General features: G+C 43.3%; 151 protein-coding genes (2 of these 151 only partly in view). 72 read left to right on the top strand and 79 right to left on the bottom strand.

Annotated elements, in window-relative coordinates; all coding sequences use genetic code 11:
- Positions 1 to 121, top strand: the final stretch of a protein-coding gene (lpxA, locus tag BacF7301_RS06055) for an acyl-ACP--UDP-N-acetylglucosamine O-acyltransferase (RefSeq protein WP_167961143.1). It extends 650 nt beyond the left edge of the window; the window shows 121 of its 771 coding nt (coding positions 651-771); its start codon lies beyond the left edge, outside the window; its stop codon occupies positions 119 to 121.
- A 128-nt stretch (positions 122 to 249) separates the two neighbouring features.
- Here lpxA and BacF7301_RS06050 read toward each other — a convergent pair whose 3' ends face one another.
- Positions 250 to 891, bottom strand: coding sequence for a carbohydrate-binding family 9-like protein (locus BacF7301_RS06050; protein ID WP_167961141.1), 642 nt, complete (start codon positions 889 to 891; stop codon positions 250 to 252).
- 111 nt (positions 892 to 1,002) lie between these two features.
- On the opposite strand from BacF7301_RS06050, the gene BacF7301_RS06045 reads away from it, so the two are divergent.
- The 9 genes from BacF7301_RS06045 (at position 1,003) to BacF7301_RS06005 (ending at position 19,946) form a co-directional block, all read left to right on the top strand.
- Entirely contained in the window at positions 1,003 to 5,058 is a 4,056-nt protein-coding gene (locus tag BacF7301_RS06045) for a hybrid sensor histidine kinase/response regulator transcription factor (RefSeq protein WP_167961139.1), read from the top strand.
- A 183-nt stretch (positions 5,059 to 5,241) separates the two neighbouring features.
- Complete coding sequence (locus BacF7301_RS06040; RefSeq protein WP_167961137.1) at positions 5,242 to 6,777, top strand: sulfatase family protein; 1,536 nt, start codon at positions 5,242 to 5,244, stop codon at positions 6,775 to 6,777.
- A 124-nt stretch (positions 6,778 to 6,901) separates the two neighbouring features.
- Positions 6,902 to 10,099, top strand: coding sequence for a SusC/RagA family TonB-linked outer membrane protein (locus tag BacF7301_RS06035; RefSeq protein ID WP_167961135.1), 3,198 nt, complete (start codon positions 6,902 to 6,904; stop codon positions 10,097 to 10,099).
- 37 nt (positions 10,100 to 10,136) lie between these two features.
- A complete protein-coding gene (locus BacF7301_RS06030; protein ID WP_167961133.1) occupies positions 10,137 to 11,852 on the top strand; it encodes a RagB/SusD family nutrient uptake outer membrane protein in 1,716 nt (571 codons plus the stop codon).
- A gap of 32 nt (positions 11,853 to 11,884) precedes the next feature.
- Entirely contained in the window at positions 11,885 to 12,931 is a 1,047-nt protein-coding gene (locus BacF7301_RS06025; protein ID WP_167961131.1) for a DUF5017 domain-containing protein, read from the top strand.
- A gap of 40 nt (positions 12,932 to 12,971) precedes the next feature.
- Entirely contained in the window at positions 12,972 to 14,978 is a 2,007-nt protein-coding gene (locus tag BacF7301_RS06020; RefSeq protein WP_167961129.1) for a PL29 family lyase N-terminal domain-containing protein, read from the top strand.
- Between the two features lie 13 nt (positions 14,979 to 14,991).
- Positions 14,992 to 17,550, top strand: coding sequence for a BT3328 family hyaluronic acid endo-lyase (locus BacF7301_RS06015; protein ID WP_167961127.1), 2,559 nt, complete (start codon positions 14,992 to 14,994; stop codon positions 17,548 to 17,550).
- A 140-nt stretch (positions 17,551 to 17,690) separates the two neighbouring features.
- Entirely contained in the window at positions 17,691 to 18,635 is a 945-nt protein-coding gene (locus tag BacF7301_RS06010; protein ID WP_167961125.1) for a tRNA-dihydrouridine synthase family protein, read from the top strand.
- Positions 18,636 to 18,689: 54 nt separating this feature from the next.
- Positions 18,690 to 19,946, top strand: coding sequence for a DcaP family trimeric outer membrane transporter (locus tag BacF7301_RS06005; protein WP_167967122.1), 1,257 nt, complete (start codon positions 18,690 to 18,692; stop codon positions 19,944 to 19,946).
- A gap of 350 nt (positions 19,947 to 20,296) precedes the next feature.
- Here the strand turns inward: BacF7301_RS06005 and BacF7301_RS06000 are convergent, their stop codons facing one another.
- From BacF7301_RS06000 to BacF7301_RS05990, 3 genes are all read right to left on the bottom strand, one after another.
- Entirely contained in the window at positions 20,297 to 23,371 is a 3,075-nt protein-coding gene (locus tag BacF7301_RS06000; RefSeq protein WP_167961123.1) for a chondroitinase family polysaccharide lyase, read from the bottom strand.
- 35 nt (positions 23,372 to 23,406) lie between these two features.
- The gene (locus BacF7301_RS05995; protein WP_209319506.1) at positions 23,407 to 24,099 is read right to left on the bottom strand and encodes a DUF6250 domain-containing protein; all 693 of its coding nucleotides are present in this window, start codon (positions 24,097 to 24,099) and stop codon (positions 23,407 to 23,409) included.
- A gap of 115 nt (positions 24,100 to 24,214) precedes the next feature.
- A complete protein-coding gene (locus BacF7301_RS05990) occupies positions 24,215 to 25,615 on the bottom strand; it encodes an LruC domain-containing protein (protein WP_167967120.1) in 1,401 nt (466 codons plus the stop codon).
- A gap of 324 nt (positions 25,616 to 25,939) precedes the next feature.
- On the opposite strand from BacF7301_RS05990, the gene BacF7301_RS05985 reads away from it, so the two are divergent.
- Genes BacF7301_RS05985 through BacF7301_RS05965 form a run of 5 tightly spaced genes read left to right on the top strand, consistent with a single transcriptional unit; the run spans position 25,940 to position 34,279 of the window.
- Positions 25,940 to 27,112, top strand: coding sequence for a HEAT repeat domain-containing protein (locus BacF7301_RS05985; RefSeq protein ID WP_167961121.1), 1,173 nt, complete (start codon positions 25,940 to 25,942; stop codon positions 27,110 to 27,112).
- A gap of 5 nt (positions 27,113 to 27,117) precedes the next feature.
- Positions 27,118 to 28,596 carry a glycosyltransferase family 2 protein gene (locus tag BacF7301_RS05980; protein WP_167961119.1) on the top strand — a complete coding sequence of 493 codons (1,479 nt, stop codon included), beginning with the start codon at positions 27,118 to 27,120 and terminating at the stop codon, positions 28,594 to 28,596.
- Positions 28,597 to 28,624: 28 nt separating this feature from the next.
- Positions 28,625 to 31,591, top strand: coding sequence for a hypothetical protein (locus BacF7301_RS05975; RefSeq protein WP_167961117.1), 2,967 nt, complete (start codon positions 28,625 to 28,627; stop codon positions 31,589 to 31,591).
- On the top strand, positions 31,566 to 33,719 hold the full coding sequence (locus BacF7301_RS05970) for a DUF4838 domain-containing protein (protein ID WP_167961115.1): 2,154 nt from the start codon (positions 31,566 to 31,568) through the stop codon (positions 33,717 to 33,719). Before BacF7301_RS05975 ends, BacF7301_RS05970 begins: the two co-directional genes overlap by 26 nt.
- A gap of 44 nt (positions 33,720 to 33,763) precedes the next feature.
- Complete coding sequence (locus BacF7301_RS05965) at positions 33,764 to 34,279, top strand: DUF1573 domain-containing protein (protein ID WP_167961113.1); 516 nt, start codon at positions 33,764 to 33,766, stop codon at positions 34,277 to 34,279.
- Positions 34,280 to 34,326: 47 nt separating this feature from the next.
- Here the strand turns inward: BacF7301_RS05965 and BacF7301_RS05960 are convergent, their stop codons facing one another.
- Positions 34,327 to 34,884 carry a DUF4348 domain-containing protein gene (locus BacF7301_RS05960; protein ID WP_167961111.1) on the bottom strand — a complete coding sequence of 186 codons (558 nt, stop codon included), beginning with the start codon at positions 34,882 to 34,884 and terminating at the stop codon, positions 34,327 to 34,329.
- A 207-nt stretch (positions 34,885 to 35,091) separates the two neighbouring features.
- Between BacF7301_RS05960 and BacF7301_RS05955 the strand changes: the two genes are divergently transcribed.
- On the top strand, positions 35,092 to 37,701 hold the full coding sequence (locus BacF7301_RS05955) for a TlpA family protein disulfide reductase (RefSeq protein ID WP_167961109.1): 2,610 nt from the start codon (positions 35,092 to 35,094) through the stop codon (positions 37,699 to 37,701).
- A gap of 7 nt (positions 37,702 to 37,708) precedes the next feature.
- Here the strand turns inward: BacF7301_RS05955 and BacF7301_RS05950 are convergent, their stop codons facing one another.
- Positions 37,709 to 38,992: a DUF2851 family protein gene (locus BacF7301_RS05950; protein WP_167961107.1), complete on the bottom strand. Its 1,284-nt coding sequence runs from the start codon at positions 38,990 to 38,992 to the stop codon at positions 37,709 to 37,711.
- An 83-nt stretch (positions 38,993 to 39,075) separates the two neighbouring features.
- Here BacF7301_RS05950 and dapB point away from each other — a divergent pair, with 83 nt between their 5' ends.
- The 4 genes from dapB (at position 39,076) to BacF7301_RS05930 (ending at position 43,057) form a co-directional block, all read left to right on the top strand.
- Entirely contained in the window at positions 39,076 to 39,840 is a 765-nt protein-coding gene (dapB, locus tag BacF7301_RS05945; protein WP_167961105.1) for a 4-hydroxy-tetrahydrodipicolinate reductase, read from the top strand.
- A 34-nt stretch (positions 39,841 to 39,874) separates the two neighbouring features.
- A complete protein-coding gene (gene lepB / locus BacF7301_RS05940) occupies positions 39,875 to 41,362 on the top strand; it encodes a signal peptidase I (protein WP_167961103.1) in 1,488 nt (495 codons plus the stop codon).
- Between the two features lie 91 nt (positions 41,363 to 41,453).
- Positions 41,454 to 42,392 carry a signal peptidase I gene (lepB, locus tag BacF7301_RS05935; protein WP_209319528.1) on the top strand — a complete coding sequence of 313 codons (939 nt, stop codon included), beginning with the start codon at positions 41,454 to 41,456 and terminating at the stop codon, positions 42,390 to 42,392.
- Between the two features lie 20 nt (positions 42,393 to 42,412).
- Positions 42,413 to 43,057 carry a WbqC family protein gene (locus tag BacF7301_RS05930; RefSeq protein ID WP_167961099.1) on the top strand — a complete coding sequence of 215 codons (645 nt, stop codon included), beginning with the start codon at positions 42,413 to 42,415 and terminating at the stop codon, positions 43,055 to 43,057.
- A gap of 71 nt (positions 43,058 to 43,128) precedes the next feature.
- On the opposite strand, the gene BacF7301_RS05925 is transcribed toward BacF7301_RS05930, so the two are convergent.
- From BacF7301_RS05925 to BacF7301_RS05915, 3 genes are all read right to left on the bottom strand, one after another.
- Positions 43,129 to 44,835, bottom strand: coding sequence for a GH35 family beta-galactosidase (locus BacF7301_RS05925; RefSeq protein ID WP_167961098.1), 1,707 nt, complete (start codon positions 44,833 to 44,835; stop codon positions 43,129 to 43,131).
- A 133-nt stretch (positions 44,836 to 44,968) separates the two neighbouring features.
- Positions 44,969 to 45,997 carry a PDDEXK nuclease domain-containing protein gene (locus BacF7301_RS05920; protein WP_245208381.1) on the bottom strand — a complete coding sequence of 343 codons (1,029 nt, stop codon included), beginning with the start codon at positions 45,995 to 45,997 and terminating at the stop codon, positions 44,969 to 44,971.
- A gap of 176 nt (positions 45,998 to 46,173) precedes the next feature.
- Positions 46,174 to 46,659 (bottom strand): hypothetical protein, encoded by a 486-nt coding sequence (locus BacF7301_RS05915; RefSeq protein ID WP_167961096.1) that lies wholly within the window; start codon positions 46,657 to 46,659, stop codon positions 46,174 to 46,176.
- Positions 46,660 to 46,675: 16 nt separating this feature from the next.
- Here BacF7301_RS05915 and BacF7301_RS05910 point away from each other — a divergent pair, with 16 nt between their 5' ends.
- Both BacF7301_RS05910 and BacF7301_RS05905 read left to right on the top strand, forming a co-directional pair.
- Positions 46,676 to 46,951, top strand: a complete 276-nt coding sequence (locus BacF7301_RS05910; RefSeq protein ID WP_167961094.1) for a hypothetical protein — start codon at positions 46,676 to 46,678, stop codon at positions 46,949 to 46,951.
- A 671-nt stretch (positions 46,952 to 47,622) separates the two neighbouring features.
- A complete protein-coding gene (locus tag BacF7301_RS05905; protein ID WP_022137071.1) occupies positions 47,623 to 47,940 on the top strand; it encodes a helix-turn-helix domain-containing protein in 318 nt (105 codons plus the stop codon).
- A gap of 117 nt (positions 47,941 to 48,057) precedes the next feature.
- On the opposite strand, the gene BacF7301_RS05900 is transcribed toward BacF7301_RS05905, so the two are convergent.
- From BacF7301_RS05900 to BacF7301_RS05820, 17 genes are all read right to left on the bottom strand, one after another.
- Positions 48,058 to 50,304, bottom strand: coding sequence for a glycoside hydrolase family 3 C-terminal domain-containing protein (locus BacF7301_RS05900; protein ID WP_167961093.1), 2,247 nt, complete (start codon positions 50,302 to 50,304; stop codon positions 48,058 to 48,060).
- Between the two features lie 177 nt (positions 50,305 to 50,481).
- Positions 50,482 to 52,986 (bottom strand): family 20 glycosylhydrolase, encoded by a 2,505-nt coding sequence (locus BacF7301_RS05895; RefSeq protein WP_167961091.1) that lies wholly within the window; start codon positions 52,984 to 52,986, stop codon positions 50,482 to 50,484.
- A 19-nt stretch (positions 52,987 to 53,005) separates the two neighbouring features.
- On the bottom strand, positions 53,006 to 53,908 hold the full coding sequence (locus BacF7301_RS05890) for a glycerophosphodiester phosphodiesterase family protein (protein WP_167961089.1): 903 nt from the start codon (positions 53,906 to 53,908) through the stop codon (positions 53,006 to 53,008).
- A gap of 59 nt (positions 53,909 to 53,967) precedes the next feature.
- Positions 53,968 to 56,127 (bottom strand): fimbrillin family protein, encoded by a 2,160-nt coding sequence (locus tag BacF7301_RS05885; RefSeq protein ID WP_167961087.1) that lies wholly within the window; start codon positions 56,125 to 56,127, stop codon positions 53,968 to 53,970.
- 18 nt (positions 56,128 to 56,145) lie between these two features.
- Complete coding sequence (locus BacF7301_RS05880; RefSeq protein WP_167961085.1) at positions 56,146 to 57,039, bottom strand: fimbrillin family protein; 894 nt, start codon at positions 57,037 to 57,039, stop codon at positions 56,146 to 56,148.
- 19 nt (positions 57,040 to 57,058) lie between these two features.
- A complete protein-coding gene (locus tag BacF7301_RS05875) occupies positions 57,059 to 58,510 on the bottom strand; it encodes a right-handed parallel beta-helix repeat-containing protein (RefSeq protein ID WP_167961083.1) in 1,452 nt (483 codons plus the stop codon).
- 55 nt (positions 58,511 to 58,565) lie between these two features.
- Positions 58,566 to 60,341, bottom strand: a complete 1,776-nt coding sequence (locus tag BacF7301_RS05870) for a RagB/SusD family nutrient uptake outer membrane protein (protein WP_167961081.1) — start codon at positions 60,339 to 60,341, stop codon at positions 58,566 to 58,568.
- A 13-nt stretch (positions 60,342 to 60,354) separates the two neighbouring features.
- A complete protein-coding gene (locus BacF7301_RS05865) occupies positions 60,355 to 63,351 on the bottom strand; it encodes a SusC/RagA family TonB-linked outer membrane protein (RefSeq protein WP_167961079.1) in 2,997 nt (998 codons plus the stop codon).
- Positions 63,352 to 63,382: 31 nt separating this feature from the next.
- The gene (locus BacF7301_RS05860; protein ID WP_167961077.1) at positions 63,383 to 64,561 is read right to left on the bottom strand and encodes a glycerophosphodiester phosphodiesterase family protein; all 1,179 of its coding nucleotides are present in this window, start codon (positions 64,559 to 64,561) and stop codon (positions 63,383 to 63,385) included.
- Positions 64,562 to 64,779: 218 nt separating this feature from the next.
- Entirely contained in the window at positions 64,780 to 66,429 is a 1,650-nt protein-coding gene (susR, locus tag BacF7301_RS05855) for a SusR family glycan utilization regulator (RefSeq protein WP_167961075.1), read from the bottom strand.
- A gap of 365 nt (positions 66,430 to 66,794) precedes the next feature.
- Positions 66,795 to 69,122 carry a glycoside hydrolase family 95 protein gene (locus tag BacF7301_RS05850; RefSeq protein ID WP_167961073.1) on the bottom strand — a complete coding sequence of 776 codons (2,328 nt, stop codon included), beginning with the start codon at positions 69,120 to 69,122 and terminating at the stop codon, positions 66,795 to 66,797.
- A 33-nt stretch (positions 69,123 to 69,155) separates the two neighbouring features.
- Positions 69,156 to 71,753 (bottom strand): glycoside hydrolase family 2 protein, encoded by a 2,598-nt coding sequence (locus BacF7301_RS05845; protein ID WP_167961071.1) that lies wholly within the window; start codon positions 71,751 to 71,753, stop codon positions 69,156 to 69,158.
- A gap of 56 nt (positions 71,754 to 71,809) precedes the next feature.
- Positions 71,810 to 75,226, bottom strand: coding sequence for a sugar phosphate isomerase/epimerase family protein (locus tag BacF7301_RS05840; protein ID WP_167961069.1), 3,417 nt, complete (start codon positions 75,224 to 75,226; stop codon positions 71,810 to 71,812).
- Positions 75,227 to 75,247: 21 nt separating this feature from the next.
- On the bottom strand, positions 75,248 to 76,267 hold the full coding sequence (locus BacF7301_RS05835) for a fibronectin type III domain-containing protein (protein ID WP_167961067.1): 1,020 nt from the start codon (positions 76,265 to 76,267) through the stop codon (positions 75,248 to 75,250).
- Positions 76,268 to 76,306: 39 nt separating this feature from the next.
- Positions 76,307 to 77,917, bottom strand: a complete 1,611-nt coding sequence (locus tag BacF7301_RS05830) for a RagB/SusD family nutrient uptake outer membrane protein (protein ID WP_167961065.1) — start codon at positions 77,915 to 77,917, stop codon at positions 76,307 to 76,309.
- Positions 77,918 to 77,930: 13 nt separating this feature from the next.
- Positions 77,931 to 81,101, bottom strand: a complete 3,171-nt coding sequence (locus BacF7301_RS05825; protein ID WP_167961064.1) for a SusC/RagA family TonB-linked outer membrane protein — start codon at positions 81,099 to 81,101, stop codon at positions 77,931 to 77,933.
- A gap of 173 nt (positions 81,102 to 81,274) precedes the next feature.
- Positions 81,275 to 85,126: a hybrid sensor histidine kinase/response regulator transcription factor gene (locus BacF7301_RS05820; protein WP_245208378.1), complete on the bottom strand. Its 3,852-nt coding sequence runs from the start codon at positions 85,124 to 85,126 to the stop codon at positions 81,275 to 81,277.
- Positions 85,127 to 85,600: 474 nt separating this feature from the next.
- Between BacF7301_RS05820 and BacF7301_RS05815 the strand changes: the two genes are divergently transcribed.
- On the top strand, positions 85,601 to 86,443 hold the full coding sequence (locus BacF7301_RS05815) for an alpha/beta hydrolase (protein ID WP_245208376.1): 843 nt from the start codon (positions 85,601 to 85,603) through the stop codon (positions 86,441 to 86,443).
- Positions 86,444 to 86,465: 22 nt separating this feature from the next.
- Here the strand turns inward: BacF7301_RS05815 and BacF7301_RS05810 are convergent, their stop codons facing one another.
- Complete coding sequence (locus BacF7301_RS05810) at positions 86,466 to 90,497, bottom strand: hybrid sensor histidine kinase/response regulator transcription factor (RefSeq protein WP_167961058.1); 4,032 nt, start codon at positions 90,495 to 90,497, stop codon at positions 86,466 to 86,468.
- A gap of 253 nt (positions 90,498 to 90,750) precedes the next feature.
- On the opposite strand from BacF7301_RS05810, the gene BacF7301_RS05805 reads away from it, so the two are divergent.
- From BacF7301_RS05805 to BacF7301_RS05770, 8 genes are all read left to right on the top strand, one after another.
- A complete protein-coding gene (locus tag BacF7301_RS05805) occupies positions 90,751 to 91,971 on the top strand; it encodes a glycoside hydrolase family 88 protein (RefSeq protein WP_167961057.1) in 1,221 nt (406 codons plus the stop codon).
- Positions 91,972 to 92,249: 278 nt separating this feature from the next.
- Positions 92,250 to 95,399 (top strand): SusC/RagA family TonB-linked outer membrane protein, encoded by a 3,150-nt coding sequence (locus BacF7301_RS05800; RefSeq protein ID WP_167961056.1) that lies wholly within the window; start codon positions 92,250 to 92,252, stop codon positions 95,397 to 95,399.
- A gap of 23 nt (positions 95,400 to 95,422) precedes the next feature.
- Positions 95,423 to 97,264, top strand: coding sequence for a RagB/SusD family nutrient uptake outer membrane protein (locus BacF7301_RS05795; RefSeq protein WP_167961055.1), 1,842 nt, complete (start codon positions 95,423 to 95,425; stop codon positions 97,262 to 97,264).
- Positions 97,265 to 97,304: 40 nt separating this feature from the next.
- Complete coding sequence (locus BacF7301_RS05790) at positions 97,305 to 100,064, top strand: SusC/RagA family TonB-linked outer membrane protein (protein WP_167961054.1); 2,760 nt, start codon at positions 97,305 to 97,307, stop codon at positions 100,062 to 100,064.
- A 13-nt stretch (positions 100,065 to 100,077) separates the two neighbouring features.
- Entirely contained in the window at positions 100,078 to 101,754 is a 1,677-nt protein-coding gene (locus BacF7301_RS05785) for a RagB/SusD family nutrient uptake outer membrane protein (RefSeq protein WP_167961053.1), read from the top strand.
- 196 nt (positions 101,755 to 101,950) lie between these two features.
- Positions 101,951 to 102,169 carry a hypothetical protein gene (locus tag BacF7301_RS05780; protein WP_167961052.1) on the top strand — a complete coding sequence of 73 codons (219 nt, stop codon included), beginning with the start codon at positions 101,951 to 101,953 and terminating at the stop codon, positions 102,167 to 102,169.
- A complete protein-coding gene (locus tag BacF7301_RS05775; RefSeq protein WP_167967119.1) occupies positions 102,109 to 103,500 on the top strand; it encodes a sulfatase family protein in 1,392 nt (463 codons plus the stop codon). The genes BacF7301_RS05780 and BacF7301_RS05775 overlap by 61 nt, the downstream gene beginning before the upstream one ends.
- A gap of 101 nt (positions 103,501 to 103,601) precedes the next feature.
- Complete coding sequence (locus BacF7301_RS05770) at positions 103,602 to 105,080, top strand: glycoside hydrolase family 30 protein (RefSeq protein WP_245208374.1); 1,479 nt, start codon at positions 103,602 to 103,604, stop codon at positions 105,078 to 105,080.
- Positions 105,081 to 105,166: 86 nt separating this feature from the next.
- Here BacF7301_RS05770 and BacF7301_RS05765 read toward each other — a convergent pair whose 3' ends face one another.
- From BacF7301_RS05765 to BacF7301_RS05740, 6 genes are all read right to left on the bottom strand, one after another.
- On the bottom strand, positions 105,167 to 105,775 hold the full coding sequence (locus tag BacF7301_RS05765; protein ID WP_167961051.1) for an HU family DNA-binding protein: 609 nt from the start codon (positions 105,773 to 105,775) through the stop codon (positions 105,167 to 105,169).
- 93 nt (positions 105,776 to 105,868) lie between these two features.
- The gene (locus BacF7301_RS05760) at positions 105,869 to 107,020 is read right to left on the bottom strand and encodes an ISAs1 family transposase (RefSeq protein ID WP_167961050.1); all 1,152 of its coding nucleotides are present in this window, start codon (positions 107,018 to 107,020) and stop codon (positions 105,869 to 105,871) included.
- Positions 107,021 to 107,473: 453 nt separating this feature from the next.
- A complete protein-coding gene (locus BacF7301_RS05755; protein ID WP_167961049.1) occupies positions 107,474 to 108,283 on the bottom strand; it encodes a DUF1266 domain-containing protein in 810 nt (269 codons plus the stop codon).
- A gap of 46 nt (positions 108,284 to 108,329) precedes the next feature.
- The gene (locus tag BacF7301_RS05750; RefSeq protein WP_245208372.1) at positions 108,330 to 108,899 is read right to left on the bottom strand and encodes a transposase; all 570 of its coding nucleotides are present in this window, start codon (positions 108,897 to 108,899) and stop codon (positions 108,330 to 108,332) included.
- Between the two features lie 447 nt (positions 108,900 to 109,346).
- Positions 109,347 to 109,751, bottom strand: coding sequence for a helix-turn-helix domain-containing protein (locus BacF7301_RS05745; protein ID WP_167961048.1), 405 nt, complete (start codon positions 109,749 to 109,751; stop codon positions 109,347 to 109,349).
- Positions 109,752 to 110,002: 251 nt separating this feature from the next.
- Positions 110,003 to 110,872, bottom strand: coding sequence for a lysophospholipid acyltransferase family protein (locus BacF7301_RS05740; RefSeq protein ID WP_167961047.1), 870 nt, complete (start codon positions 110,870 to 110,872; stop codon positions 110,003 to 110,005).
- 103 nt (positions 110,873 to 110,975) lie between these two features.
- On the opposite strand from BacF7301_RS05740, the gene BacF7301_RS05735 reads away from it, so the two are divergent.
- Together BacF7301_RS05735 and BacF7301_RS05730 are read left to right on the top strand one after the other, a co-directional pair.
- A complete protein-coding gene (locus BacF7301_RS05735; RefSeq protein ID WP_245208370.1) occupies positions 110,976 to 111,674 on the top strand; it encodes a LuxR C-terminal-related transcriptional regulator in 699 nt (232 codons plus the stop codon).
- A 160-nt stretch (positions 111,675 to 111,834) separates the two neighbouring features.
- Positions 111,835 to 112,656, top strand: coding sequence for an alpha/beta hydrolase (locus tag BacF7301_RS05730; RefSeq protein ID WP_245208368.1), 822 nt, complete (start codon positions 111,835 to 111,837; stop codon positions 112,654 to 112,656).
- A gap of 74 nt (positions 112,657 to 112,730) precedes the next feature.
- Here the strand turns inward: BacF7301_RS05730 and BacF7301_RS05725 are convergent, their stop codons facing one another.
- Positions 112,731 to 112,961: a hypothetical protein gene (locus BacF7301_RS05725; protein ID WP_167961046.1), complete on the bottom strand. Its 231-nt coding sequence runs from the start codon at positions 112,959 to 112,961 to the stop codon at positions 112,731 to 112,733.
- 579 nt (positions 112,962 to 113,540) lie between these two features.
- On the opposite strand from BacF7301_RS05725, the gene BacF7301_RS05720 reads away from it, so the two are divergent.
- Positions 113,541 to 114,110, top strand: coding sequence for a transposase (locus BacF7301_RS05720; protein ID WP_245208366.1), 570 nt, complete (start codon positions 113,541 to 113,543; stop codon positions 114,108 to 114,110).
- A 75-nt stretch (positions 114,111 to 114,185) separates the two neighbouring features.
- Here the strand turns inward: BacF7301_RS05720 and BacF7301_RS05715 are convergent, their stop codons facing one another.
- The 3 genes from BacF7301_RS05715 to BacF7301_RS05705 all read right to left on the bottom strand — a co-directional run bounded on the left by BacF7301_RS05715 (position 114,186) and on the right by BacF7301_RS05705 (position 117,400).
- On the bottom strand, positions 114,186 to 114,878 hold the full coding sequence (locus BacF7301_RS05715) for an AIM24 family protein (protein WP_167961044.1): 693 nt from the start codon (positions 114,876 to 114,878) through the stop codon (positions 114,186 to 114,188).
- Positions 114,879 to 115,023: 145 nt separating this feature from the next.
- Entirely contained in the window at positions 115,024 to 116,121 is a 1,098-nt protein-coding gene (locus tag BacF7301_RS05710; RefSeq protein WP_167961042.1) for an SGNH/GDSL hydrolase family protein, read from the bottom strand.
- Positions 116,122 to 116,179: 58 nt separating this feature from the next.
- Positions 116,180 to 117,400, bottom strand: a complete 1,221-nt coding sequence (locus tag BacF7301_RS05705; protein WP_167961040.1) for a M16 family metallopeptidase — start codon at positions 117,398 to 117,400, stop codon at positions 116,180 to 116,182.
- 104 nt (positions 117,401 to 117,504) lie between these two features.
- Here BacF7301_RS05705 and BacF7301_RS05700 point away from each other — a divergent pair, with 104 nt between their 5' ends.
- From BacF7301_RS05700 to BacF7301_RS05690, 3 genes are read left to right on the top strand one after another with little or no spacing between them, the layout of a single operon-like run.
- Positions 117,505 to 118,038 carry an LOG family protein gene (locus BacF7301_RS05700; RefSeq protein ID WP_167961038.1) on the top strand — a complete coding sequence of 178 codons (534 nt, stop codon included), beginning with the start codon at positions 117,505 to 117,507 and terminating at the stop codon, positions 118,036 to 118,038.
- 4 nt (positions 118,039 to 118,042) lie between these two features.
- Complete coding sequence (locus BacF7301_RS05695; protein WP_167961036.1) at positions 118,043 to 118,648, top strand: SIS domain-containing protein; 606 nt, start codon at positions 118,043 to 118,045, stop codon at positions 118,646 to 118,648.
- Positions 118,636 to 119,562 (top strand): carbohydrate kinase family protein, encoded by a 927-nt coding sequence (locus tag BacF7301_RS05690; protein ID WP_167961034.1) that lies wholly within the window; start codon positions 118,636 to 118,638, stop codon positions 119,560 to 119,562. Before BacF7301_RS05695 ends, BacF7301_RS05690 begins: the two co-directional genes overlap by 13 nt.
- Before the next feature lie 50 nt (positions 119,563 to 119,612).
- Here BacF7301_RS05690 and BacF7301_RS05685 read toward each other — a convergent pair whose 3' ends face one another.
- Positions 119,613 to 120,572, bottom strand: coding sequence for a toxin-antitoxin system YwqK family antitoxin (locus BacF7301_RS05685; RefSeq protein WP_167961032.1), 960 nt, complete (start codon positions 120,570 to 120,572; stop codon positions 119,613 to 119,615).
- Between the two features lie 207 nt (positions 120,573 to 120,779).
- Here BacF7301_RS05685 and BacF7301_RS05680 point away from each other — a divergent pair, with 207 nt between their 5' ends.
- Positions 120,780 to 121,841, top strand: a complete 1,062-nt coding sequence (locus BacF7301_RS05680; RefSeq protein ID WP_167967115.1) for a tyrosine-protein phosphatase — start codon at positions 120,780 to 120,782, stop codon at positions 121,839 to 121,841.
- Between the two features lie 74 nt (positions 121,842 to 121,915).
- Entirely contained in the window at positions 121,916 to 123,841 is a 1,926-nt protein-coding gene (locus BacF7301_RS05675; protein WP_167961030.1) for a DEAD/DEAH box helicase, read from the top strand.
- A 176-nt stretch (positions 123,842 to 124,017) separates the two neighbouring features.
- Here the strand turns inward: BacF7301_RS05675 and BacF7301_RS05670 are convergent, their stop codons facing one another.
- From BacF7301_RS05670 to ruvB, 5 genes are read right to left on the bottom strand one after another with little or no spacing between them, the layout of a single operon-like run.
- Complete coding sequence (locus BacF7301_RS05670; protein WP_167961028.1) at positions 124,018 to 126,159, bottom strand: S46 family peptidase; 2,142 nt, start codon at positions 126,157 to 126,159, stop codon at positions 124,018 to 124,020.
- A gap of 19 nt (positions 126,160 to 126,178) precedes the next feature.
- Positions 126,179 to 127,534 (bottom strand): TIGR00341 family protein, encoded by a 1,356-nt coding sequence (locus tag BacF7301_RS05665; protein WP_167961026.1) that lies wholly within the window; start codon positions 127,532 to 127,534, stop codon positions 126,179 to 126,181.
- 2 nt (positions 127,535 to 127,536) lie between these two features.
- A complete protein-coding gene (locus tag BacF7301_RS05660) occupies positions 127,537 to 129,033 on the bottom strand; it encodes an oligosaccharide flippase family protein (protein WP_167961024.1) in 1,497 nt (498 codons plus the stop codon).
- Between the two features lie 30 nt (positions 129,034 to 129,063).
- Positions 129,064 to 129,837, bottom strand: a complete 774-nt coding sequence (locus BacF7301_RS05655) for a carboxylesterase family protein (RefSeq protein WP_167961022.1) — start codon at positions 129,835 to 129,837, stop codon at positions 129,064 to 129,066.
- 51 nt (positions 129,838 to 129,888) lie between these two features.
- Positions 129,889 to 130,920: a Holliday junction branch migration DNA helicase RuvB gene (ruvB, locus tag BacF7301_RS05650; RefSeq protein ID WP_167961020.1), complete on the bottom strand. Its 1,032-nt coding sequence runs from the start codon at positions 130,918 to 130,920 to the stop codon at positions 129,889 to 129,891.
- A 139-nt stretch (positions 130,921 to 131,059) separates the two neighbouring features.
- Between ruvB and BacF7301_RS05645 the strand changes: the two genes are divergently transcribed.
- Positions 131,060 to 132,292, top strand: a complete 1,233-nt coding sequence (locus BacF7301_RS05645; RefSeq protein ID WP_167961018.1) for a nucleoside recognition domain-containing protein — start codon at positions 131,060 to 131,062, stop codon at positions 132,290 to 132,292.
- Positions 132,293 to 132,308: 16 nt separating this feature from the next.
- Positions 132,309 to 132,728 carry an rRNA maturation RNase YbeY gene (gene ybeY / locus BacF7301_RS05640; protein WP_167961016.1) on the top strand — a complete coding sequence of 140 codons (420 nt, stop codon included), beginning with the start codon at positions 132,309 to 132,311 and terminating at the stop codon, positions 132,726 to 132,728.
- Positions 132,729 to 132,868: 140 nt separating this feature from the next.
- Here ybeY and BacF7301_RS05635 read toward each other — a convergent pair whose 3' ends face one another.
- The 12 genes from BacF7301_RS05635 to BacF7301_RS05580 all read right to left on the bottom strand — a co-directional run bounded on the left by BacF7301_RS05635 (position 132,869) and on the right by BacF7301_RS05580 (position 152,973).
- The gene (locus BacF7301_RS05635; protein ID WP_167961014.1) at positions 132,869 to 133,291 is read right to left on the bottom strand and encodes a lipocalin family protein; all 423 of its coding nucleotides are present in this window, start codon (positions 133,289 to 133,291) and stop codon (positions 132,869 to 132,871) included.
- 5 nt (positions 133,292 to 133,296) lie between these two features.
- The gene (locus BacF7301_RS05630; protein WP_167961012.1) at positions 133,297 to 136,014 is read right to left on the bottom strand and encodes an alpha/beta hydrolase family protein; all 2,718 of its coding nucleotides are present in this window, start codon (positions 136,012 to 136,014) and stop codon (positions 133,297 to 133,299) included.
- Complete coding sequence (locus BacF7301_RS05625) at positions 135,998 to 138,355, bottom strand: S9 family peptidase (protein WP_167961010.1); 2,358 nt, start codon at positions 138,353 to 138,355, stop codon at positions 135,998 to 136,000. Before BacF7301_RS05625 ends, BacF7301_RS05630 begins: the two co-directional genes overlap by 17 nt.
- An 18-nt stretch (positions 138,356 to 138,373) precedes the next feature.
- Positions 138,374 to 140,707, bottom strand: coding sequence for a S9 family peptidase (locus BacF7301_RS05620; protein WP_167961008.1), 2,334 nt, complete (start codon positions 140,705 to 140,707; stop codon positions 138,374 to 138,376).
- 23 nt (positions 140,708 to 140,730) lie between these two features.
- Positions 140,731 to 142,446 carry a PKD-like family lipoprotein gene (locus BacF7301_RS05615; RefSeq protein WP_167961006.1) on the bottom strand — a complete coding sequence of 572 codons (1,716 nt, stop codon included), beginning with the start codon at positions 142,444 to 142,446 and terminating at the stop codon, positions 140,731 to 140,733.
- Positions 142,447 to 142,465: 19 nt separating this feature from the next.
- Positions 142,466 to 143,245: a DUF4843 domain-containing protein gene (locus tag BacF7301_RS05610; RefSeq protein WP_167961004.1), complete on the bottom strand. Its 780-nt coding sequence runs from the start codon at positions 143,243 to 143,245 to the stop codon at positions 142,466 to 142,468.
- A 22-nt stretch (positions 143,246 to 143,267) separates the two neighbouring features.
- Positions 143,268 to 144,761 carry a RagB/SusD family nutrient uptake outer membrane protein gene (locus tag BacF7301_RS05605; protein ID WP_167961002.1) on the bottom strand — a complete coding sequence of 498 codons (1,494 nt, stop codon included), beginning with the start codon at positions 144,759 to 144,761 and terminating at the stop codon, positions 143,268 to 143,270.
- 21 nt (positions 144,762 to 144,782) lie between these two features.
- On the bottom strand, positions 144,783 to 148,142 hold the full coding sequence (locus BacF7301_RS05600) for a SusC/RagA family TonB-linked outer membrane protein (RefSeq protein ID WP_167961000.1): 3,360 nt from the start codon (positions 148,140 to 148,142) through the stop codon (positions 144,783 to 144,785).
- A gap of 59 nt (positions 148,143 to 148,201) precedes the next feature.
- Positions 148,202 to 149,407, bottom strand: coding sequence for a FecR family protein (locus BacF7301_RS05595; RefSeq protein WP_167960998.1), 1,206 nt, complete (start codon positions 149,405 to 149,407; stop codon positions 148,202 to 148,204).
- Between the two features lie 248 nt (positions 149,408 to 149,655).
- Positions 149,656 to 150,225, bottom strand: coding sequence for an RNA polymerase sigma-70 factor (locus BacF7301_RS05590; RefSeq protein ID WP_167960996.1), 570 nt, complete (start codon positions 150,223 to 150,225; stop codon positions 149,656 to 149,658).
- A gap of 286 nt (positions 150,226 to 150,511) precedes the next feature.
- Complete coding sequence (locus tag BacF7301_RS05585) at positions 150,512 to 151,012, bottom strand: hypothetical protein (protein WP_167960994.1); 501 nt, start codon at positions 151,010 to 151,012, stop codon at positions 150,512 to 150,514.
- A 647-nt stretch (positions 151,013 to 151,659) separates the two neighbouring features.
- Complete coding sequence (locus BacF7301_RS05580; protein ID WP_167960992.1) at positions 151,660 to 152,973, bottom strand: VapE domain-containing protein; 1,314 nt, start codon at positions 152,971 to 152,973, stop codon at positions 151,660 to 151,662.
- A gap of 308 nt (positions 152,974 to 153,281) precedes the next feature.
- Between BacF7301_RS05580 and BacF7301_RS05575 the strand changes: the two genes are divergently transcribed.
- The 13 genes from BacF7301_RS05575 (at position 153,282) to BacF7301_RS05515 (ending at position 170,255) form a co-directional block, all read left to right on the top strand.
- Complete coding sequence (locus tag BacF7301_RS05575; RefSeq protein ID WP_167960990.1) at positions 153,282 to 153,923, top strand: HU family DNA-binding protein; 642 nt, start codon at positions 153,282 to 153,284, stop codon at positions 153,921 to 153,923.
- 291 nt (positions 153,924 to 154,214) lie between these two features.
- Positions 154,215 to 154,790 (top strand): sigma-70 family RNA polymerase sigma factor, encoded by a 576-nt coding sequence (locus tag BacF7301_RS05570; protein WP_167960988.1) that lies wholly within the window; start codon positions 154,215 to 154,217, stop codon positions 154,788 to 154,790.
- A gap of 92 nt (positions 154,791 to 154,882) precedes the next feature.
- The gene (locus BacF7301_RS05565; protein ID WP_167960986.1) at positions 154,883 to 155,974 is read left to right on the top strand and encodes a FecR family protein; all 1,092 of its coding nucleotides are present in this window, start codon (positions 154,883 to 154,885) and stop codon (positions 155,972 to 155,974) included.
- A 156-nt stretch (positions 155,975 to 156,130) separates the two neighbouring features.
- Complete coding sequence (locus tag BacF7301_RS05560) at positions 156,131 to 159,580, top strand: SusC/RagA family TonB-linked outer membrane protein (RefSeq protein WP_167960984.1); 3,450 nt, start codon at positions 156,131 to 156,133, stop codon at positions 159,578 to 159,580.
- Between the two features lie 11 nt (positions 159,581 to 159,591).
- Complete coding sequence (locus BacF7301_RS05555) at positions 159,592 to 161,154, top strand: RagB/SusD family nutrient uptake outer membrane protein (RefSeq protein WP_167960982.1); 1,563 nt, start codon at positions 159,592 to 159,594, stop codon at positions 161,152 to 161,154.
- 42 nt (positions 161,155 to 161,196) lie between these two features.
- Complete coding sequence (locus BacF7301_RS05550; protein WP_167960980.1) at positions 161,197 to 162,273, top strand: TlpA disulfide reductase family protein; 1,077 nt, start codon at positions 161,197 to 161,199, stop codon at positions 162,271 to 162,273.
- Positions 162,274 to 163,018: 745 nt separating this feature from the next.
- The gene (gene mnmG / locus BacF7301_RS05545; protein WP_167960978.1) at positions 163,019 to 164,905 is read left to right on the top strand and encodes a tRNA uridine-5-carboxymethylaminomethyl(34) synthesis enzyme MnmG; all 1,887 of its coding nucleotides are present in this window, start codon (positions 163,019 to 163,021) and stop codon (positions 164,903 to 164,905) included.
- 50 nt (positions 164,906 to 164,955) lie between these two features.
- On the top strand, positions 164,956 to 165,486 hold the full coding sequence (locus BacF7301_RS05540) for an adenine phosphoribosyltransferase (protein ID WP_097677808.1): 531 nt from the start codon (positions 164,956 to 164,958) through the stop codon (positions 165,484 to 165,486).
- An 89-nt stretch (positions 165,487 to 165,575) separates the two neighbouring features.
- Positions 165,576 to 167,405: an excinuclease ABC subunit UvrC gene (gene uvrC, locus BacF7301_RS05535; RefSeq protein WP_167960976.1), complete on the top strand. Its 1,830-nt coding sequence runs from the start codon at positions 165,576 to 165,578 to the stop codon at positions 167,403 to 167,405.
- 80 nt (positions 167,406 to 167,485) lie between these two features.
- Complete coding sequence (dtd, locus tag BacF7301_RS05530; protein ID WP_167960974.1) at positions 167,486 to 167,938, top strand: D-aminoacyl-tRNA deacylase; 453 nt, start codon at positions 167,486 to 167,488, stop codon at positions 167,936 to 167,938.
- A 3-nt stretch (positions 167,939 to 167,941) separates the two neighbouring features.
- Complete coding sequence (locus BacF7301_RS05525) at positions 167,942 to 168,280, top strand: nucleotide pyrophosphohydrolase (protein ID WP_167960972.1); 339 nt, start codon at positions 167,942 to 167,944, stop codon at positions 168,278 to 168,280.
- Complete coding sequence (gene deoC / locus BacF7301_RS05520; protein ID WP_167960970.1) at positions 168,267 to 169,169, top strand: deoxyribose-phosphate aldolase; 903 nt, start codon at positions 168,267 to 168,269, stop codon at positions 169,167 to 169,169. Before BacF7301_RS05525 ends, deoC begins: the two co-directional genes overlap by 14 nt.
- A 405-nt stretch (positions 169,170 to 169,574) precedes the next feature.
- The gene (locus BacF7301_RS05515) at positions 169,575 to 170,255 is read left to right on the top strand and encodes a DUF1266 domain-containing protein (protein WP_167960968.1); all 681 of its coding nucleotides are present in this window, start codon (positions 169,575 to 169,577) and stop codon (positions 170,253 to 170,255) included.
- On the opposite strand, the gene BacF7301_RS05510 is transcribed toward BacF7301_RS05515, so the two are convergent.
- A complete protein-coding gene (locus BacF7301_RS05510; protein WP_167960966.1) occupies positions 170,256 to 171,230 on the bottom strand; it encodes a polyprenyl synthetase family protein in 975 nt (324 codons plus the stop codon).
- 87 nt (positions 171,231 to 171,317) lie between these two features.
- On the opposite strand from BacF7301_RS05510, the gene polA reads away from it, so the two are divergent.
- Positions 171,318 to 174,167 (top strand): DNA polymerase I, encoded by a 2,850-nt coding sequence (gene polA / locus BacF7301_RS05505; RefSeq protein ID WP_167960964.1) that lies wholly within the window; start codon positions 171,318 to 171,320, stop codon positions 174,165 to 174,167.
- Between the two features lie 333 nt (positions 174,168 to 174,500).
- On the top strand, positions 174,501 to 174,896 hold the full coding sequence (locus BacF7301_RS05500; RefSeq protein ID WP_167960962.1) for a DUF3836 domain-containing protein: 396 nt from the start codon (positions 174,501 to 174,503) through the stop codon (positions 174,894 to 174,896).
- A gap of 110 nt (positions 174,897 to 175,006) precedes the next feature.
- Here BacF7301_RS05500 and BacF7301_RS05495 read toward each other — a convergent pair whose 3' ends face one another.
- Both BacF7301_RS05495 and BacF7301_RS05490 read right to left on the bottom strand, forming a co-directional pair.
- On the bottom strand, positions 175,007 to 175,786 hold the full coding sequence (locus tag BacF7301_RS05495) for a LytR/AlgR family response regulator transcription factor (RefSeq protein ID WP_167960960.1): 780 nt from the start codon (positions 175,784 to 175,786) through the stop codon (positions 175,007 to 175,009).
- Positions 175,783 to 177,816 carry a tetratricopeptide repeat-containing sensor histidine kinase gene (locus tag BacF7301_RS05490; RefSeq protein ID WP_167967114.1) on the bottom strand — a complete coding sequence of 678 codons (2,034 nt, stop codon included), beginning with the start codon at positions 177,814 to 177,816 and terminating at the stop codon, positions 175,783 to 175,785. The genes BacF7301_RS05495 and BacF7301_RS05490 overlap by 4 nt, the downstream gene beginning before the upstream one ends.
- A gap of 121 nt (positions 177,817 to 177,937) precedes the next feature.
- On the opposite strand from BacF7301_RS05490, the gene BacF7301_RS05485 reads away from it, so the two are divergent.
- The 10 genes from BacF7301_RS05485 to BacF7301_RS05440 all read left to right on the top strand — a co-directional run bounded on the left by BacF7301_RS05485 (position 177,938) and on the right by BacF7301_RS05440 (position 188,875).
- On the top strand, positions 177,938 to 178,843 hold the full coding sequence (locus tag BacF7301_RS05485) for a serine O-acetyltransferase (RefSeq protein WP_167960958.1): 906 nt from the start codon (positions 177,938 to 177,940) through the stop codon (positions 178,841 to 178,843).
- Positions 178,844 to 178,859: 16 nt separating this feature from the next.
- Positions 178,860 to 180,326 (top strand): THUMP domain-containing class I SAM-dependent RNA methyltransferase, encoded by a 1,467-nt coding sequence (locus tag BacF7301_RS05480; RefSeq protein ID WP_167960956.1) that lies wholly within the window; start codon positions 178,860 to 178,862, stop codon positions 180,324 to 180,326.
- Between the two features lie 145 nt (positions 180,327 to 180,471).
- The gene (locus BacF7301_RS05475; RefSeq protein WP_167960954.1) at positions 180,472 to 181,032 is read left to right on the top strand and encodes an ORF6N domain-containing protein; all 561 of its coding nucleotides are present in this window, start codon (positions 180,472 to 180,474) and stop codon (positions 181,030 to 181,032) included.
- Positions 181,033 to 181,046: 14 nt separating this feature from the next.
- Positions 181,047 to 183,242: a S9 family peptidase gene (locus BacF7301_RS05470; RefSeq protein ID WP_167960952.1), complete on the top strand. Its 2,196-nt coding sequence runs from the start codon at positions 181,047 to 181,049 to the stop codon at positions 183,240 to 183,242.
- Positions 183,243 to 183,305: 63 nt separating this feature from the next.
- A complete protein-coding gene (purD, locus tag BacF7301_RS05465) occupies positions 183,306 to 184,580 on the top strand; it encodes a phosphoribosylamine--glycine ligase (protein WP_167960950.1) in 1,275 nt (424 codons plus the stop codon).
- Positions 184,581 to 184,817: 237 nt separating this feature from the next.
- Complete coding sequence (locus BacF7301_RS05460) at positions 184,818 to 185,828, top strand: hypothetical protein (protein ID WP_167960948.1); 1,011 nt, start codon at positions 184,818 to 184,820, stop codon at positions 185,826 to 185,828.
- Positions 185,813 to 186,292 (top strand): YqaA family protein, encoded by a 480-nt coding sequence (locus BacF7301_RS05455; RefSeq protein WP_167960946.1) that lies wholly within the window; start codon positions 185,813 to 185,815, stop codon positions 186,290 to 186,292. The genes BacF7301_RS05460 and BacF7301_RS05455 overlap by 16 nt, the downstream gene beginning before the upstream one ends.
- A 52-nt stretch (positions 186,293 to 186,344) precedes the next feature.
- Positions 186,345 to 187,118, top strand: a complete 774-nt coding sequence (gene mnmC2, locus BacF7301_RS05450) for a tRNA (5-methylaminomethyl-2-thiouridine)(34)-methyltransferase MnmC2 (RefSeq protein ID WP_167960944.1) — start codon at positions 186,345 to 186,347, stop codon at positions 187,116 to 187,118.
- A 46-nt stretch (positions 187,119 to 187,164) separates the two neighbouring features.
- The gene (locus tag BacF7301_RS05445; protein WP_167960942.1) at positions 187,165 to 188,094 is read left to right on the top strand and encodes a metal ABC transporter solute-binding protein, Zn/Mn family; all 930 of its coding nucleotides are present in this window, start codon (positions 187,165 to 187,167) and stop codon (positions 188,092 to 188,094) included.
- A gap of 31 nt (positions 188,095 to 188,125) precedes the next feature.
- Positions 188,126 to 188,875, top strand: a complete 750-nt coding sequence (locus BacF7301_RS05440; protein WP_167960940.1) for a metal ABC transporter ATP-binding protein — start codon at positions 188,126 to 188,128, stop codon at positions 188,873 to 188,875.
- A gap of 180 nt (positions 188,876 to 189,055) precedes the next feature.
- Here BacF7301_RS05440 and BacF7301_RS05435 read toward each other — a convergent pair whose 3' ends face one another.
- Both BacF7301_RS05435 and BacF7301_RS05430 read right to left on the bottom strand, forming a co-directional pair.
- Positions 189,056 to 189,694: a nucleotidyl transferase AbiEii/AbiGii toxin family protein gene (locus BacF7301_RS05435; protein WP_167960938.1), complete on the bottom strand. Its 639-nt coding sequence runs from the start codon at positions 189,692 to 189,694 to the stop codon at positions 189,056 to 189,058.
- A complete protein-coding gene (locus BacF7301_RS05430) occupies positions 189,691 to 190,023 on the bottom strand; it encodes a hypothetical protein (RefSeq protein ID WP_167960936.1) in 333 nt (110 codons plus the stop codon). Before BacF7301_RS05430 ends, BacF7301_RS05435 begins: the two co-directional genes overlap by 4 nt.
- A 236-nt stretch (positions 190,024 to 190,259) precedes the next feature.
- Here BacF7301_RS05430 and BacF7301_RS05425 point away from each other — a divergent pair, with 236 nt between their 5' ends.
- Both BacF7301_RS05425 and BacF7301_RS05420 read left to right on the top strand, forming a co-directional pair.
- Positions 190,260 to 193,673 (top strand): glycosyltransferase family 117 protein, encoded by a 3,414-nt coding sequence (locus BacF7301_RS05425; RefSeq protein ID WP_167960934.1) that lies wholly within the window; start codon positions 190,260 to 190,262, stop codon positions 193,671 to 193,673.
- 114 nt (positions 193,674 to 193,787) lie between these two features.
- The gene (locus tag BacF7301_RS05420; RefSeq protein WP_167960932.1) at positions 193,788 to 194,402 is read left to right on the top strand and encodes a polysaccharide deacetylase family protein; all 615 of its coding nucleotides are present in this window, start codon (positions 193,788 to 193,790) and stop codon (positions 194,400 to 194,402) included.
- Between the two features lie 308 nt (positions 194,403 to 194,710).
- Here the strand turns inward: BacF7301_RS05420 and BacF7301_RS05415 are convergent, their stop codons facing one another.
- The 10 genes from BacF7301_RS05415 to BacF7301_RS05370 form a co-directional block, all read right to left on the bottom strand.
- Complete coding sequence (locus BacF7301_RS05415) at positions 194,711 to 196,348, bottom strand: BACON domain-containing protein (RefSeq protein ID WP_167960930.1); 1,638 nt, start codon at positions 196,346 to 196,348, stop codon at positions 194,711 to 194,713.
- A gap of 30 nt (positions 196,349 to 196,378) precedes the next feature.
- Positions 196,379 to 197,686 carry a zinc-dependent metalloproteinase lipoprotein gene (locus tag BacF7301_RS05410; RefSeq protein WP_167960928.1) on the bottom strand — a complete coding sequence of 436 codons (1,308 nt, stop codon included), beginning with the start codon at positions 197,684 to 197,686 and terminating at the stop codon, positions 196,379 to 196,381.
- 13 nt (positions 197,687 to 197,699) lie between these two features.
- Positions 197,700 to 198,845, bottom strand: a complete 1,146-nt coding sequence (locus BacF7301_RS05405; RefSeq protein ID WP_167960926.1) for an Omp28-related outer membrane protein — start codon at positions 198,843 to 198,845, stop codon at positions 197,700 to 197,702.
- A gap of 37 nt (positions 198,846 to 198,882) precedes the next feature.
- Positions 198,883 to 200,463, bottom strand: a complete 1,581-nt coding sequence (locus tag BacF7301_RS05400) for a DUF6029 family protein (RefSeq protein ID WP_167960924.1) — start codon at positions 200,461 to 200,463, stop codon at positions 198,883 to 198,885.
- Positions 200,460 to 200,951: a TlpA family protein disulfide reductase gene (locus tag BacF7301_RS05395; protein ID WP_167960922.1), complete on the bottom strand. Its 492-nt coding sequence runs from the start codon at positions 200,949 to 200,951 to the stop codon at positions 200,460 to 200,462. The genes BacF7301_RS05400 and BacF7301_RS05395 overlap by 4 nt, the downstream gene beginning before the upstream one ends.
- Before the next feature lie 81 nt (positions 200,952 to 201,032).
- Complete coding sequence (locus BacF7301_RS05390; RefSeq protein WP_209319505.1) at positions 201,033 to 203,621, bottom strand: hypothetical protein; 2,589 nt, start codon at positions 203,619 to 203,621, stop codon at positions 201,033 to 201,035.
- Positions 203,622 to 203,666: 45 nt separating this feature from the next.
- Positions 203,667 to 204,911 carry a DUF4302 domain-containing protein gene (locus tag BacF7301_RS05385; RefSeq protein WP_167960920.1) on the bottom strand — a complete coding sequence of 415 codons (1,245 nt, stop codon included), beginning with the start codon at positions 204,909 to 204,911 and terminating at the stop codon, positions 203,667 to 203,669.
- Between the two features lie 4 nt (positions 204,912 to 204,915).
- Positions 204,916 to 205,797, bottom strand: a complete 882-nt coding sequence (locus tag BacF7301_RS05380) for a zinc-binding metallopeptidase (RefSeq protein ID WP_167960918.1) — start codon at positions 205,795 to 205,797, stop codon at positions 204,916 to 204,918.
- A 15-nt stretch (positions 205,798 to 205,812) separates the two neighbouring features.
- Positions 205,813 to 207,384 (bottom strand): RagB/SusD family nutrient uptake outer membrane protein, encoded by a 1,572-nt coding sequence (locus tag BacF7301_RS05375; protein ID WP_167960916.1) that lies wholly within the window; start codon positions 207,382 to 207,384, stop codon positions 205,813 to 205,815.
- Between the two features lie 15 nt (positions 207,385 to 207,399).
- Positions 207,400 to 210,534: a SusC/RagA family TonB-linked outer membrane protein gene (locus BacF7301_RS05370; RefSeq protein WP_256380257.1), complete on the bottom strand. Its 3,135-nt coding sequence runs from the start codon at positions 210,532 to 210,534 to the stop codon at positions 207,400 to 207,402.
- A gap of 435 nt (positions 210,535 to 210,969) precedes the next feature.
- Here BacF7301_RS05370 and BacF7301_RS05365 point away from each other — a divergent pair, with 435 nt between their 5' ends.
- Positions 210,970 to 211,191: a carboxypeptidase-like regulatory domain-containing protein gene (locus BacF7301_RS05365; RefSeq protein ID WP_167960912.1), complete on the top strand. Its 222-nt coding sequence runs from the start codon at positions 210,970 to 210,972 to the stop codon at positions 211,189 to 211,191.
- Positions 211,192 to 212,391: 1,200 nt separating this feature from the next.
- Here the strand turns inward: BacF7301_RS05365 and BacF7301_RS05360 are convergent.
- The 6 genes from BacF7301_RS05360 to BacF7301_RS05335 form a co-directional block, all read right to left on the bottom strand.
- Complete coding sequence (locus BacF7301_RS05360) at positions 212,392 to 213,705, bottom strand: ATP-binding protein (protein WP_245208364.1); 1,314 nt, start codon at positions 213,703 to 213,705, stop codon at positions 212,392 to 212,394.
- Between the two features lie 571 nt (positions 213,706 to 214,276).
- Positions 214,277 to 215,341: a BACON domain-containing protein gene (locus tag BacF7301_RS05355; protein WP_167960910.1), complete on the bottom strand. Its 1,065-nt coding sequence runs from the start codon at positions 215,339 to 215,341 to the stop codon at positions 214,277 to 214,279.
- Positions 215,342 to 215,357: 16 nt separating this feature from the next.
- Entirely contained in the window at positions 215,358 to 216,659 is a 1,302-nt protein-coding gene (locus BacF7301_RS05350) for a DUF4302 domain-containing protein (protein ID WP_167960908.1), read from the bottom strand.
- 16 nt (positions 216,660 to 216,675) lie between these two features.
- A complete protein-coding gene (locus BacF7301_RS05345; RefSeq protein WP_245208362.1) occupies positions 216,676 to 217,545 on the bottom strand; it encodes a zinc-binding metallopeptidase in 870 nt (289 codons plus the stop codon).
- A 28-nt stretch (positions 217,546 to 217,573) separates the two neighbouring features.
- Positions 217,574 to 219,076: a RagB/SusD family nutrient uptake outer membrane protein gene (locus tag BacF7301_RS05340; protein WP_167960904.1), complete on the bottom strand. Its 1,503-nt coding sequence runs from the start codon at positions 219,074 to 219,076 to the stop codon at positions 217,574 to 217,576.
- Between the two features lie 14 nt (positions 219,077 to 219,090).
- On the bottom strand, positions 219,091 to 222,231 hold the full coding sequence (locus tag BacF7301_RS05335; protein WP_167967112.1) for a SusC/RagA family TonB-linked outer membrane protein: 3,141 nt from the start codon (positions 222,229 to 222,231) through the stop codon (positions 219,091 to 219,093).
- A 581-nt stretch (positions 222,232 to 222,812) separates the two neighbouring features.
- On the opposite strand from BacF7301_RS05335, the gene BacF7301_RS05330 reads away from it, so the two are divergent.
- A complete protein-coding gene (locus tag BacF7301_RS05330) occupies positions 222,813 to 223,034 on the top strand; it encodes a carboxypeptidase-like regulatory domain-containing protein (RefSeq protein ID WP_167960902.1) in 222 nt (73 codons plus the stop codon).
- A 158-nt stretch (positions 223,035 to 223,192) separates the two neighbouring features.
- Here the strand turns inward: BacF7301_RS05330 and BacF7301_RS05325 are convergent, their stop codons facing one another.
- The 3 genes from BacF7301_RS05325 to kduI form a co-directional block, all read right to left on the bottom strand.
- Complete coding sequence (locus tag BacF7301_RS05325) at positions 223,193 to 224,434, bottom strand: BT3233 family polysaccharide utilization protein (RefSeq protein ID WP_167960900.1); 1,242 nt, start codon at positions 224,432 to 224,434, stop codon at positions 223,193 to 223,195.
- 94 nt (positions 224,435 to 224,528) lie between these two features.
- Entirely contained in the window at positions 224,529 to 225,332 is an 804-nt protein-coding gene (locus BacF7301_RS05320; protein ID WP_044655860.1) for a gluconate 5-dehydrogenase, read from the bottom strand.
- Between the two features lie 40 nt (positions 225,333 to 225,372).
- Complete coding sequence (gene kduI, locus BacF7301_RS05315) at positions 225,373 to 226,215, bottom strand: 5-dehydro-4-deoxy-D-glucuronate isomerase (RefSeq protein WP_167960898.1); 843 nt, start codon at positions 226,213 to 226,215, stop codon at positions 225,373 to 225,375.
- Between the two features lie 430 nt (positions 226,216 to 226,645).
- Between kduI and BacF7301_RS05310 the strand changes: the two genes are divergently transcribed.
- Together BacF7301_RS05310 and BacF7301_RS05305 are read left to right on the top strand one after the other, a co-directional pair.
- Complete coding sequence (locus BacF7301_RS05310; protein WP_167960896.1) at positions 226,646 to 230,005, top strand: SusC/RagA family TonB-linked outer membrane protein; 3,360 nt, start codon at positions 226,646 to 226,648, stop codon at positions 230,003 to 230,005.
- Positions 230,006 to 230,010: 5 nt separating this feature from the next.
- Positions 230,011 to 230,686 carry the start of a RagB/SusD family nutrient uptake outer membrane protein gene (locus tag BacF7301_RS05305; RefSeq protein WP_167960894.1) on the top strand. The gene runs 896 nt beyond the window's last position, so 676 of the gene's 1,572 nt are visible here — the first part of the coding sequence; its start codon is at positions 230,011 to 230,013; its stop codon lies off the right edge, out of view.

The following is a 230,686-nucleotide window of genomic DNA, read 5'->3' as shown; positions in this document are numbered from 1 at the left end:
TCAAGGTAACTTCAGCGTTCAGGATGCTGTACAGAAGATTATCGACCAGGTGCCGATGAGCGAAGAAATCGAAACAATCGTAAACTTCGTGAAGGGCTCGGAAAGAGGTATCGTGAAATAAACAAAGTTACTTTCTATAAGAGTAAGGGTGATGTTAAAGAAAAACGTCACCCTTCTTTTTTGCAGATGGATGACGCGTTATCGTTTATGTCCGGAGGATTATTTATATTCCAGCCCGAAGTCTTATGACTATTCAAATTCCAGTGTACCGAAAAAGTCGGGACGGTGAAAGTCCGGCTGCTCAATCTCTATCGGATTCCACGAAAGGAAATGAGGAGTCTTCAACTCATCACCACATTTGTAGAAATTAGCTTTTATCTCCTTTCCATCGAGTGATTCGATCTGATGCTTAAAGAATACAGCATACGGGATAATCAGGGCGACTTCCCAATTTGTCTCTTCAACGCGTTCCTCAAAAGGCACATTACCCAGGCTTGACCAGCGTTGCACAAGAGCTGTCACGTCTTTCGGAGCGTGCTCACGACCATTGCGAGCAGGTCCGGCACCAATCAGAATCGTTCCGATGCAGTTGCACTCTATATTATAATAGATTCCGTCGCCGGCCGGTACAGAAAAGAACTCCACACAGGAGTCTGTCCACACAGAACCGTTATCTTCGCCATATCGGGCACGTACGCTCTCTTCTTTCACTTTAAAATGTAATAAAATAGAGTCCTGCGTGTGAGCAATGCGAAAATTTACTTTGGGTTTGTAAGGATATCCAGCCCAGTTGACACACTGAATAGGCTGAAAATCTATTTTTTCTTCATCGAACAATTTAGGAAGCGAGCAAGCTTCCACGTTAGCCGCACTAATTTTCTTTACTTTCATATTTCTTTCGTTTGAATGATACAAATATAGTTACTTTCTTCTAATAAGGTTCATAGAAATGAAATAAAAACGATATATTTGCCAATAGTAATACCTTAAAAGAACGAATTAGTGAGAAAAATAATCCTTTTATTTCTGCTATTTTTAAGCGTAACCGCTGTCCACACACAAGGTCAAAACATTACTTTCAGTCATTTGACCACGGATGACGGACTTTCACAATTCTCTGTCAACAGCTTGTATATCGACGAACGGGGAATTATATGGATTGGCACACGCGAGGGACTAAACCGGTATAACGGTAACGATATTAAAAGTTTTAAACTCAACAAGAACGACCCGAACAGCCTGTTCAGCAATACAGTGCTACGCATCACCGGAAACAAGAACGGGAAAGTATACCTGCTCTGTACCGACGGTGTGGCGGAGTTCGATTTGACTACCCAGCGATTCAAAACATTGCTTCAGGGCAATGTGGATGCTATCTACTACAATGAGAAGTTGTATATCGGCAAGAGAGAGGAAGTATTTGTGTACAACGAGAACACTGGCAACTTCGATCTTTTCTACCACCTTGCGGGAAAAGACATTACTTTATCCTGCCTTCATTTAGATGAAAAGAAAAATCTCTGGATGGGAACCACCAGCAATGGCGTTTACTGCCTTTCGGAGAATAAAGCGATTTCACAGCCTGTCACGAAAGGGAATATCACCAGTATTTATGAGGATTCTTCAAAAGAATTATGGATCGGTAGCTGGGAAGAAGGACTCTACCATATCAAAACAAACGGTTTCATCGAGAATATCCGCCATGAACCGGGAAAGGCGAACAGTCTCTGTTCCAACTTCGTCAGAAGCTTTTGTGAAGACAACTTAGGCAATCTGTGGATAGGCACGTTCCACGGACTGAACCGCTACGAGAAAAGTACAGGCAATTTCCAACTCTATATGGCCGATGCCAGTAAGCCGGACGGACTCACCCACTCTTCTATCTGGTGTATTGTCAAGGACGGGCAAGGCACGCTTTGGCTGGGCACTTATTTCGGCGGAGTGAACTACTTCAATCCTGAGTATGAAATCTATACCCGCTATAAAGTGAGCGACACCGAAAAAGAAGGTCTGAGCAGTCCCATCGTCGGAAGAATGACGGAAGACAAAGATGGAAATCTATGGATTTGTACTGAAGGAGGCGGTGTAAATGTGTACAACCGCAAAGACAACACGTATCGCTGGTATCGCCACGAGGAAGGGAAAAACAGTATTTCGCACAACAACGTGAAGGCTATCTATTATGACCGGACTAATGACATCATGTGGATTGGCACGCATCTTGGCGGATTGAATAAACTCGACTTGCGGACGAACCGTTTCACTGTCTACCGGATGAAAGCGGGCGACCCTGCTTCGTTGCCATCGGATATCGTGCGTGACATTGTACCATATGAGGACAAACTGGTTATTGCCACACAAAACGGTGTCGCCCTGTTCGACCCGGCAACAGGCACTTGCCGGCAACTCTTCAAGGAAAACAAAGCGGGAAGGGACATCGGCATGGTAGCAAGCCTCTGTTTCGACAAGGACGGTACTTTATGGATTGCAGCTACCGGAGAAGGGGTTTATTCCTATCGCTTCGATACTAATACGCTCACCAATTACGCGCATAACCCGGCTGTCCCGAATAGCCTCAGCAACAACAATATCAACAGTATCATGCAGGACAGCAACGGGAACTTATGGTTCTCGACTTCCGGCAGCGGACTGGACCGTTATCGCAAAGAGAGCAATGATTTCGAAAACTTCGATGTGCAGAAAGATGGTTTATCCAGCGATTGTATTTACGAAGTATTCGAATCTTCTATTCAGAAAGGAGATTTATTACTGATTACTAATCAGGGATTCTCGCAGTTCGACTATCCACAAAAGAAATTCTATAATTACGGTACGGAAAACGGATTCCCGCTAACTGCCGTCAATGAGAACGCACTGTTCGTCACGCACGATGGGGAAGTATTCCTGGGTGGTATCCAGGGAATGATTTCTTTTTGGGAAAAGAAATTGCATTTTACCCCGAAATCCTATAATATCATTCTTTCGCGCCTGCTGGTCAACGGAAAGGAAGTAATCCCCGGAGATGAAACTGGAATTCTGAATCAGTCTATCTGCCATACACCAGAGATTAGCCTGAAAGCGAACCAGTCAATGTTTACCATCGAATATGCCACTTCCAACTTCATCCCTGCCAACAGGGATGAGATTCTCTATCGCCTGGAGGGTTTCTCCAACGAATGGAACCATACGTACCGGCAACAGACACTCATCACCTATACGAACTTGAATCCGGGAAAATACGTGCTGGTTGTCAAGTCCCAACGGGGCGATATCGGAGAAGCCCGGCTGCTGATTAATGTACTGCCACCCTGGTATGAGACATGGTGGGCTTACCTGATTTATACCATTGTCACCATCAGCCTGTTATGGTATCTTATCCAAAACTATAACTCACGAATCAAGCTCCGTGAGTCTTTGAAATATGAAAAGAAGCATATCGAGGATTTGGAAGCCTTGAACCAGTCGAAACTGCGCTTCTTTACAAACATCTCGCATGAGTTCCGCACGCCGCTAACGCTTATCGTAGGGCAGGTGGAGACTTTGCTGCAAGTACAGACGTTCACTCCTAATATATATAATAAGGTATTAGGAATCTACAAGAACAGTCTCCAGTTGAGGGAACTGATTACAGAACTGCTTGACTTCCGCAAACAGGAACAAGGACACATGAAGATTAAGGTAAGCAAGCACAATCTGGTGGACTTCCTGTATGAGAATTACCTGCTCTTCCTCGAATATGCCAGCAGCAAGCAGATTAATTTCAAGTTCAACAAGCAGAAAGATGACATTGAAGTATGGTATGACCAGAAGCAGATGCAGAAGGTTATCAATAACCTGTTATCTAACGCTTTGAAACACACGAAAGCGGAAGATGCTATTTCCATCAACGTCTCGCAGGAGCAAGACCATGCCATTATCGAAATAAAAGATACCGGTACAGGCATTGCTGCCGCAGAAATTGATAAAATCTTCGACCGGTTCTATCAGACCGAATTGCTGAACTCGCTGAATACCGGTGCCGGAACAGGTATCGGGCTGGCTCTGACAAAGGGTATCATCGAACTTCATCATGGTACTATCCGTGTGGAAAGTGAGCCGGGCAAGGGAAGCTGTTTCATTATCACTCTTAAACTAGGCAAACAACATTTTGCCGAAGAGCAGATAGCGCAAAGTGACACGGACACTACCATTCAGGAGACGGAAACTTTTGTGCCTTCAGCAGAAATATTACCGGAATCGGAATGGAAAGAGGAAGATTATAAGCGGATTGAAGATGCCAAGATGCTGATTGTGGAAGATAACGAGTCTATCAAGCAGATGCTGGTCGGCATTTTCGAAACATTCTATCAGGTCAGCACCGCTTCCGACGGAGAAGAGGCGTTGGAAATGATACAGAAAGATATGCCGAGCATTATTTTAAGTGATGTCGTGATGCCGCGTATGTCCGGCACGGAGCTGTGCAAACAGATTAAGACGGATTTCAATACTTGCCATATTCCGGTCGTGTTGCTAACAGCACGTACTGCCATTGAGCACAATATTGAAGGATTGAAAATCGGTGCGGACGATTATATCACCAAACCGTTTAATACCAATCTTCTGATTTCCCGTTGCAATAATCTAGTGAACTCCCGCCGGTTGCTACAAGAGAAATTCAGCAAACAGCCGCAAGCTTTCGCTCAAATGCTGGCTACCAACCCGATGGATAAAGAAATGCTGGACCGCGCCATGGCTATTATCGAACAACATCTGGATAATACGGATTTCAATGTCAATATCTTCGCCCGCGAAATGGGTATGGCACGCACGAATCTGTTTACCAAGTTAAAAGCAGTTACAGGACAGACGCCGAATGACTTTATCTTGAGCATACGTCTCAAGAAAGGAGCTGTTATGTTACGGAATAATCCGGAGCTGAATATCACGGAGATTTCCGACCGGATCGGATTCTCCTCTTCACGCTATTTCAGCAAATGTTTCAAGGAGATTTATCATGTCAGCCCGTTGGCCTACCGTAAGGGAGAGGAGAAAGAAGAAGGAGAAGAAGAAACGGACTAATCTCAATTATTATCTATCATCAGAAAAATCTGTATCGAATAAACACTGTTGTGCCAAAAGAAATGTTACCCTCTTGGCACAGCAGTGTACTATTTTGTACTTCACTTGTACGTTACTACTCATTCATATTTGTCCAACCGGTTATCTTTGTGCATCTAACATCATCCCCTAAAAAACAGCATTATGAGAAACGTTTCACGCCTACTTCCATTATTGCCCGGCATCGCTATGCTGACCGGATGCAACCACGCAACTCAAAAGAGCAATGGACAAAACGGTCAAAAGCCCAACATTATTTATATATTCGCAGACGACCTCGGTATCGGCGACCTGAGCTGTTACGGAGCAACTAAAGTAAGCACTCCTAACATTGACCGGTTGGCAGGACAGGGAGTGCAGTTCACCAATGCATACGCCACCTCAGCCACCAGCACCCCTTCCCGCTTCGGACTTTTGACCGGCATGTATCCCTGGAGACAGGAGAACACCGGCATTGCTCCCGGAAACTCGGAATTAATTATCGACACAGCTTGCGTCACAATGGCCGATATGTTGAAAGATGCCGGATATGCTACGGGTGCAGTCGGCAAATGGCATTTGGGACTTGGCCCGAAAGGCGGCACTGACTTCAACAGCCAAATCAGCCCGAACGCACAAAGCATCGGCTTCGACTATGAATTTATCATCCCTGCAACCGTAGACCGTGTTCCTTGTGTTTTTGTAGAAAACGGACGTGTAGTAGGTCTTGACCCTAACGACCCTATCACCGTAAGCTACGACCATAAGGTAGGCGACTGGCCCACAGGAGAGGAAAATCCGGAACTTGTGACACTGAAACCCAGCCAGGGACATAATAACACCATTATCAACGGTATCCCACGTATCGGCTGGATGACCGGCGGGAAGTCCGCCCTCTGGAAGGATGAGGATATTGCCGACATCATCACCGATAAAGCAAAGAATTTCATTGCTTCCCATCAGGAAGATCCTTTCTTTTTATATATGGGTACACAAGACGTACATGTCCCCCGTATCCCCCACCCGCGCTTCGCCGGAAAGAGCGGACTCGGAACCCGTGGCGACGTAATCCTGCAACTGGACTGGACCATCGGAGAAATCATGCACACGCTGGACAGCCTCAACATCGCCGACAACACGATCCTTATCTTTACCAGCGACAACGGTCCTGTTATTGACGACGGCTACCAAGACCATGCCTACGAACTGCTCAACGGACATACCCCGATGGGAATCTACCGTGGCGGCAAGTACAGTGCTTACGAAGCAGGCACACGCATTCCTTTCATCGTACGCTGGCCCGCCAAAGTGAAACCGAACAAGCAACAGGCTCTTTTCTCTCAAATTGACGTATACGCATCGCTTGCCTCTCTCTTGAACCAACCTCTGCACAAAGGAGCGGCACCCGACAGCCAGGAACACCTGAACGTGCTTTTAGGCAAAAGCAATACAGACCGTGACCATATCGTCCAACAGAACTTGAACAATACGCTCGCCATCGTGAAAGGTCAATGGAAGTACATCGAACCAAGCGACAAACCTGCTATCGAGTTCTGGACGAAAATGGAGCTGGGCAACGACAAACAACCGCAACTCTACGATTTATCATCCGATCCATCGGAGAAAACGAACGTAGCCGCACAGCATACTGATATCGTAAAAGAGCTGTCTGCATTACTGGAAACCGTAAAAGAGAAATAAAAATATGAGAACAGAAGAATTGTATGATTTTGCACCATTCTTGAATAATTCTATCCATATGAGATATTTCAATCAACCTATATTTGCAACCGTAGATTCAATAAAATCACTTAATTTTTAATATATGGAAAAACATTTATCCACTCAAACTGGAAAAAGGATTCTCTCCTCACTCGGATTGATCTTATTTTCTGTTTCTTTTGTACTTGCACAGGTACTTGTAAAAGGTACGGTGAAGGATAATTTAGGAGAAGGAGTGCCGGGCGCCAGCGTTCAGGTAAAAGGTACTTCACAAGGAACTATTACCGACCTTGACGGAAAATTTGCATTTAATGTGGCTAATAAGAATGCGACATTAGTCATTTCTTTCATCGGTTATGTTACTGTTGAACAGAAAGTAGATACACAGAAGCCAATGGTTATCACTTTAAAGGAAGATACCAAAACATTGGATGAAGTGGTAGTTGTAGGTTATCAGGAAGTGCGCAAACGAGATCTGACAGGTTCTGTAGCCAAAGCCAACATGAATGATGTCCTCACTGCCCCGGTTGCCTCATTCGACCAGGCCTTGGGAGGACGTATTGCCGGTGTAAATGTCACATCCGGTGAAGGTATGCCCGGTGGTACAATGAACATAGTCATCCGTGGCAACAACTCATTAACACAGGAAAACTCACCTTTATTCGTAATCGACGGCTTCCCGGTGGAAGACACTTCCGCTTCCAGTACTCTGAATCCTTCGGACATCGAATCTATTGATTTTCTGAAAGATGCTTCAGCTACAGCAATCTACGGAGCACGCGGTGCCAACGGAGTCGTAATTGTGACTACCAAAAAAGGAAAAGTGGGACGGGCACAATTGACATATGACGGTAGTTTCGGTGTGCAGCACATCACTCGCACTATTCCAATGATGGATGCTTATGAGTTTGTCAAATTACAAAATGAAATGTATCCGACAGTGGTTGCCGGTTCTTATCTTATGAATTATGAAGGTAAACAATGGACATTGGAAGATTACCGGAATATTGACCAATACAACTGGCAAGATGAAATTTTCCAAACCGCTTGGCAGCAAAGTCACACTCTACGACTGACAGGTGGTACGGAAGGAGTACGCTATAATGCTTCCCTATCTTACTACGACCAAGATGGTACATTATTGGAAACCGGATATAAACGTATGCAGGGACGTATGAACACAGTAGTACGCCGTGGCAAATTGAACATGAGCCTGACAACCAATTATTCACGTTCCATCCAGACAGGGAGCACCCCTTCCGCAACATCTTACAGTGGTATGAACAACTTGTTCTACAGTGTTTGGGGATATCGTCCCGTAACCTCTCCCGACACTCCATTAAGTTTTTTGATGGATAGCGCAACAGATAATGCAGTAGACTCAAGTAACGACTATCGTTTCAATCCTATTCTTTCACTCAAAAACGAATATCGGAAGAATTATATCAATAATCTTCAAATGAACGGTTTTGCCGAATATGAAGTCATCAAGGGGCTGAAAGTCAAAGTCTCTGCCGGATACACTTATGATGCCCGTAAAAATGACCAGTTCAACAATTCAAAGACCCGTTATGGCGGCCCGACCTCTACCGACAAGGTGAATGCACAAGTGACCCGTTCAGAACGCTTAACTTGGTTGAACGAAAACACAGTGACTTACCAGACCAACATCAAGAAGAAACATTTTATCAATGCTTTGGCTGGTATCACCTTCCAAAACTCAGATTATGAAGCTTATGCTTTCCGCACCACCCATATTCCCAACGAATCACTCGGTATGGCAGGAATGAGCGAAGGACAAGCAAGTACAAGCAGTTCCGCCAAATCATCATGGTCGATGCTTTCTTATTTGGGACGCATTAACTACAATTATCAATCCAAATATTATGCGACTGCTTCGTTCCGTGTAGACGGTTCTTCTAAATTCAACAAGGATAACAGATACGGATACTTTCCTTCTGCATCATTGGCCTGGACTTTCACTGAAGAAAAATTCATGAAACCAATCAAAAACATCTTATCAAATGGAAAGTTGCGCTTAAGTTGGGGACTCACGGGAAATAACCGCATTGGTGAATATGACTATTATCAACTACTATCCGTTCTAAAATCCAGAGTCGGTTCTTATAGCCCTACCAATTCAATACCCAGCGGTGTATATCCATTTGAAAACGATGCGACCAATGCCGGAACTGTTCCTGTTTCGTTGCAAAACAAAAATCTGAAATGGGAAACGACCGAACAATGGAACTTAGGACTCGACCTCTCATTCTTTAACGAAAGAATCGGTGTTACGATGGATATTTATCGAAAAAACACACGCGACTTATTACTTGCCGCCCAACTTCCTTACTCTTCCGGCTTCTATAATGCCACGAAGAATATCGGAAAAGTACGTAATGACGGTTTGGAACTCAGTTTGAACACATTAAATATCAAGACACGTGATTTCCAATGGTCATCCAATTTCAACATCTCTTTCAATAAGAATAAGGTACTGGCATTGTCCGAAAACCAAACAGCATTGATGACTGCCGTACAATTCGACCAGAACTACAACGGGCAATCCAGTTATATTGCCAAAATTGGTTTACCGATGGGACTTATGTACGGTTACGTTTACGAAGGCACATATAAATACGATGATTTCAACAAATCAGGAAATTCATACAGTCTGAAGTCCAGTGTCCCCCATTTCTCGACTGAGAATAACACACAACCGGGTATGCCGAAATATGCCGACCTGAACGGTGACGGTGTAATAGATTCTAATGACCGTACCATTATAGGACGCGGGCTTCCAATACATACAGGAGGATTGACCAATGACTTTACTTATAAAGGAATTGATTTGAGCATCTTCTTCCAATGGTCATATGGAAATGACATCATGAACGCCAACCGCCTGTTCTTTGAAAGTTCCAACAACCGTTCACGCGAATTGAACCAATACGCCAGCTACGCCAACCGTTGGACAGCAGACAATCCGACCAGTGACATTCCTGCCGCAACGAATTCTTCTTCCAACCGTGTTATTTCTTCACGCATCATTGAAGACGGTTCATTCTTGCGTCTGAAAAATGTAACGATAGGATACACCTTCCCCAGCCAAATGACGAAAAAATGGAAAATAGATAAAGCACGTATCTACGTTGCCGCACAGAATCTCTGGACATGGACAGGCTATTCCGGCTACGATCCCGAAGTATCTGTTCGTAACAGCGCCTTGACACCGGGATTGGATTATTCATCTTATCCGAGAGCTTATTCCGTCAGCTTCGGTGTCAGTTTAGGATTCTAAACTTATATGTTATCATTCAACATTTAAAATTCATCACATGAAAATACTAAGAATATCAATCATAGTTTTACTCGCAAGTCTCCTTACTGTATCTTGCGACTTTTTGGATAAAGAACCGACCGAGCTGACTTTGGATGATTATTTCAAAACTCCCGAGGAAGCCTCCTCTTTCTTGACAGGTACTTATGCTATTCTTTCCCAACCAACCTTTTATGGCGGTGATTATATGTATCTTGTTGCAGGAGATGATTTGTCTCATTACGGCGGTAGCGGACGTGGCCCCGCCTCCACCGGTCTGATTTGTAATAACGCCACTACCAGTGATAACGCAGTCACCAACTTCTGGTATTTACTTTATGCCGGTGTCAATCGCGCAAATATCTTTTTAGAGAATATTGGCAAAGTAGAAGGTTTTTCTACGGGCGTGAAAGAACAATACATTGCCGAAGCCCGTTTTCTTCGCGCTTTCTATTATTTCAATCTTGTAGAGTGCTGGGGCGACGTACCATTTAAAACAGCTTCTACCCAAGATGTGAAGAACCTTGATGCACCGCGGACAGACAAGCAGGAAATCTATGATTTCATTATTAATGAAATGGCAGACGCTGCTGAGAATGGACTGAAATCAGCTGCCGAACTATCCTATTTACCCGGACGTATCTCAAAATCTACTGCATGGGGAATATTGGCACGTGTTTATCTCTTCCGTGCCGGAGAACATTTCCGTGAAAACCGTGCTGCCAATCAGGCAGAAGCCAAAGATTATTTTGAAAAAGCCAGTTTCTATGCTCAGAAAGTGACAGCGGAAGGACACGGATTAGCAAATAACTACTGGGATTTCTTCATAGACTTATGCTCCAACCAGTATAATACGACCGCCAATGAAAGTATCTGGGAAATTGAATTTGCCGGTAACAATACATCTGACACACAAGCGGAAGGCCGTATAGGTAATCTTATCGGTCTAGCCGGTCCCGACCTTTCATCTAAAAGCAGTATAAAAGGAAAGGCTGATCCAGGATATTCGTATGCTTTTATTTACAGTACCCCAAAATTGTATAATCTGTATGCAAAGAACGGAGACATCAACCGTTTCAACTGGAGCATCACTCCTTTTGAATATAAGGAATCAGGCGGAAAGAATACCGGAGTGACGCATCGTGAATTTGAAATGGGAAAACTAGCGCAAGTAATGACGCAATATGGTCCGAAATCTTACCAATACAATGGTGATATTGAAAAAAACAAGGAGACTACCAATTATAGCCGTATGTGTGGAAAATATCGCCGCGAATACGAAGCTGATAAAAAAGACAAGAACTTTACATCCATCAACTTCCCTGTATTGCGTTATGCAGATGTACTATTGATGATTGCAGAAGCGGAAAATGAAGCAAATAATGGGCCGACAGACCTTGCATATACTTGTATCAATGATGTCAGAGATCGTGCAGGACTGGATGACCTACCGAAGAATATGTCGCAGACGGAATTCCGTCAAGCAGTAAAAGACGAACGGGGTATGGAATTATGCTTCGAATATACCCGGCGTTTTGACCTTATCCGTTGGGGAGAGTTTGTCAAGAACATGCAAGAATTGGTACCGGCCGCACAATCCGGAGAAAACTGGAACTTAGGACCAACTAACGTATATACCTATTTCCAAGTATCCTCAACGTACAACTATTTCCCCATTCCGGATGCTGAAATGAGTACCAACAAGTACATTACACAAAACAATCCGAATTGGTAAACAAAGTATTCATCAGTAAAAAACAACAGATTATGAAAGCATATAAACTCATAGCCATCTGTGCAATAAGCCTCTTTTTCGGGGCATGTAATGACGGACTGGACGAAGATGTCGCATTGGACGTGACTGTAAATACCAATGAAAATGTGAGCTTCGACGGACATATCATCACTGTAAAGAAAGGAACTCCTGTCAACTTCAACATTGCCGGTGATCCGGACTTCCTTACATTCTTCAGCGGAGAAGAGGGATATAAATATCAATATAGAGAACGTCAAACCATTGATCCGTCACAAATCAAATCATCATCGCTAACCATCACGTTATACTACGAATATGGGACAACTGATATGGTGGACAGCAGAATTTATATATCCGATGAGTTCACCGGATTATATAAAGACAATTTCGTGGCGGACTCCTTGTTAGTGGAACAATATGAGAATGATGGTATCTGGCAATCAATGATCCCCAACGAGGAACTAGGTTATGCCTTTCCGACGAAAACAGGTCAGGCTGCATCACAAACTTATACATTCGACATGACGCAATACCTCAATAAAAGAGTTACAATTGCCATACGTTATAAAGGAGTGAAAAACACAGCGGTTCAATCACGTCTGTATTTCACCCAGATGCATCTCACCAATGAACTGAACAATGGTTCCAGCCTGAAGTTCGGTGCAAGTTCTTTCGGACTGACACCAGTAAACATGAAAAACAGATGTAACCTGCCCGACCAGGCGACGATGACTACCGACCGTGAATATGGTACGGTAAGCGGAGGAACTTCAGGAATCTGGAATTTGCAGGGTATCGGAACCGAAACATTCTACTTGCACTCATCGTCTGCAGGAAATCCTCTGAAATATAGCTGGCTCGTATCCGACCCTCTTACTATCAACTCATGCGAACCGGATCAGGGAACTAAAGTGAAAGACATCACCCAAAGCCTTGACTCTTATACGTATACCTATGACAAGGTTGGTATCTATAATGCAACTTTCCTTGCACGGAATGCCAATATTGACCATTCATCAACGACTACCTATAATTTCGTAGTCAACGTAGTGGAATAATTTAATAACAACAATAAGAAAACAATTAATACATATATCTATGAATTACTTTAAATCATTCTTGTTAACCGCATTTGCACTGTTCACATTGGCAGCTTGCAATACAGACGATTTGAGAGACGATGTTGACAATCTGAAAGGTCGCGTGGAGTCTCTGGAAGCACAAATTAATTTGTTGAATGATAATATGACCGCAATCAAACGACTACTTGAAGGCGGACAGACTATTACAGAAATTACCCAGAAAAACGGTACCTATACATTAAAATTGAGCGGTGGAGAAACTGTAACATTGACACAAGGTTCTGCAGGAGAAATAAAATATCCGGAAATCAGCGTCAATGATGAAGGCCAATGGGTAGTAAACGGCGAAGTACTGACCCAAAACGGTGTACCCGTACAAGCCGTCGGAACTCCCGGCAATGATGGTATAACTCCCAAATTCCAACTGACGGATGATGGCAGCTACTGGCAGGTAAGTTATGACAACGGAACTAGTTGGCAGGATGTTCTTGATGAAAGTGGCAACAAAGTGTCTGCTGTAAACAATGGCTCTTCCGGTGGAGGTAGCACCGATACATTCTTCGAATCAGCAGGCATCGATGAAAGCGGAGATTTCTTCGTTATCCAACTGAAAGGACAAACTGAAAGTATTTCCATACCTATCGTTAAAGATTTGTTGTGCGAAATCATGGAGCCTGCCGAAGGGATGAATAAAGGATATTGGGAAATTGGTGCTGGTGAAATAGTCTCTACAACTGTAAAAGTAAAGGGAGATAATGTAATAGTAACTGCTCCGGCAGGGTGGTTGGCAACTATTAGTGAAGCGAATGAAAACAACGAAGCGACACTGACTATTACTGCCCCGACAAAGGCGACTACCCTGAATACACGTGCCACAGCAGACAATAGCAGTGATGTCACTGTACAAGTAAATAAAGGGGCCAACTGGGCAGTAGATAAGATTCAAGTGAAATTGAGTATTATAAGAGACTATTACACATTATTCGAAGAAGGAGAGGATATCAATATTGGTGGAATCACCATAAATAAGAATACCTACCAAGATGCCAATATAGCAGTTTTAGATGGAACAGAGCCTGTTTTAGACAGCTATTTCAGCACTACCATGTCTAAACCTGTAATCTTGTTTTTAAGTGGGAACCAAGAATTTACTGTTACTGGAACAAAAGCTATCAGTAATGATCTCATAATAATGGCAAGATATGAAAACGAAAAACCGACTTTCAAAAATACAGCGGCAAATGGTACATTAAGACCAAGAAAAGGAAGTGTATATTTACTCAACCTGCACATAGCCATGGAAGGAAACACAACTTCTGCCGGCTTCATTACCAACAACGACTTGACCATAGAAAATAATTGCACCAACCTAGTCATAGACAATTGTTATTTTAGTGGTGTACAAAAACCATTATATTATGATAATAAAACCGCTAATATATATGGTATTAATAATATAAGCCTTCAAAATAATAAAATCCAATTAACGGCTGCTACAGTATTACTCCAGTTAGGAACTGCCACCAACTTAGCCAGCTACAAGAATTTTGATTTTATAAATAATCTTATGTATTCTGCAAATGCAGTCAATGGGCAAATGATGAATTGTACTACTGCAACAGATGCTAAAGGAGAAATAGTTGGTAATATCAGCAACAATACAATTATTAATATAATAGGTGCCAATGTTTACTTTAGATATCAAACAGGAACATCTTTAAATATGAATAAGAACATTTTCTACATGGCAGATGCAGGAAAAACATCTTATCTATATAGCTTCTTGTATGAGAATCCCCAAGTTCCGTCTATTGATGTGACAGATAATATTGTCTATAGCCCTGGAGACAGTAAATGGTCATATTATCACTCCAATTCTAAAGTAAAAATAATTCCTGATGGTGAGAAAAACCAAATGACATTACACGAAAATTCACCTATTACCTCCTTTGATTATGCCAATGGTGTATTCACTCTTACTGATGAAATGATGACAGGAGGATATGGAGCATCCATTAATTAATACCTACTGATATATGAAAAAAGTAATACTATCAATATGTACAATTCTTTTCGTCGCACTTTACTCGTGCGACGAACGGGATGACTTGCGCTCCGACATTGACAATCTGAAAGAACGGGTTGCCAATCTGGAAGCAAGTATAGAACAGATGAATACGGACATCAACAACTACCAACAGATGGTAGCAGGAGTAATTCTGGTTATGGGATACAATCAAGATGAATTAGGGAATTACACCGTAGAACTCAGTAACGGAGAAACTGTAAATATTTATAGTGGAAAGGCGGATATGAACGACATGCCCCTATTCAGCATTAATGCATCAGGAAACTGGGCGTATACCATCAATGGTGTAACTACAGAACTACTTTTCAACAATCAACCGGTCAACGCTATTCCCGAAACCGGTGCTGTTGGAATTACTCCGAAAATGAAAGTGGATGCAAATGGTTTTTGGCTAATTTCACTGGACAATGGCTCAACTTGGAGCAAATTAGGAAACAATCAAATAGCTGATGGAACACAAGCCACCTCAAGTGCCAGCTCTGTTTTCAGTAACGTAGTAGTCAACGAAGCTACCGGCGAGATCACATTTACTATACGCGCAGACAACAGCGAAGTTACAATACCCATCTACGGGCAAGATTTCTATCTGAACATTCAATTTGAAGGGGCAGCCACTTTCGGCCTGAAACAGATACAGGAGTTTATTGTGCAACAAGCCAATGTAGAAACTGCCGTCATTGAGAACCAAACATGGGGAATCAAGTTGGAAGAAACAAAATTGACTGTCACCGCCCCTTCTACCAATCCTCGTGGAGAAGCATATGAAGACGTGATTTACATCAAAATATTCTCCAAAGAAGGTTATTGCCGAGTAGTTAAATTGCCGGTAAAATTACTAAATAGCCAAATTGATGCCAATGCAACCACCGCTTGGACAGAGTTCCTCAGCGGTGATGCCGAGAATGTATTGCTAGATTTCTCCTACGCAGGATATATGCGGGGAGAAACAGCTCCCCCCAATGTGGAAACATTAGTGGCGCAAGGATATAAAGTATATGACGTAACCGATCCTAAATATGGAGCAGTCCCCAATGACAACAAATCCGATCGGGAAGCTTTTTTAAAAGTGCTGGCAGATATTGCCGGCACTACTTATAACAAAGAGGATGACAACGGTACCATCCGTTTTCTGAAAGAACATGCCAAAGCTATTATCTACTTTCCGGAAGGTCGTTTCATTTTGCAAGATGAAAGTTCCAAAAATAAGACTATTGATATGACTATGGGCGACATTGTACTGAAAGGAGCCGGAAGAGACAGAACTATCATTGAGATGACCGCGGCGAACAACTCTGCAAGTGAAAGTCAGATGTGGAACGCTCCTGTCATGATGGAATTTAAACATTACAGCACTTTGAGTTACATTACTGATATCAATATGGATGCTTCGATTGGTAGCAAAACCGTCTCCGTAACTTCCACTAGTGGATTAAAGGCAAATGATTGGATATGCCTTACAATGGCAAATACTGATGACGATGTCATCAATGCAGAACTGGCTCCGTACAAATACACAGACATCAATGTAAACAATGGAGGTGTACTTGATATCAAAAAGAACGGTGTACAAATATATGAATACCATCAAATAGAAAAAATCAGTGGCAGTTCAGTCACTTTCAAAGAGCCCATCATGCATGCCATCAACAAGGAATGGGGCTGGAAAATTAACAAATACCCTCACTATGAGAACGTGGGCGTGGAAGACCTCACATTCAAAGGAGATGCAGTGGAACAATTTGTCCATCATAAAAACTCTATCCACGACGGTGGCTTCAAACCCATTGACTTTGTCCGCCTGACAAACTCATGGATACGCCGCGTCAACTTCGAGAGTGTCAGCGAAGCCATGTCCATCACCAATTCAGCCAACTGCTCAGCCTACGACATCAAAATTGGCGGTAAACGCGGTCATTCTGCCATCCGTTCACAAGCATCTTCTCGCATTTTCATCGGGAAAGTAATTGAAAACAGTGACGGCTATACCCTCAATAAAGGCGAAGGCGATGGAACATTGGGTACGTACCAGACTAATGTAGGACAATATCATGCCTGCGGTGTCTCTAAGCAGAGTATGGGAGCTGTAATCTGGAATGTAAGATGGGGAGATGATTCCTGTTTTGAATCGCATGCTACCCAACCTCGCGCTACACTGATAGACTGCTGTTCCGGTGGATTCATGCATTGGCGTCAAGGGGGAGACTCCGCCCAAATGCCTAACCACATGGAAAATTTAACCATTTGGAACTTCAACGCCACCAAAGTACAGACAGACGCTGACATTGATACCGGAGGCAACTTCTCTTGGTGGGATACAAAAGGCTATTGGTGGAAATTCATGCCACCTATTGTAGTAGGTTTCCACGGGGCATCCCTCAATTTCAATGAAGACCAAATGAAACGTTTGGAAAATAACAGGAGTACCGTAGAACCCTATTCATTATACGAAGCACAGTTACGCCACCGCTTAGGATACGTACCAGGATGGCTAAATGCATTAAAGTAAATTTATTCGCACACAATTTTTCTAACCATTATAAAACGTATATGAAAATCAGACTTTAATCAATTTAACACCTGAAAGAGAGGGGCCGTGAGGTTCCTCTCTTTTACTTTTTCCGTATCTTTGCAACAAAATTAAATGTCATGCAAGAAACTCTGCCTATCCATTTCGCTCCGTTACAAGGTTATACCGAAGTATTTTACCGCAATGCACATGCCGCCTGTTTCGGCGGTGTAGACACTTATTACACCCCATTCGTCCGAATCGAGAAAGGCGATTTCCGCCGTAGAGACGTCCGGGGCATAGAACCGGAAAACAATCATGTATCCCATTTAGTTCCTCAATTGATAGCTCCGACAATGGAGAAGGCAGAAACGATTCTCTCTCTTTTCATCGAGAAAGGATATGAAGAAGCGGATATAAACTTGGGCTGTCCTTTCCCCCTTTTAGCAAAGCGCCACAACGGTTCCGGCATCCTGCCTTATCCCGAAGAAGTGGAAGCACTGCTCAGCTTGGTTCGGAAGTATCCGCAAATCAGTTTTTCCATAAAAATGAGATTGGGATGGGAAAATCCGGATGAATGTCTCAAGCTGGCTCCTATTATTAATGATTTGCCATTGCGGCAAGTCACGATGCATCCCCGTTTAGGAAAACAGCAATATAAAGGTGAAGTAGACCTCAAAGGGTTCGCTGATTTTCAAGATGCGTGCAGACATCCTATTATTTATAACGGAGACATTAACAATCTGGAAGATATTCAACAAATTCAGGATAGATTTCCCTCATTAGCCGGGATTATGATAGGACGTGGGCTACTCGCCAATCCGGCACTGGCATTAGAGCATAGACACGGGCGTGTTCTTGGCTTCGATGAAATGGTACAAAAACTACAATCGATGCACAAAAGCATATACACGGCATACACAGAGCAGCTTGAAGGTGGAGACGGACAGCTTCTAAACAAGATGAAGACCTTTTGGGAATATTTATTGCCAAATGCAGAGAAGAAACTATTGAAAGCTATTCATAAAAGTACAAGTCTGAACAAATATAATCAGGCTGTCAGTGCCTTTTTTAATCAACGATAGGCTGATTACCCGTAATTTTATGTAATTTTGCGCCCGTTTATAAACAAGCACATGATGAAAAAATACATTCTATTATTTCTTTGCCTGATAACTGTTTCGGGCAGTTTTGCACAGATGAAGGATTTCAAGTTCAAATTCTACGGACAGATTCGTACAGACTTTTATTATAACAGTCGTGCTAATGAAGAAACTGTGGATGGGTTGTTTTATATGTATCCCAAAGATAAGGTACGCGACGAAGACGGGAATGACTTGAATTCAACGCCGAACAGTAATTTCTATACGTTATATTCGCGCCTGGGAGTAGACGTTGCCGGTCCTAAACTAGGAACTGCCAAGACGTCCGCCAAAGTGGAAGTGGATTTCCGCGGTACAGGTACTTCTTATTCGGTAGTCCGTCTCCGCCATGCTTATCTCAATTTGGATTGGGGCAAATCTGCTTTATTACTTGGTCAAACCTGGCATCCGTTGTTCGGAGATGTCTCACCGCAGATTCTTAATCTTTCCGTAGGGGCACCTTTCCAACCGTTCAGCCGTGCGCCGCAGATTCGTTACCGCTACACACATAAAAACTTCCAATTGACAGGAGCAGCGGTGTGGCAGTCGCAATATTTATCTCAAGGCATTGATCCGGAAAACCCTCTAAAGAGCAAGAAAAGTCAGGAGTACATAAAGAAAGGCTGTGTTCCCGAAGTTTATATCGGAGCAGATTATAAGAATGGAGGTTTACTGGCCGGTGCGGGTATTGAGATGCTGTCATTGAAGCCCCGCACAGAATCAATCGGAGAAAACGATAAGAAATATAAGGTAGACGAACGGATTACCACGCTTTCTTATGAAGCACACGTAAAATACACCAATAAGAATTGGTTTGTCGGTGCTAAAAGTGTGCTGGGCTCTAATCTCACACAGATTTCCGGTTTGGGCGGATTTGGAGTAAAGTCCGTCAATGAACGTACAGGAGAGCAGAAGTATACCCCGATACGTTTTTCCAGTTCCTGGCTGAACGTTGTTTACGGACAGAAATGGAAGCCGGGCGTGTTTGTCGGTTATGCTAAAAACTTGGGAACAAGCGATGAATTATATGCCCCGGATGGAAAAGCACAAGTATATGGTACGGGAACAAACCTCGACCAACTCGTCACTGCGGGAGCAGAACTAACTTACAATGTACCTCATTGGAAATTTGGCTTGGAATATACACTGAGCTCGGCATGGTATGGCAAAACGGATAAAACAGATGGAAAGATAATAGATACTCATGCCGTCTGTAATAACCGTATTGTAGCAGTAGCTATGTTTATGTTCTAATCTATACCTCTACATAGAGTTTTTTGCATATTACTATTGTCACTCGTCACTTCTGGCATCTAAACAGCACATTATCAACAAGTAAAAGTGACAATAGATAATGATAATAAGGTGCAATAGAATGAAGAAGAACATTCTATTGTCACCTTTACTTTATCCGCTTCCTTCCTAAAAGTTTCAACCCCATTTGAAACTATTTGTTTCTCGGTGTGAAACACTTCGTTTCACTACTTGAAACACTTCGTTTCTCGGTGTGGAACACTTTGTTTCATGGCTTGAAACAAAAAGAGCCAATACTTGAAACAACTTTTTAGTCCGGGACTTCACTTTTCGTTTCTATCAAATTCACTCTATTTCTGTAGTTCCACTTCAAAACTAGCTCCATCTTTGCAAGTAAAACGGAGTACCGTTTGCTTCTTATCAGACGAAAGGACTTTGCAGAAAGGAGTTTCTTCCACATTCCATCTACCTTTCAAGGTAACAGTGACTGGTATTTCACCACTTTCGTTATTAATCCATGGACGGGAATAAATACTGCGCTCTATCCGTTTTCCATCTTTATCAAAAACTTCGTCACTCGCTCCACGATACAATGCCAAATCAGGTTGGGCCACGGTAAGCAGCATTTTATCCTGAGATTCTTTCCGAATCATCACCAGGCAAGAAGTATCCGTGCGCTGTAATAATTCACCGGGAAGTACCGATTGAGGGGTTTCAAAAAGTACATAAGAGTAGATGCCATCAGTCAGCGACTGTACAATATGAGCATTACAATCCTGCTTCAAGACTTTATAAGCAGGTTTCTTACCGAATGTTTTCATTGCAGCCTCATTCGTCTGTGGTAGAACGGCATATTCATAACTTCCACCTTTTGGAGCTTTTCCATGATTCACGACTAATGAAACCCAATCTCCTTTCGTTTCCTTACCAGTATCCTGCATACGGGAATATTGTGGAAAAGCTTTCTCAAACTTAGCAGCAACAGGTACATAATATCCGGTTCCCAGATGATCGATCCATGTCTTGCCCTCACCTTGATAATTCTTCCAGTAATCATGCCCTGCCTTATCAATTACTGACAACTGGAATATGGTCGTTTCAGTAGGATATTCCGTATTGGTATTTTCAATATCCGAGCCCAAGCAAACAATCATTCCGCCGATGAAATGGTAGGATTTGCGTGCCCGGTGGGAACCGTTGTACTTATCATGCTCATGTAATTTCATACCGAAGTTGCCATTTTCTTTCCGTTGTGACAATCCTCCGGCAAAAGCCTCGTCGGAATAGAGCATTTCTTCCATGCCGGAGAAGGTATCTACATTCAAAACTTTAGCTTTCAACTGTTCTAGCGGAAGATGGATGGAAGTCACTCCCGGGATACGGTTCCAGTCGAAACCTTCCTGCTGCCACCCACTTGTGGCAGGAGTAACGCTCTGCCCCGGTGCCGCTGTCAGGATTTGCAGGCTGCCATGTGCCAGATAACGTCCGTAAAGATTGTGCCCCAAATAATGTTCCGACGCCCAAAGATAACGGGAATGCCCACGAGCCACTGCCGACCAATTGTTACGGCGCTGTACAGATACACAGCCATAGCCAAGCGCCAGATTCCCCTGCGGTTCGGGTTCAGGGCGAAAACCTTTTTCTACAAGCAGCTTCGCAACCTTCCGTTCCTGTGCGTTGGATACTTTTGGCATATATTCCGGTTCCTGCTCTTTGGAAGAAGTATCTGAAACAAGACGCAGATAAGCAGATGCCATCTCTTTATCGAACCCAAACCTTCCGTCGGAAGTTCCTGCCATAGCCATCATTGCATAGTGCATCGGCACTAATTTCCCCTTTCCATCGGGATGACGACCGGACATTGACAATGGGAAATTCAGCTTATTACAGTAGAAACGCATTGCAAATAATACATTTCTCACCGTTTCATGCGCCAGTTCCGAGATAGCAAATTCTGTCCGGCTGAAAAGATAAATCATATTAGTCGCCCCGTCCAAACCACCGACGGCATAAGCGGGATAGTGATTACGATGGTGGAAAACACCGCCATCTATCTTAAATGAGCCTGCCAATCCCGGAGCGGGACGGCAACCATAATCAATCCATCGGGAAAAAGACTTCAGGTATTGCAACTTTTCCGGCGTATCTTCCATCATCAGGATACTTGCGATGCGACCGGTGGTCTGTGTGTTAAATGAGTCCATATCAATGCCGTTACCTTCCGGTTTAGGATATACTTCATTCGCAATGGCATACCACTGCAATGTGCGTTCGGCTTCTTGCAACTTACCGGCTTCACGAAGTACGTCTTTCATCAGGAAGTACGCCAGATACAATCCGCGAACACTATACCCGTAATGATGGATATTTCCCCAACAACTACCATAAGCCACTCCCTGATCGGTTATGTGGTCATACATAGCCAGGAATTTTTGCTTCATTTCTTTCTGAAGCTCGGGTTTTGCAGTACTATTATTATACGCAACAGCAATCCGTTTCATCAAATCAAAGTAAGCACGCATTTCTATACCGAGTTTGGTTAACATATCCTTATCCCAGTCCGGTATAATCCGTTCATAGGCCTCAGAAGCACGTACCATATAAACAGGTACACCTGATACTTGACCGTTTTTATAAGTAATCTGATAGAAATCATATTTTTTGCGGATAGTCTCCACTTCTTTGTCCGAGAGCTTGCCTTTTGTATAATTCATATCACGGAAACGCTTCTCCAACAGTTGCATTTCTTTCTTTTGCTTGTCGCTGACAGGGGTCAATTCGATATCCGGCTTCAAAAGAGAGTGTTTATAGATAACCAGCCAATGGTTGTTTGTTCCGGGATTCACAAAAGGCACTTGCAAATCGGCAGTCTGTTGGCGGGAGTCTACTTTAGTTGCAGTAATCAAATGGTCGATGAAAAGGCTTCCTTTTGAATTTGGAGCAACAATGCGAAGTTCGTTCATACCTTCTTCCGGCGTACCTTGCATATCCCGTTCATAACAAACCCATGCGGCACGCCAACCACTGAAATTGATACCGAAAGGGAATGAAGTACATTTCTTCCCGTCTTTCAAGAATTCAAATTCAATAGTTGCATTTTGGGGTTCTTCATTATACACCCACACTATAAAAGCTGAAAGATACAGGTCTTTACCGGTCGGATCTTTCTTTTCAAACTTCAAGTCTTTTTTGAGTTCTAATATGCCACCTGGTTCAAAGTCCCATTTCATCGAATGTTTTCCGTCTTTATAATGTATATCGGAGACGGAAAGTTGGGAATGGACACTCGTAATGCAGCCCGGAATCTGGGGTTCTTCAAAAGAGAACAGTCGTTCGTCTGTTACTACTTGCGCATGAAGAAATGCGGAACATAAAAAGGATAATAGAGTCAGTACTCCGAGTCTGGTAAAAGATTGTTTCATCATAGGTATATTATCTGATTAGTTTTCTATATGCAAGTTTAGAATGTAGTCACTTTAAAACCGGTAAACAACACGTGATTCTGTAATAGACGTAAGCCGAAATGTCCGTCTCCCAAGCCATCCGTCACAGAATAACGGAAAAGCTCCTCGTCATTCACTGAATAAGTCGTTATTCCTTTTTTTACTTGAATCTGTATTTGATACCATTGATTGGGAGCAAGTAGATGCGGCGCGTCTGTATATTCATTCAACAGTGGTTTTACTTTATCGTCTGCCACTCCATAATACTCACCTCGGTAACGACGGAAACGGGTCGTAGAATTGTCATTTCCCCCGTATCCAACGTAGAAAAGGTTCAATGTATTGTAGTTTTTAAAGACACCATTCCGCCATTCGCTACGGGCAAAAAGGTTGTCTGGATGTTTAGGGTCATTGGCTGCCCAAAAGCAATTCAGGTCGCTCAGACGGTCGTACTTTCCGCCTTTCATTACCATACAGATACGGTAGTTTATCTCATAATCCCCTGTCAGACGTTGCTGATACCACAGTGTCAAGCCACCGGGAACAATCAGTTCCAATGTATCTGCACGCTCTATTATCCGCAAGGCATGAGATTCGTCTTCTGTTTTCCATTGCTTGGCAAAGGAGTTTTCGTGTTGCGCAAAGAGCATTGCACTATTCAAAAAGAAAAAAGTAATCAAGCTGTAGCTAATAAAAAATCGCTTCATCATTACGGTATTAGTTTAAAGATCGTTCTTCCGGATACAAAGAAACCCCTCTTTTCGAAAAAAGAGGGGTTCAAATTGTACAAAATATCTCAAATTACGTATTGACCGAGAGATTATATTACCAATATCTTACTGTTTTTTCGTCAGTAAACTTCTCATACCAGTTTTTATTAGTAGTACCTTTGCTATCTACCCAATCAGGAAATTCCTTGTACGCTTCTTTAAAAGGAACACTTTCATAAGCATGACGTGTACCAACCGGAACTTTAACACCCCAAGTAGAACCCTTCACATTAGAATACGGAATATTTGCATCCAAAGAACTATTGTTACGAACTTGTTCATCATAATCAGCTTTATAAGAAGAAGTCGGCGCATAGCCTTTCATATGCACTTCTTTATCTTTAGCACCGGGACTAGTAGTATCTTTTACCTTAATAAAGAAATTCTGTCTATTAGTATCAAGAATAAGACTTCTAAATGCTTCAAGCTGGGCATTTCTATCATCGCCCGTCAAGCCTTCCTTACCAATCAATCTAACTTCGGCACGCAACATCGGTAATCCTTCTTTCATACCATCAACTGTCACTTGGAACATATTGGTATTATCATCCTTTAAATCAACCAAACCATCCAATACAATCACTGTACCTTCAGCTTGTGCCTTATCCACAGACAAAGTAGCCACACGTTTCTTTGTAGCGTCTACACGCTTATCATCCCAGTTCCAGCCATCTTTTCTAATAAAAACCACATCCTCCGCAGAAAGTTCTTTTTTTACCAAATCCGTCATCATTCCTTGTCCGGCTTTCAAAACTAGACTTGCAGTAACTCGGTCAACAAATTTTTTATCCAAACCTTCCAAAACAACACCAAGTGCAGTCGGATATATACCACCTACCGCACGAACATCCAAAGTAAGCAACAATTCTTCTTTGCTTCCTTGAAGTGCCATCTGTTCAGCACTTTGGCATTCAGTTACTTTCAAATCATATTCGAAAACGACATCATTGTAGTCATCATCATACCATGAAGCCATTTCTGTAGGCCAGCCGTCTTCAAACATAACCACTCCTGTGTTATGATAGAAAAGATATCCAGCATCAGTTTCATCTGTCGGCTGTACTGCATCTTCAGGAAGCGCAAGCGTAACCGATGCCAAACGATTAGTTTCAAAATTGAAATCCTTGCCCAAATTATCTCCACTACGACTAACCGGAGATAAAGCAAATTCCTTCATAATTTCCGTTCCCGAAACTGTATTATATTTCATATACACTTTCTCGCAAGCAACAGGAACGTTCAGAGTAAGAGCACGAGTATCCTTTACAAGCACATCACCTGCAAGCAAACTCGCTTCTGAACCACTCTTATCTGAGTATACATTTACCAATGCCGAAGCATTAACCGGATCAACCGTACCCGAACCCCCATTTCCATTCTCCAACTCCGCGTCTGAGCACGAAGTAGCTACTAACATTGTCCCCATAAGGACATACATCAAATTTTTAATCTTCATCATTATTCCAAAGTTTAAATTATTGTTTGTTTCATTATTCCATGGAATCATACCGTTTGACTTGCATCGGCATGCCCCATTAGTTAACTAATCAAAAATATCTTTAACGTCTAATTACCTTTTCAGTCCCCTTATTTGTGTTTTCAATCCTTTTCATCGAATATAATCACAAAGTCTGAAATATCGTCCAAAAGCCCTGTTCATGAACAATGGCTAATATATACAAGTTATTTAGTATATTTGCATACAGCAGAACATACAATACAACAAATGTAAGGCATTTGTTTGAATTATACAAGTTTTTTAATAAATATCTCAAGGGAAATGGACCAGGTTTTATATGGCATAGATTTCATAGAATACTATTTCTATTGGATATACTATAAGTTTATAGGGTATCCTCTGATCATAAGAATATGCTCAATCGCTGTTATGTTCTGCATTATTGCGTACTTGTTCCTGATGTTCCATATCATATATGGTATATTCAAAAGACGGAAAGAAAAACGGAGATATAATAAAGCGTTCGATAAGTATTATGAAGAAATGAAGGCTATCTCATTAGATTCCAATGCATTAAACGAAGAAGAGATAGCGGACAGGTTAGCATACGATACGAAAAAACGCCCCAAGCCTGCCGAACTACGCATCATCACTCAGCTATTAACGGAAATTAAGAGTGTACATGAGGATGAAATCAATGAGGTCAACTACCAATCTATACAAACCGTATTCCAGATAACACGTTTTCTCGAACGTGAACTCCAGTTCGGGACTAAAAGAGCTAAGATACAAGCCCTGAAACTTATTCAGTCCATCAACGGATATGCTTCCGAAGCCGTACTAGTACGTTTCCTCTACCATCGCGAGATGGAGTTGAGAAATTCGGCACGTTATACTTATATGTGGTTAAGCCAGGGAGATCCGTTCCGTTTCTTCGACGAAGATATCAGCATGAAGTTAAGGCAATGGGATATGATGGAACTGCATGCCATCCTTGAACATCGTAAGAAGGTAGGTTATAATACCCCAAGTTTCATTAAATGGGTAAACACTTCGGCCGAGGAAAATGTTAAGATATTCTTTATTAATGAGATCAGACTATATAACGAAACAGAAAGTGCACCGATTTTAGCAAAACAAATCAACGCGCGCTCTACGGAAATACGGGGCGAAGCGATAAAAACTTTAGGAAAACTAAAATACAAGGAAATAGAACCCAAGTTGATTGAAATGTATCATGTACAACCGGAAGAAGTCAAGCGGCAAATCATCACAGCCATTGCAGACCTGAAAACGGACAAAGCCTTGGGATTTCTTTACAATGCTTACGATGAAGCAGACAATTGGGGAACGAAACGGGTAATACTGAAAGCCCTATATGACTATAGCGCCATGGGAAGAAAAACCTTCGATCAATTGGAGCGAAAAGCTGATTCTCACACTGCGATATTGTTCGCCCATACGAAGCATCCGTTAATCAACCAGTTAAATTAGAGAGCATGAAAGATATTATATTTACATTCTTCAATTATTTCGTATTCTTTTATACGAGTATGCTGGCGATAAGCTTTGTCACTTTCGCTTTCCTCTCTTTCATTTCGCTGAAACGGAGAAAAGATTATTATGTGGAAAGTTATATGCGGAAGACAATCAAAGAATCTCCTTACACACCCGGCATCTCGGTGATTGCTCCTGCCTACAATGAAGAAAAGACAATCATCGACAATATCAACTCCATGCTTGCGTTAGAATATCCGCTCTTCGAGGTAATCATTGTAAATGACGGCAGCACGGACAGCACTTTGGAGAAAATGATCGAGCATTATGAACTGGTAGAAGTGCCATATGCATATATCGAACGAATCAAGACCAAACCATTCAGAAGACTTTTGAAGTCGACGAATCCAAAATACAGCCAGCTCATCATCGTCGACAAAGAAAACGGTGGAACCAAGGCGGACGCATCCAATGCAGGTATCAACGTCTCTTCATATCCTTACTTTATCTGTACGGATGTGGATTGTATCCTGGAGAAATACGCTCTTTACCGTTGTATCTCACCGATTATCTCTTCGGACAAGCAAGTGATTGCAGTCAGCGGAACGATGCTGATGGCGAACGGATGTGTAGTGAAAGACGGGCAGATTGTTGACGTCAGGACTCCCCGTACCCCGATTCCGCTTTTCCAGAACTTGGAATATATGCGTTCATACCTGATTGGCAAGATGGGATGGTCTGCCATCAACGGCATGCCGAATGTATCCGGTGGATTCGGGCTTTTTGACCGTTCCGTAGCTATTGCGGCCGGTGGATACGATGCTCCGTCCTTTGCGGAAGACATGGATTTGATTACCCGCATGGTAGGATATATGTGCGACTTCTCGCGCCCTTACAAGATTGTGCAGATTCCGGATACCTGTTGCTGGACGGAAGGACCGCCTAACCTCGCGATGCTTTACCGTCAACGTACCCGCTGGGCACGCGGATTGATTCAGACGCTGAGTATCCATCATAAAATGATATTCAATAAGACCTATAAGCAGATGGGACTGCTCACGCTGCCCTATATGTTCATCTTTGAACTTCTGGCACCCATCATCGAGTTGACAGGTCTGATAGTATTCCTCTACCTGGCCTTCACGGGAGCGGTCAACTGGAATACGGCATGGATGATTTATCTGACAATCTACACGTTCTGCCAGTTCCTCTCCATTGTCGTTATCACCTACGATTATTATGTCGGGATGCTCTATAAGAGAGGGTATGAATACCTGTGGATTATCATTGCGTCGATATTGGAACCGATTTTCTATCACCCTATCATCACTTTCTGCTCTTTGAGAGGATACCTCAGTTATCTGACGAACAGAGACTTCAAGTGGAAGAAGATGGAACGGGCAGGATTCAAACAGAAAAAAGGAAGCGAAACCGGAACCGGCGGTGATGCAACGATGAAACCCGAACCGGCAACGATTTAAGTTAGAAAGATATAAATAACGAGATAGAATGAACAGAGAGTTTCTCCATAAGATTACCATATTAGGCTGTCTGCTTTTGCTGATCACCTCTTCTGTAGGTACTGACAAAGGATTCCAGACACCGGAGCAATATGCCCAGATTGTGCAAGAGCATTTTGCCAACGAAGAGTGGGAAGCGGGGAAAGAAATATTGGACGAAGGGCTTCAGAAATATCCGAATGTTTCTGACCTTGAATGGCTTATGGGAAAGTACTGGTTCCACGAAAAGGACTACGACCAGTCGCGCTACCATCTTGTCAAAGCTGTCGATGACAATTACAATAACGTCAATGCCAAGCATTTGCTGGTAGACGTAGAAGATATTACGGAGAATTATTCCAGTGCGATTTGTTATGTGAACGAATTGTTGGAAGTGAATCCTTATTGGCGAGGTTTATGGCGGAGAAAGATTGAACTTTACCGCAAACAGAACAACGATGTGGAAGCCGACCGCCTGTTGAAACGAATCAACCAGATTTACCCGAACGACACCATTCTGAGAAAAGATTATATCTACAGTATGGAGATAGGCTACCAGCAGATGAAGAAGGGTGGTAACCGGAAAGAAGCGATTGAAAAGCTGACGGAGCTAATCAAAGTATCTCCCGATAATGAAGAATATTATCTGGACATTATCAACCTGCATTTGCAGGAAGGCAATCGGGAAGCAGCTTTAGGATGGACGTCAAACGGTTTGGCTGTGCTCCCCGGCAGCGGCGCCCTTATCGTAAAAAGAGCTTCTATCCTCGGTGAATTGGCACGTTATCCTGAAGCGTTAGCATTTATGCGCGAGCAAATGCGAAGAAACAACAGTCCTGCCATACGCCGTATGTATAACGACCTGTTGATGGAAGCTGCCCGTGCGGAAAAGCAACGGGATCCCTATGTACTGTATGGAATGGCCTACGAAGGAGGAAACAAGAACAAAGAAGCGTTGGACTATCTGCTGAATACCTCGGTGACAAGGGGCTATACTGACGATGCATTGTTCTATATCCGGGAAGCCAAGAAGCAATACGGCAATTCGGATAAAGGTATTTTATACAAAGAGTATATGCTTTATCGCCAGATGAACGAGGATGACCTCGCTTATTCCGCCTTAAAAAAGCTGTATGATATGTATCCCGATGACTATGACATCACATTAGCCATGTCTGCGCAGCATATGAAGAAGGCGGAAAAGTTAATGGAACTCGGGTTGTACGCAGAAGCATTGCCCCATGTGTTATTTGTTTCCCAAAGGCATTTTGACAATGAAGTCAATGGCGCTGCCTGGGAAAAAGCGTTGAGCTGCTACATAAATATGAAACGTTACAACGAAGCACTTGCTACTTTGGATACCATTACCCTTCACTTCCCGGAATATGAGAACGGCACGTTGAAAAGGGCATTTATTCTCGATAAAATGGATAAAACCGAAGAAGCTTTGCAACTTTATCTATCCGCTATCGAGCAAAGTGATGAGGATATGCGCATCTTCTACGTCATCGGATACGAAGAATTAGCCGTTCCTTATATCAAGAAGTGCATGGAAGCGGGAGCTACAAAGAAAGCATATAGCGAAGCGGTCAAACTCGTCAGCCTGAATCCATCGAGTGATTTGGGGTTACGGTATGCTATCAACTCCGCCGGCTTATTAGGAAAATACGATGAATTCGAGAAATATACGGAACAGGGAATCAATTACTATCCCGAAGAGCCGTTCTTCCAAGCCAAAAGATCGACTATTCTTGAACGTGACAAGAAGTATGAGGCTTCTTTGGAATTCTTGAAACCGATACTCAACAAGTATCCGAGCAACAAGGAGATTATCGGTGCTTTCTCGCAAAGCAGCGAATACCGCGCCTTGCAGTTGACAAAAGCGAAAGAGCCTGAACAGGCTCTCGCCGTACTCGATACAGCCCTGCTTTATGACAGCCAGAACCGTTCGCTGAAATACACTAAGGGAGTCGTATATGAAGCTAACAGGCAGGCAGATTCAGCTTACTATTATCAGAAGTTTTACGAGCCGTCCATCATGGAATATCGCTCTTTCCAACGCCACTTATCGGGTCTAAGAAGCATGATGCTCAAGAATGAGATAGCGTTGACTTATCTACGTGCACGCTATGGAGAAGAAGACATCATTACTTCCGTCGCAAGTGCCGAGTACACCCGTAAAAACCAAAAGAACACCTATACGGGACGTCTCAACTATGCCGGACGAAGCGGTTCGGCAAGCGACAGCATGGAAGCCGAAGAACAGACACCGGGTGGAGTCGGCATCCAGGTACAGGGGGAATGGACACATCACTTCTCGCCCAAATGGAGTGCTACGGTCAACGCAGCGCTCGCCAACAAATACTTCCCGGATATTACTGCCGATGTTGCCGTAAGGCATTACCTCAAGAACGACTGGGAAATAGGCGCACACGTGGGATACAGACGCGTAGCCGCCTACAACAAGCATTACGAATGGAATGATGAATTCTTCGCAGGCAGCAACGGAGAGAACGGGTTCTTATTTACCGGTTGGGACGAGTCAAAGACGAACCTACTGACCCTTGGTGGAGAAGTAGCCAAGACTATCGAAGTAGTCCGGCTGAATACAAAACTGGACTTGCACTTCTTCAACTCCAACTTCTATTACAATGCCCAGATTGGCGCCAAGTATTTCCCTGCCAACGATGGAAAGACGAATATCAACGCCATGGCAAGCATCGGCTCGGCACCGGAAACAGCCGTGCTGGATTATGCCTTGCCCGGTTCCTTCTCGCACACCAACACAATGGTGGGCTTAGGGGGACAATACATGGTCAGCCCCAACATTACCATAGGATTAATGGGTACTTGGAATACCTATTATAACCAAACGAATACGGTGAAAGGAACCAGTCCGCTCAACCGGATAGAATCCATATCGACACGTTATAAAAACTTATACAACATCTATGCACAAATCTATATCTCATTCTGACAAGCTCTGCCCCCTATTGGCGGGAATGATATGCATTTGCTGTCTGCTATCCGGTTGCCGCATGCAGGCACGTACGGAGATGTTCCCATCGAAAGAAGGATACCTAATCACGATTGGGGAAGACCCGACCGACCGGGACACCCGATGGGCAAAATACTTGTACGAGCATCTCAAGAAACGTGCCAATGACGATGAAATGATAGCTTTTGGAGTTTCAGAGAAAGAGATGTGGCATATTATCATCCAGATAGACCCGACGGTGCAGGAAGGATTCAGAATCTCCCGCAAAGGTTCGGATATTAGATTGACGGCTTCTGACGACCGCCAAATGCTATGGCTGCAATACCAACTCATAAAAAAGATAAGCAAGGAAGACCCTCGCATAGATGGTTCCGACCTTCCGCCGGCACTCGTCAACCTGACGGATACTTGCGGCACTTTTGCCTTCGATTATCAAAGTATCTACTCGCCGGCAGGCCTGAATCCCGACTATACGGGAGTGATGGGGCTTAATAACTTTGACGACAGTTGGGGGATATGGGGACACAACCTGCGGAAGGTACTGGGAGACAACGTAGACAAAGTATACGCCACCATTCATGGGAAGACAGACGACTCACAGCTTTGTTTTTCTTCCCCGGAGATGTACCGGCAGATTGAAGAATACATCGTGAACAACTTCGGTGAAAAGGGGAATTCCCGCTTTGTCATCGCACCGGATGATAATCCTTACGCCTGCACATGCGCAAGCTGTACAGCCATGGGAAATACAGAAAAGAATGCGACGCCTGCCGTCACAGAGTTGATACTCCGCCTGGCACAACGCTTCCCGAAGCATACCTTCTTTACTACTTCCTATCTGAGCACGCAACAAGCCACTGAGAAGCCATTACCGGCAAATGCCGGAGTAATGGTCAGCGCCATAGACTTCCCGCTCCGCCGGATAGACGGCAAAGACGCGCAGGAAAAGAAGTTTGCACAGCAATTGGAGAACTGGAAAAAAGTAACGAAGAATATCTATATATGGGATTATATCAACAACTTCGATGATTACCTTACTCCTTTTCCCATATTAAAGATAGCCCAACAACGACTCCGGTTTTTCAAGCAAAACGGAGCCAGCGGCATCTTCTTCAACGGAAGCGGATACAACTACTCTTCTTTCGATGAAATGAGGACTTTTGTATTATCGGCACTCCTTATTAATCCGGAACAGTCCGTGGATGATTTGGTAAAAAGCTATTTCAATCAGGAATATCCCGTATCAAAGAAATGGTTGTACGATTATTATATCGGCTTGGAGAACAGCACTCAGTCAGGAAAGAAACTGGGGCTTTACGCAGGAATCCAGGAATCGGAAAACTCATTCCTCAACCCGGAGAAATTCACCGAATTCTATGATGAAATGGGGGATTTTGTTTCTGACGCAAAAGGGCAGGAACGTAAAAAGCTTCACGGGCTCCAGACAGCCTTGTCTTTTACACGGCTGGAAATGGGGCGTGACCACAGTTATGACGTCTACGGATATGCCAAACGAAACGGAAAAGAAATCCAGGCGAATCCTCAGGCGCGGAAATGGATAACCCAACTTAAAGAACATAAAGCCTTCGCCGGAATGGATTGTTATAATGAGTCGTCCAATGAGATTGACTATTATATAAAGGAATGGGAGCAATATATACTTGCTTCCGACATAAAGAAGAATTCATTCTTGGGAATTGCTCCGTCTTCAACTCCGAAGATGAATAAAAACAGCCTGAAAAGACTGACAGACGGCACACACGGTCTACCCGACAATTATCATTTCGGCTGGATCATCTTCCCGCAAGAAGAATGTACCATCGACTTGCCTGTGAAAGAAGTCAATGAATCAGGAACAGTTTATATCAGTTTCCTGAATCTCCCCAGGCATCGCATATACGCACCGCAACAAATCGAGGTATCGAGAGACGGGGCAAGTTATAAGAAAATAAACCTAAATGCGGAAGATTCCGTTGAAAAGGGAGAAATGGTGAAAGCCATCGTCCCCATCGACTTGAACGGAACAGAGTTGTTAAGTATAAAAATAATCGGTACAAAGAAGCCCGGAGCTCAAATTGGCGTGGATGAAATAGCATTCATTCCATAACAAGTCCTCCCGAAAAAGTGACATCATAAAAAGCAATGGTAACTATGAGCAAATCTATCATCTATATTCTCCTCCTGACTGTGCTTCCTTTCTGCTTCGCGGGATGCAAAAAGGAAGTGCGCCCCACGAGCATGACCATAAAGGATTCCGTCAGGCATTACTATCCCATCAAACAAGGGCAACAACTTGACATCATGTTCACTATCACCAATACAGGAGACGCTCCTTTGATTATTTCGGAGATGCAGCCCTCCTGCGGTTGCATCATTCTGGACAAAAGTTCGCATATCATCATACCTGAAGACGGTATCCGTCAGTTCAAGGCGACCTACAACAGCATTAAGAATGTAGGAGAAGTCATTCACCGTATCCGGATTTACGGCAATATGCTTCCTAATGGAAGAGCCGAGCTGAAATTCGACGTCAATGTAGTGCCGGACGCCGATTATACGCGCGACTATGAAGAACTCTACCAAGAGTTCAACACTAAAAACGGTATTGTCAGAGAGATGGTAGACGGAAAAGAATCCGAATTGGGATACTATGTAGGAGAACCATAAAAATAAGTAATAGGGATTAACCTATCACTTATTACCTATTGTGTTTTCTAAGGATGTAGCTCCTTGAATGCCGCATTCTCTTCTTTTACATGCTCTATGGTCTGTTTCAATTCACCGACAGGCAAGTCATAGCCATACCAACCCGTATAGCAATCCACCACATACCATTTCCCATCAGACGAAAGTTCGAATTCGACACGCAAGTCAATCTCCGACTCTTCATATCCCGCCTCGAACACCTTATGCTTGGGTTCGTTCACCGTGAACTTGGAGACGTAAATACCACCTTCTTCCTGAGAGATGCGTTCTTCCTTCATCGTTTCACTATCCAGCAACGGCCATTTTTCTTTGGTGAAAGGGAATGTTTTCTCGGTTTCACCGTCATCTGCCAGTAAGGTAATCGGAGTTTTCAACGGAAACTTGATACGGGTATATTGGAATGCCGCACTGGAAGTAAACTTATCCAGAAACATCTTGAAGTCTTCCTGTTGCTGCGCCGTCTCATTCCCGGCTTCGGACATCGAATCGCTACCGTAAGAGTTTAAGGACACGCCCGCAAGCAACACACTGGCTAACAGACTAAACAAATACCTTTTTACTTCCATAATCATAAAATATTAGTGGTTCATTCCCGCTATATTGAGTATCACTTTTAGGGCACAAAGATAATCACAAGTTAAACATTCCCAAACAATGAAGTCCCGAAATAGGACACATACAGTTAAACAACCCTAAATCACAAGCACCCGATGTGGGGTAAACTTATCTTTGAGGGTATTTATGCTAATTAAGAACATTAAATCAATATACAAATGAAACATTTACGTTGTTTTCTTCTCTCAGGGATCCTGCTCTTCTGCTGTATGCAGGACGTCATTTATGCCCAGTCTGCCACTTTCCGGACAATCCCCGAACCTTTGCGGGGCTACTGGCAATTTAAAACAAACAATGTATCCGACTGGAACGGGCCGCTGATCGGAGAAAACTTTGTGGAAGCTCTCTATACCGTTTTCCAGGTCGAACAGATGGAAAAGGAAGCCGACGGGAGCTATCTCTTCCACCTGCGAAACCAAAATGGGAATAAAATGGATTTCCGTTTCACCCCTATCAGTGAAGATAGCGCCATCCTCTTCTATCAAGGCTGGAAAGAACCGAAACACTGTGTGCGTAAGCTAATTCCCGACCACACGGAAATGCTCACTCCCACCACACTGCCTGACATTGTTTACAAGAAATGGGTGAAAGGACTGTCGGGCAATGTTCTATACGAATTTACACGCGACGGTAAACTGCTATACGACGGAAAGACATGGGACATCGTATCCGCCGGACATTTCCTTAACAAAGAGTATCGCCTGCTTGCTAAAAACGGAGAACAGTACAAACTCTTTTACCTTAGCTTCCCCTTCCCCGGCTCAATGAAGGTAGCTGCCGAATTACAGAGTGAAACAGTATTTCCCATCGCAACTTCCCGCCCCGAAGTATATGCCATCACCGGATGCCTGGTCAATCCGGCAACCGGAGACTGGGTCATCGGCTTTTTCGAGAATTTCGCCGTTTACCAATGCCGGTTCTGGGACTATGAATCGATACGGACTAAAAAGAACAAGACAACCATCTTGCTGAAAAGCGGCACAGACCGATTGGCGATCCAAATGAAACGGAATAACGAGACGTCCTGTACATTAAAATTCGGAAAAGAAAAGCCACAGGCATACAACTTCTGTGACAGTCAGCGTCTGCCTGATTATCCGCAAGCCGACAATACACCGTTTATCGACAACGGCTACCGGACAGACAGTGTGACGATTACGGGCTATCTACGTAACCTGCCTTCCGACAGGCCTTTCGAAATAACTGTGCCCGATATGGTTACCGGCAGAGAAGTGAAATATTACACAGACATAGATTCTTTGGGACGATTTTCAATCCGCTTTCCGGTATTGAACAGCCACAACATATTTATTGATTGGGGGCGCACTACTATTTGGACGTGTGTCGAACCGGGCGAAACCTACTTTCTGTTCGCGGATTTTGCCGAAAGAAAGAAACTTTTCATGGGAGACAAGTCACGATTCCTCAATGAATTATTAACTTACGAAAGCCCCAGAGAGTACCTGAACTACGATGAAGAGCAAAAAAGAAGTAATTTAGAATACCTGCATAAAACACAAGAAAGAACCCAACGAAAAATAACATATCGGGAGAAATTCCTCCGGGAACACCCTTTGCTATCAAAAAAATTCCGTTACTACACCGAGAATGCAATCCGCTATGACGTAGCATCCGACCTGATGCAACGCCGCTTCAACGTCAACCGTAATAAGCAGGAGCATCTGGACAAGGAGTTTATGGACTATGTAGACTCAGTCTGTTATCCACACCCCGTACAACCCTATACTCTCTTCAGAGACTACGGGTCTTTTATGAGAGATTATGTCGGATACTTGGGAGATATCGTTCCGGCTAAACAGAATACGAACGTGACGCCGTCCAGGTTGAAGGAGATTTATAATGAACTTGACGCTAAAGGAACGATCAAATTGTCTGCCGAAGAGAAAGCGGCGCTTCATGATTTCTGCGAGATTCAGAAGAAGATTGACAGTTTGAGCGTTTCAAAAGCCGACTCTTTGGAAATAATAGCCTATGCCGAAAAGCTGAAACCGAATATTGAAGTCATACAGTATCTCGTAAGCAGAGACAATCTTCTTAACGAACACATACAAACGGAGATGTATTTGAATGCAACCAACCAGTCCCTGGCAATCATCGACTCTCTGCAAATGGATGCCAACTTAAGAGAAATATTGAAGACCAACTGCTACTATACAATACTTCAAGGCACCCACAAGGAATTGCCGGACATACTTATGGATAGGCTCAAGAAAGAGGTATCCAATCCTTCCCTACTAACTTACGTAATGAATCAACAGCAGAAATATGAGAAAATATCGAATAAGGCGATTGAATATCCCGAAAGCCTGATGCCCAACGAACCCTTGGCAGAAATTACAGATGGTGAACAATTATTCCGCAAAATCATCGAGCCATACAAAGGCAAGGTTATTTATCTGGATGTATGGGGCACCTGGTGCGGTCCGTGCAAGGACATGATGCAGCATGCAGGAAAGATAAAGAAGCTATTTGCAGGAAAAGATGTAGTATTCCTCTATCTTTGCAATCACTCTTCGGACAAATCGTGGCGGAACATCATCAAGGAATATGGCCTGGCAAGCAAAAGTGCCGTTCATTATAACCTGCCTGACAAGCAACAAAATGCTATCGAGAGATTTCTTGGCGTCCGCTCCTTCCCAACCTATATGTTAATAGACAAGGAGGGGAACATTGTGAACCGCGAAGCTCCCAGGCCCGTTATGGAAGACCAACTCCTAAATGCCGTTTACAAGGAACTGGAGAAGTAAGCGGCACTTACTTCTTCCGCAAATATTCATATCCGAAACGGCAATACAGGCATTTTTTCCTGTCACAGTATTCCTTTCGCAGTTGTATCAACGCTTGGCTGTCCGCAGCAGAAGCTACGGGCAGTCCGGCGTTGCTCCATGCACGGGTTATATGGTTATCTTCCGCCTTCAACTCTTCCAGGAAACGTCCGGCACGTTCACACATCCGCTCGTCCGCTTTATGCAAACCGTAGGTGTATAGAAAAGGTGTCACAGTATTTATGATAATCAAGTTTTTCGAGCTCTCCCCTAATACTTTCTCCTTTTGCGGAGAAGTCTGTCCGAATAAATAATGACTTTCCCAATAAGCAGAAGTACGGGTAGTCAGCAACTCCCTTACTTCCGATAATGTTTCAGCTTCCAGCAACCGCGAGAACAACTTATCCCCTTTCTGATAAAGATAAGCCAACTGTGCCAGGCGAATATGTGGAAAATTCTCCGGGCGAAGCCTGAGAAAACGCCACAATGTGGCATCCATCACTTGAGTAAACTCAAACTTTCGTTGCAAATAACGAAATTCTTTGCAAAGGTGAAGGCTATACTCGTCTTCCTGTTCCTTTTTCAGAAACGTATCTTCGAGTAGTCCCGCCAAACCGTAGAAAAAAGCTTCTATCTGAAACAAATCATTACGGTGCTTATCTATGGCACGGAGCGGAAGCAAACCCGCCCACGTTTCAAAAGCATCCCCGTTCAGTCCAAAACCAAAGTTGCGGGCAAGGGTGATGAAGAAAGCGTCTTCCCAGTTGTTGTTACAGTGTTCAAGACGCTGCGTTATTAACCGCGCTTTTTGTTCCAACCGTTCAGTCTGCAAAGCTGTCAGCCAGGAGTGAACGGTAAGTTTGGGCAGGGAAGCAAGAATAGGATAGCAAGCCGGATACTGGTCAGCCGCACAAAGTTCGTGATAATGAGATTGTATATGCTCGGGGCATGTCAATTGCATTTGTGGGATGGCCTCGCCGCTAGTGCGGGCTATTTCTTCGTCTGCTTCTCCCACTACATGGAGAATCACCGAGTCGTAAACCTTGTCACCATCATGTCCGTGGCGGAGCCAGTCCGAAGCATGAGCGTGTATTTCGACGTTTCCCACCCACAATGTACCGTTTATTTTTAGTTTTGCATTGAAAAAGTCGGGGCCGGCATTGGGATTTTGAAGGCCGGAATCAATCACTTCTACCGGTAAGCCCTTCGTGGTTTGCAGTACTTTCAGAGGAAATAATTTATGTTTCCACACGTAGTGGAGAAGGTGTTCCATGTTAACAAGACGTTAATGTGCGCTGCAAATGTAATAAAAATCTTATCTTTGCGACTATTATTTTGAATATAAGTCAGAAAACAATGAAAATAGCACTAATCGGTTACGGAAAAATGGGCAAGGAGATAGAAAAGGTTGCCCGTAGTCGCGGACATGAAATCGTCTGCATCATTGATGTCAATAATCAGGATGACTTCGAATCGGAAGCGTTCAAATCTGCCGATGTAGCCATAGAATTTACCAATCCGATGGTAGCTTACAGTAATTATATAAAGGCTTTCAAGGCCGGAGTGAAACTGGTATCAGGCAGCACCGGATGGATGGACGAGCATGGCGAAGAAATCAAGAGACTCTGTACGGAAGGCGGAAAAACACTTTTCTGGTCGTCTAATTTCAGCTTGGGAGTAACCATTTTCTCTGCACTGAACAAGTATCTGGCAAAGATTATGAACCAATTCCCCGGTTATGACGTCACCATGAGCGAGACACATCATATCCACAAGCTGGATGCTCCCAGCGGAACAGCCATCACACTGGCTGAAGGCATTTTACAGAATATAGACCGCAAAGACAAATGGGTGAAAGGAACATTTGCAGCACCGGACGGCACCGTCAGCGGAACCAACGATTGTGCCGCCGACGAACTTCCTATCGCTTCCATCCGAGAAGGAGAAGTTTTCGGTCTTCACTCCGTACGCTATGAGTCTGATGTAGACAGCATAACTATCACGCATGATGCCAAGAGCCGTGGCGGATTTGTATTGGGAGCCGTATTGGCTGCCGAATATACAGCCCAGCACGAAGGCTACCTGGGTATGAGTGATTTATTCCCATTCCTGAACGACTAAATTTAAGGACCTAGTTCTAAATAAATATATCATTATGAGACAAGCCACACGCGCACAATGGATTAAATGCGCCATTGCTATCCTACTTTATCTCGTCTTCCTGCTTTGGGTACGAAGCTGGTGGGGATTGATTGTTGTTCCCTTTATTTTCGATATTTATATTACCAAGAAAATACCCTGGTCTTTTTGGAAGAAGTCGAAAAATCCGGCGGTACGCAGCGTTATGAGCTGGATAGATGCCATCGTCTTTGCGTTGGTAGCCGTCTACTTCGTCAATATCTACATCTTCCAGAATTATCAGATTCCTTCTTCTTCTTTGGAAAAGTCATTGCTGGTAGGCGACTTCCTGTATGTGAGCAAGATGAGTTACGGACCACGTGTACCGAACACTCCGCTTTCCATGCCGTTGGCACAACATACACTGCCGCTCGTCAACACCAAATCGTACATCGAGTGGCCGCAATGGAAATACAAACGGGTTCCGGGATTCGGCAAGGTGAAGCTGAATGACATTGTTGTGTTCAACTTCCCGGCAGGCGATACGGTAGCTGTCAATTATCAGCAGACTACGGATTTCTATACACTGGCTTACGGCATAGGTAAACAAAAATATCCCAAACATATAGAAATGGATAGTCTGACACGCCAACAGCAACAGGCTGTCTATGATTTATATTATAATGCCGGACGTAAACAAATCCTTTCAGACAAACGTACTTATGGAGACGTTCTTTGGCGTCCTGTGGACCGTCGTGAGAATTACGTAAAACGCTGTGTCGGTTTACCGGGAGATACTCTCCAGATTGTAGACGGACAAGTAATGATTGATGGAAAAGCCATCGAAAATCCGGAAAACCTGCAATTTAACTATTTCGTTCAGACTACAGGACCATACATTTCCGAAGATATGTTCCGCGAGCTAGGTATCAGCAAAGCCGATCAAACTTTATATGATGATTCCGCATGGGAAGAAGTTTTCACTCAGATAGGGTTGAGCAACCGGAATGCACAAGGCAAAATGACTCCAGTCTATCATTTGCCACTTACAAAGAAAATGTATGATACCCTCTCGAACAATAAAAAACTGATTAGCAAGATTGTCATGGAACCGGAAGATTTCACAGAAGGTCCGATGTATCCTGCTAATTTGTACACCAAGTGGGATCGCAACAACTACGGTCCTATCTGGATTCCCGCTAAGGGAGCCACCATTACGCTGACAGAGGATAATCTTCCTATCTACGAACGTTGCATCGTAGCTTACGAAGGCAACAAACTGGAAATCAAGCCGGACGGCATCTATATCAATGGTGAAAAGACCGACCAGTATACCTTTAAGATGGATTATTACTGGATGATGGGTGACAACCGCCACAACTCTGCCGACTCCCGTTACTGGGGCTTTGTTCCCGAAGATCACGTAGTAGGCAAACCTATTGTTGTATGGCTATCACTTGACAAAGACCGCGGATGGTTTGACGGCAAGATTCGCTGGAACCGCCTGTTCAAGTGGGTAGACTAAGCAGATTCTATGTTTTAGACGCGTCTAAAATTTTCTATAAAGAATCCGGCTTTCCCGTGGATAAACGTATATACGAGATTGGAGTAATATGATAAACTTTCGTAAATACAAATGGATATTAGCATTTGCCGGAGCAGTAGTCGTCGTGCTTCTGCTCCGGGGATTTGCTTTTACGTCCTGCCTTATCCCTTCCACCGGCATGGAGAACTCCATTTTCCAGGGCGAGCGCATCTTAGTTAACAAATGGAGCTACGGACTGCGTGTTCCTTTTATGACGCTTTTTTCTTATCATCGCTGGGGCGAACATCCCGTGCAGCAGCAAGACATCGTTGTATTTAATAATCCTGCCGGTATCCGCCAACCGGTCATCGACCGCCGGGAAGTTTATATCAGCCGTTGTATCGGCGTTCCGGGTGACACCCTACTGGTAGACTCCCTTTTCTCCGCCACTTCTCCCGAATCGAAACTCAATCCCGACAAGAAAAGGCTCTATGCCTACCCTGTCTCCAAGGAAAACTTGATTACCTCACTCATGCATACACTGTCCATCAACGACGACGGACTGATGGGAAGCAGCGACAGCACTCATGTACGCAGTTTCAGCCGGTATGAATATTACTTGTTGGAGCAGGCGATGAACGGGCAAAACTGGATACAGCCTTTATCCCGGAAAAAAGATATTGAACTGAAACCACTGATTATCCCCGGTAAAGGGAAATATATCCGGGTATATCCCTGGAATATCACCTTATTGCGGAATACTCTCGTAATGCATGAGGGCAAACAGGCGGAAATAAAGAACGACACGTTATACATAGACGGAAAACCTGCACAACATTGTTATTTCACTAAAGATTACTATTGGATGGGCTCAAACAATACCATCAACTTATCCGATTCGCGCCTGTTCGGATTCGTTCCGCAAGACCATATCATCGGGAAAGCCGCTGTCATTTGGTTTTCCAAGGAAAAAGGAACAGGCTTGTTTGACGGATACCGATGGAACCGCTTCTTCAGAACGGTAAAATAAAAGACGCCCGAACGCATAAAATGAAAGAAATGAAAACAGCTTATTTATCTTCAGCTTATCTCGCTCCTGTTGAGTATTATACTAAGCTACTAGCTTACGATAAAGTGTTCGTAGAGCAGCACGACCACTATATCAAACAGACATACCGTAATCGTTGCACGATTGCCGGCCCTGGCGGAGAGTTAGCGCTTTCCATCCCGACAGTAAAGCCCGATACACTGAAATGTCCGATGAAAGATATTCGTATCTCCGACCACGGCAACTGGAGACATTTGCATTGGAACGCGATTGAATCAGCTTACAACAGTACTCCTTTCTTTGAATACTACAAAGACGATTTCCGTCCTTTCTATGAGAAGAAATATGAGTTTTTGGTCGATTTCAACGAAGAAATTTGCCGGTTAGTCTGCGAATTGATAGATATTCATCCTGATATGGAACGTACCTCTGAATATAAGATAGAGTTCACTCCCGAAGAAGTCGATTTCCGGGAAGTTATTCATCCTAAGAAAGATTTTCGGACAACGGATACGGAATTTGTCCCGCAGCCCTATTATCAGGTTTTTGAGTCCAAACTAGGCTTTCTTCCCAATCTGAGCATTATAGATCTGCTATTCAATATGGGACCGGAAAGTTTGCTCGTACTAGGTGAAAGCAAGCGTTAAGTATTCTTTCGTATTTCTCTTTATTTGTATACGTGATTTATAGCATGATTTATATCGGTAATTTATACCCGTTACTTATATTCATATAACTTCACGTGTAAAATGCTAAACTCACCCACGGGAATACGCACGTGCCTTCCCTGATGGTCTTGGTCGCCATTCAAACGCCGGATATATTTCAGAGAACCGTCTTCATTGACACTCACTTCATCTACGGAACCGATACCGGCTCTCAAACCGCCCTGCCAAGTATTCTCCTGCTTTTGCGCCTTTCCACCGACACTGACAAAGCCGTCCTCACCTAATGCTTGCGAACCTTTTACCTTACCCTCTCCTTTCTTCCTGAATTCAAGCACAATACCACTGCCGGCAACGATATACTCATTGGGAGCCAGGCGTAACAGAATGCCGCCACCTTCAGCCCATACACTGCCATTACGGGCACGGGCATCCCACGGCAAAGTGAAATAGTGACGACAGGTAATTTCCAAATCATCACATGCTAATATCCGTTCCCTGTTCTCACCGTCAAACAAAAGACCGTTCATCATTCCTTTGCCCTGATATTTGGTTAATAAAGGCATTAATTCCTTCAGTTTGCCATAACTCTGTACTAAAGGAGAGTCTGCCTTATCCGAACCATTCTCGATAGAGAAAGGACAGAAACCGATAGCATCGTGCTCGCCAAATACATAGAAAGCACGTACACCGTCATTATCTTCCAACCGGATTTCCGGGATAAAGAGCGGGTTATTGGGCAATTTATACTTCGCCACCCAATCCACAAAACCTTTATCATATAAATCGGGAGCCAGAAAATCAATGCTGGGCGCTCCATAATGCCATACGTCTATCAAGTGAGCCAATGGACCTGCCGAGGGGTATTCTCCCGGTTTTCTTCCCCTGCTGTTCATGGCAGCATTCACATACAAGGGTACGTTATGAATGGAGCGTGCTATCTTAGCCATCCGTTCCACATACTGCGCATATGACCATGCCATAAAAATCTCATCCGTGTAGACATCCGCGCCGAACACTTCCTGCCAAGTGCCCTGCTTCTTGAATCCCCGGCTTTCCCATTTTGCCAGCATTTCAGGGTGCAGTTGCTTTTTGTTCTTCTCCAAATAGTCGATGAAAAGGGGCGGAACAGGTGCATTAAACAGTTTGTCCGCTTCCTTGGAGTAATCGCGGGCATCTTCCAACATACCGATCTCATTCTCTATCTGAACCATGATTACGGTTCCTTCTTTGTCAATGCTTGCTATATGCTTCATCCATTCAGAGAAAGCCTTGCTATCTGCCTGGAATACATTTTCAGAGAAAGAACTGGCTATTTCAAGCGGTTTCCCGGCTTTCGTATAGGCACGGGGATATTTCTTATAATCTTTTTTAAACCATAGCGGAGCGTAACAGCTCATCGAGTTTTTCCAGGCACCAAACCAAAGAAAAACAACTTTCAAATCATTCGCACGAGCTTGTTGAATCACTTTATCTGTTAAGGTAAAGTCGAATGTACCTTCTGTGGGTTCTGTCAAGTCCCAGTAGGCGGGAACTAAAACCGTATTCAACCCCATACGTTGTAATTTTGGGAAAATACGTTCTATGTCTTCGATGGATGAAGCCGAAGAGTTACCCAACTCTCCACCGATAACTAAAAACGGCTTGCCATCTACAACAAGTTGCGTGGCACTTCCCTGCTTCTGCAAAGAAGGAAGTTTCTGCTGTGCCTGAAGAGGCAAAATAAAAAGGAATAAAATCCAAAAGAATGTGTTTCTCATAACAGTTCGTTTTTTATCTGATTATCCGCAGACAAAGTTACGACAATAAAAAAAAGGAGCACAAAAGATTGAACTCCTTTTCTATCGGGCAGGTTACAGATGCTTTACTTTACGTTACATCTTGATTTTATTACTATAAGAGCTTTTTCAAATCTTCCACGCCAGGCAAAACCCGTTTCAGCTTTTCCGGCATCTCATCGGATGTTTTGTATGTAGCAACTCCCATCGGTTTATCATAGTCCTGAATTACATATTCCACATATTTTTTATCAGCGCTCTTACACAGTACGATTCCAATTGATGGATTTTCATGAGGTTTACGCATTTGGTCATCAGCAAGGCGCAAGTAAGTACATAGCTGTCCCAAATATGACGGTTTAAACGCCCCTTTCTTCAACTCAATTATAACTAATGCATTCAACTCCCGATTAAAGAAAATCAAGTCGGGAAAGTGCTCTACACCAAACACTTCCAATTTATACTGATTGCCCACAAATGCAAAATCACGCCCGAAAGTCATTATAAACTTTTTCACGTTATGTACAATTTCCTGTTCTATTACCCGCTCGTCAATATCCTCTTTATCCCGTTCACCGAGTTCTTCTACATTAATAAAGTCAAGCAGATATTCATCCTTGAACATTCCAATAGTCTTAAGCGTTTGCCGATTATCAGGAATGGTCTGAATGAAATTATGGGCTAACTCTCCCCTATGATTATATAAATCATCGTCGATTCTCGCCGTCAAAATTTCTTTGCTCCACTTATTTATCACAGCTTGATGAATATAAAACAATCGTTCTGTAAGCGGACCAACTTTGCGGACAATTATCATATGATGTGTAAACCCAAGTGAAACAAACATAGACAAGTCAAATCTTTCTTCTATAGCATTATCACTCTCAACCAACTGCAAAATATCAATTTCGCTAACTGCGGTTAGCGATTGAGTATCGCTTATTTCGCTAACTGCAGTTAGCGATTTCAAATCAACACTCCATATTTCATAAAATTGACGCATAAACTTGATGTTCGCTGCCGAAAAGCCCCGTAAGCCGGGCAGTTCTGCCTGTAACTGCCGACTTATGGTTTCTATTGCAGCTTTACCCCAAAAGCCTTCACGCGAGTTCTCTGACACGTATTTTCCAATGCCGTAATACAATGATAGTTATTCTTTGTTTACGGAAGATACAGCACGATATTGGCTGCGTAAGATGGCTTCTTTAATGGCCTTTACTGCTTCTCTGTAGTTTTGGCTTATATTCATTGATATCTTAGTTATTTCTCACAAAGGTATAAAAATAACGCCAAAACAAAGAAGAAGGATAGAATTTTGCATTACAAGTTTATTGCTTTACCATCTTCTTTCTCATCAATTTCCGTATTCAACCGATTCAGCAAGTATCTTACATTTTCAAGATGCATATAGTTAGCCCGACTCATTTTCCTAAATTGCCAACTATTTTTGGTTGTATCTATTACGCAATTAATCAAACTGCCTACCGCATCGGCACCTTGCTGACGATTGGCATTAGAAATATGAATACTCATCATATACATTCCAAATCCTTTAATAACCTCTTTCACACTTATAGACTTATAGCTATGAATAGCATTAAAAGCCACCACATTGCTACGAAGTACATTAGCCAAATCTTCCAATCTTTTCCGGTCGGTGCATTGCACCAAATAACTGTCAGGATTAACAAAACGACTGAATGTCAGATAAAAAGTCATCATTTCATCATCTGATGAAAAAATGGCATGCATGAATTGTGTTGCGTCCCCCGGGCGAACTTGCTGATTGTTTAAAACCTCTTCCATAAGAATTTAAAATTAAATGGTGAATAAATTAAGCTCAATGGGGCGATACAGAAAGGTAGTTTTAGAAAATAAAAGAAGCGGTTCCGCCTGTCCCATTGCTCTTCACCATTCCACAACAGCAGTAGGTGCATTAACATCCTACATGGGGGTACGAAACCGCCATATAGAAAATGGAGACAGACATAAAAAAGCCTGCCACATTGATACAGCAGGTTCCCCTGTTGTAGATTTGATAAAGAGCACTACAAAGATAGAATATAAAATCAGAAAAGGAGAAAGAAAATCCGTATAATTTAGAAATCATAGTAATAAACTCAGTACAAAAACCTCTAAGATTAACCTATAACTATAATATACGTTCAAAGGGTTCACCAGTTTCACCTTCAGATGAACAACTATGAATCAGCGACTTATGGGTGAAACGGGACATCAAATATAAAGTATTTGTTCTTCACTCCCTTCACATCTCAAAATTTGCCTTACAACGTTTATTGGACATATAGACCCAATGTGCTGGGCATATAGTTCCAATGTCTTGGATATATAGCTCCTGCGTCTTGGGTATATATGCCCAACAACTCAGATATTAACACCCTAAGGATAGAGTATTAATACCTGATAGTTCAAATGTTAATACCTAACGGAATATTAGCTATGAGCATATTTCATTTTGCTATAAGCATATTCGTTTTTGCTTATAGCATATTTATTTTAGCTCATAGCATATTTGAAAAAAGCAAGGTGAATGGAGTGAAGAACGAATACTTCATTTTTGATGTCTCGTTTCACCCATAAGCCACTGATTTATAACCATTCAAATTAAAGTGAAACCGGTGAACATCCATATTTAGTCATTGTTTGGTCGAAAATATAGCAGCAATTGTTTCCTAAATAGGAACGTTTCTTATATCTTCGTTGTTATAACATTAAGAAAAATATATTCCAACTCTAAAAAGTAGTGATATGGAAAAATTGAAAGTTTATACTCATGAAGAAATGCTGGATAGGGTAATAGGAGAAAAAGGTACTCCTGCACGTGAAAAATATGAGACTGATATTAATAACTTTCTCATTGGAGAAGCTATTAAACAAGCAAGAGAAGCCAAAAATCTTACTCAGGAACAACTAGGAGAACTTATGGGAGTGAAAAGAGCGCAAATATCAAAGATTGAAAGCGGAAAAAGTATCTCTTTTTCTACGATTGTAAGAGCATTTAAGGCAATGGGAGTAAAAACAGCAAGTTTAGAACTTGGCTCTTTGGGGAAAGTTGCCCTTTGGTAAAATTTCATAGGCTTTATAACAATAATTGAAAAGTTTCAATGAAAAAAAGGAGAATGTTACTCCTATCTTGACAGACAGTAACATTCTCCCGACAATCCATTTTTACCAACTTTCTACCTATTTCAATTCAAAGGGTACAATCCCCCTAATATCTCTTGATGAACTTCCGATAACCGCTTCAAACTTACCCGGTTCGGCTATCCACTCGTGTTTCCCATCATCGAAGAAGCTCAATGCTTTCTTATCAACCGTCAGCGTTACCGCTTTCTCTTCGCCCGGAGCCAGTCTCACTTTTTGGAAACCTTTCAGTTCTTTCACCGGACGGGGCAGAGAGGATTTCTTGTCACTGATATAAAGCTGAACGACTTCCTGACCTTCGCGGGTTCCTGTATTCTTCACGTTGACAGTGAACGAAATCGTGTCATCGGCGGTCATTGTTTTCTTATCTGCGGAAGGTTTGCCATAAACGAAAGTTGTATAGCTCAATCCATGTCCGAATGGGAACAATGGTTTGATTTTCTCCTTATCTGCCCAACGGTAACCTACAAAAATATCTTCGTGATAAGTTTCGTTAATAGTATCCCCCCTATGCTTGGATTTTGCGAGTTCTTCCTTATTACCCGGATATTCACCCAGTTTATGAGCACCTACATCGTCCAGTTTTACGGGGAAAGTGAAAGGTAGTTTTCCGGAAGGGTTCGCATCTCCTACTAAAACCGAAGCAAGAGCCGTTCCGGCTTCCGAACCCAAGAACCAGCCTTGTACAATGGCGGGGACTTCGTTCACCCAAGGCATAGCCACTGCATTACCGGAGATATTGACAAATATAAGGTTTTTATTAACCTTTGCCAATTCACTGATGACTCTGTCCTGTGCGTATGGCAAGTCTAAAGAAGCACGGTCAGAATCTTCACAATCCTGGTGATTGCTCTTGTTCAGCCCACCGAAGAAGATAACGTAATCCGCGTCCTTAGCCACTTGCAAAGCCTCAGCGAGAAGTTCATCTTCCGAACGGTCATCTTTCAAGTCCTGCCCAGTTTTCACACCGTTATATTCTCCTGTCGGGTCGCCTACATATCCACGGGCATATACAATCTCTGCCTGTGAGCCGGCACGTGCTTTTAAACCGTCTAACGGAGAAATCTCGTACTTCACTTTCAAGGAAGAACTGCCACCGCCTACTGTCATCATCTTGATCGCATTCTCACCGATAACGGCTATTTTTTTCGCCTTGTTCAAATCGATAGGCAATACGTTATTCTTGTTCTGCAAAAGAACGATTCCTTCCTTAGCTATCTTACGACCGGCTTGTCCGTGTTCGGGAGAACCTAAAGAGCCAAACGGCTTATGCGGGTCCATCGAAGTACGGAAAATCAGACGAAGGATATTGCTGACTTTCTCGTCCAGCTCTTTTGTTCCGACTTTACCCTCTTTAATCAGTTTCAGGTAAGGGAAAGCCAGGTAATAATTATCATAAGCATTACGGGTTCCGGCAGACAATCCGTTTGTCCACGAACCGAATTCCAAGTCCAGTCCGTTGTAGATGGCTTGTTCTGTATTATGCACACCACCCCAGTCGGACACGACTACACCGTCAAAGCCCCATTCATCGCGGAGAATGTCTTTGAGCAGACGTTTGTTGTGGCAAGCGTGCTGCCCCTGATAAAGATTATAGGAGCCCATAATCGACCAGGTTCCACCTTCCTGAACGGCAGCTTTAAAGGCAGGCAGGTATATTTCATAAAGGGCACGGTCGCTCAGATGCACGTTAGTGGTATGCCGGTTGAATTCCTGATTGTTCAGCGCGTAATGTTTCACGCAGGCGGCTACACCGTTCTCCTGCACTCCTTTGATATAAGGAACTACCATTGTGGCGGACAGATACGGGTCTTCGCCCATGTATTCGAAATTACGTCCGTTCAAAGGGGTACGGTAGATGTTCACACCGGGGCCTAACAGGATGTCTTTTTTCCGGTAACGTGCCTCTTCACCGATACTTTTTCCGTAAAGATGAGACATTTCGGGATTCCAGGTGGCGGAAAGGCAAGTCAATGCGGGATAAGCGATACAGGAATCGTTTGTCCATCCTGCCTGATCCCATTCATCCCACAATACTTCCGGACGGATGCCGTGAGGGCCGTCGGTAGCCCATACTTCGGGAATTCCGAGACGAGGCACGCCTGCCGAACTGAATTTAGACTGTGCATGAAGCATCTTCACCTTTTCTTCAAGGGTCATCCGGTTCAATGCGTCTTTTACTCGCTCTTCGATTGGCTTATTCGTATCCAGATACACCGGTTTCTGCGCCGAAGCAGGCAATGCAGCCATAATAGACAAGCCAAGTAACAATGCTTTAAGTTTCATGTTTATTTATGATATAAGAAGTAAGTTAGTACTTTATATATAAAGACTCCTAATTTACTATCATCTACTACTCATTATCGATTTTATTAATATTTATTATATTTATGATTTCATCTTCATATTCTAAAGCATAAACCCAACAGAAATTAAAGGTACGTTCCTATACTATCCCACTAACTACTGCATATAAAGGCTGGTTACACTTTGCTTATCCTCAAAGAACAATTTAGCTTTCACGACTGCCGAACGACAAGTGACGGGAACTTCCCAAAGTGCTGATTCGACTGTCGGTTCCGTGCCGTCCGTCGTATAGCGTATCTGTCCGCCTGCGATGGGGGTATTGGCGTACAGAAGTCCGTCTTTGACGGAAAGTCCGGGGTGAGGTAAACGGAAGTTTACCCCTGTCCGGCTCCAACAAGGCATTTCCTTCACACTGATTTTTTCATAGAATAGTGATAAATCCCGGTCAAAGGTTTGCTGTTCTGCCACGCCCGAAAGGGTTTCCCAATCCGGGTGTGCATTCCAGCCACGTTCTACCAGTCCCATCACTTTTGGGAATATATAATATTCTACCCATTGAAATCCTCGAATCGTTTCGGCAAACAATTGTGCCTGCACACCTTTTATATTTTCCCTGCCTGATGCGGTCAGTGTCGTTTTTCCTTTTCCTGCGGCGCTTACATCGACCGGGTTGCCTGCCATGTCTGTGCGGGAAGAACGGTAGACGTCATAAGGAAGCATGGAGAATGCTTTGGACTCATCCACATATCCGCCCCAGAAATGTCCCGGTTCATCGGGATGGGCATCGTAAGCCAAATCCAGATAGAAGTTATTCACGTTGCAGAGAATCACCGGATAACCGTTGTTGGCTATCTGATAAGGAATTTCGTCTTCTTTCCATTCAGGAACCGTTTTCCATGAGTTGATGCCGGCTGCGTGTCGGGACAGATAGGTATGAGTCTCCGGCTTATGTTCCAAAGCTACTTCCTGCCAACCGTTAAAGGACAAGTTATACTGTTGCAGACAGTCAACCACCCGGGTAATGAAATACTCGGCCAGGTCATGCGCTTTCGCCATTCCATGTTCTTCCATTAATGCCTGGCACAAAGGAGAACCCATCCACGCACCCCGTGCTACTTCGTCACCACCCAGGTGGATAGTAGTCAGAGGTACATTGGCTTCTTTATACATAGCCACTATTTCCTGAATCACCTTTTCCATAAAACGATAGGTCGACGGCAAGGCTACATTCATCACATTATCCGTATAGGCTTGTGCGGAAATATAACGGGAAGTGTCTTGTAAGTCACTCAAGAGATATTCTTTCGCTTTCTCGGGGTCGGTATCCATATATTTATTATACCGCGCTTTCATCGAAACAATGGCTGCACGAGCATGACCGGGAGATTCTATTTCAGGGATGACCTGTATATGTCTTTCCGCTGCGTACTGTAAGAAATCAATAAATTCGGCGCGGGTATAATAGCCGTTTCCTGTTGTAGCAGAAAACGGGTCGAATCCACCGTTGTAAGCAGGGTATTGCCATTCCTTTTCATCGACGGTATGTCCCCGTCGCGCACCGACTGTTGTCAGCTCTTCCAACCCCGGAATTTCCAGGCGCCAGCCTTCATCGTCCGAGAAATGGAAATGGAGCACATTCAGTTTATAGGAAGAAAGAATATCTATTAGTTTCTTCAGATTATCAACTGTCGTGTAGTTACGGGCAATGTCAATCATCTGTCCCCGGTATAATAAATCCGGATAGTCTTCGATAGACATTGCTTCCAGGCGTAACGGGCTGTCCTGCCCTTTCAGCAGTCCTAACAGGGTTTGCGTTCCATTGAATATTCCGTGCGAAGTAGCCCCGCTGATTCTGATTTGCTGCCCGGCAATATGGAGTTCATAATATTCTTCATTTACTGCCTTTTTATCGTCCGTGAGATAATCCAGGACGATAGTCACTGGAGCTTCCGGAGCTATTTCGAGTCCGAACCATCCGGTCAGTTTCTCTTTCAGGAGCTTTGCTTCGTTTGCAAAATCGTCATGGAATGTCAAGGCAAGTTGCTTTTCCAATAAGATTTCCCCGTCGGCGGGAAGTACTTTCTTTACGGAAGGTATGATATCCGCCGAACGGAATTCTGAAGTACGTGCGTCCGCCAAACGAAGATTGGTGTCATAAGTCTTTTGTGCGGCAGACTTTTGCCATTCTGTGACGGGTAATGGAATGGCATCCAGCACCACAGGAAGCGGCTTTCCTTTGGATACACCCGACTGACTTACCCAATAAGCGCCTTCGGGTGCGTGCGAGTTCTTCGGCACTTCGCCGTCGCACTTGAAAATCACTTTCAAGGAGTCTCCCGGAGCTAATGAGGTAAAGCCTTCGCCCGGATACATTTTAAAGTAGGTAGCGTTTACCTGCTCTACTTTCACCGGTGATGAAGCATCCGGCAGGATTTTACGGGGGAACTGCGAGTAGAAAATCTCCCAGTCCTTTCCTAAAGGAGCATCGGAAATGTTCTTCACTACAAATGAGTTCTCATAATATTTGCCGTTTTCATCGTAATTTCCCATTTCCCAGGTCAGAGATACCGGAGCTTTGGAATCATTTGCTGATTTACAACCGCCCGCAACGAGTAGGATACACAGCCATCCCGCTAATAAAGAAAATCGTATATCGTTCATAAGTTTCGTTTCTTAGTGATTAGTCATGCCATCCTTTGCTTCTCAGATAATCGAGCATATAAGCCGGAGAGTCTGTTTGAAGGATTCTTGCTCCCAATGTATTGATGAGGTATCCATAACTTGCGTCCGGGTCTTTCCTTGCGAGTTCATCATCGTGTCCTCCCGCTAAAGAAGCCCATAAGGTATTATACCAAATCAGACTCTTTCCCGCCAGCCTGCGTTCCATCCTGGCAGGCACCGTGCTTGAAGGATTCCGGTAGCACAATTCAAAAGCAACGGGATGCAACTGCTCCATATAGTCCTCGATAACCTTTACCGATTTCTCGTCGTCAATCGTTACGACGGGCATATAGATTACTTTATCCAGGTAAGAGCCGAATTCCCGTTTTACCGTCTCTACCGGATGACCGCCTTTCATTATAACTAAATCGGCAGTACCTGTTTTCTCCAATATAGTATATACATCATCAAAAATGTTGTAAGCCTTATCCAGGTTCACCATGATTTGACCTTTGGCGGCCAATAATGCTTCTTCTAAAGTGGGAACGGTATGTTCCGTCAGCCGGCCGTTTTTATCCTTCAACCGGAGTTGCTTAATTTCAGCCAATGTCTTATCCTTCACTTTGCCTGTACCATTGGTGGTGCGGTCTATCGTATCGTCATGCATCAACACTAATTGTCCGTCTTTCGTCTTACGGATATCTATCTCTACAATGTCGACCTTCATCTGAATAGCACTGTCGATGGCTGCCACGGAGTTTTCGGGGGCAATACTCCAGTTTCCACGATGCGCCACCACCAATACTTTGTCCAGGCGCGGATTCAACACATCTTTGCGAATGGTTTCCGCCCGTTGTGCAGCCAGGAAACCTGGCTGCAAACAGAAAAGTAACAAAAGCACAATGAACTTGCTTTTCTTCATATCTTTCATTCTTTTTAATCTTCTTACTTTATTTTACTCAATACCCTGTCACTTCATTACTACAATCCGGCATCATAGGCACCGGCCTGCATCTTGCCGGCATTACGAGCTGCTCCGCGTTGGTCTACGCCAAAGCCGTCTTCACCCACCCAGTTGATAAATTGCTGTCCCACAGCAGCGTCGAAAGACTTCACTGCATTAATCACTGCCTGTTTCGTTGCAAATTCATCAATAGTACCGGTTACTGTCCATTGGTAGACACCATCGGTCAGAGCGGCGGAAGGAAGAGACTGGGATGAATAGTCGGTATCCGTATCAATAGCTCCCCAACCGGCATCTGCTGCCTGATAGACGTTGTATCCGCCGGAAGTAATATGCGTACTAGTATTTTTATCAATACAAATCGTTTTGACTCCTGCTCCTTTGGCAAAAAGGGAGTTGACAACAAGAGATGCCCCCTTTCCCGCACGGAATACCCCGTTAGGATTGCCCAAGTTACCTACAATAGTGGTATTGGAAAGCATAAAACGAGCGTCTCCGTTAACGGTAATACTATTTCCTGCCGTACCTGTCGTGCCGAGTATGGTTACATTATTCATGCAGACATATCCGTTTCCTGCATGTATGGTAGTCCCCCAAGCTCCCGGTGCATAATTTTCATGTAGCAGGCAATTATTCATGAATAATACAGAAGCTGCATTATTCGTCAGGATGGCTCCCCCCCGATTAAGTGCCCTATTATTCACAAGTTCTACGCGTTCCAGGAAAACACTTCCTTTAGCTATCTTGATAGCCGCTCCTGCGTCAGAAGCACTTTCACGGTTGAAGTTCTTCACAATACAATTTTTCAATTGCAGACTGGCGTTGCCTTGACCTGCCGCCGCATAAAAACCGTTCACATCTCCTTTATCACCTTGCTTATATTGTCCGTCAAAGGTACAACCATCGAAAGTTATATCTATTTGGTTTCCAAGGCAAAACATTGCGTTGGTTGTAGCAGATGCATTACTGGCCGTATTTCTGACAAAAGCAGTCGTATATTTGCCGACGTCACGTTTCGTCAGGTCGGTTCCTGTACTCGTTGGGTCGTATCCGCCTTCAACCGTTATCTCCACTTGCTTGCTGTAACCGCTATATTCTATCTTCACACCGGAGTTCTCTTTCGCTATCTCATAAGAGCCTGCGGCTACATAAATCTTCTTGCCATCCAGCTTGACAGCATTGGCATTGGAAACAGCACTGTTGCCATTCACTTGCAACAGGTTGCGCAACGCATCCACTCCCATAGCATTATCCCAGTCCATACCGGTTGCATTTCCGGCCGGCTGTTCTTTCACATAGTAGGCTGCAAGCTGTAATTCTTCTGCGTCTCCTCCCTGAATAGTACCGCTATCCCACGGGGAAACAATCGGTTCGCTGATTGATATTACCGAGCCTTCCACCTTCAAAGTGAACTCATAGCACTTTCCGGGTTGCAGTTCCGGGATACCGGGCATCACCAAGTCCTCACCCAAATAGTTCAAAGAGACAAATGTGGCGCTTGCTCCGGCTTTGCCGGGAACTACAATAGCCGTATAGCTACAACCGTTCTGCCCGGCTTTGCCGCCTTCGGGAACGGTGATGAAGGGCGATATCAAAGAAGTACCCGACACCACTTCTCCATTCGTATATCCCTGATAAGAGCCGATTTTCACTCCCTGTACCTTACCTTGTCCGCTCACATCTGCCAGTGTCATAATGACTTTCGCCATTTTCCGGTTCATACCCAGGCGAAGGATACGGGAACCATCGTCGGTGGCATTTGCCACAGTACAGGTCATATAATCGGCGTTTGCCAGGTTCTCCAGGCGTTGCTGATTGGCGGGAAGTGTAAAATTGAGCGTGCTCGCCCCGCTCACTACCGGATAAAAGGCAGAATAAGTAACAGGTTCCGCTCCCCATCTCAAATAGTAGTTATCGGTCGGTGCCCATTTACCGCCGGAGAGCGCATAAGTCAGATATCCGTCTTCACAGGTCAGTTGGATTTGGTCGCCTTCATTAAATTGCTTCTGCTGCTCTCCTGCCGCACCGGGATTGCTACGGGTGAAAGCCGTATTAATGGCAGCTTCAATCTGAATAGCACCGGAATCTTCACCGTACACTGCCATATCTTTATCTGTATCACAAGCCGCTATACCCGTCAGGATGCATGCAGCCACTATCAGTTTTGTAATCTTCATAGTTTATATCCTCCTTCTTTAATTCCGGTCGATAAGCTGACCGGTTGCCCGATTTCTGGCTACCATGGCAGCCAATCGCGCAGTTGTATTTACATTGAGAGTCAAGGTATGTTCCACTCCTTTTTCCAGTTCGACGGCTGCCTTGGCAGTCCATATATACAGTTTCCCGTCGTAGCTGAAGTTGATGGAGAAACCTTCTGTTACCGTTTGCGGGGGTAGAATACATTCGCAATACTCTGTCCCTTTATAGGGAGCCACAGTAGCCACTGCCGCATCTGCCGCAGGAACAACCACCGGAGCCGCTGCCGACAAATCACAAATGCCGTTAACGACCGCCCCGTTGACAGCCATATCTCCCAGCTTACCCATATCGGCATCTGCCGTTCCATTGACAGTGAGCTTTATAATCAGCTTACTCATGGCATGATTTAAGGAGATTTTCAGTTTTCCATCGGCAGTCAAATCCTTCTCCGGGTCGACTGTCGCTTTCATCAGCAGAAAATCGGAAGCCATTACATTCTCTCCTGTCGCCTGATTGGTCAATGCGTTCACCGCCAACGGAGCGTCCGGACTGGCTTCACTCGCATAAGGCGCATAGGCTATCATCATCACAGGCGTTCTTTCCGCATCCCAAAGCATTTGTTGTCCGTCAGACGTACTCCAGATGTTTCCTGAGCCAACCATTTGTTTATGATAGTTATAAGCGGCGTTTTCACTGTTCCGAATCATTAATCCGAAGCGTTCCAAATTCGTTGCGTCAAATCCTGCACGCGACAGAGGTTCATTCACTTCTGTTATAACGCTGATTACCCGTTCGCCGGGGAAAGTACCCGTCGACAGCGATTCATCCTCGTTATTGGAGCATCCGGCCAGTCCGATGCCCAAGGCTAGTATATAAAATATCTTTTTCATGTTACAGTCGTTTTACAGTTTAATTGGTCAGAACGGCATCATAAGCACCCGCCTGCATCTTGTCGGCATTACGGGCTACTCCACGCTGGTCTATTCCGAAAGCGTCCTCACCCGTCCACTCTACAAATACTTCTCCCAAATTGACAATGGGCGAAGCTACCGGATTGAAACTTTTCGCAACTTCTACAATTGCCTGTTTGGTAGCATATCCCTTTACCGCACCAATCTGACTAAGATTCCATTCATATACCCCGTCTTCGTTCAACGCTCCGGTCAGAGCATTGGGATAAGCCGTATCAAGCGTACTCATCGTAATGCCTGTGACACGCTGATAAACATTATATCCCTTCGAGAAGGCTTCGTAACTGCTTCCGTTCAGATTGAAACTCGGAGCTGTCGGATTTTCAGCAATCAACAGATTATTAATGAACTTCGTATCACCACCGGCTCCCGTCTCACAGCGTACTGCACCGTGGCTATCACTTGCGTTTCCGATGATTGTACTATTGATTAGCAACATACTTCCACCGCCATTCAAGGCAGCGCCCGTACCCATATTATCTATCAACGTGGTGTTATTCATGCAGATATGTCCTTCCGACATCTGAATACCATTTCCCCACGAACCGGTGTGTGAATTGCCTTTCAGCAGACAACCATTCATAAAGACTACCGCAGTCTTGCCACTACAACGGACAGCTCCTCCACGACCAACCGCCGTATTATCCAATAACCGGACATTGTCCATCCGCACCTGTCCCGACAAGACAAAGACAGCAGGGCCGCCTTGCTTGGCAGAAGTCGTCACTGCCGATTTACAATCCCTGATTACACAATCCGTCAATTCGAGAGAAGTATCACCCGCACTGCCGCTTACATAAATGCCACTTCCGCATTCGGTAGTACTGGCATCCGCTTCGGACACATATCCATACTGGAAAGTAACTCCCTCAATACCGATAATCCCTTTCTTTACCAACAGCAAACTACAGTCTCCCGCATCCGCCTGCTTATTCCCGTTCACGTCGCCACTGATAACCGTTACATACGTGTCTATATCCCGTGCCGAAACATCCGTTCCCTCGCTAAACTGGCTATATCCGCCTTTAATCGCTTTCACATTCTTGCGGATAATCACGCCAAGCCCGCTCTCTTCGGACATCACATATTTGCCCTGGCTCATATAAATAGTACTCTTGGAAAGGTCGACAGACCCGCTCAACAGTTTGCGGAAACCTGCCGCATCCAGTGCCTGTTCCCAGGAACTGCCGTCCATCCCGCCTTCACCAAACTGGGTTACAAAATAACTCTCCAATCCTTTCTGCATAATCACCTCTTCGTCCAAATCATCATCGTAATCGGTCATCATAGGCGGGTCTATCATCTCATAATCTTCCTGGCATCCCTGTGCCAACAGGATGATGAAAGCCAGCATACACAGCTTCGATATTATGAATAAACTATTTTTCATTTTCTTTCTTTTTTAACTTGTACATTAGATAAGAATAATCGCAAAATCACCGATTTCATCGGGCAATATCAGGATAACCCGGATTCTGTTTCAGATATTCATTCTGCTCCAGTTGGGTCTGCGACAAGGGGAACAGTTCATAGTGCTTGTCTGCATCCCGTGGTTTGTCCCACCATGCTTCCTGGTATCTGCCGAAACGAATCAGGTCTGTACGCCGGCGGCTCTCCGCCAGGAACTCCCGTCCCCATTCATCAAGCATTTCCTTCAGGTCGAGCACTACATTGCCTTCCGGCTGATAAGCGATATTGGCGTTAAAGTTCTCATAGTTGCGCTTACGCACGCTGTTCAGCAACTTGCCCGCTTCGCCTGCCTGTCCTTGCCGGAGTAGGGCCTCAGCCTGCGAATAGATAACCTCTGCCAAACGAATCTCCGTATAGTCGGACTCGATATAATAACCTCCGGTGAAAGGATAGAAAGGATATTTCACACAGTAGAGTCCGGAATTAAAGTCACCGTTGCCTAATTTGGATTCCTTATAAGCCGGATTGGAAATATAGCCGGATTCCGCATTTCCCTCGAAACGTCCCACCTGGTCGCGCAGGTAAATCACATATTGATTATCCGGATTCTTGGCATATCCCCCGCTGACTGCGGAATTAGCTATCTTACCTTCAAGGAAGAACATGCCTTCACGTGTATTGTTACTGGTATTTGCATATTGCTTATATCGTATGTCCCCCTGATATTTGGCAAACTTGCGGGTAACCATTCCCAATCCATAGTCGAACAGTTCACGCGGTTGCTGGTTGTCATAGCTCGGCGAAAGCGCATATTTCGGATTCCGTTCGCCATTTCCTTCTATTTTCAGGTAATAGGCGCTACCGTAAGGCAAGCCACGCCCGTACACCGTTCTCCTGTCATTTTGCAGATGCCAGCTAGTCAGCCCATAAGAACCGGGGAAACCGAAGATTACTTCATTACACGTTTCATTGTTCCAGTCGAAAGGTTCGTACCAGTTATCCGCAATGGCATAATGCCCGAATTCTCCGCCGGTGATACGCTTGCACATATCGATACATTCCTGCCATTTGGCCTGTCCAATCCATACTTCCGCATTCAGGTAGAGACGCACCAGCAAAGAGGCGGCGGCAGCTTTCGTAAATTGTCCCTGTTGTGCACCGTTGCCTGATTGTCCGCTTTTAGAGGGCAGGGCTGCCAGGCAGTAGTCTTTCAATTCACTTTCGATGAAATCGAACAATACCTGCGGTTCTACTTGTTTCCGGTTTTCCGGCAGTTCATTCACTGCCTGGTCGGATGTGGTAGTCAGGATACAGTTACGATGTGTATTCAGCAGACGGAGATAGCCCCAGGCGCGCATACAGCGCAACTGTGCCTTGAAACTCTCAAATTCACTGTCGCTCAAACCAAAAGAGGACGGGTTCAACTGATTCAAGTCATCCAGCACCATATTGCATTGGGCAATACCTACATAAAAGTTTTCCCATTCACTCAGCCAGTCGCCCTGGTTGATGTCGTCATATTGATGGCGGTGGTACATTTCCCACAGACCGCCGTCGTACCACCAGGTGCCACGGGTAGGAGTAATCAACTGGTCGGCCGGGAGTTCCTCATTCTCATGGCGTATCCAGATACAGCAGTACATATGCTCGAAAGGACGGAAAACAGCATTGATGACATCCTGCTTCGTATTATAATAGTTCTTGGACATCACCTGGTCGTACACCGTTTCCGACAGGTCGGTACAGGACGGCAAACCTAATACAGCACCCGCCATCATACCCAATCCTATGATATATTTTGTTATTTTCATAATCGTTCTTTTTTTAAAAACTAACTTGTAAACCTAAAATAAACTGGAAGGCAGACGGATAATAGTTGTATCCTCCTCCGAAAGTACCCGGCGTCAGTCCGTTCACTTCGTATGTAGAAGGGTCTACACCGGTGAATTTCGTAAACGTATAAAGATTGTTGGCTGTACCGAACAGGCGTATCTTTTCGATATACTTCTTATTCAGGTTCATCGTATATCCCAAAGTGATGTTGTCTATCTTCAGGTAATCACCCGGCTCGATGAAATAGTCGGTTATCACGTTCTTCCCTGTCGTGATATGCGCATTCTTCGAATAAGCGGTCGTCAACTGATTGGTGCTCATGCTCTGCAATCCGAAATAGAAATCGTGCACGTTGAATATATCGAACCCGGCAGCGCCACGGAGAGCAACGGTCAGGTCGAAGTTCTTGTAAGTGAAGTTGTGCGTCATGGAACCGGTGAATTTCGGCAAACCGTTTCCGGTCACCGCCTTGTCTTCTTCCGTACCCTGAGCTACCGGAATGACATTTCCTTTTTTGTCATAAATCAGCCAGTCACCCTTCTTGTCTACACCTGCATAGCGGTAGGTGTAGTAGTTTCCGATACGCTCGCCCTCTTCAATCCGCTGCAAATATCCCGGATTGTTAGGATTCGCCATGTTACAGGTCGAGTAATATTTCTGCCCTTTGTACACATCGTTGGAGAAGCTGACGAATTTGTTATTATTGGTAGCTCCCACCAATGTGAAACTATAACTGAAGTCCTTAGTACGAACAGCATTCACCGTTACGTCAAGTTCGAAACCAGTGTTGCGGAGTGTACCTACATTCGCGTAGATAGTAGAGAACAGGTTGGGCGGAACCGATACGGAGTAGCTACCCAGCAAATCGCTCTGTTTGCGGTGGAAGTAGTTCAATGAACCGGTCACTTTGTGTTTGAAGAGTGAAAAGTCCAGACCGATATTCTGATTATGCCCCTTTTCCCAACGGAGTTCCGAGTTTACGTTCTTGCTCGGCCCCCATACGTGGAAGTTATTGCCGTTATACTGATACCAGCCATATGCCTTATAAGTAGCCAGAGACTGGTAGTTTCCTATTTCCTGGTTACCGGTGACACCGTAGTCATAGCGCACCTTCAAGTCATCAATCCACGAAAGTCCTTTCATAAATTTCTCGTCAGAGATACGCCATCCTACGGATACCGCGGGGAAATTACCCCATTTATGATTCTCGCCGAAACGGGAAGAACCTTCGTGACGCAGGGAGAAAGTGAACAGGTAGCGTTCTTTCCAGTCGTAGTTGACACGTCCGAAGAAGCTGATTAGTTTATGGTCGTTCTTGTAAGAGCTCATCATGGTCTTTCCCTCTTTTGCCGCTTCCAGCCCGGAGCCGAGATTGTTGTACATCAATCCGTCGGAAGAGAAATCCCAGTTTTCCGCGCCCATACCGGAGCTTACGCCGTAGTTGTAGCTATATCCTGCCATTGCACGGATTTGGTGGTCTTTGATGCGGGTGGAGAAGTTGGTCACCCATTCCAGGTTGTTACTGGTACTCTTGTCAAAGTCACGGCTTGCTTTTCCGGCAACGCTTGAGTTGACATTAGGGCCATAGGTGGACGGGGTGAACCATCCGTTGAATTTATCGACTTGATATTGTGAAACCGTAATTTGTGATTTCAGTACCATATTCGGGTTCTTGGGATTGAACAACGGTAGCAGGTTAACGGCGGCAGTGGCGTTCCACTCCAGTAATTTAATCTCGGTGCCGTTCTCTTCTTCGTTCAGTTGCTCGACAATATTGGAACTGTCGCCACCTGCCGGGAAACGGTAGTAACCGTTCGCCGACTCGGCATCATAGACGGGCATCGTCGGATTGTTTTTGATAACACTTCCGTAGACGCTGGCGGACTTGTTACGGTCGATGACACGGGGTGTCATATTTGCCGCAAAGGTGAACAGTCCGTCTTTCGTCGTGTGGCTGATAGTGGCACGTGCGCCATACTCGCGGCGGTCTGAACGCAGGTCGATACCTTGCGCTTTGCGGTAGTCGGCAGTCACACGATAGTTGGTTCTCGCATTTCCACCGGAGAAAGTCAATGTGTGCATATGCGTTACGCCCAGGCGGGTGACGGCATCGAACCAGTCTGTAGTAGCTCCCATATCGGAAAGCGGATTAGACACGGTGCGGTAGGCACGATATTCTTCGGCGTTCATTATATCCAGTTCTTTCTTCGCCTTGTTGAAAGTTACGGCGGCGCTATACGTAGTATGCACTTCCCCGTCTCTTGTTCCTTTCTTCAGATTCACCAGGATGACACCGTTACTCCCCCGTGTACCGTAGATAGCAGAAGCCGCACCGTCTTTCAATACGTCGATAGATTCAATATCGGCCGGATTGATATTCGTCATATCACCGCCCGGCACTCCGTCAACAACAATCAACGGCCCCAGGCCGGCATTACGTGAAGATATACCGCGAATCTGAATGCTTCCCGTACTGTTCGGGTCGGCCAAAGCCGTATTCGAAACGGATACGCTGGATACCTTGCCTTGTAAGAGCATGGAAGCATCGAGACTGGATATCTGATTGAGGTCTTTGGCACCGACGTGCGAGATGGCCGAGGTCATTTCTTTCCTTTTCATCGTACCGTAGCCCACTACGACTACTTCGTTCAAAGCGGTCGATTCTTCTTTCAGCACGATTCTCAATGACTGGCGGTCTTTGATGGCTACTTCCTGTGTTTCGTAGCCGATATAAGATATTTTCAGGCGACCGTTCTGCGGAGCATTTACACTGAATTTGCCTTCAATATTGGTTATGGCTCCTTGTTTCGTCTCTACAACCACCACCGAAGCACCGATGACAGGCTCGCCCTTCTCGTCGATTACCGTACCGGATATCTTACGTTCCTGCTGCGCTTCCCACGAAGCTCCCCTTGCCTGGATACCGGAAAACAGCATCAGCAATATACCTAACAGACAGGTACACATTTTGCAATGAATATTTCTCATAAATAGATGATTTTAATAGTAAATGATAAAGTTAACGCAGTCCTCTTGTCTGCAAGGCCGGGATTAACAAGTCCGGCACATCCGTCTGTATCATACATACCATCGGATAGATTTGCAGGAGTTCATCCAGGTAATTCTCATTCAGCGTGTATTCGGACACGTCACTGCCACTGGCGGGAAGCATATTTACGGTAGCTAACATTCCGTCGTTGATGGAGCTTCCCAAAGGGGTACTTTTCCCGTTAGTCAGGTAGCTGTACTGCACGAAGTAGTTGCCCGGCAGTCCTATCATCGGTTTGTGGTTGCCTGTCCATGTATAGACGTGTGCTTTGGCTGTAATGCCCAGCACTTCTTCCGCTTTCTGCGCACTGTTGCAGTAGAAGAATACGGATTCCATCATGTCGAGTTTCATCACGATGTCCACTACCTGTTGAGAAGAAGCCGTACGCGGGGAATAGTCGAGATTGTAGTAGATTCTGCCACGCCCTGCTTTCAGGAATTCTTCAAGGGTGGGCATCTTTTCATCGGTCACCCGGCCGTTCCGGTCTTTCAGGTTGTATTTTTGTAATTCCGCATAGGTCATTTTTGTGATGTCACCCGTGCCGTTCGTGGTGGCATTGATTGTCTGGTCATGGCATACCACTACCACACCGTCACTTGTCACGTGTGTATCGCACTCTATCACTTCGGCTCCCGAATCAATGGCATCTTCTACGGAAGACACCGAGTTTTCAGGGATAGTCCGGTCGGTGGTATGTGCGCGGTGTGTCATCACCCATACCTTTTTGTTAGCCGGCTCCCTGAACTGCTTCATCGCTTCCGTCAGTGCTACCAGACTGTAAATGCGAATTCTTTTCTGTACCTCATACTGACCTGCCATGACGTGCATGGTGTAGTCACCACTTTGGGTATAGGCATGAGTGATGAGGGTAGCTGCCTTCCCCTCTTTCACCGTCCCGTCGCCAAAATCGACAGTAATATCGGTATTTCCATCAATGTTGTTAAACTTGACCTCTACCACTTCTTTCAACATGGCGCGAGTACTTGTTTGCAGGTAAGGGTTCTTTTTCACAGCATCATCGTCAGAACAGGCGGCACCGACTATCCCGCATACGCATAGAATAGCCCAACACCATATCCAGCTCACAGGCTGACGTTTCGTTCTTCTTCCTTTTTCCGGTATGGAAAAATGCAGTAAATCATTTTTCATGTGTGTTTTTATAAAGGTTAATAAAAAAAGAAGTTCCCGGGGCGGAATACGTTAGTTCCGCTCGGTTATGACAAAAATAGATGGAAATGCCACGATAAAAAATAGCAAAGGGAATATAAGTGGATATTCACAATATTCTCCAAACAACAATTATCTGATAAACAATATATTAAGTTGTATCATGCCCGCATCAAAAGGTAGATTTGATACAGACTTATTTACCGTATTTTAGCTACTAAATCTTCGAAATCTTCGCGTGAAACACGTGCTTTGGTCTTCACTCTCGAGCGGTAATTATAAATCGTATTCACTGAGTAATGCAGAAGCTCCGCAATCTGTGAACTGTCTTTAATGCCCAGGCGTATCAGGGCAAAAATACGCAGTTCCGTATTGAGTAATTCGTCCGGTTTCAAGACGATTTGTTCTTCGGGTAATAATAGTGCATTGAGGGACTCCACGAAGTTCGGGAAAAGATGCAGGAAGGCGGAATCGAAGTTCGCATATAGTTCCTGCACTTCTACTGTTACAATATCGTTACTAAGATGAGTCATTTTCAAGAGTTCGGCTACTTGTCCGCGTTGCAACTTCTTGTTCACCAACTTTCTATATGCCTGTAAACGGTTTACATAAACAGAGCAGAGCTTGAAGAAGCGGGCGATATAGGCTTCTTTAATAAGGTTGGACTCGGAAAGGTCTAAATTTGTGGAACGAAGATGCCGGTTGACCTCTTCCAGTTCTTCATTCAAGGAGAAAAGCCGCTCGTTCACCTCCTGCAACCCTTTCTTGGCAACGGAAAGGGCTTTCATCTGCCGGTAAATATAGATTAACGCTATTATCAGCAATAGTGCAAGCAGAGCTACACATACGATATAAATCAGCAGCTCCTTGTTTTGTTTCCTGATGATATCCTGATAATTCCCGTTTATCATGGAAAGCGGAGTAATATTCATCCAACTGCGCAACCGCGTTTTATAGAATTGTGATATTTCCCAGGAGAAGTTGATATATGCATACGCACGTTTCAAATCTCCTTTGCCATGCAGTTCCTGTGCCAGTACCATCAACGAAGATTGTTCTTTGATGGCAGAACGTACATCGGAAATAGCGGAAAGAACCAAATAATATAAATGCTCGTCTTTCTTCCCCATACTTTCAAAAAGACGGAAGCGCTGATACGCCACCAGTGCATATTGGGGCGTGCCGAACGAAGATTCCGAAAGCCGCCGGTCACTGAATTCAAGGGCTTCATTGTATTTTCCGGCTTCTTTCAGTTGAGTTTCACGCAGCCACAGGTAGGTATCCGAAGCGGGTTCCAAAACTACCAGCATGGAATCCCGATAAGCGCGGCTCAACTTGAAATAATGCGATGAGAACATCCGGTATCGCGGCTGCGCCGCTCCTGCCTCGGCATATACGTGTTCATAACATGTATAGTAATACCCCAGGAGAGACTGTGGAAGTGACGGGCGGTCTATTGAGTTAAGTATGTCCGCCGCTTCCATATACATTCCGATGGAAGACAGCAGGTAGGATAGCTCCAACTGGATTTTGAGTTCACGTTCTCTGTCATTCAACTGACGGGCGAGCAATCTGTTTTCATTCAGATAGTGAAGTGCGGAATCGGAGCTATACGCCTTATATTCGGAGTAAATCGCATTGATCAGGTTATAGCGTTCGATGGAAACAAGCGGTGTCTTCCCGGCTTCTTTTTTCAATTCCCGAAGCCTGTTCTCTTTTATCTGCACATAAGTATCCGCATTCTTAATTGTCTCATCAAGTACATTCAATAGCGAGTCCAGGCTCTCACCAGCAAAGACTGGATGGCAGGAAAAGAAAAGCAGGAAATAGAGTAGACAATTCTTTTTCATTGGGCGGATAGGCTTTAGTGAGTATGGGATAATAGAGATTAACCGGACAAATGTAGAGAAATTCTTCGTATTTCAGCTATAAAAAGTACAGAAATTAAGGGAAAGAAATAACTCATAGCTGTATGGTTATAAATTTATTCCCGTACGGAAATAAACAATCCAATATTCTCCTTTATAACATGTTCAATTCTTCCATCTCTTAGTAAAGCTATTTCGCTATTAGTTTCAACCCTATTTGAAACTAATAGTTTCTCGGTGTGAAACAAAGTGTTTCACTACTTGAAACGAAGTGTTTCACACCGAGAAACAAAGAGTTTCACTGGGAGAAATAATTTTGAAACTAATTGTTGCCAGTGAAGAGGCTCTTATTTCAATATGGAAAAGTTATAAGTCTCACCTTTTACAGTAAAAAAGGAGATTAAATCTTTATCAATAGAAGAAATCATAATCTCTTCTCCCTTGCTATTTTCGACTTTCAACCATCGGATAGCAGGGCAATATATCCGACATTCCCCACCATGACCGGAAGTAACGGCACATTGTGTAAGCCGACCGGCATTCCATTTCATTGCAAAGGTAAAGTCTCCCTCCGCACGTAACCCCGTCACACTGCCATTCGCCCAAACAGCAGGTAAAGCTGGCAATAAATGGATAAATCCCTGATGACTCTGTAGCAGCATTTCAGCAATGCCTGCCGTAGCTCCGAAATTACCGTCAATCTGGAAAGGCGGATGCGAATCAAAAAGATTTTCATAAACTCCACCCTGGTCGCTATCCATACTAATGACTGTAAGTGTAGAAAAGTCAAGAGCAGATTTCAGCAAACGGTAAGCATGTTCGCCATCCTGCAAGCGTGCCCAGGCAGCGATTTTCCAGGCACGGCTCCACCCCGTTCCCAAGTCTCCACGTGACTCTAACGTTCTTTTTGCCGCATCTGCATATTTTGCGTCTTTATAGTAAGATATCTGATTACCCGGATAGAGAGCTATCAATTGAGAGAGATGCCGATGAGGATTTCCTAAGGTATCAAGTTTCTGACTATCTTCCCGCCATTCACGTATTTGCCCCCAGGCACCCAGCGTGACACCATTATCCAGGTGGTTCATCTTCTCCGACAGCTGCCTTACAAAATCTGCATCCATCGGAATGCCTGCTCCTCGCAGGACACGTACAGCCTGCATGGTTTCACTGAAAAGTTGCCAAACCAGTTGTTGTGCATATGCCACTCCATCTTCCCAAGGTCCATGTTCAGGCGACCACTCTGCCGGAGCAATCAGTACGCCGTCAGCCGTTAATTGAAGTCTGTCAAACCAATATTCACAGGTACTGCGCATGACCGGATAGGCCACAGAGCGCAGATAGTTGATATCTTGTGTGTAAGCATAATGCTTCCACAGATGCATGCAGTACCACGCATTCGCAGGACGGTTGATATTCCAATCCATGTAGCCGAATATATTGTTTTGTGTGTTTACAGTCCATCCTCTAAGTCCTTCACTTCGTGCCAATTGTTGCCAGCTACCACCTGGGCGAAGAGCTTCAGTGGCAATATACCGGATGAAAGGTTCGTGACATTCGGAAAGATTACAGACCTCAGCAGGCCAATAATTCATCTGTATATTGATGTTGCTATGAATATCACATTCCCAAGGTGGAGCATTATCTCCATTCCATATCCCTTGCAGATTATTCGGCAAATTCATTCCACGAGACGAAGCGATCATCAGGTATCGTCCATATTGAAAATACAACATATCCAAATAAAGAGCTTCTTTATGCAGGCGTACCAGTTCATTCGTGGGAACAGAGGGGATTTCTGTTTTCATTCCTATTTTTCCCCCTGTCTTTGCTGCTGTCTTCAAATCAAACCGGACGCGGTTGAAAAGAGATTGATAATCATTCAGGTGAGTGGATTTCAGCTGATCATAACCTCTTGCAGATGCCCGTGCGAGCCGGTCTGTCAGGCGCTTATGCAGTTGTCCGGGAGTTTCTCCCACATAGGTAGCAGAAGATAAATCATAATTGGTCGCTGCTGTCAATAGAATAAGGACGGAATTGGCTGCATTCACACATAGTTTATTGCTATCCGCCAGCAATGTGCCACCTTCATTAATAACCTTTAATTGAGCTTCATAAGATAATAAATCCAGTTTTCTACGGAACAGGATACCATCTTTGATGACTTCTTGCCGGGTGCCCGGACGTCCGTCGGCAAGGCTGACGGAAAAATTAAGTTTCTTCCCAGCTTTCGGTGTACTTAGTCTGAGCACAATTACCTCATCGGGACGACTGGCGAAATACTCCCGTAAATAATGCGTTCCAGCCGACGTATAACTCACTTTGCCTATAGCTTCATCCAAAGAAAGTTCGCGACGATATTCCCGGACATCTTCCTGCCCATCAAAATGAATCCATACATCACCAAATTTCTGATAAGCCCCACGGGTGCTAGTGCTTCCTGTCCACAAAGTCTTTTCGTTAAAGAGTATCTGCTCGGACTCTACACCACCAAAGAACAAAGCTCCCAATTCTCCATTACCAATAGGCAAGGCAGAGGTCATCCAGTTCGTTGCGGGACGGTCATACCATAGTCGCATGGGAACGGTTTCTGTCTTTTGTTCAACACCCGCAACCGGCCCGGCAAAAAGCAAAAGCACACAAATACTCTTGATAAAATTTCTTCTCAATAACATAAGCTATATAACGATTACTATAACAATTTTATTTTATTCGCATACAATTCCCCTTACTGTAACCTCCGCAATAACTGCCGGTGACTTCTTCACAAACCGGATACGTACAAAGCGTGCACGAACCCCGGCATCAGGAAAATCCATAGCAATATGCGACTCTTTTCTCCTATTAGCCTGTTTGTCTGACACGACTGTCCAATGTACTTTATCTCCCGACACTTCAAGGACATAGCGATAGATGCTTTCCTTCGGAAATCGAACCTGAATATTCTTCAATTCAAGCTCTTTCTCCGTATCCAATATCCAAGAAGGAGCGGGATCATCTTTGGATGCCTGCCAATAGGTTTGCAAATTACCGTCCGCAGCAAATCCCGCTACTTGATTTTCGTGATGGCTACTGGAAAAAGTAGGATTGTTCCGACCGAACTCCTGTACCGCTTTCTCCTTCTTCTCTCTTACAAAACGTACATAAGAACGCTCTCTCACTTCAGGAGTCAGCCCTTTTTTATAAGCCTCATTTCCCTGAAAAACAATCTCTATACGTGCCGGTTTCAGTCCCGGAGAGGTGGCTTCGAGTACAGAGGTTCCCGCATAATAGGAGCGAAAAGCAATAGCCGCTTTCCCGTCCATGATACGGATATCACTGTCCGGTTCAAAACGAATCATATTTCCCGTTGGAAATTCCCCCGGACCGGAAACTAATCTCAGTTCTACTGCAGGGGAATTACTAACAGGTTTTCCCGCTGCATTCAGAACCGTAACTATTAATTGCACATCGTCCGTGCCGTCAGTAAGGATATCATCAGTGCGAGATGCTTCTAATCGCAGTTGCGCAGGAATGCCTTCTCCCGCCCATTCCGGTGGTGCTACCCGGGTATATTCGTTCCGATACCAATACCAGGAGCGTTTGGGAATACGGAAATAGTCTACAATTCCCATCTTTCCCAATTGACTGCCGGCAATACTTCCATGATCAAAGCCACACCATATCGCTTGCCCGCTGCGCCATGGAGTTCCTTTCCATCCATCGTTCATTTGCAAATCGCCCCATCCAGGATTATATTCTCCCGGACGTTCGGCAGTCACACTGCCATATTCGGATACCACATTCGGAATACCCGGATTCTGAAAATCCGGTTGCGTTGCTCCATCTCCGTTGTATCCTCCGATATCACCTATCTTATCTATTCTCTCATCCCCTAACGGGCGTTGCGCTCCCCCAATGGCTGCGGGACGTGACGGATCGAGCTGATGAGTCAAATCAACCATTCTCTTTAACAGGCGACGTACCCCTTTCATCGCCTCCGGTGCAGAAAAAAAAGCTTCGTTGCACATGCTCCACACTACGATAGAAGGATGATTACGATGAATACGTATCATCTCCTCCAACTGCTGCAAAGCGCTTGCTTCGAATGCTTGTGCATCTTTCTTGTCCACCGGATAAGCACTTGAGTCCCAGTAACCATCTGGTCTGAAACCTCCGATTCCCCAAAAAGGTGCTTCCGACCAGAATAACATACCTTCCTCATCGCAAGCTTGCGAAAAAGCAGGAGCATGAGGATAATGCGAACCACGAATGAGATCAAAGCCAGCCTCTTTCATCAACAGGATATCTCGCCGCATGGCTGCTTCCGTCACGGCATCTCCCCAGCCTGCCTGATCCTGATGTACATTTACTCCTTTGAAAAACAAATGTTCTCCGTTCAGGAAAAAACCTTTGTCGGCAGTCCACTCAAACCAACGAAATCCGAAAGGTGTTTCTACCCGGTCTATCAACATTTGCCCCTGATAGATTGAACTGACTACTTTATACAGATAAGGATGGCGAGGATGCCATAAGGTAGGATGATTGACCGCTTCAGTGATTTGTTCAAGCTTCTTCATAGAATTAGCTTCCACTTTCTCCTCATTCTCCACAGAAACAAGTATTCGGCCTTCGGTATCTTTTACTTCCGTCAAGAGTTTGAATTCTATCGTTTTATTCGTCTTGTTACAGATATCCGTGCAAACCCTGACTACCGAGGATTTGCCTTGATGCGCTGCCAAATCCGGTGTCGTCGCAAATATACCGTACCAGTCAATATGTACAGGCGACTTTCTCACCAGCCGGACATTACGATATATACCTCCGCTAAACACATGTTCACCCGCCCTGGGCGCTACATTGGCTTTCCAAATATTATTTACGCGTACTGCAATCACATTATTTCCCATACGGACTGCTGAAGATATGTCAAAATAGAAACCTGTATAACCACCGGTATGTGTACCTGCCTTCTTTCCGTTTACAAAGACTTCCGCTTCCTGAAATACTCCGTCAAACTCCACGAAAAGCTGTTGTTTCAAATCTTTCGCAGTTAATTCAAAAGACTTCCTGTACCAGCCATAGCCTGTATAAAAGTCTTTCGACATAAAATAAGGAATACTGAAGGAATGAGGTATTCCAATTGTTTCCCAACTACTATCATCATAGTCCGTCCGTTCGGCGCCTGTGTAATCACCTTGCATATACTTCCAATTCCGGTTGAAATTGATACTCTGCCGGCATAGTTCGTCTGTCTGAACTTTAGCACACAGGGTATCACTTAATAAACACAGCAAAAAAAGAAGAATTAATTTCTCTTGTTTCATATCCAATTCTTATTATAATATTCTATCCAAATCCGATTATAAATACAGATGTTATCTCATTCCTTTATCCAACCCATATATTGGCAGTCCTTATACACACGCTCTCTATCAAGAGGGTAAACCTTATCAATTAACAATACCCCCTCCAAATCATTCGCCACCCGAACCGACTTGTCACTATTCGGGACAGGTAAATATTCCGAATGTTTATTGGAAACAGGACCTCCCAGAATCACTGCACCCAACTGTTCTCTCAACTGCTTACGGAATTTCCGTACATACAAATCGGACTCACTTTCCGAAAGATGGTTGAGATTCAAAGCTATCCCGATATTACTTTCTCCTATCTCTCGTATCATTTTTATCTGTTTATCTACTGTATCCGCAATCCTGAACCGTGTGTTAGTCAGCAGCAACCGAACTCCCCTTTTCTCACCATATTCCGACAAATAACGAAAGGTCTTTTTCATCCCATCATATACCTTTTGCGCAGGATACTTGTCACTCTCAACTGGACCATGCGTCGTAAATAATGCCACACCTATTTGTAATTCCCCCATTTTATCCAGTATCCTCTTATAATAATCCATGCTTTTCTCATAATATTCGGGAACGGCATCACATAAAGTCAAGCCCGGGAAATGGTTTATCTCCTCTATGAAACTGACCACCATAGATATACCACGCTCATCAAGTAACTTCTTCTCTTCACAAAGTGCGTCTAATGAATAATTTGCCAAGTATTCCGCGCTCACACAGACTCCGCCGAATGCGTCATAAAAGCAATCAATTTCATCTATATCTTTAAGAATCCCTTTGGAGTATCTGTCCAACGCCAGAATATGATTTCTATTATCGGGCAATACATGCTGTTGAGACGATTGCTGTCCACTGGATATATGCTGTGCGGCAGGTAACTTATTTTTCAGAAGTCCATAAACTGTTTCCCAATCCAAACTCGGTGTATCAAGCAATTCATAACCATCGCAAGCTGACTTGAGCATACCTTGTCCCAGACTTTTCACTAGTTGAAAATTTAAACCTGCCAATTCAGAGGGAATGGAAAAACCTATCGGCGTTGACGGTATATACAGTACATCTTCTCCATAAAGAAGCGAGAGTTTATCTGCTATCTCCTTCAGCTCAATCAAGGTTTGCTTATACTGCGGCAGACTACTGTCGAACGTCCAGCGTCCTGAAGCAAATCCTTTCCGCAAATCCGCAGTAATCTGTAATTTCTGCAAGCAGAACCACTTATTCTGTTCTTTCAAAGCGTAGCTGTCTGCCTTTAATAACTTTTCGCCCTCAACGGATATCCCGCTAAAATAATCGAAAAAGGTAGGCATATATCTGATTGTTTCTTTGGTGAACAAGATATCGTCAAATACCAACAGCCGGTGACTCACAGGTTTCGCCTGCTGTATTTTCTCTGCCAATTCCACTCTCTCTTCATCAACGGATACGTCGAACAAACGTATATCCCCTCCAAAAATATACGAATCATTATCTTTTCCATTCATATCTCCCCGTATCCCATTCGGCCAATATCCTTGAGCCTGAAACAGTTTGTCTCCTGTCGAAAGTTCATCTATTGATTTTATCCTTCCAATCTTCGACCGTATTGAAAAAGGCAGGCTCTCCAGTGTATTGTTATAAATCGCCAGCCGATATTTGCCTTCTTCCAGATAATTCACTATCACTCCAAGACCCTCGCCCACTTCAAACAATTGTACAGATTTAAATACTGCATCCACTATCGACCGGAAGTGATTCAGTAAACTATATGGCCTGCCTAGAAAAGTGTTGAAACCACCTTGCATCCATGTAGGTGGCTTGTTGTATTCCAAGGGAGCAGCATTCAGGCCATAAGCTGTAAGCGAAAGTATAATTTGCCCCTTCCCAACGGGAATATCAACGGCTACCGGCTCTCCGCCAACCATTGCCAGGACATGAGCCTCATCGGGCAAAGAAGCCCGATAAAGTTCAAAGTTCTCCCGTTCTACAAGTTCATTTTCTCCTATCCTGACTATTCCTCCAGCCGGAACTGTTCTACTTTTACCGATTTTCCATTCCGGCCAAATACGTGCGGCATTTTCTGCCGTAACTATAAAAGTACCGCCCTCGTGAACATACTCTTTCACTTTATCCGCCAACTCCATTCCACCACTGAAAAAGTTTCCGGCAGCCACCATGACAGGATACTGTCTCATCACTTCCACACGTGCATCACTGTGTAAAACATCGGCATTCTCCCCATAAGGAGTCGCACACATTGCTCCCGTTTCATCATGAAAAAAGCCACTCCGTTCATAATTCGGGAAAAATAAACTTATCATTGCATCCGTCAGAAAGTCACCTGCTTCATAATCCATCCCGTTCCAAACCTGAAATCGGCCTGCGATATGGTCTGCCGGCATCCAACCCGAATAGAAATCATTGAGTAAAGCGATTTGTGTAACCATACAGCCCGGCTGTCCGTACTTCTCTACAAAGTTCGCACAATCGGTATGCATTTTACCAATAGGAGTCAATTCTCCCTTGTTAGTGGCAAAATGACCTTCGCACCATCCCGACTCCATGCTGAGTATCGTTGCATTATACATATACTGTGTATAATAAGAGCGTTTAAACAACGATAAACTTCCTCCTTTATTCACACGCTCGTATTTCTCGTCCCGGGAGTAATTCTTATATCCCCATGTATCAAACACCGATACATCACCGAACCACAAGATACCGTACTGCTTTCCCGCTCCGCGCAGATGCATATATTGCACCTGTCCGTTGGTAATCTTATTCTGTGTTTCCGCCCCTGCAAGAATCGTATATCCTTCTTTTAGAATGTAATGCCAGTACCACAGTACACTCAACGAACTGCACCAGTTTCCCAAATCTGCAGCGACACGGTCAAAATAAGGCTGGGAAGCAAGATACTGCCTTCTGCGATCCGGAATGTACGGTTCCATTATCTGTTTATAGGTAAAGTTAAACCGGCCATCCTGTTCTCCTACATCAAATCCGGTAAACCGGTGTCCCAGGTGCTTTCTGATTTGCTCTGTTTGCCACTCCGGCACGATATATTCACCAAAACTTCCATAAAAAGGACTTCCCGGTCCATACCCACCTATGTTGTGAAGATACATTCCATGCTTTCCTATATATTGCAACTTTCCCGTAAACTCCTGATTCTTTAAGAATGAAGCACCAGGACGATATACCAACCCCGGAACATCAGCCAGTTCAGCTTCGTTTGACGGAACATTCCGCCCGGCTACGAATTGAGTCCGATGATCGAAATCACTCCAGGAAAGAGCCGGATAAGGACGCCGGGAATATTCAGGATATTCCATCGGCTCAACCGGATAAGGGTAGATGACCGGATGTATGGCAAAGAGTTGTCTCGATGCACCAACATCCGGTACATTGAATAGAAGGAAAACGGTCAATAAAAAATAATGATATAATATTCTCATGTCTGTATCATCAAAATAGAACTATTCTTTTGCGTATTCTATCGACAAATTATCCACATAGAGAATATCGTCATCCTCTCTTGAATCTATCACCATCTTGAATTTATCTCCGGCTTTCAGCAGACCGGTCCGATAGTTATATTGCACCCATTCGCCTGTACCCTGAACTGTATCATCAATACCAAAATCTGAATAAAGTTTGAATGGGCCGGATGCCTTATAAGTCATGAAACTTATGGTATAATAACCGTCATTCCACACTCCGCCCCAGTCGAACATCAACTCTATTTTTCCTTTTTTAATGCTTAATGATTTAGTTCCGTTGAAAGGTCTTTCATTGGTTACAAGCGGATTCCCCTCTGTATAATATCCGATACGGTCTTGAATAAATGTCCAAGGTTCAATCACACTTCCGATCTCGTAGGTTTCATAATCGTCGAGACACTGATAAGCCTTTTTGCCGGTCACGGAAATACCTTTCGACATACCATTGTGGTTGACCGAATATACAGTATATTCAGCACCCGTCACCGAAGCTGCATAATCCAGGAACTCCTTGTTTGTCACCTCTTTATAAAACGTGCCATTTTTATACACTTTATACGAAGTGGCAAAACGTCCTGCACTCCAGGATAATAAACAGCCTTCAATATTAGTATCGGATGCTTCTAACTTTGCAGGAACACGAGGTTCAATGCCGTCAGGGATTCCCAAATAACCCGAATCCACCGCATAAGTAGCCGAACGCCATCCTTGGCTGTCCACAGCATAAATGCGATATTCAGTCAATGTATCAGGAGCAGAGTCGTCTTCATAAGATTCAACCGTCAAACTATCTGCAATCACTTTTAATCCTCTGACCAATGTATAAAAAGAAGCATCTTCCACTTTAGTCCATTTTAGGAAAACTGAGGTATCACCGCGACTGGCAGTCAATTGTGCAGGAGCACTCAAACGCTGAAGGGCATAATCTTCCTTTTCACAGCTTATATATACAACTGTAATAACAGCCAAAACTATGATATGTATAATATGTTTCATTATTTACTTATTATTTACTGGTTTACTTCTTGTTTCAAATTAATATCCCTCATTATTGGGGAGCAGATTAGGATTGGCATCAGTAGCTTCCTGCGGCAAAGGCCATAGATAGTTGGCAGGTGCAACAAAGACTTTGTGCGAACCGAAATTATACAGTTCGTCGGAAGTAATCGAATTAATCACATCGGCAGCTATCCCCCAGCGACGAATGTCAAAGTATCTCAACCCTTCAAAAGCAAATTCCCATTTCCGTTCATCCTGAATGATTTTCATCATTGCCATCGGATCTGTTGTATGAGCCACGTGTGCTATTCCGGCACGATCTCTCACCGCGTCCAATATATCAAATACAGACTGGTCTATATTCCCGAGCATCGTTTTCGCTTCGGCATACATCAACAGCACATCGGTATAGCGCAGAATAATGAAATCGGATTCGTCTTCCTGCAACCATTCTGTCTTTTTATCTTCATTCATATATCCTTTGTTGATATTTAACGGATAATCTATTGCACACTGCGCATCAATGCCACACACATATTCAGAAGTGAAAGGTATACCGTTCACGACGGAATAACCGCCAATATAAAACGTACTTTCGAATCGGGGACCACGGTTGGCCCACTTATTCTGAGAATCATATACCATAGATCCTTCAGCCACCGTCTTGCCGTCAGTCAATGGATAAGAATCAATAAACTCCGGCAAGATAGATACAGTTGCCCATGAACCGTTCATGCTTCCTGTCGGCAGTCCGGGAATTTTGCTTCCAAAAGGAGTATTGAACGTACTTCCCTGTTTGGTTCCGTTAGCTACATACTTCAGGCTGAACAATATTTCTGGGTTATTTTCATTCGAGTTGGCGAATATGCTTTTATAATCGTCCAAGAACATGGAATTTTCTAAGGTTTTATCAAGTTCCATCAATTCCTTTGCAGCTTCCACCGTATTTTCATAATCCTTGTTATACAAATAAGCACGTACTTTCATCCCCATAGCTGCTTGTTTGGTGGCAAGTCCCCATTTGTTATTATAAGGAGTCATCTCCAGGCAACTGACAGCTATTTTAAGGTCTGGGATAATCAGTTGATTCGTTATATCATCGACCGAACTTCTCGGCAACTTTGATTCGGAAGGAAGATAAAGACGGTCGATCATTGGAACCGGGCCCCAAAGACTTGTCAGACGTATGTAGCATATAGCCCTCACAAAATGCGCCTGTCCTTTTACGTAATTCACAAATTCCTCGGGAAACTCCGATTGCTTGGCCTCTATCTGTTCAATGATCGTATTCGACCAGGAAATAGCCGCATACACCTTCTGATATAAAGATGCGACATTGTCAGTCACGGATTTCAATTCACCCCGTGATATATCAAACCAGGGCTGCGTCCAACTATTCTTATACATGCATACGTCTGCGCAAACTTCCCAATACAGATTTCCAAAATACGCTCCGTCTTTGGCTTCATCATCCAGCGGGCGAAGCATGGAATATAAACCTGTCACAGCCTGGTCAAAATCATCTTTTGTCTTAAAGAAATTCTCATTAGCCACCGTATCTTTCGGTTCCAGTTCAATCCAATCATTACACCCGCTCAACATGATAAACGAGAAAGCGGACAAAAGCAATACATATATTTTTTTCATACTGTTTCAGTTATTAGAAAGTTAAATCAATACCCATTTTCACTGTCATCGCTTGCGGAATCCCCCCCCGTTCACCTGCGCCATTGGAACGTTCTGGATCCAGTCCCCGGTAACCTTTCTTCGTCCAGGTGAATAAATTGGAAGCAGAAACATATACTCTCATTTTCTCCATTTTCAATGTTCGGATGATGTTCAACGGCAAGTCATAGCTCAAAACCAGATTCTTCAAACGCAGATAAGTTCTATCCATCAGAAAATAGCTGTTAGCGTAGTCAACATTAGGACCACTTTCAACCCACAAACGCGGGATTGTCTCACTCGGATGCTCCGGAGTCCAACGTTTCGTCCAATATTGGCCAAAATTGGAACCTTGGAATGTCGGAGTATAATATTCGCATGTTCCATAGGTATAAGCATCTGCAATCCCCTGAAAATCGGCACTGATATTTATACCTTTATACCCAAATGATAAATTTGCGCCAAATGTCCATGCCGGATATTCCGTTCCCAATATCTGACGGTCATTGGCATCAATCACTCCATCCGGTTTTCCTTCAGGACCGCTGATATCTTCAAATACCAAGTCACCCGGTCCTGCTCCTTTCACATGGGGAGAGTTATCCACTTCTTCCTGAGTCTGATAAATCTTGCCGGTCCATTTCAACATATAATAGGAATTCATCGGTTTATTACGAGTCGTAATTTTATTACCACTGATATGACGGTCGGTCTCTCCGGTCATTCCAGGGTCTATGGCATTGACCTTATTTTGAATATGTGACATATTACCACCAATGGAGAAATGGAAGTCTTTCAATCTTTTCTGATAAGTAGCCGATAATTCAAAACCGCTGTTTTGCACTTCTGCCAAATTGGTTAACACCGATTTGAATCCTGTTTCATACGGCAATGGCGTATCGAATAAAATATCCTTTGTCTTACGTATAAAGTAATCACCTTCCAGTACCAGTTCCGAATTGAACAGATGAAGATTAAAACCTATATTCGTCACATTGGTAGTCTCCCAGTGAATATCCGGGTTACCATAAGAAGTAGGAACAACACCCGTTGCCACCTCATTCCCCCACACATAATTACCATCATAACCAATCTTGGCAATATAAGGAAAATTATCGCTGCTATACTGGTTGCCGAGCTGCCCCCAGGAAGCACGCAATTTCAGAAAGTTGATCGTAGGAATCTTCTTCATGAAATTCTCCTGCGTCAACACCCATCCCACAGAGAAAGAAGGGAATATACCATACTTGAAATTGGAACCGAACCTGGAAGAACCATCACGACGCAGATTGAATTCGAAAAGATATTTGTCGGCAAAATCATAGTTCACACGTCCGAATTGGGAAAGAATGGCATATTGAGTCATACTGCTGCTATTTTGCACCGTTGAAGGATCTCCCGAATCAAGAATATGCACATAATTGGAGATATACTTCCCCCTGGAAGTATCAAAATAGTCGTAATTGGTCGTTTCATAACTGGCAGCAACCATAGCTCTCATATGATGCTTGCCGATTGACCTGGAATATTCCATCTGAACATACGGGTTAATCCGGTAATCCCTGGCTGACGACATCTTCAAACTTCCGTTTCCATAATAACCGTCACTAATCACATCATCCATATCTGCACCTTCCGCGAGCAGTTCCTCATACCGCCAGTTTTTAACCTCCGGGCAGCCCTTCCACTCACTATAATCTCTTAATTGCACATTTGCATTGAGGTATGCATACACTTTCAGTTCAGGAAGAATGTCCCAACTCAAGAAAGCATTACCGTAAATGTTATTGTTTTTCTGATGAATCTCATTGTAAAGCATCTTGGTCAACGGATTCTCTCCTTGCACCTGCCCCGTATACGACAAAGTCGTATTATCGGGCATCGCAATCATACCGTCTGAGTTATAGGCTGGATTCAGAGGATTGGCACGCATCAGGTCAAGCGCAAAGACCTCATCCACACTTCCGTTCGGAGTGCGCTGATCGCCGTAAGTATAACCAATAGATGCTCCGATCTTTAATTTGGGAAGTACATAAGTATCCAAGTTCAGACGGGCAGTAAGCCGTTTATAGTTACCACTGGATGCTATGGAACCCTGGTCCATATAGCCTAAAGAAAAGTAATATTTGGTCTTATTATTTCCGCCGCTTGCACTCATATTGTATTCTTGGGTAGTAGCCGTACGGAAAATCTGATCAAACCAATCGGTAGAACACGCATCCCTGAATTTAGGTGTACGGTATCTTTCAATTACTTCATCCGGAAAAGCTGACTCCAATCCTGAGTTGATTCGAGCCTCATTCATTAGGAGCATAAATGTTTCCGGATCCGTCACCATATCCGGCTTACTCTGGTCAGTCATTTTAGACCAGGAAAGACCTGCACTTACATTAAAAGTCGACTTCCCTTCTCCTTTTCCTTTCTTAGTACTGACCAATACAACACCATTCGCGGCCTGCGAACCGTAGATAGAAGCCGATGCAGCATCTTTCAAGACAGAGATACTTTCGATATCCGCTGGATTTACCACATCCATGTTCGGAGAAATAACCCCGTCAATCAAGATAAGAGGAGAAGTATTATTCAACGTACCGAGACCGCGAATGGTGATCTGCGCACCGTCGGCACCTGCCATACCGGACGATTGTGCGATATGTACGCCTGCTATCTTACCTGCCAGGCTCTGCGAAGCACTGGTAATAGGTCGACTCTCTAGTTGTTTCACATCAAGACTCGCCACTGCTCCAGTCAGATTCACCTTTTTCTGTGCGCCATATCCCACTACAACGACTTCATCAAGAAGCTGCGAATTCTCTTTCAATATGACTCTTACATACTTCCGCCCTTTAATGGCAACTTCTTGCTCTTCAAAACCAATATAAGATACAATTAGGATATCTCCCGATACATTTTCCAAAGAAAAGTTTCCATCCACATCAGTAATAGTTCCTTGATTGCTTCCTTTTAACTTTACATTGGCTCCAATCACCGCTTCTCCGTTTGTGTCGACGATTCGTCCCTTGACTATGCCGTTCTGCATAACCTGCAACTCCTCGTCTACTCCTAGCATTGCATAGGAAGGTTGCGTGTTTCCTATTAATAAAACAAATGTCGCTGTCAGGAATAAAGTCTTCCTTAACGAAATAAAGAAAAAATGCTTTTCCATAAAACTGATTTTAAAATTAACTATTCAAGGCATTGCACCCTCGTTTTGTCGCAAAACTAAGCAGGATGCATTGCCTAAAAGGGAAGTAATTCGGCTTTTTTAGGGTGAAATTCGGCTATTGGGCGATTCGGGGCAATCCGCGGTGAATAAGTGAATCTGATAATCAGATTCGACTATAAACTAAGCACATATTGCTTGGGAGTCATATTCATCTTACGTTTGAAAAGATCACGGAAATGTTTCACATCATTGAATCCGCATTTGGCGCATACCGTACCAATATTCGTCTCGCCTTCCTTAAAATATTGGACGGCTTTAAACAGGCGGTATTCATTTATAAATTCAACAACAGTCATTCCGGTCATCCCTTTTATTTTACGGTACAAGGTGGAATGACTCATCCCCATGTGTTCTGCAAAAGCCATTATCTCAAAACTGGAATTATTCAGGTTATTATCAATAACCTCCCGGCACTTCAACAGGAACTTCTGTTCTTCCTTCGAGTATTTCTTTTCCGTTTTCACTAATGAGTTCACCATCTCTGCCGATTCTACACGTGCCAACAGTTGATCGATACGTTTACGGAGATATTTTAATGAAATCGGTTTGGTCAGATAAGCATCCGCACCGCAATCAAAAGCCACCATTTGGTCTTCCTCTGAAGTTTTGGCAGTCAACATAATGACAGGAATATGGGCCAACTTCTTATCTCCCTTCATCAATTGCAAGAAATCCGTCCCACTCATTTTAGGCATCATCACATCACAGATTATGATATCGGGCAATGCGGTCTGCACCAAAGAAAGTCCATCCATACCATTACTTGCCTTCAAGATCTTAAAATCACCGTTTAAAAAGCGCTCCAGCATATCGAGTATTTCACTCTCGTCATCTATTATTAATAAGGTGTGAGGTGCTGTCGGTGAAGAGGCCGATTCTGCCGCCACAGACATATACGCATTTTCTTTCTCAGATTTCGGCACAAAGATGATTTCTTCTTCCGAAGAAACAGGTTTATCCACTCTTTCTTTTTGGGGAAGTTCGACTATAAATTTAGCACCTCTATTCGGTTCACTTTCCACGCGTATCGTCCCGTCATGTAGTTCGACCAGATGTTTCACAAAAGAAAGTCCGATACCATCCCCCGTAGAAAATATTTCGGTATTTTCTACCTGAAAAAAGCGTTCGAATATAGCATCCTGAAATTCTTTTTTAATTCCGATGCCATTGTCTTCAACCACTAACGTTACTTTTTCATCCGTTTCATCGATAGATAATACGATTTTCCCACCTTCCGGAGTATATTTAAATGCATTGGAAATGAGATTGGACAAAAGAATCTCCATTTTTTCGGGATCAAATTCGACACGAATGCTCGTCCGCGACGGCAAGAAATGAAAAATAATATTCTTCTGCTGGCACAGAGCTTCATAATCCACGGTCAAGTCTTTACAGAAAGCAACCAGATTCAGTGATTGCGGCTCCAGTTTCAACTTTCCGGACTCCAGTTTACGGAAGTCAATAATCCGGCTAATCAGCTTGTTCAGTTTCATAGCATTCCTGTACATGCCCACTAAGAAGGACTTAGGAACCGAAACCGGGCCTCTGCCCTCCCTGCTCGTCAGAAGCTCTTCCAAAGGAGAGGTTATCAGAAAAATAGGAGTACGCAGTTCATGCGTAATATTCGTATAAAAGCTCAGCTTTGCCTCATTGATATTTTTAGCCGCTTTCTTCTCTATCTCATTCAAATGTACCAAATGTTTTATATTCAATTCATGACGGTATAACCAGAATATAAAAATGATTAGTCCCAGGATTAGTATGCCCCAAAGAAACAAAGCCCAAGTGGTTTTCCACCAAGGGGGTGTGATAATAATCTTCAGGCAAGATGCTTTATCAGTCCATTGACCTTCATTGCCGGAAGCCTTGACGTAAAAATAATATTCTCCGGGAGGAATATTAGTATAGGAGACCTGACGGGCATGAGAGATTTCAGACCAGCCATTCTCGAAATTTTTCATATAACAAGAGAATTGTACCTTATCAGGAGAAATCAACTCCGGTGTTGAGAAATGAATCGTGAAGAAATTCTGATCGTATGACAAGTGTATATTCTCCGGTTGCATACCATAGAGACTCACATTTTTATTCTCATGATTCAACAGTTCAAGATTGGTGAAATACACATGATTGACCTGTTCACTGTCATATTTAATATCTTCCGGTTTGAAACTGAATAAACCTCCCGTACTTCCAAAATACATTGTATCCCCCTCTTGAAAACATGCGTTATAATTGAATTGGGTAGAAGTAAGATTATCTTCCTTACCAAAACGAATAAACTTTCCATTGACAGGATTATAGCGGAACAAGCCATTATATGTACTCACCCATAAATAACCGGACTTATCTTCCAACATCCCCACTACATTTGTATCTGTCAGACCACTTTCAATTCTATACGGAGTGATTTCTCCGGAACTTTGGTCTAATTTGTATAAACCGGCATATTCTACCGAGAACCATACTTGATTCCGGGAATCAATGAACATATACCGTATCATATTACCGGGGATAGGCGTTTTTTCCGATTCTTTAAAGTAATGTTCAAGAGGTTCTTTCGTCTTCCGATCAAATTTATAAAGCCCATACCCCATCGTACAAAGCCAAATGGCATCCTCTTCAAATATAATATTCAAAGCATTCAGATTGCTCAGATTGTCAACTATAGTAAATGTCTCGTTCTTTTTATGGAAACAATAAACATCTTCGGCTATAATCCAAATATTACCCTCACCATCATCCTTGATCTGCCATATTCTATTTGCACTCTCTTTATCTTTAACCGGTGGCAAGACATAATTCTTAAAAGTGTGACCGGATAGTGAATAACGGCTGAGCCCCTTGCCATATATTCCCAACCAGGCAAATTCTTCATCTACTGATAACGACAAAAGATTGTCACCCGAAATGCCACTATTATGTGTTGTATATTTCAGAAGTTGGTCATTCTTTACATCATAAATATTCAGTCCGCCGCCGTCCAGTCCCACATACAACCGTTCCTTTTGAGAAATGACAGCGGTTACCATATTATATGAAAGTTTTTTATTATGCACGCAGAAAGACTTAAACCAGTCGTAATGTTCCGAACTTGCATTCAGTCCTCCCCGATACGTACCGATCCAAAGATTCTGTCCCCGATCAACAAATAATGAATAAATGGCATCACTGCTCATATCGCTTTCTCCCGAAGAAATGCCGGAGCATCCTTCTTCATTAAAAACTATCAGCCCGTTTCCATCTGTTCCGAACAATGTTTCATCTTTATAGTCGACAATTGTCTTTACGCTTGACGGTATCCTGACTTCCAGCTTTTCAAGGCTATTCTCCTTGTTCGTCCTAAATGCCAGACTTGGATAGCCTATACCAAAGCCAAGAAAAATCATATCTTTATTCGCACTGTAATACAGACAGTCGCTCAGTACTTTTGAGTCAAACGGAAAATGAGCCCGAATCCTCATTTTGTCGGGATCAATAACATATAAACCGTCTGTAGCATGCCCAATCAATAACCCCTCTTTATAGCTTGATATAGACAACCATTCTATATTCTTTTTATAGTCACACGGTTCAAATACACATCCCTCTTTACGCACCAATAGTTCATGCGAAAAGGTTAAGACAAAGACTTTTCCTTGATTCACTACAATATTTTTGATGCTTTCCGTTATCCCTTGTCTTTCACCTGTCGGAAGATTCCATTCACACAAACGAAAATTATTCTCTTTATAAGAATAAAGATTCAACCCCCGTTCAGTTCCCACCCAAAGCTCATCTCCCAACGAAGCCACAACTTCCACATAATTATTAATTATAGACAAACTGTCTTGGGAATCATGTCTGAAGATGGTAAAATCGACTCCGTCAAATTTACACAGTCCGTTGAACGTGCCCAACCAAATAAATCCTAAATGATCTTGGGTGATAGACTTTACTGTATTATTGGATAACCCATCTGACATATCCCAAAGTTTAAAATGCTCATAGCCGGCAAAAACATGGAGAGGGAGGATGATAAGTAGTATAAAAATTATTCTTTTCAAGTTCTTCATAGTATAGCTATATCTTATAATACCTTACTGTCCTATTAAAATACAAGAAATTATTCTTTGAAACATTACAGCTTCTTAGTAGACAGGGCATTAATGAGAGATTTCATAGATTAACGTGACAAATGTAGGGAAATTCTTTGTAATCCGGCTATAAATAACGTATAAATTAAGAGGCAGAATGACCTATCATAAAGAAATATTTAGATACATGCCTTCATCATCTTTACTTTATTAAAGCAAAAACCTTTTATTTACAAAGAATAAAGTATAACTTTGTAATCTTAATATTCTTATTTAACTCTAATATTCAATATTTTGATTAACATGATAAAAAAACATCGATTAGTAGCACTAAGCACTTTGCTGATATTTACATGTACAACTATGAATGCTCAGAAAATTGTGAAACTTTGGGAGACAAATCCTCCGACAAGTAATGAAATAACAAAAGCTGAAAAGTACGAGAGAAACGGCAATTGGGTAACAAATGTTTCCTCACCCGAACTGACTATTTACCAAACCAATAAAGCAAAGAATACAGGAATGGCAGTTGTGATATGTCCAGGTGGCGGATACGCCGGACTGGCTATTCTGCACGAAGGGGAACAGTTTGCAAAATGGTTGAACGGACAAGGAATAACGGCTTTCGTCCTCAAATACCGGATGCCGAACAAACATAAGGAAGTACCATTAGATGATGCACAGCAGGCAATACGTTATGTACGCAATCATGCAAGCGAATTTGGTATAGACGTAAATAAAGTAGGTATCGCCGGTTTCTCGGCAGGCGGACATTTGGCTGCTACCGCTTCTACGCACTACACGACAGAGGGAACAAATACAAAACCGGATTTCTCCATTCTTTTTTATCCTGTCATAACCATGGAGAGGGCTACGCATGGCGGTTCCCGTTCCAATCTGTTGGGTGACAATCCCCTACCGGCCGATATCCAGTTTTTCTCTAACGAAAAGCATATCAATGCAAATACCCCGCCTGCCATCTTGTTATTGAGTGATGACGATAAATCCGTACCAACTGCCAATAGCGTGCTCTATTATCAATCATTGAAGAAAAACAATGTCCCCGCAACCATGTATATATTTCCCGAAGGCGGTCATGGCTGGGGGATGAATATAGACTTTAAGTATCATTCACAGATGCTTGAGTTGCTGGGTATGTGGCTGAAGTCTACTGATGTCCAATTGGGAAAGATTCAAGAGAAGTAGTAAACTGAATCTCACTATTGCTTTACACTTCATCTTTGTCGCCTTCTTTATAGTTATTAGCGCCTCTTCTGTATGCTTGCGGAGTAATATGATATTTATCTTTAAAGCACTTGCTGAAATATTTTGGAATATTGAATCCTGATTTATCAGATATTTCCGAAATATTTAGCTCTGGATTATTTCTTAGCAAGTAAGCTGCCCGTTTTAAGCGGATGGTCATAATCAAGTCACCAGGAGTTTGCCCAGTCACAGCTTTTAGTTTGGTAAATAGCTTTGTTCGGGCAATCCCCATTTCCGCCGCTAACTGGTCAACATTGAATTCTGCATTCTCTATTTCTTTCTCGATAATCTCCATAGCGCTATCCAGGAACTTCTTATCTAAGGTATTTGTTGCCAAAATCTGCATATTAGTTTGCGGCTGTTTACTGAATTTTTCCTGCAGCATAATCCGATTATTGACTAAATTATTGCAACGTGACAGCAAAATATTAATATTGAATGGTTTAGTTATATAGTCATCGGCTCCCATTCTAAGTCCCTCCATATTGTATTCAACAGCAGTCTTAGCAGTAAGTAATACGACAGGAATGTGACAAAGTTCCAAGTCTTGCTTTACGGTTTGACAGAGCTCCGTACCTGACATTTCCGGCATTACGATATCACTAAGTACGATATCAGGCAATTCAGAGCGCACCTTTTCCACCCCTTCTTTTCCATTAGATGCTGTTATTACAGTATAAAATATTTCAAATATCTCAACCAGCATATTACGGAGAGAATCATTATCTTCCACAATCAGTATTTTGTATTTCTCTTTCTTTTTATCTATGTTATCCTGGTTTATAATTTCCTGCTTGTCCAGAAAAGTTCTCCAATGCTTGTGGCCTTCCAAATCAACATTGGTATCCGATTCATCCTGCTTTTGCTCACAGATCTGATCAGAAGTAAAGTGGTCATTACCGTTTTTTAAATGCATACGGAACGTGGAGCCTTCCCCTTGTTCACTAAACACTTCAATACTCCCATGGTGCAATTCTATTATGCCTTTGGTCAAAGCCAGACCTATGCCGGTACTTGCACTAGTCAGCGAATTCAGTTGTTCGGCTTGATAGAAGCGGTCAAATATCTTATCTATATCTTTAGCTGCTATACCTGAACCGGTATCGGTCACTTCAATAATAACTTCCTGGTTTCTTTTCCGAACCGAAATAGAAATATGATCCTGAGCTTTCGTATGCTTAAAAGCGTTGGATATAAGGTTGTTCATGACTTTCTGCATCTGTTTGGTATCATACCATACTCGAATATCATCACTGCTTTTTTCAAAAGTGAAAGAAATCTGATGCAATTTTGCATATTCTGAGAATAGCAAATAATGCTCATATACAAAATCTACAATATTATGTTCACAGACTTTAATGGTCGTATAGCCTTGTTCCTGCTTTCGAAAATCGAGTAATTCTGTTACAAGTTCCTTTAATTGCAGACAACTTTTATAGGTCCCTAATATTTTATTATATATATCAGGTACGAGCTGACGTGATAATAACACTTCCATTTGCCCTATAATAAGTGATAATGGTGTACGGAATTCGTGTGAGATATTAGTGAAGAAACGCAATTTTGCTTGATTCATTTGTTCTATATCATTGGCATGTTTCTTCTCATATTTAAGAGACTCTTGCATCTTGATACGTTCTCGGTAAATGCGCACCAAATACCACGTAACCACCCCAACAAGTATAATATAGCATAAATACGCCCAAAAACTAAGATAGAACGGAGGCAATATTTGGATAACCAACAGACTGGGAGGAACTGTAGTTTCGTTTGCATTTTCCGCACGCACTATTAACGTATATTTGCCGGGAGATAAATTGGAGTATGTAATTGTATTCTGTTCCAATTTATTCCAGTTTTTTGAAAAGCCTTCTAATCGATAGACAATCCTATCTTTATTGAAAGGTAGATAATCAGTGGTAGTATATTCAATACTGAATATATCTTGCCCAGCCTTTAGTGTAACTTCTTGTGTAAAACTGATATCTTTCTCCAAAATTCCACTTTTGTCAGCGACACGTATCGTTTGTCCATTCACAGTGAGACGGTAAGGCAATATCTTGTATGAACGTGGCATTTGCTCCAAATCGCGTTCATAAAATGAAATTGCCCCGGAAGTTCCCCCTATGAAAATCTCTCCTTTCCTACTTTTGTAGAGGGCATTCTCGTTGAGACAACTTAACGGTAGCTGAGTATAATTTTTGAATATCTTCTGCTTGTAATCCAATATAGAAAAACCTTTATCAGTAGTGACCAGCAGTCTGTCAGGAGTCAATTCGCAAATATTATAAACCACATTGCTTGCCAAACCGCTATTTTTCATATCAAAATTTTCAAAACTATCAGTCTCTTCCTGATATAAGTCTAAACCATACTCATTGGTACAGAACCAAAGTCTTTGTTGACTGTCCACAAAGATTGAGTTAATACTGTTACTGCTGATACTATGTTTGACAGCATAATTAGCTTTATAACTAGATAGTTTTCCTGTATCGAAATGATAGGAACATACACCATTGTTATTACCTATTATCCACAAATTACCTTTATAATCTAATACCAATCCAATAGAGTTTAAAGTTCTAGAATGCATATTCGAATCTTTAAAGAAACGTGTACATTCACCAGTTTGCGGATCAAATGTCCCGATACCATTATCGGTAGCAAGCAATAGTTTCCCTTGATAAAAAAGAATATCTTCAATATTATTGGATAGGATACCATTCTTATCTTCTTTTTGATATTTAGTTATATGACCTGTTTTCACATCTAACTTATAAAGCCCAGCCATGTGTACACCCAGCCATAGAGCTTCACGTTGTGAATCATAGTAGATAGCTTTTATATTATTTCGCAATGTCCCTATGGAACTATCTTCAAGTGTATATCGTTTATAAGTATGCGTTTCAGCATTATACATATTTACTCCGCCACCTTCCGTACCTATCCAGAAATTTCCTTTATCATCTTCTATTATACGACTGACAATGGGAGAGCTCAATCCTTCGCTTTCTTTAGGTGATGCTTGATATTCACGAAAAATCTGTTTTTGGGGATTGAAGAAATTTACTCCGCCAAAATAGGTTCCCGCCCAAATAGTTCCCTGCTGGTCACAGAACAAACTCCAAATGGACGAATAGGATAAACCCTTTTCATTCTCCTGTTTGACATACCGGTGGAATTTACCTGTCTTTCTATCATATTTATTGAGCCCGTTGAAAGTTCCTATCCAAATGTTCCCTTCCAGATCTTCGCAGCATCGATGAACGAAGTTGGAACTTATACTTCCCGGATTGTTCTCATCATGAACAAAGTTGATTATTTTTTGCCCCTCTATGCAGTACACTCCTTGTCCGCTTCGTGCGGCTATCCAGTAACTGCCCCTACTATCCTTAAAAATGTCTGTAATATTTCCTTGTGAAATAAGCTGATTTAATTTTTTCTCAGGAGTAAGTACATATAGACCTTTATTAGTGCCTATAAAGATAGAATCATTGTGTACATACAATTTTCGTATATATCTATTATCTAAAGGCAATTTATAAACAGGCCGCAATTTTTCTCCATTGTATTTGAAAATTTGAGTTGAAGTAGCTATATATAAAGAATCAGCAAAGAATTCTGCTGTGATATTTTGAGTCGTGAGATGTGTAAACTGGTCTTTTTGAATATCATAAGCTGATACTCCCCTATTAGTCATTATATACAGATGCCCCTTTTTATCACCAGTAATTTGGTAGATATCATTATATTGTATACTGTTGGGATTCCCTTTCTCTTTTTGATATATTTTAAAATCCTTGCCATTATATAAACTGATACCATTGTGGGTGGCAAACCATAAAAATCCTCGTTCATCTTGATAGATTGATACTACAGAATTATGCGATAATCCGTCATCAGTTGTCAGGTGACTGAAAGATAAATTTTGAGTTTTTCCTGCCAGTATATATAAGGACAAGAAGCAAAGGATTAGCAGAGCCTTTTTTTTCATAGTTTTTCTGTGTGTGCTACAGTTTTATTCATATACGATCAATTGGCAAATATAACGTTTTTAAGCAACATAAGTATTCCAGAATATGACGAAAATGGTATGTTTTTGTATATATGAGTGGCTTATTTTGTACATTTTATCTTTTTAGGCATATACGCACGCACTTTTACCTTTCGTGTATTTTAAGAATCCCTGTTCTCTTTTCCATCCCATACATTTGCACTAATTAATGTATTTCTTTAGTAAAATAAGTATGAAAAATACAATTTGGATTAGTTTCGGAATATCCTTGCTGACAATTGTTGCTTGTAAGACGGCAAATTTAGCTAATGACTTTCTTACAGACAACATAGAGTACGCCTCAACCCAATATGAACGACAAATGGAAGAGCTTGAAAAAAGTGATAAAATTCGTATTCCCCGTACAGTGAAACCAAATGGAGAAATTCAATATGCACCTATTGGTTGGGATTGGACAGCCGGTTTTTACGCTGGTAGTCTGTGGTATCTATATGATCTGACAGGTAACGAGTATTGGCAATCCCAGGCAAAAAAATATACGGAAATCTTAGAAAAGATGCAATATAATACACAGCATCATGATATCGGTTTCATTATCGGTTGTAGTTATCTGAACGGCATCCGCATGGGAAGGGGCGAGAAAGAAAAATATAAATCGGTAGTGACACAAACCGCAAAATCCTTATCAACCCGTTTCCGACCTGCAGCCGGGGTCATACAGTCATGGAATACAGAGAAAGGCTGGCAGTCTCAGCGAGGATGGAAATGTCCGGTCATTATTGACAACATGATGAATCTGGAAATTATGTTCGAGGCCACCCGGCTTTCCGGTGATTCCACTTTTTACAATATTGCGATATCCCATGCCAACCAAACATTGAAAAACCATTTCCGTAATGACGGAAGTTCTTTCCATGTGGTAGATTATGATCCGGAAACAGGGGAGATACGCACGCGTTGTACTGCCCAGGGATATGCCGACGAATCAGCTTGGGCACGTGGACAGGCATGGGCAATCTACGGCTATACGATGTGCTACCGCTACACCCACGATCCCGAATATTTGAAAATGGCCGAGAAAATCTATGAATTTATATTTACGCATCCTAATATGCCGGAAGATTTGGTTCCTTTTTGGGATTATGATGCAGTGAACATACCTAATGAACCACGTGATGTTTCTGCAGCTGCCATTACAGCATCTGCTTTATATGAGCTAAGCACTGTTACCCAAAAGAAAAGTTATAAAGAAACAGCCGATTTAATTATGGTGTCTTTAGCTTCTCCCGGCTATCGGGCTAAATTGAGAGAGAATCACTGCTTTCTTTTGATGCATTCAGTAGGCAGTATTCCACACGGCAGCGAAATCGATGTACCGCTGAACTATGCTGATTATTATTTCCTTGAATCTTTAAAACGCAAACGTGACTTAGACAATAAACAGAGACACTAAATACCCTTACAGAGAATTTAAAGTGACAGGAGAATATCTCTGGTACATAGAACAAGGGATGATTTTGTACGGAAAAGTATGATTTTTATCCAAACATCCCATATAAAAATGAGATGTATTATTTATACCGTTTTTAAGAATTTTTAGAGTATCCATTCTCTTTCATAGCTTCTTATATTTGCAATATCAACTAAAGAATGACAGCATCAGAAGGATTATATATCTAGTATAGTATTATTAACTTTAATTTAAATGAAATGAAAAACATCTTCAGTCCTATGAAGATACCTCAGAAACAGGTATGGCTGTTGGCCGCGTCTTTGACGTTCGGGCAAACGGTTTTTTCTTCAGAAAATTTTACGTCGGAGAAGATAGTGACTACAAGTACTATCACACAGCAGAATCGTAAGACTGTAGTCGGTACGGTAACGGATAACTTTGGTCCGGTAATAGGTGCCAGTATTGTTGTAAAAGGAACGACCAATGGTGTAATTACCGACATGGATGGTAATTTCAAACTTGAGGTTCCGGTAGGTGCTACTATCATTATATCCTATACCGGGTATAAAGATAAGGCTATCGTTTATAAAGGTGAATCCAAGCTCAAGGTTGAGTTGAGTGAAAACGTTCAGGAATTGCAGGAAGTGCAAGTTGTAGCCTATGGTACAGCAAAGAAAATGACAGTAACGGGAGCTATGTCTTCCATTTCATCGAAAGATGTATTGAAAAGTCCGGTTTCGAGTATCGGCAATGCCTTAGCAGGTAAAATGCCAGGATTGTCTGCCATACAGACATCCGGACAGCCGGGTGGAGATGATCCTACAGTATATGTGCGTGGTGTAGGTTCGTTAAATGAGTCTATGTCTAAGCCGCTGATGTTGGTGGATGGCGTGGAACGTAGCTTCTTCCAGCTTGACCCTAATGAAGTGGAAGATATTACAGTCTTGAAAGATGCTTCTGCAACAGCAGTGTTTGGTGTACGTGGAGCCAATGGTGTAATTCTTGTAACCACCAAACGTGGACAGGAAGGCAAAGCGAAAGTGAACTTTTCCACTTCATTTGCTATACAAAGTCCGACTCGCTTGCCTGAATTTGCTGATAGTTACGAGTACGCTACGGCTTATAATGCAGCACAACTTCGTGATGGAGTTGCCGAAGGCCAGCTAGCTTTTAAACCGGAAACGATCGAAGCTTTCCGCACTAACAGCAATCCTTTGGCTTACCCCAATACAGACTGGATGGACAAGCTGATTCGTAAAACAGCTTTGCAGACACAACATAACCTGACCATTTCAGGCGGTTCACAGAAAGTGCGTTACTTTGCATCGCTGGGTGTATTTACACAAGACGGCCTCTTCAACTGTTTCCAGAAAGACTATGACGACAACTATAGTTACAATCGTTATAACTATCGTGTCAATCTGGACATGAACTTGACGAAAACGACTTTATTCCGTATGAATATGGGAGGACGTGTCAATGATAAACGTTATCCGGGTGTGGACGGTGAATCCGGCCTGAGTAATATTGAAACCATTTTCCGCGGTATCTATTGGGCTACACCTTTCTCCGGTTCAGGCATAGTGAATGATAAATGGATTTGGTCTGATGCCAGTTATATTTCAAATATCGCCGGAGATATGCGTGACGCACTTTATACGTATTATGGCAGAGGGTATGATGTCTCTTATGGCAATACGCTTAATTTCGATTTCCAATTGGAGCAAAAACTCGATTTCTTAACCAAAGGCTTGAAGGCTCACGTAAAAGGGGCTTACAACAGTTCGGTGACTTTAACGAAAAAAAGGCGTGGTAAAACGCCTCACTACGAACCGTTGGTGCAACAAGACGGAAGTGTGCTTCTTAGCCGGGTGGATGAAGCAACTGTATTAGGTTATGATGAGGCAATTGGTCGCAACAAGGATTGGTATGTAGAAGCAGCTTTGAACTATAAGCGCGACTTTGGCAAACACCACGTCACGGGGTTGGTGATGTACAACCAGTCTATCACTTACTATCCTGAAGGACCTGATGCGTTCTTGTCCATTCCGAGAAGTTATATCGGGTTAGTAGGACGCGCCACTTACGATTTTAATACCCGTTATATGGCTGATATAAATATGGGATACAACGGTTCCGAGAACTTTGCCCCAGGCAAGCGTTTCGGTCTGTTTCCCGCCTTTTCTTTGGGCTGGATTATTTCAGAAGAAAAATTTATGCAAAGTCTGAAGCCTTATGTCAGTTACCTGAAATTGCGTGCTTCTTATGGTATTGTGGGTAACGACCGTGTAAGTGACAAATCCAGATTCCTTTATTTGCCGGACGTATACAATCCTGCCAGTGGCGGTTTCTATTTCGGTAACGGTTCTTCCATCACTAAAGGTGCTGTCGAATCAAAGAAAGGTAATCCCAATGTGACTTGGGAAACGGCAGCCAAGCAGAATTATGGTGCCGACGCTTACTTTTTCGACAGCAAGCTGAAGATAAATTTCGACTATTTCATTGAGCATCGTCGCGACATCCTGACTTCCCGCGGTACAAACCCCGGCTATCTGGCTGTGACGCTTCCTACTGCCAACATCGGTAAAGTAGATAACAAAGGCTTTGAGTTCAGCATGACCTGGAGAGACAAAGTAAATGCTTTTGATTATAACATTGGTTTCAACATCTCTTATGCTAAAAATAAGATTATCTATATGGACGAAGCCGAATATCCTTATGCTTATATGCAACGTACAGGCAAATCGGTGGGACAGAATTTCGGTCATAAGTTCGATGGCTATTTCTCGGAAGAAGATGTCGCACGCTATGTTACCGAAGAACGTGGTGGTATGCCCGACTATGGTACAGGCTTTACACCCATGCCCGGCGACGTGAAGTACAAAGACTTGAACGGTGATAAGAAGATAGACCAAAATGATATTACAGCCATTGGTAATCCCACTTATCCCCAACTGTCCGGTGGCATCAACTATGGAATTTCATACAAAGGATTTGATATAAGCATGACTTGGTCGGGAGCTGCAAAAACTTCCCGAATGCTAAAAGACGTATTCCGTTATCCTTTCGGCCAGACCGATTCCCGGTCTTTGATGAGGTATTTCACTACCGATACGTGGACTCAGAAGGGAGACGCGGCCAAGTATCCGGCTATTTCATTCCTTAATAAATCCAACAATTACCGTGATTCTGATTTATGGCTGCGTGATGCCTCTTACTTGCGTTTGAAGAATGTGGAAATAGGTTATAGCTTTTCCAAAAAGGCACTGGAGAAAATACATTTAGGTAGCTTGCGGATATATGCTACGGGATATAATCTACTCACATTCGATAAGCTGGATGTAATAGATCCCGAGTCAAAGGCCAGTGCCACACCTATGTATCCGTTGGTGATGGTTATTAATTTCGGTCTGAAAGTAGGATTTTAATTTAAAAATGGAGAATAAACGATATGAAATCACTTAAAAGATATTTTCACGGCTTGATGTTGATTGCGTTATTGACTACAACGATATCATGCGAGGACTTTGCGCTAGGTGAAAAATTTCTTCAGAAGCCGCCTAGTTCTGATGTAACCATCGATACTATTTTCTCTACGGCCGAATATGCACGCCGTGTATTATGGAACAGTTATGGATATTTACCTTATAGTTTTAACGCGAGCAATCAATACACAAATTCGGTAGGATTATGGTATGGTATCCTGGAAGGATTGACTGATCTTTGCAATTCATCTTTAACATGGGATGGGGTGAATATTAATTACTACAACGGTTCTTACAATGCCGGCTCCGAGGACAAAGCCAACGGTACCAAATATAAGTTTACGGCACGCAATGGTTGGAAAAGCATCCGCATGGCTTGGGTATTTATTGAGAATGTGGACAGGGTGCCTGATATGGGTGCGGACGAAAAATCCCGTTTAAAGGCAGAAGCTAAGATTGTCATCGCTACCCAATATGCCGAAATGCTCCGTCATTATGGCGCATTGCCCATAGTAGATCATGCGATTGAAGCAGATGACGCACAATTGCCCAGACGTGGCACTTTGCAAGAGACGGTAGACTTTATCATCCGTATGCTGGATGAGGCTATTGCCTGTAAGGAATTACCCTGGGCTGTCACCGAAGAAGAGTCTGACAACTGGAGCGGACGTTTGACCCGCGCCTCTGCTATGGGATTGAAAGTTCGTGTCCGTTTGTTTGTGGCAAGTCCGTTGTTCAATTCAGATGCTCCTTATTATGATGGCGAAGCTTCTACCAAACTGATGACTTGGTTCGGGGGTTACGACGCAAAGCGTTGGGAGGATGCAGCCAATGCCGGCAAGGAGTTTTTTGATGAGATGAAAAAGGAAGGATTCTACGGCCTGGTAAAAGAGGCTGAGCCGCGTATGGCATTCCGCGATGCTTACTATAAACGCGGCACTACGGAGTCACTGATTTCGGTACGTCGCCACTATCGTACCAACAATATTGGTGGTATCATGCAAGGAGCTCGTTGGGGTGCCTGGGGACCTACAAAAGAATATTTCGATATGTTTCCCATGGCAGATGGCAGCGATTTCGATTGGAATAATCCGGAACATAGCAAAAACCCGTTTATCAACCGTGACCCACGCTTGAGTGAGACAATTTTATTAGACGGCGATATCTTTGGCAGTGGAAAAGCCGATGTTTGTAGAGCCAAATCGGATGACAAGAAGAACTACCCGGCAGGTATACATTATAATAACAAAACTGTCAGTCTGGACGATAAAGGACTTACAACCAATGGTATAACAGCCCGCAAATTTTTGCTTGACCGCCAGGGAGAGTGGAAGAACCGGGTGATCCAGTGGCCGTTGCTGCGTTTAGCGGAAGTTTATTTGTCGTATGCCGAGGCACTTAATGAATGCAACCGTACCGCCGAAGCTTATCCTTACATCAATGCAGTGAGAAATCGTGTGAACTTAGGGGATTTGAAAACAGGTTTGGATAAAAAAGAATTCCGTGAAGCCGTGCTTCGTGAACGGGCTTGTGAGTTCGGATACGAAGAGGTTCGCTTTTACGACTTGATCCGTTGGAAGCGTGAAGCCGATTTCACCAAACGTTTGCATGGCCTTTATATTTATCGTCATGTAGTACCTGAGGGAACAGACAAGTTTGCCGGTGAATATAAATTTGATTTCCCACAACTGACAGCAAGAGCCTGGCAGAAAGCTGGTGGATTCACACCGAAGTGGTATCTGAGCGCTTTCCCTGCCACAGAGATAAATAAGGGATACGGACTGGTACAGAATCCGGGTTGGGAATAAAATAGAATTTATTATTGAATAAAGTAATCATACTATCCTTATGGAAAAAAGTATAAAGCTATTAATTGCAGGGCTATTGTTTTCTTCTGTTTCAGTAGCTCAGGTAGCAGACAGCATACAACATTATGGACGGGGCATCTCGTTCAACAAAAAGGAAGCAACTACCGCCGGAGGCGTGGCGACTTCAGAGCGCTTGGGCCACAGAACGAGTACGGTAGCCTCTAATTCCCTGTTTGGCTTGATTCCCGGTCTTCAGGTATTGCAGAATGCGGGTAACGAATGGGAAAACGGTGCTACACTCTATATCCGTGGTTTAGGCACTACCAACGAAAAGAGTCCACTGATATTGATTGATGGCTTTGAACGCAGCATCGATAATCTGGCTGTGCAGGACATCGAATCAGTGACTGTGCTTAAAGACGCCACTTCACTTGCTTTATATGGCATCCGTGGTGCCAACGGAGTGGTTTATATCAAGACTAAACGCGGCTATGCAGGCAAACCGGTCATCACTCTCGACTATGAATTCAAAATGGGTACTCCGCGTCGCCTGCCTAAGTTTGTAGATGGATATACTTATGCGCAAGCCTTGAATGAAGGATTAAAGAATGACGGATTGTCTCCTCGATATGCAGACAGGGAATTGGATGCTTTCAAGAATCAGACTTATCCTGAATTTTACCCCAATGTAGATTGGATGGACGAAGCGTTGCGCGATCATAGTTATGGCAACAACGTGAACTTCTCTATGCAAGGTGGCGGCGAGAACGTTCAGTATTTCGCTCAGTTGAATTATTTGAACGATAAGGGCATTCTGCAACCAACGGATGACAACGATGGATATTCCACTCAATTCAAGTATTCCAAACTGAACTTTCTGACCAATCTGGATGTGAAGTTGGGTGCAACTACCAAATTAGAGTTGAATCTTCGTGGCAATTTCGCTGAAGACAACCGTCCTTATACTACTACTGCCGATATATTCAATGCATTGTATCAGGTTCCTTCCGGCGCCATGCCGATAAAAACTTCTCATGGGACTTGGGGAGCTACCTCTATCTATCGCAATAATCCGATCGCACTGATTTCAGGTACCGGTTATGAGCGTGGCCAATCCCGTAATCTCTATGCTGACGTAAAATTTGTGCAGAAATTGGATTTTATAACCAAAGGATTGTCGGCCACCGCACGTATCGGCTTGGACAACGAGGCACGTTATTGGGAACGCAACCAGCGCAAATTTGCCAGTGAAGAAGCAACTATGGGATGGGACGGCGAGAAAGACCAATACAAGAAGCTGACAGATGAAACTCCCTTGGACTTTACCAGTAGTATCAAGGATGTGGTTCGCCATCTCAATATAAATGCGCAGGTAAATTATGACAGGACTTGGGGTGCCGACCACAAGTTGAATGCTACCTTGTTCTATGCTATGGATAAAATGACTAAACGTGGTCAAAATGCCGGTAGAGCTTATATGGATATTGTGGGGCAGGCTCACTATACCTATAAGAGTCGTTATTTGTTAGACTTCTCATTGTCAGGTTCCGCTTCCAGCGTACTTGATCCTGATAACCGTTGGGGTATCTTCCCTGCCATCGGTGCAGGCTGGATATTATCAGAAGAGAGTGCCTTGAAAGCTGACTGGCTGGATATGTTGAAACTCCGCGCTTCGTATGGTATCGCAGGTCGCGCGGATTTTGGTACCCAACTTTTCAGAAGTTCATATAGTGGAGGTAGCAGCTACTTCTTTGGTGATACTCCGACATCCATTGGTGGATTGAAAGAGTCCCGCCTGGCTGTGGATGGTTTGACCTATGAGAAATCCCATAAACTGAATGCAGGCTTTGATTTCATGGCCTGGAGACGCCTCTCTGTGACGATAGACGGATATTATGACCATCGAACGGATATTCTGGTGAATGGTGATGGTGCCTTGTCTTCTGTATTGGGTATTGCCACTCCTTCCATCAATAACGGCATTGTAAATAGCTATGGTGTGGAAGTGGCTGCCAGTTGGAAGGACAAAATTGGCAATGTGTATTATCAGTTGGGAGGACAGTTCAGTTTCAACCGCAACGAAATCAAGGAAATGAATGAAGTTTATCGCCCTTATGATTATCTGAAACGTACCGGTCATTCTGTAGGACAATACTTCGGTTATGAAGTAGAGGGAATTTATAAAAGCCAGCAGGAGATTGACGAACGTGAAGTGAAACAAGTTCTGGATGAAGTACAACCGGGTGATTTGAAGTTCAAAGACCAGAATGGTGATAAGATAATTGATGAGTACGATCAGGTGGCTTTGGGGTATAGCAGCATCTGTCCGGAAATCTATTACGGTTTCAATCTGGCCGCCGAGTACAAAGGATTCGGATTTACCGCCTTGTTTCAAGGTGTAGCAAATTATAGTCAGTTACTGGATACCCGCAGTATCTATCGCCCGTTGGTCAACAACAATACCATTTCCCAGCATTACTACGACAATCGTTGGACAGCAAACAATCCGGATGGCAAATATCCCCGTTTGACTTACAACGGTTCGAAGAATAACTATAATACCAACTCCTTGTGGGTGGCAGATGCTTCATTCCTGAAACTGCGTACTTTGGAGATATATTATCAGTTGCCCGAAAGATGGATGAAAAGTCTCCCCGGCGTAAGCCAGGCAAGAGTGTTTGCCCGTGGACATGATTTGTTCAGCATTGACAAGATGGATGGTGTGATAGATCCCGAATTGACAGGAGCGAGCCACCCGTTGATGTCTCAATATACTTTTGGCGTTAATTTACGTTTCTAATAAACTAAGCGAAATGAAACATATGAAATTTAAATATATAGCACTGCTTTTGCCGGCTTTCGTTTTGGGCGGATGCGACTTTATGGACTGTGACGAGTCGACCGACTATCAAAAGCAGGACATCTTCGAGAGCTTTGACCGTTCAAAAAAGATGGTGACCAACATTTACAGTTATTTGCCGCAGGATTTCTGCAACACATCAGACGCTATGCTCGATGCAGCTACCGATGATGCTATCCATGTCTATAAATCTTCAGCCATCCAGTATTTTGTTAACGGCACTTGGTCGGCCAATCGTTTGGTGGATGATGTGTGGGGTAATTATTATACAGCTATCCGTTCGGCCAACTTGTATTTGAAGGAAGCTGAAGGACAGGAGTTTGAAGACTGGGAACATTCTAAAAACTATGAAGATATGATGAAAACTTACAGAAACTTTCCGTATGAAGTTCGTTTTCTTCGTGCTTTCTTTTACTTTGAATTGATAAAGCGTTATCACAATGTGCCTTTGGTGACAACCGTCCTGACACAAGAAGAAGTGAATGAGGTAATACCTGAAAGTTGTGAGAAAGTGGCACAATTCATCATGCAAGAGTGTGCAGAAATAGCTCCTATACTGCCTGTCAACTACAAGAGTGGATTTGCCGATAAGGAAACAGGGCGCATTACTCGTGGTGCGGCATTGGCTTTGAAAGCAAGAGTAGCTCTTTACATGGCAAGTCCGCTTTTCTCTGCCGACGATGCTGACAAATGGAAAAAAGCTGCCAAAGCCGCCTATGAAATCATCGGCTCGGCTTCCGAACTAGGATATAGCCTGGATAAGTTTGCCAATCTGTTCGGAGCTGCTAATAATACGAGTACAGAAGTTATCCTGGTTCGTTCTACCGGTGAAAACGGAGATTTTGAAAAAGCAAACTTCCCGATGGGAGTGGAAGGTGGAAAGACTTCTACCTGTCCGACACAGAATCTGGTAGATGCTTTCGAGATGAAATCATCAGGAAATGAGTTTGATTGGAACAATCCTGCAATGAAGGCTAATCCGTATGCCGACCGTGACCCTCGTCTGGCTATGACCGTTGTATATAACAATATGGAATGGCCGGCTGCGAAGAAAGTGGAGATATGGGAAGGTGGAGCAAACGGACTTCCTCTGGCTAATGCCACCACCACCGGTTATTACCTGCGCAAGTATGTCAACAAAGATATCAGTTTTGCTTCCGGATCTACTGTTACCAAGAAACATCACAACTGGATTCTTTTCCGTTATGCGGAAGTATTACTGAATTATGCGGAAGCAATGGCAAATGCTTACGGCCCGGATGTCCCAGGTGATAAAACATGCCCGATGACTGCTCGTGAGGCGGTAAATCTGGTACGTAATCGTTCAGGTGTGAAGATGCCCGAATTTCCTGCAGGAATGTCTAAAGCGGATTTCATCAAACGCCTGAAGAATGAACGTCGTGTGGAACTGGCTTTTGAAGGACATCGTTTTTGGGATATTCGTCGTTGGAAAGACTTGAGTAAAACAGCGAATATTTACAGAGTGAAGATAGAAAAGGCCGGTGATAACTTCAATTATGTCAAACTTCCCTATGAAACCAGAACTATCACGGATAATCTTTATTTCTATCCGATATCCAATACGGAAAAGTACAAGAATCCTAATTTGGGACAAAATCCGGGTTGGTAATAGAACCTTTTTTATAGTAAGCTAAGAAGGTCGTTTTCTGAGATTTCATGACCAGATGTATGTTACACAGACCTACTTTCCTTGCCGGGAGTGGTAGGTACTGTGTAACTAGTATAAACGGGAATGAATAATCATGCTAAATATAGTATAGAAATAGGATGTATTTTTATTGCAAAAAAACTATAGCATATAAGAAATGGAGACAATTTTAAAAAAAATAATGTGGAACGTTCCTGTCCTACTTTTAACAGGAACATCCATACAAGTCTTCGGACAGGAACAACGCCCGAATTTAGTATATATATTTCCCGATCAATATCGGCTGAATGCACTAAGCCTGTGGAGTGATCCCGAATATCGGGATATATTGAACACAGTAGGCGACCCAGTACATACACAAATCTTGACCGATTAGCCAAACAGAGTGTCATATTTAACCGGGCTTGCAGCACCTGCCCGTTAAGTAGCCCGCACCGGGCTATGCTAATGACCGGCATGTTCCCCGAAACAAACGGAGTACCTACCAATTGCTACAATGGAAGGCCGGAGGGTATTCATGAAAACCTAATCTGTTTCACTGACGTGCTGGCCTCAGCCGACTACGAAACGGCTTATGTGGGAAAAACGCACTGGAACCGCACAGAACCGTTATTCGACAAGGAAGGGAACTATGTAGGCACCACCGAGAAACCGGGAGGGCACTGTATATTTCCATACGATACATATATCCCTGAAGGCAGAGGACGCAAAAGCAATAAATACTGGTTCCAGCAACTAAAAGACAATCATTTCAATGCCGCAGCCTACTCCAATCGTCCGGAACTGGTGAATGGAAAGAAAGACGGTGAGGCTTACCGCCCACATCGATTCACTTCGGCAGTGGAAGCAGATGTGGTAATCGGATATCTGCAAAATAAATCCGGGCAACGTGACGCCTCCAAGCCTTTTAGCCTGTTTTGGAGTCTGAATCCTCCGCACACCCCCTATTCCAGCATAAAGGACTGTGAAGAAGAAGTGTTCAATCAATATTATAAGGATATGAAAAAAGAAGATTTACTGCTCCGCCCCAATGTGAAGTATGGAGAAGGCACGCAAATCAAAGACTTGAACAAGCTAATTTTGGAATCTAAAGTATATTTCTCCCTGATAAAAAGCGTGGATGATGAAATAGGCCGAGTACTGAAGGCGATGGATGAAGAAGGTTTGGCAGACAACACTATTCTGGTATTTGCTGCCGACCACGGAGAGATGATGGGTAGCCATGGTCGCATGGCCAAAGGAGTAATTTACGACGAGGCTTTTGCTATTCCATTTTTTGTACGCTACCCAAACAAACTAAAGCCACAGGTTAACGATCTAATGCTTGGGGCTACGGACATCATGCCGACAATGTTAGGTATGATGAATTTGGGTGACAAGCTACCTGAAACCGTGAAAGGGAAAGACTATTCACAAGGTATCATCACCGGAAAATTCAAAAAAGTGAAAAAGCCGGTTTCTTCATTCTATTATATGCAGAAAGAAAAAGGAGTACGTACCGAGCGTTATTCGTATCTAGTGACAAAAGAAGGAAATTATCTGTTATTCGACAATCAGAAAGATCCTTATCAAATGAATCCGTTGAAGTTGGAAGAGATTCCAGCCAGACAAATGAGACTATTGAAAAAAGAACTAGGTAATTGGCTAAAAGTGTCGGAAGACAGTTGGGCGGAAGAACGGAAATTCCCCGAAAGAATACAGTACTAACTGTCAAAACAAAGGTGACTTCCATTCACCGGCATGGAACAATTTGAAAACTTGAGAAGAAAAATATAAAAAACGGTGCAATTGTAAATTAAATTATTTCAATGATGAATCTAAAAAGAATATTAATGCTGGGTGGGCTTACAATAAGCCTGACCGGTATGTATGCCCAATCCTTTACATGGATCAGCAGCACGGAAGGAAATGTTTGGAAAGAAGCTGAAGTAAAACTTCAAACAAAGAGTAATCAAGCACCTGTTTTAAAAGCGGATGCCAATGAAAGTATCCAAACTTTCAAAAAATGGGGAACCTGTTTCAATGAATTGGGTTGGGATGCACTAAACATGCTATCAATAGATGACCAGAAGGTAGTGCTAAACAATTTTTTTGCTCCCGACGGCGAACTAAAGTTCTCTATGGGACGTATTCCGATGAATGCCAATGACTATGCACGCAACTGGTATAGCTGTAATGAAGTACCGGGTGACTTTAAACTAAATTACTTTACTATCGACCGTGATAAACAAACCCTTATACCTTACGTGAAACGTGCGCTAAAGGTGAATCCTAATATGACATTTTGGATTTCTCCCTGGTCACCTCCATCGTGGATGAAAGTGAATCATTATTATTCAGTGAAAAGTAAAGCAGGGGTGAATCAATTACCTACTCAAGCAGAAATAGCTCTTTATGAAAGGATTGAAAATGTAGATAAAAAATTCTATCCAAAGCAGGTGACAGAAAACGACTATTTCATCCAAGATCCGCGCTACTTACAATCTTATGCTGACTATTTCTGTAAATTTGTATCAGCTTATCAGAAAGAAAAGATTCCAGTGAACCGTGTGATGTTCCAAAATGAACCGTGGGCTTATTCTATTTACCCCGCTTGCGCATGGACTCCTGAAGGTATTATTCGTTTCAATGTAGAATATTTAGCTCCGACTTTGAAAAAACAGTTACCGGAAGTGCAACTCTATCTGGGCACTCTGAATACAAACCGTATCGAATTGGTAGACAAGATTCTCTCCGATCCCCGTATGAAGGATGCGGTGGAGGGCATTGGTTTCCAATGGTGGGGAGGACAGATTCTGCCGAAGATCCGCAAAAAATATCCAAACTATAAATACATGCAGACTGAAAGTGAATGTGGTTCGGGAACTTTTGATTGGAAAGCAGCCGAACACACTTTTAATTTGATTAATCATTATTTGGGCAGTGGATGTGAAGAATACACTTTTTGGAATGCTATCTTATGTGATGAAGGAACCAGCGGTTGGGGATGGAAACAGAATGCATTAGTTCGAGTAGATTCTAATACTAGTTCCGTTATTTATACTCCGGAATATTATGCTGTAAGGCATTTCAGCAACCGGGTTGTTTCCGGTACGAAGATTTTGCAATATAAAGAGAAAGGTGAAGACAAACTACCTGTTATGGTATTTCTTACTCCGGACAATAAGTTCTTGATAGTAGCCGGAAACTTTAACGATACCCCACGACAGCTAACTGTACAAATAAGAAATAAATATTTGGATGTTACTGTACAAGGACATTCTTTTAATACATTTAGCATGAAGTAATTTAAGGATCAATGAAGAGCAAATTTCAGCAGAAAAGGAAAGTTACTCTTCATTGAATATCAAGACTGAATATTTACTGGATATTCCTATTCAGCAGGCGGTATAATAAAATGCATCTGATTGCCGTGCCCTACCCTTTTGATGACACCTTCGTCCGCAAAAGATTTGAGGTCGGCAAGTGCAGTATTCTTCAACCGCCCCGTCAATTGTGTATAAGTAGACCGTGTAATGAAGCCGTGTTGCCTGATATGTTGCAGGACAATCTTCTTTAAGATTTCCTTGTCCCATTCAAGTGAGGCTCTGAAATCAACGGACTTCTTACGTTCCAAATCCCCGCGAAGACCTTCCCGGAAGCTCTTGGAAGCACGGAAGTTCACTCCATTGAAAGTAACCGAGTTGGAACGAAGATCATTTTTGTTTGTCACCAGACGGGAAGCTTTCACCTTGGCGGAAAAGAAGCCGAACTCTCCCAGTTCGACACGGTATCCTTCGCCCAAGTACTGCAACACGTCATCTTTCAATTCCGTGAGGATGCCGTCTATCACTCCTTCTTTAAATCCGGTTCTCTTGGCAACCATATGAATCAATCGTTCGGCCGAAATCGTTCCGTTGTAGACGATGTCGGCATACATCGTTTCTGTTTCCCCTTCCTCGGTAGTCAAGGCAGGTTTCTTTTTTAAATTGTAATAAGCCATAATCTTATAGTTCTATTTAAGAGTTTTCAGTGCAGCGAATAAGAATTTTGAGTGCAGTAAACTATAATAGTTTATGCACTCAGGGCAGACGCATTAAAAATTATTTTCCTGTAAAAGTTGTGACAAATAGTTTTCATCCCATCCCGCTTTTAGTCTTTTCAGATTCATACTCCCTTTGGTTGTTTTATCATTCTTTAGTATGGTAAGTGCCATCTTTGTTGCGGTCGAAAAGTTTCTTGCTGCATTTTTTACCTTTTTACTGTAGTCTTCTCGAAAGGTAACATCCAGTTGCCAATGAAGATTATTCTCAATAGACCAATGCTGCCTAATGGCAGATGCAATCTCCTCCGGTTTGGTATTATCAAGTGAAGTTACATAGTATCTGACCTCTTGAGTATATTCTCCTGTTGATACTATTGTTCTCTCCGACTTTATCCCTACAATAGACTTCAACCCCACAAGTTTCTTCTTAAACATTTTCTCCATTATAGAACCATAACTAACTACAGTACAGGTTCTTTTCTCAACTCTTCCATGTCCGGTATTTTCCGACACATGCCTGGTGACTCTATTGATTATTTCATCTCTATCCCAATAATCGTCAATGATTTGTTTAGCTAGTTGATAATTTTTTTTCTTATTCTCCTTTATAGCTATAATATAATTTGCATCACGCTCAATAATGGTCTGGGTTATATCTTTCTGGCATCCCATCGCGTCAATTGTAACAATACAACCACTTAGTTCCAAAGAGTTAATCAACAATGGAACAGCTGTAATCTCATTGCTTTTATCATCTACTTTTACCTGACCTAAAGAAATTCCATTAGCGGCAGACCAGGCCGAAACCATCCATAATTTGAATCCTTCTTTTCCCGTAGTATGCTCTCCATCACATTGGCTTGGACCACGCATGAGCTTGCCATCTATAGCTACAACGCCTTTCACCTCTTGACAGACTTGTTTTACCCAATTGCGAAAGATCAACTCAAAATACTCGGGCTTTATTATACTGAAGAATCTATTAAAAGTATCATGACTGGGGATGAACTCCAGGTCAGGTATGCGACTTTTGAAAAAAGCAATTTTCGCATTGCCAAATTCCTCAATCTCATTCCAGGATTGGGCGCCACAGATTACAGCAGCAATGGATATATAGATAATGGTTTCCATTTTATGTACTTTTTTGCGGTTCATCCTAGGATCTTCTATTTGTTTACAAAGGTCAATTATGCCAATTTTCATGTTAGTTTATGTTTTAAAATATCTTATAAATATAAGAAAAATAACCGACATAAACAAGAAATAATATACTAATATACAATAAGATAACAGAGAAACAACAAATAATAATACAGTAATAAATATAATGCGTCTGCCCTGTTTATGCACTCGGGTAGTTGTCCCGTTGCAAGGTGACAATGGTCACCTTATAAGCGGATAAATGTCACCTTACAAGATGACATTTGTCACTGGGTAAGGTGACCATCTGCATCTGAAAAGGCAAGAATCTGTAAAGATACAAAATTAATCAGCGAAAAGCAAGAGTAGGTATAATAAAGCAATAGTAAATCTGAAAGTTATTGAAGACCAATGGAAGATTCTATACGAACAACCGGCTTTATAACAAAAGGCACTGTCCACTCAAAATGGAACAGTGCCTCTTCTTTTAAAGTTAGCCGATACACATACAATAAACTATTCTGTCACCTGGAGCGGAATGTATTTATAGATGAGATAAGCATTATCCGAACCTAACAACGCAGCGTTACGGCTGAACATTTCCGCATTACTTTCGTCACCGCCCCAGAAGCGGCGACCCATATCAAAATCGGAGAAGTAAGTCTTCCAGTCACTGTAGCTGGCACGTGCAGTAGCCAACAGGCTTTTCATCAGCTCGTCACATTCAACATCAGTCAGTAGTCCGGCTCCCTGCGCCATGTTGACGTTATTGGCATAACGTGCGTAATCCCACGCTTTGATACCGGTAGCAGAAATCTTGTCGAAGTTCTTGATAACGAATGCTACATCTTCTTTGTCTATGCCATATTTTGCACAATCAATCGCATTGATATCAGCATTGTCACCACCGTTTTCCTTGACAGCCTGAAGGCATTTTTCAAATCTAGCCTGATGTAAGCCGTTCTTCAATTCTTCCAGAGTAGCCAATAGCTCTTCTTTATTGTTTATTCCCCAAGAGTTTTTAAGTTCACGCAGGATACTAGATTTGGGAGTTCCTTCTTTAAAGGGGAAAATGAGCAAATCGGTATATCCCTCTTGCATTTGAGAAAGGAAATCGGATGCAAGTGTATCCGGCAAATTACTTTCGAATAGCCCCGTTACCCCTTCTACCTCTCCTTCGTAGCCAGTTAAGGTATATATTCCGGCAAGCATATAGCTGGCAAGCCTTTCATCTTCAATAACTCGCTTTTCCGATTGTCCACCACAGGAAGAAAACATCAATACTATGCCCAAAAGCATTAGTTGAAACTGATACATATGTCTCATTGTATAAATATAAATTAGTGATTAATGCGAATCAGTATTTGATTCCTTAATTAAAAATTAGAGTAATCAATGCGACGGCAATTTTTCCCATCGTATGTACCAGAAGCCCAGATGTAGATCTGACTTTCATCGCTCCTTGAATATTTGTTTTTTCATTCAACCAGTTGAATAATGATTCAATCGGTTGTCTGCCTTTTGAGACTGCCGTTGAAAACAAGTCTCTTGCCGCTTTCTCCCTTTTTGTTATTTCAGGTGATTCTCCTTTGATAGCTTTTACAGGAGTAAATAGCTCGAGTTTTTTGCATTCTTTCGTCTCTTTATAGAATGGTATATCCGAATATATTTTATCGGCATATATTTCTCTATTGTTCAGATTTCCCACACATTCTCTTTTGAATACAGTTGAGTCATTTTCATCAGCAGCTGAAAGTATGAGCATTTCAGGAAAAGGTATAGTTCCTTCTCTACGGAAAGCCACTGCATGGAGTTTTAGTCCGAAGTAATACATGTTCTTTGTCGAACAATATCCTTTGGAAGTAATCTCAGTGGCGACCTTTCCTAATTGGTTCTTTCCCGCGCAAGTAATGATAGGCATTGAGTCAACTAATGATTTCATACTGTCACAATCTTGAGGTTTGAATGATTACTGAACCTCTGGCAGTAGAACTTGAGTGAAGACTCGTAAACATCGCAGATATACATATATATTTTTATAAGTTTTAATTCTTTCTCCTTGGGAATCATAATTAGAACAATGAGTGGTTTTATTCTTCTAATATACTGATTTTTAAGAAGACTGGGAAATTAATTAATGAGATAATCAACTGAATAATAACATTTTAACAAGCGAAAAAGTAGATGACTATCAACTGCTGATTCGCATTAATAGCCAGTCAGTATTCGGCTATTAATTAATTCAGTTCGCTTTGTAAAGAATATCATTATATTCACAGTGATTATTATCCTGATATCTCTTCCTGCAAATTTGGAAGCATTACACTATTACAGATAAGGGATAAGGACAGTAAACGCAACATTTTTAAGGGGATGCATTTATATATGACTATTCTACTTTTCCTATTTTTCTCAGTGGCTTTCCTTCGGGAATAGTAAATGCCCTATCGCTTTTCCTGAATTGTGTTATACAAATTCCAAAATATTTCTTAAAAGCCTTATTGAACAATGCTGCACTACCAAAACCACAATAGTCCGCAATTGCGACAATTGACATCTTTGGCTCATTTTGCAATTTCCATACTGCTTTTTCCATTCTTAAACGCTGGATGTAATCAAAGGGAGTTTCTCCTACCAAAGATGTGAATATCCGGTGAAAGTGATAAGGTGAAAAATTTGCAATTGACGCAATATCATTTAATTTTAAAGGTTGGTCAAGATTCTTCTCAATATAGTCCACCACCTGATTAATCCTGGACATATACTCTATTTTGCTGTCTTCTTGTATACTCATTGTACAAAATCCTATAAATGTTTACGGAATAATTAAAACTATAGTAATTAAGTTAAGTAGTACGATGAAAGAATTAATATTCTTTCATCGTACTGTTTTGTAGATATCATTTTCTTTAAAGTCATGTTTTATCACACATATCAAATTCTTCCTCAAGAAGAGCTTTCAATACAGAATATAAGAAACCGATAAAACAAATAATCCCTATTATTACTATTCCTACAAAGATTGAAACTATATAAACCATATTCCTATTTTTTAAAACGTTTATGACTCCACAACCAACCGTGTGGTTCTTCTTGTATATTCTCATTTAACAAATCCACAAATTTTTTGGTAATGAACCCTAAATCCGTCACTCCTGCTTCTTCACAAATAGATTTACAGATGATTGCGTATCTTCCTTTCGAGATCTGTTTTATATGAAGATACACAACTGCCGACTGAGTGATACGTGCCAGTTTTTCCATTCCGGAAAAATGATAAGTAGTCTGATTCAACAAATCAAACCTGTATTTTTCTTCTTTAATACGCGGGCATTGGTCCGCTAAGAAAAGATATACTGAATGAGATGATTTATTTGTCAAGATATGGCGAGTAACAGATTGATCTTGAATCAACTTCATTCCAAATCGGGAACGCAACTTTATCATCAGCCGATTGAAAATCGGAGACTGCAAGGGTTTATAAACAGCATACATATCACATGCGAGTTTATTGGGTAATATATTCAATATCTCCCAATTACCACAATGGCCAAGACATACTATGACATCCTTCCCTCTCTGAATATTTTCTTCAATAAGTTCCGAATTAACAAGTATTAGTTTCCCGTCAAGCTCATTAGATGACACTGATAGACTTTTTATAATTTCTGCAAAATAGGAGGTGAAAGAAGCATAGAAGCTTTTTGCTACATCACGAACTTCATCATACTTTTTATCTGGAAATGCCCGGGAAAGATTCTGTATGACAATCAATTTCCGATAACCTATTACATAATATGCAAGAACATACAGAATAAAGGAAAATCCATATAGAAAACGCATAGGTAACAGACTTACTGAATAAATAAACCCGTACGCACTTTTATATGCTATGACCGCTAATATCTTTTTCATGTTTTGAATCCTTATCTTTATATTATTGTTATATTTGCCGCAAAATTAGAGAAAGGCAGATTTGCGCACAATGGTTACTGATAACCAATTTTCGGATAGTAATATGAATTTAAACAATCAAGAACTGGCATGGGAAAAGCATCAGCCTTACATTGAGCTTTTGTCCCAGGTAAATAATAGCTTTGTATTCGTCAGTCTTCTCCATGTTAAATACTTATTCATCTCACAGAATTTCAAAACCCTGCTCGGTTTATCTGTTGACGCCGATATGAATCTGGAGAATGACCTGCTGGAAGAGTACATACATCCAGACGATCTGCCTATTCTACTCAATCTACAGAAGAGAACGCTTGACTATGTTTTTAACCTACCACATAGCGAACAGGCTAATTACAAACATGTATTTGATTTCCGTGTGTTAGGTATTTCCGGCCAATATATACGGGTTATTTGTCAATACCAACTATTAGAAACGGAAGACCCTGTTTTATTACTTGGAGTAGTTGATATTTCTCCAGATCAGGATTTAAAAGCTCCAGTAAAGTTTCGGTTGGTTAACTTCAAAACAGGGAACATTGTCAACATACCTATCATTGATAATCCCGATGTTTCACTGACCAAACGTGAAGTGGAAGTGCTCAAAATGGTCGATGAAGGCTTAATGAGCAAGGAAATCTCAGACAAGCTGTATATTAGCATTCATACAGTAAACAGGCATCGCCAAAATATCCTGGAGAAAATGAACGTGAATAATTTATCCGAAGCAATAAATTATGCCAAGAAGTTAGGATTACTGGCATAGTATAATACATTGAAAGTCCATATAAGTCAATGTATATACACACAGTACTGTTTAAGCAAGCAGATACACAATTAATATAATGGATACAGAAAAAATTGTTTTTTTAATGTATCTTTGCGCAGCAAAATGTAAGCAACGTACCCCAAACACTTAATATACAATGCCAGAAAATAAAGAGAATGATAAGATAAATACTTCAAAAGCTGAACAAACAAAAATATATAGTGAGATTCTTAAAAAAGAGATGGGAATATCTTTATATCTTCCACATAATTACGATTGCCTCTCTCACCTTCCTGTACTTTATTTCCTACACGGAAGAAGTGGGAATGAGAACATATTATTTGAACTTGACATCCTTAAGACTGCAGATTTACTTATCCAGCAGAAAATAATAAAACCTCTAATAATTGTCTGTCCCAGAATTGATAATAGCCGTGGGGTAAATTCATCAATGACTACCCGAGAAGTAACATCCTCTAATTTTAACGGGCGAACAATTAACTTAGGAAGATATGAGGATTATTTCATTAAAGAAGTTATACCTTTTATCGATACAAACTATAAAACAATTACCAGCAGGGAAGGTCGATTTGTCGGTGGTGCTTCGGCGGGAGGATATGCAGCTCTCAATTATGGTTTACGTTATCCTGAGCTATTTTCTAAAGTAGGAGGACACATGCCCGCATTAGAATTACAATTAGACCAAGAAGATATTCCTTATTTCAGTACAATAGATATCTGGAAAAAACATAATCCTCTATATATTGCCAAAGAATGTGCTATCCCCTCTGATATGCAACTATATCTTGATGCAGGCAATAAAGACGAAGGAGAATTTTACAATGGCTGTCTTGAACTTTATAAGATATTAAAATGTCGAAAAGTCAATGTGCAAAACCACCTTTTTGAAGGGCACCACAATATGGCTTACATAAAATCGAACTTAGAAAAGTACCTTGCGTTTTATACAAATCAATAGTTTAACTATATTGGGAGAATCATCAGGTCCTTCTCTCCTACTCTTTCATTGCTTCTATAGACCTCCAATCACAATCATGCTTCATTTAGAGGGACAATATATTTAGACATCAGAGTATCAAAATCGTCCTGAAATTCATCCCAATCCTCAGGTCGGACTAATCCTAATAGTGCATAACCACCCGGCCCAGTCGGATTACTAATCCATGCGGCAAATTCTGTTTCATCTTCATTTTTGGATTGCAATAGCTCTATCCCACTAAACCCCTGAGGATATCTGAATAATTGTTTTGTCATCTTTTTCATGATTTTTATTTCACGATCATTTCTGCGTGCAAAAATACAATATAAAAGCAAGATTCTTTTTTATCTCGAGGTTAATAACTTACTATCTATAATAATTTATGCGAATCAGCAGTTGATAGTCATCGACTTTTTCGCTTGTTAAAATGTTATTATTCAGTTAATTATCTCATTAATTAATTTTCTAATCTCCTTGAAAATCAGTATATTAGAAGAATAAAACCACTTATTGTTCTAATTATGATTCCCAAGGAGAAAGAATTAAAACTTATAAAAATATATATGTATATCTGCGATGTTTACGAGTCTTCACTCAAGTTCTACTGCCAGAGGTTCAGTAATAACAATCATCCAATCTTTACCGATCAGGAACTGCTTACTGTATATCTGTTCTGCGGAGCTTATCAGCAATACTTTAAAATCAAAGACATACACACTTTTACCAAGGAATACCTGTTTTCATGATTCCCTGACTTGCCTTCTTACCAAACATTCAATTATAGATTGAATTTGATGCCGGAAGCAATCAGCGAATTTGTCAGGCAGTTAATCCATTCATTCAAACCTCAAGATTGTGACAGTATGAAATCATTAGTTGACTCAATGCCTATCATTACTTGCGCGGGAAAGAACCAATTAGGAAAGGTCGCCACTGAGATTACTTCCAAAGGATATTGTTCGACAAAGAACATGTATTACTTCGGACTAAAACTCCATGCAGTGGCTTTCCGTAGAGAAGGAACTATACCTTTTCCTGAAATGCTCATACTTTCCGCTGCTGATGAAAATGACTCAACTGTATTCAAAAGAGAATGTGTGGGAAATCTGAACAATAGAGAAATATATGCCGATAAAATATATTCGGATATACCATTCTATAAAGAGACGAAAGAATGCAAAAAACTCGAGCTATTTACTCCTGTAAAAGCTATCAAAGGAGAATCACCTGAAATAACAAAAAGGGAGAAAGCGGCAAGAGACTTGTTTTCAACGGCAGTCTCAAAAGGCAGACAACCGATTGAATCATTATTCAACTGGTTGAATGAAAAAACAAATATTCAAGGAGCGATGAAAGTCAGATCTACATCTGGGCTTCTGGTACATACGATGGGAAAAATTGCCATCGCATTGATTACTCTAATTTTTAACTAAGGAATCAAATACTGATTCGCATGATTAATTAAATATGATTCAAAAAAAATCAGATTATTCTATCTTTCTATCCGTTTATTCTCTTACAACATAGCTCTCTTCATAAGGCTGTATAATCACCCAGCCGTCACCTTCAAACTTCATTTGGAAACTTTCGCCACTACCTCTGCCAATCAGAGTCTTCAACGAGATATCGGTTTTTATCGACGGGGTTAAGTTCCCCGACCACGCTACGGTAGCGTTCGGATCTGTAAATACCGGCTGTCCGGGTTTAACGAGCAACGTCAATGGCGTCCCGTGAGTAGTGACAGCGATATAGCCCGTTCCGCTCAGATTGACTTGAAACAATCCGCCACCCATCACTCCTGCTACGCTCTTCATCAACTTAATATTCGATGCGACGGCTTCTTCATGCGCCAGCACATCATTACCATTTACGTTGATTGATTCGTTTTCCAAATGCAGCAAACGTATTCTTTTTCCGTTATCTGCCGCGTACACACGCCCTATTCCTTCTGCCTTCATCATGGAAGTACCTTCGCCGCTAACTGCCTTTTTCAGTATATTCCCCAATCCTTTGCTGAGAAGTCCTTCACGCTCGAACTTTACATCACCGGCATACGCCACCATTGCACCCTTTTTCATCATCACCCGCTGATTCTTGAGATTTATCTCAAGGGTATACGGATTTTCCAACTCAAAGAGCCCATTTTTCTCTTCTTTTTGCGCAGTCTCATCAATAAGAGACTGAATAGAAAATTTATCCATGTTGCATTGTTGTTTTATGAAACTGATTGCAGTTTTCTCGTGCTTTTTTCTTTGTTTTGCCGAAAACTGAAACAGTTTCCGGTTATTAATCTGATACTATATTTCCATTCATAGCAGTACATTTGTCTATGCCTATATGATATACTTATTCATCCTTGAACTTAATCTTCAGAATCTTGCTGATAGCCGGTTTATACTTCTTCAACATCCGGTCGAATCCCAAATCATTGGGATGGGTTCCGTCAATCGTTCCTTCATGGTCTGTCCCCAGGAAACGGTCTTCTTTTATGAAATACAGGTTCTTCACACCTTTCTTACGGAGTACTTCTACCTGTTCGGCAATGGCTTCATTCTGCCGTTTTACATTCTCACGGGCTTTCAGATTGAAGTTTCCAGTTTCGCGTATCAATGTCTGTATCACGATAATAGGAGTATTCGGATGCTTCTTCCGCAATGTCATTATAAAATCAACGGCACGCTCGGTTATCTCTTTCGGTGAAGGATTAGGGATACAGTCCAGTATAAAGGCATCTGCGTCAATATTCGCCAGCATTTCAGCAACTTCTTTCTCCATCTTTCCGTTGCCACTCAATCCCAAATTGATGAAATTATATCCGCTGCTACGGGACAGGCGTGCCGGATAAGCCATACCGGGACGACTGGCAGACGCTCCCTGCAAAATGCTCGACCCGTACACTACGATTTTCTCTTTGAAAGGGTTCTGCCCTTTACGTATATACGAATCGGCAGGCACTCCTATTTCAAGACTTTTCAGTTCATCGTACAAAGGCAGGTACAGCAGGCATTCTTTTTCTCCGGAACCCATATTATCGACAAGCACCCTTTCCGTAGTCATGCCACCCGGCATTCCTACTCCGGCAAACTGCCATTTTCCATCCCGCTTGATATACAAGTCCAGTCCTTTCTGAGCAATACGTGTCAGATTGGGTAGCTGTGGGTTATCCGGAACAGTCCATTTGGCTTTTATCACCGGACTGTTCGTAGTAAAAGAGATTGCCAGTCCGGCAGAGTTCGTGAAAAGTTTCTTCACTTTGGGTGGCATTGAGTGATACTTCGCGGTGTCTACCCGATGGAAATATTCACCTTCTGATGTTGCCTTACCTACCAGCAGGAGTTCTTGAGCCGGCGTATAGGTAAAATTGTTTTTCTGTTGTCCGGCCACGGCAAGGGGAAGCATCAACAAACCCAAGCAAATCCGGACTTTCCGTGTTAAGTTTTTCATGGTCAATTAAATATTAGCGGTTTATTAGTGAATCTGTTAGTTCATAGGCCTCAAGAGGTTACTTATATACCAACGTAGACAAATACTCTTCTGCAAACATTTCATTGGCAACTTCCAGTAATTGTTCTGCCGTCAATGCGTCTATGCGCTTGAAGACCAATTCGGATGATTCGTACTTGTGATAGTGCAGGTATGTCTTTGCCATCCCCAGCGCATTATTCTCGAAATTATCGGATGCCACCCCTATTTGCCCGATAAGTTGTTTCTTGGCTGCGGCCAATTGGGAAGAGGTCATCTTCGTGTCCCGCATTCGTTTTAGTTCTTTATAAGTCAGTTTCAGGCAAGTGTCCATATCTTCAACATCGGTTCCGAAGTAGATGCAGAAAGCCCCTGTATCAGTATAAGAGGTCAGGTTGGATTCAACATTATAAACCAGCCCCCTACGCTCACGAAGAGCTACATTCAGTTTGCTGTTCATGCCGGGGCCACCGAGGATATTATTCAATAGATAGAGAGCCGTACGCTTGTCGTCATAGGCATTATACCCACGGCTGCCAATCATCACGTGTGCCTGATGCGTATCCTTGGCTATCGTCAAATGTTCGGGAACATAAAGCGGCGGGGGAACACGACGGTTGGTTACTTCCACTGCGGGAATATCCGACAGATATTTCTCCGCCAGACGGATTATCTTCTTAAAGTCATATTGCCCCTGGATGAAGAACACCATATTCCCCGGCTGATAAAACCGGCGGGTAAACGAAAGGACGTCTTCGGTGCGGAAACTCCGCAACAGTTCCGGTTTGCCCAGGATATTCCTTCCCAACGGATGATTGCGGAATATCATATCCTCAAAATCGTCGAATATCAGTTCCGAAGGAGTATCTTCATACGACTGGATTTCATCAATAATGACTTCCGTCTCTTTCTCTATCTCATGCTGGGGAAAGGTAGAATGAAATACAATATCCCCCAATAATTCGAGAGCCCGCTCCAAATGTTCGGTCAGGAAAGCGGAATAGACTACCGTCTCTTCCTTATTGGTGTAAGCATTCAGGTCACCGCCTACATTCTCCATCCGGTTGAGGATATGCCAGGCTTTCCGTTTCTCCGTCCCTTTAAAAATGAGATGCTCCACGAAGTGAGCCATCCCCTGCTCGTTCTCCGCCTCATCACGCGTTCCGGCATCAATGGCAAAACCACAATAAGCTACTTTTGAGAGAGTCGGTTCATGGATAATACGCAAACCATTGGGGAGTCTATATTCGTTAGATTGCATTGTTTTCTAGTTCCTTATTGAATTATGCTACAAAAATACAATAAAACTTATTGCGGTTTATAGAAAATTGCAGATATTTGTGGACTATAACAGTTACAACGTATATGGAAAAGATAGGAATATTCTGTTCTGCCTCAGAAAACATTGACAAAATGTACTTCGAAAGCGCCTGCCGAATCGGCGAATGGATAGGACAGACAGGCAAAACGTTGATTTACGGAGGAGCCAACCTCGGACTGATGGAATGCGTAGCCCGTGCCGTGAAAGAAAACGGCGGAAAGGTCATCGGGGTAGTCCCTGCCAAACTGGAAGAGAAAGGCAGTGTAAGCACCTGTCTGGACGAAGTGATTCATACTCACAATCTGAGCGACCGGAAGGACATCATGACCGAGAAATCGGATATACTGGTAGCATTGCCGGGTGGTGTAGGCACATTCGATGAAATATTCCATGTGATAGCCGCCGCTTCTATCGGATACCATCAGAAAAAGGTCGTATTTTACAACGAATACGGTTTCTACGACGAACTGTTGAAAGCTCTCAAGACATTAGAAGACAAAGGGTTTGCCCGCCAACCCTTTTCTACTTATTACGAAATAACAAACACTCTGGAAGAATTAAAAGAAAAAATAAACTGATTATATGATAGACTCCATCAAACAACTCTTGCAACAGGAAGCACAAGCCGTGCTCAATATCCCTGTAACAGACGCTTATGAGAAAGCCGTACAACTGATTGTAGAACAAATACACCAGAAAAAGGGAAAACTGGTAACTTCCGGTATGGGAAAAGCCGGACAAATAGCCATGAACATCGCTACCACTTTCTGTTCCACCGGTATCCCGTCCGTTTTCCTGCATCCCAGTGAGGCACAACACGGAGACTTGGGTATCTTGCAGAAAAACGATTTGCTCCTGCTTATCTCCAACTCCGGCAAAACGCGCGAAATCGTTGAATTAACACGCCTTGCCCATAATCTGGATCCGGACTTGAAGTTTATCGTTATTACCGGAAACCCCGACAGTCCGCTGGCACATGAATCGGATGTCTGCCTGAGTACCGGCAAACCGGCCGAGGTCTGCACCTTAGGCATGACGCCTACTACCTCGACTACCGCTATGACCGTTATCGGTGATATCCTGGTGGTACAGACCATGAAAACAACCCAATTCACGATAGAAGAATATTCAAAACGTCATCATGGCGGTTATCTGGGCGAAAAATCAAGGTCACTATGCGAAAAGTAATCGGTATCGGAGAAACTATCCTCGACATCATCTTTCGAGGTGACCAGCCTTCCGCAGCCGTACCGGGAGGCTCTGTGTTCAACGGCATCGTATCCTTAGGACGGATGGGAATAAACGTCGGTTTCATCAGCGAAACCGGCAATGACCGTGTAGGAAACATCATCCTGCAATTCATGCGTGACAACAATATCCCGACCGACCACGTAAATGTATTCCCCGACGGGAAATCACCGGTATCCCTGGCTTTTCTCAATGAGCAAAGTGATGCCGAATACATCTTCTACAAGGATTACCCCAAGCAACGTCTCGATGTCCTGTTCCCCAAACTGGAAGAGGACGATATTGTCATGGTAGGCTCCTACTACGCCCTGAATCCGGTATTGCGGGAAAAGATTCTCGAACTGCTCGACCAGGCACGTGAGAAGAAAGCCATTATCTACTATGACCCCAACTTCCGCTCTTCACACAAGAACGAAGCGATGAAACTGGCACCGACCATCATCGAAAACCTGGAGTATGCGGACATTGTGCGCGGTTCACTGGAAGACTTCCTCTATATGTACGGCATGCAGGACGCGGATAAGATATACAAGGACAAAATCAAATTCTACTGCCCCCGGTTTGTCTGTACCGCAGGCGGGGAGAAAGTGTCGCTGCGCACCAACCTGGTCAACAAAGATTATCCGATAGAGCCGCTGGAAGCTGTCAGCACCATCGGAGCAGGTGACAATTTTAACGCAGGACTGATTTACGGACTATTAAAATATGATGTCCGCTACCGCGACCTGGATAATCTGAGCGAAGAAGTATGGGATAAAATTATCCGGTGCGGAAAAGACTTCGCAGCCGAGGTTTGCCGTAGTTTCAGCAATTCAGTTTCGGTGGAGTTTGCAGAAAGGTACATGCCGATATAACAACTATCAGCACTGTGGAGAAATCGAAGCAATTGCAATAAAGTGATAACTTAGTTACCTTCGATTTTTCCATTGACATATACCGCACTTTTCATCAACTGACCGTCAGGATTATACATCTTGAGTTGACCATTAAGTTCTCCATCGACGTAGGTTGCCGTTGCAGCGACGGTCAAATCATCCCCTGTGGTGTAATAAGAGCAGAAATCTCCATCAAACCGGCCATCGTTTACTAATACGCTATACAGATTTGGGAAAAGATATTTATCAACAATTCCGGTCTTATCGAGTTGCCCCGTAAACGGTTTGCCTGTGGCAATCACACAAACCACCCCTGTCGAATCAAAGCAAAGAGTATAGTTTTTAGAACTAACCAGTTTACCTTCGGCGTAGGTACGTTCATCGTCCACACTGCCGTCTTTACGATAGTATATCCAGTCTCCGTCCTGGATTCCGATTAGTTCTCCATTATCCCACTCACCACCTTTATATCCACCTTTTACCATCAGTTTGCCGTCAAGGTAGTATGATTCGCAAGGACCTGACGGCACACCTCTTTCGTAGGTGTTGACAGACTTTACCGTTCCATCCGGATAGTATTCGGTAATTTTGCCGTGCTTATTCTCAGAACTCCTTTGTCCTATATAATATCCTTTTTCGCGAATTATGCCGTTTTCATAGCACCTTTTATAGGGGCAGAGTAAATTGTCTGCTTGATTCTTCTTATGAGCTTCTATTACCGGAATGGCAACACCACCCACTATCAATGCGAAAACACCTATCCACCATGCCCGCACACACCAATGAGCGAGTATGGTTGAAAGCACGAACCAGATAATGAATGAAAACAGGCACCCGTAATAGAATGAAAAACCAGCCGCCATACCCCCACCGGCAGGATCCGTTGATTCGCTAAAATCCTTGAATGAGTTACTCCACGGAACGATAACATAAAACAACGCTGGATAAACAGCCGAAGTAATAATGAAAAACACTATTCTTTGAATCATTTGTATGCGATTATCTTTTTAGCCAATATTTTGCAAATATATACACAATAACCGATTTATCCTAATCTCATAAGACCTATATGGCATGTCACAAACAAGGCCCCGCTCGTAAATTACTATTAACTTTGGCTAATTATCGCAAAGGAATTACCATATCTTCCGGTAATTCCTATCTTTGCGTATATGATTCACTCAGACAAAGAAACTATGTACAAGAACCTGTTTAGCTGGCTTACCATTTTGTTAGTGCTCCCGTCCTGCTCCGGCACTCCACCGACCATATCGGTGGTATGTGAAGAAAACAACGTGGGAAACTGCGTGATTAAATGGGAAACGGCTCCGGTACTGAAAGGACAGGTAAAAGTATACGCGTCTACTTCCCCCGAGTTGATTCCCGAAGATTCTCCCGTAGCGATGAGCAAAATATCCAGCGGTAAGATGACCATCGTTACCGACGACCCGTCCCGACGCTATTATTATCTGATGGTGTTCGATAATAAATACCGGGTCAAAGTGGCTACCCGCAACGTTAATATCCCCGGCATCCAGAATTTCCGTGATTTAGGCGGATACAAATCCGTCGATACAGGGAAATCTGTCAGTTGGGGAATGCTCTACCGCTCTGCGCAGATAGACAGTATTCCATCCTGTTCGCGCCGGGAGCTGAAGAATATAGGCATACGGACTATCATAGACTTGCGTTCCGAAGGAGAACGCCACAACTATCCACAGCTCCATGATGGTGAATTTAAGATTGTGCACATTCCCATCCCTACAGGAAATATGGATAAAATCCTGCAAGGAATCCAGGAAGAGAAAATAAAAAGCGATACCATTTATCGCCTGGTGGAGCGGATGAACCGCGAACTGGTGACAAACTACCGGAAAGAATTCAAAGAATTATTCTCTGTCCTGCTCAACCGTGACTCTTATCCGGCTGTGATTCATTGTACATCCGGCAAAGGGCGCACAGGAATCGTTTCCGCCTTACTGCTTGCGGCGCTAGGTGTCAATGAAGACGTGATAATGTCGGACTACCGGCTGAGTAATGATTATTTCAATATTCCCAAGGCTTCAAAATACGCTTACGAATTGCCGGTAAATTCGCAGGAAGCGATAACCACAATCTATTCCGCCAAGGAAGATTTCCTGAATGCCGCAAAGGAACAGATTGAGTCTGAGTATGGAAGCGTACAAGCTTACTTGAAGAAAGGAATCGGACTTTCCGCAGAAGAAATAGAACAGTTGCGCAGCATCCTGCTGGAATAAATCGTAATTCGTAATTCGTAATTCGTAATTATTCTCTATCTTTGCATCCGAAATAAAAGATATACAGAGATTTAATGAAGACATTTGAAGAGCTTGGCGTTTCTCCGGAGATACGTAGAGCAATTGAAGAAATGGGATACGAGAATCCCATGCCGGTACAAGAGGAAGTGATTCCGTACCTTTTAGGAGAAAATAATGATGTAGTAGCTCTTGCACAGACAGGAACAGGTAAAACAGCCGCATTCGGTCTGCCCTTGCTCCAACAGATTGACGTAAAGAACAGAATTCCACAATCGCTTATCCTCTGCCCTACACGCGAGCTTTGTCTCCAGATAGCGGGAGATTTGAATGATTATTCCAAATACATTGACGGACTGAAAGTATTGCCTGTATATGGCGGTTCTTCCATTGACAGCCAGATACGCAGCCTGAAACGGGGGGTACATATCATCGTAGCCACTCCCGGACGCTTGCTGGACTTGATGGAACGCAAGACTGTTTCCCTGGCTACCATCCGCAACGTCGTAATGGACGAAGCGGACGAGATGCTGAACATGGGATTTACGGATAGCATCAACGCTATTCTGGCTGATGTGCCGCAGGAACGTAATACATTGCTTTTCTCGGCTACTATGAGCCCGGAAATTGCGCGTATTTCAAAGAACTACCTGCGTGATGCCAAAGAAATCACTATCGGCCGTAAGAACGAAAGTACCAACAACGTAAAACACGTTGTCTACACTGTACAGGCTAAAGATAAATACGAAGCGCTAAAACGTATCGTCGATTACTACCCGCAAATATACGGTATCATTTTCTGCCGTACCCGTAAGGAAACCCAGGAAATCGCCGACAAATTAATGCAGGAAGGCTACAATGCCGACTCGCTGCATGGCGAACTTTCACAAGCACAGCGGGACGCTGTTATGCAGAAATTTCGCATCCGTAATCTGCAACTGCTCGTTGCTACGGACGTAGCTGCCCGCGGTCTGGACGTGGACGATTTGACTCACGTTATCAATTACGGCTTGCCTGATGATACGGAAAGCTACACTCACCGTAGCGGACGTACAGGACGTGCCGGAAAGACCGGTACTTCTATCGCTATCATCAATCTCCGCGAAAGAGGTAAGTTAAGAGAAATAGAACGAATCATCGGCAAGAAATTCATTGCCGGAGAGATGCCGACTGCGGCAGGCATTTGCCAGAAGCAGTTGATTAAGGTTATTGATGACCTTGAAAAAGTAAAAGTAAACGAAGAAGAAATCGCGGACTTCATGCCGGAAATCTATCGTAAACTGGAATGGTTGAGTAAGGAAGACTTGATAAAACGAATGGTTTCGCACGAATTCAACCGTTTCGCAGAGTATTACCGTCACCGCCCGGAAATAGAACAACCGACAAGTGAAAGCCGTGGTGAACGTGCCGGAAGAGGTGACCGCAAAGAGGGCGGCTTCGAAAAGAGAAGCCGGAAAGCTGCTCCGGGCTTCAACCGCCTGTTTATCAATCTGGGTAAAACAGACAATTTCTTCCCCAGCGACCTTATCGGCTTGTTGAACAGTAATACACGCGGACGCATCGAATTGGGACGTATTGACCTAATGCAGAACTTCTCTTTCTTCGAAGTTCCTGAGAATGAGGCTGTCAATGTCGTAAAAGCTCTAAGCCGCGCCAAATGGAATGGCCGTAAAGTTGTAGTAGAAGTATCCAGTGAGGAAGGCGGAAAAGGACGTGAAAACGGTTCGGGTGAACGCAAAGGCGGTAAACGATTCGGTAAAGGAGAAGAACGTGCGCCACGCTATGAGAATAAAGACAGAAAATCTAAGGATGCGTCTGCCAAAGGTTCAAAACCCGGAAAGAAAGAAAAACCGAGCCGTGCGGAACGGGGATATTCAGATGCCCGCGGACCTAAAAAGAAAGATGACTGGCAGGAGTTCTTCAAAGATAAGGAACCTGACTTCAGCGAAGAAGGATGGGCACGCAGAAAACCGAAGAAGTAAAATTCTAACTAATATATCTCCCGGAATGATTTCCATTCAGCCCGGGGATTACCAAAGTTTAGCCCAGGGTTCATCTCATGTGAACCCTGGGCCTATTTTTATTAGCCCGGGGCATACGGTCGTTCTCCCCTGGGCATAATTCCAGTAAATGCATATGTAAGACTACATGAGCTATCTTATCGGGCTATTTTCAGTTCTTGTACCAAATTTCCTGCTTTACCGTATTTTTCCATAATGAAAAGCATATACCGGACATCCACTCCGATACAACGCTGCAAATCCGGTTCAAAAACAATATCACTGCTCATGGCTTCCCAGTTTCCATCGAAAGCCAAACCGAGCAATTCTCCTTTGCTGTTGAACATTGCACTGCCGGAGTTTCCGCCTGTAATATCATTATTAGAAATGAAGCAAACACTCATATCACCTTGTTCATTGGCATATCTGCCGAAGTCACCGGAAGAAAGCAGATTCAGCAACTCCGGTTGGACAGCAAAGTCAATATCCCCGGCATGTTCTTTCACCTTTTCGAAAATACCCTTCACGGTCGTGTAATAGTCATAGGTAGCTCCGTCAAAAGGTGAGTAACCATCCACTGTTCCAAAGCTCAGACGCATGGTAGAGTTGGCGTCGGGATAGAAATTACGGTCGGCATACATACGACGCATAGCGGCGTTGAATAAGCGTTCACCTTGCTCTATCTGCTCGGAAGCTTCGGAGATGCTTTGGTTCATCTCGTAATATTTCACAATCAGATCGAGGCTTAAAGCTACGGCAGGGTCTTCAATCAGATTATAGGTCGTATCCCGTTCCAGAAAGCGTTTCAACCCCTTTGGTGAAGTTATTTGGGATGTTGCGTACAAAGAATCGACATAGGTCTGGATATTCCCGTTGTAAAGCGTATCTATCTTCTGATACATGGCAGGAAGATATTTCTTGTCCACTTTCCCTTGGTACTCTTTCAGCATGGCTGCAAAGACTTCCTTATCAATAGCCGTATCCAGATTATCATATTTCTCCAGCAGTTTCTTCATGCGGCTTACCACCTGCTTCTCTTCCGCCTCAAAGTCGAAGTTCAGAATCTCAAGCGCAAGCTGAACCAGTTCGGGACCATTGATAAATGCTTCACCGAAATAAGCCAAGGCACGATTTGTTTCGCGACGATTACTATAATTCAATTCCAAAGAGGAGAACAGGCGAAGCAGTTTTTCCCGCTCTTCGGGATGCGACTGAATCCATTCACGGAGCGCAGCCTCAGCAGCCCGTTTCTTTTCCAAGACTTTGAGATGCTTGATAGCTTTATTTGTTCCAATACTATTCTTCCAATAATTGGAGCTTTCATCATATTTGGAAGCATATTTGATACGGATATCCGGACGGCGGTCCATTTCCCGTTTCCAAACGGCCTGTTTTACCCCACGCACATCAATCATAGCCTGATTGATACCATTCATCATTTCCTCAATGCCATACGAGGAAAGATAACGCTCTGTACTTCCCGGATAGCCAAGAGTCATGCAGAACGAGCCTTCCTTATATCCGTCCAAAGAGATAGGCGCTACATATTCGGGGTGATACGGGACATTTTCCGGAGAATAATCCGCCGGACCGTTCTTGCTATTAGCATAGATGCGAAATACGCTGAAATCGCCCGTATGGCGCGGCCACATCCAGTTATCCGTGTCCCACCCGAACTTTCCGACGGAAGAAGGGGGAGCAAATACCAGGCGGACATCATTATAATCACGATAAACGGAAAGCCAAAACTCATTTCCAGCATAATAAGCATCCACAATCCCGGTCAATGTAGAGTCCTTTTCCGAAATCTCCATACCGATTACATTCATGACTGAATCGACAGCTACCCGGCGTTCCGATTCCGTTTTAGCATGTTTGGCGGCAGACAATACCCGTTTGGTCACATTTTCCGTACGAAGCAGGAAACGGACATACAACTCCGGATTCGGCAGTTCTTCTTCAAGACTACGCGCCACAAAGCCATCTTTCAGATAATCGTGTTCCACCGAAGAATGTTGCTGGATGCTGCTGAATCCGCAATGATGGTTGGTAAACACCAAACCGTCTTCGGAAACAACCACCCCCGAACAAAAGCCTCCGAAGCTCACTACAGCATCTGCAAGACAAGGCTTCTTCGGATTATATAGTTTTTTTACAGGCATCTGCAAGCCAAGTTGTTTCATTACTTGTTCTGTCTGTTTGTTCTTATTGAGATTTCCCAACAACCACATTCCCTCGTCGGCAAAAGCTTTCGAGAGACAGATAGAGAGAAGTACGATGGCGGTTAGTCTGAATTTCATGCTATTATTTTTAGATTCATTATTCTGTAATCAGTCGCAACTGCTTGGCTCCTACACGGGCTTTCAGCCATTCACTGATTTTTTCTTTTTCTGTTGTGGACGGATGTTTGGTAAATTTCAGAACAGCCAGTGTCACTGTATCTGTTTTCATTGAATCTACCCGTACTTCGAGCGAATGAGCGATAGAAAGTGTAGTAACAGTAGGATAAAGCACCTTCAATTCGGGCACTAATGTACGGCTCATCGCATCATATGTCCTGTATTGTTCGAGCGTTGTTTCCAGTTGGGATATTTTCACTTTCTGCTCCTGGAGTCGCTGTTCGCTGTTCTTATAGAAATCCTCCATCACCATGGCACGAATGGAAGAGACGTCTACCGCTTCATTGTTCATACCTTGCAATACGATTAGTTTCGTATCTTCCATCTTATACTCTTTCAGCTTGCTACGGGCGATGGAAATGGAAGCATCCGGTACTTCAGACCCAATCAGAACAACACGGATTTCCTTATGTTCATAACTGATCTTTTTGTCAAGTACCTGCGTATTCTCAAATCCAAGCTGTTCGGTAACGAACCGATTGGCTGCCGCTTCGTAGAAGGTACTTTTAATGATACCATACGTCAGATAAACGGCCGGGCACATCGTCAGGATCACAATCAGGATGATATATTTACGTACTGTCTTCTCACGGGTCTTATCTACAAACTCTTTCCGTTGGAAATGCATCACGCGAACTCCGAGAAAGGTAGCCAGACTGATGAATACAGAGTTAATAAAATACAGATAGAAAGCTCCGAGGAAATAGATCAGATTACCTGACGCCAATCCGTATCCCGCCGTACAAAGCGGTGGCATCAATGCAGTAGCGATGGCAACACCGGGAATCACGTTCCCCTTTTCTTTGGTGGAAAGGGCTACAACACCCGCCAAACCACCGAATAATGCGATGAATACGTCATAAATAGTAGGCGATGTGCGTGCCAGCAATTCTGATTGTGAACCGGCAATAGGCGCAAGAAGGAAGAAAATGGTTGCCGTTGTCACACTGAAAGCTGTCGTAATAAGGAAGCTCTTCAAAGAGCGTTTCATCAGTTCGAAGTCATTCAGCCCGACAGACAAGCCCACACCCATGATAGGCCCCATCAGTGGAGAGATCAACATGGCACCAATGATGACGGCAGTAGAGTTCACATTCAATCCAAGTGATGCCATAAAGATGGCGAAGATAAGAATCCATAGGTTAGCTCCTTTGAACTCTACTCCTTTGCGGATGGAATCGACTGTTGCCAGTTCGTTATCCTTATCCTTTCTCAAGTCCAGATATTCGTTCAAAAAGGACTTGATGGCAAATTTATTACGATCATCTGTCTTCATGATTATTTCTTCTTTATAAATCGGTTAATAACAGGAATCTGGCTCAAAGGCAGGTCCCGCTTGATAATATAGCTTACAAATAACAATAGGAGTACGGTACGGAAAGCAAGCCGGAGTACAAGATTCGAGATAGGCACTTGTTCACCAAGCACATAGAGAACCGCGGCAAGCAGCACATAAAGCCCGATACTTTTCAAATCATAGTGAATCGGATATTTCTTCTGTCCCATCCAGTAAGATAACAGCATGATGGTTCCATATCCGGCAACGGAAGCCCAGGCAGAAGCAATATAGCCGTAAGTAGGAACCAACAGAATATTCATTATTACAATAATGGCACAACCTATCAGAGAGAAATAAGCTCCCCATCGTGTTTCATCCGTCAGTTTATACCAGAAAGAGAGATTGAAATAGACACCTTTGCAGATTTCCGCAAGCATCACAATAGCCACGACTCCCAGCCCTTCCCAATATCCTCTTGCCACCAGATAGCGCAGCAAATCGAGATAGAACATCACAGCAAGGAAAGCCAGTAACGAGAATATGAGAAAATATTTCATCGCAGCCGCATACATTTTCCGGTTGTCCCCTTCACGATCCTTGCCAAATACAAACGGTTCGTAAGCATAGCGGAAAGCTTGTGTAAACATAGCCATCACCATGGCTATTTTACTGGTAGCTGCATAAATACCTAGTTGCACCAATCCTTCCTGACGGTCTTCGAAAAGGAACGGATAAATCATCTTATCCACCGTCTGGTTCAGAATACCGACCAAGCCGAGAATCAATACCGGGAAGGAATAAACAACCATACGTTTCAGCAGTGCCCTATCCAGTTTGTAGGCAAAACCTCTCAGCTCAGGGATAAAGAAGAACATCTGACCAACGGAGACTATCAGGTTACTGATAAAGATATAGCCTATCAGATAATCGGGATCATAGAACCATGAGATAGTTTCCGGATAATGTATATTCAGCCAGGGGCATAACAGTAAGAAAAACAGGTTCAGCCCAATTCCGCCAACAATGGAAAGCAGTTTGATAGCCGCAAACTTTATCGGTCGTTTTTTATAGCGTAGATAAGCGAAAGGAATACACTGAAAAGAGTCTAAGGCCACCACAACAGCCATCATCGCTATAAATTCCGGATGATTGCCATAGTCCAGCAGATTGGAGATCGGTTGTAGAAACAGCAGACAGAGAAGAACGAAGATCAACGATACCCCGCCTACCGAAAGCAGAGAGTTGGCATATACTTTCATCGGTTCTTCTCCCGATTTATTGGCAAACCGGAAGAATCCGGTTTCCATACCGAACGTAAGCAGTACAAGCATCAAGGCAGTGAATGCATAAACATTCGATACGACTCCATACCCACCTGTAGAAGCCGGTAAAACAGCCGTGTACAACGGCACCAGCATATAGTTAAGGAATCGTCCGACAATGCTACTCAGCCCGTAAATTGCAGTATCTTTTGCTAATGATTTTAGTCCAGCCATGTCTTATTAGTGATTAATTTGTCGTTCGGATCAGCGTTTCTTTTTCTGTTTGAATAACCAATCCATAAATCCGGGATAATTGAAAGCCGGATTCCAACTGCCGTGATTACAGCCGGGAAATTCAATATATTCCACATCGGCTCCGGCAGCCTTCAGCGCCTTGTATGCTTCGCGCGATCCTTCCACCGGCACTATATTATCCGCATCCCCATGAAATATACGGAACTTCACGTCTTTGGCAGTTGCCAAACGGCTTGGATTTACCGTACCGCAAATAGGAATGGCGGCAGCAAATATCTCAGGATAACGCGCAACTAAATCATATGTCCCCATCGCACCCATAGAAAGTCCGATAATATAGACACGTTGCTTATCCACCTCGGGCATGGCCAGATAAGAGTCAAGCAACTGTTTCAGCGTCTGAAAAATAGGAGTAATCTCCTGTCCCACGGGCATATCGGCAGGAACAAAGGATTTCGGACGTTCCGGATAAGCCCAATATTTATCTACCGGACATTGAGGAACAAGGACAAAAGCCGGAAACTTCTCCTGATTGACCGGATTGAGGAACATTTGTCCGCCATTCGCCAACTGTTTCTCGTTGTCGTTTCCCCGTTCACCGGCTCCATGCAGAAACAATACCAACGGAAACTTCTCTCCCGGCTTCACAGACTCCGGGTGAATCATCCGATAACGCAAAGAATCTCCTTTGGAAGATACAAAGACATCCTTCTCATAACCTTTTTGAGCAGATAACGACAAGCTCAAAAAGAGAAAAACAAGTAAAGTACTCCATTGCTTCATAATCCAACTATCTTTATAGTGTCCTTTTTTATATCGCTTATACTACCCTAGTTAGTCGTTAAACAGCGTCTTCTGACTGTTATAAAGACTTCTCCCGAGATGCTTATAAGCAAGTTCCGTCACCTCACGACCACGAGGGGTACGCTTCATGAATCCTTCTTTAATCAGAAAAGGTTCATAAACTTCCTCAATCGTCCCCGCGTCTTCTCCCAAAGCGGTTGCAATGGTTGTCAGTCCCACAGGACCGCCTTTGAACTTGTCTATGATGGTGCAAAGTATCTTGTTATCTATCTCGTCCAAGCCATATTTGTCAATATTCAATGCTTCCAACGCAAACTGGGAGATTTCCGTATCGATAGAGCCGGAACCTTTCACCTGCGCAAAATCGCGTACACGGCGAAGCAAAGCATTGGCAATACGCGGCGTCCCACGACTGCGGGAAGCAATCTCCGATGCCGCACGCACCGAGCAAGGTACATCCAGGATAGATGCAGAACGGCGGATAATGTTACTCAAGATATCATCATCGTAATATTCCAAATGCAGGTTTATACCGAAACGTGCACGAAGCGGGGCTGTCAGCAGACCGCTACGTGTAGTAGCCCCCACCAACGTAAAAGGATTCAAATCAATCTGAATGCTACGTGCCGAAGGTCCCTTATCAATCATAATATCAATGCGGTAATCTTCCATGGCAGAGTAAAGATACTCTTCCACCACAGGCGATAGACGATGGATTTCATCAATAAAGAGCACATCATTCGATTCGAGGCTGGTCAGCACACCTGCCAAGTCACCCGGTTTGTCGAGTACCGGACCGGAAGTCACTTTAAAGCCGACGTTCAGTTCATTGGCGATGATATTTGAAAGAGTTGTTTTTCCCAAGCCGGGAGGGCCGTGAAGCAGGACATGGTCGAGCGCCTCGCCACGCAAGCGTGCCGCCTTCACAAAAATGCGAAGGTTCTCCACCACCTTATCCTGTCCGCTAAAGTCCTCAAAGCTCAACGGGCGGAGTGCATTCTCAAAATCCCGTTCCTTTGAAGTCAGCTGCTGTTCGCGTATGTTAAAATCTTCTTGTTCCATTTATTTCTCGAAAGTAGGAGACAAAGATAGAGAAATACATTTATTTTCGGTATAAGAAAGATGAATAAAAAAAGCCCGGTAGCATGAAAAGCAACTATAAAATATTACTTTTGCACTATCTATATACACGCAATCAACTATGGTTCTAAATTATATCTGGATAGCTTTCTTCCTTATAGCCTTCGTTATCGCCCTCGTAAAAGTGATTTTCCTGGGAGATACGGAGATATTCACTGCCATCATGAACTCGACATTCGACTCCTCAAAGACGGCATTTGAAATCTCCCTGGGGCTTACAGGAGTATTAGCCCTTTGGCTGGGGATTATGAAAATCGGCGAAAACAGCGGGTTAATCAGTGCCTTGGCACGCTTCCTGAGTCCGGTACTCTGTCGTTTGTTCCCGGATATTCCTAAAGGGCATCCTGTGCTGGGCTCCATCTTTATGAATATGTCCGCCAATATGCTCGGATTGGACAATGCCGCCACACCGATGGGATTGAAAGCGATGAAGGAATTGCAGGAACTGAACCCAAAGAAAGATACGGCTTCCAATCCGATGATTATGTTCTTAGTCATCAATACTTCGGGACTTATCCTTATTCCTATCAGCATTATGGTATATCGTGCACAAATGGGGGCTGCACAACCGACAGATGTGTTTATCCCTATTTTGCTAAGTACTTTCATTTCTACTTTGGTGGGAGTTATAGCCGTCAGCATTGCCCAGAAGATAAACTTAATCAATAAGCCGATTCTGATATTGATGGGTGTGGTCTGCCTCTTCTTTTCCGGGTTGATTTATTTGTTTATCAGTGTCTCCCGTGAGGAAATGGGTACTTATTCCACGTTAATAGCCAACATCATTCTGTTCGGGGTTATTATTTTGTTTATTCTGACAGGAATCAGAAAGAAAATCAATGTCTATGATTCCTTTGTGGAAGGGGCTAAAGAAGGTTTTACCACGGCTGTACGTATCATTCCCTATTTGGTGGCTTTCCTTGTAGGTATTGCTGTATTCCGCACTTCGGGAGCGATGGACTACTTAGTGGGTGGAATCGGTTATTTAGTAGGATTGTGTGGAGTGGATACCAGCTTTGTAGGAGCATTGCCTACGGCATTGATGAAATCACTTAGTGGAAGCGGTGCAAACGGTTTGATGATTGATACAATGAAAGAGTTAGGCCCGGATTCATTTGTAGGACGTATGAGTTGCGTGGTACGTGGAGCTTCGGATACTACTTTCTATATTTTGGCTGTGTATTTCGGTAGCGTAGGTATCAGTAAAACCCGCAATGCAGTTACCTGTGGCTTGATAGCAGACTTCTCAGGTATCATAGCCGCTATCTTAATCAGTTATTTATTTTTCTTTTAAATCATAACATTCAATTATGGCTGTAACTTATCAAACAGAAGGCGTCAAAATGCCTGAAATAAAGAAACGTGAGACTACGGAATGGATAAAAGCTGTAGCCGCTTCCTATGGAAAAAGACTCGGTGAAATCGCTTATATCTTTTGTTCCGATGAAAAGATTCTGGAAGTAAACCGCCAATATCTGCAACACGACTATTATACGGATATCATCACCTTCGACTATTGCGAGGGCGACCGTTTATCAGGCGATTTGTTCATCAGCCTGGATACGATACGCACCAATGCTGAGCAATTCGGTGCATCCTATGATGATGAACTGCATCGCGTCATTATTCATGGGATACTCCACCTTTGCGGTATAAACGACAAAGGTCCCGGAGAGCGGGAGATTATGGAAGTGGCGGAGAATAAGGCGTTGGCAATGCGGCAGTCATAAACCATATTCTGCTGACGACTCATTCAGATATACTATGATAGTATAATGAAAAGACGCCCCATCGTAATCACTACGACGGGGCGCTTTCATTAGCAACGTAATGCTAATATTAACACTAAATTATTTAAGAGAGAGATTTATTACTTTTCTTTTGGTGCTACTTCCGGAGTAACCAGTTTCTTGATTGATTTGGCATTCAGATACAGAAAGGCCAATCGCGGATATCCTTCCCGTACGACCAGTTCCAATGAATCGGTGGTCAGTTTTCCGATATATTCACGTGTCTTATATGCCACCACTTCTCCATTATCTTCCTTGCTGAATCCTTCGATAATCAAATAACCATCTTTATCAATCTTCCAGGTTTTTAAATCCAAAGAAGGGATATTGACAGCTGAGCATTTTCCCTTTTTTTTAAACTCAAATCCTTTCAGTTCACCTGTAGATTTATAGGTATAAGGATTACACCATTTACCAATAATTTGTTTCTTCGCTTTACCCTGTCCGTAGCTGCTGAATGCAAAGCAAGACAGAACCATAGCTGCAATTAATAGTTTCTTCATTTTATTTATTTTTCTAGTAAATCATATTTCTGGTCAATGCCACGTTCTCTCAGATGAATGCCCTCTTTCATCCAACGCGGCTCTTTGGTTCCTTTCAGGTAATAATCGAAGAACTGCATCATCCGGATAGTCCAGTCTTTCTGAGCACCTCTACCCATCACAAAATGTCCTTCACCTTTGTAATTCAACAACCATGCCGGGCGCTGCAAACGACGCATTGCTAAATACAAGGCACGTCCCTGTTCATACGCTACGGCCTCATCCTGATCATTATGTAATATCAACAAAGGCGTATGTATCTTGTCAGCTTCCAGGATTGCAGAACTAGCCAAATACTTATCTTTCGCTTCCCATAAAGTCTTTCCCATCCGGCTCTGTGTCTCTTCGTACATAAAATACCGTGGCAATCCACTTCCGTTACGGATTCCCAAATAGCCGGTAACCATATCGGTGATGGGAGCCGCAATATTAGCACAGGTGAAAATATCAGTCTTTGTCACCAAATATGATGTTTGATAACCAGACCAGCTATGCCCCTGCAAACCAATTTTCCCGGGATGCGCTATCCCCTGCTCTATCAGATACTTTGTTCCGCTAACCACAGCATCATAACAACTCTGGCCGGGAGTCCCAACCGTGAAATGCACGTCCGGCATAAACACAATATAACCATTGCTGGCAAAATATACAGGATCTCCTAACGCACTGCTCAGTAAGGGTGCATGATAAATATTCAACTCACCGGAATGGGTTTCATAAAACTGCACCAGCACCGGATATTCTTTTTGGGAGTCATAATCTTCAGGCAAGTAAAGCAATCCCTTATTTTCCTTATTCTGGTAATTAGTCCACTTCACCAGTTTGACTGTACCCCATTTATAATCCGCTTGTTGAGGGTTGGCATTCGTTACTCTGACCGGATTTGAAAAGTCAGCCTTGCTCCACCACAAATCCCGAAATTCCGATATATTCTGACGATTCCAAACACAATACTTATGATTGTCAGAGAAACGGTGTATGGCATATACATAATTCCCTTCCATCAGCTTCTTCAGACGTCCTTTCATGTCAAGCTGATAGACACCCTCATCCATCGTATCTTTATCCCAAAGGCTAACCATAACTGTTTCGTCTTTCTGAAAAACATCCTTATCTATATTGCTCGTCATTTTACGAATAGATTTGCCATGTTTACGGCCATACCCTTTAGTCAGACACTCCGGCTGACGTTCTCCTGTCAAATCAACCTTCCACCAGTCATATGCATCGTAAAGAAACACATTATTCCCGTCAGCCGTCCACCCTGCTATTCCATAAGCGGGAGCAGGAGCCGGTTTATCATAACTTTCCACGAACATCGGATATCCGATAGCATCGGATATATTCACAACCTTACCGGTAGCTCCAGCAAACTTATTCCAGACTTGGGCTATCGGATCATACATTACCGCCCACTTGCTATTCACCGACCATTTCGGGGCTGTACGATAACTGCGTCCGATCAACTGTTTTGCACCCGTATGCACATTCACCGAATATACATCGAACGGCAACCGATCCAACCACTCACGCTGCATCTTATAAGGAGATTCGTCCGTGTAAAGCACATAGTCCAAATTCTCTGCTCCCGATGGTAAGAGTAAATCTACGGTAGATGGAGCAATTTCAGTCAGCTTCTTAGAAGAAATATCATAAATATACGTCACCGACTTATCCTGCCTATAACGTCCGCCCCTTTGTAAAGTCGGAACTTCCATTTCGTTCCATGTCCACAACTCCAATTCAAAGCTCTTGTCCGGTTTCTTCTCCGGTTCTTCCTTTCTACGGGAAACCTGCTGTGAGTCCCGAAGCTCAAGCATCAGAAAATTATGGCTTTTAGACAAGTCAACGCGTCCGACAGCCATGCCATCAGGCAAAACAATCTCTTTCCGGTCAAAAAGCAAGTTACAACCCGGCTTCTTTAATGAGAAAGCATACCACAAAGAATCGTTTACGCTAAACTCCCCGGTCATCTCTTTTTCATTAAAACTATAAGAAGAGGGTTCACTCTTTACAGAACTCTGATAAAGAGTCTTATATGGACCGGCTAAAGGACCATAACATAGCTCGTTCCCGTCTGATTTTTTACGAATGAAAAGAATAGAACGTCCTCCGTCATACAATGTATGATAGCCGATACTGTCAATATGAAAAGCAACTTCTGTCTTTAAATGACGTACCACCAGCCTGTTAAAAGCCGGGACATGATTCACCGTATCTTTCGGCACGTTAGTTACAGAGATTGAGTAAGGAGTCCCTTCTACAGGGCGAAAAGCCTCTTTATGTTTCCATTCGGCCTTTACTCCCGAAGGCAATGACAACAAGAACGTCTTCATTACTCCCGCTGAGTCCGCCTGCCGATAAAAAGCTCCCTCATCGTTATTATAAAACTCCAGACGCTCTATATTACCATTCAGCAATATTTCCTTCCGTGTACGGGAATCGAATAAATGCAGAGGTTTTTCTTCCTTGCTATCCGGATTATATTCCATCAACGATATACGGTAAGTCACCCACCTGCCTGTCGGTGAAATATCCGGCGCATCAATACGTTTCCAAGATGTACACGCTTCTATATCCAACGGCCTCTTTTGAGCTTCAACAGACAGGCTTCCACCCAGCAACAAGCCCGCTATAATCCCTATATGTACAAATATCCGGTTCATCTTATCTTCTCCTGTCATCTTTAATCATATCCTTATTCAAATCGACATCAGAATCCGCCGAGTTGTCATGCAACAGCAAGCGGGCAAAATGACGCCACATCTTATGTTCGAAGAAGTCCTCGGACTCACCGAAGAATCCATGTGTACATTTCGGCAATACAAACATCTCGAAATCCTTGTCTGCCTTAATCAATGCATCCACCAAACGCAATGTGTTAGCCGGATTCACAGTCTTATCCATCGCACCGGTAAACAGCAGCAAGCCGTGCTTATAATTCTTTGCCAACTCCTGATTCGGACGTACGCGGACACTATAATCATACGTCGTGCTTTCTACTCCCAAACTGTCTTTAGTCGTTTTCACCTTCTCATCCACACCGAAATGAATCTCTACAAATCCTTTATTGTAAATGCGGTTGTCATGATTACCAGCCGATGAAACGGCAGCCGAATAGAAATCAGGATAAGTGCAAATGGCGGCAGCCGACATAAATCCCCCACCGGAATGTCCGTAAATACCTACTTTAGTGGCATCAATAAACGGATAACGGGCAGCCAGTTGCTCGATAGCATATTTATCATCCGCCAACGGATAATCACGCATATTGTTGTATCCGTAGGTATGATAAGCCTTTCCGCGCATCGGAGTACCACCTCTATGTCCTACGGTTATTACAATGAATCCCAGTTGAGCCAGGCGGGTGTTATAAACATCGTTAATCGTGAAACGTGTCGGCACATACTCAAAGAACGGTCCCGGATAAACATTCGAAATGATAGGATACACCTTTGTCGAGTCAAAATCGGCAGGTTTCCACATCACGCCATACAAGTCGGTCACTCCATCGGCGGCTTTTACCTTAAAGCGTTCCGGTGCTTTCCATCCCATCTCATAGATAGGCTGCAAATCGGGCTTTTCCAACGTCATGATTACCTTTCCATTCCGGTTACGAACCACATTCACCGGTTCCTGCGAAACGGTAGAATAAGAATCTACCATATATCGGTAAGACGGAGAGATACTGACATCATGCGACGCATTCTCCGGCGTCAACAAACGGACTGCATTCGGACGATCCAGTTGAGCTTCATAAAGAATGTAGTAATAAGGATCAATACCTTTCTCACGACCATAACCATAGAAATACATCTTACGTCCGATAGTATCAATCTTGGTGACCGGACCGGCTACCCATGTTCCATCAGTCAGTTGGTTCTTCAGATTTCCCGTTGCCGTGTCATACAGGTAATAGTGTCCCCAACCGTTACGTTCGGAACGGAACAGGATTTCCTTTCCGTCATTTAGGAAAGAGACATTACGCATCTGATAATCAAGATACGGTTTGTTTTCTTCATGAATCACTACGCGTACTTTTCCGGTTTCTGTGTCTACTTCGCAGATATCCGACTGGTTCCACGGACGGTTATAGCGTTGGAAATACAAACGCTTCCCGTCTTTCGAGATATATAATACGTCGATATACTGATCAGGCCAGCGATTAATATCAACTTTCTTCACTTCACGGGTATCAATATCTCCAATTAATAATTCATATTGGGTGACATGTTTATCTCCCGCCAGTTCAGCTTTATAAGTTTTCAGTGTCGGATATGGAGTAGACAACGAATTGATTAACCATAGATCACGCACTTTCCTGTTATCCTCACGAACAGCATAAAAACGATGGCTACCCGGAATCCAATGAGCGGATTCAGCTCCGAAGCGTCCTTTCAGCATACCCTCGTCTTCACGGTTAAATGTATAGTTCGGCTCACCATCCATTGTCAGTTGTACAGGGATGGTATCTTGCCCTTTCTTTTGATTTCCAACGAAGTACAAGTTATCCTTGCTTGCATAGAGAAAATAGAGACTATCTGGAGAATACTTCATCCAATACGGATCACTATTTCTGTAGGATGATTTTTCATCAAGTTGCTTCAACACCTTGGTATGAATGTTGTACGTATAAAGTCCACGGTCAAAATCAATACGAATCGTTTCATTATCCTTCATGAAAGTGAAAGACAGATATGGATCTGCCGAAGAATAAGCTTTCTTGGTATATGTCGCAATTTTGCTCAATAATTCATCCGTATCAAACAGCAGACGTTTTTCCTTTTTCTTCGGATTTACATAATAATACTTCTTTCCTTCACGTGTAGTAAACGAATAATAGAAACAGTCCGTATCATTGATAAACGTCGGCTTGACTTCTGTAGAATACTTTATTATAGGATTTTGTTCCAACAAACGGAATTTCTCCGCTAACTTATAATTCGCTTTCTGCTGTGCACCGGCAAGGCTGCATACAAATAACACAACTACCGGACATATGTATTTAAAGAGAGAGTTTTTCATAAAATCTTATCTATTGTCTTATTTGTTGCGATTAATATCTCCCCAATAATCCGCACGAGTATCACCCAGCAAATGTTTAGCGAAGAAACGGTACATTTTCTTTTCAAAATACTTATCAGCAGAACCATATCCATGACCGGCACCCGGAATCACCAGCATATCAAAATCCTTTCCGGCTTCAATCAAAGCCTGAGCCATACGATATGTATGTGCAGGATTCACATTCTTATCCATATCTCCGGTGACAAGCATCAAGTGTCCTTTCAGATTCTTGGCAATCTCTGCATTCGACTTCACACTGAACTTGTATTCATACTCTTTTGTCTCATTGCCCAAACTATCTTTTACTACTTTTTCCACTTCTTTCACGCCGTTGTAGCATTCTCCCCATCCACGATTATAGATATTGTTATCATGATTTCCAGAACAAGAAACAGCTGCTTTGTAAAAGTCAGGATATGTGCAAATAGCTGCCGCAGCCATAAGTCCACCGCCAGAGTGCCCGTAGATACCTACTCTATCAATATCAATAAACGAATGACATTGCGCTAGTTGCTCAATAGCATATTTATCATCCGCAAGCGGATAGTCTCGCATATGATTATAACCATAACGGTGATATACTTTTCCACGCATAGGAGTGTCTCCTCTGTGACCTACAGTAATGACAATAAAACCAAGTTGCGCCATACGGGTACAATAACTATTGTCCAAAGTGAAATTGGTAGGCACAAAACCATAGTAAGGACCAGGATAAACAATTGAGACAATCGGATATTTCTTCTCCGGATCAAAGTTTGACGGTTTCCACATCACCCCATACAAGTCTGTAACATTATCAGCAGCCTTCACTACAAAACGTTCGGGCTTTCTCCAACCTTCAGCATATACCTGTGCCAAATCAGGTTTGGGAAACTCCAGAATCACTTTGCCAGTATTATCTTTCAGTAGTGTCCGTGGCTCCATATCCACCCTCGAAAACGAGTCAATAAAATAGCGTCGAGATTTTAAAAAGTGTACTTGATGCTGAGCATCTTCCTTAGTTATCCGAGTGACTCCTTCACGGTCTATATGAGATTTATACAATTGATAATAACAAGGATCCATCTTCGGATCACCCCCATATCCATAGAAATAAATCTCACGCTTTAATGTGTCGATAGCAACAATATGCCCGCTCACCCAAGCTCCGGAAGTAATGGTATTTTTCAAATTCCCATTTCCGTCATAATGATAATAATGTCCCCAACCCGTACGCTCAGAACGGAACAGGATATCTTTTCCGTCGTTCAGCACTTCCACGTTGCGAGCATGCACATCACGGTAAGGCTTGTCTACTTCGTGAATCAATTCTTTGACTTCTAATGTAGAAGTATTCACGGAGCATACATCCACTTCATCCCATGTACGCTTCGTACGTTCAAAAAAAATCAAATCCCCTTTGGAAGAAGTGGAAAACACCATTATGTATTGGTCGGGCCACTTGCCAACATTCGCTTTACGGGCTGTCTTCTCCACTACGTCAATGATGACCAGTTCGTTCTGTGTCACGTGCTTGTCACCAGGATATTCATATTTATATTTCACAAGTTCCGGCTTATCAGAGAGAGAATTAATTACCCAAAAGTCTTGTAATTTCCGTTCGTCCTCCATCACAAAATATACATGGCGGCTGTCTTTACACCAACGTGCATTGGTAGACATTTCCCTATCGGGATAAAAGCCATCTCTCTCATCCGCATAAGTATACAGAGGCATTCCGTCAAAAGTGAGTTGCACCTCGGTAGTGTCCACTCCCAATTCCTTGTTTCCTTTCACATACAAATTATGATTCTTGGCAAACAGGATATACTTTTTATCGGGAGAGTAATTCATATAGAGGTAATCATACTCATCCATTGTTTTCTTATTCTCCTTCTCAACTTCTTTCAATTTGCGGGTGATGCGGTTATACTCATAGGCCTTGTTTCCATGTTCAAAGGTAAACGATTTCTGGTCTTTAGAGAATTTGAAATCATAAAATCTTAGCCCCTTTGGATCGACTCTCTCTCTCGTCAATTCCGATAGTGCCATTGCCATCTCATCGTTGTCGAACAGCAATTCTTGTTTTCCTTTATCTGGAGTCACATAATAATAAAATCTTCCAGCTGACGTCCGATAATCAAACCAAAAATTATCTGTATCGTTAATCTCGCGGGGATGAAGCCCAAAACTGTTTTCAGAGAGTTTTCCTCCCGCAGTAAAAGCATTGAATTTCTCCACAAGTTCATAATTAGCCAATTGCTGAGGTTTGGCTACAGTAACCAAACCTCCGACAAACAAGGCCAAAAGTATTCCAATTTTATATCCCATGTTGTATTTTGGTAATTCTTTTCCTAATATTTAAATTCAAGAAATTCTCCTACAGAACCATATTTATAATGAATATCCACAATTTTACCAAAGTTATTAGTTACAGGATTTGCCGGATCCGGAAAAAGTTGATCGATCTTGACATCCGTAGCCACCGCTTTACTATCTTCCGTCTCCCAAACTTCATAAATACTAAAAGTATTATCTTCCAAAGCTACTCCCAACTGTCCGTTATGTTCCGGTTGCCAGCCCACAGGATATGAACGATTATAAAAAACATAAATATCATTCGCAGCCAATGACTTCACAGAAGAATTGAATGTATGGAACTTCTTCAACACGGCTTCACTTCCTGCTCCATACTGGAAATAATACAAATCATTGCCATTAGCTATCACCACATACTTTTTATTGTTAAATACTGCCATATCCGTGAATCCGGTCAAGCCATCGAGTTCATATTCTTCAAAGGATATAGTAGAAATCTTACTAGAATAACGAGGGTTTGCCAATTTCCATTGAAAATATAATAACTTATACTGAGGACCATTATTTATGATTGCTACCCAGCCTGGTCTGGTTTCTTGATAGCCCGCATCATTTGAAGACGCCGGCATCATAGCCAGTATTTTCCAACCATCTTCCAATTTATATCTTTCATCTACAGGTGTCTCCTTGTCTTCTCCTGTTTGTACACTATATACTAGGCTACTATAATCAGATATCTCCAGTACGTCAGGATTCCCATATTCAGGAATTGCATCATCGATGAGACCTGCAATCTCATTATCCTCCGTGAGAACAGGCATAGCTCCATGATATTTATTAACTTTATAACTCTGATAAAGTCCTTTGAATTTTTTATTCTTACCCACCGGAAAAGAAGTATAACCACAAGAATGAAAGTCTTTGTGAGTAACCATATTCGCCCAATAAATGTATCCATCGGAATTTAATAAGGCCTTAGCAGAGTAAGTCATGGCAGCTGACACCGGATCAAAATTTTGTGGCAAATCTCCTCTAAACTCTTCATCAGTGTAAACCTCACGTTCCAATGTAATACCATTTAACTCTGCCCAACGATCTTGCATCACAATCACTTCGTCCGGTATTTCAAGAACCTCGCCATAAGCACCCAGATAACCGGCATTCAAAAGTAGCCCCTTGGGATGAGAGCCTAATCCAGATATTACATCCTCTACAACTTGATTATATACAAGTGAGTCACGATCAATTTCAGCCACTGTAGTGCCATCAGTCACAGTCAATTTATAATTAATAGAACTAGCACCAACAAAAGAGAGTCTGGAATTCCGTGCACCATCCTCACTCAATACCAACCAACCACGTGCAAACGGTGAACGCACTCTCAACGTACAACTTTTGGAGAATTTTATTCCGGTTTTATTATCTATCACCGTATAAGTAACTTCGTGCATACCACCACGTTCAAAGCTAAATGTGCAAGAAGGATTCGTTTCATCCGGCAATAATATACCATCCAGCCTCCATTCATAAGAGACATCGGGATTCTCTTTATCAATTGTAAGCTCAAAGGAAGGAGTTATAGTTACCTCTTCTTGAAAAGCAAGCAAATATTCTGCTTTCATTCCGGTAATCCCTATCTTTTTCTCCAATTCATTAACCTCACTATAATTATAGTTGTTATCATTATCCAAGCAACCGGACAAACTTGCCATGGTTGCTCCAATGAATATATATGTCAATATCTTCTTCATAACTATCTTTAGTTTTTAATTATCCGGCAACAGGCACTTCTATAATTACGCCTTTCTCATCTCTCAAAGGATTGTCAGGACCTCTTCGCGCATTTTCTTCCGCTACTTTATACTTTAACGACAAAGAGTATTTACGTAGCTTCACTCTATCTTTGCCATCAAACAGTTCATCATCATTTTCTTGCAGTACTTCTAAAAACATACGGAATTTTGTGTCTGAATAGTCACCTAAATAATACCAGTCGACTGAGCTATAATACTCACCATAATATTCGATGTCTTTATAATCCCACCAGTCAGGTTTTACAAGACGGTCTGTCACTGCGATTATTGCTCTGGAATAGTTGGCTATACCTTCGCCAACTTCGTCTCCTGCATTTATTCTCAAAGCAACAAATTTAGTAGTAGTTTTTAAGTCAGGAAAGTTTTTCAGTTTTACATAAATAGTATCTAATAATTGTCCACTTTTAAAGACGCACTTCTCAGGGAGAATACATTGAGATGCAGGAAAAGTAGACATCTTCTCATCTATAGCAATGGTAAACTCCAAATCTTTATCTTGAATCTTACCGAAGATAGCCACTTCAATTGGTACTTCGGCAATTTTCACATCCATACCTTCTCCCAAAGGATAAAATTCAAAACTGATTCGAGTCGTATCTTTCGTCAAGTCTTTATTAAAATTAATATAAGAAACATCATTCCCATTGAGAACAAGTCCTTCCTCCTGACAAGAGAAAAACAGCGATATGCCTATGCATGCCATCATTCCCGTCAACAATATATTTTTCATTTTCATAGGTTTCTAACTCTTTTAAAAATTAAATTGCACTTTCAGATTCGGGTAACGGCAATACCATATTCTCTCTTGTAGCCAGCACCTCTTTTCTCCCTTTCATAGTTCGCATCAATCGCTTGAACATAAAGAAAGTCTGTCCTTCTCCAAAAAATTCTCTCTGAGCGTCATTCACAAGCATGGTCATAAATTGAGATGCAGTCACTTTTTCCAAATCGGCATCAATTCCCCTACTCTTTTTCACAGTTCTCAGATACTCTTTTGCTTTATCCAAATCTGTCTGATAGATAGCCTCAGCTGCAATATAATAAACTTCCGACATACGGAACATAGGAACAATCACATTATTTATTTCTGAATATTTATAACTATCAGGCTGCTGATAATATTTCATTGAACAATAATCGTTATAATTTTTTTTCTCCATTTGGTAACGGATTCGCCAATCCGTATTCAAATCACTACCATAACGTTCGTTGGCAATAGCAGAAGTTATACCTAGAAAATAACTCTTTTTATCACTACCCTCAGACTTGTCATTTTTGTGATTTATCAAACGATCCCATTCTATCAAATCTTTAGGAGAATAAAGAGCAAATATAATATCATCATACATTTTCACATTACCTTCTCTTAGTGCCTCCAACGCAACTTTTTCATCCGTTAGTGCAGCAAAAAGACTGTTTTGTTGAATAATAATTTCAGCCTGCTTGTAAGCCTCATCCGGCATACCCGCATACAAATATACACGAGCCAGTTCGGCAGTAACGGCATAATAGTTCAAACGAAACCCACGAGATGCCCAAAATAACGTTTCATCATTTTTACCTTCCTCGAAACGATCCCTCCAATTGGCGCTTTTATCCACTTCCCACAACAACTCCTGCGCTCTTTTCAAATCTTTAATGATCTGTTCCAAGCAATAAGAAACCGTCTCGCGATTACTAACATAAGCCGGATAGGTATTTATATAAGGAATAAAAGTCTGATTGCCCGGATTCATTGCAGGAGAAGGAGTATATACACGCAACAAGTCGAACTGTATATATGCACGCAAGCCTATTGCCTCTCCCAAAATCATCTTACGCTCCAGTTCCCCGCTGTAAAAAAGTGCACTGTCTGCCAGTTCCGCCTGCTGTGCCAATTCATTACAGTTGGCTACCACATTCCATGCGTCACTCCACATTTTGTCCGTGGTGGGTGTTAACTGTTGGTCTGTAAATTTCAGATTTTCTATTTGTTTCATAGCCTGTCCACCCTCATCAATCGGTGCCAGTTCCATATCATACACCTGCCCCCAAGCATCTATAAGTCCCCATTTCAAATTACTACCGTAAATACTCCAAGAAGCCATCTTACGGTAAATGCCATTTAATGCCGCACGATATCCGTCTCCTGTTTCAAACAAAAACTCTTCTTTTATCTGATCGGACGGATATACGTTCAACCAATCACTGCATGATGTTCCTAGAGTGACCATCGCCCCTAACAAAACAATCGTTCTATATATTCTTTTCATATTCTTTATTCTCCTTAATTATCAGAATTGTGCTTTTAACGAGAAATCTATCTTCCAGGATTTAGGATAACTCAAACCACGTTCCTGACGAATAGAATGCCAATTAATGAAATCGCTGGAACTCATTTCCAGACGTAACATATTCATGTGCAGATGCTTTTTAATCCACTCACGGTCAAAATCGTAACTCAATGTTACGGCACTTAGACGGATATATTTATTATCTTGCACAAAGCGTGACGAAGGCAAAGTGGTAAGTTTGCTGTCTGCAATGTTTTTAAATTCTGCCACATCCCCCGGCTTCTGCCAACGTTGAGTCAGCACACGCAAATCGACATTGCGATTGGCAATATCTGCATTCTCAACACGGTCTACCAACGTTTGGTTATACTCTTGTCCACCAAATTCATACTGAAAAGCAGCAAATAGACTCCAATTCTTATAGGTAGCGTTTAAACCTATTGAACCATTCAACTTAGGTTCCGTATTACCAACTACCACCTCTTGAGCAGCATCCCATTTATCAGTCACAGAACCATCTCTATTCAAAAACAGCTCTTTTCCCGTAGTAGGATCAATACCCAAAGAACGAACAGCCCAAATAGAGGTCAGCGACTGACCTTCCTGATATTGAGGAATAGGTATTGCATAGTTAGCATCTTTCTGAGAAGTATGGTAAAGTTCCTGATATTCCAATTCCTTTTTATAGAAGTTAGCCACACGTTCATTATACGCCTTCTGAGATTCGGAAATTTTCAGGATTTTATTCTTATTGTGTGCCATATTCCCCCATAAAGCAATTGCCCAGTTACGATCTCTATAAATATCGGCACGTAACTGCATTTCAAAACCTTTGTTTTCCACCTCACCCATGTTATTCTTATAGGTAGAAAAGCCGGAAGTCTGCGATAAAGTTACATCGTTAATCAAATCGATGGTCTTTTCATAATAATAATCAAAATCAAGCGTCAGACGTTGGTTAAAGAACTGGGTTTCAATACCAAAGTTAAATTTATCCGTCTTTTCCCATGAAAGTTCCTTATTACCTAAAGCCTTTAATACAGCTCCATAACCGGTAATATACCATTCATCAAACAAAGACTCATACATCGTAGTTGCCGCATAAGCAGGAAAATTCACCTTACCGGTACGTCCGTAAGAAAGACGAGCCTTCAGTTTATTGATATTCTTGTTTCCTTTCAAGAAGTTATAATTGTGAATATTCAAACCGACACCACCAGAAAAGAAAGGAGCCCACTTCTGATTAGCCCCAAATTCCGAAGAGCCGTCGAAACGTACGGATGCATCAGCAAGATAGATATCATTCCAAGTATAGTTCAAGGTAGCAAGCGTACTGACAAGACGTGTAGTATTTTCCGTACGTGTCGGTTTTCCATACACTTCAGCAGCATAATTCAATGAACTAAACTGACCGGAAGGGAAACCACGGTAGTGAGCAGAAGTGTTATCTGTAGTAGAAGCGGAAGCTTCCCAACCACCGGAAAAGTTAAAATTATGCTTTCCGAAACTACGGGTATAGTATAAAAAAGCATTGGCATTCCAAGAAAGACTGCCACCATTTCCTGTATACAAATCACCCTGCAAATTGGAATCTTTTGTACCTAATACTGATACTTTAGAGGACAAAGGATCATAGAAACGCTCACTGCTTGTATATTGCCTGGTTATACTAAACTGTCCCTTAAGAGTCAAATAATCGTTCAAATACCAATTAGCGCTCAAATTATCTACCACTTCATCATAAGCACTCCATTCATAATTATTCAGTGTAGCCTCATAAAGAGGATTATTTACAGTGGACACCATACTGGAATATGGTAACCTCTTTACTAAATCTCCATTTAAATAAGGGGTATCATAAGGCATCAAGGTTGTATAGTCACTAAAAGATCCATAAGGAGATTCCTTTGACTTAGTATGCCCAAAAGTAACCGTATTCTTTACCTGCAATTTCTTCACACGATAATCCAAAGAGAAACCTATACTATAACGGTCACGTCCCGAACCTTTCATGACACCCTCAGTTCCATTGTATGACGCATCAACACCATAACGCAAGTTCGGAGTACCACCTTCAATATAAACACTGTGTTTATGATTGAAAGCATTACGCAGTGGCAGAGACAACCAGTCTGTATCTATCCCCTTCTGAATCAAGCTATATCTTTCATAATACTTATTCATACCGGTAGCCGTGTCACTATTACCATTATTTCCTTTATCATACAATCCGGCAAGTCGTTCAATTTCCAACTTTTCCGAAGCGTTCGCCAAATTATAGTCACGCAAGTCGGGCATTTCCAATGTACCGGTAAAATTATAAGAAACACGAACTTCACCCGGCTTCGGAGCAACAGTGGTAATCACAACCACACCATTTGCAGCACGGGAGCCGTAAATGGCAGTAGCAGCAGCATCTTTCAAGATAGTCATGCTCTCGATACGGGTAGGATCTAAGTCGTATATTTTTTCGATACTTACTTCAAAACCATCCATAATAAAAGTAGGAAGATTCGGATTATTTTCAAGATTCGATTTAGAAAGCTGGTCTTTATCCAATTCCTTCACGCCAAAACCAGAACGACCACGAATATACATCTCAGGTAGTGCATTAGGGTCAGAGCCAAACTGTGTATTGCTAACCAAGCGGAAAGAGGGGTCAAATGTCTGCAAAGCTCCGATTACATTTGTCTGTGATACTTTACGCAAATCATTACCTGAAATCTGTGTTGAACTACCTGTAAAACTAGACTTACGAACATTACTATATCCGTTGATGACAACATCATCCAGTGTCTTCACATCATCTACCATAGTAATTTCAAGCATCTTCTTGCGGGTAGCATCCACCTGAATAGTTTGCTTCTTCATACCGATAAAAGAGACTTCCAAAGTCACTTTATCACTTTTCACGTCCAGCGTAAACTCACCTTCAATGTTTGTAGAAGTACCAGAACGAGTACCTTTAACGATAATACTAGCTCCCGGTATCGGTTCTTTATTCGAATCTGTCACCATACCACGGATACGGTTTTCCCGTTTTTCCGCCTGCATTTTGCGAATCACCACAATACCGTCTTTCACTGCATAATCAAATCCCTGCGGATTAAGAATCAATTTAAGCGCAATCTCCCATTTCTCATTCTTCGCATTAATCGACACAGGGGGAACGCCTTTGAACATTTGTGAATTATACAACATATTCACGCCTGTTTGTTTCTTCACTGCATCCAGAACAGTCTCGATAGAGACATTGTGCAGTTTCAAAGTTACCGTCTTGTCTTGTGACGGTAAAGCCCATGCACTAAACGTGCAGCACATTGCCACTAGAAAACATAGCAGCCATCGTTTTTCTCTCATAAATTAATGATTAAACTTTTGTGTACCTAATATTCTAATTATTCTAATATTCTATCCTTTCATTCCTGTTCATCCGCTTTGTCATATATCAATATACTCCGCCCACTGATTTTGTAAGTCAGATCCCCTGTCAATTCCAGTGCATCCAGGAAGGAATTTATCGTTCCGTAGCGTTTCAAGCTGCCACTATAAGTAATGTCGCGCAAGTTCGGGGTTTCATAATAAACCTGTATGTCGTACCAGCGTTCGAATGTTTTCATTATATCTCCCAAGGGACGGTCATTAAAAATGTACATGCCATCTACCCAACCAACATATTCTTCCAAGTTCACCACACGTTTTGTCGAACTATTGGCAAATACGACAGCCTGCTCTCCCGGTGAAAGAGTAATCGTTTCCGCATTCGGTGCGGAGAATTTCACTTTACCACGTACCAAAGTCGTGTAGCAAACAACCGCATCGGCATAAGCATTTACATTGAATGCAGTACCCAGTACGGTTACGTCCCCAAGATGCGTCTGCACAACAAACGGATGCTCTTCATCCGCCACAACATCAAAATAGGCTTCACCTTCCAAACGTACAATTCTGCGTTTACCGGCAAAACGTACCGGATAAGTCAATTTGGAACCGGCATTCAAATGAACCGTAGTTCCATCTGCGAGGATTACGGTGTTTTCACCCCCACGCGGTATAACCAGTTCATTTGATTTAGCTGGTTGCTCTTCGACGTTTTTTTCCTCGTGTTGTGTTGCAACGGCAGGTTGATAAGACAGCACCCCTTTCTTATATTTTACTTGAACACCGTCCACTATTACGCTTACTTCTTTTTTATGCACATCAATCACGCTGCCATCGGGCAAAGTCAGTTGTGCCTGTTGGGTTCCCGGCTGAATCAGGGCTTTTCCCACTTCTTCCGGTGAGATATAATTCGACATGTAGAAAGAAAGGGCGACGACTAAAGTAACGACAGCCGCAGCAGCGTACCACCAAACCCGGAGAGAACGACGCTTCTGCGTCTCCGGCTCCATCCGCCCGATTTTCTGAAGAAAAGATTGATAGGCTTTCTTCGACGAATAATTCTGATATTCTCCAAAGGCGACTCTCAATGTCTCCCCGTTCTGAAGTTGCCCATATACTTTTTGTAAGTCCGGACATTCCGCCAGCCGTTTTTCAAGGTCCTGTTGCTCCACTTCATTAGCTTCTCCCAAAAGAACCTTTCTCATCAAAGCGGCATCTTGATATACATTTTCGAACTTATTCATCTTATTGCTAACTTTTTAATTAAACATTTGTTTAATTCATCTTTATTATAGATATACATAACTCATAGAAAGGGGTGACAAAAAGAATATATTTTTTTGAGATAAGAATATGAATAATAGGATTTTAGGAAAAGAAATATAGCATTATGACATAATTCGAGAGAGAAAACGTCCGTTTTAACAAAGAAAACAAATCTTAATCATTCAATAAAAAGATAAAGAAGTATCAAATTGACTTTTTATTTATTTTAGAGAAATAAGCAAAGAATTATGGAATTCATGGAATCTCCCAACCTTTCGCGGAGAAATTTATAGCTGCGGGTCTTTTGAGTTTTAACGGTATTAATGCTTATCTCCAGGCGTTCCGCTATCTCTTCCCACGTATGTCCCTCGATTCTCATTAGGATAATCCGGCGTTGTTCGGCAGGAAGCTCTTCAATATGACAATACAGTTGGCGGATAATTTCCTCTTTTACCGTCAATGCATAAATCATATCTTCGTCCTCTACACCTTCTTCTTCGGCTAAAGAACTCAAAATGGTATCATGGATTTGATTATTGCGTATATATAATAAGGTGTTATTATAGCAGGCACGATAAAGATAATTGGCAAGCTCTTTAATATCGGAAAAGGTTCGCTTGCCCTCCCATACAGAAATAAAGACTTCCTGTACCAAATCTTCCACCGCATCGGGAACCGGCAATATCTTGGAGACATAAACACATAGAGCAGCATAAAAACGATCGTAGAAATCGCCCCACATCCTCTCATCCTTTCGGTTGACTCCTGCTACTATAGTGTCAATTTTATCGTCCATACTGTCACATTACCTGCGAAAAAAGAAAACAGAATTCATAAAAATCACCGTAACTACTTACTTTTGCGATATTTACGAATGCAAATATATTGTTTTTTTCAAAAAAGCGAGCGGAACCAACCTACAAAATAGAAAATAAAAAAGCTCTCCCTCATTCATATCGTTTTTCGCACGTTTCTCTTTCACCGATTACCGGGCTTCCTGAAACCGTTTATCCATAGTACTTTCAGGCATCGTGACAGGTTGTTGGCAACCTATCACTGCATCTCTATCACCTACCACCGGTTTATCGCCCTGATTTCAGCCATTTCTTTTTGAATATAGCCGAGAATTTCATTCGAGAATAGCTATAAAATTTCAGTTTTTGTAACCTCAGACACAGCTTCTTAAACCTGCATTGACAACAACTAGTCTGCTCTAATACAAGCTCTATTTCCAAATCCCGTATCCGGTCGTTCTGTTCCAGCCACATTCTTCGGAATGTGTCGCGCTCGGATTTTGCTTCTTTATATAACAGCAGTTCCTTATCACGTGCACCCAAAAGGATGGCATACGTTACACACGTTTCGGACTTGCCGATGCAAAGCCGCTCTAATATTTCAACATATGCCAAGCTAACACCCTGCTCTTTAAACTTTAGAAAAGCCCGGAGACTTTCATCGTTTACGACAGTATTGCAATCTTTGACGTAGGCAGTGACTGCTTTCATGTCCACCCAAAGTTGGATATGTTCTTCATCAAGATTATGTCTTTTAGCCGCCTCTTTTATACTAATCCATTCTGACATAGTGTTCGTTTTTTATGTGTGATACAATTAAAGAGGGAAAAATCTCTTTTTCATTATATTAGTACAACGGGCATCTACGCTTTCTATAATCCGGTGGGTGGGGACTAATTAGGGTATATGCAAGGACGCGAAAGAAACCGTCCGGACACAAGAAAGGCGCAGATGCTGTTGCACCATTATCCTTATCAGAGGCTAGCAATACCCTTGTACCAGATAATGAGAACAACAGACATCCACGCCAATAGTTTATATATAACACATCTCTTACGGATATGTTGATATACAGCCGTCCACGTGGAGTATCTGTTGTATCACCTCTCAGTACATAAAAGTTTGCTATTTTCTGATAAGAGAGACAATACGTTATTTACTCCATAAAGGAAATAAAAAACACTTTCCTCCAATTTCATCACGCCGATGGGCTGAAAGTGCGTGACAAAGATAGATGATTTTTCTAATAATCAATTGGAAATAGGGAAAGAATTAGTAGTGACTAAAAAAACTAATTTACAGAATAATAAAAAACACTGTTATGAAAGCATACAAAACTGACTACCACAACTTCACACATTTCCTTTCTTCACATTCTTCACAGAGCACATAACTGCTCATTATCAGATACTTCCTGTGAATAGATGCCGAAATTTCTAGCCTTCACAACTCTTCACCTTCTTCACCAAATACACATTCCCCAACCTTGTATGCTGCCTGCCGATACCTGCTGCGGTTAGTATCTGTGCCAATTGGATGGGGGTACAGTTACGCAGTGCAGCCGGAAACTTCTTTGCCAGTTCCTGATGAATGATGGCCGAAGAGAGCGACAAGCAATCCGGTTCGCCATACGTAGCAGGTGTGTATGTATTGCGCACAATGTCTTCTATAGGGTTGACGTGATAGTACGCCATGTTGTGGCATTGCAAAGCACGTTCCTCTTCTTTACTAAACCAGTGGCGGGCGCCGGCGAGCAGTTCCGCTTTCAGTTGAGCATAAATTTGTGCATGCTCTATTCCGATACAGTCAATATCATGCTCTACTTCAACGCACATGAATCTACGGCTGCCTGTAGGGTCGTAAAGCAGATCCGTACGATTACTGGTTCCGATGAAAGAGGCAATGCGAGGAAGCGGCCGAAAATTCTTCTGGTAGGCTTTGCAAATATTGAGGTTCGACATTTGCATCAAGTTTTTCAATAACGGCATCTTTTGCGCTCCGTATTTATCAAATTCGTCCATGTTGAGCAACCCCATTTCGGCCAAAAGACGTTCGGGATTGCCTTGCGCAGTTAGCTTCAGATTATCTGAGTAATAACGGGCCAGTTGCGGCGGCATCAGCATGCGGCAGAAAGTGGATTTATGCCGCCCTTGCTCTTCGCTGATAAGTATCGGGGCTACGCTGTTGGCCTGTACTTGATTCGTTCCCAACCATTGGGCGGCAAGTCCGAGCATCCAAGTGTGGAAACTTTTTATCCATAACGGAGCGTCGGATACTCGCTTCGCTAAAGGCTTCAACCGCTCTGTTCCGTCCCATGCGGGCAGTTCGTTCATGTAGAGCCGGAAAGGATGGTAACTTTCCACTTGGGTGGAGTAGATATATCTTTGAAGGTCTTTATCCCAACAGTTGATACCCTCTTTGTGAGCTTCCAGACAGAAAGTGTTCAGTTCCCGCTTGTCTATACGACAGAAAGAGATATCCCGTTGACCGGATGGACGGAATTCGGTTTCTTCGGTAAGCAAGTTGTAGCGGAAGTCATACCGCACTTTCAAAAAGTCAATCACTTGTTGCGTCAGAAGGACGGGCTGTTTATGTACTTCTTGCCTATTATGTATTTCCTGCTCATGTATATCTTGAATTGGCGGTTTGTTCTTTGAGACGTTCGCCGAAACGGTGCCGTTTGATACTTCTTTCATCAATACCCGTATTCTTTTCGCCAAACGTTTTGAGTTATATTCTAATGTCTTCATATTTTTCTTCTTTTTAAATGAATAAATGTTGTTTTTTCGACCGGTTGATGCTGCTAAGGTATAACATGGAACATGGGGTTTGCAAGCATTTAACAAAGAAAATATTTATTTTCTACTGAAATGAAAAACAAGCTTTCTTATGCTGATATGTCGTTACTTTGTCGTATCTTTAGTGTCTTTTTAATAAAAGCCGACTGGAGTCGGCTGATTTGTCGACTAGAGTTGGCTAATCAGTCGGCTCCAGTTGTCCGAACAGCCGATTACAGTCGGCCTATGATGAAGTTTAATATTTTAATCGATAAGAAGTAATGTCTATTGTATTTGATTGGTATGAAAATCCTAATGCATCTTCGGAAGAAGAAGAGGCAGCGTTGCATCCGCGTATCTTTATGAATGGTAAGGTGGATACGGAAACACTTTGTTACAGGATTCATGATTACAGTTCGTTGACTGTGGGCGATGTGAAGAATGTGCTCGACAACCTGTCGAAGATTCTCGGCGAGTCGTTGAGTGAGGGGAAAGAAGTGCATATCGAGGGAATCGGTTATTTTTTCCCCACTTTGGCGGCTACGGGGAAAGTGACCCGCAGTACTCCGCACAAGACCAATAAGGTAACTTTTAAAACAGTCCGTTTCCGTCCTGACACTAATCTGAAAGGACATTTTGTTGGCGTCCGTGCCAGTCAGTCCAAGTACGTCCGCCATTCGGAGAAAGTTTCGGAAGTGGAGATTGATATGCTGTTGAAAGAATATTTTGCCGGACATAAGATGATGACCCGTCGTGATTTTCAAGAGATATGCGGCTTGGCCCGTACGACGGCAAAAGCGCATTTGGTCCGTCTGCGTGGAGAAGGAAAGCTGGTGAATATCGGCTTGCGTAACCAGCCGATGTATGTGCCTGCTCCCGGTTATTATGGGGTGTCGAGAGATGCGGAGCATCCTTCACGGTGACGGCTGTGAAGGATGTGAAAGAGGTGTTTTCAATCAACGAATCACATAAAATGACTGATAAATTGAGAGTTATCTCAATGTGAAGAGAATGAACAAACAATTAAATAAAAACTAAAATGGAAAGCAAAAGAAAATAATGACTGAAATCATTAACACGCATCATTATTAAGGTATATTGATGAGTATGAAATTATCTGCTCGCTGAGTTACCAATATCTACTATTAATAATTATCAAAATGTTCCTTGAAAGTTTTTTTTTCGTTTCTTTGCAAAACTAAAAGCAGTAGGTAATGAACAGATTTCAAGAGAAACAAAAATATTACGACGAAAAAGACAAGCTCATATTGAAACTGTATCGCACCAATCCCCAAAGTGCGTTCAAATTGATGTTTGATACCTATTACATGCCTCTTTGCCTTTATGCCGTGCAGTTGACAGACTCTTTTGTCATGGCGGAAGATATCGTACAAGACTTTTTCATCTCCTTTTGGGAGAAAAAAACGTACCTGAATATTGCTGTCAAGTTGCGTAGCTACCTCTTTTATTCCATACGAAACAACTCTTACTTATCGTTAAGGAAGAACAACCTCGTCTCAATGGAAGAACTTTTCGATACGGAAATAGATATTACCGAATCCATCACCGATGAGGAAGAACTGAGAGAAAGGGAAAAGAAAATTATGGAAGAACTGGAAAAGCTGCCTAAACAAGAACTCTCCGCCGTGCAAGCCGTCATCCTCGAAAATAAAAAATACAAGGAAGCCGCCGAAGAACTGAATATATCCGTAAATACCTTGAAAACGCATCTCTCACGTGCTTTGAAGCGCCTGCGCAAGGATAATAACCTAATACTTTTATGGCTATAAAATAATTAATTTTATATTTTTTTCTTCTTATGTCACCCATTTTGCAACTTTTATACTCCTTATTATAAAGGATTGATAAAATGAGCAAAGATATGAAAAAACCTCATGAGCAGTTCGATAACCTGAGCGAACATAAGAAAGCGGCAAAGACATGGTTTGAACATCATAGAATCAGACGTTGCCTCGATTTCATCGAGCAGTATGATGCCGCACAGGCATGGAAACGCCTTCAGAGAAAGAAAAGCCGGAGACAAATACGCCGTGTGACCTACACATCGGTTGCTGTCGCAGCATCTTTCCTGCTTATTTTCACGCTGGCTTACACTTCTTTATCTTATAATTTCCTGAATAAAGAAACAGTCCTTTCCGCCACAACCGATTCTTTTCCGGAGATGGGCAGCAGAAAGGCTACTCTAATCCTTGATGATGGAAAAGAAATAGATTTAGGTACAAAAGAAGGAAATATAGAGAGCACGGAAGGCACAATTGCCGTCAGCAAGCCCAATGAAGCACTTGTTTACCAAGACACGAAAAAGGAGACGCCCAAGACTCTCAAATATAATACGCTAACCGTTCCCCGTGGCGGCGAGTACCTGCTGGTTCTGGCAGACGGGACAAAGGTGTGGTTAAATTCTGAAAGCAGCCTGCGTTATCCGGTCAGTTTCGCAGACAAACGTGAAGTTACTTTGACAGGTGAAGCCTATTTTGAAGTTGCCAAAGACAGCAAACATCCTTTCATAGTCAGCATATCCGACAATAAAGTAGAGGTACTGGGCACGAAGTTTAATGTCTCAGCATATCCGGAAAATAAAATCTATACGACGCTAGCAGAAGGGAAAGTAAAGATATATAATCAGGAAACTTCGGTCACCCTACTCCCGAACCAACAAGCGGCAATGCACGGGACAGGGGATATCAAGGTAGAAAATGTGGATGCAAGCCTCTTCACATCGTGGTCGCAAGGAATGTATGAGTTCCGCAAGACAGAGCTTGGAGACATCGCCGCGCAACTTTCACGCTGGTACAACGTGGACATCCGCTTCAATGATGAAAAGCTGAAACACAAACGCTTTGCCGGAGTTATATTCCGCAACAACGAACTAAGTTTCGCCATCGAAGTAATCGAGAAAGTGTCGAACGTGAAATTTATCAGAGAAAACAATCAAATATATATAACAGAATAGCGGAAAGGGTGGAGCCTTCCCGCTATAAATAAACAATCAAAATCCTGTAAGACAGGAAATTTCACATCATTTAATCAAAACAAAGTTATGGGAAAAAAAGTTTTAAACGAAATTTTTCTTCGTAAGAATTTAATGATTAGATGTTTTATAACTTTTATGCTCTTCTCTTTAACAGTTGGCACACAAGCGTTTGCCCAAGCCGACAAGAAGATTAGCATAAATGTTCAAAACACTCTGGTCAGGGTAGTGCTGAATCAATTGCAAAGGGAAACGAATTTGCATTTTGTGTACGAAGAAACGACCATTCATCCGGGACAGACAGTGACATTGAGTTATCAAAACGCCTCTTTGCCAAAAGTTCTTCAGGATTTCTGCAAACAGACTTCGTTGCGTTACGAGATTAAAAGGAATCTGATTCTTCTTTATCCGGAAAAAGAAGCGACAGGCGGTGACAAGAAATACGCTCCTGTAAATATTTCGGGCACTGTCGTAGACGAAAACGGGGACGGGCTGGTAGGTGTAAGCGTCTTTGTCCCGAAGAGCAACAACGGTACCATCACGGATGCCAACGGACACTTTTCAATCAAAGCCGCACCGGGCGAAGTACTGACTTTTACTTTTGTAGGCATGGCAGACCAAATGATAAAGGTCACTCCCACCACCAAAGCTATAAGCGTGAAGTTATTGCCTGCCACTTCAGCATTGAGCGAAGTGGTAGTGACCGGTTATCAGACCTTATCCAAAGAAAGGGTGACAGGGGCATTCGGGCTTATTTCTTCCAGCAAACTGGAAACCAAACTGCAACCCGACTTGAAATCTTTACTGGAAGGACAGGCTGCCGGTATCGTGATAGACAAGAAAGGAAATATTGAAATCCGGGGCGTTTCTACTTTCAATGCCGAGAAAACCCCGCTACTTGTAGTCGACGGCTATCCTATCGAAGGAAAACTGGAAGACTTGAACCCTGACAATATCCAGAATATCACGGTGCTCAAGGATGGTGTAGCCGCCTCTATCTACGGTTCGCGGGCAGCCAACGGGGTTATCGTCATCACAACGAAGCGCGGCCAGAAAGGAAAGGCGGTAGTCTCTTACAAAGGCTCATTCAACGTCACGCTAAAACCTGATTTAAGCAAATTGAACAGGGCATCTTCGTCGGATTATATTGATGCCGAGATTGACTTGTTCAATCAGTCACCGGACAGTTACGACCCTCTGGATGAGGGTAATATGAGCAGAGTGAGTTATCTGTTGATGCAGGCACATAATAATAAGATAACACAGAGCGAAGCGATGGCGGAAATAAACCAACTTCGCCAGGTAAACGGCTTGAAACAGATTGAGAAGTACATGTTCCGCAACCAGTTGAGCCACCAGCACAATGTAGCCATTTCCGGTGGTGAAAATAACTATATGTACAATGTAGCAGCCAATTATAATTACAAAAGGGGCAGCTTCATCAATACGAATGAGGACAGGCTGATTCTGGACTTCAACAACCAATGGAAACCTTATAAGTTCTTAACCATAGACTTAGGGGCAAATATCTTATACAACCGTACCAATGAGCCCAATACGACCTATTCGGCCCTGACCGGATATAGCAGCGGCTCCGATTTGCAGCCTTATACTGCCATTGTGGACGAAAACGGGAAGCCATGTAATGTATGGGGACTCAGCCAATATAAAGTGAAAACTTACCAGAATACGCCCGGCATGAAAGACTGGACGTATAATCCGATCGAGGATGTTTATAAAGACGCAATAAGCACTACGAACTTCAGCACAAGAATCAGCGGCAAACTGCGTCTGGATATTATGAAAGGGCTGAATATCGAGGTCGGCGGAGTGTGGCAAAGGGGCAATTACCAATACAAACAACTGCGCCAGGCGGATTCTTACGCTGTACGCATCGCCTATAACGACGCGACATCCAAGACAAATACCGTAAACCATTATTTGCCCGACGGTGCTGTTATCAACGAAAAAAGAAATGTAAGCGAGGATTGGACAGTGCGTACCCAAATCAATTACAACCGTTCATTCCTGAATGATAAACACCGCGTCACAATCCTTGCCGGTAACGAAGTGCGCCGTTCTACGTATGATTATAACACCATGGCAACCCGTGCGGGATATAATGAAGTAGCCGGCTCGTTTATCCCAATGAATTTAAAAGATTTTGTCGGCAATGTAAACTATGCGGATATGTTGTTCGGCTCTCCATGGAGTCCCCCGTTATATAAGACATTTACAAACGGGGAATACACTTATCGCGACAACCGTTTCGTGTCCTGGTATGGCAACGGCTCTTATGAGTACAACAATAAGTTTATCGTAAGCGGCAGTGTACGTATGGATTTAACCAATTTCTTCGGCACAGACCCTAAATATCGCCACAAACCGCTTTGGTCTGTGGGTGGAACATATAAGCTCGCCAATGAAGAGTTTTTCGATGTACCGTGGATTAACAGGCTGAATATCCGTGCGTCTTACGGTATAAACGGTAACATCGCTTTGGATGAAGGCCCGTTCCTAATTCTGGAAGCGGGAGATTACAATCAGACGACCGGCGGCGTATCCTACAAAGTGGCTTCTCCGCCCAACAACCAGCTAAGATGGGAAAAGACAAAGACTACTAACATCGGTCTGGACCTCTCTTTCCTGGACAGCCGCTTGAACTTTAGTTTTGATTATTACACCAAAAACAGTTCCGACCTGCTGGCGAAAGACGCGATAGACCCCACTACGGGCTTTGCTTCTCTGACAAAGAATGTAGGCAGGATTGTCAATAACGGTATAGAAATAACGGTAGATGCCGACGCTATTGTGACGCGTAATTTCAAATGGAATATCAATTACAATTTCGCATACAACCACAACAAAGTGAAAGAATATAACGTAACCCGTAGTTACGCAAGCAGTTACACACCGAGCACAGGTTCTGTCACAGTTGCCGGATACCCTGCCAATTCTATCTGGGGATATAAATTCGCAGGTTTGAATGAGGAAGGTGCTACTATGATTTATAACTCAAAAGGAGACAAAATCTTGATTGGTGATGCCGAGATAGAAGATGTTTATTGTCAGGGAAGCTTACGTCCCAAATTCGATATGTCCATGACTCAGAGTTTTAGTTATAAGAACTGGGATTTATCATTTATGCTAATCGCCAAATTAGGTCATAAATACCGCAAGGATGCCTTTAGCGGCTCCAACTATTCCAACCGTCATGTAGGCGAAAGATGGCAAAAGCCGGGAGACGAAAAGACGGCGATTTATCCGGTACTGAAAAGCTGGAATATGGATTTATTCGATTTCCCGTATTTGGATATATTGGTTGGGAACGCCAGTTATATGAAATTGCGGGATGTCACGCTGGCTTACACTTTTGACCGATCACTCATCAGCAAAATTCATCTGAATAATGCAAGAGTCTATTTCCAGATGCGCAATTTATTCAGGATTACCGCCAAAGGAGTCGACATAGACCCTGAAATCGCAGAAGTCAATGAAACCGGTTATTCCGGCCCTACTTACGACCAGGGATATACCTCGTTGCCTTTACGCCCTGAGTTTTATATCGGTTTGTCATTCTCATTTTAATTGAATAGATCATGAAACTAAAATACTTATTTTTAATCCCAATCGTTTGTTCATCTTGCAGTGATTTCCTGGACGTGAAGCCCATTGGAAAATTAATACCGACAGAGATAGAGGAATTTGAGAATCTTTTAAACAATGAAAGTACCATCAAGTACCATTTCATGGATAACAACAATACCTCTTTTTATTCTATGCTGGCAGATAATTTATCCATAAGCGAGAACCTGGATAAATATAAATACATAAGCTCTTATGTCAATAAAGATGTATATGCAGCCTATACGTTTAATGTTCCTTACGAAAGTCCTATCAAGCCTCAATACACATGGGAATGGGGAATATACCGGGCGGCCGGATTGTTTAACAACGTCATCGAAGGCATTGAAGGTCTGGACGGCGCTGCCGAAACGGAAAACGGCAAAGCTGTAATCGCACAAGCCAAAGCCGGGCGCGCCTGGTCTTACATGGTCGGCGGATTGGGCTATGGCCCGATGTATAACCCTAATGGGGACAACAGCACAAAAACAATTCCTTACCGCACTTCGGGCGACCCTACTGTGCCTAATCCCGACCTGGTTACAACGGCGGAGTTGATGCAGCTTGTGAAGAAAGATTTGGACGATGCACTGGATGCTCCCGAAAATGTAGTGAATCCTTGCAGAGCCAACAAAGCGGCTGTGCATGCTTTGCGGGCAGAATATTTCATGTATATGAGGGACTGGACGAACATGCTGAAAGAAGCGTCGGAAGCGTGGAACCGCTCTGTCGCGCTGAAAGGAAGTGTTGATAATATGATTTATGACTTCAACCAGTGTTATTATGACGACGACCCCAATGCCGATCCGGCAGAAGGAACAGATAAAGAACTGTCGCTCGACTTACGCGGACAGGACTTGCTGTTCAACCAAAGCATTCACCGGGAAAACCTGTTTTACAGGACAGCTCCTGCCGGTTGCGCCACCACGAACGGGCAATCCACTTATTACCCGTCGGACGACTTCCTTGCCCTGTTCGATCCTGATACCGACAGGCGATACCAGCTATTTGCCTTGAGAATATTAGGATATTCAACGACTGTAGGCGACGTTAAATACGAGGATGGCATAAAAAGGACGTATTGCCGCAGTTCCAAAATGCTAACCAATCAGGGTATCACATATCCTCAACTTCTATTAATGAAGGCAGAAGCGGAAGCCCGCACGTCCGACAAGACAAATGCGTTGAAAGACCTGAACTTGTTGCGTAAGTATCGCTATTCCGGTGATAATACCGACTTACCGAACGGAAGTTCATTAAATGAAGATGAATTACTTTATGAAATACTAAAAGAACGCCGCCGGGAATTGCCTATTTCATCTTATCAGCGTACCTTTGACATCAAACGTTTTGTGTATGACACAGGAAAGCCCTGGTGTCAGACAACAATCACGCATATGATAGGAAGCAAGACCTATTCGGCTCCGGTTGATAATGAATATTACACGCTGCCGAAATCGAATTCTATCATTGAAAAGAATCCGCAATGGGGATTGGAAGTAGATAACCGTCCATATGACCCGCTCGGAAAGAAATAAACGGATAGCTTGAACATACAATAAAACTTTAATATTCGAATTATGAACAGAATTAGTATCACGACATGTGCATTATGCATGTCACTCGCAGCATCTGCACAAGTAAATTATACCATAAAAGGTACTGCTAGCGGAATGGATGGTCAGACAGTTTATCTTAATGATGCAGAAAACAGCCAGACTACCGCAATGGATAGTGTAATTATCAGCAATAATGCTTTTACATTCAAAGGAACACAGCCTAAAGTTTGTTTTGCCACCGTATCAGCGGGCAGAGCCAGGACAACTTTGATCCTTGAGGACGGAACGGTCAATGTCTCACTTAATAGTCCGGGAAAAGCAACAGGAACACCCACAAATGACATTCTCGAAGCTTGCAATGAGAAGATTAATGCATTCAACAGCGAATACAAGGCATTAAGGCAACAGGCTTCTGAATTGAAAGAGGAGGATAAAGCAAAAATGTTGGAACTGGAAAAGAAGTGGGAAGACGTAAGCAACAGGCAAACGGCAGTAGTAAAAGAATGTATCAACCAAAATCTGAATAATATCGTCGGGGCGCAGTTACTCCGCAGGTTTGAAAGCAGCCTGTCAAGCGAGGAAGTTACAAAAATTCTTGCCGCTGCTTCTCCCGTTATGAAAGAAAACGGATATACTCAAGCCGTAATCAAGCATCAGGTTGCCATGAAACGCGCTGAAGTTGGGCAGAAATATACAGATGTCAAAATGAAAGATGTAAACGGTCAGGAAGTTGCTTTATCAGACTATATAGGAAAAGGGAAATATGTATTGATTGATTTCTGGGCTTCATGGTGCGGTCCTTGCCGCGGAGAAATGCCACACGTGAAGGCAGCTTACGAAAAGTTTGCTCCCAAAGGATTTGAAGTTGTCGGCATCTCTTTGGATAGTAAGAAAGAAGCATGGATGAAGGGAATAAAGGATTTGGGCATCACATGGCCGCAGATGTCCGACTTAAAAGGTTGGAAGTGCGAAGGAGCTGCCGTCTATGGCATAAGAGCTATTCCTGCCACTCTGTTAGTAGACCCGAACGGCATGATTATAGGAAAAAATCTCAGAGGTGAGGAAATTGAAAAGAAATTGAACGAGGTCTTGAAATAACAGGAATACTCATTCATTACTGCACGAAAGAGTCCCGGAAGTTTTCTTCGGGACTTTTTCTTTTCTCAGAAAGTCTCTTTAAAAAAAGAGCACTACGTATCTCCCGACAAGGCACAAAAAAAGAGCGAATCATTCCGCCCCACCTTAAAGAATCCCCCTTAATGGGATTCTTCTTTTTCTTCATCTTTCATTTACTAGTTATCTGAAAACTACTTTTTACTAATACCTAATCAAAACAATCTTTTTCCTAAAAACTAATCTTAAAATCTAATACCTTAATTTTATAAACTAATACCTTTATATATTACCTTTTTCTAATACCTAAAAATTTCAGTAGTTTCACAACTACACTGCAAAGGTAAAGTTGTTTTGGAAAATGACAAAAGCCATTATACAAAAAATCAAATTTCAGCCTGTTTTTTTGATTTATGTCAAGACATCGGGCGAAATTAACATATTCCTCTCTAGTTCCATTCGTATTTCGGTCGATTTGAAACTAGCAAAAAGTTAGCATAATCCGGTATCTTAAAGCAGAAAACAAGCATTTTGAAAGGATATGGAGTTGAGCAGAGGCAAAACAGTCCGCAATCCACGAACAATCTGCAAATTTCTAAGCCAAAATCATTGCGATTTTTTCAATGAAGCCGGGCAGCTCCCCGAATTTTCGGAAGCAAAAAGAACATGGAGATATATTTCTCGCAACTTTTCCGTAACTTTGCAGCGTTTGATAATAAATAAGATAGGAATGGATTTTAAGTACGATGTAATTGTTATTGGTGCCGGACATGCTGGTTGTGAAGCGGCAGCCGCTGCTGCAAATTTAGGTTCGAAGACTTGTCTCATTACGATGGACATGAACAAAATCGGGCAGATGAGTTGCAACCCGGCTGTAGGTGGAATTGCCAAAGGACAAATAGTACGTGAAATAGATGCACTGGGTGGACAGATGGGATTGGTGACAGACGAGACAGCTATCCAGTTCCGAATACTGAACCGTTCGAAAGGTCCCGCCATGTGGAGTCCCCGCGCCCAATGCGACCGTGCCAAATTTATCTGGTCGTGGCGGGAGAGACTGGAGAACACACCCAATCTTCATATCTGGCAAGATACCGTATGCGAACTTCTCGTTGAAGACGGTGAAGTGACCGGAGTGGTCACTGTGTGGGGCGTTACTCTTACAGCAAAATGTATCGTGCTCACCGCAGGAACTTTCCTCAACGGACTGATGCACGTAGGACGCCACCAGTTGCCGGGCGGAAGAATGGCCGAACCGGCTTCTTATCAATTGACGGAATCCATCGCTCGCCACGGTATCACTTACGGCAGAATGAAAACCGGAACTCCGGTACGAATCGACGCGCGCAGCGTTCATTTCGACCTGATGGAAACGCAGGATGGAGAATGTGACTTTCACAAGTTCTCTTTTATGAATACGAGCGTACGCCACCTGAAGCAACTGCAATGCTGGACTTGCTACACCAATGAAGAGGTACATCAGATTCTGCATGAAGGTTTGCCGGATTCTCCCCTATTCAACGGACAGATTCAAAGCATCGGTCCACGTTATTGCCCAAGCATCGAAACAAAGATAGTGACCTTCCCCGATAAAACACAGCATCAGTTGTTCCTTGAACCGGAAGGAGAAACCACACAAGAGTTGTATCTTAACGGATTCTCTTCTTCGCTTCCGATGGACATACAAATTGCCGCATTAAAGAAAGTTCCCGCTTTCAAGGATTTAGTGATTTACCGTCCGGGATATGCTATCGAATACGATTATTTCGACCCGACGCAGTTAAAGCATACGTTGGAATCGAAGATTATCGGCAACCTGTTCTTTGCCGGACAAGTAAACGGCACTACCGGATATGAGGAAGCAGGCGGACAAGGATTGGTAGCCGGAATCAATGCGCACATCAATTGCCACGGCGGAGAGCCTTTCACATTGGCACGCGACGAAGCATATATCGGCGTATTAATCGACGATTTGGTAACTAAAGGTGTGGACGAGCCTTACCGTATGTTTACTTCACGCGCAGAATATCGTATCCTGCTTCGCATGGATGATGCCGACATGCGCCTGACCGAACGGGCTTACAAACTCGGACTGGCAACGGAAGAACGTTATCAATTAATGAAGAGCAAGAAAGAGGCGGTAGATCAGATTGTGTCTTTCGCACACAACTACTCGATGAAACCGGCATTAATTAACGACGCACTCGAAAATATAGGAACAACTCCCCTACGCCAGGGATGTAAACTGATAGAAATACTGAACCGTCCGCAAGTGACGATTGGAAACATAGCGGAATACGTTCCGGCATTTCAACGGGAACTGGATAAAGCAACCAGTGCCAATCAAGACCGGAAAGAAGAGATTCTTGAAGCTGCCGAAATCCTAATCAAATATCAAGGATATATTGACAGGGAGCGAATGATAGCGGAAAAGCTGGCGAGACTGGAAAGTATTAAAATCAAAGGTAAATTTGATTATGCTTCCATTCAATCGTTATCGACGGAAGCCCGTCAGAAACTAATAAAGATAGACCCGGAAACAATTGCCCAAGCAAGCAGAATCCCAGGAGTATCACCGAGCGACATCAACGTATTACTGGTACTTTCGGGACGCTAGGCGGCAACGTTTCACGTGAAACAAAGCATTTAAAGAAATGATATAATTCAATGATTATGAGCAAAGAAACGCTAATTAAAAGCATTCGGGAAATACCGGATTTTCCAATTCCCGGAATCCTGTTTTACGATGTTACCACTTTATTCAAAGACCCATGGTGTCTACAGGAATTATCGAACGTTATGTTTGAGATGTATAAGGAGAAAGGCATCACTAAAGTAGTAGGAATAGAATCAAGAGGTTTCATCATGGGGCCTATTCTGGCTACCCGTTTGAACGCAGGATTCATCCCCATCCGCAAGCCCGGCAAACTTCCGGCAGAAACACTTGAAGAAAGCTACGACAAGGAATACGGGCAAGACACCGTGCAGATTCACAAAGACGCGTTGGACGAAAACGACGTAGTGCTGCTGCACGATGATTTACTGGCAACGGGCGGAACAATGAAAGCAGCCTGTGCACTGGTAAAAAAGCTAAAGCCAAAGAAAGTATATGTTAACTTCATCATCGAATTGAAAGACCTGAATGGAAAATCTGTATTCGGAGATGATGTAGAAGTGGAATCCGTATTGTCTTTATAAAGGATTTGATTATATTTGCAGGGCGTAGTTGAACTACGCCCTTTTTATTTTAGCAGTTTCTCATTAGTAGTCTCTCATCCCTAACGATTATGAATACAGAACCGGAAAGCAAAACCAATGAATATTTGAAAGGAATCGTAGCCAACCTTCCCGACAAGCCGGGTATCTATCAATACCTGAACACGGAAGGGACAATTATATACGTTGGAAAGGCGAAAAATTTAAGGAAAAGGGTCTATTCCTATTTCAGCAAGGAGCATGAACCGGGGAAGACCCGGGTGCTCGTCAGCAAGATTGCCGATATTCGCTATATTGTGGTCAATACGGAAGAGGATGCTTTGCTGCTGGAGAACAATCTGATTAAGAAGTATAAGCCGCGTTACAATGTGATGCTGAAGGACGACAAGACGTATCCTTCCATCTGCGTGCAGAACGAGTACTTTCCGCGGATTTTCAGAACCAGGAAGATTATCAGGAACGGTTCTTCTTATTACGGGCCGTATAGTCATATTCCGTCGATGTATGCACTGCTGGATTTGATTAAGCATTTGTATCCGTTGCGCACCTGCAATTTGAATCTGACGCCGGAGAATATACGTGCCGGGAAGTTCAATGTATGCCTGGAGTATCATATTAAAAACTGCGCAGGGCCCTGCATCGGACTGCAATCGCAGGAAGATTATCTTAAAAACATCGATGAAATCAAGGAGATTCTGAAAGGAAATACACAGGAGATCGGCCGGATGTTATTGGAGAAGATGCAGGTATTGGCGGCTGAGATGAAGTTTGAAGAAGCGCAGAAGATAAAGGAGAAGTATCTGCTGATAGAGAATTACCGTTCGAAGTCTGAGGTGGTAAGTTCTGTTCTGCATAATATTGATGTATTCTCCATTGAAGAAGATGAAGCCAATTCGGCTTTTATCAATTATCTGCATATTACGAATGGGGCTATCAACCAGGCATTCACTTTCGAGTATAAGAAGAAGCTGAATGAGTCGAAAGAGGAGCTTTTGACGCTTGGTATTATTGAGATGCGGGAGCGTTATAAAAGTATGTCGAAAGAGATTATCGTTCCTTTCGAGCTCGATTTGGAATTGAATAATGTCGTTTTCACCGTTCCGCAGAGGGGAGACAAGAAGAAGTTGCTAGACCTTTCTATCTTAAACGTGAAGCAATATAAGGCTGACCGGCTGAAGCAGGCGGAGAAGTTGAATCCTGAGCAGAGAAGTATGCGTTTGATGAAGGAGATACAGCAGGAATTGCATTTGGAAAGACCGCCTTTGCAGATTGAATGTTTCGATAACTCGAATATACAGGGGTCTGATGCCGTGGCTGCCTGTGTCGTATTCAAAAAGGCCAAGCCATCGAAGAAGGATTACCGGAAATACAATATAAAGACGGTTGTAGGGCCGGATGATTACGCGTCGATGAAAGAGGTCGTAAGAAGGCGTTATCAGCGCGCTATCGAGGAGAGTTCTCCACTACCCGACCTGATTATTACTGACGGTGGAAAAGGGCAAATGGAAGTCGTCAGGGAAGTTATTGAGGATGAGTTGAATCTTAATATTCCGATTGCGGGATTGGCTAAGGATAATCGCCACCGCACATCGGAACTGCTTTTTGGTTTTCCGCCGCAAACTATCGGTATCAAGCAGCATAGTCCGTTGTTCCGCTTACTGACACAGATTCAGGATGAGGTGCATCGCTTCGCTATCAGTTTTCACCGTGACAAACGGAGTAAACGGCAGGTGGCGTCTGCGCTGGATAGTATCAAGGGAATCGGTGAAAAGACTAAGACAGCCCTTTTGAAGGAGTTTAAGAGCGTAAAACGAATCAAAGAAGCCTCTCTAGAGGAGATTGGCGCTATCGTTGGGGAAGCGAAAGCAAAGACTGTAAAAGAAGGGCTGAACAATGAATAATATTTTTCTTTCAACGTACTGTTTTCTCTTTCTAATTTTGTAAATTTGCCTTTCATAATCACGAAATAGAATAAATAGTAATGCGAACAGTTATACAACGGGTAAGTCATGCGTCAGTGACCATTGAAGGGAACTGCAAGTCTGCCATCGGAAAAGGGATGCTGATATTGGTCGGCATCGAGGAAGCGGACGGACAGGAAGACATCGACTGGCTCTGCAAAAAGATAGTAAATCTACGTATTTTCGACGATGAAAACGGGGTGATGAATAAGTCCATTTTAGAGGACGGGGGCGAAATTTTGGTCATCAGTCAGTTTACACTGCATGCTTCGACGAAGAAAGGAAACCGACCCTCATATATCAAGGCGGCAAAGCCGGAAGTCTCTATCCCACTCTACGAGCGATTTTGCAAGGATTTGAGCTATGCATTGGGAAAAGAAATTGGCACGGGCATCTTCGGAGCGGATATGAAGGTCGAACTTTTGAACGACGGTCCTGTTACTATATGCATGGATACTAAAAATAAGGAGTAAAAAATGACTTTAGAAGAAGCTCAAAAACAGGTAGACCAATGGGTCAAGACATACGGTGTCCGCTACTTCAGCGAACTGACAAATATGGCGGTTCTGACGGAAGAGGTAGGCGAACTGGCACGTGTAATGGCACGCAAATACGGCGACCAGTCCTTTAAAGAGGGAGAGAAAGACAATCTCGACGAGGAGATAGCAGACGTACTTTGGGTGCTTCTCTGCATCGCCAACCAGACGGGTGTAAACCTCACCACCGCCCTTCAGAAGAGCATGGACAAGAAAACGAAACGAGATAATCAAAGACATATCAATAACCCAAAACTGAAAGAGCATGGAAGAGAATAACTCACAGCCTAACAAGTATGATGCCGCATTGGCAAAGTATAATACACATCTGAACGATGCAGATATTCAGGCTCGCGTAGCTGAACTGATTGAGAAAAAAGTACCGGAAAATAATACGGAAGATATTAAGAAATTCCTGTTCAACTGCATCGACCTGACTACTTTGAACAGTACGGACAGCGATGAAAGCGTGATGCATTTCACGGAAAAGGTCAATAAGTTCGACGACGAATATCCCGACTTGAAGAACGTGGCTGCTATCTGTGTATATCCAAACTTTGCCGCTATCGTGAAGAATACGCTGGAAGTGGATGGCGTCAATATCGCTTGTGTGTCGGGCGGTTTTCCTTCCTCACAGACTTTTATCGAGGTGAAAGTGGCAGAGACTGCACTGGCTATTGCAGACGGTGCGGACGAGATAGATATTGTCATTTCTATCGGCAAATTCTTGAGTGGCGACTACGAAGACATGTGCGAGGAAATACAGGAATTGAAGGAAGTATGCAAGGAACATCACCTCAAAGTAATCCTCGAAACGGGCGCTTTGAAGAGTGCTTCCAACATCAAGAAAGCCTCTATCCTATCCATGTATTCGGGCGCAGATTTCATCAAGACATCTACAGGAAAGCAACAGCCTGCCGCTACCCCCGAAGCTGCTTACGTGATGTGCGAAGCCATCAGGGAGTATTATCAGAAGACAGGTATCAAAGTTGGCTTCAAACCGGCAGGTGGAATCAACACGGTGAACGATGCGATTATTTATTACACTATCGTCAAGGAATTGCTGGGCGAAGAGTGGCTGGACAACCAACTGTTCCGCTTGGGAACGAGTCGCCTGGCCAATCTCCTGCTCTCGGATATTAAAGGCGAAGAAGTCAAATTCTTCTAAGAAAGTCAAAGGCTACATTAGCAATTCAAATATGCCTCACCGCGCTGGCTTCCGTATAGACGGAAGCCGACGCGGTATTTTTTATTTAAGAAAAACTAAAGATAGTTATTAAGGAATCAGGAAAATTCCTTATCTTTGTAAGTGATTTAGCGAAGAAAATATAGCTAATTAGTTATATTAGAGAACGTTTCATTTATTACCAACTTCCTGGAATTCGGCAAAATTCAAAGTTATGAACGGTAATAAGCAAACGGGTCTCACGCACCTTCATGTATATACTTTTGTTATATAGCGAACGGAGCGTGGGACTGTTGCTTGTATTATCATAACGGCTAGCCGAAGCCTCAGGAGAATATATGTCAACAGTCCTCACGCTTTTTGCGATTTTTAATGGAAGTACCAAGGATGGAAACACATGTAAGAACGATACGATTCAATCCCAATCCTCTGAATCTCTTCCTCGGGAATGAGAGAAAGAAAGGGCTCCGTATAGGCTATATGGAAGCCGTACTGGATGGCTTCTATCTCAATTCTATAGACACCGGCGTACATCCGCAAAAGTTATCAAGGTTCCTATCGGAAGATTTTCACTGTACAGATACCGAGTCCGTCACCGGATTATTTCAGTTCCTTATCAACGAAGGTGACAGGGTTTCCTATCAAATCATGCTCCCCTATCTGCTCTCGACAAGCAACATCTGCGAGTTCGAGGAAATCATCCACAAACGTTTCTTCGGGGTTGAACGCTTCATTCAGCAGGGAAAGAATCTATACAATTTCGTGAAATATACAGAGGAAAGAAGAGACCCGATTATATGGATTAATGACTTGGAAAGAGGGGTTGTCGGATGGGATATGGGACTGCTGGTCGGGTTAGTTCGCGCGGCTTTGGGCAGTGGATACATTACCAAAGAAGAGGCTTGGGAGTATATCGGACAAGCGGGCGCATTGTGTGCAGCAGATCTTCGCACGCCGGAAGAGATAGACAAAAGTTACCTGCTCGGACGAGCTATGAAATCAGGAAGAATAGAAGATTGGGACAAGTCACTGACTTGTTATTCGCTGCTGGACAAGTACAGGAAGTAATTACTTTTCGCGGTCTACTACATACTCCAAATAGGCGCGGAGTGCTGCACAAATCTCAGAATCCGGCAGGGAAGCCAGCAGGTCAAAGGCTTTCTGCTTATAGAGGTTCATCGTACGGACTGCATATTCGATACCGCCGTTTTCTTTGATAAACTCGATTAAACGGGCTATTTCGTCAGGGGTAGCCGTACCTTCCTTCACCTTAAACGCAATCTCTTGCATGGCGCTGTCCTTCGTTTTGTTCAGCACATACAGGGCAGGCAGTGTCAGTTTCCCTTCGAGCATATCGTTGCCGGTCGGCTTGCCGATTTCTTTGCTATCGAAGTAATCGAAGATATCGTCCTTTATTTGAAAGCAGATACCTATATATTCGCCCAGCAAGCGGGCAAATTCGGCTTCATCCTCACCTACTCCCACCGAGAAAGCGGCAGCTTTTGTGCAGGCTGCAAAGAGAGCGGCGGTTTTCTTACGGATGACATCGAAATAAACTGATTCGGAGAAGCTATGATTGCTTACATTGGAGAGCTGGAGCAATTCGCCGTCGGCGAGGTCCTGCCCCAATGAAGATACTAACTGGATAATAGGGTGGCTGTGCGTCTGTTCGGCATGAACAAGGCTTGTAGCCAGCAAGTAGTCGCCTGTCAGTACAGCTACCTTATTATTAAAGATAGCATTCACCGAAAGTTGTCCGCGTCGTTCGGTACTTTCGTCCACCACATCATCGTGCACCAGGCTGGCTGTGTGAAGCAGCTCCAGGGAGACGGCGGCATGAAGCGTGGAAGGGCGGACAGCACCGTAAAGGCGCGCTACCAACAGGACGAGGATAGGACGCATCATCTTACCATTCCTCTGCCGTATATGAGATACGACGCTGTCGAGCAATGCATTCGAACTGGAAAGAGAACTATCAAAAAGATTTTTGAAATCCTCCAGTTCCGCTTCAATCGGAGTCCTGATGAGTGAGATACTGTCCATTAATACGTAATTTGTGCACAAAAGTAATAATAAAACGCTTAATACGGTATTTTTTTGTACTTTTACCATGAAAAATTAATTAAATCTATGGATTCAGATAATAAATTATTTCTTTTAGACGCTTATGCACTGATATATCGGGCGTATTACGCCTTTATCAAGAACCCAAGAATCAACTCCAAAGGATTCAATACTTCAGCAATCCTGGGCTTTGTCAACACGCTCGAAGAGGTGCTGAAAAAGGAGAATCCGACGCATATAGGAGTGGCTTTCGACCCTTCCGGGCCTACTTTCCGCCACGAAGCTTTTGAACAATATAAAGCGCAACGCGAAGAGACTCCCGAAGCAATCCGCCTGTCCGTACCTATTATAAAGGATATTATAAGGGCTTATCGTATTCCTATTCTCGAAGTGTCGGGCTACGAGGCCGACGACGTGATAGGAACTCTTGCCACCGAAGCCGGCAAGCAGGGGATTACGACGTACATGATGACGCCCGACAAGGATTACGGCCAGTTGGTGAGCGACAAGGTATTCATGTACCGTCCCAAGCATACGGGTGGTTTTGAGGTAATGGGTATCGAAGAGGTGAAAGCCAAGTTTGATATTCAGTCGCCCGCGCAGGTGATTGACATGCTGGGTTTGATGGGTGACTCTTCGGACAATATTCCCGGTTGCCCCGGTGTAGGCGAAAAGACTGCGCAGAAGTTGATTGCCGAGTTCGGAAGTATCGAGAATCTGCTGGAGCATACCGACCAACTGAAAGGGGCACTGAAAACGAAAGTGGAAACGAACCGGGAATTGATTACGTTCTCGAAGTTCCTGGCAACTATCAAAATCGACGTCCCCATCCAACTTGAAATGAATAAGCTTATCCGCGAAGACGCAGATGAAAATTCACTCCGCAGTATTTTTGAGGAATTGGAATTCCGGACACTCATTGACCGCGTGCTCAAAAAGGAGACTACCGGAAATGGAATGACGTCCCCAGCCGGAAGTAAGACGCCAACCGGAAAAGGCACTCCCGCTCCTCTCCCACTTTTTCCCGAAGAAGGGGGAGCCGTGCAAGGCGATTTATTTGCAAATTTCACGGGCAACGAGCCGGGCGAAGCAAAAAAATCAAATCTAGAGACGTTAGAATCGCTTGATTATAACTACCAACTCATTGATACAGAAGAGAAAAGGCAGGAAATTATTCAAAAGTTGCTTACATCGAAAATTCTCTCGTTAGACACGGAGACGACGGGAACGGAACCGATGGACGCAGAATTGGTCGGAATGAGTTTTTCTATTGCCGAAAATGAAGCATTTTATGTTCCTGTCCCTGCCGAGCAAGAAGAAGCGTTAAAAATCGTCAACGAGTTTCGTCCGGTCTTTGAAAATGAAAATTCGCTGAAGGTAGGACAGAATATCAAGTACGACATGATTGTTCTTAAAAATTATGGCGCGGATGTGAAAGGCCCGCTTTTCGATACAATGATTGCGCATTACGTTCTTCAGCCGGAACTTCGTCACGGGATGGATTATCTTGCGGAAATTTATCTGCACTATCAGACGATTCATATTGACGAACTAATCGGACCGAAAGGTAAGAATCAGAAGAATATGCGCGACCTTGACCCGAAGGACGTCTATCGTTATGCTTGCGAAGATGCGGATGTAACGTTGAAGTTGAAGAAGGTGCTGGAGGAGGAACTAAAGAAGAATGATGCCAAAGGGTTGTTCTACGATATAGAGATGCCACTTGTTCCGGTATTGGTCAATATAGAAAGGAACGGGGTATTGCTGGATACGGAAGCATTGAAACAATCGTCTGCCCATTTCACGGCGCAGATGGAAAACATCGAGAAGGAAATTTACGAGTTGGCAGGCGAGACTTTCAATATTGCTTCACCCAAGCAGGTCGGCGAAGTGCTGTTTGACAAATTAAAGATTGTAGAGAAAGCGAAAAAGACCAAGACGGGACAGTATGTCACTTCGGAAGAGGTGCTTGAAAGTCTTCGTCACAAGCATCCGGTAGTGGAAAAAATTTTGGAACACCGCGGGCTGAAAAAGTTGTTGGGAACGTATATCGACGCACTGCCTTTATTAATCAATCCACGCACAGGCCGGGTACACACGTCTTTCAACCAGACGGTCACCGCTACGGGACGTCTGAGTTCGAGCAATCCGAACTTGCAGAATATCCCTATCCGCGACGAGAACGGAAAGGAAATCCGCAAGGCATTTATTCCCGATGAAGGTTGTCTTTTCTTCTCGGCGGACTACTCGCAGATTGAATTGCGCATTATGGCGCATCTCAGTGAGGATAAGAACATGATTGATGCTTTCCTCAGCAATCACGATATTCATGCTGCTACGGCTGCGAAAATCTATAAGATTGATTTGAATGATGTAGGTTCGGATATGCGCCGTAAAGCCAAGACTGCCAATTTCGGTATTATATATGGTATATCCGTATTCGGTCTTGCCGAACGGATGAATGTAGACCGGAAAGAAGCCAAAGAATTGATTGACGGGTATTTCGAGACTTATCCGGGCGTGAAGGCGTATATGGACAAGAGTATTCAGGTGGCACAGGAAAAGGGATATGTAGAAACGATTTTCCACCGGAAGCGTTTCTTGCCGGACATTAATTCACGAAATGCCGTTGTACGCGGATATGCGGAACGAAATGCCATTAATGCGCCTATCCAGGGGAGTGCGGCGGATATTATCAAGGTAGCCATGGCCCGTATTTACCAGCGCTTCCAGGCGGAAGGGATACAGGCGAAGATGATTCTGCAAGTGCATGACGAATTGAACTTCAGCGTTCCCGTCAACGAGAAAGAACGCGTGGAGGAAATCGTTATCGAGGAAATGGAGAAGGCATATCGCATGCATGTGCCCTTGAAAGCTGATTGCGGATGGGGAAAGAATTGGCTTGAAGCACATTAATAAGAGGCGACACAGGTCATACTGACAGAGTACATATCAGAAAACCGGGGAGTAAAAGATGTAATAACATTATTTAACTCGATATCCATAAAGCTAGTAAAAGGAACACTTTCTCAACGAAGTGATTCATTCTATATCCGGCAGATTGACTGCCGGATATTTTTTTGTCACCAATATTGGCAAAAAGCAACTGTTACCCTCTACCCCCTCTTGACATTTTGACAATCTTTCAGCATTTAAATTGCATAAATACCAAATTAATATGTAAGTTTGCAGCGTAAAAATGATGCAGTTGTAGAAATATGAAAGTATAACTCAAAAACTTAAATAGCCATGAAAGCAAAAGTATCTTTAAAAATGTTCGTTTTATCAGCAGTTCTTCTTGTTGTGTCGCTTGCTACTTCTGCACGTAGCTACGATGGTCAATTGATTTATAATCCGGTAGAAGAAAATGGTGTAACAGTAGGACAAACCGTTTACAAAATGGACGGTAATACTCTCGCTAATTATATGAAGTACAATTATAAGTACGATGATAACAAACGTATGATTGAAAGTGAAGCCATGAAATGGAACAGCAGTAAGGATGAATGGCAAAAAGACTTACGCATCAATTACATTTATGAAGGCAAGACTGTCACTACCAATTATTATAAATGGAACGCTAAGAAACAAACCTACGTATTGGTTCCCGAAATGACCGTCACGATGGATAATACAAATATGTAACATAACTCTCTCTCATTCTAATATTCTAACAAATAGAGACGCCGATTCTGATGAAGAAGTGGCGTCTCCCCATTTATATATAAGTCCGATTATATAATAAGCTCGGCAGGTTATAATACGTACAAGCGTTCTTGCAGCTCTTTCAGGAAATTACGGGAGATAATCAGGTCGCTCCTGTCATGAAAGGGCGGATAAAGCTGACAGCACTTTCCGTCAATCATAGCCAGATAATTTACATTTACAATAGCAGACTGACTAATCTGTATGAAAGCTTGTGAATAACCGATAATATCTTCGGCTTTCGTATTCCGTTTCAGGTTCAGCCGGGACTGGTTGAACAGTACGACCTGCCATTGGCGCTTCTCTTTCAGGTATTCGAAGAAACCGATTTCTTCCAGTCGCAAGAATTTGAATCCGGTCACTGTGCTAATCATAAACATGCCATGTTGCGGCAGCAGAGCATTGACAGAAGACGCGAAGGAAGGCGGCGGAAGCAACGCAGAGGTTGACATGGCTTTCCGGTAACGGTCTATAATCACTTTTAAATCTTCGTGTTCGAAGGGCTTCAGCAAGAAGTCGAAAGCGGATTCACGCAGGGCTTGCAGCAGATATTTGTCATAAGAAGTATAGAATACCACTTTCATATCCCACAATACATCATCCCTTATTTCACTCAGCAGGTTAAGGCCGAGCATATCCGGAAGCTCTACGTCAAGAAATAGTAAATCTGGACGCAGTTCCATAACCATCTTCTTACCCTTTGTGCCATTGCTTGCAATTCCCTTTACTTCAAATTCACGATAGGGTGCCAACTCATGGCGCAAAGCATCAATCGCCGAACGCTCGTCGTCAATGATAACTACTTTATACTTTTCTTCTGTCTCCATCATAAATCATAAGAAAAACGAAACGGGATATATACCGAGACTTGCGTTCCGGTCTGTCCATCGTTTCTGTTGGTTATATCAAAACGTATTTTGTCACTTTTATTTTTTGTATTTAGTAACTGAATGGTTTGGTAAAGCACTTTCAGTCCTGTACCGGTGCCGCGTGTCGCGGAAGCCACCTGCGGAAGATACCCGCGACCGTTGTCGGTAACCGTAATGCGGATTCCGTTCTCCTGACGGGAGACGGATATGGCTAGTTCTTTAGCTCCGTCCTTTCCTGCCAGTCCGTGCTTGATGGCGTTTTCTACGGGAATCTGCACAATCATAGAGGGAATCATGATACGGGTGGCATCCAACCCGTCTTCTACCGTGACTGTCGGGGTGAAATCCTCTCCGACACGTCCTTTCTCCAGGTCGATGTAGGAGCGTACAAAGTCCAGTTCGTCCTGCAATGGTACACTCAGTTTCTCCGTCAGTTCGAGACTTCGTCGGAGATATTTCACCAGTCCCATCAAGTTTTGTTTCACATCTTCCGAACCATTGAACTGATTAATCTCGCGTCCCAGCACATTGAAAGTAAAATGAGGGGAAATACGGCTACGCAGATTCTCCATGCGGACACGGTTTATCTGTTGGAAAAAACGCTCGCGAAGGAATTCCCGTTTCTTGCGCATATACCAGATGATGACTACCGTACCGGCTATGAGCAGCAGGCAGACAAGTACCCAAATATAGACGCTTAGTTTCAGGACTCTCATTTCTCCGGCCTGCTGTTGGATTTGTATCTCTTTACGCAGCACAATCGTGTCCTGCTGATAGCGCATATCCAGTTCGGCAACACGCATCTGCACCCGTTCGCTACGGATGGAGTCGTCCAAATGACCATTGCGCTTCAGATATTCATAGGCACGGCGGTAATCACCGGTGCGTTCAAAATAATGCTGGAGATACTGGTTGCGTATGGTCAGCATATTGGCATCGAGATGCCCCACGGGAGCAGTGCGGGCAATCATTTTTTGTGCCTGCGCGATGTTTCCTTTCTTCAGGGCAAGTTCAATCATTTGGGTTTCGATGTAATGTACTGCCGAGTTATGCTGTATTTTAGAGAAGAAACGATAACTTTCATCCAGGCATATCTGTGCAGAGTCGAGGTTGTCGGTCAATACATAGAGTTCACCCAGGTTCACTTTGACAAAATTCTGTTCGAATACCATTTGCGAATGAGCGGATACCAGTTCATTGGCTCTGCGCATGTATTTCAGGGCTTCGCGGTAGTCTTTTTTGTAGTAATAGTGGTTGCCGCGGTTGTTGAGGTATGTCCATTTCTCGCCTACGTTCATTTCATCGAAGAATTGTCCTGCCAAGTCGTAGTAATGGTTCGACAGTTCAAAATCACGGAGTTCCATATAGGTTTGCCCCAGTCCGTAGTAGACGGGGAATTTCGCATGTTCGGACAAGTTCAACGAGTCGCAGAGGAACAGGGCACGGCGATAGTACGAAGCGGTATGCGCCAGGTCGCCGCGGTGCAGATAGGCATCGGCTGTGTTGATGCATATATCGGGAAGAATATGGAGCCGGTTCCCTTTCAGGCGGTATTGATAGGCTTGCTTGTAGCCGATGATGGCAGAATCGGGACGGTTCAATTGCATCCATACGTTTCCTGCCATGTTGTAGACATCGGACAGTACGTCATTCCATTGCGGACAGTCATTCGCTTTGCGGGCAAATTCTTTCACCTGACGGTGATAGTAAAGTATGGAATCGAAATCGGAAGAGACAAAGAATGTTTTCCCATATAGGGCGAGAAGGCGGTAGTAGACTTGGGAATCCTGCACTTGCACCAGTGCTTCACGTATCTGTGAACGGGAATAAAGTACGTTGGCAAACAGAGAATCCTGCACACGGGTTTCCAAAGAATCAACAAAAGTCAGTTCACATAAAGACTTGCTATGATGTTTATTAGTATATCCACAACTCAATAACATCAACAGCCCCAACAGCCCAAACAGTTTCATAGTAGCCCTTCGATTCATCTGCCCCTTATTCATGTCATGTTTTGAATGTGACAAAAATACATTATTTATCCTGAATCCCAACGAATTTTATTATTTTTTTAATACCTTTGTCCCCATATAAATATGAGCAACTGACCTAATGAGTCCACTGAACTTCACCCACATTTTGACACAGGCAGTCGATGAGCTATCGGAAAGCGAATCTTACAAAGGACTGTTTCATCAACACAAAGATGGCGAACCACTGCCCTCTGCTAAAATCTTGTATGAAATTATCGAGCTTTCACGCTCCATTCTCTTCCCCGGATATTACGGGAATTCTACTATCAACAGCCGGACAATTAATTATCACATCGGTGTAAATATTGAGAAACTGTTTGATTTGCTCTGCGAGCAAATCCTGGCGGGATTGTGTTTCGGAACCAATAGCGCAGGGAAATGCAGCGTCTGCTCCGACACGGAGCGGGAAGAAGCCGCACGCCTTGCCTCGAAGTTTATCAGTAAGTTGCCTGCCATGAGGAGAATACTGGCAACCGACGTGGAAGCCGCTTACAACGGTGACCCTGCTGCCGAAAGCTATGGTGAGGTAATCTTCTGCTATCCGGCTATCAAGGCTATCAGCAATTATCGCATCGCGCATGAATTGCTGGAACTGGGTGTTCCGCTGATTCCGCGTATCATCACGGAGATGGCGCACAGCGAGACGGGTATAGACATCCATCCGGCTGCGAAAATCGGCAGCCATTTCACTATCGACCACGGTACGGGCGTCGTTATCGGTGCAACAAGTATTATCGGCAATAATGTCAAACTGTATCAGGGTGTCACCCTGGGAGCCAAGAGTTTCCCGCTGGATGCGGACGGAAAGCCTATCAAGGGTATCCCCCGCCACCCGATTCTGGAAGACAATGTGATTGTTTATTCCAATGCCACTATCCTGGGCAGAATCACTATCGGATGCGATGCGACCGTGGGCGGCAATATTTGGGTGACAGAGAATGTGCCCGCAGGAGCGAGAATCGTACAAACTAAAGCAAAAAAATAAAATCAAATAACTATATATGAGCGAACAATTCGAGATGATAGCCAAGACCTTCCAGGGACTGGAAGAGATACTTGCAGAAGAACTGACAGCATTAGGAGCCAACGATATCCAAATAGGACGCCGGATGGTTTCATTCACCGGAGATAAACGTATGATGTATAAGGCCAATTTCTGCCTTCGTACCGCTATCCGCATCCTGAAACCAATCAAGAACTTCACAGCGAAGGATGCTGACGAGGTTTATAATCAGATACAGGCTATTCCATGGGAAGAATATCTCGATGTAAACAAGACTTTTGCTATCGACGCAGTGGTGTTCAGCGATGAATTCCGCCATTCGAAGTTTGTTTCGTATAAAGTGAAAGATGCGATTGTGGACTACTTCCGCGAGAAAACCGGAAAGCGTCCGTCTGTCCGCATCAATAATCCGGACGTATTGCTGAATATTCATATTGCGCAGACTACCTGTACGCTGTCTTTGGATTCTTCGGGTGAGTCGTTGCACCGCCGCGGTTATCGCCAGGAAGCAGTAGAAGCTCCGCTGAACGAGGTGTTGGCGGCAGGGATGATTCTGATGACGGGATGGCGCGGGGATTGTGACTTGATTGACCCTATGTGCGGTTCGGGTACTATTCCTGTCGAAGCTGCTCTGATTGCAAAGAATATTGCTCCGGGAGTGTTCCGCAAAGGATTCGCTTTCGAGAAATGGGTGGATTTCGATGCGGATATGTTTGATGATATTTACAATGACGACAGTCAGGAGCGTGAATTTGCTCATAAGATTTATGGATATGATAATAATCCGAAGGCTAATGAGATTGCTACACACAATATAAAAGCCGCGGGTGTATCGAAGGATATAGTGCTGAAACTGCAACCGTTCCAGCAGTTCGAACAACCGAAGGAGAAGTCAGTCATTATCACGAACCCGCCTTATGGAGAGCGTATTTCTACCAATGATTTGCTCGGGCTTTATCAAATGATTGGTGAGCGTCTGAAGCATGCGTTTGTCGGTAATGAAGCGTGGGTATTGTCTTATCGGGAAGAGTGTTTCGACCAAATCGGTTTGAAAGCCAGTCAGAAAGTGCCTTTGTTCAATGGCCCGTTGGAGTGTGAATTCCGCAAATATGAGATTTTTGACGGAAAGTACAAAGAATTCAAGAGCCAGGAAGGAGAAGAGGAAGACAAGAAAGACTCCGAAGGGGAACAAGCTCCAAGATTCAGAGAAAGAAAAGAGTTCAAGCCACGTCGCGAGGGTGAATTTAAACCACGACGCGAAGGGGACTTCAAGCCACGCAGAGAGGGTGAATCCAGACCTCGCAGAGAAGGAGATTTCAAACCACGTAGAGAAGGCGGTGATTTTAAAGGTGGCGACAGGGATAGAAAGCCACGGGGAGACTTCCGCGGGGGAAGAGATTCAAGAGCGCCGAGAGAGTTTAAGGGGAATCGGGAGCCGAGGATTCCGAAGAAGGAAGAGGAATAGTCATTCTATTTTGGTAATTTACTTACCTAATAAGTCGCTATTTAGTAACTAAGTAGAAACTTGAAGTTCCAAATTGGAATTTCAAGTTTACATCATAAATCAAATGACTAGTCCCAATTTGAGATCAGTTTAAGCAAAAGAAAAAATGGATGATATAACCATTATTGAAAACAAAATATATGAAATCAGGGGGCAGAAAGTGATGCTTGACTTCGATTTAGCAGAAATGTATGGAGTTGAAACCAAACGACTCAAAGAACAAGTGCGTCGTAATATTGAACGTTTTCCCGCTGAATTTATGTTTGAACTAACTAAAGAGGAAGCTATAATTTCAAGGTCGCAAATTGCGACCTTGAAAACAGGACAAGGATATAATATCAAATATCTTCCATTTGCATTTACTGAATATGGCATAGTTATGTTATCTAGTGTTCTCAAATCCAAGACTGCTATAGACGTGAACATCAATATAATCCGCGCCTTTGTGCGTATGCGCCAATATCTTCTATCCAATGTACCCAAAAAGGAGTTGGAAGAATTAAAGCAACGTATTGAATATCTTGAAGAAGACATAACTTCTGATAGAGAAAGTTATGAGAAACAATTTGATGATCTATTTAATGCTTTTGCAAAAATAAGTGCAATTATCCAATCGAGACAAACTCCTTTGGACAGAGTAAAAGTAGAAGGATTTAAAAACAAATAATAAAGAAAAGAGCAATGAGTAAAATTGGAAAAAGAACCATCCTGTTGTTGATGGCACTACCAATCGGATTCAATGTTATGGCACAAGAAACCAAAAAGCCAACACTGGAAGAATTGATTCCGGGTGGCGAAAGCTACCTTTATGCAGAAAACCTGTACGGACTGCAATGGTGGGGTGATGAATGTATGAAGCCGGGCGTGGATACGCTCTATTCGATTCAGCCTAAAACGGGAAAAGAGACGATGGTCATCACCCGTGAACAAATCAACAAAGTACTTGCTGAAAATGAGGCTGGGAAATTATCACACCTGTACTCCATCCGCTTCCCGTGGGCGGACAAACCACAGATGCTATTCACAGTAGCAGGAAAGTTCATCACGTATGACTTTAAGAATAACCGCATTGTCAGCACCCTCAAGTTAAGAGAAAAGGCAAACAATGAGGACTATTGCGCAGCCAACGGCAACGTAGCTTACACAATAGGTAACAACCTGTACGTAAACGAACAAGCAGTGACCAACGAGCCCGAAGGCATCGTTTGCGGACAATCCGTACATCGCAACGAGTTCGGTATCAATAAAGGTACTTTCTGGAGTCCGAAAGGCAGCCTGCTCGCTTTCTACCGTATGGATGAAAGCATGGTTACACAATACCCGCTTGTAGACATTACCGCACGTGTGGGAAAAGTAAACAACGTCCGCTATCCGATGGCGGGAATGACCAGCCATAAAGTACAAGTAGGTATCTACAATCCTGCAACCGGAAAAAGCATTTACCTGAATACAGGCGACCCTACCGACCGTTACTTCACAAATATCAGTTGGTCGCCGGATGAGAAAAGTCTCTACCTCATAGAAGTGAATCGCGACCAGAATCACGCCAAACTTTGCCAATACAATGCAGAGACAGGTAACCTGATAGAAGTTCTTTATGAAGAGACGCATCCCAAATACGTCGAACCGCAAAATTCAATCGTATTCTTACCATGGGATGCCACCAAATTCATCTATCAAAGCCAGCGTGATGGTTACAATCACCTTTACCTCTTTGATACACGCACCAAGACGTACCCCGAAATACATTCCTCTGCAACAGGTGGAACATACCAGCAGTACTACAAGGTACGACAGTTGACCAAAGGCAATTGGCTGGTAAAAGACATCCTCGGCTTCAATGCCAAACGCAAAGAAATCATCTTCACCGCCATCGAAGGCTTGAAGAGCGGGCACTTTGCAGTAAATGTCAGCAACGGAAAGATAAGCCAACCGTTCAGCAGCTGCCAAGAAAGCGAACACAGCGGTATTCTTAACGCATCGGGCACTTATCTTATCGACCGTTATTCGACGAAAGACCAGACACGCACCATCAACCTGGTAGACACCAAGAGTTTTAAAGAAACTGCCAACCTGCTGACTGCCAAAAGTCCCTATGAAGGCTACCAAATGCCAAGCATCGAAACCGGAAGTATCAAAGCAGCCGACGGCATCACCGACCTGCACTACCGTCTCATGAAACCGGCAGACTTCGACCCGAACAAAAAATATCCGGTCATTGTCTACGTCTACGGCGGCCCTCACGCACAATGCGTCACCGGCGGATGGCAGAACGGCGCACGCGGATGGGATACTTACATGGCCAACAAAGGCTACATCATGTTCACCATCGACAACCGTGGCAGCAGTAACCGCGGACTGGAATTTGAAAACGCCACCTTCCGCCATCTCGGCATCGAAGAAGGCAAAGACCAGGTGAAAGGTGTAGAATACCTGAAATCCCTGCCATACGTAGACGGCGAGCGTATCGGCGTACACGGATGGAGCTTTGGCGGCCACATGACCACCGCCTTGCTACTCCGTTACCCGGAAATATTCAAAATAGGCGTTGCCGGCGGCCCTGTAATCGACTGGGGTTACTATGAAATCATGTACGGCGAACGCTATATGGACACTCCCGAAAGCAATCCCGAAGGCTACAAAGAATGTAACCTGAAGAACTTTGCCGGACAACTGAAAGGCCACCTATTGATTATCCATGACGACCACGACGACACATGTGTGCCACAGCATACACTGTCGTTCATGAAAGCCTGTGTAGATGCCCGCACCTACCCCGACCTGTTCATTTACCCGTGCCACAAGCACAACGTATCAGGCCGCGACCGTGTACATCTGCACGAGAAAATCACCCGGTACTTTGAACAGAACCTGTAAGCTGCAAAAAGTAACCGCATCCATATCCAGACAAATAACAGTATAACTTATAACAGTACAAAGATGAAGATATTATTACTAGGCTCGGGCGGCCGCGAACATGCAATGGCATGGAAAATTGCCCAAAGTCCGAAAGTTGAAAAACTATACATTGCCCCGGGTAATGCCGGAACAACTGCCGTAGGCGAGAATGTCAACATCAAAGCAACTGATTTTGAAGCTATCAGTACCTTCGCAAAGGAGAAAAACATCGAAATGATAGTAGTAGGCCCCGAAGACCCGTTGGTAGAAGGCATCTACGACTATTTCCAAGACCGTCCCGAGCTGAAACATATCGCCGTTATCGGCCCATCGGCAAAAGGAGCGCAACTGGAAGGAAGCAAGGAATTTGCCAAAGGCTTTATGATGCGCCATAATATCCCGACAGCCCGCTACAAAAGCATTACTGCCGAAAACCTTGAAGAAGGACTCGCTTTCCTCGAAACACTGGAAGCTCCCTACGTACTGAAAGCCGACGGTCTTTGCGCCGGAAAAGGCGTTCTTATCCTTCCTACACTGGACGAAGCGAAGAAGGAACTGAAAGAAATGCTGGGCGGAATGTTCGGTTCCGCATCCGCAACCGTTGTTATCGAGGAGTTCCTTAGCGGCATCGAATGCTCCGTATTCGTCCTGACAGACGGAGAGAACTACAAAGTCCTTCCCGTAGCCAAAGACTACAAACGTATCGGCGAAGGCGACAAAGGACTCAACACAGGCGGTATGGGCAGTGTAACCCCTGTCCCGTTTGCCGATGAAGTATATATGGAGAAGGTACGTACCCGCATCATCGAACCGACCATCAACGGACTGAAAGAAGAAAACATCACCTACAAAGGCTTCATCTTCCTCGGACTGATCCGAGTGAAAGGCGAACCGATGGTTATCGAATACAACGTCCGCATGGGCGACCCTGAAACAGAAAGCGTGATGCTACGCATCCAAAGCGATTTCGTCGAACTGCTTGAAGGCACAGCCGCAGGCAACCTGAACGAGAAAACACTGGAAATGGATTCGCGCTCGGCAGGTTGTGTAATCCTCGTCAGCGGCGGTTATCCCGAAGCCTACGAAAAAGGATTCCCCATCAACGGACTGGAACAGGCGGCCGCTACGGACAGTATCATCTTCCATGCCGGAACAGCCCTGAAAGACGGTCAGATAGTCACAAACGGCGGACGTGTCATTGCGGTCTGCTCTTACGGCGCAACGAAAGAAGAAGCACTGGCACAGAGCTACAAAGTGGCGGATATGATTGACTTCGACAAGAAATACTTCCGTCGCGACATCGGATTCGATTTGTAATAGAAAACAGATACTGTAGACTGTCCAAACAGAGTATTAACACCCTGTTTGCAGGCTATTAATAGTTGACTCGTCAAGTATTAACAGTTGAGCCGAGAAGTATTAACAGTTGGGAACTCAAGTATTAACACCTGAGAAGTTAGTTGCCAATACCGTTCAGGCAAGCTATTAGCACTCTGAACATCAAGTATTTGCATCTATAGAATCCAAAGTAGACAGATAACGAGTGATAGATTCATGAGAAATAAAAAACTACAAAATCAGATAACAGCAGGACGGCTCACCCTGCCTGCCGTTATCTTTATCTGCACCCTCTGCTGGGTGTCGACCTATTTTTTATTTCCCGACCTCATAACTTCCACCACACGGGAAAGCCTTCCCTCATTTTGGCAAGCTACCCGTGACTCTCTGCTCCCGAGTTGGGCGGAACGAATCGTCAGTTTTCTTGTTTACGCCGTTATCGGTTATTTCCTGATTGAGCTGAACAATCAGTTCGGCATTATCCGCATGAGGGCTTCGATGCAGACGGCTATTTACTTCCTGCTGGTCACCGCCTGTCCGGAGATGCATCTGTTATACGCAGGAGACATTGCTGCCCTGGCTTTCCTTATTTCGATTTATTTCTTATTCAGGAGTTATCAGCAATCGCGTGCGGCAGGCTATCTGTTCTATTCCTTCCTCTTTATCGGGGCGGGAAGCATCCTTTTTCCCCAGCTTACCGTGCTTTCTGTGCTTTGGTTGCTTGAAGCCTACCGGTTTCAGGCGCTTACGCCACGTAGTTTCTGCGGTGCATTGCTCGGATGGACGCTGCCTTACTGGATGTTGTTCGGACACGCCTTCTTCTACAATGAAATGGAACTGTTCTACCGTCCTTTCATCGAACTGACAACTTTCGGCGACGTCTTTAACTTGCAGATTCTCCAGACTTGGGAACTGGCAGTGCTCGGCTATTTGCTCGTGCTGTTCATTGTCAGCGCCGTTCATTGTATTGCCGCCGGCTTTGAAGACAAGATACGCACACGCGCCTATCTTCAATTCCTGATAGACCTGACTATCTTCCTCTTCCTGCTGATAGCCATCCAACCGAACTATTGCAGCGATTTGTTGCCGCTACTTATGATAAGTTGCAGCATTCTCATCGGGCACTTTTTTGTACTGACCAACAGTAAAAGCTCGAATGTGTTTTTTATTGTTTCACTGGTCAGTCTCATCCTCTTATTTGCATTTAATATATGGACGCTTTTATAGATTCAATCGTACAACTCCTCATAGAGTGGGGACTTCCGGGATTATTCATCTCGGCTTTACTGGCAGGAAGCATCGTGCCCTTCAGTTCCGAACTGGTACTGGTGACACTGGTGAAACTCGGCCTGCCCCCTGTCGCCTGCCTGCTGTCCGCCACTTTAGGCAATACGGTCGGCGGAATGACGTGCTACTACATGGGGCGTCTGGGCAAAATAAGCTGGATTGAGAAATATTTCAAAGTAAAGAAAGAAAAAGTAGATAAAATGGTGAACTTCCTGCAAGGAAAAGGAGCATTGATGGCATTCTTTGCCTTCCTTCCCGCCATCGGGGAAGTGATAGCCATTGCACTGGGATTTATGCGGAGCAATACATGGATTACCGTAGCTTCCATGTTTGTCGGCAAATTAGTACGTTATATCCTTCTTCTGTATGTGCTCGAAAGCGCCTGGGACGCAGTGGCAGGATAGGGGATTTTTCAAGTATTAAGTATCAGGTATTAAGTATTTTAGAGATTGCGTGATGAAAAGGATTATTGAGAGAACCGAAGACGGGAGTGCTACCCTGTTTGTTCCGGAATTGAATGAGCATTATCATTCAACGAAGGGAGCACGCACGGAGTCTCAACATATCTTCATTGATATGGGGCTTAAAGCGTCTGCCGCCATTTCTCCACGTGTCCTTGAGATAGGCTTCGGAACAGGACTAAACGCCTGGCTCACGCTCGAAGAAGCAGAAAGAAGCGGACGGAACGTACACTATACAGGTCTGGAACTGTATCCTCTGGAATGGCAGATGATAGAGCAACTGAACTATGTCACGAACGATGAACAAGTAACAGTGAACGGCGAACAGCAAACAGCCATCGAACTGTTTAAACAGCTCCACACATCTCCCTGGGAAGAAGAAGTAGAACTGACCCCGCACTTCACCTTACGGAAAGTACAAGAGGACTTTAAGAAGTTGAGAATGGAGAATGGAGAGTTGAGAGTGAACAATACCAATGACGGTACAATCAACTCTCAATTCTCAACTCTCAACTCTCCATTTAATCTCAACTCTCAATTTAATCTCGTCTACTTCGACGCCTTCGCCCCGGAAAAGCAGCCGGAAATGTGGTCGCAAGAACTATTCAACCGCCTTTATGTTTTATTAGCTAAAGACGGTATTCTCACCACCTACTGCGCAAAAGGCATTGTACGACGAATGTTGCAAGCAGCCGGATTCATCGTAGAACGTCTTCCGGGCCCCCCGGGCGGCAAACGGGAGATATTACGCGCCCGTAAACAAGAGTAAAAACAAGAATAAGATAAAAAGAAACCCTCGAAATAAAAGAAAAACCATGAGAAAGCAACTAAAAGATATAAGAACGCTCCTTCTCCTTAGTTCCTGCCTGTTAGTGGCAGCCTGCACAGGACGCTCGTCCAAAAGTAATAACGGCGATGAGGAAAAACCGGTGATTACCGTCACACTCGAACCGCAGCGTTACTTCACCGAAGCCATCGCAGGAGATAAGTTCAAGGTAGTCAGCATGGTTCCCAAAGGTTCCAGTCCGGAGACATACGACCCTGTCCCCCAACAGCTTGTTTCCCTCGGAGATAGCAAAGCTTATTTCCGCATCGGATACATCGGCTTCGAACAGACCTGGATGGAACGTTTGATGAACAATACGCCCCATATCCAAGTATTCGATACTTCCAAAGGCATCGACCTCATCCTGAACAACGGCGACCATGACCACGGACACGGACATGGCCCCCATGACGGCCATACCCACGCCGTAGAGCCGCACGTATGGAATTCTACCGCCAATGCACTAATCATCGCCGGAAACACCTACAAAGCCCTCAGCCAACTGGATAAAGCCAACGATGCATACTATATGGCACGTTACGACTCTCTCTGTCAGCGTATCCAGCATACCGACAGCCTGATTCGTCAACAACTCTCCGCACCGGAAGCTGCCAAAGCCTTTATGATTTACCATCCTGCACTCTCCTACTTCGCCCGCGACTACGGATTGCATCAGATTTCTATCGAGGAAGGCGGCAAAGAGCCTTCTCCCGCCCATCTGAAAGACCTGATAGACCTCTGCAAGGAAGAAGATGTACGTGTAATTTTCGTTCAGCCGGAATTTGACAAACGCAATGCGGAAACCATCGCGCAACAGACCGGAACGAAGGTTGTCCCCATCAACCCTTTAAGCTACGACTGGGAAGAAGAGATGCTGAATGTAGCCAAAGCTCTCGCTCCTACCGAAACAAAAGAATAAACGACTAGAAAACAATATCAGAGAAAGCCCAATGACAAAGCCAATTATCGAAATAAAGAATCTTTCTGCCGGATACGACGGCCGCAACGTTCTCCATGACATTAATCTTGCTGTCTACGAACGGGATTTTCTAGGTATTATCGGCCCGAACGGCGGTGGAAAGACAACGCTTATAAAATGTATCCTGGGGTTGCTAAAGCCCACCGGCGGGGAGATTATATTCAATTGCAAGCCTTCACTGGGCTATCTGCCCCAATACAGCACCATTGACCGGAAGTTTCCCATCTCGGTAGAAGAAGTGATCCTCTCCGGCCTAAGCATACAGAAGTCACTTTCATCCCGGTTCACGCCCGAACAGAAGGAGAAAGGTGGACAAGTCATCGCCCGCATGGGGCTCGAAGGGCTTGAACACCGTGCTATCGGACAATTAAGCGGCGGACAGTTGCAACGCGCTCTTTTAGGACGCGCCATCATCTCCGACCCTTCAGTGCTTATTCTGGATGAACCCAGCACATACATTGACAAGCGTTTTGAAGCACGTCTCTATGAGTTACTCGCTGAAATCAATAAAGAGTGTGCCATTATTCTCGTTAGCCATGACATCGGCACCGTGCTGCAACAGGTGAAGTCTATCGCCTGTGTCAATGAAACGCTGGATTACCATCCGGACGCCGGTGTCACTACCGAATGGTTGGAAAGGAATTTCAACTGCCCTATCGAGTTGCTCGGACACGGGACATTGCCACACCGCATTTTGGGAGAACATCATCACGACCATTAAAGAGCTATGGTATTGGGCATATATAGATGCTGCAACTCAACTGTTAATACCCTACGAAGGATCTACACCTTACTAAAGAAAGGTGGAACAGATGAACATTCATTCAAGAACATTGGAACAGATTATCGTTTTAATAATATATTAGCGATTAAAATCCGATTGTAAATATACAGTGATAGTTTATAACAGACTAGACTTTATATAAGATTCTATTTCTTGTGCAGTCACAGCATAAACAGGTTCAAGTTGCTCAAAATGGGCATCTCTTGCAAAGCGGCTACCATTAGTAAGGATTGCCAGAAGGTTTTTAGACTTCAATTTATGCCCGGAGTAACTTAAAGCCAAGGAGACTAAATCATTAACCGGCACGCCTGACTTCAAGATGGAATAAATATCGTAATAATCACGGAAATTACTTCTACGTAACATTACTTCCATTTTCATCGCTCCAATAGACTTCACATCAGCAAGCTTCAGATTATTCAAGTAATCCACAGGCTCACTGACAGGAGAATATTTAGGACAGGCATAAAATGAGAATTTCACTCCGGATACAAGATATTCTACATGATCTATATCCAAAATATCCTTGTGTTGAATATTCCCAACCGTAGCAAGTTCTTTCTCTATCTGATACCAGGCTACTTCCATTTTCTCCGCCTTAGAAACACGCCATTTCATAAAATCCAAGTCCTCACTTTGGCGAGTTCCGATTTGCAAAGACAAAGCAGTCCCCCCTACCAGAAGATAAGGCTTGATGCAATCCAGTTTGGAGACTGCTTCAAAGACTTGTTTTGTATGTGGAGCCAACCCTTTCATGCAAACATTTTATTTAGGTGACGAGTTGCCATAGACTTTATATAAGCATCCGGTTTCTTTACTTTGAAATAGTACCACGCAAAAAAACGATTCAGTGTATAGAGATATTCCTCCTGCGGAACAAGGTAATCCAACCAAACCTGCTTTATTTTCTTGAAAGGATATATCAGAAAGAGTTGGTTAATCTCCTCCAAATCAAGATGCAACAAAGTATTCTCAATCAATATATCATCCGGAATATCCTTGATTGAGGCTTCACTGTACGACCAAAAGCAATGTTCTTGCTTCAATTTCGACAATAATTCCTGCTTTATTGCATTAATAGGCATAAGTTACTGTTTATTAGCTAAGACAAAAATAGCCTTTTATTGCCAATAAACAAACGTTTTTATTAGTAATAAACATAAATCATAGATAAAACCAAGTGAAAAAACATTTGTATCATATTTCATATTCTCAACATCCTTATACTTAATAATTCTTACTTTCTTCTCCTATATACAGGTAAATCACTATCTTTGCGACCGCATAACGCGTTTTTAACGAATAAACTACCATAGTGCTAATGAAACAGTACAGAACCGTAAACAACCTCATGGGTTGGCTTACATTCATCATTGCGGCAACAGTCTATTGTCTCACGATAGAGCCGACCGCAAGTTTCTGGGATTGCCCTGAGTTTATAACCACCGGCTACAAACTGGAAGTCGGTCACCCGCCCGGCGCACCTTTCTTTATGCTGATGGCGAATCTGTTTACCCAATTTGCTTCCGACGTAACCACCGTTGCGAAAATGGTGAATTATATGAGTGCCCTGATGAGTGGTGCCTGTATCCTGTTCCTCTTTTGGAGCATCACACACCTGGTTCGTAAACTGATTATCACTGACGAAAACAATATAACTAAAGGACAGCTTGTTACTATCATGGGCAGCGGACTGGTCGGCGCACTGGTCTATACGTTCAGTGACACATTCTGGTTCTCGGCCGTAGAAGGTGAAGTATATGCTTTCTCTTCTCTGTTTACTGCTGTCGTTTTCTGGTTGATTCTGAAGTGGGAAGACGTAGCCAATCAGCCGCACAGTGACCGTTGGATTATCCTGATTGCTTATCTGACAGGATTAAGTATTGGCGTGCACTTGCTGAACCTGCTTTGTCTGCCCGCCATCGTACTGGTTTACTATTATAAGAAAACTCCGAATGCCACTGCGAAAGGCTCGCTATTGGCACTCGTTGGCTCCGGCGTACTGGTGGCTGCCGTTCTCTACGGCATCGTGCCGGGCATCGTGAAAGTAGGCGGCTGGTTCGAACTGCTGTTCGTCAACAGTTTGGGAATGCCGTTCAACACAGGCGTAGTAGTTTATATCATCCTGCTTGCAGCCTCTCTTATTTGGGGTGTATACGAAAGTTATACCGAGAAGAACAAGATGCGCATGGCTATCTCCTTCATCGTGACGATTGCCTTGCTTGGTATCCCATTCTACGGGCATGGGGCAAGCAGCATTGTTATCGGCATCCTTGTTATTGCCGCATTGGGGCTCTATCTTGCCCCTAGCGTACAAGAGAAGATTAAAGAGAAATGGCGTATTTCCGCCCGCACCATGAATACGGCATTGCTGTGTACCATGATGATTGTAATCGGATATTCTTCTTACGCACTAATCGTTATCCGTTCTACCGCCAACACTCCGATGGACCAGAACTCACCGGAAGATATATTCACGCTGGGCGAATACCTTGGTCGTGAACAATACGGAACACGTCCTCTGTTCTACGGTCCCGCTTTCTCTTCGAAAGTGGCACTCGACGTAAAAGACGGATATTGCGTTCCTCGCCAATCGGAAACGGGAAGCAAATATGTCCGCAAGGAAAAGACTTCACCGGACGAAAAAGACTCTTATATCGAACTCCCGGGACGTATCGAATACGAATACGCACAGAATATGCTTTTCCCGCGTATGTATAGCTCGTCACACGCCCCGCTCTACAAGCAATGGGTGGACATCAAAGGCTATGACGTGCCTTACGACCAATGCGGCGAAATGGTAATGGTGAATATGCCTACCCAATGGGAGAATATCAAGTTCTTCTTCTCCTACCAGTTGAATTTCATGTATTGGCGTTACTTCATGTGGAACTTTGCCGGACGGCAGAACGACATACAGAGCACCGGAGAGATAGAACATGGTAACTGGATTACCGGTATTCCGTTCATCGACAACCTGCTGGTAGGCAATCAGGAATTGCTTCCACAGGATCTGAAGAATAATAAAGGACACAATGTGTTCTACTGCCTGCCGTTAATTCTCGGCTTGATAGGACTCTTCTGGCAGGCTTATCACAGCCAGCGGGGTATCCAGCAATTCTGGGTGGTATTCTTCCTGTTCTTTATGACGGGTATCGCCATCGTGCTCTACCTCAACCAGACACCTGCACAGCCCCGTGAGCGAGATTATGCCTACGCCGGCTCGTTCTATGCCTTTGCCATCTGGGTAGGTATGGGAGTGGCAGGCATCATCCGCATGCTGCGCGAATACTGCAAGATGCAGGAACTTCCGGCAGCCGCCCTGGCATCTGTCCTTTGTCTATTTGTTCCCATCCAAATGGCGGGACAAACCTGGGATGACCATGACCGCAGCGGACGTTTCGTAGCCCGCGACTTCGGTCAAAACTACCTGATGACTTTGCAGGAAGAGGGTAATCCGATAATCTACACCAACGGTGACAACGATACTTTCCCTTTGTGGTACAACCAGGAAACGGAAGGTTTCCGTACAGATGCCCGTACCTGTAACTTGAGTTACCTGCAAACCGACTGGTATATCGACCAGATGAAACGTCCGGCTTACGATTCTCCGTCGCTTCCTATCACTTGGGACCGTGTACAGTACGTGGAAGGACAGAATGAGTATATCTCTATCCGCCCGGAAATGAAAGCCCTTATCGACAGCTACTTCAAGCAAGCCAATGAACTGGCAGCACAGGGAGACACGACTATTCTGTCACTCGTTCATTCCATCTTCGGCGAGAATCCTTATGAACTGAAGGAAATCATCAACCGCTGGATGCTCGGCAAGAACGACCAGTTGAAGGAGCTTCTCAAAAAGTCCGGCAAGGATATACAATTACCGCTTATCCCTACGGACAGCATCGTAATGAAGATAGACAAGGAAGCCGTACGCCGCTCCGGCATGAAAATACCGGAAGCATTGGGCGACTCCATCCCCGAATACATGACTATCACCCTGAGAGACGCCAACGGCAACCCGAAACGCGCCCTCTACAAGAGTGAACTGATGATGCTCGAAATGCTTGCCAACGCCAACTGGGAACGTCCTATCTACATGGCAATCACCGTAGGCAGCGAGAACCATCTAGGCATGGGCAACCACTTCACACAAGAAGGCCTTGCCTACCGCTTCACTCCGTTCGATACGGACAAGCTCGACAGCAAGATAGACAGCGAGAAGATGTACGACAACCTGATGAACAAGTTCAAGTTTGGCGGCATCGACAAACCGGGTATCTACATCGACGAGAACGTGATGCGTATGTGCTACACGCACCGCCGTGTCTTCACACAGCTTGTAGGGCAGCTCATCAAGGAAGGCAAGAAAGACAAGGCTCTTGCAGCCCTTGACTATGCCGAAAAGATGATTCCGGCCTACAACGTACCATACGACTGGGCAAACGGCGCTTTCCAGATGGCAGAATCTTATTATCAACTGGAACAAACCGAGAAGGCCAACAAGATTATCGACGAACTTGCCAACAAGTCGCTCGAATACATGATTTGGTATCTCAGCCTGACTGATAGCCAGCTTGCCATTGCCAGCGAGAATTTCGTATATAACGCCAGCTTGCTTGACGCCGAAATCCGCTTAATGGAGAAATACAAATCAGCAGAACTTGCAAAACACTACTCCGAACAACTCGACCAACTATACAACGAGTATGTTACGAGAATGAAAGGGAAATAATTTAAGTATAAAGCAGTAAGTATTAAGTATCAACCGCAACTTCTTCCGGCATATTTTCCGGCACGGTAAAATACTTAATACTTATTGCTTGGATACATCAAAACACAGACTCTCATGTTTATAGAACAACCACCCTGGCTTTTACGGGCGTTGTATCCACAAGCTATTTTCCGAATGGACCCGAACGAGCGGGCAGTCTACCTGACTTTTGACGACGGTCCTATCCCCGAAGTAACTCCCTGGGTACTGAATGTACTGGAAAAGCATGCTATCAAGGCTACCTTCTTCATGGTAGGCGACAATATACGAAAACACCCGGACGAATACCGGATGGTGGTAGAGCACGGACACCGCATCGGCAACCATACTTTCAACCATATCCGCGGATTCGAATATTCCAACCCGGATTATCTGGCAAATGCCAGAAAGGTGGACGAGATTATTCACTCGGACCTCTTCCGCCCGCCACACGGACATATGGGATTCCGGCAATATTATACGCTGCGCTATCATTACCGCATCATTATGTGGGATCTTGTAACCCGCGATTACAGTAAGCGGATGAGCCCGGAGCAGGTACTGAACAACGTAAAGCGGTATGCCCGCAATGGTTCTATCATTACTTTCCATGACTCCCTGAAATCCTGGAACAACGGAAACCTGCTATATGCGCTGCCCCGTTCCATCGAGTTTTTAAAGGCGGAAGGGTATGAGTTTAAAGTATTCTAATCTGCAATAATAAAGAATCGTTTCTCCCAAGAAAACGAAAAGCGTGAAAGCCGAAGCCTTGCGCCCCGGCTTTTCTTCATTTAAGGCATGTTTTCGGCTCAAATTCGAACGATTTCCGTCTGAGCCATCATCTGAACATCTTCAAGTAGATGCACCGGATAAGAGGCCAAATTCATACATACAAAAAAATAGCCGTTTTATCACAAAACAGCTATTCCAGAACAAATAATGTAAGCCAAACCCTAGTTAATAAATTTATGGTCAGACTTATCTAAGCGCGCTCGCTTTAACATACTATTCAAAACATATTATTTCTTCAGTCGGCTACGAACAGGTTTGGCAGCAAATGATTTCAATCCGCTTCCGTCCGTATGTTTCTTCTGCAACAAACTCTTCATAGAAGAACTATCTGCAACAGATGATAAGGCAAATCCCGACATTCTCTTCGCAGTCAGATAAGCGTCGAATTCCGCAGCCGGAGATACACTACTCTTCGTAACCGTTATATTTTCTTTATATACTGTACCCGGATTACCATCGGCATCCATTGCTACACCGACCAATACCAAAGGAAGATCATAGGATACTATAGCCATGATAAGGTTTCCGTCATCTCCCTGGTTCAGGGCTAAATTGAGATACTCTTCATCCGTAAGTTTCCTGCCTAATCTTGCCTCCTCTGCGTCAATAGACGCTTGAGTAAACATAGCGGTATAAATTGATGATGCCCCATCCGCTTTTATATTAGCAGCAATAATTACATCCTCGGCAGTCACAGTCATACCGGCAAATAGCTCCGGATGTTGCTTCTGAACTTCCAAAGCATCGAAATATTTCTTGTCAGGCAAGCTATAAGTTATATCGGACTGCTGGGCTTCTTTCGTCTTACAGGTAGCTTTAACAACCCCGGTAGTAGCTACTCCGCCGGCACGCCCCATAGCAAGAATAGTGTACTCCGTATTCGGTGAAAGGTTATTAAACAATGCGTCTTTATTATTTCCGGCTTCCAAAGTATAATTCTTGTTTAATAATTCTTTGGTCAACTGATCGTCTGTCAATCCGGAAATATCTTTAGTCGCAGCATAAACAAGCACATAAGAGTCAGGCGTAGTCGCTGTTATATCTGCCGTCACACTACGGACAGTTTCCTCAGTAACATCAATAGTAATTGTGTTGCTTACCCGACCTGCCGCCGGCGTGGTCACCTTCTGTTTGATAACAGGTGTAGCCAGTTCGTTATCACTTGCGATACCATAACAATATACATAGTACTCCGTTTCCGGCTCCAACAGCGTTATAGTCCCATTACTAACCGAACCTTTCATAAACAGGATGTCCAAAACCTGGTCCAACGTCATTTCTGCCATATCAGCCAGTTCTTGATAGCCGGACATCTCATTATCAAAGAAAGCCTCATCACTTATATACCCGTCCATATCCTCTACCGGCAAGGCGCCCAGCATATACCGCATATTTGCGTCCTTTGGGACCATACCCAATTGTATCCAGCTAGAGCCGGTTTCTCCTAATGTAATCACGAAATCAGGGTCACCAGCCGCCTGTTTGACGACGAACGAAGTTTTTACATCCTCATTCACGTCATCCGAATAGGTAACAGTCACCTTCGCTTCACGGGCCTCAGTTTCCGTATTCGCCGCAACATCAAAAGTAATTTTGTTTGCCGTGCCGGTTTTAAGATTACGCACCCATTCCCGGTCGGAAGTCGCACGGACGGAAGAGTTGGCGCCTGCATTTTCCAATGTATAAGTGACAGAAGAATTTCCACCTTCTGCAAGCAGAGTGACACTCTCCGCATTCAACTTGAATTCAACTTTTGCCGCAGGCTCTGTTGCCGGTTCATCATCGTCCCCACAGGCAACGGTTCCCAATAAGCAACCTAATGCCAGAACAGGATATACCATCCATTTTTCCACTAATTTTCTCATAAGAATTCAATCTAAATTAATAATACAAAATTATTTCATAACCTCCATAGGGAGTTCAAGCATACCCGATACCCGCGTTTCCGCTTTAGCCTGCCGATTTTTGGGACCGGGAATAAACGCACCATGCTCCAGTATGTAACGCACCCTCTCAGCCTGGTGAGGGGTAAACACATTGAAATACGAAATAGAGTAATCCATGATATTGTCCGATATAAACTCATCACCGCTCTCACAGTCATCACGCATGACCAGTTCATCCAAATGTTGCATATAATTTTGACCATAAGCCTGCAAAATACGGATGTACGAAGTCCGGTCGTAAGTAGGGGTATCTTCACAGAAATCTGTATCCGAACAGCCGTAAATAGCTTCGGAAAACACATGCCTTAAACCAAGATAATGCCCCAATTCATGCGCGATGGTTTCAATGACATAAGTATCCGTCCCTTCCGGCGTTTCGGGAGTCAGAGAAGCACCGGTATCATAGATATATTTGTTATTGATGGATATGCACTGCGGACGGTTCAAGTTTTCCTGTCCCGGCACACCACCCTTCCACGCGCTGCATCCCGGCAATTCATCAGGATAAACGGTAAAGGGAAATTGTGCAATGCCAAGAACGCTTGCATCCGAGAAAGTGTACAGCATAATATTAATATACCTGTCCGGATCCCAAATCAAATCCAGATGACGCTGCTCGCGGCTGTTCATAAAGTCTTCACAGTTCATTTTTCCGGTAGTCCATGCCACCCGGTTCACCCCCGGTTCTTCAAGTGCATTGCCCTGAGGGTCATCCGTAGCCATCACAAACTCCAGATTCATTTCCTGACCGGACTCCCGATAAAGTCTGTTTACTTCGCCTATTACTTTCTCCAAATGTCCGGGAGTTATATACTGATACCTATCATTCTTATTGACATAAAGCATCTGGAATACGACCGGAAGTTTATAATATCCCCCGGCAACGAACACAGGAGCCAACTGATTGACAGTCACCGTCACTTCCCGCACCTTATCCGTAGACGATAGTTTTACAGAAGCCGTACGCGCTTCCTGCGTGAGATTCTCGGCTATCTTCAGCCGGATATCCGCATCACCCGAACCAGTGTTTCCGGAAAGTGCCACACACCATGCCTTATCACTCTCTACTGTCCATTCAACATTACTTTTGACAGAAACCGTAAGTGTGGAATTTCCCGCGTCAACATTATCATAGACCGCAGAAGCGACTTCGAGAAAGGCGGGAGGCACCTCCCCCTTTCCGTCATCGTCGCTACATCCCGCCATGAATAACAGCATACACCACATCCACAGGCAGTCTAACCACTTACAATTCATCTGTACGGAGCTATTACTCATATTCAAAAGCCACACTATTATTAATCGGGCAAGTAATGACATTATTTACCGTGAACTTACCGTCTTTCGGAGCAGTGACGAATATGACAACCCTGCATTTTGCCAATGACGCTACCTTCGCGTCCGCCAGATTCAATGTGCAGACATACTCCTTCACACTGCCTTTGGTTGAAGATGCGTTTTCTCCCAACTGGACACCATAAGCACTCGCGGCAGAACTAATACGCAATACATTGTTGTGTATAGAGAAGTTGTCCTTGTCAGTCAGCCCGGTACTGTTCACCTGGTCTGCCCGGATTCCATCCTCCAACAACCAAGCCGCAATACGGTACTTCCCGTCTGCCCCTATCTTTACTCTGGCACGCACAGTCAGTATGCCGCTATTTTCAGTACCACTGACGGAAGCGGAAATACCCACATGAACAGCGTCCCGCAGAGTGTTGGAGACAGCTCCGGAAATAGCTGAAGCCGTAGCCGCAGGCTCACCTTGATGTTGAACTTTATTTCTACTGTCAAGGTTCAAGCTCAATGTCGGATAACCGCTAACACTCAACCATTGATTGACAGCATCAGAATAATCGTTAGCCATCACATCACCATTATGGGCTGCCGCAAAAACAGCATCGCCCGTATTAGCGTCGCTCTCCAGATAACTTTTAATGCCGGCCGTCATATAAGGGCAATATTGACACCACGTTCCCGTAGATTGCACCACCAGTACACGATGTACAAATCCGTCGAACTTATCTGCCTGCGGGTCATCCGGGATATCCGGTATTCCGGCAATCGCCTTTATCGTGATTTTATCGGAAATCTCACCCTCATAACTTGCAAAAAACGTATAATCGCCTACTTTAGTGGTAGTGAAACTTGTGCCGGCAAATACATCATTGCCCAGATATATTTTAGCCTTATCAGTAATATCCGTATCCCCCATCCTGACAGTAAACACAGCAGCATCCCGTCCGTCATTATTAATAAACGAAGCAGAAGCGGATAAAACTAATTTTCCTTCAGGATTGGTTCCCCCGCCATTGCCACCCGGTTCGTCACCCTCTCCGTCATTGCCGGAGCAGGAGATAAAAAACAAACAGGCGCAAAGCATCGCCAACAGATTCAATAAATCAAACTTTCTCATAATCATTCGTTTTAGATAAAACAATAATAACCATCCGTTAAAAAGAAGAAGTCACAATGAGGTTGACTCCCGTATAGGCCGGGCTATACCTGCAAACACCACCCGAACAAACATATCCGGCTCGGTTGCGCCCATATCCCAACTGCACACGGGTACTTTTCTTTGTATAGCTCACGGAACCGTTGTAATAATGTATCTTCGTGGAACCATTGTTATACATATCGCTCACACTGAAACTCCATCGGGGCGCTATGCTGAACTCCAACAACGCGGCCATCCAATCTTTCTCATAATCAGTAGAATATAGGTACTGCAACTCCAACCGCAACGCCATCTTCCGGTTAAACTTGTACGTGTTATCCAGCACAAAAATGTTCGAAACATAAGTCACGTCATTTATTCCGTGTGACGGGCTCCATTCCTGAACGGAAACCAGTGCCGCACTTTTCCACTGGTTATTCCAGCGGTGTTCCACATCTGCGTTAATGTCCCTCCACATCAGACGCGATTTCTTTGTGATATCCTTGTCCGAATAATACATGGACGCGTTAGCGTGAAAATTCCAGTAATTACTTCTGTTTGAAGCAGGACGGAACGAATAATACACATCCGCCTGTCCCCCGCTCTCCCCTTCCGCATTTGTCTGGTAAGGGTTCAGGTTTGCCAGCATATAGGTGTATTGCCTGGTTAGTGCGGGCAGATAGTTCAGTACATTTCCGCTTCCCTCTCCGGTCAGTGTGAGCCTGGTGTTCATATGTTCCAACCGACGATAGGTAGCCAGAGCGGAGAAACTTTTATATGTATAACCTAATTCTGCCAATATCGCTTTCCCTTTCACCATTTCCGAAGAGGCAGGCAACGGCAAGTCCTTGCCCTTGTCCACATATTCCACACGGGCATCCAGCCCCTGCCAACCCAGGCTTCCCCCGATAGCATACATGTCAAGGTTGGAAGTCGTCAGCCTGTCTACAAAGTCCGGATTATCTTTCAAGTCCTCATACCGGTTTACATAACTGCCTTCAAGGTTGAAATTCACTTGTTTCAATCCCAGAATATCCGAAACGGAAAGATTCATGTTTGCTCCCCGGACGGATGAGCCGGCATAGTCAAGATACAGGCGCGGACGCCCGTACATCGCTTTCAGCGAAACATAATTCTTATATTCGTAGTGTCCGCTCAATCCTTCCACAGAGTTATTAAATCCCAGCGTACGGTCTTCATAACTGCGGAAAATCAATCCGCTGCCATATTGGTCGAATATATCGCCCACACGGAATCCAAAGTCACCATCTTCCCAACTGACATATTTTGTCCCTAACAAAGTACGTTTACCGTTTCCATAGGTAGCATAATCGTATCCCTGCAAAGCAGGCAGATAACCTTCCAGTTGTACACCGGCAGAAAAACGCCCTTTTGTATAATCCAGCTTCAGATAGCTGTTCGAGCCGAAATGGTCGTCCGGATTGGCGGCAGACGACGCGTCGAGCTTGCTGTCTTTCACGTAATAGATATTATTCGTTTCCAGACTCCCCCTCAAAGTGCCTTTATCCGTCGCATCCTGCGCGTAAAGTGAAGCGGCAGCTCCCAATACGCAGCCTAAAATGATTCCTTTTTTCATTCAGCTTTCAGTTCCTTTAGTTTGTCGAGCAGTTCATTCTCACTACCCGGCGTATATCCGGTATGCGAATAGACTATTTTTCCCTTTCCATCTACAATGAACGTCTGCGGAGTGAGAGATACATTCAATGCCCGTTTCAAGTCCTGGTTCTTATCAAACACACATGTAAACTGCCATCCGAACCCTTTCGCCATCGAACGTGCACGCGAGGTGAAACGGCTATCGTCCACAGATACGGCAACGATATTGAAATCGACTTCTTTACGCCACTCATCCATCACTTCGTTCAACGCATTCAGCTCCGTAATGCAAGGTTTGCACGTCACCCCCCAAAATGAGAGGATAAACGGTTTTCCGTCCACCAATGAAGCTACTTCAATCTGTTTCCCGTCCGCATTCTCCACTTTCACATTCGGCAATGACTGCGCATCCGCCATAAGAGTGGAAAAGACAAGGAAGATTCCCATTATTATACTGTTCTTTTTCATTGTATGAAGCATTCCTTTATTTAATAAAAGGCGCACCGGAAAGAAACCGGTGCATCCCTTAATTCTATTTACAACCTGTCACTAGCGCTTCTTAAGCATCTTGGAGTGCTGTTCGGACGCTTTCTTCTGAACATTCTCTTTCAAGAGTACAGACGATTTGATAGTAGCCTTCGGCATCAACGGCAATACACCGTTCTTAGTCCAAGGCAGGCTTGTACGCATGAAACGGTTGCCCTTACGGACAGCACCGGCTTTTTTGCCATTATTAACCGCCAATTTGGATGCTTTCGCCGTAGTCGTCGGTTCGCTCCAGCCTTTCGTCAGCTTGATAGGAGAAGTTGTCTGTGTAACAAAAGTGTAGTAATTGCCCATCGTGTAGTAAACAGGAGAAGGATAACACATTGTCCCGTCAGCTTCAATACCTCCAATGGTAATCGTGTTCTTATCTTCGGACACAGTGACCGGGAAACTGCCTGTAGGAGCGTTGTTATAATTAGCGGAATTATATCCCCGGAGATAAACATCATACATCTGCCATGCAGAAACCGGAGCAATACGGCTTTCATCAGTCACCAGTTCCATCTTATCTTTGCCATTCGCGTCCTTGCTGATTTCGAAGAACAATTTCGGGCCATAATCGAAGAACAGTTCCTCCGTATCATAAGCGGAATAATCAAGATAGCAGAATAAATCCCAGGAACTCTTATATTCATGAGCCATATCAAATCCCAGACCTACCAGGCGGTTCTGACCTCTGTATTTGCCCGCATATCGTGTAGCTTCCGATTTATAATCTTCAAACAGTTCGGCCACCTTTGTTCCCGCATAAGACGCAGCTTCCGAGTCGCTTTGTCCCTCCTTGAGAGCACTTTCCTTGAAGTAATTGAAAAGGGCGTCATAGTCTTTGCCGGAGTTGAAAGAAGAAGGTCCCTGATCCGGTTCTCCGGCAAGAGTGACTTTAAAGGATACATCCTTATCATACTCCCCTGTATAATCACTCCACTTCGCATGATAAGTAGCTGTCCAGTCTCCCTTCAGATCATCAAACAATGAAGATTCCACCCGTGCCTTGTCCTGTTCGGGCAAAGAGGAAGATGTACCTTCGTACACAGCCATCTTCTCATCATCATTGAAAGAAGCCACCAGCATCATCGATTCCGTATTTTCCCAGGAAGTGAAACTGATGTCATACCCTGCGTCACTATTGATAGCATCAATAACGTCCGCTTCTTTCACATATTGACCGTAAGATTGCATCAATACTTCTTTTGTAGTGCCCGAATTCAGCATAGGAGCCCATTCTTTCATATAGTTCATCAGATATTTGATATACGAACAATCCTTGCCCGGGGCTTTAATATTAAACCATACCATCCATGGGCTGTGATCCGGGTCTACTTTAGAAGTAATCTCCAGTTTTGCTTCCGGTTTCGTAGATTCAAGCGGGGTGAAATCTACGATTTGAATACTTTGTACGCTGTAATCGTCAGTATACGTACCCACAACAATCAGTTTATATTTCTTTCCTTTCTCGAAAGGGAGATAATCAGGGTGGGTAGACATTTCCAAGGGATCAGTATACATATCACTGCCGGTCAGCATAAAGGTAGGCATACCTCTCTCACCACACAAGGTGACATAATAATCATATTCCTCCTGCGACATTGCATTAACTGCATATTTAACGACACTTTCATCCGGCACAAGGGCAAAAGTTGCCGAGCGCTCCGTTATTTTCACCGTTTCAATGGAAATTTTGCCTTCAATCAACGTAGAGCCACCATAAACATATTGCTTGGCATATATGCCATTAAAAGTAGCTCCCTCGTCCGAACACACCTCTGTATAACCATCTTCCAACGGTGGAGTGACAGAGCGGGTGCTTTTCAACAGTTCTCCTTCACCTCCATCCCCAAAGTCGTATTCGCACAATACATTGCCTTCTTCATCACATTCCGCCACTAATATAACGTTAGGATAACCGGGCAGAACCTGAATAGCCATATCCCCTTCATCCGGATTCTCCTCCAGATATTCACCGTCTACCAGATTAATGGTCTTAGGACCTTTATACAGTTCCCCATATGACACATAATCGCCATCAGTCAGCCCAAACTGATCCTTTTGAGCCTGATACATATCCCTGCGTCCGAAAGAAAACTTATAATAAGTATTTTCCGGAACCTCCACATGCACTTTAATACTGTAAGGTTTCGTATCTATCACCGTGATACGGCGTGTATAGGCAGGCGTAGTGATTACCTGTGACTTCAATACATATTCCTTATCAGCCTTAAAAGCAAAGAACACCGTATAAGTCTTGTTTCCCTCCAAACCGTAAATCGTGACACTGTTGTCACCATCCTTGAGTGCATTAATCCCGCTACCGTCTTCTCCTGTAGCGCCGGCATAAATCACTTCTCCGGCAGGAGAATCCTTTTTCTCTCCTTCCGCCACCTGATACGCATATGATTCCACGCCGTTGGCTTTCAAGTTGAAAGTAGCAGATGTAGCATATACCGCACTTCCCTCATCTCCATTTATGGAAGAGATTTCTACCGATGGTCCCTCAGTGGTAGTTCCACCACCCACGTCCTTCAAGTTATCGTCGTCCGAACATCCACAGAAGACGGACATCATTGCTAAAAACAAAAATGAATACTTTTTCATAAACTTATCATTGAGTTATTAATAAAAAAAGTGATACTGCCACTTTTATTGTTTCACCATCTTAGTAATATATGGGATCCGGATTAGAGGCTGCCCTGCAACCAGGTCAAAGATTATCATCGAATTCACCTCTTCGCCCCACACTCCGTTATCTTTAAAAGTAATCAGCCCATTGCTGCCGTTGATTCCCACCAGTCCTACGCCATTGGTCGTAGAGATGTTGCCGCTACCCGTTTGCGGATCTATCGCCCATGGCAATAACGCCACAGAAGAAGTCAGCATCTGGGTGAGAATACTGATTCTACCATACACACTATCATAGGGTATCAGAAATTCGTAATCCTCAAATCCCTTCATTACCAGATACAGAGCGAAAGGGTTGCCACTGTCAAAACGCTCAAGGGTAACTGTAACAGTTTGAACGGGACTGCTATAATAGAAAGTATAAGTACCGGTCAAGTCATCTATCAGCCTATATCCTGCCGGCTTGACTGCCTTCATGGTTATGTCACCGCTCACGTATGCCTGCCGGCTATTGTCCCATGCGAGATTCTGCATTTGAGTAGTGCCCAGTTCGACAGGTTCATAAAACTTGATGCCGTCTGCGGTATATACAAACGGAAGGTTTTCTTGTGTTCCGTCCTCATGTGTCAATACAAAACGATGATATTCCTGCTCAACAGTATATTCCGTCTCCCCGCCCATCTGCACATCATACATGCCTAAATACGCTTCTTTTGCAACTTGCTGAACTTCACTCAGGTATCGTTGCCATGTCTTGTCTTCGGGCAGGGGAGTCATCAACATTTTGACACCTGTTTTCTTGCCTTTCAATACCACCTTATCCGCGGTACATTCCAAAATCAGGAACTCATAATCTCCCTCCATTCCTTTCCCGTCATCACCGATGCCGAATATATTGGAAGGTTCGGAGAACAAATGGAAAACCTCATTATACGTATCGAAAGTCAATGTAGGCCCCGTGCTCTGTTTCACCGCATACATACTTTGCGCGACCTTGTCTGCGCTAAACATATCGCATGCGGCTTTTGCATTTCCCTCCTCATCAAAGGACAGCAGAATAGTGAATCCGCCATACATCTTTGTCGCAGAAGGATAATATTCCAGCATCCAGCCGTTCGGAGCACCCTGCAACACCTTTAAATCCTCCTCTATAGCCTTATTAATACGCTCGGATGCCGTTTCACTGAATACATCATCCACTTCGGGACTGCATGACGCAAAAGCAAGAAGGACAAGAACTATACAGAAATTATATAAATACTTCATAACCTCAATCATTTAAGTTTTCCAAATCTAAATCCAACACCTCTGAAGAGCGGCGCTGCACAATATCTCTTAACGAGTCCAAATTGATATTCCAAGTTTCTTGCATATAGGTGCGTGCCAATTCCAGTTTCTGCTGAATATAAGTAGCTCCGTCACCCGCAATAATAATCTGCTTATTCCACCAGGCTGCATCATGAGTCACATAATTAGCGATTGTCTCTGCAAAGTCCTCATGCACTTCACTGCCACCGTAAGGAGTGATAAATCCTCTCTTCAGTGCCGCCTCATCTGTAACGTTCACCCAACCGCTTCCCAGGTATTTGCCTGTTGATATTTCATAAAACTCCTGTGGAAATTCGATAGTCTGGTGCAGAATATGGGAAAACTCATGATGCATAGTCTTGAAATACCAGAAGTTCAAGTCCTCGATTACCGGATTCTTAGGATCCAGATTGTTCACATTATACAAAGTCACCTTCAGTCCGCCTTCCGCAGTCCCCAGTGTGATTTGTCCTTCCTCATAGGCCGGGGAACCGACCAGGTGAATCATTTTCGGACCGTATGTGCAAATAAATTCACTATTGTCATCCATTACTTCTATATAGGAATCAATCCATAAAAACTTGACCAGCTTGGCAATAGCCACCGACTTGCCATATTCGGAAGGAACCAGATTATAATCGTGATCGGACTCATGATCTTCCAGCCGGTATTTAAAATCAATGTTATATGGATATACATAGTTTTTTAACAACCAGTTGTCAAACTCTTTTTTTTGCTGTTCCGTACCGGTAAATATGCTCCGGTCGTCCATACTATCTTCACTACAGGAGCTTATGCCGCAAATAAAGAATAGCATCAAAGTCATATATTTCAAGTGTTTCATATCTTCAACCGTTTTTTAATTGTTTCTTGGATTAGGCCGCATCCCCGCATTGATTACATCTTGCGGCAACTGAATAGCCCGCCTGGGGTCATCTTTTGTCAATACGACAGGCGTATCGTTATCCCTGTTGTGAGAGAACTCAATTCCATAACGTTTCAGGTCATACCATCGCAGCCCTTCCTGCAACCCGGTCAAGCGCCGCAACTGGAGAATCAATTGAATCAGGTTTTCTTGTGTACCCGCAGTAACTGCAAACCCTTCCGGATTCAACGTTTTCTTTACACTTCTTTGCTGCCGGGAAGTGATGAGCGCAGGCGCATAACGGAGACTCCTGTAAAATGTCCTCAACTCAGTCAGGGTCAGGTCGGAACCGTCATCCTGGCTGATGACACTGTTATACTTTATCCACGTATTAATATCTTTCAGCGCCTGGGCATAATTCTGTTGCAAGGCATACGCTTCGGCACGGCAGAGAAGAGTCTCGTCTGCGCTGAACACTACAGACACCATGTGGTCATAGCCGATTCCACTCGTTTTGTCGGTGTACTCAAAATAGTCGATTATCTTGGGAAACGGATTCTTTTGCTGAATACTTACGATAATATTACTCATCACCAGTCCTCCGCGCCAGTTCCACGGACCGTTAGACTGAATCGTTTCTACGGCATAAACATCCATCCCATGCCCATAGCGCTTATAAATATCATAAGGCCCGACAATTATCGGCCAAAGTGAATAACTGGCGTTTAACATCAGATTGGCCGCTTTCTTCTCCGAAATATATTGGTTAGCTACATCGTCCACCTGACTAAGCGCGCCGAAATCTTCCTCCCAGTGACGGATCATTGTTTCAGGATTTGCTCCGAGCACCTTATCCGCATATTCAATCACTTTATCCCACTTCTGATAATAAAGAAAGAAACGCGCGGCGAAAGCATTAGCCGCTTTCTTATTGAAATGATATTTGGGCACGCTGTAAATCACGTCGTTCACCAATGGCAAACCTTCTTCAATATCTTTTTCTATCCATGCATACGTTTGGGCGAGCGTTCCGCGTTCGTGCACAACGATTACTTCTTCTTCCGGTTCCATAGGATAAGGTACACCCAGTTGCTGTTCCGCCGTTAGCGGGTTATAAGGCATACAGAAGATGTTGGCTAACAAAAAATGCGCAAAGGCACGACATAGCAACGCTTCTCCTTTTTGAGGATTCAGGCTGGCAGGGTCACCCAGTTCCCGGATGCTCCGCAGTGCCTGGTTGGCCGAAGCTACCGCTTTATAGCATGATTCCCACAAAGCGTAAGGGCTATCATAACTGGCATCCGTCGGTTCTTCCCACAGATAAGCATCTTCCTGTAGTTGCGTATCGTCAAACCGGATACCGTTATCCATCATATTGTCGGAAGACAGTTCCGCCAACAGGAACGGAGAGTAGTTAGGATAAGCGGAAACCAGCAATGAAGTAATCTTACTGGCATTATCCACCTCTGTCCGGTTATCGGAAACCGTATCTAGAAAATCACTACATGATGATGCAAATACTGTGAATACAGCCATCAAGAATACAGTTAATTTATTATTCTTCATAATGTTATCCTCTTTTTAAATTCCTAATCGTAAAGTCAATGTAAACTGTTTCGCCATAGGCACAGCTACTCCACCGGTATTGAAAAACTCCGGGTCCTGGCCGTTGAGCTTGTCATCCGCATAAATCAGGAAAAGATTGGTAGCCTGAAGTTTCAGAGAGGCAGTAGACAGTTTCAAGCGGTTTATCCACGTCTTCGGGAAGTCATACGACAGTGAAATCTCTTTCATCCGGATGAAGTCTCCCTTAGCCACACGCTCCGTAGAATAATTGTAGGCATTGTAAGCGCGGCTCAACTGGCTATCCTTCGTATTCATACGCCTGTCGGCAATGGAAGGTATGGTAGTGTACTGTTCATTTCCCGATGTCATCCAACGGTTCTTGAATTCTTTCGGAGTGGCGTCCAGGTCGGAATACTTATTGTGAAAAGCCGGGTCGAGACGGATTACGTTACCGAAAGAATACGTAATGAACACATTCAGCTTGAATCCTTTATACGCAAACACGTTGCCGAAACTTCCGGTAATAGTGGGATCGGTAGAGCCCTCGTATATCAGATGGGATTTCTTGTCACGCTTCTGGAAATTAACATCACTCGTAGTGACCTCGCCCGACTCGTTGATAAACGTAGGCACTCCTTCCTCATTCAGCCCTTGAAAATCCATGGAGAAAAGACTCCGCACCGGATAGCCCTGCAACGCAAAGCCGCCACCGGTAATCATCTCCATCACCGTAGAGTTAGTCTGTAGATCCGTTACCTTATTCTTTGCTTTCGAAAATATGAAGTCGGTATTCCACTTGAAATCTTTAGTAACAATATTACGTGTCGAAAGCGTAAATTCAACGCCATGTGATCTCATGCTCGCCATATTGGCATATTTACTGATTTGTCCCCCCGCTCCCGGTGTGTTCACAATACCTATCAAATCATAGTTATTCCGCTTGTACCAGTCGAAAGCAAGATTGATACGGTTCTCCAGGAAACCCATATCAGCGCCTATATTGATCTCGTGCTTCTTTTCGTAAGTAAGCCCGCTGTTTTGTATTTCATAAATCTGCAGGCCGGATTCCCCTACACCCGCACTCGGACGCCAGATATTATAACTATTGATAATAGCCAGAGAGTTGCTGACATTGGCAGGCCCCCTGTCAGCCGTCAGTGAATAGGAAGCTTTCAGCGTCAGGTTGGACAATGTGGGACGAAGGCTTTCAAACCATTGCTCTTCGTGCATATTCCATGCACCGGAAACGTTCCATGTAGGCAGCCAGCGTGCGGAACGGCTCTTACCGAGTTTATTCGAACCTTCGTAACGGATAGTGCCATTCACAGTGTACTTGCCCTTATAAGAGTAAGTGGCTGTTCCAAAAAAGGCGACCTCACGGGAGCGAGTTTCATCTACCGTATAATAGGCGGTGTTCTGTTCATTCCCCTGCTTGAAGAAAAGGTAATCGTAGGCTGCGAGCATCCCCATATCATATTGCATGCCCACTCCGTTGAACCAGGTCTTGTTCCTGTCCGTACTGTTCACTTCCATACCGCCGAAAACGTTCAGGATATGGTCTTCGTTGAAGACATCATTATAGCTTACCGTTCCGCGGAAGTCGAAGCTGTTCATGGCATATTTTGTCTCGCGGTAAAAACCACCGACAGGCAATACCGTCTCCGGCAGTGTGTTTACCTTGCCCGGATCAGTGTACAGCCAGGGGTTCGCTTTTTGCATCGTCGCATCATCCATTGCCCGGAATGCCCATGCCTGATTCGAATTATCCTTCACGTAATGATCCTGCGTAGTGGTTGAATATTTATAAGCTCCCAAAGCAGACAGTTCCACCTTCCGGGCAGGTTTCCATTTCAGTTCCGCCTGAAACTTCATGTCAACCACATGGAGATCCATATAATTATTCTCCAATTCATTAAAGATATTGAAGGGGGCATAATTGCGCACATAATATTCATTGGGATCCAGCGTACGCGAAGTGTTCAACGCATAAGAATAAGGATTAATATCAAAGTCACGCTTCACTTCCCCGCTTACCGGATCAGACTGTGAACCCAGTGTTCCCGGCGCTTCCTGTTTACGATATGACGCGTTTCCCAACAGATTCAAAGAAACATGCCGTGAAATATTATAAAGCGCATTGATATTCGCTGTATATCGGGATACTTTGTTCCGTTTCGCCCACCCCGGATCACTCATGACACTAAGGGAAGTATAATAGGAAGCCTTCTCCGTTCCGGTAGACATGCTGACTGCATGATTCTGTGATACACTGTTGCTGAATAACAAATCGAACCAGTCGGTATTGTTATACTCCGCCTGTGCAAGGTAAGCCGCACGCGCTTCCGGAGTGTTCGCCAGACCATAAGTGCCGTTAGTCGCATCATATTGATTGACAAGATGATACATTTTCCCGTAAATGCCACTATTGGCAGCACGATAAGAGTCGGAAAAATTCAAATAACCGGCCGCCTCCATATCTCTGTACACACTCATTTGTTCTTGAGAATTCATGATATTGAAGTTCCTGTATTTAGGTTTCATACGCATCGTAAACTCTCCGGTATAACTGATTTTATTAGTTCCCGCCTTTCCCTTCTTGGTAGTGACAACAATGACACCTGCCATAGCACGAGCCCCATAGATGGAAGTAGCCGAACCGTCCTTCAAGATTTGGAAACTTTCAATATCATCCGCATTCAAACCGGCAATAGCCGAACTGATCAGTGTCTCCGCATTACCGGAAGAAAGATCGTCGGCCCCAACTTCCGTCACATCTTCCATGATAACCCCATCTACTACCCATAAAGGCTTAGAGCTGCCATAAATGGAAGTAGCGCCACGTACACGTATCTTCGGAGCCGTGCCGAATGTCCCGGAGACATTTTGTACCGATACACCCGCTGCCCTTCCTTCAAGAGCACGACTGACATCAGCAAGACCGTCTATCTTCGCGTTCTCTGCGGATATTTTCGTAGTTGCTCCCGTAAATAGCCGTTTGTCCATTTTCTGCATACCAGTCACCACAACTTCATCCAACACTTCGGAATCCGGCTGCATGACGACTTTTATTATGCCGCTTTTGATAGGTACCTCCTGGGTTTTCATCCCTATAAAGGAGATTTTCAAAGTTCGTACAGAACTTATATTCACTATTATTTTTTTAAAGCAGAAACAGTAGGAGTAGGGTAACCTGGCAGAAAAGGAGAATGTTCATAAACAAGAAATATTTATGTACATATAAATTACACGTATAAGCATTAGGCATTTTTGCTAATAATAGTTAATAGACTGATTAGTTAATGAGAAATTCCACTTAATATACATTTATTTAAAACAGCCATATTTGGATAACATTATTATTAAATAAACGGATATAAGCAAAACATATAAACATATATATCAAGCCTTTTAATATCAATATGCCAGAATAGAAAATCAAAATAAATCATATTGTTTATACAAATATTTTTTTCATTTTTCTAGTACTTTTATTTTGATTTTGCGATTAAATGTTTATTTTTGCAAAATGTTAGAGAAAAAAAACAACTATTCTCCAATTTCCTAAATTAGAATGAGAAAGTATTTATGAAAAAAAAACTAACGCTGTTATTAGCCTGCCTACTATGTGGAATTGGCTTGGTGATTGCTCAGACACCTAAAAATATAACAGGTATTGTTATCTCAGAAGAGGATAATCAGCCTGTTGTAGGAGCATCTATATTAATTAAAGGTACAACTGTTGGTACAACTACAGACATCAATGGAAAGTTCACAATCAGCAATGTACCAAGTTCTGTACGAACTTAATATCTAATTGTAATTTATTACTACATTCACAGCACATATATTTTCATATATATTGACTAATAAGCACATATAAAGAAACACTAAGACAAGCAATAATCCCACTTTTATATACTTAATACAAGGGAAAAAGATTATTTCTTTATTATAATTAACCACCGTGCTACTATACACGAAGCCTATGATACTGGATTGGAAATAATAAATATTCGACGCATCAATAACTTGTCTCTTGTTTTTCTATTATAAATAGTTATTTTTCTACCCAAAAAGCCATAACCAATAGTACTAGTTCCAGAAGAGGTTGAAAAACATCATTCCAGTATGATTATTAACTCTAAATTGTGCAGGTTTCATTCAAATCCGTACTGAAATGAATGAAAATTTGTTTTCAATTACTGATTCGTATAAGTAGAACATGAACTTTTGAACCATAAATTTCACCTGTTTCACCTTATCTCTGAAACATCGATGAATAAGGAGATAGCGGGTGAAAGCGTAGAAAAAATCAAGGTAAAATCACCCGTTATCGCTTTCACCTTTCAAATTATTTATACCGATTGCTGAACATATAGAGCCACCGTACTGAATATATAGATTCAATGCGGTGAGTATATAGATACAATGTGGTGAATATATAGATCTACCAACTCAAGTGTTAATAGATGAAAGTCAAGGTATTAACACCTGACATCCAAGCTATTAACACCTAATGGATTATCTATTAATACCTGACAGTGGATTTGCTATAAGCATATTTTCATTAGCTATAATGATATCCGGATTAGCTATAATGATATTGGTTTAAGCTCAAGGGATATTTTGAAAAGACAAGTTGAAACCGATAATGTTCTGTTTTACCTGAATTTGCCACTTGCTTTCACCCGCTATCTCCTTATTTATCGGCATTTCGACAATCAGGTGAAACCGATGAACAGCAATGATCTTATAGTGACATTTATGATACTTTATTGATTAAGAAAGAGGTCAGTTACGCAGTATTCCGCTATCGAATGATTCAGAACTACGCAGTTTTGCTCATATCCGCATCAAATAAGAATATATCCCACCATAGGTTAACACAGATATAATCCATCTCTCTGCTTCTAAATATCAATGCGACAAAGACTTTATACCCTCTATATCTCAATACTGATATTCTACCGAAGTAATTTCATTGACGAAAAGAAACAAGGGGTATCTTCATTCCAACATCCATTTCCAAGCAGGAAGTACACGAATCAGCATATCTTGCTCGTTCCATTCTGCTTCTGTTTCCATCGTAATAATAGTAAGTTCCCGACAGCCTGTTACCTTGGCTGCTTCCAGCAAACCATCTATTTCTCGCTTGCGAGTCTCTTCATCACTCATCTGATAGCTTACTTGAATTAATCGCGTCACTTTATCAAATTCAGTAACTACAAAATCACATTCTTTCTTTCCCTTATAATAATGCAGTTCTTCCTGAATCCTCAAACTCCTTCTTAAATGAAGAAAAACAGCATTTTCCAAGAGTTTTCCGTTATCTTCACTCTGCGGGTTTAGAAGCACGGAACGCAAGCCGTTATCAATACAATAATATTTTTTATCCCCCGTATTCTCCTTCACAAGTGACGGTTCATATTTCGTCAGGGAAAAGAAAAGATAAATAGACTCTGTCTGCACAATTACATCATACAACGTGTTCTTACCGATACTGACTCCCTGCGACTTCAATTCATTATAAATACGGTTGATGGAAGTAGGTTTAGTCAGGTTACTCATCACTCTCTTAATGAAATAGCGTATCGGTTCCGGATTCTTTATCTCATATCTCTCCACAAGATCTTTGTAAAGCATCACAAAGAAATACTCTTGCAAAATTCGATCTTTATATAAAGGAGCCGCCAGTACAACTTCCGGGAAACCACCACCGTGTAAATACACTTTAAATGCGTTAACAAGTTTGGCGCGACTCTCGGGTACATAACGATTTGTATCAATTCCGGTAAAGTCGCAGAACTCATTGAATGACAACGGAAATTCTTCATATTGCAATGTCCGCCCACGCAAAGAGGTTGCCAACTCAGAAGAAAGCATCCGTGAATTACTTCCTGTAAGAAAAATATGCCTGCATTCCTGTTCATAAACCCGCCGTACAAAGGGTTGCCAATCATCTGCCATTTGTACCTCATCAAAGAACATATATACATCTTTCAACGAAATTGCAGGATAAAGCTCCCGATAAGCCTGAAGAATCTCATCCAAATTATCGGCATTCATTTTCAAGCGCTCATCATCGAAATTCAGGAATAATATTTGCTCTTTCGTTACAATCTGTTCACGAATAAGTTGGTTTATAGCTAACAGGAAAAGAGAAGACTTACCACATCTTCTCACACCGGGCACTGTTATAATCTTCCCGCTATCGACAGGTATAGAGAATTCACGAGGACAAACCTCTACCGGCAATGATGCCTGAAATCCCGCAATTAGTTGTTTTAGTAATTCTTTCTTTCCCATAAAGACAATAATCATAAATTCTTTCTTTCCCAGAAAGACAAAATTAGAAAAAAGTTTCTTTCTTACAAAGAAAGTTTTCTAATTCTTTAAAACCGGAACTTAAAATAACGTTTAGTAATCTTTTTAAGTCGAGAAAACATATGAGTTATTAGATTATGAACTTCGAAAGTATTTCGAGAATAATATACGAAAACCTATCCTATTTTTCCGAACACCAAAAAAGAAGGCACATTTTCATTCAAATGTACCTTCTCACAAAAGTTAAACTAAGCCATACAGTTCAAAAGAGAGTATCTCTTAGAAATATTCAACAAATAGTCCAATATTAGATAAAAGTTATAGATATCTTATATTTTACTTTATAAGCAAAGCAAGAATGACCTGAAGCAGTATTTACATACCCATAACTATAATTTTGATCCTCGTACTCTAATTCTACCTTATGATTAAATGCTGATGAGAAAAAAACAAAATCTGTTTCATAATCATAATAATTAATTTTAGGTTTAATATCAAAACTGTTTTATCAAGACTAATAGAGAGTAGCTGCCAAACAACCACTTACTACACATTCTTCTTTTATGAATTATTTATGAATTAATACTATATCTGTCATAGCACCCCAATTCTTCACTATTTTACCGTCCTTAACACAGGCATAATAAAATCCATCTACGGTGAGACTACCATCATTCGACCATATACCATTATCACCAAATGTCAGTTCCAACTGATTTTCAGCATTGAGAGCTAATGGAGCGATATATTGCAAATCATCACTAAGAGCTATATTTCCCTTTTTACAATATGCATACATGTACAGTGGAACTTGACCGTAATCCGTAACAGTCATATATCCCAAGAACTGGCTTCCCATTGGAAAAGCTAGCTTTCCATCCGTATAAAGAGCCTTTCCAGGTAAACCATTAGCATTTGTAATAGGGACTCCCGACAGGTAGCGTACATCATATGTATCAGGCGTATTTGTTATATCAAGCCTACACACTCCCTCCTGAGTTCCATTATCCCGAATATATCGGATGACATATTCACCAGCCAGAGGTAATTGCTGAAAAACACCTGTCCATTTTACATTACCGATAGCTACAGTGACTGTAGCAGTTCTTGGCTCTGCCAAATTATAAGGTCCCGAAGCAACCTTCACTCGAATTTTGCCATTACTATCATCCGTAAAAGTTAGCCAACCATCTCCGCCCCCAGAAGAAACAGTATAATTCCGATGTGTATTCACCTCAAAATCAACAGTTCCTCCTAACAAAGAAAATCTATGCTCCCCTTCTATATTACAATCTGCCATATCACCCATTTGAGTAATATTTACTTGGCATTTTTCATTACCTGTACTAATTACAATTAGCCCATTCCGTGCCCCAACATTCAAATTAGGTGAAACTGTCAGATTCAGAGTCGTTCCTGAAACAGATATTGTACACCACGAGACATTGGACACTGCTTCAAAAACCTGTGTCGTTTCCAATATAATGGTTCCACTTCCGCCTTCGGAAGAGTATTCAACATCAGATTTGACTACCTTTAAGGCACTAACTGATGAGGTATCATCACTATCACTACATCCTGCATATAGGACAAGTAATACTACAGCTACCAATATGTTTAAAATCTTATTCATAATTCAACTCTTATTATTAATCCTTTATCATTGTAAAACCACCCCTATATCGTGATTGTCCCCAATCCTTATATTCAGAACTTGAACCTTCTGTAGGATATTTCCATAGTATAAATGAATTCCACTCAGTCTTACCACTCCACGTACCATTATTCTTTATCCATTCAATAGTTGTTTTCCCAGCATCCGCTTTTGGTTCTCCAATCAACCTGTAAGACGTATTACCAGAAAGACTGGTACTGTCAAAAGCATCCCATGCACAAAGCCAAATCCGAGTCCCGTCACCCATCGTTTGCAATAATTGTGAAGGCCATTCTATTCTTCCCAACCTATAATTATAATACAGCATCACAGTGAAATTTGCGTTCAAGCCTTTCATATAGAAAGAATCATCCTTAAACTTCTTCGAGATTTGAATATTGTATGTATTATTATCATAATCTGTCATTTTCCAAGAACCGATAAAATCATTGAAATGCATATATCCTTCGGGCAACGCAGCAGGTTTTATTTTCAGACTCTCCATTCCCTCATCGACACAATTATATGATTGGGTAGCTGCATCATAAACAAAATTCTGAACTTTCTTGCCTAACACTTCTACCGGCTCATATAGCTTAAGCCCCGTATCAGTAATGAGATATGGCCACTTCTGCTCAACAGCCGTTTCTTCAGCAGCAGGTAACATTACAGTAAAATTACGTTCCTGCATAAAAGCAGTTTGCGATTCTCCTGCAATTTCAACAGTATAATAAACGGCAAACATCTTTTGCGAAATACTGACCGACTTGGTTAAAACATCTACCCCAGGACTAGTCAAACGGGTCATTCTAACCATATTTTTTGTTTTCTTACCCCGAAGGATTATTTCATTCTCCGTATGCGAACGGAGCAAGAACTCATAATCACCTTCATAACCCTTACCTGAACCACCTGCTTCGTCCGTAATATCAGGATCGGAGAAATAGCTAAACAAAGCATTGTAAGAATCAAAATTCAGTGTAGGTCCCATGTCTTTCTTAATAGAATAAAGACTCTCTGCAGTCTCCTGAGGTTTTCCAAAAGCATCCGTCGAAACAATAACTTTATCTCCTCCTTCAAATTTCATCACATATAAATATCCACCATAACTCCGACTGGGAGAAGGATAATACTCCATCAACCATCCATATTCAGCACTCTGTAACAAAGCCTGATACTCTTGAACAGCTTGTTCCACGCGTTGGGCTACAGGCGTATCATATACATCATCCACATCTTGTACACATGAAGAACAGACTACAGTGAACACCAGTAAAGTATAAATTAGTTTTTTCATATTTCAACATCTGTTTTTAGTAAATATGGTCTAAATCAAGTTCGCTTATCTCATTAGTACGCCGAGCAATCACTTTGCGGAGTTGATCAATATCCACTTGCCAGGCATCTATCATATATTTCTTTACCGAAGCTAGTTTCTGCTCTATAATTCCCCTTCCTTTTTCGCCAGCCAAATCCATGACTTCGTTCCATTGTTCTTTCGGATAGGTCAGATAACAGGCAGTCACCTCAGCAATATCCTCACTTGGCTTACTACCGGCATAAGGTGTGATAAAACCCAAAGGAGCAACTTCCGGCAGTTTTCGGTTCTGCCATCCCGTAGGCGTATAATTACCAGCACTAATCTTGTCATACTCTACCGGATAATTTTTTTTCTGATGAAGAATATGGGCAAATTCATGATGCATCACCTTAAAATAATACTCGTTCATACGGTCTATGTTCGTCAAGTCAAGCCAATTACCCATATACAAAGTAACTTTCAACCCACCTTCAGCAGTTCCCAAAGTTATCGTTCCTTTATCCCATGATGCAGAACCTATGACATGAATCACTTTCGGAGCACACGTACGAGTAAAGGCAACTCCACCTACTTCATCATAAGCCTCAAGCCAACAATGCTTTACTATTTTGGCCAACTTGACACTTAACCAGAAATCCGCGGGAACAAGATTGTGGGTATAATCGGACTCAATATGATCCATCCGATATTTAAAGTCAATATTATAGGGATTGATATAATTCTCAAGCAACCAACGGTCAAACTCACTCCGTTCTTGCTCAGACACATCAAAAATACTTTGATCTTTCAAATCATCCTCCTGACAGGCAAAGAAACTACTACCTATCAGAATACAAAATAAATATATATACCAGTTTTTCATAATCAATTCTTTTTTGTCTAACATTGAACTATCTTGGATTAGGCTGCATACCTGCTTCTACAACAGACGCCGGAATTTGAACAGCTTTACGAAGGTCGTGGGCTTTCAGCACAATAGGAGATTCGTTCTCAATATTATGAGCAATCTCAATACCGAAACGCTTGATATCCTGCCATCTCTCCCCCTCGTGCACTGTCTCGATACGACGGGCATGAATGACTGCCTTCAGCAGATTTGTCTGCAGACCTGTCTCCAAAGCAAACTTGGGATCGAGCGGTTTACCATTAGTTGTGGGATCCGCTGTCTCATAGAAAAGATTCAGTTCATCTTTATCGGGTACTTTGGTAGCCGCCTTGATACGATACCAATACTGTAAATCGGTCACTGCCTTATCATATTGACCAGAAAGTACATAAGCTTCGGCACGATTCAGCAATGTCTTGTCTGTAGTAAAGGCAAAAGCGACCTGACGTCCATAATAACTACCTGTAATGGCATTGGCAATCTCCTGAAACTGATCCATTTTGGGAACAAAGATAGACTGGTCACCATATCCTAAAACTGTTTTATATACTTCCAAACTTCCATAAGGACCTTTTGACCAGATAGTCTGTTTCTCACAAATCTCACGGCTATGCCCGTAGCGATACGCTGATTTATAATTGCTTCCCCACCATGACATCGTTTGTTGCAACATCAGATTGGCAGGTTCGTCACTGCTAATGTATGCCAGCGTATATTCCATAGAACTAGGAAATTGAGCATATCCTCCCATATTTCTCAACACAGATGACGGGTCTTCTCCAATAGCCTCCGTAGCATAACGAATCACCTTGTCAAATTTGTTATAGAACAAATTAAACTGTGCGGCAAAAGCGTAAGCTGCATTATGATTGAAATGATATAAAGGAATATCATAAGCCTCAGAATTAATCAATGGCAATCCTTCTTCAATATCTTTATCAATCATAACATACGTCTCCGCCAACGTACCGCGCTTATATTGCACACCTACGTTTGTTTCGGGAGCAGTGATATAAGGTACCCCCAAATTGGTATCTGCATCATCTCCATAAGCCAAACAGAATATTTTGGCTAAAACAAAATGGGCATAGGCACGGCACATCAGGGCTTCCCCCTTATAAGGCTGCGCATCCTCCGGATCTCCCAGTTCTTCAATCGCCTGCAATGCCTGGTTAGCAGCAGCAATCGCACTATAACATCCATTCCACAGATATCTTGGTGTATCTTGATTAATGTCAGTCATTTCTTCCCAATAGTAACCTTGCATCAGTATATTAGAGGGAAAACCATATTTTTCTCCATTATCCATACGGTTGTCCGACATAAATTCCTCCATTTGTATGGATGAAGCTGTAGAATAGGCAGACATCAGCAAATCTTTCACTTTTCTCACAGAGTTCAATTCCGTACGCTGGTCGGGCATGGTATCCAGATAACTTTCACATGAAGTAATCATGCACGTCAACGCGAGTGCCAGTAATAGTATTATTTTATTTCTTGTTTTCATATGCTTTCAACTATTTAAAATCCAACTTTCAATGTCAAAGTAAACTGCTTGGGCACAGGGGCCGACACGCCGCCGGAACGGAAGAATTCGGGGTCTTGCCCATTCAATTTCGAATCTGCATAAAGCAGGGCAAGGTTCGTACCCTGTATCTTCAATCCGACACTACTGATAGGGGTAGACTTCAGCCATTCTTTCGGAAAATCATAGGAAAGCGAGACCTCTTTCAAGCGGACGAAAGCACCACTGGCAATGCGTGCAGTAGAATAATTATACGAGTTGTAGGCAATACTCAGATTCGCATACTGTTTGCGTTCAAAAGAGCTGGTCATTACGGGGATGTCCGTCACATTTTCGTCACCCGGCAATACCCAACGGTTCTTGAAATCTTTTGGAGTGGCATCCAAGTCACTATACGAGGAACGGAACATCGGGTCCAGACGAACCTTGTTACCACCGGAATAAGTGACAAATACATTTAAGCGGAAATTTTTATAGGTGAAGATATTACCAATACTTCCCGTTATAGTCGGGTCGGTAGGACCTTCATATTTAAGGAAATCCACATCTGTCGATTGTTGCAGGTTCAGACTGCCATAGTTTGCTTTTGTAACAGTTTGACCATTAAAACTGAATATCGGAAAGCCGTCTGAATCCAATCCTTCGAACGGAATAGAGAACAAACCACGCACCGGATAGCCTTCACGGGCAAAACCTACACCGGAGATCAAGTCGAATACACGCGAACGTGACTTGAAATCGGTTACTTCTGTCTTATTGTATCCGAATATGAAATCGGTAGACCATTGGAAGTTACGGCTTTCGATGTTGCGGGTAGAGAGAGTAAATTCAAAACCACGAGACTTCATAGAAGCCACGTTTGCCATACGTTCTACCGAACCGCCGACGCCCTGGGTTGTGATAGCGCCAATCAAATCATAATTGTCACGTTTGTACCATGCAGCTTCAAAATTGATGCGGTTATCAAGAAATCCCATATCCAAACCGATATTCAATTCATGCTTCTTTTCATAAGTCAGGTCACTGTTCTCAGGATCTACAATCTTCAATCCCGACTCTGAAACACCTGCCGACGGACGCCAAGGGGTGTAGCTATTAATAATAATCTTGGAGTTTGACACATTGCTCGGACCTACGTCAGCCGTCAGACTATACGATGCTTTCAACGTAAAATGAGATAAGGCCGGTTCTAGTTTCTTGAAAAATTCCTCTTCATGCATATTCCATGCACCAGCAATATTCCAGGTAGGCAACCAACGGGCAGAACGGGATTTGCCCAAACGGTTGGAGCCTTCATAGCGGCCTGTGCCTGTAATGATATACCGTCCCTTATACGAATAAGTGGCAGTTCCGAAGAAAGCTACGTTACGTTTTTTGGTATTAGTAAGGTCATAATAGTTTGTATTACCTTCGCGCAATTTCTTGAAAGCAAGGTAGTCAAAGAAAGGAATTTCACCGTTTTCATACTGCATACCCCAGCCGTCAAAGCTATTTGCCGTACGATTCTGAGCATTCGATTCCATACCTGCATAAACATTGACAATATGCGTATCATTAAACACATCATTATATGAAGCAGCAGCACGGAAGTCATAGCTCAGCATCTTATATTGCGCTGTATTATAGAAACCTCCTTTAGGCAAAATAGATACCGGAAGCGCATAAGGATCATCCGGATCCTTATACAACCATGAGTTACGATTAATAATCGTGCCATCTCCCATAGCCCGGTATGCTAATGCCTGATTTGAGTTTTCGCGTATTTTGTGTTCTTGTGATGTGGCGGAATACTTCAAGGCCCCTAAAGCGCTCAATTCCAGTTTCCGGAAAAGTTTCCACTTCAATTCTGCCTGAAACTTCAAATCAATCACGTCCAAAGAGATATTGTTGGCATTCAGTTCGTTGAAAATATTAAAATCAGAATAGTTGCGCATATAATACTGATCCGGGTCAAGGGTTCTGGAAGTGTTCAGAGCGTAACTATAAGGATTGATATCAAATCCACGGCTTACTGTGCCGGAAGCCGCATCGGAACTCTGTCCCAATGTTCCCGGAGCTTTCTGCTGACGATAAGAAGCATTGGCAATCACGTTGAGCGACAAGTCTTTGACTATCTTATAACTATTATTCAGATTAGCCGTGTATCGTTGCACCTTATTTTGCAACATCCAGCCGGGATCGACCATGGCACTCACTGAGACATAAGAAGTGGATTTCTCCGTACCGGTAGCATAACTGACGGAGTGATTCATCATAATGGCATTACTGAAAAGCAAATCGAACCAATCCGTATTTCTATATTCTGCTTCGCGCAGATAAGCATTCTGTGCTTCGGGAGTTTGAGCAAGGCCATACATTCCGTTGGTTTTGTCATACCAGTTATTCAACTGATACATTTTACCATACACACCACTATTGGAAGCACGATACACACTGGCAAAGTTCAAATCACCCTTATCACGCATTTCTTTATAAATCCCCATTTGGTCCTGAGAATTCATCAGGTTAAAATTACGGTAAGACGGCTTCATGCGCATAGTAAACTCACCCGTATAACTCAATCTGCTCGTACCTGCCTTACCCTGCTTAGTGGTAACAACAATCACGCCTGACATTGCACGCGCTCCGTAAATAGAAGTTGCCGAACCGTCTTTCAATATCTGGAAACTCTCAATGTCATCTGCATTAAGTCCCGCAATAGCCGAACTAATCAAAGTAACTGCATCTCCCGAAGATAATTGATCGGCACTGACTTCTACGACATCGTCCATAATAACACCATCTACTACCCACAATGGTTTGGAGTTACCGTAAATTGACGTGGCACCACGAACCCTGATTTTAGGAGCTGTACCAAAGGTACCGGATACGTTTTGAACAGATACGCCGGCAGACCGACCTTCCAATCCACGACTAATATCAGGCAGACCATCCAGTTTTACACTTGCCGCTGTCAAACGGTCGGCCGCACCAGTAAAAAGACGCTTGTCTACTTTTGTCATACCTGTAACCACGACTTCGTCCAGCACTTCGGCATCCGGCTGCATAACGATTTTCATCGTTCCCGGTTTAATGGAGACTTCTTGCGCTTTCATCCCAATGTAACTGATTTTCAAAGTTCTAGCAGAACTTAATATTAAAGAATATTTATTTTACAGATTCGGGAATAATTGTCAATAAATCCACTAGGATGGCAAACTGTCAAAATGATATTTACCCCTCTTCTGTTTGCAAATATTCCGGCATAAGGTGCAGGATGTAGAGTAAAAACACAAGGAATTAAAGATAGAAAAATGCATGATTCATATTAAATGCCGGTTATTATATCAATAAAACAAAAATAATCTGTTTAATGTATGAAAAAACAATGCAGATTCTTCAGTGCTCTTTATATTTGTCAGTCTCGTCCTATCCTACTCTTCTCTATATCGGATGTTTATAGCGATATTATATGTTATCCAGAATTGCATTTACACCACATAATGATAGTTATATTCCATTTTTGCTATCATTCTAAATCCTTTTGGGCTTAACTGCCTATTCCTATATTTAGGGAAATGTGTTCAAAGAACCAAACAACTGGCTTATAAATTAACTTGCAAGCCAGTTGATATTTTTTTTATTATTTTGCTTTGTTTTTAATAAAATGTGCTTATTTTTGCAAAAAGCATACAAGCAAATAAACAACTATTATATTAACCAAATATCTAGTGAGCGTATGAAAAGAAAATTTGTGTTGTTATTGGCCTGCTTATTGGCAGGAGTCGGTCTGGCGATTGCCCAAGCACCTAAAACAATCACAGGGGTTGTCATTTCGGAAGAAGACAACCAGCCTGTTGTAGGGGCATCCATACTAGTGAAAGGCACAGCTATTGGAACTACCACCAATGTAGACGGAAAGTTCACAATCAGCAATGTACCAAGTTCTGCTAGAACTTAATCATCCCCCAATACGCCCGCACAACAAATATATTACTAAATCCTTCGCTTCAGATTAGAAACTATACGATAGATTATTTCTACTAAAAGAAAATGGGAACTCCCATATAATTACAGGAATCCCCACTTTTTATCTATTTCCAGCCCTTAAGCTAGATACTAATATGCTACCGAAAGCGGAGCACGTAATTTTTGAGCATACTCAGCCATATATTTATTCCATACATCAGCCGTCTTGATGGCAGCTTTGTCCCAGGCAGAGCCCCAGTAATAAGTATATTCAGAACCCGGTTCATATTCACTGACAGCCAGTACATGACCATCGGCTCCACCACGTTCTTTCTTCTCCGTTTCTGAGAAAAGAACAGTTTTAGCATCTTTTACTTGCGCGGGGAATGCAGCGCCGACAAATATCTTGCCGTTTCCACCTTTCCGGTCGGTCGTTGGATCAACATAAGTGATGTATCCGTTTGCAGCATCAGCTACAACTGCACCGTCCGGTTCACGCAGAACAAGCCCTGTAACCACAGGCATTGCTTCTTTCAGATTGGTATATGAAATAACCGCCTTGTTGAGGTATGAGCCTGCATCCAGAGAGATGACACGAGTTTCCACTACGTTAGAGTCACCACGAACTACCAGCGGATTGAATTCCAGCTTTACAGTAAAGCGTAACGGGCCGTTATCAAGGATTTCCTGAGTGCGATAGCAGTAAGGATAGATAATCGTATCCCCTGCCATCAAAGCAGCCGTACCGCCGCCCAATGTAGGACCTACGGCGTAGCAGTCCATTCCGTAACCATGGTCAATATGGTAAGAGATGGCACGTCCCAATTCGGCAGCCGCTTTCGGGTCTGTCTTTTTCAGTTCGGCTATCTTGGCACGTTTCTCCTTATTCAGTTCTTCAGCGTACATACTTTCTAGGACAGGCTCGGTAGTATTATACTTCGTGAAGATATCGTAGCCAAAGCCACGTTCGTTTCTAGCCTGCAAGGCAGGGCCATAAGCACGGAAGCCTACGAGGTCGTTCTCCCAGGCAACGTCGTCCAGACGTTCGGGATAATATTTACCACAGGCAATTACATTGAAAGGTTCCGGAGTGCCCGGCTGAATAGTGTAAGTAGCTGTACCATTCGCCTTTACCGTAGCCGGAAAAATAACTTTTTCGTCATATGTCACCTGATAAGGCACTTGTTGACCATCAGCGTCAAGTACTATAATTTGTGCTGTGTCTGCCAGTTGCAGTTTTGCGACTACATCGCTCATCGGCACTTCAACCATCTCTCCTGTGCGTTCCAAAGCCAGGGGATTAGTCACAGTGACCGTCATTGCCTGTTTGCTGTCGGCACAGGAAGCAAAAGCCATCAAAGCAACAGCAAGCAGAAAAAATATCTTTTTCATGATTGATTCTTATTAAATAAAAAATAAGGTGACAGATGAAAAGAGGATGCTCTTTGCCATTCTATCACCTTACGGATTAACTTTCTATCTTGTATTATTTCGGTTGTTTTCCGATATAAGCAAGGATACCACCGTCTACATAAAGAACGTGACCGTTAACTGCATTAGACGCTTCAGAAGCAAGGAATACAGCAGGACCTGTCAGTTCTTCAGGATCCAACCAACGACCGGCCGGAGTCTTGGCGCAGATGAATGAATCGAACGGGTGACGGCTTCCGTCTGCTTGCGGCTCACGAAGAGGAGCAGTCTGCGGAGTAGCGATATAACCCGGGCCGATACCATTACATTGGATGTTGTATTCACCATATTCAGAGCAGATGTTACGAGTCAGCATCTTCAGACCACCCTTAGCGGCAGCGTAAGCAGATACAGTTTCACGACCCAGCTCAGACATCATAGAGCAGATGTTGATGATTTTACCGGCACGTTTTTCCATCATAGCGGGAAGAACAGCCTTAGCAACGATAAACGGAGCGTTCAAGTCGATGTCGATTACACGACGGAAATCAGCAGCTTCCATTTCGTGCATAGGAACACGACGGATGATACCTGCGTTATTTACAAGAATATCAATTGTACCTACTTCTTTAGCGATAGTAGCAACCATAGCCTGTACAGCCGGTTCGTCTGTTACGTCACATACGTAACCGTGAGCCTTGATACCCTTTTCCGCATAAGCAGCCATACCTTTGTCTACCAACTCCTGATTGATGTCGTTAAAACAAACAGTAGCGCCTTGTTCTGCAAAAGCAGAAGCGATAGCAAAACCGATACCATAAGAAGCACCTGTAACGAGAGCTACTTTACCTTTCAAAGAAAAATTCAAATACTGATTCATAATTTTTTTTGTTATTAAATTAGGAAAACTATTGTAGTTGTTATTTCAAATCTGTTATTAATGAGAAGTCCTGGTCGCCGTAGTCGAGGTTCTCACCGCCCATACCCCAGATAAAGGTGTAGTTGTGCGTAGCGGCAGCCGAGTGGATAGACCATTCGGGCGAAAGAACCGCCTGGTCGCCCTTCATCCATACGTGACGCGTTTCGCCTACTTCGCCCATGAAATGGCAGATGGCGTGGTCTTCGGGGATTTCGAAGTAGAAATAAGCTTCCATACGACGGCTGTGTACGTGAGCCGGCATCGTGTTCCATACACTTCCCGGAGCCAGTTCCGTCATACCCATCTGGAGTTGGCAGGTAGGCAATACCTGATTTACCAGCATCTTATTGATATTACGATGGTTGGAACCTTCCAAAGAGCCCATTTCGGCCACTACTGCGTCGGCTTTCGTCACCTTACGGTCGGGATAGTTGCGGTGTGCAGTCAGTGAGTTGAAGTAGAATTTGGCGGGATGCGCAGCATCTTTGCTTTCGAAAGTCACCTCACGGTCGCCCGAGCCCAGGTAAAGGGCTTCCTTATAATCAAGTTCAAATTCAGCGTCGCCTGCCTTTACGATACCGGGGCCGCCCACATTGTAAATACCCATCTCGCGGCGGGTCAGGAAGAAAGGAGCTTTCAGCGGGTCAATCGCCTCGAGCGTCAGCACTTCGCCTACCGGAAGAGCTCCACCCACTACCATACGGTCGTACATGGAATATACCATATTCACTTCATTGGGGACAAATATCTTTTCGATTAAGAAATCTCTGCGGATTCTCGTTGTATCATAACTTTTTGAATCCTCAGGATGCGCAGCATAGCGAATTTCATAGTTCGTTTTCATACCTTATTTATTTATAGTTATTGAATAAGTTCACTTTCTACGTGCACGTCGTTTACGTACACGATGCAAAAATAGCAAAAGAAAACGGGTTTACCTTGCAATTTTGTTCCAATTATCCACCAAAAATGTCCAGAATTGTTGCAATGTACACTTTTTTAACGAACTATAATACGATTGGAAGAAGATTTTTACCTAATACTAGGAAAAGCACGAGGAGATTAGATTTTTTTTAGATATTGAGAGGTAAAGCCATAAATAATGAAAGAAGCGAAACGGAATCGATCCATTAGTCGCCTAACTATTAAGCGCCTATACAGTTAAAATTCCATAAATGGGGTGCGACAGATTATAACACTAATTATTATATATTAGTTTTGCAAAGGCTTTAATAAGCAAGTATAAGCAACAAGAACAACAATATATGCAACTTATGGCGATTTATAAGAGGATATCTCTTGATATACTTAAAAAAACAGGTGTGGTATGCATCTGTTTATTTCTATGTATCATCCCAGCCAATGCCCAAATAAAAAACACGACCGGAATCGTTGTAGATGAGGAAAGCGGTGAGCCGCTAGTCGGCGCTTCCATCATCGTAAAGGGTACTCAACAAGGTTGCATATCCGATTTGAATGGAAGATTCACTTTCCACCAGACTCTCTCCGAACAACAAATTTTAGTCGTTTCTTATATAGGCTATCAGACCACCGAAGTGCCTGTCCGCCACAGAATGATGGAAATCAGGCTACGACAGAATATGCACGAGCTTGATGAAGTAGTGGTACAGGTTGCTTATGGCACGGCACAGAGAAAATCAATCACGGGAGCGGTGTCCGTAGTGGACAGCAGGCAAATCGAGATGCGCCCTGTCAGCTCGGTGACTTCGGTATTGAACGGATTAGTGCCGGGCGTACAGGTTATTGACGGAATCGGTCAGCCGGGTATGGAAGCGGAAGTGAGGATACGGGGATACAGTTCGGTGAACGGGAGCAATAAGCCGCTTTTTGTTGTGGACGGCATGCCTTATACGGGCTGGATGACCGACCTTAATCCGGCGGATATAGAGAGCGTGAGCATCTTGAAAGATGCTGCCTCGTGCGCACTGTATGGTAGCCGCGCTTCAAACGGAGTGGTTTTAATCACTACCAAAAAGGCAAAGAAACAGGGAGTATCGCTCCAGTTGGATATCCGCCACGGTTTCAGCGCACGCGGACAAGGAGATTACAAGCGGATGAACACGAATCAGTTTATGGAAGCCATGTGGCAGGGATACCGCAATCAGCTTATCAGCAACGGCAGCACACCGGAAGAAGCGACGACGGCTGCCAGCAACGGGCTTATCAACAGAATAGGAATCAATGTCTACAATAAAGCCGACAATGCGCTTTTCGACGCAAGCGGGCACTTGGTTTCCGACGCACAGATATTGGACGGCTATAAGGATGATTTGGACTGGTACAGCCCCTACACGCGCAACGGACACCGACAGGAATACAACCTAAGCGGAGAATCCGGCAATGAAAAGAACCGGGTACGTTTCTCATTGGGGTATCTCGATGAAGACGGATATACCAGAAAGAGTGACTTCAACCGCCTCAGCGGACTGCTGAGTGCAGACTTTACTCCGCGCCCGTGGCTCAAAACCGGCCTGTCACTTGCAGGAACGCATCAGAAGACCAACTGGGATACAGGCGCTGCCGGAAGCACGCAAGCCACTTATCTGACGAACGCTTTCTACTTTGCACGAAGAATGGCTCCTATCTACCCAGTGCATCTTCACTACACAGAGGACGTATTTGCAAGCGGCTCATTGCTCCATGCCAAAGGAGACTATATCCTGGATGCAGAAGGCGGGAAACAATACGATGACGGTTCAACAAGCCGTTCGGAAGCGGACGTTTCCAGCAACGGCCACCACCTGTTATGGGAAAGCGAGAAAAACAAGCTTTGGAATACAGCCAACACATTGCAAGGCAATGTTTATGCAGATGTCTCTTTTCTGCGTGATTTCACGTTCTCACTGAAAGGCAATATCAGCCTGCGCAATACAGAAGACAGAGAGTATGGTAATGCCGAGATTGGCTCTTATAAAGGCACGGGCTTCATCAGCAAAATCGGTCAGAAATACAAAGAATATACCCTGCAAGAGATGTTGACATGGAAACGTTCGTTCGGAAAGCACTTTGTAGAATGGATGGTGGGACATGAGAATTACGATTATAAGCTCAATTTCGACGAAACCCATAAGAAGAACGAGAATTTTCCCGGTGTGGACGAGTTATCGAACTTCACCACAACGACCTATAATGAAGGATATACGGATACATACCGCACGGAAGGCTATTTCACACGAGCCCGCTATGACTATAACGACACGTATTTCGCCGAAGTTTCTTTCCGGCGTGACGGTTCTTCGATTTTCCACGCAGACCATCGTTGGGGTAATTTCTGGAGCGCAGGCATAGGATGGATGCTTTCCAGTGAAGCGTTTCTGAAAGAGACAGTATGGCTGGACAGGCTTAAGGTAAGGCTTTCTTACGGACAAGTGGGGAACGATAACTTCGGAAGCAGCAACGGGTTGTATCAATGGATGTCCCTTTATGGCCCGGCTGTCAATGGCGGAGAAGCTGCTTATTATAAAGTTCAGAACGAGAACCCCGCATTGAAATGGGAAACGAACTCTTCGCTCAACATTGGCTTGGAAGCCCGTTTATTCAATCGTGTCAATCTTAGTTTCGAATACTATGACAAGCGTTCGGACGACCTGCTGTTCAAGTTTATCCAACCGCTATCTGCCGGAGCCACGGACTCAACGACGGGGTTATCGACTGTCTGGAGAAATATCGGAGATGTCTCCAACCGAGGCTGGGAGTTCTGTATCGACGGAGACATCATCCGCAACCGGGAATGGGAATGGAATGTCGGACTGAACCTCTCTAAAGTAAAGAATAAAATCGGAAGGCTGCCGGACAAAGACCGCGAAGCAGGCATCGTAAACGGAGACTATCAGAAAATCAAAGAAGGGCACAGCATCTATGAGTTCTGGCTGTACCAATATGCCGGTGTGGACCAAATGACGGGACGCAGTCTTTACCTTCCCGATTTCGAGACTTACTACATTGCCGGAGAAGACGGGAAAACGCCTGTCAACGGAGAAGAAAACATAACGGGAAAGAATCCCATCCCCACAAGCGGCTGGGTAGACATCAACGGGCAATACTACACTGGTGATCCCAGGTACGCACGCAAAGGCTGGTCGGGCAGTTCGCTGCCCAAGATAAGCGGTTCGCTCAATACGTCCCTGCGTTGGAAAGACCTTACATTGTCCGCCCTGATGATTTTCAGTTGTGGTTCCAAAGTACTCGACCTGCCCTACCAGACATTGACATCCGTAGGCGTACATGCACTAAGCACTGACTTACAGAAGGCGTGGAACGGTATTCCCGAAGGTATGACCGAGACGTCTCCGAACAGAATCGACCCTTCGGGCATTCCCCAAGTGAACCTGGATGCCACCGTCAACGGATATAGCAATCCGAAAGCATCCACACGCTATATCGTAAGCGGCGATTACCTGAGCATAAAGAACATCACTCTCTCCTATCGCCTGCCTGCCGCATGGAGCAAGCGAGTGGCACTCGGCACGATACGCGTACATGCCGCCGTAGAGAACCCTGCCCTGTTCAGCAAGCGCAAGGGGTTGAACCCTGTACAGACTTTCAACGGGATAGTCAATAATTATGCAAGCATCGCCCGCGTGTTCTCATTCGGCGTCAACATTAACTTATAACGACTATGAAGAAAAAAACGAAATATCCGAATTTCCTCATAAGGCTCTGCCTGTTACTGCCGCTTTTCTGCTACTCCTGCGCCGGCGACTATCTGGATACCGCCCCCACCAGCGAAGTATCTCCCGCCGACTTATTCAAAAATGAAGAATACGCTGCTTATGCTGTCAGCGGACTGGAAAAGCTGATGAAAACCACTTACGCCACCAATAAGCTCGATGGCGTATCTTTCAACGGCGAAGGTTCTGCCAAGCTTATGTATGCCGAATACCAGGGAGCCGACATGTACTGTCCGCGCAATAACTTCTACACGATATTCAACGGAGCTTCCCACGCCATCCCCACCAGCAGCTATACGGAATATATGTGGCACTATTACTACAAAGTAATCAGCAACGCCAACACTATCATCACTTACGTGAACCCCGAAAGCAGCCGTAAATTCAAATACATTTACGCGCAAGCGCTGACTTACCGCGCTTACTGCTACCTGCAACTGCTTCAGTTCTACTCTCCCCGCTGGTGTGACTCACAGAACGGCAGCGCGGACGGCGTAGTCCTCAGACTCGACCTAGCTACCGGCGACTGCCCCCTTTCTTCCATGCTGGCTTGTTACGAACAAATATACAAAGACCTCGACAATGCCATCACTTCCTATCAGGCATCGGGAATCTCCCGCACAG

The sequence above is a fragment of the Bacteroides faecium genome (genome assembly GCF_012113595.1).
Classification (GTDB): Bacteria; Bacteroidota; Bacteroidia; order Bacteroidales; family Bacteroidaceae; genus Bacteroides; species Bacteroides faecium.
The sequence above is the reverse complement of the archived record's forward strand: the minus strand, read 5'-3'. Positions and strand labels throughout refer to the sequence as shown.

Bases quoted from the DNA above. Each gene is read 5' to 3' on its own strand.
- BacF7301_RS06050 (WP_167961141.1), bottom strand. From the start codon at position 891: ATGAAAGTAAAGAAAATTAGTGCGGCTAACGTGGAAGCTTGCTCGCTT.
- BacF7301_RS06040 (WP_167961137.1), top strand. From the start codon at position 5,242: ATGAGAAACGTTTCACGCCTACTTCCATTATTGCCCGGCATCGCTATG.
- BacF7301_RS06035 (WP_167961135.1), top strand. From the start codon at position 6,902: ATGGAAAAACATTTATCCACTCAAACTGGAAAAAGGATTCTCTCCTCA.
- BacF7301_RS06030 (WP_167961133.1), top strand. From the start codon at position 10,137: ATGAAAATACTAAGAATATCAATCATAGTTTTACTCGCAAGTCTCCTT.
- BacF7301_RS06025 (WP_167961131.1), top strand. From the start codon at position 11,885: ATGAAAGCATATAAACTCATAGCCATCTGTGCAATAAGCCTCTTTTTC.
- BacF7301_RS06020 (WP_167961129.1), top strand. From the start codon at position 12,972: ATGAATTACTTTAAATCATTCTTGTTAACCGCATTTGCACTGTTCACA.
- BacF7301_RS06015 (WP_167961127.1), top strand. From the start codon at position 14,992: ATGAAAAAAGTAATACTATCAATATGTACAATTCTTTTCGTCGCACTT.
- BacF7301_RS06010 (WP_167961125.1), top strand. From the start codon at position 17,691: ATGCAAGAAACTCTGCCTATCCATTTCGCTCCGTTACAAGGTTATACC.
- BacF7301_RS06005 (WP_167967122.1), top strand. From the start codon at position 18,690: ATGAAAAAATACATTCTATTATTTCTTTGCCTGATAACTGTTTCGGGC.
- BacF7301_RS06000 (WP_167961123.1), bottom strand. From the start codon at position 23,371: ATGATGAAACAATCTTTTACCAGACTCGGAGTACTGACTCTATTATCC.
- BacF7301_RS05995 (WP_209319506.1), bottom strand. From the start codon at position 24,099: ATGATGAAGCGATTTTTTATTAGCTACAGCTTGATTACTTTTTTCTTT.
- BacF7301_RS05990 (WP_167967120.1), bottom strand. From the start codon at position 25,615: ATGAAGATTAAAAATTTGATGTATGTCCTTATGGGGACAATGTTAGTA.
- BacF7301_RS05985 (WP_167961121.1), top strand. From the start codon at position 25,940: ATGGACCAGGTTTTATATGGCATAGATTTCATAGAATACTATTTCTAT.
- BacF7301_RS05980 (WP_167961119.1), top strand. From the start codon at position 27,118: ATGAAAGATATTATATTTACATTCTTCAATTATTTCGTATTCTTTTAT.
- BacF7301_RS05975 (WP_167961117.1), top strand. From the start codon at position 28,625: ATGAACAGAGAGTTTCTCCATAAGATTACCATATTAGGCTGTCTGCTT.
- BacF7301_RS05970 (WP_167961115.1), top strand. From the start codon at position 31,566: ATGCACAAATCTATATCTCATTCTGACAAGCTCTGCCCCCTATTGGCG.
- BacF7301_RS05965 (WP_167961113.1), top strand. From the start codon at position 33,764: ATGAGCAAATCTATCATCTATATTCTCCTCCTGACTGTGCTTCCTTTC.
- BacF7301_RS05960 (WP_167961111.1), bottom strand. From the start codon at position 34,884: ATGGAAGTAAAAAGGTATTTGTTTAGTCTGTTAGCCAGTGTGTTGCTT.
- BacF7301_RS05955 (WP_167961109.1), top strand. From the start codon at position 35,092: ATGAAACATTTACGTTGTTTTCTTCTCTCAGGGATCCTGCTCTTCTGC.
- BacF7301_RS05950 (WP_167961107.1), bottom strand. From the start codon at position 38,992: ATGGAACACCTTCTCCACTACGTGTGGAAACATAAATTATTTCCTCTG.
- dapB (WP_167961105.1), top strand. From the start codon at position 39,076: ATGAAAATAGCACTAATCGGTTACGGAAAAATGGGCAAGGAGATAGAA.
- lepB (WP_167961103.1), top strand. From the start codon at position 39,875: ATGAGACAAGCCACACGCGCACAATGGATTAAATGCGCCATTGCTATC.
- BacF7301_RS05930 (WP_167961099.1), top strand. From the start codon at position 42,413: ATGAAAGAAATGAAAACAGCTTATTTATCTTCAGCTTATCTCGCTCCT.
- BacF7301_RS05925 (WP_167961098.1), bottom strand. From the start codon at position 44,835: ATGAGAAACACATTCTTTTGGATTTTATTCCTTTTTATTTTGCCTCTT.
- BacF7301_RS05915 (WP_167961096.1), bottom strand. From the start codon at position 46,659: ATGGAAGAGGTTTTAAACAATCAGCAAGTTCGCCCGGGGGACGCAACA.
- BacF7301_RS05910 (WP_167961094.1), top strand. From the start codon at position 46,676: ATGGTGAATAAATTAAGCTCAATGGGGCGATACAGAAAGGTAGTTTTA.
- BacF7301_RS05905 (WP_022137071.1), top strand. From the start codon at position 47,623: ATGGAAAAATTGAAAGTTTATACTCATGAAGAAATGCTGGATAGGGTA.
- BacF7301_RS05900 (WP_167961093.1), bottom strand. From the start codon at position 50,304: ATGAAACTTAAAGCATTGTTACTTGGCTTGTCTATTATGGCTGCATTG.
- BacF7301_RS05895 (WP_167961091.1), bottom strand. From the start codon at position 52,986: ATGAACGATATACGATTTTCTTTATTAGCGGGATGGCTGTGTATCCTA.
- BacF7301_RS05890 (WP_167961089.1), bottom strand. From the start codon at position 53,908: ATGAAGAAAAGCAAGTTCATTGTGCTTTTGTTACTTTTCTGTTTGCAG.
- BacF7301_RS05885 (WP_167961087.1), bottom strand. From the start codon at position 56,127: ATGAAGATTACAAAACTGATAGTGGCTGCATGCATCCTGACGGGTATA.
- BacF7301_RS05880 (WP_167961085.1), bottom strand. From the start codon at position 57,039: ATGAAAAAGATATTTTATATACTAGCCTTGGGCATCGGACTGGCCGGA.
- BacF7301_RS05875 (WP_167961083.1), bottom strand. From the start codon at position 58,510: ATGAAAAATAGTTTATTCATAATATCGAAGCTGTGTATGCTGGCTTTC.
- BacF7301_RS05870 (WP_167961081.1), bottom strand. From the start codon at position 60,341: ATGAAAATAACAAAATATATCATAGGATTGGGTATGATGGCGGGTGCT.
- BacF7301_RS05865 (WP_167961079.1), bottom strand. From the start codon at position 63,351: ATGAGAAATATTCATTGCAAAATGTGTACCTGTCTGTTAGGTATATTG.
- BacF7301_RS05860 (WP_167961077.1), bottom strand. From the start codon at position 64,561: ATGAAAAATGATTTACTGCATTTTTCCATACCGGAAAAAGGAAGAAGA.
- susR (WP_167961075.1), bottom strand. From the start codon at position 66,429: ATGAAAAAGAATTGTCTACTCTATTTCCTGCTTTTCTTTTCCTGCCAT.
- BacF7301_RS05850 (WP_167961073.1), bottom strand. From the start codon at position 69,122: ATGTTATTGAGAAGAAATTTTATCAAGAGTATTTGTGTGCTTTTGCTT.
- BacF7301_RS05845 (WP_167961071.1), bottom strand. From the start codon at position 71,753: ATGAAACAAGAGAAATTAATTCTTCTTTTTTTGCTGTGTTTATTAAGT.
- BacF7301_RS05840 (WP_167961069.1), bottom strand. From the start codon at position 75,226: ATGAGAATATTATATCATTATTTTTTATTGACCGTTTTCCTTCTATTC.
- BacF7301_RS05835 (WP_167961067.1), bottom strand. From the start codon at position 76,267: ATGAAACATATTATACATATCATAGTTTTGGCTGTTATTACAGTTGTA.
- BacF7301_RS05830 (WP_167961065.1), bottom strand. From the start codon at position 77,917: ATGAAAAAAATATATGTATTGCTTTTGTCCGCTTTCTCGTTTATCATG.
- BacF7301_RS05825 (WP_167961064.1), bottom strand. From the start codon at position 81,101: ATGGAAAAGCATTTTTTCTTTATTTCGTTAAGGAAGACTTTATTCCTG.
- BacF7301_RS05820 (WP_245208378.1), bottom strand. From the start codon at position 85,126: ATGTCAGATGGGTTATCCAATAATACAGTAAAGTCTATCACCCAAGAT.
- BacF7301_RS05815 (WP_245208376.1), top strand. From the start codon at position 85,601: ATGAATGCTCAGAAAATTGTGAAACTTTGGGAGACAAATCCTCCGACA.
- BacF7301_RS05810 (WP_167961058.1), bottom strand. From the start codon at position 90,497: ATGAAAAAAAAGGCTCTGCTAATCCTTTGCTTCTTGTCCTTATATATA.
- BacF7301_RS05805 (WP_167961057.1), top strand. From the start codon at position 90,751: ATGAAAAATACAATTTGGATTAGTTTCGGAATATCCTTGCTGACAATT.
- BacF7301_RS05800 (WP_167961056.1), top strand. From the start codon at position 92,250: ATGAAGATACCTCAGAAACAGGTATGGCTGTTGGCCGCGTCTTTGACG.
- BacF7301_RS05795 (WP_167961055.1), top strand. From the start codon at position 95,423: ATGAAATCACTTAAAAGATATTTTCACGGCTTGATGTTGATTGCGTTA.
- BacF7301_RS05790 (WP_167961054.1), top strand. From the start codon at position 97,305: ATGGAAAAAAGTATAAAGCTATTAATTGCAGGGCTATTGTTTTCTTCT.
- BacF7301_RS05785 (WP_167961053.1), top strand. From the start codon at position 100,078: ATGAAACATATGAAATTTAAATATATAGCACTGCTTTTGCCGGCTTTC.
- BacF7301_RS05780 (WP_167961052.1), top strand. From the start codon at position 101,951: ATGGAGACAATTTTAAAAAAAATAATGTGGAACGTTCCTGTCCTACTT.
- BacF7301_RS05770 (WP_245208374.1), top strand. From the start codon at position 103,602: ATGATGAATCTAAAAAGAATATTAATGCTGGGTGGGCTTACAATAAGC.
- BacF7301_RS05765 (WP_167961051.1), bottom strand. From the start codon at position 105,775: ATGGCTTATTACAATTTAAAAAAGAAACCTGCCTTGACTACCGAGGAA.
- BacF7301_RS05760 (WP_167961050.1), bottom strand. From the start codon at position 107,020: ATGAAAATTGGCATAATTGACCTTTGTAAACAAATAGAAGATCCTAGG.
- BacF7301_RS05755 (WP_167961049.1), bottom strand. From the start codon at position 108,283: ATGAGACATATGTATCAGTTTCAACTAATGCTTTTGGGCATAGTATTG.
- BacF7301_RS05750 (WP_245208372.1), bottom strand. From the start codon at position 108,899: ATGAAATCATTAGTTGACTCAATGCCTATCATTACTTGCGCGGGAAAG.
- BacF7301_RS05745 (WP_167961048.1), bottom strand. From the start codon at position 109,751: ATGAGTATACAAGAAGACAGCAAAATAGAGTATATGTCCAGGATTAAT.
- BacF7301_RS05740 (WP_167961047.1), bottom strand. From the start codon at position 110,872: ATGAAAAAGATATTAGCGGTCATAGCATATAAAAGTGCGTACGGGTTT.
- BacF7301_RS05735 (WP_245208370.1), top strand. From the start codon at position 110,976: ATGAATTTAAACAATCAAGAACTGGCATGGGAAAAGCATCAGCCTTAC.
- BacF7301_RS05730 (WP_245208368.1), top strand. From the start codon at position 111,835: ATGCCAGAAAATAAAGAGAATGATAAGATAAATACTTCAAAAGCTGAA.
- BacF7301_RS05725 (WP_167961046.1), bottom strand. From the start codon at position 112,961: ATGAAAAAGATGACAAAACAATTATTCAGATATCCTCAGGGGTTTAGT.
- BacF7301_RS05720 (WP_245208366.1), top strand. From the start codon at position 113,541: ATGAAATCATTAGTTGACTCAATGCCTATCATTACTTGCGCGGGAAAG.
- BacF7301_RS05715 (WP_167961044.1), bottom strand. From the start codon at position 114,878: ATGGATAAATTTTCTATTCAGTCTCTTATTGATGAGACTGCGCAAAAA.
- BacF7301_RS05710 (WP_167961042.1), bottom strand. From the start codon at position 116,121: ATGAAAAACTTAACACGGAAAGTCCGGATTTGCTTGGGTTTGTTGATG.
- BacF7301_RS05705 (WP_167961040.1), bottom strand. From the start codon at position 117,400: ATGCAATCTAACGAATATAGACTCCCCAATGGTTTGCGTATTATCCAT.
- BacF7301_RS05700 (WP_167961038.1), top strand. From the start codon at position 117,505: ATGGAAAAGATAGGAATATTCTGTTCTGCCTCAGAAAACATTGACAAA.
- BacF7301_RS05695 (WP_167961036.1), top strand. From the start codon at position 118,043: ATGATAGACTCCATCAAACAACTCTTGCAACAGGAAGCACAAGCCGTG.
- BacF7301_RS05690 (WP_167961034.1), top strand. From the start codon at position 118,636: ATGCGAAAAGTAATCGGTATCGGAGAAACTATCCTCGACATCATCTTT.
- BacF7301_RS05685 (WP_167961032.1), bottom strand. From the start codon at position 120,572: ATGATTCAAAGAATAGTGTTTTTCATTATTACTTCGGCTGTTTATCCA.
- BacF7301_RS05680 (WP_167967115.1), top strand. From the start codon at position 120,780: ATGTACAAGAACCTGTTTAGCTGGCTTACCATTTTGTTAGTGCTCCCG.
- BacF7301_RS05675 (WP_167961030.1), top strand. From the start codon at position 121,916: ATGAAGACATTTGAAGAGCTTGGCGTTTCTCCGGAGATACGTAGAGCA.
- BacF7301_RS05670 (WP_167961028.1), bottom strand. From the start codon at position 126,159: ATGAAATTCAGACTAACCGCCATCGTACTTCTCTCTATCTGTCTCTCG.
- BacF7301_RS05665 (WP_167961026.1), bottom strand. From the start codon at position 127,534: ATGAAGACAGATGATCGTAATAAATTTGCCATCAAGTCCTTTTTGAAC.
- BacF7301_RS05660 (WP_167961024.1), bottom strand. From the start codon at position 129,033: ATGGCTGGACTAAAATCATTAGCAAAAGATACTGCAATTTACGGGCTG.
- BacF7301_RS05655 (WP_167961022.1), bottom strand. From the start codon at position 129,837: ATGAAGCAATGGAGTACTTTACTTGTTTTTCTCTTTTTGAGCTTGTCG.
- ruvB (WP_167961020.1), bottom strand. From the start codon at position 130,920: ATGGAACAAGAAGATTTTAACATACGCGAACAGCAGCTGACTTCAAAG.
- BacF7301_RS05645 (WP_167961018.1), top strand. From the start codon at position 131,060: ATGGTTCTAAATTATATCTGGATAGCTTTCTTCCTTATAGCCTTCGTT.
- ybeY (WP_167961016.1), top strand. From the start codon at position 132,309: ATGGCTGTAACTTATCAAACAGAAGGCGTCAAAATGCCTGAAATAAAG.
- BacF7301_RS05635 (WP_167961014.1), bottom strand. From the start codon at position 133,291: ATGAAGAAACTATTAATTGCAGCTATGGTTCTGTCTTGCTTTGCATTC.
- BacF7301_RS05630 (WP_167961012.1), bottom strand. From the start codon at position 136,014: ATGACAGGAGAAGATAAGATGAACCGGATATTTGTACATATAGGGATT.
- BacF7301_RS05625 (WP_167961010.1), bottom strand. From the start codon at position 138,355: ATGAAAAACTCTCTCTTTAAATACATATGTCCGGTAGTTGTGTTATTT.
- BacF7301_RS05620 (WP_167961008.1), bottom strand. From the start codon at position 140,707: ATGGGATATAAAATTGGAATACTTTTGGCCTTGTTTGTCGGAGGTTTG.
- BacF7301_RS05615 (WP_167961006.1), bottom strand. From the start codon at position 142,446: ATGAAGAAGATATTGACATATATATTCATTGGAGCAACCATGGCAAGT.
- BacF7301_RS05610 (WP_167961004.1), bottom strand. From the start codon at position 143,245: ATGAAAATGAAAAATATATTGTTGACGGGAATGATGGCATGCATAGGC.
- BacF7301_RS05605 (WP_167961002.1), bottom strand. From the start codon at position 144,761: ATGAAAAGAATATATAGAACGATTGTTTTGTTAGGGGCGATGGTCACT.
- BacF7301_RS05600 (WP_167961000.1), bottom strand. From the start codon at position 148,142: ATGAGAGAAAAACGATGGCTGCTATGTTTTCTAGTGGCAATGTGCTGC.
- BacF7301_RS05595 (WP_167960998.1), bottom strand. From the start codon at position 149,407: ATGAATAAGTTCGAAAATGTATATCAAGATGCCGCTTTGATGAGAAAG.
- BacF7301_RS05590 (WP_167960996.1), bottom strand. From the start codon at position 150,225: ATGGACGATAAAATTGACACTATAGTAGCAGGAGTCAACCGAAAGGAT.
- BacF7301_RS05585 (WP_167960994.1), bottom strand. From the start codon at position 151,012: ATGTCAGAATGGATTAGTATAAAAGAGGCGGCTAAAAGACATAATCTT.
- BacF7301_RS05580 (WP_167960992.1), bottom strand. From the start codon at position 152,973: ATGAAGACATTAGAATATAACTCAAAACGTTTGGCGAAAAGAATACGG.
- BacF7301_RS05575 (WP_167960990.1), top strand. From the start codon at position 153,282: ATGTCTATTGTATTTGATTGGTATGAAAATCCTAATGCATCTTCGGAA.
- BacF7301_RS05570 (WP_167960988.1), top strand. From the start codon at position 154,215: ATGAACAGATTTCAAGAGAAACAAAAATATTACGACGAAAAAGACAAG.
- BacF7301_RS05565 (WP_167960986.1), top strand. From the start codon at position 154,883: ATGAAAAAACCTCATGAGCAGTTCGATAACCTGAGCGAACATAAGAAA.
- BacF7301_RS05560 (WP_167960984.1), top strand. From the start codon at position 156,131: ATGCTCTTCTCTTTAACAGTTGGCACACAAGCGTTTGCCCAAGCCGAC.
- BacF7301_RS05555 (WP_167960982.1), top strand. From the start codon at position 159,592: ATGAAACTAAAATACTTATTTTTAATCCCAATCGTTTGTTCATCTTGC.
- BacF7301_RS05550 (WP_167960980.1), top strand. From the start codon at position 161,197: ATGAACAGAATTAGTATCACGACATGTGCATTATGCATGTCACTCGCA.
- mnmG (WP_167960978.1), top strand. From the start codon at position 163,019: ATGGATTTTAAGTACGATGTAATTGTTATTGGTGCCGGACATGCTGGT.
- BacF7301_RS05540 (WP_097677808.1), top strand. From the start codon at position 164,956: ATGATTATGAGCAAAGAAACGCTAATTAAAAGCATTCGGGAAATACCG.
- uvrC (WP_167960976.1), top strand. From the start codon at position 165,576: ATGAATACAGAACCGGAAAGCAAAACCAATGAATATTTGAAAGGAATC.
- dtd (WP_167960974.1), top strand. From the start codon at position 167,486: ATGCGAACAGTTATACAACGGGTAAGTCATGCGTCAGTGACCATTGAA.
- BacF7301_RS05525 (WP_167960972.1), top strand. From the start codon at position 167,942: ATGACTTTAGAAGAAGCTCAAAAACAGGTAGACCAATGGGTCAAGACA.
- deoC (WP_167960970.1), top strand. From the start codon at position 168,267: ATGGAAGAGAATAACTCACAGCCTAACAAGTATGATGCCGCATTGGCA.
- BacF7301_RS05515 (WP_167960968.1), top strand. From the start codon at position 169,575: ATGGAAACACATGTAAGAACGATACGATTCAATCCCAATCCTCTGAAT.
- BacF7301_RS05510 (WP_167960966.1), bottom strand. From the start codon at position 171,230: ATGGACAGTATCTCACTCATCAGGACTCCGATTGAAGCGGAACTGGAG.
- polA (WP_167960964.1), top strand. From the start codon at position 171,318: ATGGATTCAGATAATAAATTATTTCTTTTAGACGCTTATGCACTGATA.
- BacF7301_RS05500 (WP_167960962.1), top strand. From the start codon at position 174,501: ATGAAAGCAAAAGTATCTTTAAAAATGTTCGTTTTATCAGCAGTTCTT.
- BacF7301_RS05495 (WP_167960960.1), bottom strand. From the start codon at position 175,786: ATGATGGAGACAGAAGAAAAGTATAAAGTAGTTATCATTGACGACGAG.
- BacF7301_RS05490 (WP_167967114.1), bottom strand. From the start codon at position 177,816: ATGAATCGAAGGGCTACTATGAAACTGTTTGGGCTGTTGGGGCTGTTG.
- BacF7301_RS05485 (WP_167960958.1), top strand. From the start codon at position 177,938: ATGAGTCCACTGAACTTCACCCACATTTTGACACAGGCAGTCGATGAG.
- BacF7301_RS05480 (WP_167960956.1), top strand. From the start codon at position 178,860: ATGAGCGAACAATTCGAGATGATAGCCAAGACCTTCCAGGGACTGGAA.
- BacF7301_RS05475 (WP_167960954.1), top strand. From the start codon at position 180,472: ATGGATGATATAACCATTATTGAAAACAAAATATATGAAATCAGGGGG.
- BacF7301_RS05470 (WP_167960952.1), top strand. From the start codon at position 181,047: ATGAGTAAAATTGGAAAAAGAACCATCCTGTTGTTGATGGCACTACCA.
- purD (WP_167960950.1), top strand. From the start codon at position 183,306: ATGAAGATATTATTACTAGGCTCGGGCGGCCGCGAACATGCAATGGCA.
- BacF7301_RS05460 (WP_167960948.1), top strand. From the start codon at position 184,818: ATGAGAAATAAAAAACTACAAAATCAGATAACAGCAGGACGGCTCACC.
- BacF7301_RS05455 (WP_167960946.1), top strand. From the start codon at position 185,813: ATGGACGCTTTTATAGATTCAATCGTACAACTCCTCATAGAGTGGGGA.
- mnmC2 (WP_167960944.1), top strand. From the start codon at position 186,345: ATGAAAAGGATTATTGAGAGAACCGAAGACGGGAGTGCTACCCTGTTT.
- BacF7301_RS05445 (WP_167960942.1), top strand. From the start codon at position 187,165: ATGAGAAAGCAACTAAAAGATATAAGAACGCTCCTTCTCCTTAGTTCC.
- BacF7301_RS05440 (WP_167960940.1), top strand. From the start codon at position 188,126: ATGACAAAGCCAATTATCGAAATAAAGAATCTTTCTGCCGGATACGAC.
- BacF7301_RS05435 (WP_167960938.1), bottom strand. From the start codon at position 189,694: ATGAAAGGGTTGGCTCCACATACAAAACAAGTCTTTGAAGCAGTCTCC.
- BacF7301_RS05430 (WP_167960936.1), bottom strand. From the start codon at position 190,023: ATGCCTATTAATGCAATAAAGCAGGAATTATTGTCGAAATTGAAGCAA.
- BacF7301_RS05425 (WP_167960934.1), top strand. From the start codon at position 190,260: ATGAAACAGTACAGAACCGTAAACAACCTCATGGGTTGGCTTACATTC.
- BacF7301_RS05420 (WP_167960932.1), top strand. From the start codon at position 193,788: ATGTTTATAGAACAACCACCCTGGCTTTTACGGGCGTTGTATCCACAA.
- BacF7301_RS05415 (WP_167960930.1), bottom strand. From the start codon at position 196,348: ATGAGAAAATTAGTGGAAAAATGGATGGTATATCCTGTTCTGGCATTA.
- BacF7301_RS05410 (WP_167960928.1), bottom strand. From the start codon at position 197,686: ATGAATTGTAAGTGGTTAGACTGCCTGTGGATGTGGTGTATGCTGTTA.
- BacF7301_RS05405 (WP_167960926.1), bottom strand. From the start codon at position 198,845: ATGAGAAAGTTTGATTTATTGAATCTGTTGGCGATGCTTTGCGCCTGT.
- BacF7301_RS05400 (WP_167960924.1), bottom strand. From the start codon at position 200,463: ATGAAAAAAGGAATCATTTTAGGCTGCGTATTGGGAGCTGCCGCTTCA.
- BacF7301_RS05395 (WP_167960922.1), bottom strand. From the start codon at position 200,951: ATGAAAAAGAACAGTATAATAATGGGAATCTTCCTTGTCTTTTCCACT.
- BacF7301_RS05390 (WP_209319505.1), bottom strand. From the start codon at position 203,621: ATGAAAAAGTATTCATTTTTGTTTTTAGCAATGATGTCCGTCTTCTGT.
- BacF7301_RS05385 (WP_167960920.1), bottom strand. From the start codon at position 204,911: ATGAAGTATTTATATAATTTCTGTATAGTTCTTGTCCTTCTTGCTTTT.
- BacF7301_RS05380 (WP_167960918.1), bottom strand. From the start codon at position 205,797: ATGAAACACTTGAAATATATGACTTTGATGCTATTCTTTATTTGCGGC.
- BacF7301_RS05375 (WP_167960916.1), bottom strand. From the start codon at position 207,384: ATGAAGAATAATAAATTAACTGTATTCTTGATGGCTGTATTCACAGTA.
- BacF7301_RS05365 (WP_167960912.1), top strand. From the start codon at position 210,970: ATGAAAAAAAAACTAACGCTGTTATTAGCCTGCCTACTATGTGGAATT.
- BacF7301_RS05360 (WP_245208364.1), bottom strand. From the start codon at position 213,705: ATGATTATTGTCTTTATGGGAAAGAAAGAATTACTAAAACAACTAATT.
- BacF7301_RS05355 (WP_167960910.1), bottom strand. From the start codon at position 215,341: ATGAATAAGATTTTAAACATATTGGTAGCTGTAGTATTACTTGTCCTA.
- BacF7301_RS05350 (WP_167960908.1), bottom strand. From the start codon at position 216,659: ATGAAAAAACTAATTTATACTTTACTGGTGTTCACTGTAGTCTGTTCT.
- BacF7301_RS05345 (WP_245208362.1), bottom strand. From the start codon at position 217,545: ATGAAAAACTGGTATATATATTTATTTTGTATTCTGATAGGTAGTAGT.
- BacF7301_RS05340 (WP_167960904.1), bottom strand. From the start codon at position 219,076: ATGAAAACAAGAAATAAAATAATACTATTACTGGCACTCGCGTTGACG.
- BacF7301_RS05330 (WP_167960902.1), top strand. From the start codon at position 222,813: ATGAAAAGAAAATTTGTGTTGTTATTGGCCTGCTTATTGGCAGGAGTC.
- BacF7301_RS05325 (WP_167960900.1), bottom strand. From the start codon at position 224,434: ATGAAAAAGATATTTTTTCTGCTTGCTGTTGCTTTGATGGCTTTTGCT.
- BacF7301_RS05320 (WP_044655860.1), bottom strand. From the start codon at position 225,332: ATGAATCAGTATTTGAATTTTTCTTTGAAAGGTAAAGTAGCTCTCGTT.
- kduI (WP_167960898.1), bottom strand. From the start codon at position 226,215: ATGAAAACGAACTATGAAATTCGCTATGCTGCGCATCCTGAGGATTCA.
- BacF7301_RS05310 (WP_167960896.1), top strand. From the start codon at position 226,646: ATGGCGATTTATAAGAGGATATCTCTTGATATACTTAAAAAAACAGGT.